General features: G+C 68.1%; 201 protein-coding genes, 1 other RNA gene and 1 pseudogene. 123 read left to right on the top strand and 80 right to left on the bottom strand.

The window, feature by feature from the left end:
- The coding region (locus GH815_RS02945; protein WP_153747262.1) for an energy transducer TonB family protein at positions 1-390 on the top strand (390 nt) is incomplete at its 5' end.
- 48 nt (positions 391-438) lie between these two features.
- Here GH815_RS02945 and GH815_RS02950 read toward each other — a convergent pair.
- The 6 genes from GH815_RS02950 to pyrC form a co-directional block, all read right to left on the bottom strand.
- Positions 439-1,185, bottom strand: coding sequence for an ABC transporter ATP-binding protein (locus GH815_RS02950; RefSeq protein WP_153747263.1), 747 nt, complete (start codon positions 1,183-1,185; stop codon positions 439-441).
- Positions 1,182-1,961: an MlaE family ABC transporter permease gene (locus tag GH815_RS02955; RefSeq protein ID WP_153747264.1), complete on the bottom strand. Its 780-nt coding sequence runs from the start codon at positions 1,959-1,961 to the stop codon at positions 1,182-1,184. Before GH815_RS02955 ends, GH815_RS02950 begins: the two co-directional genes overlap by 4 nt.
- Positions 1,958-3,010 carry an alanine racemase gene (gene alr / locus GH815_RS02960; protein WP_153747265.1) on the bottom strand — a complete coding sequence of 351 codons (1,053 nt, stop codon included), beginning with the start codon at positions 3,008-3,010 and terminating at the stop codon, positions 1,958-1,960. Before alr ends, GH815_RS02955 begins: the two co-directional genes overlap by 4 nt.
- A 347-nt stretch (positions 3,011-3,357) precedes the next feature.
- Positions 3,358-4,860, bottom strand: coding sequence for a replicative DNA helicase (locus GH815_RS02965; RefSeq protein ID WP_153747266.1), 1,503 nt, complete (start codon positions 4,858-4,860; stop codon positions 3,358-3,360).
- A gap of 223 nt (positions 4,861-5,083) precedes the next feature.
- Entirely contained in the window at positions 5,084-5,764 is a 681-nt protein-coding gene (locus GH815_RS02970; protein ID WP_153747267.1) for an orotate phosphoribosyltransferase, read from the bottom strand.
- Positions 5,765-5,839: 75 nt separating this feature from the next.
- Positions 5,840-6,880, bottom strand: coding sequence for a dihydroorotase (gene pyrC, locus GH815_RS02975; protein WP_153747268.1), 1,041 nt, complete (start codon positions 6,878-6,880; stop codon positions 5,840-5,842).
- A 234-nt stretch (positions 6,881-7,114) separates the two neighbouring features.
- Between pyrC and GH815_RS02980 the strand changes: the two genes are divergently transcribed.
- The 7 genes from GH815_RS02980 (at position 7,115) to GH815_RS03010 (ending at position 13,271) form a co-directional block, all read left to right on the top strand.
- Complete coding sequence (locus GH815_RS02980) at positions 7,115-7,321, top strand: P-loop NTPase family protein (RefSeq protein ID WP_153747269.1); 207 nt, start codon at positions 7,115-7,117, stop codon at positions 7,319-7,321.
- Between the two features lie 112 nt (positions 7,322-7,433).
- Entirely contained in the window at positions 7,434-8,360 is a 927-nt protein-coding gene (locus tag GH815_RS02985; protein ID WP_153747270.1) for an AAA family ATPase, read from the top strand.
- Positions 8,361-8,456: 96 nt separating this feature from the next.
- Entirely contained in the window at positions 8,457-9,713 is a 1,257-nt protein-coding gene (locus GH815_RS02990) for a vWA domain-containing protein (RefSeq protein WP_153747271.1), read from the top strand.
- Positions 9,714-10,015: 302 nt separating this feature from the next.
- Positions 10,016-10,558 (top strand): YeeE/YedE thiosulfate transporter family protein, encoded by a 543-nt coding sequence (locus tag GH815_RS02995; protein WP_153747272.1) that lies wholly within the window; start codon positions 10,016-10,018, stop codon positions 10,556-10,558.
- A gap of 1 nt (position 10,559) precedes the next feature.
- On the top strand, positions 10,560-11,162 hold the full coding sequence (locus tag GH815_RS03000; protein ID WP_153747273.1) for a YeeE/YedE thiosulfate transporter family protein: 603 nt from the start codon (positions 10,560-10,562) through the stop codon (positions 11,160-11,162).
- 124 nt (positions 11,163-11,286) lie between these two features.
- The gene (locus GH815_RS03005) at positions 11,287-12,273 is read left to right on the top strand and encodes an XdhC family protein (protein ID WP_153747274.1); all 987 of its coding nucleotides are present in this window, start codon (positions 11,287-11,289) and stop codon (positions 12,271-12,273) included.
- Complete coding sequence (locus tag GH815_RS03010; protein WP_153747275.1) at positions 12,273-13,271, top strand: molybdopterin-binding protein; 999 nt, start codon at positions 12,273-12,275, stop codon at positions 13,269-13,271. Before GH815_RS03005 ends, GH815_RS03010 begins: the two co-directional genes overlap by 1 nt.
- Positions 13,272-13,284: 13 nt before the next feature.
- Here GH815_RS03010 and ppsA read toward each other — a convergent pair whose 3' ends face one another.
- Positions 13,285-15,657, bottom strand: a complete 2,373-nt coding sequence (gene ppsA, locus GH815_RS03015; RefSeq protein WP_153747276.1) for a phosphoenolpyruvate synthase — start codon at positions 15,655-15,657, stop codon at positions 13,285-13,287.
- Between the two features lie 92 nt (positions 15,658-15,749).
- Positions 15,750-16,604, bottom strand: coding sequence for a LysR family transcriptional regulator (locus GH815_RS03020; RefSeq protein ID WP_153747277.1), 855 nt, complete (start codon positions 16,602-16,604; stop codon positions 15,750-15,752).
- A gap of 109 nt (positions 16,605-16,713) precedes the next feature.
- Here GH815_RS03020 and GH815_RS03025 point away from each other — a divergent pair, with 109 nt between their 5' ends.
- The 7 genes from GH815_RS03025 (at position 16,714) to clpX (ending at position 23,876) form a co-directional block, all read left to right on the top strand.
- The gene (locus GH815_RS03025; protein WP_153747278.1) at positions 16,714-16,932 is read left to right on the top strand and encodes a DUF1127 domain-containing protein; all 219 of its coding nucleotides are present in this window, start codon (positions 16,714-16,716) and stop codon (positions 16,930-16,932) included.
- 151 nt (positions 16,933-17,083) lie between these two features.
- Positions 17,084-17,842 carry a Bax inhibitor-1/YccA family protein gene (locus tag GH815_RS03030; protein ID WP_153747279.1) on the top strand — a complete coding sequence of 253 codons (759 nt, stop codon included), beginning with the start codon at positions 17,084-17,086 and terminating at the stop codon, positions 17,840-17,842.
- Between the two features lie 155 nt (positions 17,843-17,997).
- Positions 17,998-19,206 carry an ABC transporter substrate-binding protein gene (locus GH815_RS03035; protein ID WP_153747280.1) on the top strand — a complete coding sequence of 403 codons (1,209 nt, stop codon included), beginning with the start codon at positions 17,998-18,000 and terminating at the stop codon, positions 19,204-19,206.
- Between the two features lie 4 nt (positions 19,207-19,210).
- A complete protein-coding gene (locus GH815_RS03040; RefSeq protein ID WP_153747281.1) occupies positions 19,211-20,896 on the top strand; it encodes an ABC transporter permease in 1,686 nt (561 codons plus the stop codon).
- The gene (locus GH815_RS03045; RefSeq protein ID WP_153747282.1) at positions 20,897-21,529 is read left to right on the top strand and encodes an ATP-binding cassette domain-containing protein; all 633 of its coding nucleotides are present in this window, start codon (positions 20,897-20,899) and stop codon (positions 21,527-21,529) included. It begins immediately after the preceding gene.
- A gap of 303 nt (positions 21,530-21,832) precedes the next feature.
- Positions 21,833-22,465 (top strand): ATP-dependent Clp protease proteolytic subunit, encoded by a 633-nt coding sequence (locus GH815_RS03050; RefSeq protein WP_153747283.1) that lies wholly within the window; start codon positions 21,833-21,835, stop codon positions 22,463-22,465.
- Positions 22,466-22,610: 145 nt separating this feature from the next.
- Positions 22,611-23,876: an ATP-dependent Clp protease ATP-binding subunit ClpX gene (clpX, locus tag GH815_RS03055; RefSeq protein ID WP_153747284.1), complete on the top strand. Its 1,266-nt coding sequence runs from the start codon at positions 22,611-22,613 to the stop codon at positions 23,874-23,876.
- 23 nt (positions 23,877-23,899) lie between these two features.
- Here clpX and GH815_RS03060 read toward each other — a convergent pair whose 3' ends face one another.
- Complete coding sequence (locus GH815_RS03060) at positions 23,900-24,358, bottom strand: CreA family protein (RefSeq protein WP_153747285.1); 459 nt, start codon at positions 24,356-24,358, stop codon at positions 23,900-23,902.
- Between the two features lie 135 nt (positions 24,359-24,493).
- Here GH815_RS03060 and GH815_RS03065 point away from each other — a divergent pair, with 135 nt between their 5' ends.
- From GH815_RS03065 to GH815_RS03205, 29 genes and pseudogenes are all read left to right on the top strand, one after another.
- The gene (locus GH815_RS03065; protein ID WP_153747286.1) at positions 24,494-25,657 is read left to right on the top strand and encodes an isovaleryl-CoA dehydrogenase; all 1,164 of its coding nucleotides are present in this window, start codon (positions 24,494-24,496) and stop codon (positions 25,655-25,657) included.
- A 36-nt stretch (positions 25,658-25,693) separates the two neighbouring features.
- A complete protein-coding gene (locus GH815_RS03070) occupies positions 25,694-26,212 on the top strand; it encodes a lysozyme inhibitor LprI family protein (protein WP_153747287.1) in 519 nt (172 codons plus the stop codon).
- Between the two features lie 101 nt (positions 26,213-26,313).
- Entirely contained in the window at positions 26,314-27,918 is a 1,605-nt protein-coding gene (locus tag GH815_RS03075; RefSeq protein WP_153747288.1) for a carboxyl transferase domain-containing protein, read from the top strand.
- Positions 27,919-28,011: 93 nt separating this feature from the next.
- Complete coding sequence (locus GH815_RS03080; protein WP_153747289.1) at positions 28,012-29,952, top strand: ATP-binding protein; 1,941 nt, start codon at positions 28,012-28,014, stop codon at positions 29,950-29,952.
- Positions 29,945-30,820: a hydroxymethylglutaryl-CoA lyase gene (locus GH815_RS03085; protein ID WP_153747290.1), complete on the top strand. Its 876-nt coding sequence runs from the start codon at positions 29,945-29,947 to the stop codon at positions 30,818-30,820. The genes GH815_RS03080 and GH815_RS03085 overlap by 8 nt, the downstream gene beginning before the upstream one ends.
- Positions 30,813-31,607 carry a crotonase/enoyl-CoA hydratase family protein gene (locus tag GH815_RS03090; protein ID WP_153747291.1) on the top strand — a complete coding sequence of 265 codons (795 nt, stop codon included), beginning with the start codon at positions 30,813-30,815 and terminating at the stop codon, positions 31,605-31,607. The genes GH815_RS03085 and GH815_RS03090 overlap by 8 nt, the downstream gene beginning before the upstream one ends.
- Positions 31,608-31,864: 257 nt before the next feature.
- Positions 31,865-32,230 carry an NADH-quinone oxidoreductase subunit A gene (locus GH815_RS03095; RefSeq protein WP_343030632.1) on the top strand — a complete coding sequence of 122 codons (366 nt, stop codon included), beginning with the start codon at positions 31,865-31,867 and terminating at the stop codon, positions 32,228-32,230.
- Positions 32,221-32,754, top strand: coding sequence for a NuoB/complex I 20 kDa subunit family protein (locus GH815_RS03100; protein ID WP_153747292.1), 534 nt, complete (start codon positions 32,221-32,223; stop codon positions 32,752-32,754). The genes GH815_RS03095 and GH815_RS03100 overlap by 10 nt, the downstream gene beginning before the upstream one ends.
- Before the next feature lie 138 nt (positions 32,755-32,892).
- Positions 32,893-33,510, top strand: coding sequence for an NADH-quinone oxidoreductase subunit C (locus GH815_RS03105; protein WP_153747293.1), 618 nt, complete (start codon positions 32,893-32,895; stop codon positions 33,508-33,510).
- Positions 33,507-34,382, top strand: a complete 876-nt coding sequence (locus tag GH815_RS03110; RefSeq protein WP_153747294.1) for a sulfotransferase family protein — start codon at positions 33,507-33,509, stop codon at positions 34,380-34,382. Before GH815_RS03105 ends, GH815_RS03110 begins: the two co-directional genes overlap by 4 nt.
- Position 34,383: 1 nt before the next feature.
- Positions 34,384-35,592, top strand: coding sequence for an NADH-quinone oxidoreductase subunit D (locus GH815_RS03115; protein ID WP_153747295.1), 1,209 nt, complete (start codon positions 34,384-34,386; stop codon positions 35,590-35,592).
- 254 nt (positions 35,593-35,846) lie between these two features.
- On the top strand, positions 35,847-36,131 hold the full coding sequence (locus GH815_RS03120; protein ID WP_153747296.1) for a hypothetical protein: 285 nt from the start codon (positions 35,847-35,849) through the stop codon (positions 36,129-36,131).
- Positions 36,131-36,847: pseudogene (gene nuoE / locus GH815_RS03125) on the top strand (NADH-quinone oxidoreductase subunit NuoE); the annotation flags it as partial. The gene GH815_RS03120 and the pseudogene nuoE, both read left to right, overlap by 1 nt.
- Positions 36,848-36,926: 79 nt before the next feature.
- Complete coding sequence (locus GH815_RS19115; protein ID WP_246176294.1) at positions 36,927-37,640, top strand: hypothetical protein; 714 nt, start codon at positions 36,927-36,929, stop codon at positions 37,638-37,640.
- 237 nt (positions 37,641-37,877) lie between these two features.
- Positions 37,878-39,173 (top strand): NADH-quinone oxidoreductase subunit NuoF, encoded by a 1,296-nt coding sequence (nuoF, locus tag GH815_RS03135; RefSeq protein WP_153747298.1) that lies wholly within the window; start codon positions 37,878-37,880, stop codon positions 39,171-39,173.
- Positions 39,174-39,301: 128 nt separating this feature from the next.
- A complete protein-coding gene (locus tag GH815_RS03140; RefSeq protein WP_153747299.1) occupies positions 39,302-39,712 on the top strand; it encodes a DUF5333 domain-containing protein in 411 nt (136 codons plus the stop codon).
- A gap of 103 nt (positions 39,713-39,815) precedes the next feature.
- Positions 39,816-41,828 carry an NADH-quinone oxidoreductase subunit NuoG gene (gene nuoG, locus GH815_RS03145; RefSeq protein WP_153747300.1) on the top strand — a complete coding sequence of 671 codons (2,013 nt, stop codon included), beginning with the start codon at positions 39,816-39,818 and terminating at the stop codon, positions 41,826-41,828.
- A gap of 25 nt (positions 41,829-41,853) precedes the next feature.
- Entirely contained in the window at positions 41,854-42,279 is a 426-nt protein-coding gene (locus tag GH815_RS03150) for a hypothetical protein (RefSeq protein WP_153747301.1), read from the top strand.
- A gap of 16 nt (positions 42,280-42,295) precedes the next feature.
- Positions 42,296-43,333 carry an NADH-quinone oxidoreductase subunit NuoH gene (gene nuoH / locus GH815_RS03155; protein ID WP_153747302.1) on the top strand — a complete coding sequence of 346 codons (1,038 nt, stop codon included), beginning with the start codon at positions 42,296-42,298 and terminating at the stop codon, positions 43,331-43,333.
- Positions 43,334-43,336: 3 nt separating this feature from the next.
- The gene (nuoI, locus tag GH815_RS03160; RefSeq protein WP_153747303.1) at positions 43,337-43,831 is read left to right on the top strand and encodes an NADH-quinone oxidoreductase subunit NuoI; all 495 of its coding nucleotides are present in this window, start codon (positions 43,337-43,339) and stop codon (positions 43,829-43,831) included.
- The gene (locus tag GH815_RS03165) at positions 43,828-44,244 is read left to right on the top strand and encodes a carboxymuconolactone decarboxylase family protein (protein WP_153747304.1); all 417 of its coding nucleotides are present in this window, start codon (positions 43,828-43,830) and stop codon (positions 44,242-44,244) included. Before nuoI ends, GH815_RS03165 begins: the two co-directional genes overlap by 4 nt.
- On the top strand, positions 44,241-44,855 hold the full coding sequence (locus tag GH815_RS03170) for an NADH-quinone oxidoreductase subunit J (RefSeq protein ID WP_153747305.1): 615 nt from the start codon (positions 44,241-44,243) through the stop codon (positions 44,853-44,855). The genes GH815_RS03165 and GH815_RS03170 overlap by 4 nt, the downstream gene beginning before the upstream one ends.
- 46 nt (positions 44,856-44,901) lie before the next feature.
- Positions 44,902-45,207 (top strand): NADH-quinone oxidoreductase subunit NuoK, encoded by a 306-nt coding sequence (gene nuoK, locus GH815_RS03175; RefSeq protein WP_153747306.1) that lies wholly within the window; start codon positions 44,902-44,904, stop codon positions 45,205-45,207.
- A gap of 4 nt (positions 45,208-45,211) precedes the next feature.
- On the top strand, positions 45,212-47,236 hold the full coding sequence (nuoL, locus tag GH815_RS03180; protein ID WP_153747307.1) for an NADH-quinone oxidoreductase subunit L: 2,025 nt from the start codon (positions 45,212-45,214) through the stop codon (positions 47,234-47,236).
- Positions 47,236-48,777 carry an NADH-quinone oxidoreductase subunit M gene (locus tag GH815_RS03185; protein WP_153747308.1) on the top strand — a complete coding sequence of 514 codons (1,542 nt, stop codon included), beginning with the start codon at positions 47,236-47,238 and terminating at the stop codon, positions 48,775-48,777. The genes nuoL and GH815_RS03185 overlap by 1 nt, the downstream gene beginning before the upstream one ends.
- 10 nt (positions 48,778-48,787) lie before the next feature.
- On the top strand, positions 48,788-50,230 hold the full coding sequence (nuoN, locus tag GH815_RS03190) for an NADH-quinone oxidoreductase subunit NuoN (protein ID WP_153747309.1): 1,443 nt from the start codon (positions 48,788-48,790) through the stop codon (positions 50,228-50,230).
- Positions 50,220-50,996 (top strand): biotin--[acetyl-CoA-carboxylase] ligase, encoded by a 777-nt coding sequence (locus GH815_RS03195; protein WP_153747310.1) that lies wholly within the window; start codon positions 50,220-50,222, stop codon positions 50,994-50,996. Before nuoN ends, GH815_RS03195 begins: the two co-directional genes overlap by 11 nt.
- Positions 50,997-51,006: 10 nt before the next feature.
- Complete coding sequence (locus GH815_RS03200; RefSeq protein ID WP_153747311.1) at positions 51,007-51,786, top strand: type III pantothenate kinase; 780 nt, start codon at positions 51,007-51,009, stop codon at positions 51,784-51,786.
- Positions 51,783-53,450 carry a ribonuclease J gene (locus GH815_RS03205; protein WP_153747312.1) on the top strand — a complete coding sequence of 556 codons (1,668 nt, stop codon included), beginning with the start codon at positions 51,783-51,785 and terminating at the stop codon, positions 53,448-53,450. The genes GH815_RS03200 and GH815_RS03205 overlap by 4 nt, the downstream gene beginning before the upstream one ends.
- Positions 53,451-53,557: 107 nt before the next feature.
- Here GH815_RS03205 and GH815_RS03210 read toward each other — a convergent pair whose 3' ends face one another.
- From GH815_RS03210 to moaA, 7 genes are all read right to left on the bottom strand, one after another.
- Positions 53,558-53,779 carry a formate dehydrogenase subunit delta gene (locus tag GH815_RS03210; protein WP_153747313.1) on the bottom strand — a complete coding sequence of 74 codons (222 nt, stop codon included), beginning with the start codon at positions 53,777-53,779 and terminating at the stop codon, positions 53,558-53,560.
- Positions 53,769-54,590, bottom strand: a complete 822-nt coding sequence (gene fdhD, locus GH815_RS03215; RefSeq protein ID WP_153747314.1) for a formate dehydrogenase accessory sulfurtransferase FdhD — start codon at positions 54,588-54,590, stop codon at positions 53,769-53,771. The genes GH815_RS03210 and fdhD overlap by 11 nt, the downstream gene beginning before the upstream one ends.
- Positions 54,587-57,457, bottom strand: coding sequence for a formate dehydrogenase subunit alpha (fdhF, locus tag GH815_RS03220; RefSeq protein ID WP_153747315.1), 2,871 nt, complete (start codon positions 57,455-57,457; stop codon positions 54,587-54,589). The genes fdhD and fdhF overlap by 4 nt, the downstream gene beginning before the upstream one ends.
- Positions 57,454-58,962, bottom strand: a complete 1,509-nt coding sequence (locus GH815_RS03225; RefSeq protein WP_153747452.1) for a formate dehydrogenase beta subunit — start codon at positions 58,960-58,962, stop codon at positions 57,454-57,456. Before GH815_RS03225 ends, fdhF begins: the two co-directional genes overlap by 4 nt.
- 2 nt (positions 58,963-58,964) lie before the next feature.
- A complete protein-coding gene (locus GH815_RS03230) occupies positions 58,965-59,438 on the bottom strand; it encodes a formate dehydrogenase subunit gamma (RefSeq protein WP_153747316.1) in 474 nt (157 codons plus the stop codon).
- Positions 59,439-59,527: 89 nt separating this feature from the next.
- Positions 59,528-60,409: a LysR family transcriptional regulator gene (locus tag GH815_RS03235; protein ID WP_153747317.1), complete on the bottom strand. Its 882-nt coding sequence runs from the start codon at positions 60,407-60,409 to the stop codon at positions 59,528-59,530.
- Positions 60,410-60,442: 33 nt separating this feature from the next.
- A complete protein-coding gene (gene moaA, locus GH815_RS03240) occupies positions 60,443-61,453 on the bottom strand; it encodes a GTP 3',8-cyclase MoaA (RefSeq protein ID WP_153747318.1) in 1,011 nt (336 codons plus the stop codon).
- 98 nt (positions 61,454-61,551) lie between these two features.
- Here moaA and GH815_RS03245 point away from each other — a divergent pair, with 98 nt between their 5' ends.
- From GH815_RS03245 to GH815_RS03260, 4 genes are all read left to right on the top strand, one after another.
- On the top strand, positions 61,552-62,013 hold the full coding sequence (locus tag GH815_RS03245) for a D-galactarate dehydratase (protein WP_153747319.1): 462 nt from the start codon (positions 61,552-61,554) through the stop codon (positions 62,011-62,013).
- Positions 62,014-62,017: 4 nt separating this feature from the next.
- A complete protein-coding gene (locus GH815_RS03250; protein WP_246176296.1) occupies positions 62,018-63,622 on the top strand; it encodes an AMP-binding protein in 1,605 nt (534 codons plus the stop codon).
- Between the two features lie 95 nt (positions 63,623-63,717).
- Positions 63,718-64,413, top strand: a complete 696-nt coding sequence (locus tag GH815_RS03255; RefSeq protein ID WP_153747320.1) for a phosphatidylserine decarboxylase — start codon at positions 63,718-63,720, stop codon at positions 64,411-64,413.
- Positions 64,410-65,180: a CDP-alcohol phosphatidyltransferase family protein gene (locus tag GH815_RS03260; RefSeq protein ID WP_153747321.1), complete on the top strand. Its 771-nt coding sequence runs from the start codon at positions 64,410-64,412 to the stop codon at positions 65,178-65,180. Before GH815_RS03255 ends, GH815_RS03260 begins: the two co-directional genes overlap by 4 nt.
- A gap of 17 nt (positions 65,181-65,197) precedes the next feature.
- Here GH815_RS03260 and GH815_RS03265 read toward each other — a convergent pair whose 3' ends face one another.
- Positions 65,198-66,466 (bottom strand): urate hydroxylase PuuD, encoded by a 1,269-nt coding sequence (locus tag GH815_RS03265; RefSeq protein ID WP_153747322.1) that lies wholly within the window; start codon positions 66,464-66,466, stop codon positions 65,198-65,200.
- A 104-nt stretch (positions 66,467-66,570) separates the two neighbouring features.
- Here GH815_RS03265 and GH815_RS03270 point away from each other — a divergent pair, with 104 nt between their 5' ends.
- A complete protein-coding gene (locus tag GH815_RS03270) occupies positions 66,571-67,503 on the top strand; it encodes a LysR family transcriptional regulator (RefSeq protein ID WP_153747323.1) in 933 nt (310 codons plus the stop codon).
- On the opposite strand, the gene uraH is transcribed toward GH815_RS03270, so the two are convergent.
- Positions 67,488-67,832, bottom strand: a complete 345-nt coding sequence (gene uraH, locus GH815_RS03275) for a hydroxyisourate hydrolase (RefSeq protein ID WP_153747324.1) — start codon at positions 67,830-67,832, stop codon at positions 67,488-67,490. The two genes, GH815_RS03270 and uraH, sit on opposite strands and share 16 nt — an antisense overlap.
- A 147-nt stretch (positions 67,833-67,979) precedes the next feature.
- Here uraH and puuE point away from each other — a divergent pair, with 147 nt between their 5' ends.
- Genes puuE through GH815_RS03295 form a run of 4 tightly spaced genes read left to right on the top strand, consistent with a single transcriptional unit; the run spans position 67,980 to position 72,168 of the window.
- On the top strand, positions 67,980-69,398 hold the full coding sequence (puuE, locus tag GH815_RS03280; protein ID WP_343030639.1) for an allantoinase PuuE: 1,419 nt from the start codon (positions 67,980-67,982) through the stop codon (positions 69,396-69,398).
- Positions 69,395-70,228 (top strand): bifunctional allantoicase/(S)-ureidoglycine aminohydrolase, encoded by an 834-nt coding sequence (locus GH815_RS03285; protein WP_153747326.1) that lies wholly within the window; start codon positions 69,395-69,397, stop codon positions 70,226-70,228. Before puuE ends, GH815_RS03285 begins: the two co-directional genes overlap by 4 nt.
- Complete coding sequence (locus GH815_RS03290; RefSeq protein WP_153747327.1) at positions 70,225-70,701, top strand: ureidoglycolate lyase; 477 nt, start codon at positions 70,225-70,227, stop codon at positions 70,699-70,701. Before GH815_RS03285 ends, GH815_RS03290 begins: the two co-directional genes overlap by 4 nt.
- Before the next feature lie 30 nt (positions 70,702-70,731).
- On the top strand, positions 70,732-72,168 hold the full coding sequence (locus GH815_RS03295; protein ID WP_153747328.1) for a uracil-xanthine permease family protein: 1,437 nt from the start codon (positions 70,732-70,734) through the stop codon (positions 72,166-72,168).
- A 16-nt stretch (positions 72,169-72,184) separates the two neighbouring features.
- On the opposite strand, the gene GH815_RS03300 is transcribed toward GH815_RS03295, so the two are convergent.
- The 20 genes from GH815_RS03300 to GH815_RS18980 are packed head-to-tail and all read right to left on the bottom strand — an operon-like array spanning position 72,185 to position 96,312.
- Positions 72,185-72,724, bottom strand: coding sequence for a hypothetical protein (locus GH815_RS03300; protein ID WP_153747329.1), 540 nt, complete (start codon positions 72,722-72,724; stop codon positions 72,185-72,187).
- 18 nt (positions 72,725-72,742) lie between these two features.
- Complete coding sequence (locus GH815_RS03305; RefSeq protein WP_153747330.1) at positions 72,743-76,129, bottom strand: DUF6519 domain-containing protein; 3,387 nt, start codon at positions 76,127-76,129, stop codon at positions 72,743-72,745.
- 17 nt (positions 76,130-76,146) lie between these two features.
- A complete protein-coding gene (locus GH815_RS03310) occupies positions 76,147-78,318 on the bottom strand; it encodes a hypothetical protein (RefSeq protein ID WP_153747331.1) in 2,172 nt (723 codons plus the stop codon).
- Positions 78,315-81,119 (bottom strand): putative baseplate assembly protein, encoded by a 2,805-nt coding sequence (locus tag GH815_RS03315; RefSeq protein ID WP_170290282.1) that lies wholly within the window; start codon positions 81,117-81,119, stop codon positions 78,315-78,317. The genes GH815_RS03310 and GH815_RS03315 overlap by 4 nt, the downstream gene beginning before the upstream one ends.
- Entirely contained in the window at positions 81,116-83,680 is a 2,565-nt protein-coding gene (locus GH815_RS03320) for a putative baseplate assembly protein (protein WP_153747333.1), read from the bottom strand. Before GH815_RS03320 ends, GH815_RS03315 begins: the two co-directional genes overlap by 4 nt.
- Complete coding sequence (locus GH815_RS03325) at positions 83,677-84,039, bottom strand: GPW/gp25 family protein (RefSeq protein WP_153747334.1); 363 nt, start codon at positions 84,037-84,039, stop codon at positions 83,677-83,679. Before GH815_RS03325 ends, GH815_RS03320 begins: the two co-directional genes overlap by 4 nt.
- A gap of 4 nt (positions 84,040-84,043) precedes the next feature.
- Positions 84,044-84,346 (bottom strand): hypothetical protein, encoded by a 303-nt coding sequence (locus GH815_RS03330; protein WP_153747335.1) that lies wholly within the window; start codon positions 84,344-84,346, stop codon positions 84,044-84,046.
- Positions 84,347-84,357: 11 nt separating this feature from the next.
- On the bottom strand, positions 84,358-84,867 hold the full coding sequence (locus tag GH815_RS03335; protein WP_153747336.1) for a phage baseplate assembly protein V: 510 nt from the start codon (positions 84,865-84,867) through the stop codon (positions 84,358-84,360).
- The gene (locus GH815_RS03340) at positions 84,864-85,991 is read right to left on the bottom strand and encodes a hypothetical protein (protein ID WP_153747337.1); all 1,128 of its coding nucleotides are present in this window, start codon (positions 85,989-85,991) and stop codon (positions 84,864-84,866) included. The genes GH815_RS03335 and GH815_RS03340 overlap by 4 nt, the downstream gene beginning before the upstream one ends.
- Before the next feature lie 4 nt (positions 85,992-85,995).
- The gene (locus GH815_RS03345) at positions 85,996-86,355 is read right to left on the bottom strand and encodes a hypothetical protein (protein ID WP_211365036.1); all 360 of its coding nucleotides are present in this window, start codon (positions 86,353-86,355) and stop codon (positions 85,996-85,998) included.
- Positions 86,352-87,011 (bottom strand): hypothetical protein, encoded by a 660-nt coding sequence (locus tag GH815_RS03350; protein WP_153747338.1) that lies wholly within the window; start codon positions 87,009-87,011, stop codon positions 86,352-86,354. The genes GH815_RS03345 and GH815_RS03350 overlap by 4 nt, the downstream gene beginning before the upstream one ends.
- A gap of 49 nt (positions 87,012-87,060) precedes the next feature.
- Complete coding sequence (locus tag GH815_RS03355) at positions 87,061-87,363, bottom strand: hypothetical protein (RefSeq protein WP_153747339.1); 303 nt, start codon at positions 87,361-87,363, stop codon at positions 87,061-87,063.
- Positions 87,360-88,550 carry an eCIS core domain-containing protein gene (locus GH815_RS03360; RefSeq protein ID WP_170290283.1) on the bottom strand — a complete coding sequence of 397 codons (1,191 nt, stop codon included), beginning with the start codon at positions 88,548-88,550 and terminating at the stop codon, positions 87,360-87,362. Before GH815_RS03360 ends, GH815_RS03355 begins: the two co-directional genes overlap by 4 nt.
- A complete protein-coding gene (locus tag GH815_RS03365) occupies positions 88,547-88,810 on the bottom strand; it encodes a hypothetical protein (RefSeq protein WP_153747341.1) in 264 nt (87 codons plus the stop codon). Before GH815_RS03365 ends, GH815_RS03360 begins: the two co-directional genes overlap by 4 nt.
- Positions 88,807-90,717, bottom strand: a complete 1,911-nt coding sequence (locus GH815_RS03370; protein WP_153747342.1) for an ATP-binding protein — start codon at positions 90,715-90,717, stop codon at positions 88,807-88,809. Before GH815_RS03370 ends, GH815_RS03365 begins: the two co-directional genes overlap by 4 nt.
- Positions 90,714-92,048, bottom strand: coding sequence for a DUF4255 domain-containing protein (locus GH815_RS03375; RefSeq protein WP_153747343.1), 1,335 nt, complete (start codon positions 92,046-92,048; stop codon positions 90,714-90,716). Before GH815_RS03375 ends, GH815_RS03370 begins: the two co-directional genes overlap by 4 nt.
- On the bottom strand, positions 92,045-92,764 hold the full coding sequence (locus tag GH815_RS03380; RefSeq protein WP_153747344.1) for a hypothetical protein: 720 nt from the start codon (positions 92,762-92,764) through the stop codon (positions 92,045-92,047). Before GH815_RS03380 ends, GH815_RS03375 begins: the two co-directional genes overlap by 4 nt.
- Positions 92,761-93,456: a hypothetical protein gene (locus GH815_RS03385; RefSeq protein WP_153747345.1), complete on the bottom strand. Its 696-nt coding sequence runs from the start codon at positions 93,454-93,456 to the stop codon at positions 92,761-92,763. The genes GH815_RS03380 and GH815_RS03385 overlap by 4 nt, the downstream gene beginning before the upstream one ends.
- 39 nt (positions 93,457-93,495) lie before the next feature.
- Entirely contained in the window at positions 93,496-93,999 is a 504-nt protein-coding gene (locus tag GH815_RS03390; RefSeq protein WP_153747346.1) for a phage tail protein, read from the bottom strand.
- A 15-nt stretch (positions 94,000-94,014) separates the two neighbouring features.
- Entirely contained in the window at positions 94,015-96,312 is a 2,298-nt protein-coding gene (locus tag GH815_RS18980; protein ID WP_153747347.1) for a phage tail sheath C-terminal domain-containing protein, read from the bottom strand.
- Between the two features lie 424 nt (positions 96,313-96,736).
- Here GH815_RS18980 and GH815_RS03400 point away from each other — a divergent pair, with 424 nt between their 5' ends.
- From GH815_RS03400 to GH815_RS03515, 24 genes are all read left to right on the top strand, one after another.
- Positions 96,737-97,549, top strand: a complete 813-nt coding sequence (locus tag GH815_RS03400; RefSeq protein WP_153747348.1) for a hypothetical protein — start codon at positions 96,737-96,739, stop codon at positions 97,547-97,549.
- Positions 97,550-97,664: 115 nt separating this feature from the next.
- Positions 97,665-98,678: a trypsin-like serine protease gene (locus GH815_RS03405; RefSeq protein ID WP_170290284.1), complete on the top strand. Its 1,014-nt coding sequence runs from the start codon at positions 97,665-97,667 to the stop codon at positions 98,676-98,678.
- 89 nt (positions 98,679-98,767) lie between these two features.
- Complete coding sequence (locus GH815_RS03410; protein WP_153747350.1) at positions 98,768-100,480, top strand: S1 family peptidase; 1,713 nt, start codon at positions 98,768-98,770, stop codon at positions 100,478-100,480.
- Positions 100,459-101,919 carry a peptidoglycan-binding domain-containing protein gene (locus GH815_RS18985; RefSeq protein ID WP_211365037.1) on the top strand — a complete coding sequence of 487 codons (1,461 nt, stop codon included), beginning with the start codon at positions 100,459-100,461 and terminating at the stop codon, positions 101,917-101,919. Before GH815_RS03410 ends, GH815_RS18985 begins: the two co-directional genes overlap by 22 nt.
- Positions 101,920-101,956: 37 nt before the next feature.
- Entirely contained in the window at positions 101,957-102,142 is a 186-nt protein-coding gene (locus GH815_RS03420) for a hypothetical protein (protein WP_153747351.1), read from the top strand.
- A 215-nt stretch (positions 102,143-102,357) separates the two neighbouring features.
- Positions 102,358-103,662: an ABC transporter substrate-binding protein gene (locus tag GH815_RS03425; RefSeq protein ID WP_153747352.1), complete on the top strand. Its 1,305-nt coding sequence runs from the start codon at positions 102,358-102,360 to the stop codon at positions 103,660-103,662.
- Positions 103,663-103,695: 33 nt separating this feature from the next.
- Positions 103,696-104,619: a branched-chain amino acid ABC transporter permease gene (locus tag GH815_RS03430; RefSeq protein WP_153747353.1), complete on the top strand. Its 924-nt coding sequence runs from the start codon at positions 103,696-103,698 to the stop codon at positions 104,617-104,619.
- The gene (locus GH815_RS03435) at positions 104,616-105,554 is read left to right on the top strand and encodes a branched-chain amino acid ABC transporter permease (RefSeq protein ID WP_153747354.1); all 939 of its coding nucleotides are present in this window, start codon (positions 104,616-104,618) and stop codon (positions 105,552-105,554) included. The genes GH815_RS03430 and GH815_RS03435 overlap by 4 nt, the downstream gene beginning before the upstream one ends.
- On the top strand, positions 105,551-106,276 hold the full coding sequence (locus tag GH815_RS03440; RefSeq protein ID WP_153747355.1) for an ABC transporter ATP-binding protein: 726 nt from the start codon (positions 105,551-105,553) through the stop codon (positions 106,274-106,276). Before GH815_RS03435 ends, GH815_RS03440 begins: the two co-directional genes overlap by 4 nt.
- Positions 106,269-106,964, top strand: coding sequence for an ABC transporter ATP-binding protein (locus tag GH815_RS03445; RefSeq protein WP_153747356.1), 696 nt, complete (start codon positions 106,269-106,271; stop codon positions 106,962-106,964). The genes GH815_RS03440 and GH815_RS03445 overlap by 8 nt, the downstream gene beginning before the upstream one ends.
- Positions 106,965-107,107: 143 nt before the next feature.
- Positions 107,108-107,695: a cache domain-containing protein gene (locus tag GH815_RS03450; RefSeq protein ID WP_153747357.1), complete on the top strand. Its 588-nt coding sequence runs from the start codon at positions 107,108-107,110 to the stop codon at positions 107,693-107,695.
- 90 nt (positions 107,696-107,785) lie between these two features.
- Entirely contained in the window at positions 107,786-108,877 is a 1,092-nt protein-coding gene (locus GH815_RS03455; RefSeq protein ID WP_153747358.1) for a methyl-accepting chemotaxis protein, read from the top strand.
- Positions 108,829-109,020: a hypothetical protein gene (locus GH815_RS18805; RefSeq protein ID WP_170290285.1), complete on the top strand. Its 192-nt coding sequence runs from the start codon at positions 108,829-108,831 to the stop codon at positions 109,018-109,020. Before GH815_RS03455 ends, GH815_RS18805 begins: the two co-directional genes overlap by 49 nt.
- A 454-nt stretch (positions 109,021-109,474) precedes the next feature.
- The gene (locus GH815_RS03465; RefSeq protein ID WP_153747360.1) at positions 109,475-109,765 is read left to right on the top strand and encodes a hypothetical protein; all 291 of its coding nucleotides are present in this window, start codon (positions 109,475-109,477) and stop codon (positions 109,763-109,765) included.
- On the top strand, positions 109,765-110,133 hold the full coding sequence (locus tag GH815_RS03470; RefSeq protein ID WP_153747361.1) for a response regulator: 369 nt from the start codon (positions 109,765-109,767) through the stop codon (positions 110,131-110,133). The genes GH815_RS03465 and GH815_RS03470 overlap by 1 nt, the downstream gene beginning before the upstream one ends.
- Before the next feature lie 2 nt (positions 110,134-110,135).
- Positions 110,136-112,382 carry a chemotaxis protein CheA gene (locus tag GH815_RS03475; protein WP_153747362.1) on the top strand — a complete coding sequence of 749 codons (2,247 nt, stop codon included), beginning with the start codon at positions 110,136-110,138 and terminating at the stop codon, positions 112,380-112,382.
- A complete protein-coding gene (locus tag GH815_RS03480; protein ID WP_153747363.1) occupies positions 112,357-112,824 on the top strand; it encodes a chemotaxis protein CheW in 468 nt (155 codons plus the stop codon). The genes GH815_RS03475 and GH815_RS03480 overlap by 26 nt, the downstream gene beginning before the upstream one ends.
- Positions 112,821-113,723, top strand: coding sequence for a CheR family methyltransferase (locus tag GH815_RS03485; protein WP_153747364.1), 903 nt, complete (start codon positions 112,821-112,823; stop codon positions 113,721-113,723). The genes GH815_RS03480 and GH815_RS03485 overlap by 4 nt, the downstream gene beginning before the upstream one ends.
- Positions 113,724-113,725: 2 nt before the next feature.
- Positions 113,726-114,112 (top strand): response regulator, encoded by a 387-nt coding sequence (locus tag GH815_RS03490; protein WP_153747365.1) that lies wholly within the window; start codon positions 113,726-113,728, stop codon positions 114,110-114,112.
- Positions 114,109-114,486 carry a hypothetical protein gene (locus GH815_RS03495; RefSeq protein ID WP_153747366.1) on the top strand — a complete coding sequence of 126 codons (378 nt, stop codon included), beginning with the start codon at positions 114,109-114,111 and terminating at the stop codon, positions 114,484-114,486. The genes GH815_RS03490 and GH815_RS03495 overlap by 4 nt, the downstream gene beginning before the upstream one ends.
- Before the next feature lie 350 nt (positions 114,487-114,836).
- Positions 114,837-116,723 (top strand): methyl-accepting chemotaxis protein, encoded by a 1,887-nt coding sequence (locus tag GH815_RS03500; protein ID WP_153747367.1) that lies wholly within the window; start codon positions 114,837-114,839, stop codon positions 116,721-116,723.
- 55 nt (positions 116,724-116,778) lie between these two features.
- Positions 116,779-117,762, top strand: coding sequence for a CheB methylesterase domain-containing protein (locus tag GH815_RS03505; protein ID WP_170290286.1), 984 nt, complete (start codon positions 116,779-116,781; stop codon positions 117,760-117,762).
- Positions 117,759-118,325 (top strand): chemotaxis protein CheD, encoded by a 567-nt coding sequence (locus tag GH815_RS03510; RefSeq protein WP_153747369.1) that lies wholly within the window; start codon positions 117,759-117,761, stop codon positions 118,323-118,325. The genes GH815_RS03505 and GH815_RS03510 overlap by 4 nt, the downstream gene beginning before the upstream one ends.
- 166 nt (positions 118,326-118,491) lie before the next feature.
- Positions 118,492-119,262, top strand: a complete 771-nt coding sequence (locus GH815_RS03515; RefSeq protein ID WP_153747370.1) for an HpcH/HpaI aldolase family protein — start codon at positions 118,492-118,494, stop codon at positions 119,260-119,262.
- Positions 119,263-119,269: 7 nt separating this feature from the next.
- On the opposite strand, the gene GH815_RS03520 is transcribed toward GH815_RS03515, so the two are convergent.
- The 8 genes from GH815_RS03520 to GH815_RS03555 form a co-directional block, all read right to left on the bottom strand.
- Positions 119,270-119,809: a 2-oxoacid:acceptor oxidoreductase family protein gene (locus tag GH815_RS03520; RefSeq protein ID WP_153747371.1), complete on the bottom strand. Its 540-nt coding sequence runs from the start codon at positions 119,807-119,809 to the stop codon at positions 119,270-119,272.
- On the bottom strand, positions 119,809-120,657 hold the full coding sequence (locus GH815_RS03525) for a 2-oxoacid:ferredoxin oxidoreductase subunit beta (RefSeq protein WP_153747372.1): 849 nt from the start codon (positions 120,655-120,657) through the stop codon (positions 119,809-119,811). The genes GH815_RS03520 and GH815_RS03525 overlap by 1 nt, the downstream gene beginning before the upstream one ends.
- Positions 120,654-121,796, bottom strand: a complete 1,143-nt coding sequence (locus GH815_RS03530) for a 2-oxoacid:acceptor oxidoreductase subunit alpha (protein WP_153747373.1) — start codon at positions 121,794-121,796, stop codon at positions 120,654-120,656. Before GH815_RS03530 ends, GH815_RS03525 begins: the two co-directional genes overlap by 4 nt.
- A complete protein-coding gene (locus GH815_RS03535; protein WP_246176299.1) occupies positions 121,793-122,686 on the bottom strand; it encodes a 2-oxoacid:acceptor oxidoreductase family protein in 894 nt (297 codons plus the stop codon). The genes GH815_RS03530 and GH815_RS03535 overlap by 4 nt, the downstream gene beginning before the upstream one ends.
- A 9-nt stretch (positions 122,687-122,695) precedes the next feature.
- The gene (gene iorA, locus GH815_RS03540; protein WP_153747375.1) at positions 122,696-124,507 is read right to left on the bottom strand and encodes an indolepyruvate ferredoxin oxidoreductase subunit alpha; all 1,812 of its coding nucleotides are present in this window, start codon (positions 124,505-124,507) and stop codon (positions 122,696-122,698) included.
- A 95-nt stretch (positions 124,508-124,602) separates the two neighbouring features.
- Complete coding sequence (locus GH815_RS03545) at positions 124,603-125,946, bottom strand: TRAP transporter large permease (RefSeq protein WP_153747376.1); 1,344 nt, start codon at positions 125,944-125,946, stop codon at positions 124,603-124,605.
- The gene (locus tag GH815_RS03550) at positions 125,943-126,452 is read right to left on the bottom strand and encodes a TRAP transporter small permease (protein ID WP_153747377.1); all 510 of its coding nucleotides are present in this window, start codon (positions 126,450-126,452) and stop codon (positions 125,943-125,945) included. Before GH815_RS03550 ends, GH815_RS03545 begins: the two co-directional genes overlap by 4 nt.
- A 52-nt stretch (positions 126,453-126,504) precedes the next feature.
- The gene (locus GH815_RS03555; RefSeq protein ID WP_153747378.1) at positions 126,505-127,527 is read right to left on the bottom strand and encodes a TRAP transporter substrate-binding protein; all 1,023 of its coding nucleotides are present in this window, start codon (positions 127,525-127,527) and stop codon (positions 126,505-126,507) included.
- A gap of 293 nt (positions 127,528-127,820) precedes the next feature.
- Here GH815_RS03555 and paaI point away from each other — a divergent pair, with 293 nt between their 5' ends.
- The 3 genes from paaI to GH815_RS03570 all read left to right on the top strand — a co-directional run bounded on the left by paaI (position 127,821) and on the right by GH815_RS03570 (position 131,006).
- Positions 127,821-128,246 (top strand): hydroxyphenylacetyl-CoA thioesterase PaaI, encoded by a 426-nt coding sequence (gene paaI, locus GH815_RS03560; RefSeq protein WP_153747379.1) that lies wholly within the window; start codon positions 127,821-127,823, stop codon positions 128,244-128,246.
- A 39-nt stretch (positions 128,247-128,285) separates the two neighbouring features.
- On the top strand, positions 128,286-129,596 hold the full coding sequence (gene paaK / locus GH815_RS03565) for a phenylacetate--CoA ligase PaaK (protein WP_153747380.1): 1,311 nt from the start codon (positions 128,286-128,288) through the stop codon (positions 129,594-129,596).
- 108 nt (positions 129,597-129,704) lie between these two features.
- The gene (locus tag GH815_RS03570) at positions 129,705-131,006 is read left to right on the top strand and encodes a hypothetical protein (RefSeq protein ID WP_153747381.1); all 1,302 of its coding nucleotides are present in this window, start codon (positions 129,705-129,707) and stop codon (positions 131,004-131,006) included.
- A 47-nt stretch (positions 131,007-131,053) separates the two neighbouring features.
- Here the strand turns inward: GH815_RS03570 and purU are convergent, their stop codons facing one another.
- Positions 131,054-131,914 (bottom strand): formyltetrahydrofolate deformylase, encoded by an 861-nt coding sequence (purU, locus tag GH815_RS03575; protein ID WP_153747382.1) that lies wholly within the window; start codon positions 131,912-131,914, stop codon positions 131,054-131,056.
- A 170-nt stretch (positions 131,915-132,084) separates the two neighbouring features.
- Between purU and gatC the strand changes: the two genes are divergently transcribed.
- From gatC to rpmG, 8 genes are all read left to right on the top strand, one after another.
- Positions 132,085-132,372, top strand: a complete 288-nt coding sequence (gatC, locus tag GH815_RS03580) for an Asp-tRNA(Asn)/Glu-tRNA(Gln) amidotransferase subunit GatC (protein WP_153747383.1) — start codon at positions 132,085-132,087, stop codon at positions 132,370-132,372.
- Between the two features lie 6 nt (positions 132,373-132,378).
- Positions 132,379-133,860, top strand: coding sequence for an Asp-tRNA(Asn)/Glu-tRNA(Gln) amidotransferase subunit GatA (gene gatA / locus GH815_RS03585; protein WP_153747384.1), 1,482 nt, complete (start codon positions 132,379-132,381; stop codon positions 133,858-133,860).
- Positions 133,861-133,892: 32 nt separating this feature from the next.
- Complete coding sequence (locus tag GH815_RS03590) at positions 133,893-134,567, top strand: hypothetical protein (protein ID WP_153747385.1); 675 nt, start codon at positions 133,893-133,895, stop codon at positions 134,565-134,567.
- Positions 134,568-134,633: 66 nt separating this feature from the next.
- Entirely contained in the window at positions 134,634-135,254 is a 621-nt protein-coding gene (locus tag GH815_RS03595; protein WP_170290288.1) for an N-acetylmuramoyl-L-alanine amidase, read from the top strand.
- Between the two features lie 11 nt (positions 135,255-135,265).
- Positions 135,266-135,653, top strand: an RNA gene (rnpB, locus tag GH815_RS03600) — RNase P RNA component class A.
- Positions 135,654-135,749: 96 nt separating this feature from the next.
- Positions 135,750-136,457, top strand: a complete 708-nt coding sequence (locus tag GH815_RS03605; protein WP_153747386.1) for a DUF533 domain-containing protein — start codon at positions 135,750-135,752, stop codon at positions 136,455-136,457.
- Positions 136,458-136,573: 116 nt separating this feature from the next.
- Positions 136,574-137,290 carry a DUF533 domain-containing protein gene (locus GH815_RS03610; protein WP_153747387.1) on the top strand — a complete coding sequence of 239 codons (717 nt, stop codon included), beginning with the start codon at positions 136,574-136,576 and terminating at the stop codon, positions 137,288-137,290.
- A 103-nt stretch (positions 137,291-137,393) separates the two neighbouring features.
- The gene (gene rpmG / locus GH815_RS03615) at positions 137,394-137,561 is read left to right on the top strand and encodes a 50S ribosomal protein L33 (protein ID WP_132694922.1); all 168 of its coding nucleotides are present in this window, start codon (positions 137,394-137,396) and stop codon (positions 137,559-137,561) included.
- Between the two features lie 276 nt (positions 137,562-137,837).
- On the opposite strand, the gene GH815_RS03620 is transcribed toward rpmG, so the two are convergent.
- From GH815_RS03620 to GH815_RS03640, 5 genes are all read right to left on the bottom strand, one after another.
- Entirely contained in the window at positions 137,838-139,868 is a 2,031-nt protein-coding gene (locus GH815_RS03620; RefSeq protein WP_153747388.1) for an ASKHA domain-containing protein, read from the bottom strand.
- A gap of 19 nt (positions 139,869-139,887) precedes the next feature.
- Positions 139,888-140,505 carry a DUF6778 family protein gene (locus GH815_RS03625; RefSeq protein ID WP_153747389.1) on the bottom strand — a complete coding sequence of 206 codons (618 nt, stop codon included), beginning with the start codon at positions 140,503-140,505 and terminating at the stop codon, positions 139,888-139,890.
- Positions 140,506-140,616: 111 nt separating this feature from the next.
- Positions 140,617-141,576 (bottom strand): methyltetrahydrofolate cobalamin methyltransferase, encoded by a 960-nt coding sequence (locus tag GH815_RS03630; RefSeq protein ID WP_153747390.1) that lies wholly within the window; start codon positions 141,574-141,576, stop codon positions 140,617-140,619.
- A 7-nt stretch (positions 141,577-141,583) separates the two neighbouring features.
- Positions 141,584-142,501 (bottom strand): methylenetetrahydrofolate reductase, encoded by a 918-nt coding sequence (locus tag GH815_RS03635; RefSeq protein WP_153747391.1) that lies wholly within the window; start codon positions 142,499-142,501, stop codon positions 141,584-141,586.
- Between the two features lie 20 nt (positions 142,502-142,521).
- Positions 142,522-142,824 carry a virulence factor gene (locus GH815_RS03640; protein WP_153747392.1) on the bottom strand — a complete coding sequence of 101 codons (303 nt, stop codon included), beginning with the start codon at positions 142,822-142,824 and terminating at the stop codon, positions 142,522-142,524.
- A 332-nt stretch (positions 142,825-143,156) separates the two neighbouring features.
- On the opposite strand from GH815_RS03640, the gene GH815_RS03645 reads away from it, so the two are divergent.
- From GH815_RS03645 to GH815_RS03655, 3 genes are all read left to right on the top strand, one after another.
- Positions 143,157-143,831, top strand: a complete 675-nt coding sequence (locus GH815_RS03645; RefSeq protein ID WP_153747393.1) for a PEP-CTERM sorting domain-containing protein — start codon at positions 143,157-143,159, stop codon at positions 143,829-143,831.
- A gap of 63 nt (positions 143,832-143,894) precedes the next feature.
- Positions 143,895-145,007: a Ppx/GppA phosphatase family protein gene (locus GH815_RS03650; RefSeq protein WP_153747394.1), complete on the top strand. Its 1,113-nt coding sequence runs from the start codon at positions 143,895-143,897 to the stop codon at positions 145,005-145,007.
- Between the two features lie 90 nt (positions 145,008-145,097).
- The gene (locus tag GH815_RS03655) at positions 145,098-145,805 is read left to right on the top strand and encodes an RlmE family RNA methyltransferase (protein WP_153747395.1); all 708 of its coding nucleotides are present in this window, start codon (positions 145,098-145,100) and stop codon (positions 145,803-145,805) included.
- Positions 145,806-145,840: 35 nt separating this feature from the next.
- Here GH815_RS03655 and aroQ read toward each other — a convergent pair whose 3' ends face one another.
- Positions 145,841-146,278 (bottom strand): type II 3-dehydroquinate dehydratase, encoded by a 438-nt coding sequence (gene aroQ, locus GH815_RS03660; RefSeq protein ID WP_153747396.1) that lies wholly within the window; start codon positions 146,276-146,278, stop codon positions 145,841-145,843.
- A 165-nt stretch (positions 146,279-146,443) separates the two neighbouring features.
- Between aroQ and GH815_RS03665 the strand changes: the two genes are divergently transcribed.
- Entirely contained in the window at positions 146,444-147,262 is an 819-nt protein-coding gene (locus tag GH815_RS03665; RefSeq protein WP_153747397.1) for a cyclase family protein, read from the top strand.
- A gap of 32 nt (positions 147,263-147,294) precedes the next feature.
- Entirely contained in the window at positions 147,295-147,699 is a 405-nt protein-coding gene (locus tag GH815_RS03670; protein WP_153747398.1) for a carboxymuconolactone decarboxylase family protein, read from the top strand.
- Positions 147,700-147,761: 62 nt separating this feature from the next.
- On the opposite strand, the gene GH815_RS03675 is transcribed toward GH815_RS03670, so the two are convergent.
- Together GH815_RS03675 and hemB are read right to left on the bottom strand one after the other, a co-directional pair.
- Positions 147,762-148,340: a lipid-binding SYLF domain-containing protein gene (locus GH815_RS03675; RefSeq protein WP_246176300.1), complete on the bottom strand. Its 579-nt coding sequence runs from the start codon at positions 148,338-148,340 to the stop codon at positions 147,762-147,764.
- 125 nt (positions 148,341-148,465) lie between these two features.
- The gene (hemB, locus tag GH815_RS03680) at positions 148,466-149,467 is read right to left on the bottom strand and encodes a porphobilinogen synthase (RefSeq protein WP_153747399.1); all 1,002 of its coding nucleotides are present in this window, start codon (positions 149,465-149,467) and stop codon (positions 148,466-148,468) included.
- 124 nt (positions 149,468-149,591) lie between these two features.
- Between hemB and GH815_RS03685 the strand changes: the two genes are divergently transcribed.
- Both GH815_RS03685 and mfd read left to right on the top strand, forming a co-directional pair.
- Positions 149,592-150,119 carry a component of SufBCD complex gene (locus GH815_RS03685; protein WP_343030646.1) on the top strand — a complete coding sequence of 176 codons (528 nt, stop codon included), beginning with the start codon at positions 149,592-149,594 and terminating at the stop codon, positions 150,117-150,119.
- Between the two features lie 32 nt (positions 150,120-150,151).
- A complete protein-coding gene (mfd, locus tag GH815_RS03690; protein WP_153747400.1) occupies positions 150,152-153,595 on the top strand; it encodes a transcription-repair coupling factor in 3,444 nt (1,147 codons plus the stop codon).
- Between the two features lie 14 nt (positions 153,596-153,609).
- Here the strand turns inward: mfd and GH815_RS03695 are convergent, their stop codons facing one another.
- From GH815_RS03695 to GH815_RS03715, 5 genes are all read right to left on the bottom strand, one after another.
- Positions 153,610-154,824 carry a multidrug effflux MFS transporter gene (locus GH815_RS03695; protein ID WP_153747401.1) on the bottom strand — a complete coding sequence of 405 codons (1,215 nt, stop codon included), beginning with the start codon at positions 154,822-154,824 and terminating at the stop codon, positions 153,610-153,612.
- Positions 154,825-154,896: 72 nt separating this feature from the next.
- Entirely contained in the window at positions 154,897-155,547 is a 651-nt protein-coding gene (locus tag GH815_RS03700) for a DsbA family oxidoreductase (protein ID WP_153747402.1), read from the bottom strand.
- Positions 155,534-157,063 (bottom strand): class I adenylate-forming enzyme family protein, encoded by a 1,530-nt coding sequence (locus GH815_RS03705; RefSeq protein WP_153747403.1) that lies wholly within the window; start codon positions 157,061-157,063, stop codon positions 155,534-155,536. The genes GH815_RS03700 and GH815_RS03705 overlap by 14 nt, the downstream gene beginning before the upstream one ends.
- Positions 157,064-157,128: 65 nt before the next feature.
- Positions 157,129-157,242 (bottom strand): entericidin EcnA/B family protein, encoded by a 114-nt coding sequence (locus GH815_RS03710; RefSeq protein WP_153747404.1) that lies wholly within the window; start codon positions 157,240-157,242, stop codon positions 157,129-157,131.
- 3 nt (positions 157,243-157,245) lie between these two features.
- A complete protein-coding gene (locus GH815_RS03715; RefSeq protein ID WP_153747405.1) occupies positions 157,246-159,063 on the bottom strand; it encodes an extracellular solute-binding protein in 1,818 nt (605 codons plus the stop codon).
- Between the two features lie 281 nt (positions 159,064-159,344).
- Here GH815_RS03715 and GH815_RS03720 point away from each other — a divergent pair, with 281 nt between their 5' ends.
- The 3 genes from GH815_RS03720 (at position 159,345) to GH815_RS03730 (ending at position 161,586) form a co-directional block, all read left to right on the top strand.
- Positions 159,345-160,118 carry a 3-hydroxybutyrate dehydrogenase gene (locus GH815_RS03720; protein WP_153747406.1) on the top strand — a complete coding sequence of 258 codons (774 nt, stop codon included), beginning with the start codon at positions 159,345-159,347 and terminating at the stop codon, positions 160,116-160,118.
- A gap of 22 nt (positions 160,119-160,140) precedes the next feature.
- Complete coding sequence (locus GH815_RS03725; protein WP_153747407.1) at positions 160,141-161,178, top strand: patatin-like phospholipase family protein; 1,038 nt, start codon at positions 160,141-160,143, stop codon at positions 161,176-161,178.
- Positions 161,179-161,355: 177 nt separating this feature from the next.
- Positions 161,356-161,586, top strand: coding sequence for an FmdB family zinc ribbon protein (locus GH815_RS03730; RefSeq protein WP_153747408.1), 231 nt, complete (start codon positions 161,356-161,358; stop codon positions 161,584-161,586).
- Positions 161,587-161,646: 60 nt separating this feature from the next.
- Here the strand turns inward: GH815_RS03730 and GH815_RS03735 are convergent, their stop codons facing one another.
- Both GH815_RS03735 and GH815_RS03740 read right to left on the bottom strand, forming a co-directional pair.
- Positions 161,647-163,095 carry a DEAD/DEAH box helicase gene (locus tag GH815_RS03735; protein ID WP_153747409.1) on the bottom strand — a complete coding sequence of 483 codons (1,449 nt, stop codon included), beginning with the start codon at positions 163,093-163,095 and terminating at the stop codon, positions 161,647-161,649.
- 156 nt (positions 163,096-163,251) lie between these two features.
- Positions 163,252-163,842, bottom strand: a complete 591-nt coding sequence (locus GH815_RS03740) for an exopolysaccharide biosynthesis protein (protein ID WP_153747410.1) — start codon at positions 163,840-163,842, stop codon at positions 163,252-163,254.
- A gap of 171 nt (positions 163,843-164,013) precedes the next feature.
- Between GH815_RS03740 and GH815_RS03745 the strand changes: the two genes are divergently transcribed.
- A complete protein-coding gene (locus GH815_RS03745; protein ID WP_153747411.1) occupies positions 164,014-165,315 on the top strand; it encodes a tetratricopeptide repeat protein in 1,302 nt (433 codons plus the stop codon).
- A gap of 111 nt (positions 165,316-165,426) precedes the next feature.
- Here the strand turns inward: GH815_RS03745 and GH815_RS03750 are convergent, their stop codons facing one another.
- Complete coding sequence (locus GH815_RS03750) at positions 165,427-165,966, bottom strand: adenine phosphoribosyltransferase (RefSeq protein WP_153747412.1); 540 nt, start codon at positions 165,964-165,966, stop codon at positions 165,427-165,429.
- A 122-nt stretch (positions 165,967-166,088) separates the two neighbouring features.
- Positions 166,089-166,961 (bottom strand): S-methyl-5'-thioadenosine phosphorylase, encoded by an 873-nt coding sequence (locus GH815_RS03755; protein ID WP_153747413.1) that lies wholly within the window; start codon positions 166,959-166,961, stop codon positions 166,089-166,091.
- A gap of 304 nt (positions 166,962-167,265) precedes the next feature.
- On the opposite strand from GH815_RS03755, the gene GH815_RS03760 reads away from it, so the two are divergent.
- From GH815_RS03760 to GH815_RS03780, 5 genes are all read left to right on the top strand, one after another.
- Positions 167,266-167,757 carry a GNAT family N-acetyltransferase gene (locus GH815_RS03760; protein WP_246176301.1) on the top strand — a complete coding sequence of 164 codons (492 nt, stop codon included), beginning with the start codon at positions 167,266-167,268 and terminating at the stop codon, positions 167,755-167,757.
- Between the two features lie 82 nt (positions 167,758-167,839).
- Positions 167,840-168,490 (top strand): peptide-methionine (S)-S-oxide reductase MsrA, encoded by a 651-nt coding sequence (gene msrA, locus GH815_RS03765; protein WP_153747415.1) that lies wholly within the window; start codon positions 167,840-167,842, stop codon positions 168,488-168,490.
- A 12-nt stretch (positions 168,491-168,502) separates the two neighbouring features.
- Entirely contained in the window at positions 168,503-169,060 is a 558-nt protein-coding gene (locus tag GH815_RS03770) for an AAA family ATPase (protein WP_153747416.1), read from the top strand.
- 33 nt (positions 169,061-169,093) lie between these two features.
- Positions 169,094-169,969 carry a 50S ribosomal protein L11 methyltransferase gene (locus GH815_RS03775; protein WP_153747417.1) on the top strand — a complete coding sequence of 292 codons (876 nt, stop codon included), beginning with the start codon at positions 169,094-169,096 and terminating at the stop codon, positions 169,967-169,969.
- A gap of 62 nt (positions 169,970-170,031) precedes the next feature.
- Positions 170,032-170,382 carry a hypothetical protein gene (locus tag GH815_RS03780; RefSeq protein WP_153747418.1) on the top strand — a complete coding sequence of 117 codons (351 nt, stop codon included), beginning with the start codon at positions 170,032-170,034 and terminating at the stop codon, positions 170,380-170,382.
- Positions 170,383-170,602: 220 nt separating this feature from the next.
- Here the strand turns inward: GH815_RS03780 and GH815_RS03785 are convergent, their stop codons facing one another.
- Positions 170,603-170,806: a DUF1127 domain-containing protein gene (locus GH815_RS03785; RefSeq protein ID WP_153747419.1), complete on the bottom strand. Its 204-nt coding sequence runs from the start codon at positions 170,804-170,806 to the stop codon at positions 170,603-170,605.
- Between the two features lie 324 nt (positions 170,807-171,130).
- On the opposite strand from GH815_RS03785, the gene ruvC reads away from it, so the two are divergent.
- The 16 genes from ruvC (at position 171,131) to folD (ending at position 186,073) form a co-directional block, all read left to right on the top strand.
- Positions 171,131-171,637 (top strand): crossover junction endodeoxyribonuclease RuvC, encoded by a 507-nt coding sequence (gene ruvC / locus GH815_RS03790; protein ID WP_153747420.1) that lies wholly within the window; start codon positions 171,131-171,133, stop codon positions 171,635-171,637.
- The gene (ruvA, locus tag GH815_RS03795) at positions 171,634-172,293 is read left to right on the top strand and encodes a Holliday junction branch migration protein RuvA (protein ID WP_153747421.1); all 660 of its coding nucleotides are present in this window, start codon (positions 171,634-171,636) and stop codon (positions 172,291-172,293) included. Before ruvC ends, ruvA begins: the two co-directional genes overlap by 4 nt.
- 3 nt (positions 172,294-172,296) lie before the next feature.
- On the top strand, positions 172,297-173,325 hold the full coding sequence (ruvB, locus tag GH815_RS03800; protein ID WP_153747422.1) for a Holliday junction branch migration DNA helicase RuvB: 1,029 nt from the start codon (positions 172,297-172,299) through the stop codon (positions 173,323-173,325).
- Between the two features lie 73 nt (positions 173,326-173,398).
- Positions 173,399-174,025, top strand: a complete 627-nt coding sequence (locus tag GH815_RS03805; RefSeq protein WP_153747459.1) for a hypothetical protein — start codon at positions 173,399-173,401, stop codon at positions 174,023-174,025.
- Positions 174,022-174,417 carry a tol-pal system-associated acyl-CoA thioesterase gene (gene ybgC, locus GH815_RS03810; protein ID WP_153747423.1) on the top strand — a complete coding sequence of 132 codons (396 nt, stop codon included), beginning with the start codon at positions 174,022-174,024 and terminating at the stop codon, positions 174,415-174,417. Before GH815_RS03805 ends, ybgC begins: the two co-directional genes overlap by 4 nt.
- Before the next feature lie 121 nt (positions 174,418-174,538).
- Positions 174,539-175,234 (top strand): protein TolQ, encoded by a 696-nt coding sequence (gene tolQ, locus GH815_RS03815; protein WP_153747424.1) that lies wholly within the window; start codon positions 174,539-174,541, stop codon positions 175,232-175,234.
- 1 nt (position 175,235) lies between these two features.
- Positions 175,236-175,712, top strand: a complete 477-nt coding sequence (gene tolR, locus GH815_RS03820) for a protein TolR (RefSeq protein ID WP_153747425.1) — start codon at positions 175,236-175,238, stop codon at positions 175,710-175,712.
- 9 nt (positions 175,713-175,721) lie between these two features.
- A complete protein-coding gene (locus GH815_RS03825; RefSeq protein ID WP_153747426.1) occupies positions 175,722-176,942 on the top strand; it encodes an energy transducer TonB in 1,221 nt (406 codons plus the stop codon).
- Positions 176,943-178,274 carry a Tol-Pal system beta propeller repeat protein TolB gene (gene tolB / locus GH815_RS03830; protein ID WP_153747427.1) on the top strand — a complete coding sequence of 444 codons (1,332 nt, stop codon included), beginning with the start codon at positions 176,943-176,945 and terminating at the stop codon, positions 178,272-178,274. It begins immediately after the preceding gene.
- Between the two features lie 89 nt (positions 178,275-178,363).
- Positions 178,364-178,885, top strand: coding sequence for a peptidoglycan-associated lipoprotein Pal (pal, locus tag GH815_RS03835; protein ID WP_153747428.1), 522 nt, complete (start codon positions 178,364-178,366; stop codon positions 178,883-178,885).
- A 10-nt stretch (positions 178,886-178,895) separates the two neighbouring features.
- On the top strand, positions 178,896-179,726 hold the full coding sequence (ybgF, locus tag GH815_RS03840; RefSeq protein ID WP_153747429.1) for a tol-pal system protein YbgF: 831 nt from the start codon (positions 178,896-178,898) through the stop codon (positions 179,724-179,726).
- A gap of 17 nt (positions 179,727-179,743) precedes the next feature.
- Complete coding sequence (tilS, locus tag GH815_RS03845; RefSeq protein WP_407072162.1) at positions 179,744-180,943, top strand: tRNA lysidine(34) synthetase TilS; 1,200 nt, start codon at positions 179,744-179,746, stop codon at positions 180,941-180,943.
- Between the two features lie 79 nt (positions 180,944-181,022).
- Positions 181,023-182,933, top strand: a complete 1,911-nt coding sequence (gene ftsH, locus GH815_RS03850) for an ATP-dependent zinc metalloprotease FtsH (protein WP_343030648.1) — start codon at positions 181,023-181,025, stop codon at positions 182,931-182,933.
- A 184-nt stretch (positions 182,934-183,117) separates the two neighbouring features.
- Positions 183,118-184,794, top strand: coding sequence for a formate--tetrahydrofolate ligase (locus GH815_RS03855; RefSeq protein WP_153747431.1), 1,677 nt, complete (start codon positions 183,118-183,120; stop codon positions 184,792-184,794).
- A 71-nt stretch (positions 184,795-184,865) separates the two neighbouring features.
- Positions 184,866-185,174, top strand: coding sequence for a chorismate mutase (locus tag GH815_RS03860; RefSeq protein WP_153747432.1), 309 nt, complete (start codon positions 184,866-184,868; stop codon positions 185,172-185,174).
- Positions 185,171-186,073, top strand: a complete 903-nt coding sequence (gene folD / locus GH815_RS03865) for a bifunctional methylenetetrahydrofolate dehydrogenase/methenyltetrahydrofolate cyclohydrolase FolD (protein ID WP_153747433.1) — start codon at positions 185,171-185,173, stop codon at positions 186,071-186,073. Before GH815_RS03860 ends, folD begins: the two co-directional genes overlap by 4 nt.
- A 6-nt stretch (positions 186,074-186,079) precedes the next feature.
- On the opposite strand, the gene GH815_RS03870 is transcribed toward folD, so the two are convergent.
- The 5 genes from GH815_RS03870 to GH815_RS03890 all read right to left on the bottom strand — a co-directional run bounded on the left by GH815_RS03870 (position 186,080) and on the right by GH815_RS03890 (position 191,155).
- Positions 186,080-186,514 carry a PaaI family thioesterase gene (locus GH815_RS03870; protein WP_153747434.1) on the bottom strand — a complete coding sequence of 145 codons (435 nt, stop codon included), beginning with the start codon at positions 186,512-186,514 and terminating at the stop codon, positions 186,080-186,082.
- Between the two features lie 116 nt (positions 186,515-186,630).
- Positions 186,631-187,305 (bottom strand): ligase-associated DNA damage response endonuclease PdeM, encoded by a 675-nt coding sequence (gene pdeM / locus GH815_RS03875; protein ID WP_153747435.1) that lies wholly within the window; start codon positions 187,303-187,305, stop codon positions 186,631-186,633.
- 38 nt (positions 187,306-187,343) lie between these two features.
- Complete coding sequence (locus tag GH815_RS03880) at positions 187,344-189,746, bottom strand: ligase-associated DNA damage response DEXH box helicase (protein ID WP_153747436.1); 2,403 nt, start codon at positions 189,744-189,746, stop codon at positions 187,344-187,346.
- Positions 189,747-189,797: 51 nt separating this feature from the next.
- Entirely contained in the window at positions 189,798-190,235 is a 438-nt protein-coding gene (gene dtd, locus GH815_RS03885; protein ID WP_153747437.1) for a D-aminoacyl-tRNA deacylase, read from the bottom strand.
- Positions 190,232-191,155: a carbohydrate kinase family protein gene (locus tag GH815_RS03890; RefSeq protein ID WP_153747438.1), complete on the bottom strand. Its 924-nt coding sequence runs from the start codon at positions 191,153-191,155 to the stop codon at positions 190,232-190,234. The genes dtd and GH815_RS03890 overlap by 4 nt, the downstream gene beginning before the upstream one ends.
- 154 nt (positions 191,156-191,309) lie before the next feature.
- Between GH815_RS03890 and GH815_RS03895 the strand changes: the two genes are divergently transcribed.
- Entirely contained in the window at positions 191,310-191,729 is a 420-nt protein-coding gene (locus tag GH815_RS03895) for an Hsp20/alpha crystallin family protein (RefSeq protein ID WP_153747439.1), read from the top strand.
- A gap of 46 nt (positions 191,730-191,775) precedes the next feature.
- Here the strand turns inward: GH815_RS03895 and GH815_RS03900 are convergent, their stop codons facing one another.
- The 6 genes from GH815_RS03900 to GH815_RS03925 form a co-directional block, all read right to left on the bottom strand.
- A complete protein-coding gene (locus tag GH815_RS03900) occupies positions 191,776-192,912 on the bottom strand; it encodes a zinc ribbon domain-containing protein (RefSeq protein ID WP_153747440.1) in 1,137 nt (378 codons plus the stop codon).
- Positions 192,913-192,930: 18 nt separating this feature from the next.
- Positions 192,931-194,034: an SPFH domain-containing protein gene (locus GH815_RS03905; RefSeq protein ID WP_153747441.1), complete on the bottom strand. Its 1,104-nt coding sequence runs from the start codon at positions 194,032-194,034 to the stop codon at positions 192,931-192,933.
- A gap of 80 nt (positions 194,035-194,114) precedes the next feature.
- Positions 194,115-194,975, bottom strand: a complete 861-nt coding sequence (locus GH815_RS03910; RefSeq protein ID WP_153747442.1) for a DUF2927 domain-containing protein — start codon at positions 194,973-194,975, stop codon at positions 194,115-194,117.
- 85 nt (positions 194,976-195,060) lie between these two features.
- A complete protein-coding gene (locus GH815_RS03915) occupies positions 195,061-196,239 on the bottom strand; it encodes a toxic anion resistance protein (protein WP_153747443.1) in 1,179 nt (392 codons plus the stop codon).
- Positions 196,240-196,244: 5 nt separating this feature from the next.
- Complete coding sequence (locus tag GH815_RS03920) at positions 196,245-197,159, bottom strand: 5-bromo-4-chloroindolyl phosphate hydrolysis family protein (RefSeq protein WP_153747444.1); 915 nt, start codon at positions 197,157-197,159, stop codon at positions 196,245-196,247.
- A gap of 156 nt (positions 197,160-197,315) precedes the next feature.
- Positions 197,316-198,119 carry a pseudouridine synthase gene (locus GH815_RS03925; RefSeq protein WP_153747445.1) on the bottom strand — a complete coding sequence of 268 codons (804 nt, stop codon included), beginning with the start codon at positions 198,117-198,119 and terminating at the stop codon, positions 197,316-197,318.
- A gap of 74 nt (positions 198,120-198,193) precedes the next feature.
- On the opposite strand from GH815_RS03925, the gene GH815_RS03930 reads away from it, so the two are divergent.
- Together GH815_RS03930 and GH815_RS19515 are read left to right on the top strand one after the other, a co-directional pair.
- Positions 198,194-198,649 carry a nucleoside deaminase gene (locus GH815_RS03930; protein ID WP_153747446.1) on the top strand — a complete coding sequence of 152 codons (456 nt, stop codon included), beginning with the start codon at positions 198,194-198,196 and terminating at the stop codon, positions 198,647-198,649.
- Positions 198,559-198,804 carry a BrnA antitoxin family protein gene (locus tag GH815_RS19515; protein ID WP_153747447.1) on the top strand — a complete coding sequence of 82 codons (246 nt, stop codon included), beginning with the start codon at positions 198,559-198,561 and terminating at the stop codon, positions 198,802-198,804. Before GH815_RS03930 ends, GH815_RS19515 begins: the two co-directional genes overlap by 91 nt.
- Positions 198,805-198,828: 24 nt before the next feature.
- Here the strand turns inward: GH815_RS19515 and GH815_RS03940 are convergent, their stop codons facing one another.
- The 4 genes from GH815_RS03940 to ettA form a co-directional block, all read right to left on the bottom strand.
- A complete protein-coding gene (locus tag GH815_RS03940) occupies positions 198,829-200,088 on the bottom strand; it encodes a RelA/SpoT domain-containing protein (RefSeq protein ID WP_343030650.1) in 1,260 nt (419 codons plus the stop codon).
- A gap of 129 nt (positions 200,089-200,217) precedes the next feature.
- Positions 200,218-200,439, bottom strand: coding sequence for a type II toxin-antitoxin system BrnA family antitoxin (brnA, locus tag GH815_RS03945; RefSeq protein WP_153747448.1), 222 nt, complete (start codon positions 200,437-200,439; stop codon positions 200,218-200,220).
- The gene (locus GH815_RS03950; protein WP_153747449.1) at positions 200,420-200,683 is read right to left on the bottom strand and encodes a BrnT family toxin; all 264 of its coding nucleotides are present in this window, start codon (positions 200,681-200,683) and stop codon (positions 200,420-200,422) included. The genes brnA and GH815_RS03950 overlap by 20 nt, the downstream gene beginning before the upstream one ends.
- A 49-nt stretch (positions 200,684-200,732) precedes the next feature.
- A complete protein-coding gene (ettA, locus tag GH815_RS03955) occupies positions 200,733-202,400 on the bottom strand; it encodes an energy-dependent translational throttle protein EttA (protein ID WP_153747450.1) in 1,668 nt (555 codons plus the stop codon).
- Positions 202,401-202,585: the final 185 nt, after the last annotated feature.

Genomic DNA, 202,585 nt, shown 5'->3' on the forward strand with positions numbered 1-202,585 from the left:
GCGCCGCCCCCCGCCCCGGCTCAGACCGCCCGCGGCACCGCACGCGCGGCGCAGGCCGGTGCCCCCGCCCGCGCCGCGCCTGCCCTGTCTGAGGCGGCCGCGCGTGCCTTGCGCGCCGAATGGGGCGGCCAGATCCTGGCCCGCGTCAGCCGCGTTCACCGCTACCCGCGCGAGGCCCGCACGACCGGGCGGGCGCTGGTCGAACTGGTGGTCACGCGCGAAGGCGCGTTGCTCTCGGCCCGACTGGTCCAGGGCACGGGCGACCCCGTGCTCGACCGCGCGGCGCTGGCCGCCGTTCATCGGGCCGGGCCATTCCCCAGTGCGCCCAAGGGGCTGGACCAGGCCAGCTACAGCTTTACCGTGCCGCTGAAATTCGACCGGCGCGGCTGATCCGCAGGCGCCCCGCCGCGGTTCGTGCGCAGTTCTGAGTGACCGGGGTCAGCGCACCGAAGCGATCGGGCCTTCGGCGCGGCCATGGATGAACTGTTGCAGGTAAGGGTCTGGCGCGGTGTCCATATCCTTGACCGGGCCTGTCCACTGGATCACCCCGTCATGCAGCATGGCGACATCATCGGCGATGGCGCGCACGCTGGTCATGTCATGGGTGATGGTGATGGCGGTGGCGCCCATCTCGACTACGATCTCGCGGATAAGCTGGTTGATGACCCCGGCCATGATCGGGTCGAGGCCGGTGGTGGGCTCGTCGAAGAAGATGATCTCGGGCTCGGCGGCGATGGCGCGGGCAAGGCCTACGCGCTTTTGCATGCCACCCGACAGCTCGGCGGGGAACTGATCGGCGGTTTCGGGTTTCAGGCCGACGCGGCGCAGCTTTTCGATGGCGATCTCGCGCGCCTCTGCCTTGGGGCGTTTCCCGGGGCCGCGCAGCAGCCGGAACGCCACGTTCTGCCAGACGGTCAGCGAATCGAACAGCGCGCCGCCCTGGAACAGCATCCCGAACCGCGCGAGAAAGGCATCGCGGTCAAGGCTGGCGGCGTCCTGCCCGTCGATCCGGATGGTGCCTGCATCGGGCTTCACCAGCCCCAGGATACATTTCAGCAGCACCGACTTGCCGGTGCCCGAGCCGCCGATGACGACCATGCTTTCGCCCCGGGGCACGGTCAGGTCGACCCCGCGCAGCACGCGGTTGGCGCCGAAACTCTTGTGGAGGCCGAGAAGTTCGATCATGCCGAGAAAAACAGTTCGGTCAGCAGGTAGTTGCTGGCCAGGATCATCACCGAGGCCGTCACCACCGCCGATTTCGTCGCCCGGCCCACGCCCTGCGCACCGCGGGCGGAGTTCATCCCGAAATAGCAGCCCACCAGCGCCACGATGAAGCCGAAGACCGCCCCCTTGATCAGCCCCGAGGTCACGTCCCAGAGCGTCAGATAATCGACCGTGGTCTTGAGATAGGCCGCGGCGTTCAGGTCAAGCCGACCGGTGCCGACCAGATAGCCGCCCAGGATGCCGATGGAATCGCCCACCGCGACCAGCACCGGCAGCGCAATGGTCGCCGCCAGCACGCGCGGCACGGTCAGATAGCGCATCGGGTCGGTGGACAGTGTCACCAGCGCGTCGATCTGTTCGGTCACCTTCATCGTGCCGATCTCGGCCGCGATGGACGAGGCGACCCGCGCCGCCACCATCAGCCCGCCCAGCACCGGGCCAAGCTCGCGCACCATGCCGATGGCGACGATCGAGGGCACCACCTGCGAGGCATTGAACCGCGCGCCGCCCTCGTAGATCTGCAAGGCGAGCGCGCCGCCGGTGAACAGTGCGGTCAGTGCCACCACCGGCAGCGAATTGTAGCCGATCACCCAGAGCGCCTGAAGGAATTCGCGATAGTAGAAGGGCGGGCGTATGGCCGCCGACAGCGTCGCCACCAGGAAGATCGCGATCCGGCCAAGGGCCGCCAGCCCCCCGAGCGTCGAGCGGCCGATGGCGGCGACCGGGGCGAGGATCATGGTGCCGCTGCGCCGATATGGCGGCGGGCATAGCGGGGGCCGAGGCTGGTGAGCAGCTCGTAGCCGATGGTTCCGGCGGCGGTGGCCAGGCTGTCAACGCCCTGATCCGGACCGATCAGGTCCAGCGCCTCGGGGATGGCGGGCAGGTCGGTGACATCGGCGGTGATCAGGTCCATCGAGACGCGGCCAAGGATCGGGCAGGGCCGACCCTCGGACCAGAGCGTGCCGCGGCCCGACAGCGCGCGCAGGATGCCATCGGCATAGCCGCCCGCGACGGTGGCGACGGTGCGGCTGGTGTCGGCGCGGAAGCTGCACCCGTAGCCCACAGCCTCGCCCGGTTCGACGATGCGGGTCTGGATCACCGGCAGCGACAGCCGCAGCACCGGCGTGGCCTGAGCGAAGGGCAGGGCGCCGTAAAGGCCGATGCCGGGGCGGGTGATCTCGAAATGATACTCCGGGCCCAGCAGGATGCCCCCCGTGGCCGAAAGCGAGCGCGGCACGTCGCAGCCTTCGGTCATGTCGCGGAAACAGGCAAGCTGGATCTCGTTGAAGCCGGTCTCGGGTTCGTCGGCACAGGCAAGATGGCTCATGATCAGCCGCAGCCCGGCGGCCAGCGCGTCGGCGCGGATCGCGGCCCAGTCGGCGGGTTCCATCCCCAGACGGTTCATGCCGGAATCAAGCTGGATGCCGAAAGGGTGGCCCGGCAGCGCCTGAAGGTGGCGGGTCAACTGCTCGGGCGCGTTCAGCATCGGCACGAGGGCGCAATCGCGGATCAGGCCCGCATCGCCCGCCATGTGGCCGCCGAAGACGCCGATCTCGGGGCCGGGGCCAAGGGCGGCGCGCACGGCTGCGCCCTCTTCGGCGACGGCGACGAAGAAGCGGCGGGCACCGGCGCGAGCCAGCGTGCGCGCGACCTCGGCCGCGCCCAGCCCGTAGGCGTCGGCCTTGACGACCGCCGCGGTTTCGGTGCCCGTGCCGCTGGCGCGGTCAAGGGCGGTCCAGTTGCGCGCGATGGCGCCGTGGTCGATGGTAAGCAATCCGGTAGCCATGGCGCTGTTTCCGACAGGGGCGGGGCGCGCGTCAAGGCGAATCCGGTTTTCCGCTGCTGCGCTCAGCGTCGTTCGTAGCGGCTGCCGGTCCAGACCCAGCGTTCGTCGGTCCCGGTGACAAGCGCGGGCCAGCCATCCTGCGCGCCCGCCTCGTCCAGCGAAAGCCCGCTGGTCGAGAACAGATCGCAACCACCAAAGATCAGCAGCGCGCTGTCGCCCGCCCAAGCAAAGACTCCTGCCAGCCGACCCGGACGTGCCGATCATCGCCATTCGTGCCGTCGGTCCCGATTCACCTGGGCCGAGTGCAAGGAGCAACATGGCCGAAGCGAAGCGCGGATCGGCGGGACTCAGAACCCGTCGGCGCCGCCATGGCCCTGCTGCCAGGGCTTGACCAGGTTGCCAAAGCGGGTGAAGCGGCCCTCGAAGCTCAGTTCCACCGTGCCGATCGGGCCGTGGCGCTGCTTGCCGATGACGACCTCGGCCTTGCCGTGGCAGCGTTCCATCACCTCCTGCCACTTGGCCATGGCCTCCAGGTTGTCCTCGCCCGGCTTCTCGCGTTCCTTGTAGTATTCCTCGCGGTAGACGAACATCACCACGTCGGCATCCTGCTCGATCGAGCCCGACTCGCGCAGGTCGGACAGTTGCGGGCGCTTGTCCTCGCGGTTCTCGACCTGACGCGACAATTGCGACAGCGCCACCACGGGGATGTCCAGTTCCTTGGCGATGGCCTTCAGCCCCTGGGTGATCTCGGACACCTCGTTCACCCGGCTGTCCTTGGCGGTCGCGGGGCGGACGAGTTGCAGGTAGTCGATGAACAGCGCATCCAGCCCATGGGTGCGTTTCAGCCGGCGCGCGCGGGCGGCAAGCTGGCTGATCGGCAGGGCGGGGGTGTCGTCGATGAACAGCGGGCAGGCTTCCAGCGCCTTGGCGGCCTCGACGAAGCGACGGAACTCGGCCTCGGTCATGTCGCCGCGGCGGATCTGTTCCGAGGGCACTTCGGAGGCTTCCGACAGGATCCGCGCGGCAAGCTGCTCGGCGCTCATCTCGAGGCTGAAGAAGCCGACTACGCCGCCTTCGACCGCGCCTTCGGTGCCATCGGGTTGCAGCCCGCGGCGATAGGATTTCGCGATGTTGAAGGCGATATTGGTGGCCAGCGACGTCTTGCCCATCGACGGGCGCCCGGCCAGGATCAGCAGGTCCGAGCGGTGCAGCCCGCCCAGCTTGCGGTCAAGGTCGATCAGGCCGGTCGAGACCCCCGACAATTGCCCGTCGCGCTGATAGGCGGCGTTCGCGACATTGACCGCATCGGTCACCGCCTTGAGGAAGGACTGGAACCCGCTTTCGGACTGGCCCTGTTCGCCCAGCTTGTAAAGCGCCTGCTCGGCCTCGACGATCTGGGTGCGCGGCTCGGAGGCGATGTCGACGCGCGCCGCCTTGTCCGAGATGTCGCGGCCAAGCCGCATCAATTCGCGCCGGATCGCGAAGTCATAGATCATCTGGGCATAGTCGCGCGCCGCGAAGGTCGAGATCGCCGCCCCGGCAAGCCGCGCCAGATAGGCCGGCCCACCCAGTTCCTTGAGCCCCTCGTCATTCTCCATGAACGCCTTGAGCGTCACCGGCGAGGCCAGCGCGTTTTTCTGGATGCGCGCGGCGGCGATCTCGTAGATGCGCTGATGCACCGGTTCGTAGAAATGATGCGCCTGGATGATCGCCGCGATCCGGTCGAACACGTCGTTATTCGTCAGGATCGCGCCTAGAAGCTGCTGCTCGGCCTCGATGGAATGGGGCAGGGCGCCGGTCTCGTCCTCGGTCCCTGTCCCGCCCGGATGGATCGTGCTGATCTCGTTCATTGCCTGCCCCCGCGGTCATGTCCGGGCTGACTAGCGCAGGGACGCGGCCAGGGATACCGCAACAACTTGGTGGATACCCCGCGGCATATCCCTGTGGATCCCGTGTGGATAACGCCAGACTGCCCGGTTGTTGTTGTTCAGAACAGGATAGCCGCAAAATCTGGGGGACGCGACCGATTCTGTGGATGCCTTGTCCCCAGGTCATCCACAGTCTCGTCCCCGGTTATTTTGCGGCCCGCGCCGCCTGCCATTCCCTGGGCGCATTCAGGAACGCCTCGACCTCGGCCAGCGTGGCGTCATCGAAGGCACCCTGCGCGCGCGCCTCGGCCAGCACATCCCACCAGGTGCAAAGGTGATGAAGCTGCACCCCATGGGCGGCCAGCGTCGCCTCGGTCTCGGGGAAGATGCCGTAATAGAAGATCACCGCGGTATGCCCGCAGGCTGCCCCCGTCTCGCGGATCGCATCGACGAAGGACAGCTTGGACCCGCCATCGGTGGTCAGATCCTCGACCAGCAGCACCCGGTCGCCCTCGCCCATCACCCCCTCGATCCGGGCGTTGCGGCCGTAGCCCTTGGGCTTCTTGCGGACATAGGTCATCGGCAGGGCCAGACGCTCGGCCACCAGCGCGGCAAAGGGGATGCCCGCCGTCTCGCCGCCCGCGATATTGGTGAAGGCTTCGAACCCGGCCTCGCGCATCACGGTCACGGCCATGAAATCCATCAGGGTCGCGCGGATGCGCGGGAAGGAGATCAGCTTTCGACAGTCGATATAGGTGGGCGAAGGCAGGCCCGAGGCCAGCGTGAACGGCGTTTCCGCGTTGAAATGCACCGCGCGGATTTCCAGAAGCATGCGGGCCGACAGCCGGGCGATCTCGGCGCGGTCGGGGAAGGCGGTGGGGATCATGGCGCGGACCTCAGTGTCTGGGGCCAAGAATCTTGGGGAAAATTCTTGGCAAATTTCTTGCAGGAAATTCGCGGCTCACCGCTCTACCCGCCAGTGCAGGGGGAAGCCGGGATCGAACAGCGTCACCGGCCCCGCCCCGGTCTCGATCCGGGCGGGGTAGGTCACGGGCGCTCCCTTGACCAGCGTGGTCCGCGCCTCGTTCGGCGGCAGGCGGTAAAAGGCCGGACCGTTGAGCGAGGCAAAGGCTTCCAGCCGGTCGAGCGCGCCTTCGCGCTCGAATACTTCCGCCAGACAAGACAGCGTATTGGTGGCCGAGAAGATGCCCGCGCAGCCGCAGGCGCATTCCTTGGTCGGGTCGGCATGGGGTGCGCTGTCGGTGCCCAGGAAGAACCGCGCATCGCCCGAAATGGCGGCGGCGACCAGCGCATCGCGGTGCCGGGCGCGCTTGGCCACCGGCAGGCAGTAGTAATGCGGCTTGATGCCCCCGACCAGGATATGGTTGCGGGTGATGATCAGGTGATGCGTCGTGATCGTGGCGCCAAGGTCGGCCGCGTTCGCCTGCACATAGGCCACGCCGTCGGCCGTGGTCAGATGCTCCATCACCACGCGCAGCCCCGGCGTCGCCCGGCGGATCGGGTCCAGCACCCGGTCGATGAACACCGCCTCGCGGTCGAAGATGTCCACCTCGGGATCGGTCACCTCGCCATGCACGCAAAGCGGGCAGCCGATCTCGGCCATCTTCTCCAGCACGCCGCGCACCTTGTCGAAATCGCGCACACCCGAGGCCGAATTGGTCGTCGCGCCCGCCGGATACAGCTTGACCGCCGTCACCAGCCCGCTGGCATGGGCCGCGGCCACATCCGCCGGATCGGTCTCTTCGGTCATGTAAAGCGTCATCAGCGGCGTGAAATCCATGCCCTCGGGCAGCGCGGCAAGGATGCGCTCGCGATAGGCGGCGGCCTCGCGCGCATTCACCACCGGCGGCACCAGGTTCGGCATGATGATCGCCCGGGCAAAGTCGCGCGCGGTCTCGGGCAGGACGCCCGACAGCATGGCGCCATCGCGCAGATGCAGGTGCCAGTCGTCGGGGCGGCGGATGATAAGGCGCTCTGTCATGGTCCGCGCGATACACAATCGCCGCACGGCTTTCCAGTGCCGATCACGCCCACCGGCCCCGCACCGCCCGGCATCCGCCCCGGAAAAGGTGAATATCGGGTTGAGATTTCACGCTTCTGCTGCCCGCTGGGCGCAAGGCGGGGTTTGCGAGCGGGCATTGGTCATGTCAGCGCGTCTGTCCTATTTTGGCCCTCAGGGGGGAAACAACTGTGAATCGGCAGGAGTTTCCAGAACATGGCACTTGCAGTTACAGCGATCACCGGCCGCACCGGCTCGATCCTTTCCACCGTGCTCGACGCGCTTGTCCGGGTGATGGAACACCATCCCCGCACCCGCCAGATCGAGCGTCTGAACGCGCTCAGCGACGAGGATCTGGCCGCACGCGGCCTGACCCGTCAGGATGTCGTGCGCCACATCTTCCGCGACCGCTATTACCTCTGAGCGCTCTCACCGCCGGGCGGGACGCTTGCGCCCGCCCCGGCAAGGCCACACCCGATCCCGCGCTTGACCGCCGCCCCTGCGCATGCAGTTCTACGCGCAGGGAGGACGTGGAATGGACAGGACCGGGCCAGGCTCGATCGACGAGGTGCAGGCGCTGCTTGCCGGGCAGGATTATGTCTGCGGGCGCGCGCTTGCGACGGTCACCTTCCTGTCGCTGCGCCTTGGCAAGCCGCTCTTTCTTGAAGGTGAACCCGGTACCGGCAAGACCGAGATCGCCAAGGCCATCGCCGCGGCGCTGGGCCGCCGTCTGATCCGGCTGCAATGCTATGAAGGGCTCGATGCCGCATCGGCCGTCTGCGACTGGAACTTTGCCGCGCAGATGATCGCGATCCGCACCGCCGAGGCGATGGGATTCGAGGGCGCGGGCGCCGACAGGACCGCGCTGAAGGACGAACTCTTTTCGGACGAGTATCTCATCGAACGCCCACTTCTCCAGTCCATGCGCCCCCATGTCGAGGGCCCGCCGGTGCTGCTGATCGACGAACTCGACCGCACCGACGAGCCCTTCGAAGCCTTCCTGCTCGAGGCGCTGGGCGATTTCCAGGTCACGATCCCCGAACTTGGCACGATCAGGGCACCGCAGCCCCCCATCGTCGTCATCACCTCGAACCGCACCCGCGAAGTGCATGACGCGCTGAAACGGCGCTGCCTCTATCACTGGGTCGATTACCCAGATTTCCAGCGCGAACTCGACATCCTGCATGCCCGCGCCCCCGAAGCGGCCGAAACGCTGAGCCGCGAGATCGTGGCCTTCGTCCAGAAACTGCGCAGCGAAGACCTGTTCAAGAAACCCGGTGTGGCCGAAACCATCGACTGGGCGAAATGCCTGCTCGCGCTCGATGTGATCGACCTGTCGCCCCAGGTCATTGCCGACACGATCGGGGCGCTTCTGAAATACCAGGACGACATCCAGAAGATCGAGGGCTCCGAGGCGAAACGCCTGCTCGACCAGGTCCGCGCGGAACTGGCGCCTGCCTGACGCGAACCGGCCTGTTCTTCTTCTGGCCGGAAATATCCTCGGGGGGTCCGGGGGGCAGACGGCCCCCCGGCCTCTCCACCAGCGCCGAGGCCGCGAATGGCAGATCTGCACACGCTCGACATCCCCGATGACGGCAAGCTGTCGCACAACATCGTCCATTTCGCGCGCGCCCTGCGAAAGGCGGGCCTGCCCGTCGGCCCCGGCCGGGTGATCGACGCGGTCCGCGCGGTGGAGGCGGCGGGGTTCTCGCAGCGCGGCGATTTCTACCACACGCTTGCCGCCTGCTTTCTCTCGCGGCCCGAGCACCGGCAGGTCTATGACCAGGTGTTCCGGCTTTACTGGCGCGATCCGCGCTTTCTCGAACACATGATGAGCCTGATGCTGCCCTCGCTGCGCGGCGTGGCCGAGGAACGCAGCGCCAGGGCCGCCGAGAAGCGCGCCGCCGAGGCGTTGCTCGACGGGATCGAGCGCGCGCTTCCCGAACCGCAGGACGCGCCCGGCGAGGAGGTCGAGATCGATGCCAGCCAGACCCATTCGGGCCGCGAACGGCTGAAGACGCTGGATTTCGAGCAGATGAGCACCGCCGAGATCGCCGAGGCACGGCGCATGCTGGCCCGACTCAGCCTGCCGGTGAAGCCGCTGGTCTCGCGCCGCACCCGCGCCGACCGGCAGGGACGGATGCCCGACTGGCGCGCGACGATGCGCCATGCCCTGCGCCGGGGCGGTGAACTCAGCGAACTGGCGATGAAGAACCGGCGCAGCCGCTGGCCGAATCTGGTGGTGCTCTGCGACATCTCGGGCTCGATGTCGCAATATTCGCGCATGGTGCTGCATTTCCTGCATGCGGTCGCCAATGAGAAGGGCGCGGGCTGGGCCAGGGTGCATGCCTTCACCTTCGGCACGCGGCTGACCAACATCACCCGCCACCTGGCCACCCGCGATGTCGATGCCGCGCTGGCGGCTGCGGGGGCCGAGGCGCAGGACTGGGCGGGCGGCACGCGAATCGCGTCGGCGTTGCATGTCTTCAACCGCGACTGGTCGCGGCGGGTGCTGGGGCAGGGGGCGGTGGTGCTGCTGATCACCGACGGGCTTGACCGCGACGAGGCGGACACCCTGTCGCAGGAGATGGAGCGGCTGCATCTGTCGGCCCGCCGCCTCATCTGGATCAACCCGCTGCTGCGCTGGGACGGTTTCGCGCCGAAAGCCCGTGGAATAAGGGCGATGCTGCCCCATGTCGACTGTTTCCGGGCGGGCCATTCGATCCGCTCGCTCGAGGATCTGGCCCGGGCGATCACGGATGCCGGCGATGCCGGAGAGCGGGACCGGATGCTGGCGCAGGTGCGACATTCCTGACCGCTTGATCCAGATCAAGGCCGCAGCGCAGCATAACCTGCATCCAGCATGCGTCGTTTGTGGCGATGGGCGCAAGTTCCCGGCGCGTATCGGATAACCCGCAGACGGCCCCTGTGTTTTCCCGACGCAGGTTCCCGGGCGCCAGAGGGCCCTCCCTCCCTCGGCGCCGTGTACAGAAACGCCGTGGGCCCTCCCTCCCACGGCGTTTTTTCCGTTTTGCGCCCAATGTTTGAACTGGATCGGCATCGTTGCCCATGCCAAGGTTCGCGCAAATGAACGCATGTCACGAGGGGGACATCTCCATGGTTCTGAACTGGAAGATCGGCGGCCCGCTTCTGGGGGTCGTCTTTTTCCTCGCGGTGCTCCTGGTCCAACCGATCGGCGTATCGACGCAATTCGTCGTGGCCGACGGCGTTCTGTGGGAGCAATACGCGCCGGGCGTCATCAGCCAGACGGCCGATGGCGGCTGGACCTCGCCCTATCCCTATTTCGCCAAATACGCCGCGGATATCGCCAATCCGCTGACCTATTCGATGATCTTCGTCGCCGCGATGATGGGCGGCGCCTTCCTGTCCTCGGTCGCCTTCGGCCGCATCCCGCTGCGCGAGCGGTTCAGCCCCGCGCTGTGGAGCGCGAATTTCCGCATCGGCTGGGTGGGGCGCTGGGTTCTGGCCTTCCTCGGCGGCGTGATTGTGCTGTTCGGGGCGCGGCTTGCGGGGGGGTGCACCTCGGGGCACATGATGTCGGGCATGATGCAGACCGCCGTTTCGGGCTACGTCTTTGCCTTCGGGGCGTTCCTGACGGCCTTTCCCACCGCCCGCATCCTGCTGAAGAAGGAGGCCTGAGATGGAAATCGCACTCGCAATCGGCCTGGGCGCGCTGTTCGGCCTGATGCTGGAACGCATCGGCGCGACCGATCCGAACTGGGTCGGGCGGATGCTGAGCCTGGTCAACATGCACCTGATGAAGACGATCCTGGTGGCGATCGGCACCGCCTCGATCCTGATGTTCGGCGGCCAGATGCTGGGCCTGGTCGAGGTCGGGCACATGTCGGTCAAGGAGGTCCATGTGGGCGTGCTGCTGGGCGGCGCGATTCTCGGGATCGGCTGGGCCATGTCGGGATACTGCCCGGGCACCGGCGTCTGCGCGGCGGCCACGGGGCGGTTCGACGCGCTGTTCTTCATCGTCGGCGGCCTTGTCGGCGCGGGGGCCTATGCGCTGAGCCATCCGTTCTGGGAAAACATCGGCTTCCTGAATGGCGAGAAATGGACCATCGGCGCGATCCCCGGCTCCAACTATCCGGCGGCGCTGCCCGATCTGCCGATCACCGGCGATGTGATCGGCATCGGCATCGGCGTCGTGCTGATCCTGGTCGCGATCCTTCTGCCCCGGCGGCTGTCGGGCAAGGGCGCGCCCGCGGGCGAAGCGCAACCCGAACCGGCCGAATAACCTTCCCCGACAGGGGGCAGGGGCGCTGCGGACCCGATCCGCGGCGCCCTTTCCTTTTGTCCCGATTTCCACTGGCGAAGCCGCCCTGCCGCGCCCATTATCCCCGCGAGGGAGGAGGGCGGTCATGCAGACAGCCGAATTCGACGCGATCGCGGAAACCGCGCTCGACTGGCACCGGGCGGGCAAGGGGTCGGTGCTGGCCACCGTGATCGAGACCTGGGGCAGCGCACCGCGCCCGGTGGGCAGCCTCTTGGCGATCTCGGGCGAGGGCGGCATGGCGGGGTCCGTTTCGGGCGGCTGCGTCGAGGGCGCGGTGATCGCCGAGGCATTGGAGGCGCTGGGCGATGGCCGTCCGCGCCTGCTGGAATTCGGGGTCAGCGATGACGATGCCTTTGCCGTGGGGCTGGCCTGCGGCGGGCGCATCCGGGTGCTGGTCGATCCCGTCGGCGCGGCGCTGCCCGAGGCGTTGCTGGCCGATCTGGTCACTGCCCGCGCCGCGCGCCGCGCGCTGGCCTATGTCGTCGATACCGAATGCTGGCAAAGGCGGCTGGCCGGGCCGGAGGATGCCGCCCTTGGCCCGCAGATCGCCGCACGGATGCGCGCCGACCGCTCGGGCTTCGAGGGGGCGTGCTTCGTCGCGATCCACAACCCGCCCTTGCGGCTGGCCATCGTCGGCGCCGTCCATATTGCGCAGCCGCTGGTGGCGATGGCGCGGCTTGCCGGTTTCGCGCCCGTGCTGATCGACCCGCGCCCCGCCTTTGGTTCGGCCGAGCGGTTCCTGGGCGAGACCATCCTTGACGACTGGCCCGATGCCGCGCTTGCCGCACATGGGCTTGATGCGCGCACGGCGGTCGTGACGCTGACCCATGACCCCAAGCTTGACGATCCCGCAATCCTGGCCGCGCTGGGCTCGGACGCCTTCTATCTGGGCTGCCTCGGCTCGCCCCGGACCCATGCCAAACGGGTCGAGCGGCTGCGGGCTGAGGGCATCCCGGAGGACCGGATCGCCCGCATCCATGCGCCGGTCGGCCTGGATATCGGCGCGCGCAGCCCGGCCGAGATCGCGGTTTCGATCATGGCCCAGATCGTCGCGACGCTGAGGCAGGGGTGATGCGCTTCGGCCCCGTCCCTCCCGATCAGGCCGAGGGGGCGATTCTGGCCCATTCGCAGTGTGTCGGCGGGCGGATGCTGAAGAAGGGCCTCGTGCTCGGGCCGGACGAGATCGCCGCGCTGACCGCGGCGGGCATCGCCCTTGTCACCGTCGCCCGTCCGGACCCCGGCGATGTGGCCGAGGATGCGGCGGCCGCGCGGTTGGCCGAGGCGCTGGTGCCCGATCCGGCGGCGGCGGGGCTGCGGATCGGGGCGGCGGCGCGGGGGAGGGTGAACCTGCACGCGGCCTGCGCGGGTGTGGTCGGGCTGGACGCCGCTGCGATCCACGCGCTGAACCGGATCGACCCCGGCGTGACGCTTGCCACGCTTGCGCCGCTGACCCGGGTCACGCCGGGGCTCTTGGTCGGCACGGTCAAGATCATCCCCTATGCGGTGCCCGGCGCAGCCCTTGCCGCTGCCTGTGCCACCGCGCCGGGCGCGATCCGCGTGCATCCGGTGATGCGCCGGACCGCCGGGCTGATCCTGTCCAATGTCGCCGGCCAGAAACCCGGGCTGACCGAAAAGGGCCGCGCAGCGGTGGAAACCCGGCTGGGCGCGCTGGGCATCGCGCTTGCCGCGGTCGCGACCGTGCCGCATGACACCGCCGCCATGGCCGCGGCGCTGACCGCGCTGCCGGGCGAGATCGCGCTGATCCTCACCGGCTCGGCCACCTCGGACCCCGAGGATACCGGCCCCGGCGCGGTGCGCGCGGCGGGCGGAACGGTCACGCGCTTTGGGATGCCGGTCGATCCGGGCAACCTGCTGTTTCTGGGCGAGCAGGGGGGGCGGCCGGTGATCGGCCTGCCGGGCTGCGCCCGCAGCCCCGCCCTGAACGGGGCGGACTGGGTGCTGGAACGCATCGCTTGCGGGTTGGCCGTCGGCCCCGACGAGATTGCCGCGATGGGTGTGGGGGGGCTTCTCAAAGAGATCCCCTCGCGCCCCCAGCCGCGCGAGGGCTGATGGTGCGGGCCGCTCAGCCCATGCGCTCGGCCTCGGCCACGTTGCGCTTGACCGCCAGAAAGCTGTCGGGCGTGACCGAGATCGAGTCGATGCCATAGCCCACCAGCAGACGGGCGAAATCCGGATCATTGCTGGGCGCCTGCCCGCAAAAGCCGACCTTGGCCCCGCAGGCATGCGCCCGCTCGATCACGCTGCGGATCATCCATTGCACGGCGGCGTTGCGTTCGTCGAACAGCGCCGCCAGATCGGCCGAATCCCGGTCCACCCCCAGCGTCAGTTGCGTCAGGTCGTTCGAGCCGATGGAAAACCCGTCAAAGCGGCGGGCGAATTCCTCGGCCAGGATCACGTTCGAGGGCACCTCGCACATGACATAGACCTGAAGCCCGTCTTCGCCGCGTTTCAGGCCGTTCGCCGCCATGACCTCAAGCACGCGGTCGGCCTCGTCGGGGGTGCGGCAGAACGGGATCATCACGATCACGTTGTCGAACCCCATCACCGCGCGCAGATGCCGGATCGCCCGGCATTCCAGCGCGAAACCCGGCGCGTAAGCCTCTGAATAGTATCGTGAAGCGCCGCGAAAGCCGATCATCGGGTTTTCCTCGTGCGGCTCGAACCCCGCACCGCCCGGCAGTTCGGCATATTCGTTGGTCTTGAAATCGCTCATCCGCACGATCACCGGCTCGGGCCAGGCCGGGGCGGCGATGCGGCCAAGCCCCATGGCAAGCTTGCGCACGAAGAAATCCGGCCCGTCCGCATAGCCCGCGGCCAGCGCCGCCAATGCTGCGCGGGTGGGCTCGTCCAGCCGCTCGGGATGGATCAGCGCCATCGGATGCGCCTTGATCGCGTTGCTGACCACGAACTCCATCCGCGCCAGCCCCACGCCCTGCGCGGGCAGCCGCCACCAGCGGATCGCAGCACCCGGATTGGCCATGTTCAGCATCACCCGGGTCCGCGTCTCGGGCAGGTCGGACAGCGCGATATCCTCGATGTCGACCTCGGCTATGCCGTCATAGACATGGCCCGTCTCGCCCTCGGCGCAGGAGACCGTCACCACCTGTTCGTCATGCAGCAGATGGGTTGCATTGCCGGTGCCGACGATGGCGGGCAGGCCAAGCTCGCGGCTGACGATGGCGGCATGGCTGGTGCGCCCGCCATGATCGGTCACGATGGCGGCGGCCCGCTTCATGATCGGCACCCAGTCGGGATCGGTGATCGAGGTCACAAGGATCGCGCCATCGACAAAGCGCGCGATGTCCCTGGCGCTTTCGATCACGCAGACGGGGCCCGAGGCGACGGCACCCCCCACCGACAGCCCGGAAACCAGCGTCCTGCCTTTCTGCCCGATGCGGTAGTTGCGAAACGCCCCGGCCTCGGCGCGGGACTGGACGGTTTCGGGCCGGGCCTGCACGATGAACACTTCGCCCGTCTCGCCATCGCGCGCCCATTCCATGTCCATCGGCATGCCGTAATGCCGCTCGATGGTCACGGCCATGCGGGCCAGCGCAAGGATCTCGTCCTCCGTCAACACGAAGCGCGCCCGCTCGGCCCGCGAGGTCGGCACGTTGCGGGTGGCGGTGCCGTCCGCGCCGTGGATCATCTTGCAAAGCTTGCTTCCCAGCGTCTTGTCGAGGATCGGCACAAGGCCGGGGCGGTCGAGAAAGGGCTTGAAGACCTGGTATTCGTCCGGCGTCACCGCGCCCTGCACCACATTCTCGCCCAGCCCCCAGGCGGCGTTGATCAGCACAAGATCGGGATAGCCCGTCTCGGTGTCGAGCGAGAACATCACCCCCGCGCCGCCCGTATCCGCACGCACCATCCGTTGCACCCCGACGGACAGCGCCACCTGCCCATGATCGAAGCCCTTGAGCCGACGATAAGTGATCGCCCGGTCGGTGAACAGCGAGGCAAAGCAGCGCCGGCAGGCCGCCAGCAACGCATCGGCGCCGCGGATGTTCAGGAACGTCTCCTGCTGGCCCGCGAAACTGGCGTCGGGCAGATCCTCGGCCGTGGCCGAGGAACGCACCGCAACGGCAAGCGCCTCCTGCCCCTCGCGGCGGCAAAGCTCGGCATAGGCCGCGCGGATCTCACCTGCGATATCCACGGGCCACTCGCCTTCGCGGATCATCCGGCGGATCGTGGCCCCTGCCTCGGCCAGCTCGATCCGCTGTGCGTCCAGGGCCGCCAGCGTCGCGGCGATGCGTGCCTCAAGATCGTTGTGCCGCAGAAAGGCGCGATAGGCGTCCGCCGTGGTCGCGAAACCGCCCGGCACCCGGATGCCCTGACCCGCAAGCGCCGCCACCATCTCGCCGAGCGAGGCGTTCTTGCCGCCCACCCGGGTCACGTCGTCCCGGCGCAGGTCTTCGAACCATGCCACATGCTGGGCCATCTTCCGTCCTCCCTTCGGCATGACGTCCCCCTGGGGTCAGCCTAGGCAGGCGGCGGCAGACCGCGCGTTGATCGGTGTCAAGGCGCAGCCGGTCAGCCCGCACGATAGGCCTGCCGGATCAGCCCGGCCAGCGCGTCAAGTGCCGGGCCCGGGGCGACATCCGACACGTAAAGGTCGATCAGGGTGCGCGGCAGGTCGGGCAGCGCGCCGCCATGAGTGATGCGCTCGACATAGGGCGGCATCGCCCCTTCGACGACGGTATGCACGGCCAGATCGGCGCTGACGCTGGCCTCGACCGTGCGGATCGAGTCGCTTTCGACGGCCATCTGCCAGGGGATGCCCGCGCGGTCCAGCGCCTCCTCGACGTCCTGGCGGAAGATGCAGGCATGTTCATAGGCCAGCCGCAGCGGGCGCTGTTTCCAGGCATGGCCGCCGATCGCGCCGACCCAGACAAGCGGCAGTTCGGCCAGCGTCTCGCCGCCCGGTCCGCAGCGATCCTCGGTGGTCAGGATCAGGTCCACCTCGCCGCGGCGGAACTGTTCGCGCAGCCGCGTGGTGTAGGAAGAAATAAGCTGCACCCGGACGCGCGGAAAATCCGCGGCAAAGCGGTTCAGCACCTGCGGGATCGCCGGATAGACGATGTCATGGGGTACGCCCAGCACGATCTCGCCCTCGTAATCCTGCGCCGTCATGCGGGCATAGACCTCGTCGTTCAGCGCCAGCAGTCGGCGGGCATAGCCCAGCAACTGCTCGCCCGCCGCAGTCAGCCGCACCCGGCGTTCCGAGCGGTCCAGCAGGTCGAGCCCCAGCGCCTGTTCCAGCCGCTTGAGCTGCATCGACACCGCCGATTGCGTCAGGTTCAGGAACCCCGCCGCGCGCGTGACCCCGCCCGCTTCGGCCACGGCCACGAAAGAGCGCAGGGCGGTCAGATCCAGATGGCGCGGCATATCACGATCCCTGATGCAAGGCATAACAATCATTCGTTTGAAGAATGAAACACGATGCGCGATAAGCTGCAAGCAGAGAGAGCAGTCCGCATCACAAGGAGGCACGGCCATGGCCCATATCGTCACCGACACCATCCGGGGCGTCCGTCTTCCCGCGCTGGGCGATCTGTTGCGCCGCATCGGACTTGGCCTTGGCGCCGCCCGCCAGCGTCACCGTCTGGCCGAGCTTGACGAGACCATGTTGCGCGACATCGGCCTTACCCGCGACGAGGCGCTGGCCGAGGCCCGCCGCCCGGTCTGGGACGTGCCGCAAACCTGGCTGCGCTGAGCCGCGTGGCAGGCTGACGCAAACGTTAAGGAATCGCGCCGTTTTCGGACCGGCGCGCCTTGAAATGCCTTTCCCCTTCGCCGATATTCCCCCGCAATGGCGGGGCCCGGATTTTCCGGTCCGCCGGGTGTGAAAATCTGAGGAGGCAGCGATGGCTGACTACAACACGAACACGATCCGCGCGGGCCAGACGGCAGGCATCCGCTCGTCGGCGCAGATCGATGCGGGCCTTCGTGCCCATATGAACAAGGTCTATGGCACCATGTCGGTCGGCATGGTGATCACGGCGCTGGCCGCCTGGGCGATCTCGGGCCTTGCCGTGACGCCCGAGGGCACGCTGTCGGGGCTGGGTCAGGCGATCTATGCCTCGCCGCTGAAATGGGTGATCATGTTCGCCCCGCTGATCATGGTCTTCGGCTTCGGCGCGGTGGCCAACCGGCTGTCGGCGGCGGCGGCGCAGCTTTACTTCTACGGCTTTGCGACGCTGATGGGCCTGTCGATCAGCTCGATCTTCCTGGTGTTCACCGGGCTGTCGATCGTGCAGACCTTCCTGATCACCGCGATCGCCTTTGCGGGCCTGTCGCTGTGGGGCTACACCACCAAGAAGGACATCTCGGGCTGGGGTTCGTTCCTGATCATGGGCGTGATCGGCCTGATCGTTGCCTCGATCGTGAACATCTTCCTGGGCAGCCCGGCGATCATGTTCGCGGTGTCGATCATCGGCGTTCTGCTGTTCTCGGCGCTGACCGCCTATGATACCCAGCGGATCAAGACGGACTACATCCAGCATGCGCAGTCGATGGACAGCGAGTGGCTGGCCAAGTCGGCGATCATGGGGGCGCTGAACCTCTATCTCGACTTCATCAACCTGTTCATGTTCCTGCTGCAATTCCTCGGCAACCGCGAGTGATCCCGGCGGACGGAAATGCGAAGGGGCCGGTGGCGACACCGGCCCCTTTCGTTTTGCGCCACGCGCCGGGCGATCACGGGCTTTTTCCGCGCGGGGGCTTTCGCGGGGCGGCGATGGCTTGGCATAAGGGCATGAAAACCGGAAGGAGAATGCCGATGCGCCGCTTTGCCGTTCTTGCCGCCCTGGTCGCCCTGGGGCCCGGGACCGCCCTGGCCGACCCAGACCCCGCCGACTGGCCCGCGGTTCTGGCAGAGGCGCGCGGGCAGGTGGTTTACTGGAACGCCTGGGGCGGGGCGGCGGCGACCAATGATTTCATCCGCTGGGCGGGTGACGAGGTATCGGCGCGCTACGGCGTGCGGGTCGAGCATGTGAAGCTGGCCGATACCGCGGATGCCGTCAGCCGCGTGCTGGCCGAGAAGACCGCCGGAAAGGACAACGGCGGCGCGGTCGATCTGATCTGGATCAACGGTCCGAATTTCAGGGCGATGAAGGAGGCGGGGCTGCTGTTCGGCCCCTGGGCCGAGGATTTGCCGAACTGGAGCTATGTCGATGTCGACGGCAAGCCCGCGGTCACGGCCGATTTCACGGTGCCGACCGAGGGGATGGAAAGCCCCTGGGCGATGGCGCAGGTGGTGTTCTATCACGATACCGCGCGGCTACCCGATCCGCCCCGCAGCATGGCGGCGCTGCTGGACTGGGCGTCGGCCAATCCGGGCCGCTTCACCTATCCGCAGCCGCCCGATTTCCTGGGCACGACCTTTCTGAAACAGGCGCTCTACGGGATGGTCGAGGATCCTTCCGTGTTGCAGCGCCCGGTCGATCAGGCCGATTACGCGGCCGTCACCGCGCCGCTCTGGGCGTTTCTGGACGATCTGACACCGCATCTGTGGCGGCAGGGCCGGGCCTATCCGCCAAGCGGGCCGCGGCAATTGCAGCTCATGGCGGATGGCGAGATCGACCTTGCGATCTCGTTCAGCCCGGGCGAGGCGTCGGCGGCGATCGCGAACGGGCAATTGCCGGACACGGTACGGACCCTGGTGCTGGAGGGCGGCACCATCGGCAATGCAAGCTTCGTGGCGATCCCCTACAACGCCAATGCCAAGGCGGGCGCGATGGTGCTGGCCGATTTCCTGCTGTCGCCCGAGGCACAGGCGCGGGCGCAGGATCCCGATGTTCTGGGCTATGGCACGGTGCTGGCCATGGACAAGCTGTCGCCCGAGGATCGCGCGCGGTTCGAGGCGCTGGACCTGGGCATCGCCACGCTCTCGCCCGAGGAACTGGGTCCGGCGCTGCCCGAGCCGCACCCCTCCTGGATGAGCCTGATCGAGGCCGATTGGGGCAAACGCTTCGGCTTGGCCGAGTAGCCCCATGCGCCCGCTGCGCGGCGCGCCGCTGCTGACGCTTCTGGTCCTGCTGGGGCCGGTGGCGGCGGGGCTGGTCGGCACGCTGGCCCCGGCGCTGGGGCTGTTCCCGGCACTGGGCGGGCGGGCGCTCAGCCTGGCGCCGATGGCGGCGTTGGCGGCATGGCCGGGCCTGCCGGGGGCGGTAATGCTGTCGGTCGGGGTGGGGCTGGCGGCGACGGTGGCTTCGCTGGCCATCGTGGTGCTGTTCGTCGCGGGCTGGCAGGGGACGCGGGCGATGGCGGGGCTGGAACGGGCGCTGGCGCCGCTTCTGTCGGTGCCGCATGCGGCGGCGGCCTTTGGCCTTGCCTTCCTGATCGCGCCTTCGGGCTGGATCGCTCGCGCGCTGTCGCCCTGGGCAACGGGCTGGGAACGGCCGCCCGATCTGCTGATCGTGCAGGATCCGCTGGGGCTGGCCATGGTCGCGGGGCTGGTGGTCAAGGAGGTGCCGTTCCTGTTGCTGATGACGCTGGCAGCACTTCCGCAGGTTCGGCCCGCGCAGCGGATGGGGGTCGCGCGCGCGCTGGGCTATGGGCGTGTCACGGGCTGGCTCAAGGCGGTGTTTCCCGCGGTCTATGCCCAGATCAGGCTGCTGGTCTATGCGGTGCTGGCCTATTCGATGTCGGTGGTCGATGTGGCGATCATCCTGGGGCCCGGCACGCCGCCGCCGCTGTCGGTGCAGGTGGTGCGCTGGATGGCTGACCCGGATCTTACGCTGCGGTTTCAGGCGGCGGCGGGGGCGGTGCTGCAACTTGCGCTGGTGATCGGGGTGCTCGCGCTCTGGCGGTTGGGCGAGGCGGTGCTGGGCGGCCTGGGCCGCATCTGGGCCGAGGGCGGCGCGCGGCGGCATGGCGATGGCGTGCTGCGCGCGGCCGGGCTGGGGCTGGCGGTGCTGGCGGCGGGCGCGGTGATCGCGGGGCTCGCGGGGCTGGGGCTGTGGTCGATGGCAGGACTCTGGCCCTTTCCCGAAGCGTGGCCCGAGGCGCTCAGTACGCGCAGCTGGCTCCGGCATGGGCCGGGGCTGTTGGCGCCGGGGCTTGAAACGCTCTGGATCGCGGGAGCGGCGACCGTGCTGGCGCTGGCGCTGGTGCTGGCCTGTCTGGAGGCCGAGCATCGGTTCGGGCTGGTGCCCGGAGCGCGCAGCCTGTGGCTGTTGTACCTGCCGCTTCTGGTGCCGCAGGTCGCGTTCCTGCCGGGCTTGCAGGGGTTTGCGCTGATGCTGGGCGTCGATATGGGGCGGGGCGCGGTGATCCTGGGGCATCTGGTCTTTGTGTTGCCCTATGTGTTCCTGTCGCTGGCCGCGCCATGGCGGGCCTGGGACATGCGCTATGCCAGCGTCGCGGCGGCGCTGGGGGCGGGGCGGGGGCGCGTGTTCCGGCAGGTGCGGCTGCCGATGCTTCTGGCCCCTGTGCTGACGGCGGCGGCGGTGGGCTTTGCCGTGTCGGTCGGGCAATACCTGCCGACGCTGCTGATCGGGGGCGGGCGGGTGCAGACACTGACGACCGAGGCGGTGGCCCTGGCCGCGGGCGGCGACCGGCGGGCGATCGCGGTCACCGCGCTGGCGCAGACGCTGGTGGGGATGGCGGGCTTTGCGCTGGCGCTGGCCATCCCGCGGATCCTGTGGGCGAACCGGCGCGGGCTGAGGGCGGGCTAGATGGCGGGGTTGCGGCTGGAGGGGCTGACGATTGCGCACGGCGGGGTGCCGCTGCTGACGCTGGAGGCCAGCATCGCGCCCGGCGAGGTGCTGAGCGTGATGGGGCCGTCGGGCTCGGGCAAGTCCACGCTTCTGTCGGCGATCATGGGCACGCTGGCGCCCGGCTTTGCGATGACGGGGCGCGTCTGGCTCGACGGGCACGAGATCACGCGCCTGCCGCCCGAGGCGCGGCGGGTGGGCATCCTCTATCAGGAGGAATTGCTGTTTCCGCATCTGAGCGTCGGCGGCAACCTGGCCTTCGGCCTGCCGCGTGCGGTGCGGGGGCGGGCGGCACGGGCGGCGCGTGTCGCGGAGGCGCTTGCAGAGGTCGGGCTGGCGGGCTTTGCCGGGCGCGACCCGGCAACGCTGTCGGGCGGACAGAAGGCGCGGGTCGCGCTGATGCGGATGCTGCTGGCCGAACCGCGCGCGCTGTTGCTGGACGAGCCTTTCTCGCGGCTGGATGCGGGGCTGAGGGCGCAGGTACGCGAGATGGTCCTTGCCCGCGCCCGGGCGCGGGGACTGCCGGTATTGCTGGTCACCCATGACGCCGCCGATGCCGAGGCCGCGGGCGGTCAGGTGGTTTCGCTGGGCTAGGACCGCATACGGGGATTCGCCGGGTCCGTTCCCCGGCCCGGATTCCCCCGGCAAGTGCCGGTGCCGCCTCCGGAATCCCGGCCTGCCCGACAGGTTTTCTGCGGCTGGCGCATCCGTTGCGGACGGATCGTTGCCAGATGCCCGCCGCTTGGGCAGCCTGCGCGGATTTGCCGGGCGCCGATCATCCGGTGTTAACCCATGCGCGGCCAAAAACGCGCTATCCCTTGCAGGGGTCCGGAGGCGGAACTAAGACTCGACGGAACCGGGGGCGGATCGCCCCGTAATCTACCATGAGGCAGGCGCATGACCGACATGATCGACCATTACATGAACACCCTCGTGCCCATGGTGGTCGAGCAGACCTCGCGCGGCGAACGGGCCTATGACATCTTTTCGCGCCTGCTGAAGGAGCGGATCATCTTCATCACGGGGCCGATCCATGACGGAATGTCCTCGCTGATCGTGGCACAACTGCTGCATCTCGAGGCCGAGAATCCGACCAAGGACATCTCGATGTACATCAACAGCCCCGGTGGCGTTGTGACTTCGGGTCTGTCGATCTACGACACGATGCAATACATCAAGCCCAAGGTTTCGACGCTGGTGGTGGGGCAGGCGGCCTCGATGGGCTCGCTTCTGCTGGCCGCCGGTGCGCCGGGGATGCGCTTCTCGCTGCCCAACTCGCGCGTCATGGTCCACCAGCCCTCGGGCGGGTATCAGGGGCAGGCGACGGATATCATGATCCACGCCCAGGAGACGCAGAAGCTGAAGGACCGGCTGAACCAGATCTATGTCAAGCATACCGGCCAGGAGTTCCAGGCCGTGGTGGATGCACTGGAGCGCGACAACTTCATGGACCCCGAAGCGGCCAAGGCCTGGGGGCTGATCGACGAGATCGTCGAAAGCCGCGTTGCCGTCGAAGGCGCCAAGGCCTGACGCCACAACCGGGGGAACAAGCCCCGAATTTGGCGTTGTGCCCCGACAACGACTGCCCTACGCTGTAGCGTGGCGTGGGGCGGAACGGCCGCCCTCCGGGCAAATGGCCCGGACGGGCCGCACAGAACGACCGCAGAGGACCGACATGGCGACGACTTCAGGCAGCGACTCCAAGAACACGCTCTATTGCTCGTTCTGCGGCAAGAGCCAGCACGAGGTGCGCAAGCTGATCGCCGGGCCGACGGTGTTCATCTGCGACGAATGTGTCGAACTGTGCATGGACATCATCCGCGAGGAGACCAAGACCACCGGTCTGAAATCCACCGACGGGGTGCCGACGCCCAAGGATATTTGCTCGGTTCTGGACGATTACGTGATCGGCCAGATGCATGCCAAGCGCGTGCTGTCGGTTGCCGTTCACAACCATTACAAACGGCTGAATCACGGCGCGAAATCGGGCGATATCGAGCTGTCGAAATCGAATATCCTGCTGATCGGCCCGACCGGCTGCGGCAAGACTCTTCTGGCCCAGACGCTCGCGCGGATCCTCGATGTGCCCTTCACGATGGCCGATGCGACCACGCTGACCGAGGCGGGCTATGTCGGCGAGGATGTCGAGAACATCATCCTGAAACTGCTTCAGGCATCCGAATACAATGTCGAACGCGCCCAGCGCGGCATCGTCTATATCGACGAGGTCGACAAGATCACCCGCAAGTCCGACAACCCCTCGATCACGCGGGATGTCTCGGGCGAGGGGGTGCAGCAGGCGCTTCTGAAGATCATGGAAGGCACGGTCGCCTCGGTGCCGCCGCAGGGCGGGCGCAAGCATCCGCAGCAGGAATTCCTGCAAGTGGACACCACGAACATCCTGTTCATCTGCGGCGGCGCATTCGCGGGGCTGGAAAAGATCATCGCCCAGCGCGGCAAGGGCTCGGCCATCGGTTTCGGTGCCGATGTCAAGGAGAACGACACCCGCGGCGTGGGCGAGATGTTCAAGGAACTGGAACCCGAGGATCTGCTGAAATTCGGACTGATCCCGGAATTCGTGGGCCGTCTGCCGGTGATCGCCACGCTTCAGGATCTGGACGAGCCCGCGCTGGTGCAGATCCTGACCGAGCCCAAGAACGCGCTGGTCAAGCAGTACCAGCGGCTGTTCGAGCTTGAGGGCGTCAAGCTGACCTTCACCACCGACGCGCTGTCGGCGATCGCCAAGCGGGCGATTGCGCGCAAGACCGGCGCGCGCGGCCTGCGCTCGATCATGGAGGATATCCTGCTCGACACCATGTTCGACCTGCCCGGCATGGACAGCGTCGAGGAAGTGGTGGTCAACGAGGAGGCGGTGACCTCGGAGGCGGCGCCGCTGATGATTCATACCGATCACAAGAAGGAAGGCGCCACCGCCGGCTGAGCGGGGCGCCCGCGCCGGGGCCGCTACTCGGCGCCCGAGCGATAAAGCGGCACGGTCGAGATCGACATCTTGGCCGAGCCCTGTGTCAGTTCGCGGGCATGGACCAGATAGATCAGCGTCTGGTTCGCCTCGTCGAACACGCGCCGCACGCGCAGCGATTTCAGCACCAGCGACCGGCTTTCGCGAAACACCTCCTCGCCGCCGCGACTGCGGTCGATATTGCCGATCTCGATCGGGCCGGTCTGGCGGCAGGCGATCGAGGCGTTGGACGGATCCTCGAACCAGTTGCCCTGGCTCAGCCGGTCGATCAGCGAACGGCTGAAATAGGCGATGTGGCAGGTCACCCCCTTGACCTTGGGATCGGCCACCGCCTCGAGGATGATGTCGTTTCCGGTCCAGTCCACCCCGACGCGCCCGACCTCCTGTGCGGGGGCGGCAATCGGCAGCAGGGCAACAAGCACGGCAAGGGCATGGCGGATCATGGTGGGTTCTCCGGGGTGGTTTCTGCCACATAGCTAGGTGCGACGCCCGTGCCCGCCAGCATGATTGACGCCGCACCCGTCGGGGTGCTATTTAATGAACAAGCGTTCAATAAGTGCCGGGAGGAGGCGCGCCGGATGTTCACCGCCACGATGGAATTCGACCTCGACGAGGACACCGCCGCGCTACGCGACATGGTGCATCGCTGGGCGCAGGAGCGCGTCAAGCCGATGGCCGCCGAGATCGACCGCACCAACGTCTTTCCGCATGCGCTTTGGCGCGAGATGGGCGAGCTGGGGTTGCTGGGCATCACCGTGCCCGAGGAATATGGCGGCGCGGGCATGAGCTATCTGGCCCATGTCATCGCGGTCGAGGAAATCGCGCGCGCCTCGGCCTCGGTGTCGCTGTCCTACGGGGCGCATTCGAACCTGTGCGTCAACCAGATCAAGCTGAACGGCAGTGACGCGCAGAAACGCAAATACCTGCCCGGCCTGCTTTCGGGCGACCATGTCGGCGCGCTGGCCATGTCCGAGGCCGGGGCGGGGTCCGACGTCGTGTCGATGAAGCTGCGCGCCGAGAAGAAGAACGGCTATTACACGCTGAACGGCACGAAATACTGGATCACCAACGGCCCCGATGCCGATACGCTGGTGGTCTATGCCAAGACCGACCCAGAGGCCGGCCCCAGGGGCATCACGGCCTTCATCATCGAGAAAACGATGAAGGGGTTTTCCACGTCTCCGCATTTCGACAAGCTCGGGATGCGTGGCTCGAACACGGCCGAACTGATCTTCGACGATGTGGAAGTCCCCTTCGAGAACGTCCTTGGCGAGGAGGGCAAGGGCGTTCGGGTGCTGATGTCGGGCCTGGACTACGAGCGCGTGGTCCTGGCCGGCATCGGCACCGGAATCATGGCCGCCTGTCTGGACGAGATCATGCCCTACATGCGCGACCGCAAGCAGTTCGGGCAGTCGATCGGGAGTTTCCAGCTGATGCAGGGCAAGATCGCCGACATGTACACGGCGATGAACAGCGCGCGGGCCTATGTCTATGCCGTTGCACGCTCTTGTGATCGCGGCCGGGTGACGCGCCAGGATGCCGCCGCCTGCGTGCTTTACGCCTCCGAAGAGGCGATGAAACAGGCCCATCAGGCGGTGCAAGCCATGGGCGGGGCTGGATTTCTTGCCGACAGCGCCGTGGCGCGGCTGTTCCGCGATGCCAAGCTCATGGAGATCGGCGCCGGCACATCCGAGATCCGGCGCATGCTGGTGGGGCGTGAACTGATGAAGGCGATGGAGTAAAGCTGAGTCATAAACTCAACTTTGAGAGGTGATCCCATGCGACTCCCCCTTCTTCTGGCCGCGACGCTGGCGCTTGCCGGTCCTGCCGCGGCGCAGGTGATCGAGTTCAAGCCCGACGCGACGCTGGCCTGCATGGAAAAGGAAAAGCGCCCCGGCGCCGCGATCCTCTGCGTGGGCGAGGCCGCCCGCGCCTGCATCCAGAAGGTCAAGGGCGCCTCGGTCAGCGACAGCGCGGTCTGCCTGCAATCCGAGGCCGAATACTGGAAGGGCCGGATGGATGTCGCCTTCAGGGCGATGCTGGCCGAAGCCGAAAAGGCCGATGCCGCCTTCGCCAAGACGCCCGAGGCCCAGCAGCAGAAGGCGAAGATGACCGACGACATGGCCAAGGAACAGGCAGAGTGGGACCGCTGGAGCGAGACCCGCTGCTGGATCGAGGCCGGATTGCGCCGCGGCACGCCCTATCGCGTGACCGCCGCGGCCAGTTGCACGATGAAACAGATGGCCGAACGCGCGTTGTTCTACGAAAATGCGCTACGCTACATGCAGACAAAGTAGACCCAAGGCCCGCGCCGTCCGGGGGAGGGACAGTGCGGGCCGGTCCAAGGGAGGAACGATGCCATGATCCGCAAGATGGCCCGCCTTGGGGAGGTTCGGTCATGCGCCTGACCTCTGCCGCGATCCCCGGTTCGGACGCCTTCCGCGCCAACCGCGCCGCCCATCTGGACGCGCTGCGCCTGGTCGAGGAGGCCGCCGCGCTGGCCGCTCTGGGCGGCGGCGCCAAGGCGCGCGAGCGCCATCTCGCGCGCGGCAAGATGCTCCCGCGCGAACGGGTGGCGAACCTTCTGGACCCGGGCGCGCCGTTCCTGGAAATCGGCGCGACGGCCGCACATGGCATCCATGGTGGCGAGGCACCCGCGGCGGGCGTGATCGCGGGCATCGGGCGGGTGCATGGCCAGGAGGTCATGGTGGTCTGCAACGATGCCACCGTGAAGGGCGGCACCTATTTCCCGTTGACGGTCAAGAAGCACCTGCGCGCCCAGGAAATCGCCGAGGAATGCCATCTGCCCTGCGTCTATCTGGTCGATTCGGGCGGCGCCAACCTGCCCAACCAGGACGAGGTCTTCCCCGATCGCGACCATTTCGGCCGCATCTTCTACAACCAGGCGCGGATGTCGGCCAAGGGCATCCCCCAGATCGCCGCGGTGATGGGGTCCTGCACCGCGGGCGGTGCCTATGTGCCCGCCATGTCGGATGTCACCATCATCGTGCGCGAGCAGGGCACGATCTTCCTGGCCGGGCCGCCGCTGGTGCGCGCCGCCACTGGCGAGGTGGTCACGGCCGAGGATCTGGGCGGTGGCGACGTGCATACGCGGCTGTCGGGTGTGGCCGATTACCTGGCCGAGGACGATGCCCATGCGCTGGCGCTTGCCCGCCGGGCAATCGCGCATCTCAACCGCGAGAAACCCGCGACCGTGCGGCTGGAATCCCCCGAAGACCCGGCCTACGACCCCGAGGAATTGCTGGGCGTGGTGCCGGCCGACCTGCGCACGCCCTATGACATCCGCGAGGTGATCGCGCGCATCGTCGACGGCTCGCGCTTCGACGAGTTCAAGCCGCGCTTCGGCGAGACGCTGGTGACGGGCTTCGCCCATGTCATGGGCATCCCCGTGGGCATCATCGCCAATAACGGCGTGATCTTTTCGGAATCCGCCCAGAAGGGCGCGCATTTCGTCGAACTCTGCTCCCAGCGCGGTACGCCGCTGATCTTCCTTCAGAACGTCACCGGCTTCATGGTCGGTCGCAAATACGAGAACGAGGGCATCGCGCGCCATGGCGCCAAGATGGTCACCGCCGTCGCCTCGACCAATGTCCCCAAGATCACCATGATCGTGGGCGGCAGCTTCGGCGCGGGCAATTACGGCATGGCGGGCCGCGCCTATCAGCCCCGCTTCCTCTGGACCTGGCCCAATTCCCGCATCTCGGTGATGGGCGGCGAACAGGCCGCGGGCGTGCTGGCGACGGTCAAGCGCGACGCCATCGAACGGGCGGGCGGCAGTTGGTCGCCCGAGGAGGAGGCCGAGTTCCGCCGCCCCACCGTCGAGATGTTCGAGCGCCAGAGCCACCCGCTCTATGCCTCGGCCCGGCTCTGGGATGACGGCATCGTGGACCCGCGCAAGTCGCGCGCGGTGCTCGCGCTCTCGCTTTCGGCGGCCTTGAACGCCCCGATCCAAGAAACCCGCTTCGGCGTCTTCCGGATGTAGCCCCGCCCCCGCCCCCTCCTTCTTCTTGGGCCAAATACCCCGGGGGGTGCGGGGGGGCTGGCCCCCCGCAGGCGACCGCAACAAGAGGCACGGATGTTCAGGAAAATCCTCATCGCCAACCGCGGCGAAATCGCGGTCCGCATCATCGAGACGGCCCGCCGGATGGGCGTGGCCACCGTCGCCGTCCATTCCGACGTGGACGAATGCGCCGCCCATGTCGCGGCCGCCGACGAGGCGGTGCCGATCGGCGGCGCAGCGCCGGCCGAAAGCTATCTGCGTGCCGACCGGATCATTGCCGCCGCCCGGGCCACCGGGGCACAGGCGATCCATCCGGGCTATGGCTTCCTGTCCGAAAACCCCGATTTCGTCGAGGCGGTCGAGGCTGCGGGGCTTACTTTCATCGGCCCCTCGGCGCCCGCGATCCGGGCGATGGGGCTGAAGGACGCCGCCAAGGCGCTGATGGAACAGGCGGGCGTGCCGGTCGTGCCGGGCTATCACGGCGAGAACCAGAACGACGCGCATCTGGCCGGTGCCGCCGAGGCGATCGGCTACCCGGTGCTGATCAAGGCCGTGGCGGGCGGCGGCGGCAAGGGCATGCGCAAGGTGCTGGCCGCGGCCGATTTCCCCGCCGCGCTGGCCGCCGCCCGGTCCGAGGCGCGCAATGCCTTCGGCAATGATGCGGTGCTGATCGAGAAATATGTCGAGAAACCCCGCCATATCGAGGTTCAGGTTTTTGGCGACGGCTCGGACGCCGTGCATCTTTACGAACGCGACTGCTCGCTGCAACGCCGCCACCAGAAGGTGATCGAGGAAGCCCCCGCGCCCGGCATGACCGCCGAGATGCGCGCCGCGATGGGCGAGGCGGCCGTCCGCGCCGCCAGGGCCATCGGCTATCGCGGTGCGGGCACGGTCGAGTTCATCGTCGATGGCTCGGACGGGCTCAGGCCGGACCGGTTCTGGTTCATGGAAATGAACACGAGGCTTCAGGTCGAACATCCCGTAACCGAGGCGATCACCGGGCTCGATCTGGTGGAATGGCAGCTTCGCGTCGCCGCCGGAGAGGGGCTGCCGCTCGCCCAGGACGACATCCCGCTGACCGGCCACGCCTTCGAGGCCAGGCTTTACGCCGAGGACGTGCCCGCAGGTTTCCTGCCCGCGACCGGAACGCTGGCCCATCTGGCCTTTCCGCCCGGGCTGCGCGCCGATACCGGGGTGCGCACCGGCGACCGGATCAGCCCGTTCTACGACCCGATGATCGCCAAGATCATCGTGCATGGCCCCACCCGCGCGGTCGCGCTGAACCGGCTGGCGCGCGCGCTGGACGAGACGCAGGTGGCGGGCACGGTGACGAACCTGGCCTTTCTCGGCCGTCTTGCCCGGCATGAAGGGTTCGCGCGGGGCGAGGTGGACACCGGCCTCATCGAACGCGATCTTGCCGCGCTGACCGAGGCGCCCGGCCCCTCGCTGGCCGTTCAGGCCGCCGCTCTGCTGGAGGCCGCCGCGCTGCCCGAGGGGCCGCTGGCGGGCTTTGCGCTCTGGTCGCCCTTGCGCCGGACGCTGACGCTGGCCCATGCGGGCGCGGAAATCTCGGGCGTGGTGATGGCCACCGGTCCCGGCCGCGCAGAGGTCGAGATCGCGGGCGAATTGCTTGAGGCGCATCGCGATGCGGGCGGCTGGCGCATAGCGGGCCGCGCGCCGGGGCCGGTGCTGCGGGCGGGCGGCGCGATCCATGTCTTTGCCGGGGAGGCGGGCACCTTCGGTTTCGTGCCGCTCGATCCGCTGGACCGGGCCGCCGCCGCGCATGCCCATTCCGGCGTGATCGAGGCGCCGATGCCCGGCCTCGTCAAGGCGGTCTTTGCCACGGCAGGGCAGGCGGTGACGGCGGGAGAGCCGCTGGCCATTCTCGAGGCGATGAAGATGGAACACACCCTGACCGCCCCGCGCGACGGGGTGGTGGCCGAAATCATGGTCGCCCCCGGCACCCAGGTCGAACCGCATGCGCCCCTGATCCGGCTGGAGGACGAGGATGGCTGAGCGCGTCGAGATCTTTGAGGTCGGCCCGCGCGACGGGTTGCAGAACGAGAAGCGCCCGATTCCCACGGCTGAAAAGATCGCGCTGATCGACATGCTGTCGCGTGCCGGGTTCCGGCGGATCGAGGTGGCAAGTTTCGTCAGCCCGAAATGGGTGCCGCAGATGGCCGATGGCGCCGAGGTGCTGGCGGGCATCGCCCGCGCGCCGGGCGTGCGCTATGCCGCGCTGACGCCGAACATGCAGGGCTATGAACGGGCCAAAGCCGCAGGCGCGGACGAGATCGCGATTTTCGGCGCGGCCTCCGAAGGGTTCAGCCGGGCCAATATCAACGCCTCCATCGCCGAAAGCCTTGACCGCTTCGCCCCCGTGGCCGAGGCGGCGCGCGCCGACGGGATGCGGATGCGCGGCTACATTTCCTGCGTGACCGATTGCCCCTATGACGGGCCGACCCCGCCCGACAAGGTGGCCTGGGTCGCCGAACGGCTGATGGACCTTGGCTGCTACGAGATCAGTCTTGGCGACACGATCGGGCAGGGCACGCCGGACAGTGTAACCGCGATGCTGCGCGCGGTGCTGGAGGTCGCGCCGCCCGACCGGCTGGCGGGGCATTTCCATGACACCGCGGGCCGGGCGCTGGCCAATATCGAGGCGTCGCTTGCGCTGGGGCTCCGTGTCTTCGATGCGGCGGTGGGGGGGCTGGGCGGTTGCCCCTATGCAAAGGGCGCCACCGGCAATGTGGCGACCGAGGCGGTGGCGGCGCGGCTGGCGGAACTTGGCTACGCGACCGGGCTTGATCTGGCGGTGATCGAGGCGGCGGCGGCAATGGCGCGGGCGATGCGCAGAGGCGAGGGAGACGGGCGCGATGCGTGAGGAACTGGGGATCGAGATCGACGGGCGCGGCGTTGCGCGGCTGGTGCTGAACCGGGTCGACAAGCACAACGCGCTGTCCGAAGACCTGATCGCGGCGCTTCATGCCGCGGCCGAACGGCTGGGCGCCGATCCCGCGGTGCGCGTGGTCGTGCTGACCGGCAATGGCGCCAGTTTCTGCGCGGGCGGCGATCTGGCCTGGATGCAGGCCCAGATCGGGGCCGATGGACCCACCCGCGCGGCGGCCGCGCGGCGGCTGGCCCAGATGCTGGACGCGCTGAACACGATGCCCAGGCCGCTGATCGGGCGGGTGCAGGGGCCGGCCTATGGCGGCGGGGTAGGGCTGATGTCGGTCTGCGATGTGGCGGTGGGCGTGAACACCGCGCGCTTCGCGCTGACCGAGACGCGGCTGGGCCTGATCCCGGCCACCATCGGCCCCTATGTCGCGGCGCGGCTGGGCGAGGCCGCGGCTCGGCGGGTGTTCCTGTCGGGCCGCCGCTTCGATGCGGGCGAGGCGGTGTCGCTGGGGCTTCTGGCGCGGGCGGTGCCGGAATCCGAGCTTGACGCCGCGACCGAGGCCGAGATCGCGCCCTTCCTTGCCTGCGCGCCCGGTGCGGTGGCGCGCGCCAAGGCACAGTTGCGCGCGCTGGGTCCACGCATCGACGAGGCGGTGATCGAGGACAGCATCGCCCGCCTTGTCGCGGCCTGGGAATGCGACGAGGCGGCCGAGGGAATCGCGGCCTTCTTCGAGCGGCGCAAACCGCGTTGGGTGGCCGATCAGGACGGCTGAGCGCCCGTCTGCGCCCCTGAAAATCTCCTGAACACATGCCCGGAAGTCGCTGTAATGGCGATGTTTTGGTGCAATGCGTCATTCCGGCGCCTTTTCAGTGCGCACAACTGTATACATTTCCGGCAGACCGGGTTAACAGAGGGCCGATGTCGGCTTTCGGGCTTTGTTGACCCGACCCCGGCGTCCCGGCTAACGTCGGACAGGGAAAAGACGCGCGACAGAGTCAGAAATGCGCGCAGGACGAAAGGGAGAACCCGGTGGAAGAGCTTCTGAGCAATTACCTTCCCATCGCGATCTTCTTCGGCATGGTGGTGGCCCTGGGCCTGCTGCTGATGCTGTCGGCGGTGGTGATCGCGGTCAGGAACCCCGATCCCGAGAAGCTTTCGGCCTATGAATGCGGCTTCAACGCCTTCGACGATGCCCGGATGAGTTTCGACGTGCGATTCTACCTGGTGGCGATCCTGTTCATCATCTTCGACCTCGAGATTGCCTTCCTGTTCCCTTGGGCCGTGTCCTTCGGCGAGATGGGGATGGTGGGCTTCTGGTCGATGATGGTGTTCCTGGGCGTCCTGACCGTGGGCTTTGCCTATGAATGGAAGAAGGGGGCGCTGGAATGGGCGTGACGACGAACCCCACGACCGCCGGTCCCGATGCCGAACAGGCCACGCGCGCGCTGAATGCCGAATTGCAGGATCGCGGCTTCCTGGTCACCTCGACGGCGGATATCATCAACTGGGCGCGGACAGGTTCGCTGCACTGGATGACATTTGGCCTCGCCTGCTGCGCGGTCGAGATGATTCATGTCTCGATGCCGCGCTATGATCTGGAACGCTTCGGCACCGCGCCGCGCGCAAGCCCGCGCCAATCGGATCTGATGATCGTGGCGGGTACGCTGACCAACAAGATGGCGCCCGCGCTGCGCAAGGTCTATGACCAGATGCCCGAGCCGCGCTATGTGATCTCGATGGGCTCCTGCGCCAATGGCGGCGGCTATTACCACTATTCCTATTCGGTGGTGCGCGGCTGCGACCGGATCGTGCCGGTGGATATCTACGTTCCGGGCTGCCCGCCGACCGCCGAGGCGCTGCTCTATGGAATTCTGCAATTGCAGCGCAAGATCCGCCGCACCGGGACCATCGTGCGATGAGCGGCCGGGCGAAAACCCAGGGCGCGGCGCGTGTCGGGGCGGGATGTGACATGGTCACATACATCCGCACCCGCCTTGCCCCAGAAGGAAGGCGGAGGAGGGCGCATAGCCGTGCCATGCGCTTTGGGAGGATGATCCATGGATGATGCGCTGAGCGAACTCGGCCAGTATGTTGCCGCGCGCCGCAGCGACAGCGTGATCGGCTGGGACGTGGCGCATGGCGAACTGAACGTGACTGCCGCGCCGTCCGCGATCGTGGCGCTGGCAGAATTCCTGCGCGCCGACGCCACCTGCCGGTTCTCGACGCTGGTCGACATCACCGCGGTCGACTACCCCGAGCGCGAGGCGCGCTTCGATGTGGTCTATCACTTCCTGTCGATGTACCAGAACCAGCGGATCCGGGTGAAATGCGCCCTGCGCGAGGATCAGATGATTCCCTCCATCGCGTCTGTCCACCCCTCGGCCAACTGGTTCGAGCGCGAGGTGTTCGACATGTTCGGCATCATCTTTTCCGGCCATCCGGACCTGCGCCGCATCCTGACCGATTACGGCTTTCGCGGCCATCCGCTGCGCAAGGATTTCCCCACCACCGGCTATACCGAGGTGCGCTATTCCGAGACCGAGAAGCGCGTGGTCTACGAGCCGGTGAAACTGACGCAGGAATACCGGCTGTTCGATTTCATGAGCCCGTGGGAAGGCGCGGATTACATCCTGCCGGGCGACAGCAAGGCCGCCGGGGCCAAGGGGCGGCCATGACCGGAGAGGCGACGCTTCTGTTCGGGGTCGGCGCGACCAAGGCGGGCACCAGCTGGCTGCACCGCTATCTGGCGGGCCATCCCGAATGTCATCTGCGCTCGATCAAGGAACTGCATTTCTTCGATACCCTGGAGGAGGGTCGGCTGGAGCGCGCGCGGACGGAGCTTGACGAAGAGCGGGCCCGTCTTGCCGCGCGCCCGGTGCCGGCCAGCCGCGCCCGGGCCGAGACGCGCGCCCGGCGCATGGCCGATCTGGCGGACTGGTCGGCGGCCCTGTCGGCAGGCACCGAGGCGGCCTATCTGGACTATCTTTCCGCCGGTCGCGGCGGCCGTCGCCTTGTTGCTGACATAACGCCAGCGTATGCGCTGTTGCCGGTGGGGCGGTTGAAACGGATGGCGGCGATGGCGACGGATGTGCGCTTCGTCTATCTTTTGCGTGATCCGGTCGACCGGCTCTGGAGTCATGTGCGCATGATTGCGCGCCGCCGCGCCAATCCGGGCGAGGCGATCGGACCCCGGGCGGGGCGGATTCTGGCGCGGGTGCTGGCGGGCGAGGAAACCCATATCGCCGAGCGGGGCGATTACCGCGCGGTGCTGACGCGGCTCTGGGCGGCGGTCGATCCTTCGCGGCTGTGCCTTTCCTTCTACGAGGAACTTTTTTCGCAGGCATCGGTCGACCGCATCTGCGGTTTTCTGGGGATCGCGCCCCAACCCGCAGAAATCAGCCTGCGCGTTCATGCCGGCGTGCCGGTGCCGATGAGCCGCGACCAGCGGCGCGCGGCGGTGGAATGGCTTGCGCCGCAATATGATTTCGTGGCCGACCGGCTGGGGCGCGTGCCTGCCGTCTGGCAATCGCATCGGGTGGGGGTGTGAGATGAAGGACAACGCCATCGGGATGCGCGCGGGCGAACAGAAGATCCGCAACTTCAACATCAATTTCGGCCCGCAACACCCTGCGGCGCATGGCGTTCTGCGTCTCGTGCTTGAACTGGACGGCGAGATCGTCGAACGCGCCGATCCGCATATCGGGCTGTTGCATCGCGGCACCGAGAAGCTGATGGAAAGCCGCACCTATCTTCAGAACCTGCCCTATCTCGACCGGCTGGATTACGTCGCGCCGATGAACCAGGAACATGCTTGGTGTCTGGCCATCGAAAGGCTGACCGGGACCGAGGTTCCGCGCCGGGCGCAGCTGATCCGGGTTCTCTATTCGGAAATCGGCCGGGTGCTGAACCACCTGCTGAATGTCACCACGCAGGCGATGGATGTCGGCGCGCTGACCCCGCCCTTGTGGGGCTTCGAGGAACGCGAGAAGCTGATGATCTTCTACGAGCGGGCCTGCGGGGCGCGGCTGCATGCGGCCTATTTCCGGCCAGGCGGCGTGCATCAGGATCTGCCGCCCGACCTGATCGAGGATATCGACGCCTGGGCCGAGGATTTCCCCCGGGTGCTTGACGATCTGGACGGGCTTCTGACCGAGAACCGCATCTTCAAGCAGCGCAACGTGGATATCGGCGTCATCTCCCAGCAAGAGGCGCTGGACTGGGGCTTTTCCGGCGTGATGGTGCGCGGATCGGGCATGGCCTGGGATCTGCGCCGGGCGCAACCTTATGAATGTTATGACGAGTTCGAATTCCAGGTGCCCATCGGCAAGAATGGCGATTGCTATGACCGCTATCTGGTGCGGATGGAAGAAATGCGCCAGTCCACGCATATCATCCGGCAGGCCTGCGAGAAGTTGCGCCATGAAACGGGCGATGTGCTGAGCCGCGGCAAGATCGCGCCGCCGAAACGGGCCGAGATGAAGACCTCGATGGAGGCGTTGATCCATCACTTCAAGCTGTATACCGAGGGGTTCCACGTCCCCGCGGGCGAGGTCTATGCCGCGGTCGAGGCGCCCAAGGGCGAGTTCGGGGTCTATCTGGTGGCCGATGGCACCAACCGCCCCTACCGCGCCAAGCTGCGCGCGCCGGGCTTCCTGCATCTTCAGGCGCTGGACCACATGACGCGCGGCCATCAACTGGCCGATGTTGCCGCGATCATCGGCACGATGGACGTGGTGTTCGGAGAGATCGACCGATGAGCCGGTCGCAGGCCATATCCGCCCCTGTTGCGGGCATGGCAGCCGCTGGCGCTGGGGCCGGTGGCAAGCAATGTGCGTCGCGTCCCGCGGCGGGCAGGGCTGGGATGTCGGCGGGGGGCCGCCGGCATCGGAAGGGGGCTGTTGTGAATCCGGCGGGCGGCATGAGGTCGCCCACGGACCGGACCGCGCGGCAGCGCGCGGGATCCATGACAGCGGCGCGGTCGCCCGCGCCCGTAACCTTCGGAGCATCCCCCATGAAACCCCTCAAGACCCTGGCGATCCTCGCCGCCCTGTCGCCCGTATCCGCCATGGCCCAGCCCGCGTTCACGGACGCCGATCTGGACAGCTTCCGCGCCGCGATGATCGCGGTCGGATGCATGGTCAACAACGAACAACAGGCCGCGCAGGTGGAAAGTGCCACCGGCTTTGACCGCGAAAAGCTTGGCCTTATCGTCGTCGAGTTGCACGCGCGCGGCGAGGTGGACACCCAGAACGCCCAGCAAGGCGTCCAACTGCTTTCGGGAGAATGTAAGAGATAATGCTGCGGCGTCTGCACCACGAGCAACCGGACAGCTTCGCGTTCACGCCCGCCAACCGGGCGTGGGCCGAGGCCCAGATCGACAAGTATCCGCCCGGCCGTCAGGCCAGCGCGATCATCCCGCTTCTGTGGCGTGCCCAGGAGCAGGAGGGCTGGCTGACCCGCCCCGCGATCGAGCATGTCGCCGACATGCTGGGCATGGCGCATATCCGGGCGCTCGAGGTGGCGACCTTCTACTTCATGTTCCAGCTTTCCCCGATCGGCTCGGTGGCCCATGTCCAGGTCTGCGGCACCACGTCGTGCCTGATCTGCGGTGCCGAGGATCTGATCGGGGTCTGCCGCGAAAAGATTGCCGACACCCCGCACAAGCTGTCGGCCGATGGACGCTTTTCCTGGGAAGAAGTCGAGTGCCTGGGCGCCTGCGCGAACGCGCCGATGGTACAGATCGGCAAGGATTACTACGAGGATCTGACTGCCGAGCGGCTGTCCTTCATCCTCGACGAACTGGCCGCGGGCCGTGTGCCGCTGCCTGGGCCGCAGAATGGCCGCTTCGCCTCGGAACCCCTGGGCGGGCCGACCAGCCTGACCGGGCAGGGCGGGCGGCGGATGGAGCATAATGCCTCGGTCGATCTGGCGCGGACCATCGGCGACACGATCAAGCGGATCGAGGGTACCGAAGTGCCGCTTCTGACGCCCTGGCGGCGGTCGGGGGCTGCGGCGGAAGACGTCAAGACAGATGGCGGATGACGCGCTACAAAGGGCGTCGGACGAATAACCGTCGAAGCGGAGACAAGAGATGAATATTTCTCGCAGTGAAGCGAAGTTCAAGTTCGCCATCTTCTGGTGGCTGGTGGCCGCCGTGATCGGCCTGTTCGCGATGGCCTTTGCCGCCTGGCTCGAGTTGTGGCCGCTGGCGTCGCTGGCCGTGGGTGCTGGCACCGGTCTCGTGGCAGGTTTCTTCCTGATCGCGAATTTCTGCCAGACCGACGAAGCCATGGCCGCCAAGGCCAGGAAGCTGCGCGACGGCGAAGCCGCCCGCAAACCCTATCTGGACGCGAATGCCGCCAAGGTGATCGTGCCCTCGAAGAAGCCGGGCGCCGATGCCGTCAAGGTTGCGCCGACCGTGCCGAAAACGGCCGCGAAACCTGTTGCTGCCGCGCCGAAACCGGCTGCCGCCCCTGCACCTGCCGCTGCGCCCGCGCCCGCCGCTGTCGCCGAGACCGGCAAGCGTCCCGCCGCGCTCAAGGCCCCGCGCAAGGGTGGTGCGGACGATCTGACGCGGATCAAGGGCGTCGGTGCCAAGCTTGAGAAGCTGTGCAACGATCTGGGCTTCTACCACTACGACCAGATCGCGAAATGGACGCCCGAAGAGGTGGCCTGGGTCGATGAGAACCTCGAAGGGTTCAAGGGCCGGGTCAGCCGCGACGAATGGGTGTCGCAGGCCAAGATCCTTGCTGCCGGCGGCGAGACCGAGTTCTCGAAGAAGGCAGACGAGGGGAAGAACGACTGAGCCATCCGTAAAGGGTGGGGGCGAACGACGTCGACGCGCGGCGGGCTAACGGGTCTGGTCCAGAATGATGGACTGCGCCCGAACCCGCCGCCCGCCTCCCCCGCGGATCGCGGACCATGGCAGGGTGTCCTGCCGGTGGCCGCACCTGCCCGGTCTGCGCCGGGCCCGGTGTCCCGCCAGAAGCGGGGCGCAACGGACAAGATCCGGCCGAATGGCCGGGACCAACGGGGATGAACCATGCTGACCGACCAGGACCGCATCTTCACCAATCTTTACGGGATGCATGACCGTACCCTCTCCGGCGCGCGCGCCCGGGGTCATTGGGACGGCACGGCGGCGATCATCGCCAGGGGCCGGGACTGGATCATCGACGAGATGAAGAAATCCGGTCTGCGCGGCCGTGGCGGGGCTGGTTTCCCCACCGGTCTTAAATGGTCCTTCATGCCGAAGGAAAGCGACGGGAGGCCGCACTACCTGGTCATCAACGCCGATGAATCCGAGCCGGGCACCTGCAAGGACCGCGAGATCATGCGCCACGACCCCCACACGCTGATCGAAGGGGCGCTGATCGCAAGCTTCGCGATGGGGGCGCACACCGCCTACATCTACATCCGCGGCGAATATATCCGCGAGCGCGAGGCGCTTCAGGCCGCCATCGACGAAGCCTATGAGGCCGGGCTTCTGGGCCGGAACGCGGCAAAGACGGGCTGGGATTTCGACCTTTACCTGCATCACGGCGCGGGCGCCTATATCTGCGGCGAGGAAACCGCGCTGCTGGAAAGCCTGGAGGGCAAGAAGGGTATGCCGCGGATGAAGCCGCCCTTCCCGGCGGGGTCGGGGCTTTATGGCTGCCCGACCACGGTGAACAATGTCGAATCCATTGCCGTTGTGCCCACCATCCTGCGCCGCGGCGGCGACTGGTTCGCCAGTTTCGGGCGGCCGAACAATGCGGGCACCAAGATCTTTGCGATCTCGGGCCATGTGAACCACCCCTGCGTGGTCGAGGAAAGCATGTCGATCGGCCTGCGCGAGCTGCTGGACCGGCATTGCGGCGGGGTGCGCGGCGGCTGGGACAATCTCAAGGCGGTGATCCCGGGCGGTTCCTCCGTGCCCCTGATCCCGGCCAGCATCTGCGACGAGGCGATCCTGGATTTCGACTGGCTGCGCGACCAGCGTTCGGCCTTCGGTACGGCGGCGGTGATCGTGATGGACCAGTCCACCGATGTCATCAAGGCGATCTGGCGTCTGTCGAAATTCTACAAGCACGAAAGCTGCGGCCAATGCACCCCCTGCCGCGAGGGCACGGGCTGGATGATGCGCGTGATGGAGCGGCTGGTCACCGGCGAGGCCGAGATCGAGGAGATCGACATGCTGTTCGATGTCTCGAAACAGGTCGAGGGACACACGATCTGCGCATTGGGCGATGCCGCGGCCTGGCCGATCCAGGGCCTGATCCGGCATTTCCGCGACGAGATCGAGGACCGCATCAAGGCCCGCAAGACCGGCCGTCTCAGCGCGGTCGCGGCCGAGTGAGGGGCGGGGCGCACATAAGCGCGAGTGCGCGGGGCTGTTATTGCATAGCAGCGCCCTGCGGCCCCATTTCGGGCAGCGACGGGGGCCGGTTGTCGGCGCCCCGCGCTGTCCCGAAAGGAATGCCGCCGATGCGCCCGATCCTCTCTGCCGTCCTTGCCGTTCTCATGGCCACCGGAACCGTCCATGCCGCCGAGGCCCGCCCGCCGCTGCGCGAGCATGCCGAGGTCAATCGGGGGCTGACCGTGATCGCCATCGCCGACATGATCCGCAAGAATTGCGACAGCATCGAGCCCCGGATGGTCCGCGCCTATGGCTACATGCGAGAGTTGAAGCGGGTGGCCAGCGCTGCGGGCTATTCCGACCGCGAGATCGACACCTATGTCTCGGACAAGGCCGAGAAAAAGCGCATCGAGGACTCCGCCCGCGCCTGGCTGGTGGCGCGCGGCGTGCGACCGGGCGAGGGGGCCAGCTACTGTCCGGTGGGCCGAACCGAGATCGCGCGCAACAGCCAGGTCGGCGTTCTGTTGAGGGCGCGATGAGGATGGGGGCGGCGGCAGGACAGCGCCGGGGCGGCGGCAGGAACCGCTGAGAAAGGCCCGCGCCGCCGAGGCGCGCGCGGAAGGGATACGACAGGGCAAGGGCATGGCAGAGCTACGCAAGATCATCATCGACGAGCACGAGATCGAGGTCGACCCCGCGATGACCGTGCTTCAGGCTTGCGAACTGGCGGGCATCGAGGTGCCGCGCTTCTGCTATCACGAACGGTTGTCGATTGCCGGGAACTGCCGGATGTGCCTCGTGGAAATCGTCGGCGGCCCGCCGAAACCCGCGGCCTCCTGCGCGATGCAGGTGCGCGACCTGCGCCCCGGTCCCGAAGGCCAGCCGCCCGTCGTGCGCACGAAAAGCCCCATGGTCAAGAAGGCGCGCGAAGGGGTGATGGAGTTCCTGCTCATCAATCACCCGCTGGACTGCCCGATCTGCGACCAGGGCGGGGAATGCGATCTGCAGGACCAGGCAATGGCTTACGGGGTGGATTTCAGTCGCTACCGCGAGCCCAAGCGCGCCACCGAGGATCTGGATCTGGGTCCGCTGGTCGCCACCTGCATGACGCGCTGCATTTCCTGCACCCGCTGCGTGCGCTTCACCACCGAGATCGCGGGCATCACCCAGATGGGCCAGACCGGGCGCGGCGAGGATGCCGAGATCACCTCCTATCTGGGCCAGACGCTGGACAGCGAGTTGCAGGGCAACATCATCGACCTGTGCCCGGTGGGCGCGCTGACCTCGAAGCCCTATGCCTTTACCGCCCGGCCCTGGGAACTGACCAAGACCGAGACCATCGACGTGATGGATGCGCTTGGCTCGAACATCCGCGTCGACACCAAGGGCCGCGAGGTCATGCGCATCCTGCCGCGCAACCATGACGGCGTGAACGAGGAATGGATCTCGGACAAGACCCGCTTCGTCTGGGACGGGCTGCGCCGCCAGCGGCTTGACCGGCCCCATATCCGCGAGAACGGCAAGCTGCGTCCCGCCACCTGGCCCGAGGCGCTGGCGGCGGCCGCCACGGCGATAAGGGGCGCGCGGAAGCTTGCGGGGCTCGTGGGCGATCTGGTGCCGGTCGAGGCCGCCTTTGCGCTGAAGGAGCTGGTCGAGGAGCAGGGCGGGCATGTGGAATGCCGTGTGGACGGGGCGCGGCTGCCTGCGGGCAACCGTTCGGCCTATGTCGGCAATGCCGCGATCGAGGATATCGACCGGGCACGCAACATCTACCTGATCGGCACCAACCCGCGCGCCGAGGCGCCGGTGCTGAACGCGCGGATCCGCAAGGCGTGGCTGCATGGCGCGACGGTGCGGCGGGTCGGGCCGGGGGCCGATCTGACCTATGACGTCGCCGATCTGGGCAGCGACCGCGCGGCGCTGGCGCGTCTGGTCGAGCATGCGGGGCCGCAGGAGGATGCGCTGGTGATCGTCGGGCAGGGCGCGCTGCGCGAGGCCGATGGCGCGGCGGTGCTGGCGGCGGCGATGCTGCTGGCCGAAAGGACCGGCGGCGGGATGCTGGTGCTGCATACGGCCGCCGCGCGGGTCGGCGCGATGGACCTGGGCTGCGTCAGCGCGCTTGGTCTTGCCGGGCTGATGGAGGGCGCGGATGTCGTGCTGAACCTGGGCGCGGACGAGATCGACATCGCGCCCGGCCCCTTCGTGATCTATCAGGGCAGCCATGGCGACCGCGGCGCGCATCGGGCCGACGTGATCCTGCCCGGTGCCGCCTGGACCGAGGAGCCGGGGCTGTTCGTCAATACCGAGGGCCGGGCGCAACTGGCGCTGCGCGCCGGTTTCCCGCCGGGCGATGCGCGCGAGAACTGGGCGATCCTGCGCGCGCTGTCGGGCGAGCTGGGCGCGGCGCTGCCCTATGACACGCTTGCGGCGCTGCGCAAGCGGCTGGTCGGGCGGTTCCCGCATCTGGGCCTGATCGACGAGTTGCCGGAAAACCTGTGGGATCCGCTGCCCGCCGCGCCCTTGGGCAGCGGGGCGTTCCTGCCGGCGGTGGGGGATTTCTACCTGACCAACCCGATTGCGCGGGCCTCGGCCCTGATGGCCGAACTGTCGGCCAATGCCAGGGCGCGCCGTGCGGCGCCGCTGGCTGCGGAATAGGCGCGTGGGGGGGGCTCGCAATCATATGGCGCCGGTGGTGGCGCTGGCGCTGATGGCCGGGGCAGGCGCCTGCGCGCCCGATGTACCGCCGCCCGCGCCCCAGCCCGATCTGGGCGTGGCGGCCCGCCCGGGCGAGCGGGCTCCGGCCTATCTGGGGGCCGAGGCAGCGCTTCTCAGCGCGGATCTGGTGAACATGGTCGTGCGGATGCGCGACCCGGAAAGCACCGCGATGATCGAGGCCTATGCGCGCTGCGCGGCGGCGAATTTCGCGCTGGTGCAGGGCATGGGCTTCCTGCGCCATGTGCGCACGCAGTTCGGGACGGAACGTGTCGGCGTGGTCAAGGCCGATGCCGTCTACACGATGTCGACCTCGCTGCCCCGCGGGGTCAGGACCATCGACGCCGAGGTGGTCGTGGCCGATTGCGTGGGGCGGGGAATACCGGCAGTCTGAGGGACGAAGGGACGAGATGACGAATTTTCTGGATAGCGGGTTCGGACTGGCGCTGACGATCATGGCGCAGTCGCTGATGGTCATTGCCTTCGTGATGATCTCGCTGCTGTTTCTCGTCTATGGCGACCGCAAGATCTGGGCGGCGGTGCAGTTGCGCCGGGGGCCCAACGTGGTCGGCGCCTTCGGGCTGTTGCAGACGGTGGCCGATGCGCTGAAATATGTGGTCAAGGAGGTCGTCGTGCCCGCGGGCGCGGACCGGCCGGTGTTCCTGCTGGCGCCGATGATCGCCTTTGTCATGGCGATGCTGGCCTGGGCGGTGATCCCGTTCTCGGACCGGCTGGTGCTGGCCGATATCAACGTGGCGATCCTTTATGTCCTCGCGATCTCCTCGCTCGAGGTCTACGGGGTCATCATGGGGGGCTGGGCCTCGAACTCGAAATACCCGTTCCTCGGCTCGCTGCGCTCGGCCGCGCAGATGATTTCCTACGAGGTGTCGATCGGGCTGATCATCATCGGGGTGATCCTGTCCACCGGCTCGCTGAATTTCGGCGCCATCGTTGCGGCGCAGGATGGCAGTTTCGGCATCTTCTCGTGGTACTGGCTGCCGCATCTGCCGATGGTCTTCCTGTTCTTCATCTCGGCGCTGGCCGAGACCAACCGCCCGCCCTTCGACCTGCCCGAGGCCGAGTCCGAACTGGTGGCGGGCTATCAGGTCGAATATTCCTCGACGCCCTTCCTGCTGTTCATGGCGGGCGAATACATCGCCATCTTCCTGATGTGCGCGCTGATGACGCTGTTGTTCTTCGGCGGCTGGCTCTCGCCCATTCCGGGGCTGCCCGACGGGGCGATCTGGATGGTGCTGAAGATGGCGGGGTTCTTCTTCCTCTTTGCCATGGTCAAGGCCATCGTGCCGCGCTACCGCTATGACCAGTTGATGCGGCTGGGCTGGAAGGTGTTCCTGCCGATGTCGCTGGCCTGGGTGGTGATCGTGGCGTTCCTTGCGAAATTCGAACTGTTCGGCGGCGCCTATGCCCGCTGGGCAGTGGGAGGCTGACCCATGACCGCAATCGACTGGAAACGCGCCGGGAAATACTTCCTGCTGATGGATTTCCTCGTGGGCTTCAAGCTGGGGATGAAATACTTCCTCGCCCCCAAGACCACGCTGAACTACCCGCATGAAAAGGGGCCGCTGTCGCCGCGCTTCCGCGGCGAACATGCGCTGCGCCGCTATCCCAATGGCGAGGAACGCTGCATCGCCTGCAAGCTGTGCGAGGCGATCTGCCCGGCCCAGGCCATCACCATCGACGCCGAACCGCGCGAGGATGGCAGCAGGCGGACCACGCGCTATGACATCGACATGACGAAATGCATCTATTGCGGCTTTTGCCAGGAAGCCTGCCCGGTGGATGCCATCGTCGAAGGCCCGAATTTCGAGTTCGCCACCGAAACCCGCGAGGAACTGTTCTACGACAAGCAGAAACTGCTTGAGAACGGCGAACGCTGGGAGGCAGAGATCGCCCGCAACCTCGAACTGGATGCACCCTACCGATGAGCGGATACGCCAAACTCTTCGAACAGATGCTCGAGCAAAGCCACAAGATGGCCCGCGCCTTCAACCCGGCGCTGGAAAGTTTTCAGGTGCATGGCTTCGACAAGCTGATCCCCACCATGCCCAAGGACTTCATCGAGATGATGTGGGGCAATACCTTCAACCGCGAGGGGCTGGATGCCAAGACGCGGCTGCTGGTGGTGCTGGCGGGGCTGACGGTGCTGGGCGCGCAGGCCGACACGCAGTTCAAGCTGACCGTGCGCCATGCGCTCGAAGCGGGGGCTACCGAACGCGAGATCGCCGAGGTGATCTATCAGATGGCGATGCTGGGCGGGATCCCGGCGATGACGCGCGCGCTGGAACTGGCGCAAAGCGTGTTCGACGAGCGCCACAGGAACGAGGAGGACGGCGGATGAGCGTCGCGGATTTCGCATTCTACTGCTTTGCCTCGGTCACCGTTGCCTCGGGGCTGTTCGTGGTGCTGGCGCGCAACCCGGTCCATTCGGTGCTGTGGCTGATCCTGGCCTTCCTGTCCTCGGCGGGGCTGTTCGTGCTGCTGGGGGCCGAGTTCGTGGCGATGCTCCTGGTCATCGTCTATGTCGGCGCGGTGGCGGTGCTGTTCCTGTTCGTGGTGATGATGCTCGATGTCGATTTCTCCGAGCTCAAGGCCCGGATGGCGGCCTATTTCCCCATCGCGGCGCTGATCGGGGCGGTGTTCCTGGCGCAGCTCGTGATGGTGTTCGGCGTCTGGCAAAGCTCTGACGGGGCGGCGCAATTGCGCGGCGCCCCCACGCCCGACCCGGCCGAGATCCACAACACCAAGGCGCTGGGGAACCTGCTTTACGACCAGTATATTCACCTGTTCCAGGCCGCGGGGCTGATCCTGCTGGTGGCGATGATCGGGGCGATCGTGCTGACGCTGCGCCACCGGACCGATGTCAAGCGGCAGGACGTGCTGGCGCAGATGTATCGCGATCCGGCGCGGGCGATGGAACTGAAGGACGTGAAACCGGGGCAGGGTCTTTGACCCCGGATCGCAAGAACAGGCGGGCAGGGACGCCCGGAGGGACGGAATGATCGGACTGGAACATTACCTGACGGTGGCCGCGGCGCTTTTCGTCATCGCCGTCTTCGGCATCTTCGCGAACCGCAAGAATGTCATCGTCATCCTGATGTCGATCGAACTGATGCTGCTGTCGGTCAACATCAACCTTGTCGCCTTTTCGGCCTATCTGGGCGATCTGGTGGGGCAGGTGTTCACCATGTTCGTGCTGACCGTCGCCGCCGCCGAGGCCGCCATCGGCCTTGCGATCCTTGTGTGCTTCTACCGCAACCGCGGGTCCATCGCGGTGGACGATGTCAACGTGATGAAGGGGTAGGCGCATGGAAAAGATCATCCTCTTTGCCCCCCTGATCGGCGCGATCCTGTGCGGGTTCGGCTGGCGTTTCCTTGGCGAAAAGGCAGCACTCTGGACCACGACGGGCCTTGTCTTCCTGGCGATGCTGTTCTCCTGGGTGGTTTTCCTGGGCTTTGATGGCGTGACGCGGCAGGTCGAGATCTTTCGCTGGATCGAAAGCGGCAGCATGGTCGCCGACTGGGCGATCCGGGTGGATCGGCTGACCGCGATCATGCTGGTGGTGGTGACGACCGTCTCGGCCTTCGTCCATCTCTACAGCTTCGGCTACATGGACCACGACCCCGAATGGCGCGAGGGCGAGGTCTACAAGCCGCGCTTCTTCGCCTATCTGTCCTTCTTCACCTTCACCATGCTGGCACTGGTGACGGCGGACAACATCGTGCAGCTTTTCTTCGGCTGGGAAGGGGTGGGCGTCGCTTCGTACCTGCTGATCGGGTTCTATTACCGCAAGCCCTCGGCCAATGCCGCCGCGATCAAGGCCTTCGTGGTCAACCGGGTGGGCGATTTCGGCTTCCTTCTGGGCATCTTCGCGCTGTTCTTCCTGGTCGACTCGGTCAATTTCGACGACATCTTCGCCGCCGCGCCGACCATCGCGCAGACCGATCTGACCTTCCTCAACGGCACCTGGAACGCGGCCAATGTGGTGGGCGTGCTGCTGTTCATCGGGGCGATGGGCAAGTCTGCGCAACTGCTGCTGCACACCTGGCTGCCCGACGCGATGGAGGGGCCGACGCCAGTTTCCGCCCTGATCCACGCCGCGACCATGGTGACGGCGGGGGTGTTCCTGATGTCGCGCATGTCGCCCATCCTGGAATTCGCCCCCGATGCGCAGACCATGATCGTGGTGGTGGGGGCCGCGACCGCCTTCTTTGCCGCGACCGTGGGGCTGGTGCAGAACGACATCAAGCGGGTGATCGCCTATTCGACCTGTTCGCAACTGGGCTACATGTTCGTTGCGGTGGGCGTAGGCGTCTATTCGGCGGCGATGTTCCACCTGTTCACCCATGCCTTCTTCAAGGCGCTTCTGTTCCTTGGCGCGGGCTCGGTCATCCATGCGATGCACCACGAACAGGACATGCGCCGCTATGGCGGGTTGAAGGACAAGATCCCCTATACCTTCTGGGCCATGCTGATCGGCACGCTGGCGATCACCGGGGTCGGGATCCCGCTGACCCATATCGGCTTTGCCGGCTTCCTGTCGAAGGACGCGATCATCGAAAGCGCCTGGGGCGGCGGGGCGACCTGGGCGTTCTGGACGCTGGTGTTCGCTGCGGCCATGACCAGCTTCTATTCCTGGCGGCTGATGTTCCTGACCTTCTGGGGCACGCCCCGGGGCGACAAGCACACCCACGAACATGCTCATGAAAGCTCCAGGACCATGCTGATCCCGCTGGGCGTGCTGAGCCTGGGCGCGGTGGTCGCGGGCATGGTCTGGTTCTCGGGCTTCTTCGGCAGCCAGGACCAGGTCAACCGCTTCTACGGCATCCCCAGCCCAGAGATTGCCGCGGTCGACGGCATGCCCGAGCATGCGCTGCCCGGTCAGGGCGCGCTTTACATGGCGCCGGACAATGACGTGATGGCGCAGGCAAAGGCTGCCCCGAAATGGGTCAAGTCCGCGCCCTTCCTGGCGATGCTGCTGGGGCTCGGGATCGCCTACATGTTCTATATCGGCGCCCCCGGCCTGCCCGAACGCACGGCGCGAAGCTTCCGGCCGCTTTATCTGTTCCTGCTCAACAAGTGGTATTTCGACGAGCTGTTCGACGCCATCTTCGTGCGCCCGGCGAAAAGCATCGGCCGCGCCTTGTGGAAAGGGGGCGATGGCAGCGTGATCGACGGCGCGGTGAACGGGGTCTCGATGGGGATCGTGCCGTTCTTCACCCGCGTCGCGGGACGGCTGCAATCGGGTTACCTTTACCACTACGCCTTTGCGATGGTGATCGGCATTGCCCTTCTCATCACCTGGATGATGCTGACCGGGGGGGCTGAGTGATGGAAAACCTTCTGTCGATCATCATCTTCACGCCGCTGATCGCCGCCCTGATCCTGGCCGTGTTCCTGCGCGGAGAGGATGCGGCGGCGCAGCGGAACGCCAAGTGGCTGGCGCTGATCGCGACCACCGCGACCTTCCTGATCTCGCTCTTCGTGCTGTTCGGTTTCGATCCGTCGAACCCCGAGTTCCAGTTCGTCGAGGACCGGGAATGGCTGATGGGGCTGCGCTACAAGATGGGCGTGGACGGCATTTCGGTGCTGTTCGTGATGCTGACGACGTTCCTCATGCCGCTGACCATCGCGGCCTGCTGGGACGTGACCCATCGCGTCAAGGAATACATGATCGCGTTTCTCGTGCTGGAAACGCTGATGATCGGCGTCTTCACCGCGCTTGATCTGGTGCTGTTCTACCTGTTCTTCGAGGGCGGGCTGATCCCGATGTTCCTGATCATCGGCATCTGGGGCGGCAAGGAACGCATCTATGCCACCTTCAAGTTCTTCCTCTACACCTTCCTCGGCTCGGTGCTGATGCTGGTGGCGATGGTGGCGATGTTCGTCGATGCGGGCACCACCGACATTCCCACGCTCCTGCGCCATGAATTCAGCGCGGGCAGCCTGTCCTTTGCGGGACGCGAGATCGTGGGCGGCATGCAGACGCTGCTGTGGCTGGCCTTCTTCGCCAGTTTCGCGGTCAAGATGCCGATGTGGCCGGTCCATACCTGGCTGCCCGATGCCCACGTCCAGGCGCCCACCGCGGGGTCGGTCGTGCTGGCCGCGATCCTGCTGAAGATGGGGGGCTACGGCTTCCTGCGCTTCAGCCTGCCGATGTTCCCGGTCGCCTCCGACATCTGGGCGCCGCTGGTGTTCTGGCTCTCGGCCATCGCGGTGGTATATGCCTCGCTCGTGGCGCTGGCGCAGTCCGACATGAAGAAGCTGATCGCCTATTCCTCGGTCGCGCATATGGGCTTCGTGACCATGGGCATCTTTGCCGCGAACCAGCAGGGCGTGGACGGGGCGATCTTCCAGATGATCAGCCACGGCTTCATCTCGGGCGCGCTGTTCCTGTGCGTCGGCGTGCTCTATGACCGGATGCACACGCGCGAGATCGACGCCTATGGCGGGCTCGTGAACCGGATGCCGGCCTATGCCTTCGTCTTCATGCTGTTCACCATGGCCAATGTCGGGCTGCCCGGCACATCGGGCTTCGTGGGCGAGTTCCTGACGCTGGCGGGCGTGTTCCAGGTGAACACCTGGGTCGCTGCGGTGGCCTGTACGGGCGTGATCCTGTCGGCGGGCTATGCGCTGTGGCTTTATCGCCGGGTTGTGTTCGGCGGGCTCATCAAGGAAAGCCTCAAGGCGATCCGCGACATGAACCTGCGCGAACGGGCGATCTTTGCGCCGCTGGTGGCGATGACGCTGCTTCTGGGCGTCTACCCGGCGCTCGTCACCGATATCGTCGGCCCCTCGGTCGAGGCGCTGTTGTCCAACTACCAGACCGCGCTGAACGCGGCCGAGGCCGCCACGCGGCTGGCGCAGAACTGAGGGGACCGCGATGATCTCTGACGATCTTTCCGTTGTGCTGCCCGAGATTGCGCTGGCGGTCTATGCCATGGTCGCGCTTCTGGCGGCGGTCTACACCGCCAAGGACAAGGCCGCGCCGGTCCTGATCTGGACCACTTCGGCGGTCTTCTTCGGCCTCGCCGTCTGGTTGGGGATGAGCGCGGGCGGAACCCGCATCGCCTTTGGCGGCGCTATCGTGGACGACGCTTTCGCGCGCTTTGCCAAGGTGGTGATCCTGATCTCGGCGGGGGCGGTGCTGCTGATGAGCACCGAGCATCTGCGCCGCTCGCGCGCCCTGATGTTCGAGTTTCCCATCCTCATCACGCTGGCCGTGGTCGGCATGATGCTGATGGTCTCGGCCGCCGACCTGATGACGCTTTACATGGGCCTCGAATTGCAGGCGCTGGCGCTTTATGTCGTGGCGGCGATGCGGCGCGACAGCCTCAGATCGACCGAGGCCGGGCTGAAATATTTCGTCCTCGGCGCGCTTTCCTCGGGCCTGCTGCTTTACGGCGCCTCGCTGATCTATGGCTATTCGGGCACGACGCTGTTTGCCGGCATCCTCTCGACCATCGAGGGAGGCGAGATGCCGCTGGGCCTGTTGATCGGGCTCGTGTTCCTGATCACCGGGCTTGCCTTCAAGGTTTCGGCGGTGCCGTTCCACATGTGGACGCCCGATGTCTATGAGGGGGCGCCGACTCCGGTCACCGCCTTCTTCGCGACCGCGCCCAAGATGGCGTCCATGGCGCTGTTCGCCCGCGTGCTGCACGAGGCGTTCGGCTCCGTGCCGGGCGATTGGGGGCAGGTGATCGCGGTGCTGTCGCTGCTGTCGATGGCGCTGGGCGCGGTTGCCGCGATCGGGCAGCGCAACATCAAGCGGCTGATGGCCTATTCCTCGATCGCGCATATGGGCTATGCGCTGATGGGTCTGGCGGCGGGCACGCAACTGGGTGTGCAGGCGATGCTGGTCTACATGGCGATCTACATCACCATGAGCGTGGGCACCTTTGCCTTCATCCTTTCGATGCAGAAGGATGGCCAGCCCGTGACCGATATCCGCAGCCTCAACATGTTCGCCTCGCGCGAACCGGCCAAGGCGCTGGCGATGCTGGTCCTGCTGTTCAGCCTGGCGGGCGTGCCGCCGCTGGTGGGCTTCTTCGGCAAGTTCTATGTCGTGCGTGCAGCGGTCGATGCGGGGCTCGTGTGGCTGGCGGTGGCGGGGGTGATCGCCTCGGTCGTGGGGGCGTTCTACTACCTGCGCATCGTCTTCTACATGTATTTCGGCGAAGAGGGCGAGGCGCGGCTGGATGGCGCGATGCCCCCCGTCCTGTGGGGGTTCCTGATGGTCTCGGCCTTTGCGATGGTGGCCGGGGTCATCAACCTGTTCGGGATCGAGGGGCTGGCACTGAGCGCGGCGCAGACCCTTGTCAACTGAGCCCGGCGCCGGGCAGGGCGGCTGGCACTGGCCGTCGGGCCATGACCTGATCCTGCTCGACGAGGTCGACAGCACCATGGCCGAGGCCCGCCGCCGCGCGCCGCTGCCGCGACCAACCTGGATCGTCGCCCGCCGCCAGAATGCCGCGGTGGGTCGCCGCGGCCGGGCCTGGGCCGCGCCCGAGGGCAACCTGTCGGCCACGCTGGTCATCGACCCCGGCTGCCCGCCCGCGCAGGCAGCCCTCTATTCCTTCGTCGCCTCCTACGCGCTGTTCGCGACGCTGACGGCCTATGTGGACGACCATGCGCAGATCGCGCTGAAATGGCCCAATGACGTGCTGCTGCGGGGTGGCAAGCTGGCGGGCATCCTGCTGGAATCGGACGGGTCGGGGGGGCGCGTCGCGCGGCTGTCCATCGGGATCGGGGTGAACCTGAACACCGCGCCCGCGGCGGTGGCGCTGGAACCGCGCGGGCTGGCCCCCGTCACGCTGGCCGAACTGACGGGCGAACCGGTCGATCCGCTGGAATTCCTGGCCTTCCTCGCCGAACATTTCGCCCACCAGGACCGGTTCTTTCGTCGCCACGGCTTCGGCCCGCTGCGCGCCGCCTGGCTGGACCGCGCCGCGCGGCTGGGCCAGACCATCACCGCGCGCACCGGCACCGAGGAGTTGGCCGGGACCTTTGTCATGGTGGACGAGGACGGCCAGCTTGTCCTAGAGACGGCGGGCGGGCGGCGCAGCATCGCCGCGGCCGACGTGTTCTTCTGAAGGGCTGCCCATGCTTCTGTGCATCGATTGCGGCAATACCAATACCGTCTTCTCGATCTGGGATGGCGCGCGGTTCCTGTGCACGCTCAGGACCGCGACCGAGCATACCCGCACGGCGGACCAGTATTTCGTCTGGTTCTCGACGCTTCTGCAACATCACCGGATCGAGATGCGCATCACCGATGTCATCATCTCGTCCACCGTGCCGCGCGTCGTCTTCAACCTGCGCGTCTTTGCTGACCGCTATTTCAACGCGCGCCCGCTGGTGGTGGGCAAGCCCGACTGCCTGCTGCCGCATCCGCCGCGGGTGGATCAGGGCACCAATGTCGGCCCCGACCGGCTGGTGAACGCGGCTGGTGCCTTCGATCGCCATGGCGGCGATCTGATCGTGGTCGATTTCGGCACGGCGACCACCTTTGACGTGGTGGCCCATGACGGGGCCTATATCGGCGGCGTGATCGCGCCCGGCGTGAACCTGTCGCTGGAGGCGCTGCACATGGCCGCCGCTGCGCTGCCCCATGTCGACGTGACGCGCCCGCAGCAGGTAATCGGCACCAATACGGTTGCCTGCATGCAGTCGGGCGTGTTCTGGGGCTATGTCGGGCTGGTGCGCGAGATCTGTGCGCGGATTCGCGCCGAATACGAGGCGCCGATGCGCGTTGTCGGCACCGGCGGGCTGGCTCCGTTGTTCGCCCAGGGCGACGTTCTATTTGACACGGTCGAAGACGACCTGACCATGCACGGCCTGACCGTGATCCATGCCTACAACAAGGAAAACGGGGCAGAATGAGCAGCGAAAGACTGATCTACCTTCCGCTCGGCGGTGCCGGGGAAATCGGGATGAACGCCTATGTCTACGGCTACGGCGCGCCGGGGCAGGAGCGTCTGATCCTTGTCGATCTGGGTGTGACCTTTCCCAACATGGATACCTCGCCCGGGGTCGATCTGATCTATGCCGATATCGCCTGGCTCGAGGAGCGCCGCGACCGGCTGGAGGCGATCTTCATCACCCATGCCCATGAGGACCATGTGGGCGCGCTGGGGCTTGGCTGGCCGCGGCTGCGCGCACCGGTCCATGCCCGCCCCTTCACCGCGCTGCATGCCTGCCGCAAGATGGAGGAACGCGGACAGGATCCCGTCAGGGTCAGCGTGGCCGAACCCTGGCCGCATCGCATTTCGGCGGGGCCGTTCACCGTGTCCTTCCTGCCGGTGTCGCATTCGATCCCGGAAAGCTCGGCACTGGTGATCGACAGCCCGGCGGGCCGCATCGTGCATACCGGCGATTTCAAGCTCGACCCCACGCCGCTGGTGGGCGAGCCCTTTGACCGCGCGCTGTGGGAGGAGGTGGCCAAACCCGGCGTCAAGGTGCTGACCTGCGATTCCACCAATGTCTTCTCGCCCCATCCCGGCCGGTCCGAGGCAACGCTGGGCCCCGCCATCCGCCAGTTGGTGGAACGCGCGCCGCGCATGGTGGTGGCGACCACCTTCGCCTCGAACATCGCCCGGGTGCGCACGCTGGCCATCGCGGGGCGCGAGGCGGGCCGGTCGGTCTGTCTCATGGGCCGGGCGATGCGGCGGATGATCGAGGCGGGCGTCGAGTCGGGCGTGCTGACCGATTTCCCGCCGACCGTGCCGCCCGAAATGGCCGCCGGCATCCCGCGCGAGAACCTGATGCTGATCGTCACCGGCAGCCAGGGCGAACGGCGCGCGGCCTCGGCGCAATTGTCGCGCGGCAAGTATCTGGGGCTGGAACTGAAAGAGGGCGATCTGTTCCTGTTCTCCTCCAAGACCATCCCCGGCAACGAGCGCGACGTGCTGCGCATCGTCAATTCCTTCTCCGAGATGGGGGTCGATGTGGTCGATGACGGCGCCGATCTCTACCATGTCTCGGGCCATGCGAACCGGCCCGACCTGTCCACGATCCACAAGCTGATGGCGCCGCAGGTCGTGGTGCCGATGCATGGCGAACACAGGCATCTGCGCGAGCACGTCAAGCTGGCGGCCGAGAACGGGCTTGCCGCGGCCCTTGCGCCGAATGGCACGATGCTGGACCTCAGCGGCGCGGTGCCGGTCGTGGCGGGCCATGTCGAGACGGGCCGCACCTATCTGGACGGCAAGGTGCAGATCGGGGCGCTGGACGGGGTCGTGCGCGACCGTATCCGCATGGCGCTGAACGGGCATGTCACGGTGACGCTGATCTTCGACGAGGACGATGCGCCGCTGGGCGAGCCCTGGGTGGAACTTTCGGGCCTGCCCGAAACCGTGCCGGGCGGCGCGCCGCTCTCCGAGGTGCTGGAACAGGCGCTGGAGCGGTTCCTCGCCCGCGCCGATGACCGGGTGCTGGCCGACGAGGATCTGCTGGAAAAGGATCTGGGCATCCTGACCCGGCGCACCACCGAGAACGAGATCGGCAAGCGCCCCGAGGTGACGGTGGTCATCAGCCGCCTGGCCTGATCGCCCCGAACCGCCCCACGGTAATCGCGGCGCTTCGCAATGCAGAAGCGCCGCGTCTTCTTTCTGGTTCAGATACCTGAATCGGCCCGGAACGGGCCGATCACGGCCTATGCCGCTTGCGGCCTGCGGATCAGGTGTGCCGCGCGGGCGACCCGGGGCGAGAGTTCCGGCGCACCGGCTTCGGCCAGAGCCAGAAGCTCGGCCCGCATCCCCGGTCCCCAGAAGGCGTCGATATGCTCGGCGATGGCGGCCACCGCCTCGTCCTCGGGCCGCCGGGCAAAGGCGGTGGCGATCTGGTTGGCCATGTAGGTCAGTTTCTCAGGCGTCATGGGGTACCTCTGTCAATGCGATCCGGTCGGGATGGGTGTGAATGTCAAAGCCCGCGCCGCGGGCGCGTGCGATCAGCGTAAGCCCCGCCGCCTCGGCCGCCGCGGCGGCGCGGTCGGTAGGGGCAGAGACGGCGATCAGGATGGGGGCGCGGGCCAGAACCGCCTTCTGGACCAGCTCGATCGAGACACGCGAGGTCATCACGATCGCACCGCCCGAGGCATCGCGTCCGGCCCGCGCCAGCGCACCCACCAGCTTGTCGAGCGCGTTGTGCCGCCCCACATCCTCGCGCGCCGCGATCAGCCCTTCGCCCGGCGTCCAGAACCCCGCCGCGTGCATCGCCCGCGTTTCCGCGTGCAGCGGCTGGGCCAGCGCCAGCGCGGTGATTGCCCGGGCGATGTCGCCCTCGGCCAGTCGTATCCCGCCGGTCGGCAGCGGGGGCAGGGGGCGGCTGGCCTCTTTCAGGCTGTCGATGCCGCAGAGCCCGCAGCCCACCGGCCCCGCCATCGCGCGGCGCCGTTCCAGAAGCCGCGCGCCCAGGCCCGGGGCCAGCCACATGCGCAGCTCGATCCCCTCGGCATGCTCGATCCGCTCGATCCGCTCGATCTGGCCCGGTTCGGTGACGATGCCTTCGGACAGCGAAAAGCCCAGCGCGAAATCCTCCGGATCCAGCGGGCTTGCCAGCATCACGGCATGGGTCGTGCCATCATAGGACAGCGCCACCGGAACCTCGCGGGCAAGGCTGCGGCCCGCCCGTTCGGCCCCGCCGGGGCCCACGGCCAGCGCCGTGGTTCTGGTGGCGCCCGCGCTCATTCCGCGGCCGGCAGGATGCGCCGGGCGGCGCGGGCGCGCTCGGCATAGGTCTGCTGCCATTCGGACGGGCCGTTCGAGGGCGAGACCTGCACCGCCGTCACCTTGTATTCCGGGCAGTTCGTCGCCCAGTCGGAATAGTCCGAGGTGACGACATTGGCCTGCGTCTCGGGGTGGTGGAAGGTGGTATAGACCACGCCCGGGCTGACGCGATCGGACAGCGTCGCCTTCAGCGTCGTTTCGCCCGAGCGCGAGGCCAGCCGCACCCAGCAACCATCCGTGATGCCGCGGGTTTCGGCATCGTGGGGATGGATCTCCAGCATGTCGGCCGCGTGCCAGATGGTGTTCGGCGTCCGCCTTGTCTGGGCGCCCACATTGTACTGGCTCAGGATCCGCCCCGTGGTCAGCAACAGCGGATAGCGCGGCCCGGTGCGCTCGTCGGTCGGCACGTAATCGGTGACGACGAACAGCCCCTTGCCGCGCACGAACCCGCCCTCATGCATGATCGGCGTGCCAAGGGGTGCCGCCGCGTTGCAGGGCCATTGCACCGATCCCTCGCGGTCCAGCAGGTCATAGCTGACGCCCGCGAAACTGGGGGTCGTCGCCGCGATTTCCGCCATGATCTCGGACGGATGCGCATAGGCCCAGTCCGCGCCCATGGCGTTGGCCAGTGCCTGCGTCACCTCCCAGTCGGCCATCCCGGTCAGCGGCGCCATGACCCGGCGGACGCGGTTGATCCGCCGCTCGGCATTGGTGAAGGTGCCGTCCTTTTCCAGGAAGGTCGAGCCGGGCAGGAAGACATGGGCGTAATTCGCGGTCTCGTTCAGGAACAGGTCATGGACCACCACGCAATCCATAGCCGCCAGCCCCGAGGCCACATGCCGCGTGTCCGGGTCCGATTGCAGGATGTCCTCGCCCTGGATGTAGATGCCCTTGAACGTGCCCCCCACGGCCGCATCCAGCATGTTGGGGATGCGCAGCCCCGGTTCGTCCGAGATCGTGACGTTCCAGAGCCGTTCGTAAAGCCCGCGCGCCGCATCGTCATGGACATGGCGATAGCCCGGCAATTCATGCGGGAAAGACCCCATGTCGCACGAGCCCTGCACGTTGTTCTGCCCGCGCAACGGGTTTACGCCCACACCGGGGCGCCCGACATTGCCGGTTGCCATGGCAAGGTTGGCAATCGCCATCACGGTGGTCGAGCCTTGGCTGTGTTCGGTCACGCCCAGCCCGTAATAGATCGCCGCATTGCCGCCCGTGGCGTAAAGCCGTGCGGCCTTGCGCACATCCCCGGCCGGAACACCGGTCAGCGCCTCGGTCGCTTCGGGGCTGTGGCGGTCCTCGGCGACGAAACCGGCCCAGTCCTGATAGGCGTCGATCTCGCAGCGTTCGCGGATGAAGGCATCGGCCGTCAGCCCCTCGGTCACGATCACATGCGCCATCGCGGTCAGCAGCGCGACATTGGTGCCCGGCCGCAGCGGCAGGTGATGGGCGGCCCGCACATGCGGCCCGCGCACCAGGTCGATCCGGCGCGGATCGGCCACGATCAGCTTTGCCCCCTGCCGCAGCCGCTTCTTCAGGCGGCTGGCAAAGACCGGGTGCCCGTCGGTCGGGTTCGCGCCGATCACCAGGACCACATCGGCCTGTTCGACGCTGTCGAAATCCTGCGTGCCCGCCGAGGTGCCGAAGGTCGTCTTCAGCCCGTAGCCCGTGGGCGAATGACAGACCCGCGCGCAGGTATCGACGTTGTTGTTGCCAAAGACCTGGCGGATCAGCTTCTGCACGAGGAAGGTTTCCTCGTTCGTGCAGCGCGACGAGGTGATGCCGCCGATGGCGCCGATCCCGTGTTCCTGCTGGATGGCGCGGAATTTCCGCGCGGCAAAGCCGAAGGCTTCTTCCCAGCTCACTTCGCGCCACGGCTCGTCGATCGTGTTGCGGATCATCGGGTTCAGGATGCGGTCGGGATGGGTGGCGTAGCCATAGGCAAAGCGGCCCTTGACGCAGCTATGCCCCCGGTTCGCCTTGCCCGCCTTCCAGGGCACCATCCGCACAAGCTGGTCGCCCTTCATCTCGGCGCGGAAGCTGCATCCCACGCCGCAATAGGCGCAGGTGGTGATCACGGCGCGGTCGGGCGTGCCCGTCTCGATGACGGATTTCTCCTGCAAGGTCGCGGTCGGGCAGGCTTGAACGCAGGCGCCGCAACTGACGCAATCCGAGGACAGGAAATCGCTGCCGCCCGCCGAGATCCGCGCCTCGAAGCCGCGCCCCTCCACGGTCAGGGCAAAGGTGCCCTGCACTTCCTCGCAGGCGCGCACGCAGCGATAGCAGGCGATGCATTTCGACGGATCATAGGTGAAATAGGGGTTGGACTGGTCCTTGGGCGTGTAACGCGGGTTGTCCTCGCCGTTCTGGCGCGTCTGGAAATGGTTGGCGCCCGGCGCATAGCGCACCTCGCGCAGGCCCACCGCGCCCGCCATGTCCTGCAACTGGCAATCGCCATTCGCCGCGCAGGTCAGGCAGTCAAGCGGGTGGTCCGAGATGTAAAGCTCCATCACGCCCCGGCGCAGTTGCGCGACCTTGGGCGTCTGGGTATGCACCTTCATGCCCGGCGCGACCGGCGTGGTGCAGGAAGCGGGCGTGCCGCGCCGACCCTCGATCTCGACCATGCAGAGCCGGCAGGACCCGATGGGCTCCACGCTGTCGGTGGCGCAAAGCTTCGGGATCTCGATGCCCAGTTCGGCGGCGGCGCGCATCACGCTGGTCCCCTCGGGCACCGTCACCTCGAAGCCGTCGATGCTCAGCGTCACGGTCCGGTCCGAGGCCCACGCGGGTGTGCCGAAATCGGGATCGGGCAGGATGAAGTCCTTCATTCCGCGGCCTCCTGTCTCGCCATGAAATCCTCGGGGAAATGCCGCAGCGCGCTTTCGACGGGGTAGGGCGTGAAGCCCCCCAGCGCGCAGAGCGAGCCGTCGCGCATCGTCTCGCACAGATCCGCCAGGATCGCCGGTGCCGCCGGGTCGCCCGCAAGGATGCGGTCGATGGTTTCCATGCCGCGCACCGCGCCGATGCGGCAGGGCGTGCAGGTGCCGCAGCTTTCGACCGCGCAGAATTCCATCGCAAAGCGCGCCATCCGCCCCATGTCGGCGCTGTCGTCGAAGACGACGATCCCGGCATGGCCGATCAGCCCGCCCGCCGCGTCGCATTCCTCGTAGCCCAGCGGCGTGTCGAACAGCGAGACCGGGAAATAGGCACCCAAGGGGCCGCCGATCTGCACCGCCTTGACCGGGCGCCCCGAGGCGGTGCCGCCGCAGACATCCTCGATCAGTTCGCGGATCGTCATGCCGAAGGCCGCCTCGAACAGCCCGCCATGTTTCACATTGCCCGCGATCTGCAAGGGCACCGTGCCCAGCGACCGGCCCAGCCCGAAGGATTTGTAGACCTCTGCCCCTTCGGCCAGGATCACCGGCACCGAGGCCAGCGAGATCACGTTGTTGACGACCGTGGGCCGCCCCATGAAACCCTTGTGCGCCGGCAGGGGCGGTTTCGCCCGGACCGTGCCGCGCTTGCCCTCCATCGAGTTCAGAAGCGCGGTTTCCTCGCCGCAGACATAGGATCCCGCGCCGACGCGCAGTTCGATATCGAAGCCCCGGCCCAGCAGACCGGCCCCGCGCGAAACATCAAGAGCGGCCCCGAACGTCCTGATCGCATGGGGATATTCCGAGCGGCAATAGACATGGCCGCGGCTGGCCCCGACCGCCAGACCGGCAATCGCCATACCCTCGATCAGGCAGAACGGATCGCCCTCCATCAGCATGCGGTCGGCGAATGTGCCGCTGTCGCCTTCGTCGGCATTGCAGACGATGTGTTTCTGCGGCCCCTCGGCCTCCAGAACCGTCTTCCACTTGATGCCGGTGGGAAAGCCCGCGCCGCCCCGCCCGCGCAGGCCCGAGGCGGTCACCTCGGCCACGATCTCTGCGGGTGCCATGTCGCGTGCGCGTTCCAGCCCCCTCAGCCCGCCATGGGCGCGATAGGCGTCCAGATCCAGCGGGTCGATCACGCCGCAGCGGGCAAAGGTCAGGCGGGTCTGGCGGGCCAGAAAGGGGATCGCCTCGACCGGGCCGAGTGCCTTGGGGTGATGGCGGAATCTGTTTTCGAAAAGGTTCGTTACATCCGAAACTTCAAGTGGCCCGAAGCCGTGGCGCACGCCGTCGCGCTCGATCTCGAGCAGGGGTTCCAGCCACACCATCCCGCGCGAACCGGTGCGGATCAGCCGCAACGCCACCCCACGCGCGCTTGCCTCGCGGGTCAGCGCGGCGGCGACCTCGTCGGCGCCCAGGGCCAGCGCGGCGGAATCCTTGGGCAGATAGAGCGTCAGGCTCATCCCGTCACCTCGCGCGCAAGCCGTTCCAGCCGTTCGGGCGTGGCGCGGGCCACCGGCGTCTCATCGACCAGCGCGGCGGGACCGCAGGCGCACAGGCCAAGGCAATAGACCGGCTCCAGCGTCACGGCGCCGTCAGCCGTGGTGCCATGCCAGTCGACCCCAAGCCGCGCGCGCAGTTCGTCGCCCAACGCCTCGGCACCCATGGCCTGACAGGCTTCGGCGCGGCAGAGCTTGAGCATGCGCCGCCCGCCCGGCTCGGTGCGGAAATCGGGGTAAAAGCTGATGACCCCGTGAATTTCGGCCAGGCTGAGGTCCAGTTCCTCGGCCATGGGCGCCAGCGTCTCGCGCGGGATATGTCCCAGCGCATGCTGCACGGCATGCAGAACCGGCAAGAGCGGTCCATCCATCCCGGCATGCGCGGCCGCGATCTCGCGCGCCCGCAGGGCGTTGGGGGTCTCCTCCCGGGTCATGCGCGCTCTCCTCCTGGCATACGATAGTGTGCCAAAACGGGGCGCGACGGATCAATGCCGGGGATTCGTCGGTCGATAGGAATTTTCTATCAGAACTGTGCCCGTCGCGCGGCATCCAGCAGGGCAGCCAGAACCGGCGTGTGGGGTTCGCGATGCGGCGCGACAAGGCCCACCTGATGCTCGGCCTCGGGCTCGGTCAGCGGCAGCGCGACCAGCCCGCCGCCATCCAGAAAGGGCGCTGCGCTGCGCCGGGGCAGGATCGTGGCCCAGCCGCCCGACTGGACATGGGCGATCAGCGTGATGATCGAGTTCGATTCTAGCCGCGGCCGCAGGCATGCGCCCACCTCGGCCATGTGGCGATCGACGATGCGGCGGTTCTGCATGTCGGGCGTCAGCAGGCACAGCGACAGCCCCGCAGCCTCGGCCCATGTCAGCGCGCCGCGCGTGGCCAGCGGATCGTCGGCGCGCAGCACCAGATTGTAATGCTCGGAATAAAGCGGCAGGGTCGTGACCCGGCCCAGCGGTTCGTTGTCCAGATAGGTGATCCCGGCGTCGATCTGAAGATCGTCCAGCATCTGCAATATCTCGGCCGAATTGCGCGAAAGCACCGTCAGCCGCAGCCCCGGATGGCGCGCGGCCAGCGGCTGGGTCAGGGCGCTGACGGCGGCCAGCGCGGTGGGGATCGCGGCAATGCGCAGATCGCCCGACAGCCCCTGCTTGACCGCGCGCATTTCCTCGCGCAGGGCGCGCGCATCGGCGACGATGTTGCGCGCGCGTTCCAGCACCCGCGCGCCTTCGGGCGTCAACCCGCCATAGCGCGAGCCGCGCCAGACCAGCATCACGCCCAATTGTTCCTCAAGCTGCTTGATCGCGGCCGACAGCGTGGGCTGGGTCACGCCGCAGGCTTCGGCGGCGCGGCCGAAATGCTGCTCGCGCGCCAGCGCGATGAACATCTCGAGCTTGTCGATCATGGGTGCCCCCTGGCCGCGTCGCTATGCCCGGGCTCAGCCGCCCGTATGGCTCATGTGCCGCGAGACCTGGCCATCGGGGCGCTGGCGGGAATAGTCGAAATCATGCCCCTTGGGTTTCAGGCCGATGGCGGCGCGGATGGCGCTGACCAGCGGCGCGTCATCCTCGGGATGCGCGCGCAGCGGCGCGCGCAGATCGGCGCGATCCTCCTGGCCGAGGCACATGAACAGCTCGCCCGTGCAGGTCAGCCGCACCCGGTTGCAGCTTTCGCAGAAATTGTGGCTGAGCGGGGTGATGAAGCCGATCTTCTGCCCCGTCTCCTCGATCCGCACATAGCGGGCGGGTCCGCCCGAGCGTTCGGCAAGATCCAGCGTGGTGAAGTGTTCCTCCAGCCGCGCACGCACGTCGCGCACCGACCAGTATTGCCCGACCCGATCCTCGTTGCCCAGATCGCCCATCGGCATGACCTCGATGAAGGTCAGGTCCATGTCGCGCGCGGCGCACCAGTCGACAAGGGGGAACAATTCGTCCTCGTTGAACCCCTTGAGCGCGACGGTGTTGATCTTGACCCTCAGCCCCGCCGCCTGCGCCGCGTCGATCCCGCGCAGCACCTGGGTCAGCTTGCCCCAGCGGGTGACGCGGGCGAACTTGTCCGCGTCCAGCGTGTCCAGGCTGACATTGACCCGGCGCACCCCCGCCGCGGCCAGATCGGCGGCAAAGCGTTCCAGTTGCGAGCCGTTGGTGGTCAGCGTCAGTTCGTCCAGCGCGCCGGTTTCCAGATGCCGGCCCATCGCGCGAAAGAAGGTCAGGATATCGCGCCGCACCAGGGGTTCGCCGCCGGTGATGCGCAGCTTGCGCACGCCAAGCCCGACAAAGGCCGAACAGAGCCGGTCCAGTTCCTCGAGCGTCAGAAGATCGCGCTTGGGCAGGAAGGTCATGTTCTCTGCCATGCAATAGACACAGCGGAAATCGCAGCGGTCCGTGACCGACACGCGCAGATAGGTGATCGCGCGGGCGAAAGGATCAATAAGTTTCGGCTCTCCCATGGATATGAAGGTAGGCGCCGCCAAGGCTTGCGGCAAGCGTCTTTCGGACCGGCGATCAAGCGGCTAGGCTGGGCGAAACAACAGGGGAGGCAGGCAGGATGAAAAGGACCGCGGGTCTTTGTCTGGTGCTGGCGCTGGGGGCCTGTGCGGCGGTTCCGAAGCATGGGCCAAGCGCCCCCCCGGCCGAACCTGCGGTGCCGGTTGCAGCCGTGCGCCCGCCGCCGACCAGCGCCCGCACCGCCGAGGAATTCGATACGACGACGCCCGCCCAGCGCGAAGCGGTGCGTACCGCCCCGCGTGGGGGCGATGCGCGGCTGGGGCTCAGCGTGGCGAGCCTCGGCGATCCGACCGATCCCGGGTTCTGGGCAGTGACGCCGCTGGTAAGCCGGGTGCGGCCGGGCCGGCTGGTCGATCCGGTGACCGGCATCAGCGTGCAGGTCGAACTGCGCCCGCGCGCGGCCGCGCCCGGTTCAGGCACGCTGGTTTCGCTGCCGGCGATGCGGGCGCTGGGCGTACCGCTGACCGCGCTGCGCGAGATCGCGATCCATGCCGCAGAATGATCCGATGAGCGACCGCAGGCTGTTGCCCGACCAGCGCGACTGGGACGCGATGCGCGCGGGCTTTCGCTGGACCATCCCGGAGCGGTTCAACATCGCGCGCGCCTGTTGCGACGACTGGGCCGAACGCGATCCGGGCCGCGTGGCGGTGATCGACGCCTCTGACGGTGACCGGGAATGGAGCTATGGCGCGCTCAGGGATGCCTCGGACCGGCTGGCGAGCGTCATGGCGGCCTCGGGCGTGGGGAAGGGCGACCGGGTGGCGGTGCTGCTGGCGCAATCGCCCGCGGTGCTGGTGGCGCATTTCGCCGCGATGAAGCTGGGCGCCATCGTGCTGCCGCTGTTCACGCTGTTCGGCCCGGATGCGCTGGAATACCGCCTTGCCGATAGCGGCGCGCGTCTGGTCGTGACCGATGCCGAGGGCGCGGTCAAGCTGGCCGCCCTGCGCGACCGGCTGCCCGATCTGGCGCATGTGCTGTCGGCTGATGGCGGCCCGGCACGCGATCTGTGGGCCGAGATCGCCGTCGCCCCGCCGATTGCGGCGGCGCGCGACACGCTGGCCGAGGATCCGGCGGTGCTGATCTACACGTCGGGCACGACCGGCCCGCCCAAGGGCGCGCTGCATGCCCACCGCTTTCTCATCGGCCATCTGCCGTCGATCGAGCTGCACCATCGCGGCTTCCCGCAGCCTGGCGATTGCGGCTGGACGCCCGCGGACTGGGCCTGGATCGGCGGGCTGATGGATATGGCGATGCCCTGCCTTTACTACGGCGTGCCGCTGGTGGCCTGCCGGATGCGCAAGTTCGACGCGGCCGAGGCCTGGGCGCTGATCGAGCGGCTCAACGTGCGCAACCTGTTCCTGCCGCCCACCGCGCTGAAGCTGATGCGCCAGACGTCGGTGCCGCCGGGGGTGCGCCTGCGCAGTGTCGGCTCGGGCGGCGAAAGCCTGGGCGCCGATCTTCTGGACTGGGGGCGGCAGGCGCTGGGGGTCGGGATCTGCGAATTCTACGGCCAGACCGAATGCAACCTTGTCGTGACCTGCGTGCCCGAATTGATGGATGCGCCGCCCGGCGCGATGGGCCGCGCGACGCCCGGTTTCGATGTCGCGGTGATCGGGGCCGACGGCGCGCCCGTGCCCCCCGGCACGCTGGGCGAGATCGCGGTCAGGCGCGGCGCGGCCTCGATGTTCCTGGGCTATTGGGGCCTGCCCGACAAGACGGCCGACAAATTCTCGGGCGAGTGGATGCGGACGGGCGATCTGGGCATCTGCGACGCGGGCGGGCATTTCACCTATGTTTCGCGCGATGATGACGTGATCACCTCGGCCGGGTACCGGATCGGCCCGACCGAGATCGAGAACTGCCTGATGGGCCATCCCGACGTGGTGATGGCCGCCGTGGTGGGCGAGCCCGACCCGGTGCGCACCGAAATCGTCGTGGCCCATGTGGTACTGCGCGCGGGCGCGGAATGGGAGGGGCTGGCCGAGGTGCTGATCCAGCGCGTCCGCGATCAGGTCAGCCCCCATGTCGCGCCGCGCCGGGTGGTTCGGGCCGAAAGCCTGCCGATGACGGCGACGGGCAAGATCATGCGCCGGGCGCTGCGCAGCTTGTAGGGGGCCGTCCGGCGCGGCCTGCGACCCGATCCGGCGTTTTCAATCCGGCCCATCTGGGCTAAGGAGACGGCCATCTTGTTGAAACGGGGAACCCCATGGCCGTCTCGATGCTGTCCACCTTCGTCAAGCCCATGCATCCCGAGGGCCGCAAATTCGTCGCCATCGGCCTTGCGGTCACGCTGGTCGGCTTTCTGATCTGGGCGCCGCTGGGCTGGATCTGCGCGGGCCTGACGGTCTGGGTCTACTACTTCTTCCGCGACCCGGTGCGCGTCGTGCCCGAAAGGCCGGGCGTCATGGTCTCGCCCGCCGATGGGCTGGTCTCGCTGATGGGGCCCGCCGTGCCGCCCGCCGAGCTTGATCTGGGCTCGGCGCCGATGATGCGGATCTGCGTCTTCATGTCGGTCTTCAACTGCCATGTGAACCGGCTGCCCGCGGCGGGGCGGATTACCAAGGTCGCCTATCGGCCGGGCAAGTTCCTGAATGCCTCGCTCGACAAGGCGTCGGAGGACAATGAACGCAACGGGCTGGCCGTGGAAATGGCGGATGGGCGGCGCTATGGCGTGGTGCAGATCGCGGGGCTGGTGGCGCGGCGCATCCTGTGCTGGAGCCAGGCGGGCCAGACCCTTGCCACGGGCGAGCGGTTCGGGCTGATCCGCTTTGGCTCGCGGCTGGACATCTACCTGCCCGAAGGGGCTGTGCCGCTGGTTTCGCTGGGCCAGACCATGGTGGCGGGCGAGACGGTGATCGCGGATCTGGGCGGGCGGAATTCAGCCGGGGACCGGGGCGCATGAAACGCTTCTCCACGCGCAGATCCGACCCCAATTCCGACCATGTCGAGCGCGTGCCCTTCCTGCAACTGGTGCCCAACATGGTCACGCTGGCCGGGATGTGCCTTGGCCTGACCTCGATCCGTTTCGCGATGGACGAACGCTTTGCGACGGCGGTGTTCCTGATCCTGCTGGCCGCGGTTATCGACGGTCTGGACGGGCTGATCGCGCGGCGGCTTCAGGCGACATCTGAAATCGGCGCGCAGCTTGATTCGCTGTCGGATTTCCTGTGCTTCGGCGTCGCGCCCGGCGTGCTGGTCTATCATTACCTGCTGACGCCCGCGGGCGGCATCGGCTGGATCTTCGTGCTGATCTTTGCCGCCGCGACATGTCTGAGGCTGGCGCGGTTCAACGTGATGTCGGGCAAACCGCAGGAGGACGACAAGTCGAGCCCCTATTTCCTGGGCGTTCCGGCGCCTGCGGGGGCGATGCTGGGGCTGCTGCCGGCCTTTGCCACGCTGGCGGGCGTGGTCGATTTCCGCGAGGCGCCGCTTGTCGTGGCGCTGTGGCTGGGGATCGTCGGGCTTCTGATGATCTCCAAGCTCAAGACGCTGTCGCCCAAGGCGATCAAGGTGCCGCGCCGCCTGATCGGGCCGATGATGTTCGCTACCGTGATCGGGATCGGGCTTGGCTTCTCGCGGCCCTGGCTGTTCTTCCTGGCGCTTGATCTGGTCTATCTGGGGCTGGTGATCCGCAGCCTGGCCAAGGCCCGCTGGCGGCTCTTTGCCTGACCGCCCTTGGGGCGGTCCTATCCCCGGTCCGCAACGGTGTCAGCCCGGGCCATCTGCCGTGTGGCGATCGCGCGATACCAGGCCACGATCCGGGCGCGTTCGGCCAGTTCGATCTGCATCAGGTTGCCCGGCGGCATGGCATGGGTGATGCCCGCCTGAAGGTAGATCGCCCGCGCCTGCGCCGCGATCTGGGCGTCGGTTTCCAGCCGCACGCCCCTGGGCGCGGTGGCCAGCCCCGGCCAGAGCGGTTCGGCGGCATGGCACATCGCACAGCGCGTCTCGACGATCTCGCGCACCTCGGCGAAATGGGCGGCGGCGACCACCGGGGCCAGATGGGCGGGCAGGGCGGTGTCCTGCTCCGGTTCCGCACCCTTCAGCATCGGTGCGGCCGACAGCGCCATGATCGCCAGAAAGACCGCGGCCGTCGCCCCCCATGTCCAGGTCGGGCGGCCCTTGCGGGCGTGCATCGTGTTGAAATAATGCCGGATCGTCACGCCCATCAGGAAGACAAGGCTGGCGATGATCCAGTTATACTCGCTGGCAAAGGCCAGCGGGTAATGGTTCGACAGCATCAGGAAGATCACCGGCAGCGTCAGGTAATTGTTGTGCATCGAGCGCAACTTGGCGATCTCGCCATATTTCGGGTCGGGGGTGCGGCCCGCCTTGAGGTCGGCCACCACGATCCGCTGGTTCGGCATGATGACCAGAAACACGTTTGCCACCATGATCGTGCCGGTGAACGCCCCCAGATGCAAAAGCGCCGCCCGCCCCGTGAAGACCTGCGTGTAAGCCCATGACATCGCGACGAGAATAGCGAACAGGATCAGCATCAGCGTTGTCGGTTGGCGGCCCAGCTTGCTGCGGCAGAGCAGGTCATAGGCGATCCAGCCTACCGCCAGCGACCCCGCCGAAAGCGCGATGGCCTGCCATTGCGTCAACTCCATCCTGGTGTAGTCGATCAGGTAAAGCTCGGCCCCCATCCAGTAGACCACGGCCAGCAGCGCCGCGCCCGAAAGCCAGGTCGCGTAAGCCTCCCATTTGAACCAGGTCAGATGCTCGGGCATGTGGTCGGGGGCGACGGTGTATTTGCGGATATGGTAGAAGCCCCCGCCATGCACCTGCCATTCCTCGCCCAGCACGCCCCGGGGCATGTTCGGCACCTTTTGCAGCCCCAGATCCAGCGCGATGAAATAGAAGGACGATCCGATCCAGGCGATGCCGGTGATGACATGCAGCCAGCGGATGGCGAATTCGATCCAGTCCCAGATCAGCGCGGTGTCGAACATGTCGGGCCTCCTTGCGGTTCCGGTTGCAGGCTAACCGGCTTGCCAGCTTTCCGAGAATTCCTGATTATCCCGATCAGTTTCAAGAAAAGCCGAAGAATGTTCCCATGACCGGCATCAACACTATCCGCATGTTCGTGCGCGTCTACGAACTGGAAAACATGTCCGCCGCCGCGCGCGATCTTCAGGTCTCGGCGGCGGTGGCGTCGTCACGGATCGCGGAGCTTGAGCGGCATCTGGGGATACGGCTGTTCGTGCGCACGACGCGATCCATCCAGCCGACCGAGCAGGGCCGCATCTACTACCCCAAGGCGGTCAAGGTGCTGGAGGCGCTGGAAGAGGCCGAGGCGGCGGTGCACGAGGTCACATTGAACCCGCGCGGCTCGATCTTCGTCTCCGCGCCCCTGGGGGTGGGGCGGCGGCTGATCGCGCCCAACGTGGTACAATTTCACGAGAAATACCCCGAGGTGCATGTCCGTTTGCGGCTGTCGGATCGCAAGGTGGACGTCACGGGCGAGGGGCTGGATGTCAGCTTCGCGCTGGGCGAGTTGTCCGATTCGGGGCTGCGGGTGCGGATGCTGGCCGATTGCCCGCGGGTTCTGTGCGCCGCGCCCGCCTATGTCGAACGGCGCGGGATGCCGCAGGCGGGGGCGGATCTGGCGGCGCAAGGGCATGACTGCCTGCTGTTGCGCTTTCCCGGCTCGACCGAATTCCGCTGGACGCTGCGCACGCCCGAAGGGCCGCAGCGTTTCGACATCAAGGGGCCCTATGCCTGCGACGATGGCGATGTGCTGACGGAATGGGCGCTGGACGGGCGGGGGATCGTGATGAAACCCGTGTTCGACGTGGCCGAGCATCTGGCCTCGGGGGCGCTGGTGCCGGTCTGCGAATCGACCCCGCCCCCCGATGCGCAACTGGCCTGCCTGTTTCCGCACAAGCGCAACCAGGACCCCAAGTCGCGCCTGTTCATCGAGTTCATGGCCGACCGCATCCGCGCCGAGCTGCGCGCCCGCGAGCGGGTCTTTCAACTGCCGCGATAGGTGGAATAGCCATAGGGCGAGAGCAGCAGCGGCACATGGTAATGGCTGGTCTCGGCCATGATGAAGCGCAGCGGGATCACGTCGAGGAAATCCGCCGCCAGCCCCAGCCCGCGCAGGTAATCGCCCGCATGGAACACCAGTTCATAGCTGCCGGGGGCAAAGGCGTCGGCGGGCAGGATCGGGGCATCGGTGCGCCCGTCTTCATTGGTGAGCATCTCGACCAGCCTGGTGCGGGTCTCGCCCTCCAGCCGGTAAAGCGCGATCCGCAGCCCCGCCGCCGGGCAGCCGCGCGCCGTGTCCAGAACATGGGTCGTCAGATATCCGGGCATGTGAACCTTCCCTTGCCGTTTCCCCGGTCATGCCGGAGCCTGCGCGCAGGATAAACGCCCCCGCGCCGGAAACACTTTCAGGATTTCCTTGAAAGACGCGGGCGGCCTTCTTGGAATATGCGAAAGTGTAGCAACCGGAGGTTCATCGTGACCCGTTACCCCCGCGATCTTCGAGGCCATGGGCCGACGCCCCCCGACCCGAAATGGCCCGGCGGCGCCAGCCTGGCAGTGCAGTTCGTCGTCAATTACGAGGAGGGCGGCGAGAATTGCCTGCTGCATGGTGATGCGGCGTCCGAGGCGTTCCTGTCGGAAATCGTCGGCGCCGCTGCCTGGCCCGGCCAGCGCCACTGGAACATGGAGACGATCTATGATTACGGCGCCCGCGCGGGGTTCTGGCGGCTCTACCGCATGTTCACCGAACGGGGGATGCCGGTCTCGGTCTATGGCGTGGCGAGCGCGCTGGCGCGCTGCCCCGAACAGGTGGCGGCGATGCAGGACGCTGGCTGGGAGATCGCCAGCCACGGGTTGAAATGGATAGAGTACAAGGATTTCCCCGAGGCCGGCGAGCGCGCCCATATGGAGGAGGCCAAGCGCCTGCATCAGGCCGTGACCGGCGCCGCCCCGCGCGGCTGGTATACCGGGCGCTGTTCGATGCAGACCGTGCGGTTGGCGGCCGAGGATGGCAGTTTTGCCTATGTGGCAGACAGTTACGCCGATGAGCTCCCATTCTGGATGAGCTTTGGCGATCGGCACCAGTTGATCGTGCCCTATACGCTGGACGCCAACGACATGCGCTTCGCCACGCCGCAGGGCTTCAATTCGGGCGACCAGTTCTTCGCATATCTCAAGGACAGTTTCGATGTCCTGCTGGCCGAGGGGCGGGCGGGCGCGCCGAAAATGATGTCGGTGGGGCTGCATTGTCGGCTGGTGGGCCGTCCCGGGCGGGCGGCGGCGCTGGCGCGGTTTCTGGACTATGTCGCGCAGCATGACGATGTGTGGGTCGCGCGCCGGATCGACATCGCGGATCACTGGGCCGCGACCCATCCGCCGGTGGTCTGGGAACGCCCCTCGCAGATGGACCGCGCGCGGTTCGTGGACCGCTTTGGCGGCGTGTTCGAACATTCGCCCTGGATTGCCGAGGGGGCGCATGGGCTGGAACTTGGCCCCGCGCATGATTGCGCTGTCGGGCTGCACAACGCGCTGGCCCGGGTGTTCCGGATGGCGGATGCGGATCGGCGGCTGGCCGTTCTGCGCGCCCACCCTGACCTTGCGGGGAAACTGGCGCAGGCCAGACGGCTGACGCCGGAGTCGACGGCGGAACAGGCCAGTGCCGGGCTCGATGCGTTGACCGACGCGGAGCGCGCGCGGTTCGAGGACCTCAACGCCCGATACACCGCGCGCTTCGGCTTTCCCTTCATCATCGCCGTGCGCGACCATGACAAGGCATCGATCCTTGCGGCTTTTGAACGGCGGCTTGAGAACGACGCCGATCAGGAATTCGCCGAAGCCTGCCGCCAGGTCGAACGGATCGCGCTTCACCGCCTGAAGGAGATGCTGCCGCAATGACCCATCCCCCCTATTTCGCGCCCCATGGCGGACTGCCGGGGCAGGCGGCGCTGCATACCGGCCGCGCGGTCTTTACCGAAGCCTATGCGGTGATCCCCAAGGGGGTCATGCGTGATATCGTGACCTCGAACCTGCCGCATTGGCGGGGCGCGCGCGCCTGGATCATCGCCCGGCCCATGACCGGCTTTGCCGAAACCTTTGCCCAATATGTGATGGAGGTGGCACCCGGCGGCGGCAGCGACGCGCCCGAGCCCGATCCGGGCGCCGAGGGCGTGATCTTCGTGGCCGAGGGCGCCGTCGAGATCGCGCTGGGCGAGATTGCCCATCTGGTCGAGCCAGGCGGCTATGCCTATCTGCCGCCCGGCTGCGGCTGGCGGCTGAGGGCGCTGGGCGAGCATCCGGCGCGGTTTCACTGGATCCGCAAGCGCTATCAGGCGGTCGAGGGCATCGACGCGCCCGAGCCGTTCTTTGCCGACGAGGCCGAGATCGCCCCGGTCGCCATGCCCGGCACCGATGGCCGCTGGGCGACGACGCGCTTTGTCGATCCGGATGATCTGCGCCACGACATGCATGTGAACATCGTCACCTTCCAGCCCGGCGGCCTGATCCCGTTCGAGGAAACGCATGTGATGGAGCACGGGCTTTACGTGCTGGAGGGCAAGGCGGTCTACCGGCTGAACCGCGACTGGGTCGAGGTCGAGGCGGGCGATTTCATGTGGCTGCGCGCCTTCTGCCCGCAAGCCTGCTATGCGGGCGGGCCGGGGCGGTTCCGCTATCTGCTGTACAAGGACGTGAACCGCCATCCGGCGCTCGCGCTGCCCGGCGCATGACCCTGCGGGCCGCGCCCCTGACCGCCGACGCCTTTGCCCCGTTTGGCGAGGTGATCGAAACCTCGGGCGATTTCAGGCTGATCAACGAGGGCGCCTGCCGCCGCTTTACCGATCTGGCCAGGCTCGACATCGTCGATGGGCGGCCGGGGCTCAGCCTGTTTCAGGCCGAGATCCGCAGCCTGCCCCATGACTGCACGCTTCTGGAACGTCACCCGCTGGGCTCGCAATGCTTCATTCCGATGCAGGGCGGCCGATATCTGGTGATTGTCGCGCCAGACCAGGGCGGAACGCCCGGAATTGCCCGCGCCTTCGTTGCCGAGGGGCATCAATGCGTGAACATCGCACGGAACACTTGGCATGGCGTTCTGTGCCCGATTGCCGGCTCCGGCCTCTTTGCGGTCATCGACCGCATCGGTGCTGGAGGAAACCTTGAGGAGCACAGCCTGGGCCGGCCCATCCGCGTCACCCTGTAAGGGCGGCGCGCAACAACAGGGAGAAGGACGATGGCAGACAGCACCATCGGGACGCCGGAACAGCTCCGCGACCCGAATTTCACCCCGGCGCTTTACAAGGCGGTGCCGCTCGGTATCCAGCACGTTCTGGCGATGTTCGTCTCGAACGTGACGCCCGCGATCATCCTGGCCGGGGCGGCGGGCTTCGGCTTCGGTTCTGCCGCTGGCGCGCAGGGCTTTCCGGACATGACCTATCTGATCCAGATGTCGATGCTGTTTGCCGGTATTGCGACGCTGTTCCAGACCATCGGCATGGGCCCGGTCGGCGCGCGGCTGCCGATCGTGCAGGGCACGAGCTTTGCCTTCATCCCGATCATGATCCCGCTGGTCGCGGGCAAGGGGGTCGAGGCGCTGCCGGTGATCTTTGGTGGCGTGCTGGTGGGCGGGCTGTTCCATGCAGCCCTCGGCACGGTGATCGGGCGCATCCGCTTCGCGCTGCCGCCGCTGGTGACGGGGCTTGTGGTCACGATGATCGGGCTCGCCCTGGTCAAGGTGGGCATCCAGTATGCCGCGGGCGGCGTTCCGGCCATGGGCACGCCCGAATTCGGCAGCCTGCGCAGTTGGTCGGCGGCGCTGGTGGTGGTGTTCGTGACGCTGGGGCTGAAATTCTATGCCCGCGGGATGCTGTCGGTCTCGGCGGTCGCGGTGGGCATTCTTGTCGGCTATGTCTATGCGCTGGCCATCGGCATGCTGACCTTTCAGGGCATCGCCACAAGCTGGGGCCGGGCGGGCCTGATCGAGGTGCCGGTGCCGTTCAAGTACGGCGTCGAGTTCTCGGTGGCGGCGATCATGGGCTTCTGCATGATGGCCTTTGTCTCGGCAGTGGAAACCGTGGGCGATGTCTCGGGCATCACCAAGGGCGGCGCCGGGCGCGAGGCGACCGAGAAGGAGATCCAGGGAGCGACCTATGCCGACGGGTTCGGCACGGCCGTCGCGGGGGTCTTTGGCGGCCTGCCCAACACGTCCTTCAGCCAGAATGTGGGCCTGATTGCCATGACCGGGGTGATGAGCCGCCATGTCGTCACCATCGGCGCGCTGTTCCTGATCCTGTGCGGTCTGGTGCCCAAGGTCGGCGCGTTGATCCGCACCATCCCGATCGAGGTTCTGGGCGGTGGCGTCATCGTGATGTTCGGCATGGTGGTCGCGGCGGGTGTCTCGATGCTGTCGGATGTGCACTGGAACCGGCGCAACATGGTGATCTTTGCCATCGCGCTGTCGGTCGGGCTGGGCTTGCAGCTTGAACCCTCGGCGGTGCAGCACCTGCCCGAGACGCTGCGCATCCTGATGACCAGCGGCATCCTGCCCGCCGCGCTGATCGCCATCGGGCTGAACCTTGCGCTGCCCGAGGATCTGCCCTCCGAGGCGACCGAGGAAGTCTCGGGCGGCATGGCGGGGCAAGGGCGCGGCAGCCTGCACGGCGGACGGTAACGGCGCTGCGCCGCCCTCAGCGCTGGCGCTCGGCCAGCGCCCTGAGGGCGGCCAGCCGTTCCTGCGCCTCGTCCAGCGCCTTGGCGAAGCGTTCGGCGCGGGACTTGTCCTCGTCCTGCCGCTTGGCCAGCGCCTCGCGGGCCTTGGCGGCGATCTCGACGCTTTCGGGCAGCACCCGGCGCATCTGCTGGGCAAAGGCGCGGTCGCCCAGCCGCGCCAGCGAGGCTTCGGTGGCCTTGCCCGAAACGACGAAGCGGTCCGAAAGCGTCTTGCCCGCCAGTTCCAGCCGGGTGCCGGTTTCGTCCAGTATGCCGTTTGCATCCGCCCGCGCCGCGATTACCCGGTCGGTGCGCGGCAGGCCGATATCGCCGGGGATGACGATGGCCTTTCCGCTGGCAAAGCCTTCGGGCGTGGCAAGCTCTGGGTTGGCGCGCAACAGCGCGGCTTCGGCCAGTTGCAGCTTGCGTTCGGCGTCGGGCTCCTCGATCACGAACAGCCGCTGGGCAAGCGTCTTCAGGCTGCGCTCGCGGGCCACTCGGGCGATCCTGTCGGCCATGATGCGTCCTCTCCTGTCTCAGGGTGCGATGATGTTGAGCGCGGCAAAGGCCGCGGGCAGCCCCGCGGGCGTGACCTGAACGCCGGCCGAGGTGATGTTGCCCACCGGGGCCGCCGCCCGCGTTGCCAGAAGCAGCGACAGCCCCGCATCGCGCGGGTGGCGCAGGCTGTTGGCGCCCGCGGTGATCCGCTCGGCCACGACGATCACCTGTGCGGCGATGTTCGCGCCGCCCAGCAGGTCGCACTGGTTGCGGCTGAAATCGACCGAGGCGGTGCCGCGCGCGACGATGGTGACGGCCGGGGCCAGTTGCGGGGCGAAATGGATCACCTGGTTGCCCGCCACGCCCAGCTGGACCGGCAGGATCGGCGCCACCTCGAAGGCGTCGAAATGGGTCAGCGCGTAAAGCCGCCCGTCGATGGCGGCATAGCCGATGGCGCGCCGGTCGATGCCGGGGACCGCCCCCATCGCACCCGTGAACCCCTCGAGCAGCGCCACGCCATCGCCGATCCGCGCGATATCCTCCTCCGCGCCGATCTCGATGGCCTGCCAGGCCGTGAATTCGCCGCGCCGTTCGGTGCTGCCGTCGATGCGGTTATCGGCGATCGACATCTGGAACCAGGGCGGGCGTACCAGCACGCCCCAGGCCCGCGCCTCGGCCCGGTCGGGGCCGATCTCGTAGATCGTGTTGCCCTCGACCGCCATGCCGATGACGCCCTGCAACGCGATCCCGGCATTCTGCGAGCCATCGGGCATTTCCCGCCCGATCCGTCGGATCGAGTTGCCGCGCGCCTGCCCCTCGATCACGCCCAGCAGGACGATCCCCGCCGCGCCCACGCCATTCGGCCCGCCGCGGATTTCCTCGATCACGTTGTCCTCGATGGCGATATGGCGCCCGTCAAAGCCCGGTTGGGACATGATCCCGGCCAGCCCGCAGCGCCGGATCTGGTTGCGCTTGATCAGCAGGGCATCGTAATGGCCCGCGATCCGGATGCCCGCGCCGCCCAGATCCGAAATGCGGTTGCCGATCAGTTGCGCCGAGATCGGCGCCTCGGGCACCACATTGGGCATGATGAAGATGCCGTCAGCCGCAACCGGTCCGCCGCTGATCTCGTTGTCCTGAAGGCGGATGTCGTTCACGCCGATCACGGCGGCGGGGCCTTCGGACTGGATCGTGTTGCCGTCAAGTGCTGCGCCGCCCGTGGGCAGTTCGAACCAGTTCAGCGCAACCCCCGCCATCGAGCCCGAGAAGACGTTGCGCGCCATGGTCGTGCCTGCAAGGCTGAAGGCAAGGCCCACCAGCCGCAGCCCGACATTGTCCGCGAACACGATGTTGTCGAGCATCCGCAATTCGGCCAGCGCCAGCCAGCCCGGGCGGGGCTCGACCGCGGCGACCACCCCGCCGCCGCCCATCGCGTCGAAGGCCGAGACCGAGCCGATTCCCATCGGCGCCGCGATCAGGCATTCCTCGATCTTGGCGGCCATCACGATGCCTTCGAGCACGATGCCATGATCCTGCCGTGTCGGCCCCGAGGCCAGCACCAGGATCGCCAGGCGGCGCAGCGCCATCGTCGCGGTATGCGTCGCCCTGAGCCCATGCGCCGAGGCCGCGCCGGGCGCGGTGGACCCCGCGCTTTCGGGCGCAACGATGATCGACAGATCCTCGATGCGGATGTCGATGCAGGTGTCGATCTCGATGGCCGCGCCGACGGCGTTCTGGAATGACAGGACCGTGGTGATCCCGTGCCCCTTCAGCGTGACGCCGAACAGGTTCGCCATGCGCAGCGCTTCGCGCAATTCATAGCGGCCGGGGTTCAGGCAGACCGTGCCGCCCCCTGCCGCCGCCACGCGGTCGATGCCCGTCTGGATTGTCAGCGCGCCCGAGGCATGGCTTTCGGGGGTGACGCAGACCGAACAGGCGCAGCCTTCGGCGGCAGGGATCTGGGCAGGCTCGGGCGGCCAGAAGATGCGGCAATCGTCCGGCGCGGCATTGGCCGAGGGCAGCACCGCCAGCTTGCAGTAATGGCGTTGGACGCTGTCGGGCGGGGCCTCGGTCAACCGCTCGATCTGGGTGCCCGCGGTGCGGGCGCGGAACCGCCAGGCATCCATCGCGCGATACCGCCCCGCACCCGGCGCGGTCGAGAAGGCAACCGTTATCCCCGATTCCAGCAACAGCACGGTGCCCGCGGGCGGCACCGGGATCAGGCCGGGCGGCGCGCCGGGGTTTTCGGCGTCCAGATCCCACCAGACGGAATTGTCGGCGCTGTTGCGGATCACGCCGGTCTGGTCCCAGCGGATCAGCCGTGAATGGCGCGCGCGCGCGGTGTCGCCATCAAGGCCGGTGGGGATCAGGTCGGGGTCTATGCTGCCTTCCAGCTCGATCTCGCGCATGTCCTCGCGCACCGCGGCGATGCGCAGGATCTGGCCCGAGCGATGGTCGAATTCGCGCCGATCATCGGTGATCTCGACCCAGTTGCCTTCGCGAAAGCGCAGGATCTCGTCGCGGCCGATGCTGCGCACGGTGATCCGGTCGGCCGAGGCGGCGAAACTGTCGATGGCCGCCGCGACCGAGGCATTCTCGCGCGAATACTTGAACCAGGCGTCAGACTGGGCGCCGCTCTCGCCGACCTGATGGATTTCGACGCGGTAGAACTGGTTCTCAAGACCCGTATAGCCATCGGTCGGCGGCACGAGGCAGGGGTCTTCGGGGTCTTCGACATCGACGGTGTCCGTGCTCAGCCGCGCGGTCGAGGGCGCGATGGTCGCGGCCCAGCCCGCAAGGGCGGTTTCTGGCGTGGCGCAGGTCGCGCCCGTGCCGATCCCGCCCAGAAGCCGCACCTGCCAGACCGTTTGCCAGCGCGTCGCACTGTCCACCCCGCCCAGCGCGGGGTCCAGAAGCGTCGGGTCGATCAGCGCCGTCACCTCGCGTCGCCAGACGACCAGATAGGCCAGCACCGGCCCGCCGCCCCGGGGCGGATCCTCGGGCGTCGGCCACCAGGGCTGGGCGCCGTAGGCGACATAGCCTTCGGGGGGCGATGTCATCTCGTCCAGCACGCCCAGCGGGGCGGTCGCGGGGCCGGTGCCGCGGTCGAAGACCGGGGCGGGGCCGTCGCCTGCCCGCGCGAAATCGGCATTGCCGTGGTTTTCCACCAGCATCCCGTCAAGGTAAAGCCGCCCCGGCCCGATCTCGATCCCGCCGCCTGCAAGGCGGATGTGAAAGCCGGTTTCGGTCTCGCGCGGGACCACCGCGCGGCCGATCGTGTCTACCGTGCCCGCCCGGATGCGCCGTTCCAGCACGCGCACCATCTCGTTCCAGTCGGAATCCAGCACCGGCCGGCCCTGTTGCAGGAACACCCCGGCATAGTCGCGCAGCGCGTCGAAACTGTCCTTGCTGTAATCGCCGCCCATCGCTCGGGTCCTTTCGGTCAGGTTTCGAAGATCAGCCCGGCCTCGAGGCCGAACCGGAGGTATTCGTCAAGGCGCAGGCGCAGGTTCGTCTCGCGCTGGGGCTGGTGCAGCAGATGCCAGGCGCCCATCTCGCCCTCGTCGGACGCGCCCTTGCGGATTTCGGGCGGCGCGGAACGGCGCAGTTGCGCATAGGCGGGCGCGCTGGCGGTCAGCGCCGTGAAGCCCGGCACCAGCCAGGGCAGGATGCGGGCGCGGATCAGGTGCCGTTCGGCCAGCGGCACAGGCCCGCCGATTGCGGCGGCGCGCGCCGCGATGGCCTCGTCGATGGCCAGTTGCGGCTGGCAGCGAAAGCGGCGCGGCACGACCGAGCCCGGCGGCACATAGGAAAAGCGCAGGCATCCGTCTTGCCGTCGTTCGGCGCGCACGGGCGCCTCGCCGGGGCTGGCGGGGCGGGCGAACAGGATCGCATCCGAGACCAGCGGTAGTGCGCGCGCCCGGATGCGCCCGATCACGGTTGCCCGCAGGATCGTCAGCGCACCCGCCGGGGAATTGTCCGCAAGCCCCGCGATGGCCAGTCCCGCGGGGCTGTCGGCCGGATCGGCGGCGGCGGCGTCCAGGATGCTTTCCTCCAGCCGCAGGCTGGCGGTGTCGCTCATCCGCACCGGCCCAAGGATCGAGCGCGCGATGGCGATGGCAACGCCCGTCGCCGTGACCCGCAGACTGACCGCGCCGGGGCTGGCCGGGTTGCCCTGATCGCTAAGGGACAGCCCCGGGATCAGCGTGACATGCGCCAGATCGAGCGCGGCCAGCGACACGCCTGCCTCCGGCACGACCTCCAGCGCGCAACCATCCAGCACCAGCCCGTTCAGTGTCACGCGGCCCCGGGCCGCGCCGCTGATCGTGATCGGATCGCTGCCGCGCAGGATCGCGCGCACCCCGTCCGCGCTGCGCAGCCCGATCCCGGCATTTTCGGGCGCGCGGATCGTGGCAGGGGCGGGGAAGATGCCGTTCTCGGTGATCTCGACGATGCCGCCTTCGGGGCCGATACTGTCCAGCGCCTCCTGAAGGCTGGCATGGCCGCTTTCGGGAAAGCGGATCAGCCTGCCCGTGCCCGCAGGCGGTGGCAGGCTGGCGGCGCGGTTGTATTCGCCGCCGCCGATGGGGCCGGGAAAGGCCGTGTGAAAGCTGACCCGCACCTCGCCTGCGGGCGGATCGCGAAAGGCGATGCGGCCAAGCACGGGATCGACGCGTACAGGCCGCAGGCTGCCCGCCGGATCGGGGGGATGGGGGACATGGTTCCAGCCCGCCCCGTCATCGGACAGATCGCAGGCGGCGATATCCGAAACCGGCACCGGCGTACCGCCCACAAAGATGTCAAGGGCGCGCAGCCCGCCCGGCGCATCGCCGCGCATCCAGGCGGCGGGTGTGGCGTCCAGCATCCGCCGGGTGATCGCGCCCGGCACGTTCACCGGCCCGGCCAGCGCGGTGATCTCGCGCTCGGCCTCCTGCCGGTTGACCAGTTGGCGCGGCGCGCCCAGCGGATCGAACAGAAAGCGCCTTTCATCCACCGCCGTCGCTGGCACACGGCTCTGACGCATAGCCTGAAGCCGCCACAGATGCAGGCCGATATTGGGCAGGTTGTGCCGCCCGCCGATGCCCCGCCGCCCCCGCCCGTCGGCAATGGACCGGACATCCACTGACCGCGCCATCTTGTCAAAGGCGCCGCCCAGCCGTTCCAGCTCCAGCGGGTTGCGCAGGTTCGCGGTGGTCTGCGCCCCGGGACGGGCGACGTTCATGTGCTGGCAACAGGCGGTGCGCTGGACATATTCGACGGCCGAGGCGGGCCAGCCGGTCACGTCGCGGGCCAGTTGTTCCAGCACCGCGGCGGTGCCCTTGCGGCGGCGATAGGCGATGGTGTTCGCGATCTCGGCCCGGCTGCCCGCCGCCAGCCCCTCGACCGCGTGCAGCGTGCGGTAGCCGACCAGCCCGCCGATATAGGGCGCGGCCCAGGGCGCGCAGGTCTCGATGAACAGGTCGTCAAGCAATTGCTCGATGCTGTCCTCGACCACCGCGCCCTCGCGGGCCAGCACATCGACCAGCGCGGCCAGCGGGCCGCCCTCGTCGGCATCGCGCAACCGGTGGATCGCGGGCAGCAGCGCATAAAGCGCCTCTGGCGTGACGCGGGTCATGGCATCGGCTCCAGATGGTCGAAGGGCGCGGGCGAGAGGGTCAGGATCTCGGCCGGAAGCGGTGTGCCGTCGCTGCCCGTGCGGCCCGTGCGTGCGGCAAGCAGCATGTGATCGGTCGGCGTCGATTGCGGCCCGCTTTCGCGATAGAGCCGGTCGATATCGACCGCGCGCACGCCCGCCACGCCATGCGCCGTGGCGGCGACATCGGACAGCGCGACAGGCTGGGCAAAGTCGCGCCGGTCAAAGGCATAGGCCGCGCGAAGCGCCGTCTCGACCGCCGCCAGAACGCCGGGTGTGTCATGCGAGGGATCGACCGCAACCTTCAGCCCCAGACGGAACTGCGCCTGTGCATGGCCGATCAGCTCGAACCCCACCAGCGGGTCGCCATATCGGCGATAGGCGTCGCGCAACGCCTTGAGGACCGGCCCCTGGGCGGGCAGCACCGCGCCATCCTCGCCCGCGACGGTGACGACGATCCGGCGGCTTTCGCCCTGCCAGATCCAGCGCGCATCGGCCCGCGCGATGCCCGGATAACCCAGCGCGAAATCGCGGTAATCGGTGATCGAGACGACCCGGCCCAGCGTCAGCGTGCGGATCGGGGCGTTGCGCCGGGCGGCCTCGGCGCTTTCGGGATCGGCGCCGCCGCTGGCGGCAACGGGGTTCGTCACCTCCTTCAGCCCCAGCGGGCGGTCGATCGCCAGCGACAATTGCCCCGGCCGCAGATTGCCCGCGCGGCCCAGCCCGGTGCGATACTCGGCCGCGATATTGTCGCGCCCCGCAGGTGGCCGGGCGCCCGAGATGCCATCGCCGAAGCGCACCGTGGTTTCGCCGCTATCGGCCAGCGTCGTGGCAAAGACCCGCGCCGTCGGCCCGCGCTGGTAGAGGTCGGGCACCTCGGTCCATTCCACCCCGTCGATGCGGATCCGCAGGCTTGAGGCGACGCCTGTCTCGGTCGAGGCGACCAGATGCGTGACCGGCGCCTGTTTCAGCGCGAAGCGCTGGAAGGGCTGCGCCGGATCGCCCGCGCCCAGGATCTCGGACGCCCCTTCGCCATGCGAGGCGCGGGCGATATTGCCATGGATCACGGCGCTGGCCCGGTCGAGGGGCGACAGGATCGGGTCTGCCAGCGTGATCGCGCTGCGCAGCGGATCGGACTGGTCGAAACCGGCGATCCGGTGGCGCTGGACGATCACGGGGCTGGTCTCGTCCGCGGGAATTGCGGGCAACTGGCCGCGCAGCGCCAGCGTCAGGGCCAGCCGCCCCTCGGGATCGGTGACCAGCCACAGGCCCAGCAGCGGCGCGGCGGGGGCGAACAGGACCGCCTGAACCGTCAGCCGCGTGCCGCGCGCCACGCTGTCGAGCGTGCCATCGGCGCGCAGCACCGTCAGCCGGGCAACGGCGGTCTCGACCTGCGCGCGGCGGCCTTTCACATAGACCAGGCGGCCGTCGGGCAGGTCGGGCACGCTTGCGTCCAGCGCGATTTCGGCGCCATGCAGGAAATCGCGTTCGGGCGTTTCGGCCAGCGCCAGTTCCTCGCTGCCGCCATGCACTGCGACGCGGCGGTAATCGCCCGCGAAATCCGCGACCCAGCCGGTGCGGTCCGGCGTCAGCACCGTGGCGCGCCCGCTGATCGCATAGCGCGCCTCGGCCTCGGCGGTCAGGGCGGCGATGCGGAAAAGCTGGGGCGCGGCGCCGGGGCTGCCGAGGACCGCCCAGCCGCCGGGCGTGAATTCGCGGTGGACGGCATCCAGCACGATGCGCGTGTCCTGCTGGCGCCCGGCGAAATCCCAGTCGCCCACATTGCTGCTGCTGCCGGTGATCGGCGAAGGCGAATTGTCCGGTGCCGTCCCCACATAGCCGAAGGTCGTGCGCGTTGACGAGGACAGCACCGCCGGATGCGGCGCGTTATGGCCGAAAAGCGCGCTCTGACGGCGCAGCGCATAAAGTCGGTGCACGGGCGCCTCCTCGCCCGCGGGGCTGACCGGGCCAAGCGCGCCCGCCCATTCGATCCAGGTGCGGTCGAGCGCGGGATCGGGCGCGACCCGGGTCAGCCGCCGCATCGCCCAAAGCGCCGAGCCGGTGGAAAACCCCGGCCAGCCGCTGTCGAAGCGTTGCGGGTGGACGATCAGGATCGCGTCCCCGGGCGCAAGTCCCGTCGCCTGCCCGGCAAGCCAGGTGCCGGTCTGGCCCTCGGCCAGCGTCACGCGCCGGTTCTGCCGCGGGCGCATCCGGTTCCAGGCGACGCGGGCCTCCAGATCGGCCAGCGTTTCAAAGACCTGCGCGGTCTCGTCCGGGCCGGGCGTGCTTTGTACGCGGGTGCCTTCGGGGATGGTCAGTTCGGCCACATCGGGTGCGGCACCGGGCGGATCCTCCATCAGGAAGACCAGATCGGTTTCGGCGGCCGATCCCGGATGCAGCCGGTAGCCGATCAGCCGAGCAATCTCGGCGATCGAGAACCGCTCGGTGGCGGTGCCGATATAGGCTTCGGTCGCGTGGCGCTCGTTGTAGAAGGTCAGGACATCCAGCACCGACGCCCAGGCGTCGATCAGCGCGATGGTGAAATCGTCATCCGCCCGCGTGCCCAGCCGGGTCAGCGCGGGCAGGGTGGATGACGCAAGCCGGGCCAGCATCGAGGCCTTGAAATCGCCATGCAGGCCGGTCCGGGTCCGGATCGCACCCAGATCGGGGCGGTTTTCGACCGGGCGGGGGGTGGACAGCGTGACACCCTCGCAGCAGCCGCAGGCATCCTGCGGGGTGGCGGCGCGGTCGGGATGGCCGATGCGGATCGGGGGCTCGCTCATTTCCCGCCTCCCATGGTGATTGTCAGCGCGCCGCGTTCGGGAAAGTTGCGGTCGTTTTCGCATTGCGCGATCTCAAGCCGTCCCATGCGGATTACGCCGTCTTCAAGCGGCTTGGCGCTGGTGGTGCCGCGGCGGCGGAACAGGGTGGCCTTGACCGAACTGACCCCGGTCACGCCCATCGCCGCGGCATGGATGCGGCTGAGCCAGACCGGATCGCCGAAGCTGAAATTGTCGGGATGAAACAGCCCGGTCCGGCCGCCCGGCAGCCGCTGGGTGGACAGCACCTGCAACAATTCGCGCCGTATTTCGCTGCGGAAATGGTCGGGCGCGGCACAGACGAACAACGCGATTTCCAGCGCGACAAAGCGCGGCGCGTCGATCTGAAGGTCATAGCCCGCCATCCGGTAGCGTTCCAGAAACTCGGCAAGCTCGGCGCGGAACTCGGGCGTGACGGGCCGCCCGCCGAAGCGGTCCACCGTGACGAAGACGGTATGGCCATGCCCGTTCCAGCGGAAGGTGGCAACCGCGCGCTGCACGTCGGGGTGGCGCCGCGCCATCTCGCCGTAATCGGCTTCGGTCACCGCGCGTTCCTGGCGGCGATAGGCAAAGGGGGCGGCGGCGCGGACCTCGTCCATGGTTTCGGGGCCCAGGCCGCCGGTAGCGGGCAGAGGGTTCGTCACCGCCTCGATCCCGCCCTTGCCGGTGATGACATGGGCAATCGCGCCCGCGCCCACATTGCCCTCGGCGCCGTTGCCCACCCTGTAGCGCGCGGCAAACCCCGTGCCCGCATTGGGCCGCCGCCCGTTCAGATCGTCGCCAAAGCGGATCCGGGCGCGGCCGTCGCGTTCGGTCTCGACCACGAAATGGCGATCCCCGGCAAAGGAGTTCAAGAGATCCGCGCGCGCCTGCCAGTCGTCATGGGCCGGGCTGTCATCGGTCAGGGTGACGGCGGGCGCGCGCGCGGCCAGCGGCTGGTGGATCGCCTCATGGGCGGATCGGGTGGCAAGCGGGTCATAGGCCACCGCATCGCCCGTCACGCTGTCGCGGATCACGGCGGCCTGCGTCACCGGGCCAAGCGCCAGAGGCGGGGCAAAGCGGGGCGGCACCGGCCGGGGATCGGGGCGGGTGCAGGGATCGGGCCCGGGCGCGGGCACAAGGCTCAGATGCGGTTCGGGCACGCGGCCCAGCGGCTCGTTCGTGATGCTGCGGCCGTGATCGGCCAGCACGATATTGCCCAAGGCGTGGCTGACCCCGGTCACCACCCCGCCGCCCGCCGCATCGTCGCGCCGGGCCGAGAGGCAGAGCGCAAAGGGCAGGGCGTCGTCCTCGGCCCAGCGGATTTCGGTGATCGGCGCGGGATCGGCGCCGGGTTCCAGCGGCAGCGGGTCGGTCAGCCCCGCCTGCACCGCTCTCAGCCGCACCGCATGGCGGCGCGTCGGGTCGGCATCGGCGGCACGCCCCGTCCTCGGCCCCAGCCGTTCGGCAAGCACAAGGATGTCGCCGGGCGCCAGATCGGGCAGATCGCCCGCCAGCGTGGCCCGCGTGGCACCCCTGGGCAGGCAGCATTCGTCGCTGCCCCAGGTATAGAAGTCGATCCGGTTATGCCCGGGCCGGAAGGTGCCACCATGCAGCGGCTCGAACACCTGCGGGTCGCGGTCAAGCGCGCGCTCGCGCTGGTCGGGTGTCAGCACCGGCTCAAGCCCGGGCAGGCGGGTCAGGAATTGCAGATCGGCGGCTTCGGCCGTCACGTCGGCGGTGACGCGGACCTGCACCCAGACCCGGGCATTCGCGCCGTCATGCATGCGGTAATCGACCAGCCGGGCATGGCGACGCACCGAGGATCGCCGCCGCGCGGTGGCCAGATAGCTTTCGGTGGCCACCGCATCCTGCGCATAGCTCAGCCGGTCGCCGGTATAGGCCAGCATCTCGACCAGCGCGATGCCCAGATCGGCCGGATTGCGTTCGCGCCAGTCGGGCATGATCTGCGCCATCCGGCCCAGCATCAGGCGGCGGAAGCTGCGGTAATCCTTGGCAAGATAGCTGATCGCGAGGGGCGTGGGCGTGTCCGGGGCGCAATCGGTGCGCGGCGCGCAGTCGAAATCGGTCGCGCATTCCACCTTGAACGAGAAGTCTATCTCGGCCAGCAGCCGGTCGATCCCGTCGGGTGGCGACAGCGGGTCGCCCGCGCGGGTCAGCCGAAGCCGGTAGCGCGCGTGATCGCCCTGGCTGTCGGTGCGGATCATCAGCGTCGCGGCCTGCGCCCCGGGGTCCAGCGTGGCCAGATGGGCGATCAGCCCCGGCTCGGCCAGCGCGGGGTCGGGCGCGTCGGCGCGGGTGATCCAGAGCAGGCCGACGCCGGTGATCCGCTCGCCGCCCGAAAGCTCCAGATCGTCCAGCGTCAGGGCGGGTGCCGTGCGCAGGAAGCGCAGCAGGAGCGTGCGCTGGCGCGGCGTGCCGGGCGGGGCCTCGCCATCCAGAACCTCGAGGAAGTCGATGCCGTTAAGCGGCGGGTTCGCCAGAACCAGTTCGCGCCGTCGGGGATGGCAGCAGCGATAGATCATGTCCCCGTCTCCAGCGCGAACTCGGCCAGTTCCCGCCCGTCGCGGCCGCGCAGCCGATAGGCGATGCGGATGCGCAGCGTGGCGTCCTCGGCTTGGGTTTCCACAGCGTCGATCTCGATGCGCTGGCCCAGATGCTGTTGCAACGCGCCGCGGATCAGGAATTCGGCGGTGGCCGCGGCCTCAGGGCTGGCGGCGGCAAAGACCAGTTGCAGCACGCCCGCGCCGAAATCGGGGCGGTTCACCCGCTCGCCGGGATTGGTGAACAGGATCTGCTCGATCAGGTCGCGAATGTGCTTGGCCTCGGCCGCGCGTGCGGTGCGTTCCGATCCGTCGAAATGATAGGGAAAGTCGATCTGCATCGCCTCAACTCCCGATCACGCGGGTCTGGGCCATCACCGGCACCATGGGCGCGCCCGTGGGCGTGGTGGTCGAGACGCTGTCCATCAGCACCACTGGTTGGCCGCCCGCAAAGACCCTCGTTGCCGCGACCAGGAAACTGCCCGTGACGCAGGGGATCGCGGCGCAGCCGGTGATCGCCCAGGGGCCGGGCTGGGTCGCGACCGGCTGGCCCGAGACCAGGACGCGCGCAAAGGGCGCGGTGGGCGTGGCCGGACCGCCATGCGCGCAGGTAAGGATCGCGCCAAGATGCAGGATGGGTCCGGGCATGGCGTTCCTCCTCAGATCACGGTCAGGGCGCCGTTGTTGACGGTGACGGTCGGGCCGATCAGCGTGATCGAGGCGCCGCGGCCGTTCTGGATGTAGATGCCGGTATCGTTCACGATCAGCGAGGCCCCCGCAGTCGTCTTGATGACGATGCCGCCCGTGGGGCCGGGCAGGTCGGTCACGGTGACGCCGTTCTGGCCCAGCGTCTGCATCGTCAGTGCCGACAGCGCGGGCGGCGTCATCAGGTGCAGCGCGGGCACCTCGGCGGCCGAGCCGAAGAAGCAGCCCGACCAGATCGGATGATCGGGATCGCCCTGTTCGAACTCGATCCAGACGCCCGCGCCGATCGGCGGCACCGCGACCGATCCGGTCTGAAGCCCCGCCACCGGAAAGCAGGGCATCGCCCAGCTGCTGAGCGCCACCGACGAGACATCGGTTACCATGGCCTGGATGCGGCCCATCATCATCGGGTCCACATTGTTCAGCACCGTGCCGCGATATTTCCCGTAATAGCGTTGCGTCATGCCGGCACCGATGCCTGGGTGGGCAAAAGCCCGTTGCGTTTCAGGGTGAAGCCCTGGGTATAGCTGCCGCGCCGGATCTCGTGCGTGACGCTGGCGACGTAATGCACCCCGTCAAAGGCCATGCCCGCCCCGCGCACCCCCACCAGCCCGCGTGCCTTCAGGATGCGGCCATAGCGCAGAACGTCTATCCGGCCCTGTCCCGTGACCGCATCCGAATGGCGGGCGGCATGGGCAAAGCCGCGGGCCAGCGCCTCGATCGGGTTCATCCGCGCGGTGTCGGTCAGCCGCCGGATTTTCGGCGGCAGCGGCGGGATCGCGCCCAGGGGGGGCAGGAACGGGACCGCCGAGGGGATCGGAATTGGGATCGGCGCGCGGGTCTCGCGGTTCTGGATGAAGACCACCGGCATTTCGGTGCCGTCCTTGTCGAAGGTGAAGCGCAGTTCCTCGGCATTGGTGGGGCTGCCGGAATCGATGGTCAGCGCGGGCTGTATCGCGCCGATGCGCACCTCTGGCCCCCAATAGGCAAAGCTGGTGGCCGGTGCGGGGCCCGGTTTCATGAAGAAGGTGTAGCCTGCCGCCTCTGCCAGCGCGCGGATATAGGCCAAGTCGGTATCCTGATGGCGCGGGATGCGCTCGGTCGGCAGCGGCGGCCCCTCGACCGAGGGGATCACCTGCGGGATCACGCCAAGCCAGGCATATTTCGCCAGGATCATCGCGACCCGGGCAAAGGGCGGCATCGCGGGATAGGGCAGGCCCGAGAAATCGAGGATCTCCATCGCCGCGGTCAGATCCTTGCCCTGCACGCTGAGCGTGCCGGGCGCCCCGCCTGTGCCGGGGGTCAGTGCGGTGCGGGTGACGACGCCGTTGATCAGCGTGCTGGCCTGCCCGTTCACGGTCGCGACCAGCGCCACCCGCAGGATCGGCAGCGCCGAGCCGCCCGCCAGCAGGAAGATCGTGTTCAGGGGCGAGGCCTTGTCGATTGCGAATTCCATCGAAAAGCCGCTTTGCGTCTCGCCGGAATTGTCCTCGATGCTGACCGATTGCAGGGCATCGACGACCGAGGCAGGCGCGGGCACCGGGATGCCCGGGCCGAACAGCAGCGTCAGGTCGATGCCCTTGATCATGGCGCTATTCCTCGGGCGGCGCGGGCACGCCGCGCGGCCAGGTGATGCGGATCGCGGTCTCCGGTTCTTCCAGATCCTCGGCCCAGAGCGCGCCATTGGCATCCATCAGCAGCCAGAACATTTCCGGATCGCCGGTCTCGGCCGCGGCGATGCGGTCCAGTCGCTCGCCCTGTTTGGTCTCGCGCAGATGGCGCAGGGCGAACTCTTCGGGCGGGGGTGAGAGGCGGCGTTTCAGACAGCTCACCGGCTGGCCGTCCGGCCCGGTGACCTGCGCGGTCGGGATGCCGTGATAGCGGCTTTCGGGCGGGAAATCGGTGCGCTCGATGATGCCCGCCTCGAACATCGCCTGGATCGGGTTCTTCATGCTGGCAGCCCCCCAAGTCCCAATTCGCCCAGCTGCCCGGCGGCGGCGCGTGCGGCCAGCGCCTCCTTGCCTTGCAGATAGGCCATGAACAGCCCGCCGCCCCGATGGTCGAAGCCCAGATCGGCCACCGATAGCACCCGCAGCGTCAGGCTGACCCGCGCGCGGATCGGGTTCAGCGCGGGGTCGAAGAATTCCTCGGTGATCGACAGTTCGGCCAGCCGCACCGGCACCACACGGCTGCGGCTCCAGACGAACAGCGCCAGCGGGGTCTCGGCGGGCGTGATCTCGAAACTGCCGCTGCGGCGCTGGGCGCCCTGGCGTTCAAGCTGCGCGACCGTGGGGTGCAGCATCGATTCCAGCGCGGCAAGCGCGGGGAACAGCCCGGTTTCGACCGCGGCGGCGTTGCTGTCGGGAAACTCAAGCTGGTCGGTCGCGTCCAGTTCGGCCTCGAATGTGATCGTCTCGACCGCGGGGCCGGTCAGCCGCAGCGGATGCGCCCGCGCGCCCTCGCCCTCGACCGCCTGCGCGCTCAGCCGACGTGTCAGCGTCTCGGCGGCATATTGCAGCGCCACGATCCGGCGCACCGCGCCGCTGCCCGGCTCGATCAGCACCAGCCCCGCGCGGGTCAGCCGGGGGGAGCGGGGAAAGCCGGTCATGGGCAGCCCTCCCGCGCGCCGCTGGCCGCCTTGCAGAGGCCGCATCGGGTCATTGCCCGCCCTCCTTCAGCACGAAGGCGCCGGAAAACAGGACATCCTGATCCCCCAGATCCTCGGGCCGGACATCGGCAGCAAGTGCGCTGCCGGTCTGGCGCCAAGCCTCGGACTCCGGCCCGCCCGAGGGGACATAGACGTGGTATGTCCGGCCGGTCTGTGGCCCTGTCAGGATCCTGATCGTCGCCACATCGTAGCTTTGCGAGGTGCCATCCTCGTAATCGTCGAACATGGCGTCGTGCTGATGGGCGATGATCTCGAAGTTCAGTTCCATGATGTCCTGCTCGTGATGCGTCATGCGTAAGCGATGTCCCGCCGCGGCGTCGGGAAGTCGCCGACCGGCGGACAGGCAAAGGGTCCGGGGATCGTGGTTTCACCGCCATAGCGCCGCCCGCCCGGGACACGGGTGCGACCTTGCGGGTTGTAATGCGGAGAGGCCTGGATCTGGCTGCGGATGAACGCCTCGTCGACCCGTCCATCCGGCGTTCGATAGCCCGGAGCGGTCTCCGGCCATCCGCGGTCGATCGCCATCTGTTCGGTCGCGATCCGCGCCTGGATCTCGCTTTCAAGCCCGGTTGGGCCGCCCTGTGTCTGGCGGTGAATCCAGTGCTGCATCTCGTGGAACAGGGTCTGGACCATATCCCGCGCGCTGAGCCGTTCATTGATGCGGATTATGCCGCGCCCGGTCGCCGGGTCGACAAAGAGATTGCCGCGAAGCCGTGACGACAGGTCCTCGTCCTGTTCCGTGCCATCGGCAAGGCGCCACCTGTCGGTTGCGGTCCGGAAAAGCCGGATCTCGACATTGTCGCGGTCGATGCGTTCCAGAAGCGCCGAGGTGTCTGACCTGCGGCACATCTCCTCCCGGGCCTCAAGGAACCGCATATGGGCCGGGTTCGATGCCGGGGTGCCGGCCGAACGGTTTCCCGTCGCGGAGCCGGACTGCCCCTGCGGCAGGCGCCGGATCGGCATATGGGCTGGATCGCCGGATTGCTGGAGCGTGTGGGTCAGCTCATGAGCCAGCAGGTGCCGCCCCTCACGGGTTTCGGGGGCGTATTCGCCGGGGGCGAGGGCGATGTTCTGGCCCAGCGTATAGGCACGTGCACCGATGCCGCGCGCGGCTGCGCCTGCCTGCGTGCCCTCGTGCAGGCGGACCGCCGACAGGTCGCGGCCGAAGCGCGGCTCGAAGAACCGCCGCTCGGCAGGGGAAAGCGGCCGCCCGCCGGTGGCGATGGCGGCCGCGGCCGTGGCGGTGGCCATGCTCTGCCGGTCATCCGTCCCGGGTTCGTCGGTCTGGCGCTGGATCAGCGGCGTGACCGGCAGGGGGGCGGTCAGGGGGGTGGGGCGCTCGGCGGTGACGGTGTCGGCGATGCGGTCGGCCTCCTGCTCGAACCGGTCGCCTGCGCGGCCGAGAACGGGCTTGGCCTGCACGCGCGTTGCGTTGGCGGGCAGGCTGTCGTGGGCGGGTTGGGGCGGGGCGTGGGTCATGGGCATCCTCCGTCCAGAACAGCGCGCGCAAGCCCGGCCACGGCCCGCCCGATTGCGGGTTCCATCCCGGCCTCGCCCGGTTCGGCCTGCGCCCGCGCGGCCATGCGCGCATGCGCCTGCGGGGCGGGGATGGGCGGCGTGCTGCCTGCCAGCGCCTCGGCCAGTGCCCCGGCAATGGCGTGTTCAAGGGCCACGCGCGAGACCGGCCCGCCCGTGACGCTGAGCGCGTCGATCCGGATCGTGATGCGTTGCGGGGTCATTCCAGCGCCCTCCGTTCCGCGGCGGTGAAGGGTTTTTCGAGCTTGGCATATTCGCGTTCGGCAGCGGCCAGAACATGCGCCAGCGTCACCGGCCCGCCGGTTCCGGCGGCCAGATAGCTTGCATTCAGCGCGACCGAGCGGATCGCCCCGCCCGTCAGGTTCAGCCGCGCCAGCCGCGCGGGATCGAGCCCCGAGACGGGCGTTGCGGCTGGGAAGATCGTCGCCCAGATCGCCGCGCGCGCCGCCGCATCGGGGAAGGGGAAGGTCACGACGAAGCGCAGTCGCCGCAGGAAGGCCGCATCCAACGCGGATTTCTGATTCGAGGTCAGGATCGCAAGGCCCGGATAGGATTCCATCCGCTGCAACAGATAGCTGACCTCGATATTGGCGTAGCGGTCGTGGCTGTCGCGCACCTCCGAGCGTTTGCCGAACAGCGCGTCGGCCTCGTCGAACAGCAGGATCGCGCCGCTGGCCTCGGCGGCGGCAAAGACGCGCGACAGGTTCTTTTCGGTCTCGCCGATATATTTGCTGACCACCTGGCTCAGGTCGATCCGGTAAAGATCGAGCGCCAGTTCCCCCGCGATCACCTCGGCGGCCAGCGTCTTGCCTGTGCCCGAGGCCCCCGCGAACAGCGCCGCCGAACCCAAGCCCCGCGGGCTTTTCGCGCGCCAGCCCCATTGGTCGCCGACCTGCCAGCACTGGCTGACATGGGCGGCCAGATCCCCCAGTTGCGCGATCAGGGGGGCGGGCAGCACCAGGTCATCCCATGTGGCGCGGGAGTCGATCCGCTGCGCGAGCCCGTCCAGACGGCGCCGCCCTTGCACCCTTGCTGCCTGCCAAAGCGCGGGGGCAAGCCTGTCGGGCGGGGTGCTGGGGGGCAGCATGTCGGCGGCGGCGGCAATGCCTGCGCGGTCCAGCGCGAACTGCCCCGCCAGATGGTCGAGCGCGGGGCCAAGTGCGGCGGCGCGCGCCGGCCCCAGCGTCGCCTGCCAGAGCGCGCGGCGTTCGGTGCTGTCGGGGGCGGGGGTCTCGATCCGCAGGCGCGGGGCGCGTTCGGGCGGCTCGGGATCGGGCGCGGCGATGGCGGTGGGGCCATGCAGCAGATCGGCCAGCGCGCGGGCCGCTTCGGCGCTTTCGGCCGCGGCCTCGATCAGCAGGGCGCCATCGCTGAAGGCCAGTTCTCGGTCGATCAGCCGGGCCAGCGCATGCCGCTCGGCCGGATCGGCGGGCAGATCGGCGGCCCCGATCCGAAAAAGCGCCAGCCCCAGCGCGGCGGCGGCTGTTGCCATCGCCGCCCGCGTGGCCGCCGGATCGGGACCGGCCAGCAGCAGCACGGGCAGCGGCCCGGGCATGTCCCAGGCGCGCGCGATGGTGGCGGCGCTGTCGCGCGCCGCGCCGGTCGGCGGCGCATCGGGCGGCGGCACCGGGCGGACATGTGCCGCAAGACGCGGGTCGAGATAGCCCAGCCCCATCAGGAACTGCACCGCGCGTTCATCCGCGGCCAGTGTGCGGCGCAGCATCGGGCCGGTGCCGTCGAGCGTCAGCAGCAGGTGGCGGCGCAGCGGCGCGGCGGGGCAAAGCGCGGTCCAGGCGTCGGCGCCCAGCACCGCCAGCGCCAGCGAGACATCGGCGCGCGCATTCCCGGTTGCGGCGGCGATGGCTTCGGCCAGCCCGGCATGCAGGTCTGGCCCGGCGGCAAGCGCCATCAGATCGGCCTCGAGCGGCGTCAGCCCGAAGCGCGTGGCCAGCACCCCCAGCGCCGATCTGGCGGCGCTGTCGCGGGGCAGCGGGCCGGGGGCGATCGGGGCCGCCACGCGGGCGGCAAGCGCGTCGCAATGGCGGGCAAGGGCGGCGCGCATCGCCTGTGTCGCGGTTTCGGCGGCGGATATGCGCGGCTCGGCGGTCATGGGATTGTCACCGTTTCCAGCGCGGGCGGCTCGGCCAGCCGGTCGATCACCGGACTGTCGATGCCATCGACGCGCAACCGCACCGGCAGCGCCGCGCCGGGGGGAAGCCCCGCGAACTCGGCCGAGACGGTCGTTGCCGGGGTGGCGGGCGTCTCGACCAGGGCCATCTGCTGACCGACAAGGATCGCGACGTTCTGGCCCGGCCGGATCGGCGGCGAACAGGTCACCGTGACCGTAACGCCGCCCGGCGTGGCCGCGGCGCTGGCGGTGATGGCGGGGGCCAGCGCGATTGCCAGCGCATTCGTCGCCACCACGCGCCCGTCATTGCCCGACAGTTCCAGCGCGACCGCATAGGGGCCGATCCGCCATGCGCCCGGATCGGCGCCGCTGCCCGCCAGCGGATCGCCGGGCGGGCGTGGCGCACCCGCGGGCAGGTCGGCCACGATCCGGTTCGGCGCGGAGGGGCCCGGCGCGGCAAGCTCCAGCACCTGCCCGGTTTCGGGCCGGGTAAAGCGCACCGTCGCCGCGCCACGGTCCAGCGCGCTGCCGTTCAGCGCGATCCGGCGACCCAGCCGCATCACCGGCTGGCCATCCAGCGGTTCCAGCGCCATCAGTGTCGGCACCCCCGACAGCAGATCGGGGCGCAGCGCCACGCCCGGGTCGCGCCCGCTGTCGGGGTCGCGCAGCCCGCCGCGGCTGAGCACGGGCAGGGCGGGGCGGGTCGCGATCTCGCGCTCGATCAGCACCACCGAGACGTCATAGGCGACCGTGGTGCGATAGCTGGTCTGCATCGCCGTCCAGATCCGCGACATGTCATCAAGCGACAGCGCGCAGGGCGTGATCCTGATCCGCTCGACCTGATCGGCCAGCCGCGCGGCCTGGTCCAGCCAGCCGGGCGTCGGGCTGACATCGCCCGCGATCCCGGCGGCAAGCGCATCGCGGATCGCGGCGCGCGGGACGATGGCGGTTTCGTGAAAGGTCTGCATCGCAAAGCCCAAGAGCGTCTCGGCGTTCAACTGCTCGCCCGAATAGGCGCTCAGCAGGTAATGCAGGTCCAGCGCCAGCCGCGGCCGCCGGGTCAGCCGCCCCTGCGCATCGCGGGTAGGCAGGTCGTCACCGCTCAGCGCGGCGTTCGGGGTGATCCGGTGCAGGTAAAGGTTCAGCCGGTTGCCCTGGCTATCGGCATCCTCGGTCAGGATGCGGTCGGGCGGCAGCGCCGTGACCGCGAAATCGCCGCCCAGCGCCTGGCTGGCGTCGCCCTCGATCAACGCATCGTGCAGCAGGCTTTTGAGAAGCTGGGTGACCGCCGACAGGGCAAGGACATTGCTCATCGCCCGCCCTCCCTGCCGCGCAGGTAGTCCGAGAGCGGCGCGGCGCCGCGCCGTGTCCGGTCGGGTTCCGGTGCCGCGCGGGGCGGATCGGCGACGATGTGCAACCGGCCGATATGGATGGTGATTTCGGGCGGCGGTGGCGGGGCAGGGGCGGGCTGCGCCGCGACAGGCGCGGGGGAATGCGGGGCGGCCCGTGGCGTGCGTGGCACGGGCGCGGCAGGCGGTTGCAGCGGTTCGGGCGGCGGGGGAAGTCTGTGGGCGGGCTGCTGCGTTGGCCGGTCGGGGTGTGTGACTTCGGGCGGGGGCGGTGCCGTGGGCCGGGTCGCGGCGGGGGCGGGTTGCGGCTGCGCGTCCGGCCCGGGTGCGGGCGGGGGCGCTGTCGGGACAGGGGCCGCGCCGGGTGCTGCGCTGTGCTGTGCCATGGGCTGGGGATTGGGCGGGGGCGGCTGGATCAGGGCCTCGGGCAGAGCGACGAGGGTGCGGGGCGCTGCGGGTTGCGGTGCGGCGGGGTCTGGCGGCGGGGTCGGCGGGCTGTGACGGGGGGGCGACGCGGGGACCGCTTCTGCGGCCGGGGGGGGGGCGAGCGTTTCGGTCACGGCTTCGGCCAAGGCCGCATCCTCGGCCGGTCCGGTCTCGAACCGCGCGGCAAGGCGGGGGCGCAGCCCCGGCGGGGCCTGCCCGGTTGCCCAGGCCAGAAGGCGGGCCAGCGCGCTCATGTCCCCCCCCGTGCAAGGCGCAGATAGGCCGCGCGGCGAGCGGGCGACAGCGCCAGCACATCCTGTTCGCGCCAGCCGAAGGCGCGGGCCAGGTCCGCCACCTCGGCCAGCAGGCGCAGCGCGGCGGCTTCGACCTCGGCCCAGAGATGGGCGGCGATGTCGACGCTTTCGCGCCAGTCCGCGCCGCAGTCGGGGCAAGTCAGCAGGCAGCGCGCCTCGGCCGCCGCTGCCCGCGCCTCGATCTCGGCCTCGATCGCACGGGCCTCGGCCTCGGACAGCGCGTCGCTTTCGGGCGCAAGGCGAGCGCGCAGGAAGCCCGGCAGCGCCCCGGGCGCGACGCCGCGCGCGGCGGCCAGATCGCGGCTGGTCAGCGGCGCCAGCGCGACCGCGCGGCTGCCGATCCGCAGCGGCCCGGGCCCGGGCGCCTCAAGCGCGCCCGCCACCGCGTCGGCCTCCAGCGTCACCTCGACATCCGCGCCGCAATCGGGGCAGGCGGCCACGCAGTCGAGCACGGGCCCGAAGGTCGCGCGCCGCAGCGCCAGAAGCAACCTGTCACGCTCGGCCAGCGCCAGATCGGCCGCGTCCCCGTAACCGCCCGCCCAGAGCAGCACCAGCGCCCGGTCAAGCGGAGCGCGGCCCAGCCCGGCCTCCCAGGCCATCAGCATCGCCTCTGGGTTCAGTCCTGCCCGCATCGTTCAAGGCCCCCCCGGGCCATCCGCCCGTTCGCGCCCCTATTCCTGCGGTTCCACCACCTCGCGGTCGCGCAGCCAGCCCTCGTTCTCCAGCTTGATCGACTGGATCGCTACGGCATTGGCATTGGCGTCAAGCTCGGGCAGGGCCTGAAACTCGGACACCCAGCAGCGATAGACATTGTAGGCCAGCGCCAGCTGGCCCGCCTCGTTATACATCTCGATGATGATGTCCTTGCGGAAATCCTTGAGCGCGACCTCGGCCCCCAGCCCGGCCTCGACATTCCAGACAAGGTTCGCCCAAGCCTCGAATTCGGGGTCGTGGGTGACGCCGCGTTCCAGCGTGATCGCCTCGAACTTGGAACGGCCGGGCGATTTGCGGCTGGTCGAGGGGTCGCCGCCGACGCGATGCTCGACCACCTCGGTCGTGCGTTTCAGCGCGCCGACCTTCGAGATGCCCGCGACATAGCGGCCATCCCATTTCACGCGGAACTTGAAGTTCTTGTAGGGGTCGAAGCGGTGGGTGTTGACGCTGAATTCTGCCATGGTCCCGGCCTTTCCCTAGCTCTGGCTCTGTCCGGCAAGCTGCTGGATCTGGATGATGACGAACTCGGCCGGTTTCAGCGGCGCAAAGCCCACGACGATGTTGACGATGCCGAGGTCGATATCGGCCTGGGTGGTGGTGGTGCTGTCGCAGCGCACCAGATACGCCTCTTGCGGGGTGGCGCCCTGGAACGCGCCCTGGCGGAAAAGCTGGTTCATGAAACTGCCGACCGACAGCCGGATCTGCGCCCAGAGCGGTTCGTCATTGGGCTCGAACACCACGAATTGCGTCCCGCGATACAGGCTTTCCTGAATGAACAGCGCGATCCGGCGCACGGGGACATATTTCCATTCGCTCGCCAGCGCATCCGCCCCCACCATGGTCCGCGCGCCCCAGCTGACCTGACCGAAGACGGGGAAACTGCGCAGGCAGTTCAGGCCAAGCGGGTTCAGCACGCCGTTCTCGGGGTCGGACAGCGCATAGTCCAGCGCGGTGACCCCGCGCAGCCGCGCCTCGATGCCGGCGGGGGCCTTCCACACGCCGCGAGCGGCATCGGTGCGGGCGTAAAGCCCGGCCATCAGGCCGGAATTCGCAAAGGACCGGGGGCGGTTGCCTTGCAGCGGATCGGGCATCCGCACGCGGGGGAAATAGACCGCGGCGTTCTGGTGGCGCAGCCCCGCATTGGCCGGATCGCCGATCCAGGCGCGCGCGCCCTCGAAATCGGTGACATTGCCGGGCATGTCGATCAGGATCATCGCGCGCCGTTCCTCGGCATAGGCGATGGCATTGGCCAGCACGCCCGCGTCATTCACCTCGGGCAGGTTCAGGATGTTCAGATCGCGCACATCTTCCAGCGCGAAAAGCCCGGTCTTGGCCGCCCGCGAGCCCAGGATCGCGGTATCGTCGGGCACGCTGCCGTCATCGCCGCCGACCGCGCCCACCTGCGCGGCCAGATCTGGACCCGACCCCATGCGGTAGCCCGCGACATTGACGAATTCGCCTGCGCCGCCCCCCAGCAGAAGCGTCGTTGCCCCCGCCCCGCCGAAGTCGAGCCGGACCGACGGATCGGCCCCGGCCGCGCGCGCCACGATCGCGCCGCCGATGGTCTGGACGCTGGCGCGCGAAAGCGCCTCGTTGGTCGCGGTGCGCAGCCCTGCCTCGATCCGCGCGCGCGCCTCGGCCAGGGTCGCGGGGGCGGGGATGGGGGGCACGGCGCCGCTGTCGTGAAGAACCAGCGTCAGATCGGCCAGCACGGCCCCCCCGGGGCCAAGCGCCTGCACCGACATGTTCAACGGATCGGTGCTGAAATCGAGATCGTCGAAATCCTCGATCTGCACGCCCGCGGTACCGCTTTGCGCCGGGCGGGTGGGGGCCGAGCCATGGATCTCGCGCCCGCCCTGGGCAAGCCCCAGCCGCAGCCGCGCCGCCGCGGACCGGATCGAGGCGCGGCGGAACCGCACCGAACTTTGCCGCGAGGTGCTGCCCGATGTCGCCACCAGGCGGTTCCCGTCAAGCGCGCAGGAAAAGCCGGAAAATCCGGGGTTTGCGGGCTCCAGCGTGGGGACGATGGTATTCAGCGCGGTGCGCAGCGCGGCCAGCGTGGCCAGCCCGCCGCCCTCGCCGAACAGATCGAACTCGATGAACGGCCCGCCGTCGATCGAGATCGCCAGCCGCCTCGAATTGTCGTCCAGCGCGGCAATCTCGGCATCCGTCAGCGGCCCCGAGCGCGCCACACCGGCCGCGGCGCCGCCCGCGCCCTCGTCGGTCAGCCGGATCATGCGGGAATCGGCGGCCAGAACGGTCGGGGCATAGGTGGCGGCGTTGGGGTCCATCGACAGGTTGCGATGCGCCTCGGTCCGGGCGGGGACCATGCGGCCAGCGCGGTCGATGAACTCGGTAACGGTCAGGTTGAAGGTCTCGTCCGGGTTCGCGGTGTCGTAATCGACGCCCAGAACCAGCGCATTGCCCCAGGCCCCTTCGCTGGCGGCCGTGGCGGTCAGGGTCAGATCGCCCGCCGCCGTCCGCATCCCGATCCCCGCGGCCACCGCGCCCTCGGCCACCCGCACGACCCAGGCGCTGGCGCCGCCGTTCAGGAAGAAATGGTTGACCGCATAGCCAAGCGGGCTGTCCAGATGCAGCCCGCCGAACTGACGTTCGAAATCGGCATAGCTGAAAAGCTGGATGGGGGCGTTGACCGGGCCTCGGGCGGTGTAGCCGATGAACCCCGCGACCGAGGTGGGGACGCCTGCGATGGCGCGCGCGCCCGAGGGGACTTCCTGGATGTAGACGCCGGGATAAGAGACTGCGACAGCCATTGGATGCTCCTTGCATCAACGACGTGTCGAAAGCCCGACATCCCGAATTGACGCGCCGGCTAATGGCCGGTCGCGCGGAGCGAAAACACATGAAAAACGGCTACTCGGACAGCGACCCCTTCCCCCCAGGACAGCAGGGCGCAGCCTATGGCGCACGATAACACCTAAAACGTGCGGCCAAGGCAACGCCGGCACACTCTCACTACACGTCTCTGTTCATGCCTAACCCCTTGAGGGTCAAGGAAACCCGGATTCGAGTCAAGGGAATTGCTGGGCAGGCGCTTGCCAGCCCGCGTGCCCTTGGGCCGATAGCTGCCGACCGGACGGCAGGCCAGATGACCCGCGACCGGCCCGGGGTGCTGTGCTAGGCTCGCCCCCGGGGTGCGGATGGATCGCCGCTGGTCGTGCTGCGGGGAGGGGGCGAATGAACAGGAAAGTGATCGCCGTGATGGGGGCTGTCGTTGCGGTGGCTTCCGGTGTCTATGTGCTGCTCGGCTACATGGACCGCTCGCGCCCCGCAACGATCGGGGATGTGCTGGCCGAGAACGGCTTTACCGAGTTCCGCCCGCCGACCCAGAGCGCGCTGCCCGGCACGCTGGTTCTGGTCACCGGAACCGAGCCGGTCGCGCTGGGCGTGGTCTGTCGCCCGGAACAGGCGCTGGGGCTGGTGCTGGCCGAGATCCCCGTCTCGGCCTCGATCTCGACGGAACTTTCCTCGGCGCTGAACCGCTCGCTGGCGCTGGATGCGGGGCTGCTGGACCGGATCAGGGCGGGTGGGAGGCTGGAGGAGGTCAGCGAGATCCGCATCACGCTGGACAATGTGCGGATGCTGGAACTGTCCGATGACGACGTGATCCGCGGCCTTCCGCAGCGCGATGCCGCCTGCGCCGAGGCGGTGCGGCTGCGCCTGTCGGCGGGCCAGCCGCTGACGATGATCAAGGCCGCGCTGATGGCGGACGTGACCTATGTCGCGACGACGCGCAAGGGTGCGGATGGATCGGTGGCGCTGGATGTCCAGCAGGATCTGGCCGCGGCGCTGACATCCGAGGTCACCGGCAGTGCGGGCGGCACCATCACGCTGAGCGGGCGCGATCTGGTCTGGGGTATCCGCGACGATCAGGTGCTGGCGCTGCTGGGCACGGTGCTGTCCACGACCGGCACGGAATCGGTCGCGATGGGAGAGCAGCCGCTGCTGGCCCCGGGCGCGGCGATTGCAGAATTCGGGCCGCTCGACTGACGCGGCTGCGCGCCGAGGTTGACAGGACCGGGCTGCGGGCGCGACAGTTCGCATGAGTTTTTCGTTGCGATTGCGCCCTGTTGCCGGGCAGTCCACCCGCGGGGGAGGTCTGGGGATGCGGTTCGCTCTGGTGCTGGTGCTGACGCTTGTGGCGCTGCTGCCTGCGGGGGGCGTCATGGCCGAGGGCGATGCGCGCGAGCGGGCGATCCGGGCCTTGCAGCGCGAACTGGGCCTGCCCGAGACGGGGCGTCTGGATGCGGCGACTCAGGCGGCGCTGTCCGACCCGCAGCCGCCTGCCGCCTTGGCCGAACCCGAGGGAAGCGTCAGTTTCGATCTGGACGGCGCAGAGGCCGGGCCGGTGGAGTTGCTGCCCGCGCCCGGCAGCGGCCAGACCATCGCCGAGCCCACCATGGCGCCCGATCTGGCGGCGGTGCTGTCCGAGGCATCAGGCATCTATGCGCCCTACGAGATGGGCGGGCGGTCGGTGCGGCCCGAGACCTGGGTGCCCTTCTCGGTGATCGGCGAGGATGAGCGGGTTGCGGTGAACGACACCACCACCTTTCCCGAACGCGCCATCGTGCAGATCCTGTTCCAGAATGCTTTCGGCAGCACCAGCCTGTGTTCGGGCACCATGATCGCGGCCGATACGGTGCTGACGGCGGCCCATTGCATCCATAGCGGCACGGTGTTCGGGCGGCCGTATTCGGCCTATCGGGTGCTGCCCGGGCGCAACCGCGCCGCCACGCCCTTTGGCGAATGCGGGGTGCGGCGGGCGCATGTGTTGCAGGGCTGGACCGCCGCGACCAGCGACGAGGAGGCGCGGCTTTTCGATCTGGGCGCGCTGAAACTGGACTGCAATGTGGGCGAGGCGACGGGCTGGGCCGGGGTCCGGGTCCTGGAGGAAACAGAGCTGGGCGCGGTGACGGTGGTGCAGGGCTATGCCGCCGACAAGGCGCCGCCGGGGCGCCAATGGGTCAGCACCGACAGCTTGCGGATATTGTGGGATCTCAAGGGGTTCTATCTGAACGACACCTATGGCGGCACGTCCGGCTCGCCGGTCTTTCTGGACGGGGATCGCGCGGTTCTGGTCGGCGTGCATACCAACGGGCTGCATGGCGAGGACCCCTAGGCGAGCCACAATGCCTTTACCCGGATCACGCCCGAGCGGATGCGCCGGATCGCCGAATGGATCGCCGATCAGGGCGCGGAGGCGGGGCGATGAGGGTGCGGGGGCTGGTGCTGGCGGCGCTGGTCGCGGTCGGGCCGGGCGCGGCGCTTTCGGCCGATCCGGTGGCCGATACGGTCGTCTATATCGAATGCACCGATGCCGAGGGGCGCAAGCGCGTCGGCTCGGGCGTGCTGGTCAGCGCCGAGGGCCATGTGCTGACCGCCCGCCATGTCGCGCCCGCGGGCAGCCAGTGCCGCGGGTTGCCGGGCGTGGCCGATCCGAACAATGCGCGCGTCATGGTGCTGCAACCCGAGAGGGTGCCGGGCGAGTATGACGTGGCGCTGCTGAAATTCGCCGAGACGCAGGTCTATCCCTTTTTGCGCTATTGTCGGCTGGACGAGCGGATGATCCGCAAGCGCATCTTTGCCGCCGGGTTCCCGAACGGCACGCGCAGCTACCGCCCCTCGTTCCGGGCCGGGATCCTCTCGACCACCGAGACCACGCCGGACGGCGTGATCGAGACCGACAGCCTGCTGGCGCAGGGGATGAGCGGCGGGCCGATCCTGGCCGAGGACGAGAAAAGCCTGATCGGCATCGTCTCGGGCGTACAGGTCAGCGCGATCGGCGAGCCGGATTACTACGGCATGACCCCGATCGCGGCGATCACCTCTGCCACCTTCCGGCTGAGCGAGAATCCGGCGGGCTGCTATCCCGATCTGCCGGGACCTGCGGAACTGGCGGCGCGGATCGACGATCTGGCCGAGGACCTGGCCGCCGCGCGGGCCGAGATCGGCGCCCGGATCGACGCGATGGGCGCACGCGCCGAGGCGCTGGAGGCCCGCGCCAGTGCGGTCGAGAAGACCACCGGCCTCATGTCCGCCGAGATGCAGAAGCTGCGCGCGGCCTTCAACACCACCAAGACCGTGGCCGACAAGACCTTTGAAAGCCTTGCGGGCCGGATCGAGGACATCGTCCAGCGCCAGGCCCAGCAGACCTTCGAGCAGGCCGTGGCCGAGGCGTTGCAGGGCCGCCCGATCCGCCGCACGCTGGACGAGATCTATGACGACCTTGCCAAGCCGGTCTGGCGCTTTTCCGGCCGGATCGAGGGCGGCTGGGTGACGATGACGCTGGCCTATGAACGCCAGATCTCGGCGCCCGTGTTCAGCCCGTCGCTGCGCTTCTGCCTGACGCCGCTTTACCTGCCTGCGCCGGGGTCCGATGTCACCGTGTCGGAAATGCCCACGGTCAAGGGCTACTTCACGCTTCTGGACGACCGTTTCCGCAGCAATCCCGCGCTTGTGCGCACCTGCCAGTCGATCGACCATGCCGCGCTTTCGGGTCGAGGCGCCGCCCCGGGCGCGCGCGCCGAGGGCGGGCCGGTGCTGGTGCCGAGCGGGCAGTATCAATATCCCTATGCCGACAATTTCGTGCAGCAGCATTACTTTGCCGCCGAGGCGCGGCACGCGGAGGGCGAGCTCGACCCCTGGAACGGCTGGTATTACCTTCAGGTGGTCCGCGAAGCCCCCGGCCCGGGCGGCGGCGGCCCAGAAATCGTGCTGCGCGCGATCATCGACGCGACCATCGACGAGGAGGAGGGCTATCAAAGCCCCGTGATCCTGCCCTGCAAGGTCTACAGCGCCGGGAATGGCGGCACCGCCGGCGGCGTTCTGCCCCTCGACCCGGCGCGGCAGATGAGCGACCTTCTGAGTTCCGAGACCCCGAGGCTGGACCAGAACGAGACATGCCATTCCGATCCCTCATAACCCTTGCGCTCGCCCTCGCGCTGGCAGCCCCCGTGGCGGCGCAGGACGTTCAGCCCGCGCCGCTTGCGGCGCAAGACGTTCACCCCGAGGCCGAAGCCGATGCTGTGTTTTCGTTGCGCAATGTCGAAAGCATGGCCTTCGATCCGGCCCATGCGGGGCTTTTCGCCATTGCCGACGGGCGGCTGATGCACTGGTCGCTGTTCCCGCTCGAATTGCGCGCCAGCCTTGAGCTGGACACGCTGGCCTCGGATCTGGCGATCAGCCCGGCGGGCAACCTGTTCGTGGCGGGCCAGCGCTGGAACCGCGAGGGGCTGATGCTGCTGGGCGGCAGCATCCTGGCCTTTCCCATCGCCCCCGGCGAGGGCATCGAGGACTGGTTCCGGCTTTACCAGGTGGCCGACAATGCGGCCGGGATCAGCCAGTTCTCGTCGGTTGCCTTCGACGCCTCGGGCATGGCCTATTTCGGTTCTCCGGTGGCTTCCTCGATCCTTGCGGTGCCCGACGATTTCTCGGACGTGGCACCGGGCACCCAGCGGCGCAGCCTCGATCTGCGCTGCGGGGCATCGGCGCAATTGTCGGTCTTCGAGGCGGAAGACCAGATCTTCTACGTCTCCTCGACCATCGAGGGGGCGGCGCTGGAATTCGGCCGGCTGGCGGCGGCAGAGGAAAAACCGGGCCATGCCGAATGCTTCCGGGTGGCGAATGTCTATGCCCAGAAGATGCCGGTCTCGACCTTCTTTTCCGTCCGCCATGCCCTGATCGCCCGGCCCCCCGCCGAGGAGGACGGCCCGCCCTGGCGCGGCCTTCTGGCGCTCGAGCCGAATAACGGGCGGCTTTACCTTTTCGAGACCGCCATCGCCGGGGGCGAGGTGCTGATTTCCCGCGCGCGCTCCTCCGAGATCGACCTGACCGCGCTGGGCGATGCCGCCACCGAGGGTCGGACCGGCGCCTTCGGGCTGCTGGCCGCCAGCGATGACGGGGCCGAGATCTTCGTCTCCGGCCCCTCGATGCGGCGGGTGCTGCGCTTCGGCATCACCGCCGAGGGGCGGCTTGTCCCGCGCGGCGGCTTCGATCTGGCCGCCCCGGTGCAGGGCATCGAGATCAGCGCGGATGGCGGCTTTGCGGCCATCGTGACCGGCGAGAACCGGTTCGGTGCGGAGCGGGTGCTGAGCGTGCTGCGCGCGCCCTCCGCGCTGCCCGAGGGCGCGGCGCTGCCCGCCGGTTTCCATTCCGTGCGGCTGGTGCAGCAATGGCTGAACGCCGCGGGCTTCGATGCGGGGCGGGTGGACGGCATCTACGGCCCGCGCACGCTGGACGCGGTCCGGGCCTATCTCGCCACGCTCGGCGAGGCGGCGCAAGAGCCGGACGAGGGCGATGAGCAGCGGGACAGGCTGCGCGCAGTGGTAACGGGGGTCTTTCCCCGCGCGGTCGCGGACTGACCCGGGCGCGCGGCACAGCAAAGGAGCAAGCCGGATGATGACGGTCCTGACAATGCTGGCCACCCTTGCCACCCCGGTCCCGGCGGCGCTCTGCCCCTGGCCCGGGCAAAGGGTCGCCGGGCGCGAGATCTATTGCTGCACGACGCCCGAGGGCCAGCAATGCTGCTCGCCCGATCTGGACGAGGCGGGCCTGCCCACCGGCTGCACCTGCCGGCCGCAATAAGCCGCTGCGCGCCCTTCTTCTGGCCCGAAATATCCCCGCCGGAGGCAAACCCGAGCCTGCGGCGCATGCCGCTGGCGAGACAAGGGCTTGCGCCGCAGGCGCGCAACCGGAACACCGCGCCGCCGCTCGTGGCGGTCTGACATGGACAAAACCCCCGCGCCCCGACAAACTGTCGCCGGAAACGCGCCACGCCGTTCCTTGCCGGGGAAGACGCCATGACCAAGACCACCGAAACGGGTGCCACGCCCGCCGATCCCGCCCGCCGCGACGCGCTCCGGACGCTGGCCGGGGCAGGGGCCGCCGCGGCCGCGCTGCCGCTCTGGGCGCGCTATACCCATGCCCAGAGTGCTGCGCCGATCCGCGTGGGATTCCAGATGCACGCGACCGGCATCGGGGCGGCCTACGGGCGCTGGTACGACCGCACCACGCAGGCGGCAGCCCGGCTCATCAACGAGACGGGCGGCATCAACGGGCGGCCGCTGGAGATCGTGACCGAGGATGACGGCACCGATCCGCGGCGCGGCGCCGAGGTGGTCGAGAAATTCGCCAACCAGCATCGGGTGGATGTGGCCTATGGCACGCTGTTCAGCCATGTGGTGATCGGCTCGGCACCGCGGGCGGGCGAGTTGAAACTGCCTTATTTCGTGGTCTCCGAGGGCCATCACGTCGCCAGCGGCATGCTGAACCGCTGGACGCTGCAACCCGGTATCACGGATGTCAAAAGCCAGGTTCTGGCGATGGCGCCCTTCGTGGCCGAGACGCTGGGCAAGAAGGTCACGATGATCTTTCCCGATTATGCCTTCGGCCATGACCATCGCGACTTCTTTTCCGAGGCCATGGCGGCGCAGGGCGGCGAGGTGATCGCCAAGATCGCGATCCCGCCCACCGAGACCTCGTTCACCAGGTATTTCCCCCGCATCCCGCGCGAGACGGACGTGATCTATCACGTCATGGTCGGCCCCGCCGTGCTGACCTTCGTCAAGGAGATGGGCGAGTTCTTCGGCCCCTCGCGACCCGCGATCTTCGGCTTCATCGACAGTCTGGAGGCGGTCGATCTGCGCAGCCCCGGGCTGGAATTTCTGGAGGGTACCTATTTCTGGGAGGGGATGCCGCGTTACGTCCAGCCCGGCCAGACCGACTATGACCGCGCCTATCGCGCGGCGATCGGGCTTGACGAGAATGGCGCCTCTCTGGCCGATCCGCGCGATGTCTCGGCCTATGCGCATATGTTCGGCTGCTGGGAAACGCTGCATGTCATAAAGCGCGGGATGGAGGCGGCGGGCTATGCCGGGCCGCAGGATCGCCAGAAGCTGGTCGAGGCGGTCGAGGTGATGACCGAGATGCCGGAATCGCACGAACATCCGCAGGGGCGAAAGCTCTTCAACGGGCGGACGCATCAGGTGTTCGGCCAGCAGCATGTCTCGAAGCTGGAGAACGGGCGGCTTGACGTGGTGCGCACGGTCCCGCTGGAAGAGACCTTCTATCCCGACGAGGTGGATTACACCGCGCAACCCTTCTGAGCCCCGCCCGGTTCCCGAGGAAAGAGCGACCGCATGGAGTTCGGTCCCCATCTGATGCTTGCCGCGCTGGAAGGCGCGGTGACGGCCGCGGTGCTGGCGCTGATGGCCGCGGGGCTGAGCCTTGTCTTCGGGGTGATGCGGGTGGTCAATGTCGCGCATGGCGAGTTCTACATGCTGGGCGCGGTGCTTGCCTTTGTGGTGGCGGGCATGGCGGGCGGTGGCGCGCCGGGCTTTGTCGCGGCGCTGGTCGCGGTGCCGCTGATCGTGGCGGCGCTGGCGGTAGCCGCCGACCGCGCCGTGCTGCGGCGGCTGAGCTACGACCCCGAGCGGACCATCGTCGCGACCATCGGGATTCTTTATATCCTGCAACAGCTTGCGCTGATGGGCTATGGCCCCGATGCGCGGCCGGTGGCGCCGCCCTTCAACCATCGCATCGCGCTGCCCTGGATCGACTGGGGCGCGGGCGGGCCGGTGCTGACCTGGCCCTGGGGGCTGTCGATCACATCCTACAAGCTGTTCGTGATCGGGGCGGCGGCCACGGTGCTGGCGGGGCTGTGGCTGTTGATGACGCGCACGCGGATCGGGCTGGTGATGCGCGCCACCCAGCTCGACCGCGAGACGGCGCAGACCTTCGGCATCCCGGTCGGGCGGGTTTATGCGCTGGTCTTCGGGCTGGGCGCGGGGCTGGCGGCGCTGGCGGGCGTGCTGATCGTGCCGATCCAGCAGGCGCATTACCTGATGGGGGGCGATGCGCTGCTGCTGTCCTTCATCGTGGTGATCATCGGGGGGTTGGGCAGCCTGCCCGGCACGCTGATCGCGGCGGTGCTGATCGGGCTGTCGGACGGCATCATCTCGGTCTTCTTCTCGCCAACACTGGCCAAGATCATCGCGACGCTGCTGGTCGCCCTGGTGCTGGTGTTCCGTCCGCAGGGGCTGATGGGGAAGCCCGCGCGATGAATGCCCGGATCCTTGCGCTGCATGGCGGGTTGCTGGCGCTCTTGCTGGTGCTGCATTTCGTGCTGCCGGTCTATCACCACGGCAATCTGGCGCGGATCATGGTGCTGGCCTGCTATGCGATCGGCTACAACCTGTTGTTCGGCTATACTGGCCTTCTGAGCCTTGGGCATGCGATGTTCTTTGCTGCCGGAATGTACGGGATGGGGATGCCGTTCCATCATCTGGGGCTGGGGGCGGAACTGGCATTTCTGGCGGGCATCGGCACGGCCGGGGCGCTGGCGCTGGTGGTGGGGCTGTTGGCCCTGCGCACCTTGGGCGTGGCCTTCATGATCGTGACGCTGATGTTTTCGCAGGCATTCTATCTGATGATCCTGCTGGCCGCGCGCTGGACCCGGGGCGACGAGGGGCTGGTGCTGGCAGGCGCGGACCGGGTGCTGTTCGGTCTGGACCTGACCGACCCGGATATCCGCTATCTGCTGGCGCTGGGGCTGTTCGCGCTGTGCCTGTCGGCAGCGCTGTGGCTGGTGCGGCGGCCCTTTGGCCGGGTGCTGGTGGCGATCCGCGAGAATCCCGAGCGGGCCGAGTTGCTGGGCTATGACATCTTCCGCCACAAGCTGGCGGCGGTGGTGGTCTCGGGGATGTTCTCGGGCGCGGCGGGGGCGGCCTATGGGCTGATGTTCGGCTATGTCGGCGCCAGTTTCGCCGAGGTGCATTTCTCGATCTTCCCGCTTCTGTGGGTGCTGCTGGGCGGGGCGGGCACGGTGATCGGGCCGTTCTTCGGCGTTCTGTTCATGTTCTACCTGATCGACATCTCGTCCGGGCTGACACCGGCCTACATGCTGATCGCGGGCGTGGCGCTTGTGCTGTTGACGCTGTTCGCGCCGCAGGGGCTGGCGGGCGAGGTGCGGCGGCGCTGGCTGAGATGGCTGCCATGAGCGCGCTTCTGTCCACCCGGGCGCTGTCGAAATCCTTTGCCGGGCTGCGCGCGGTGCATGAGGTCGATCTCGATCTGGCGCCGGGCGAGATAAGGGCGCTGATCGGGCCGAACGGGGCGGGCAAGACGACCCTGGTGTCGATGCTGATCGGGCGGATCGCGCCGACATCGGGGGCCATCCTGTTCGAGGGGCGCGACATCACCCGGCTGCCGGCGCATGCCCGGGTGCGGCTGGGCATGGCCTATACCTTTCAGATCACTTCCGTTTTCGCCCGGCTCGACGTGGCCGAGAATGTGGGCCTTGCCGCGCGGCGCAGGCTGGGCGGCGACCGGGCGGCGGTGGCGCGGGAAACGGCTTTGGTGCTGGAGCGGGTGGGGCTTGCAGGCCATGCCGATGCGCTGGCGGGCGATCTGAGCTATGGCCATCAGCGGCTTCTGGAACTGGCGATGGGTCTGGCGCAGGCGCCGCGCCTCCTGATCCTGGACGAGCCGACTCAGGGGCTGGCCGAGGGCGAGATCGAGGCGTTCAAGCGGCTGATTCGCGAGGTCGCCGCCGAGGCGACGATCCTGCTGATCGAGCACAACATGAGCGTGGTGATGGCGCTGGCCGACCGGATCACGGTGCTGGATTTCGGCGAGGTTCTGGCCGAGGGCAGCCCGGCCGGGATCCATGCCTCGGCCGCGGTGCAGGCGGCCTATCTGGGGACGGGCGCGGATGCTTGAGGTGCAGGGCATCGACGCGGGCTATGGCCCGGTGCAGGTGCTGCGCGGGCTGTCGCTGGACGTGCGGCCGGGCGAGATCACCTGCCTTCTGGGCCGCAACGGCGCGGGCAAGACCACGACGATGAAGGCGATCATGGGGCTTCTGCCGCTGGGCGCGGGCCGGATCACGCTGGCGGGCGAAGATATCGGCCGGCTGCCCGCCCATGAGGTGCCAAGGCGCGGGATCGGCTATATCCCGCAGGGGCGGCGGCTGTTTGCTGAACTGACCGTGGCGCAGAACCTGGAAATCGGCCTGATGACGCGGAACAGTCCGCGCCATGTGCTGACCCGCGTGCTGGATCTGTTCCCGCGGCTGGCCGACCGGATGGGCCAGCGCGCCGAAACGCTGTCGGGCGGCGAACAGCAGATGCTGGCGACCGCGCGTGCGCTGTGTCTTGAGCCGCGGGTGCTGCTGCTGGACGAGCCGACCGAGGGGCTGCAACCCTCGATGATCGAGGCGATCCGGCAGGTGGTGATCCGGCTGAAATCCGAGGGCGTGGCGATCCTGCTGGTGGAACAGAGGCTTGACGCGGTGCTGTCGGCCGCCGACCGGGTCGTGTTCATCGAGAACGGCCAGGTCCGCGAGACGGCAGACGCGGCCGATCTGCGCGCCCGGCCCGAGCTGCTGAAACGCTATCTGGGCGTCTGAGCCGCGCCCGGGCCGGGTGGGATCGCTGAAATCCGAACGACCCCGACAGGCGGCTTGAGCCCGAAGAAATATATATCCAAAATGCTTATTTTTGATGTGCCGGTGTTTCGCGGCGCCCTGTCCCGAACAAGGGGGAGCGTTCCATGTCCTTCAGAACGAGAATCATTCTTGCGATTTCCGTCTCGGTCCTGATGACGGCGGGCCTTGTGCTGGCGCCGATGCTGTGGGGCATCAAGGGGCTGATCGACCGCGGTACATTGCGCGAACTGGACCAGTTCGAACTGCGGCTTCAGGCAGCACTTGAATACCGGATCGCGAGCGCGCTGACCACTGCCGCCCTTGTCGCCGAAATCCCCGACGTTCAGCAGGCCGTGGCCGCGCAGGACCGCGACCGGCTGGCCGCGCTGTTCGTGCCGGGCTTTGCCCGAATGCGCGCCGAGCGCGGGATCGTGCAGATGCAGTTCCACGAACCGCCCGCCACCTCGCTGTTCCGGGTGCATCAGCCCGACCAGTTCGGCGACGATCTGTCGGGTTTCCGCAAGACCGTGGTCGAGGCCAATGCCCGCAAGGCGCCGCTGGCCGGTCTGGAACGCGGCCGGGGCGGGCTGGGCATCCGCGGGATCAGCCCCGTCGCCCATGACGGGCAGCATGTCGGCACGGTCGAGATCGGACATCGATCTGAATGCGGCCTTCTTTCAGGGGCTTGTGCACGACAGCGATACGCAGCTTGAATTCTACATCCTGCCCGATAGCAGCATTGCGGGCTTTTCGGCAGCGGATGCCACTGTCCAGCGCGCGGTGGCACCCTTGCCAGTGACCCGTTGCTGACGCCCGATGCGGTGAAGGTGGCCGAGGGCGACCAGAAGACCGCGCGCGAACTGGAGATCACCGGGCAGAGCTATGCCGCACGGATCATTCCGGTGGCCGATTTCGCGGGCAATACCGCGGGGCTCGTGCATGTCATGGTGCCGCCCAGCGCCTATCTGGCCATCGCGGGGCAGATGCGCCTGCTGGCCATCGGCGGCGGGGCGGTGGCCTTGCTGGCCGGGCTTGGGTTTGCCGTGGTGTTCAGCGGGCAGATATCGAAGACGCTGCTGCGGATGATCGCCAAGATGCGGCGGCTGGCCGGGGGCGATCTGGACCTCGATTTCCAGTCCGATCGCAGGATCGGCGGCGAGGTCGGGCAGATGGCCGAGGCGCTGGTCCATTTCCGAGAAAGCATTGCCGAGGAGCTTGTGCTGAAACGCGAACGCGACGCGGCGGCGGCCCATCAGAAGGCGGTGGTTGACATTCTGGCCGAGGGGTATGACGCGCTGCGTCGCGATTACAACGCGACGGTTGCCAGCCTGGCCGAGCTGATCGCCGATATTTCGGATGCGGCCCAGACCATCAACGCCAGCGTCGCCGCGATCAACGGTTCGGCGCATGAACTGTCCCAGCGCACCGAGAACGCGGCCGCCACGCTGCAAGAGACCGCGGCGGCCTTGCAGGATCTGACCACCTCGATCAGCGCCACCGCCGAGGGCGCGCGCGGTGCCGACGCGATCAGCCGCGATGCCATCGGCAAGGCCAGGTCCGGTTCACAGATGCTGGGCGAGACGGTGCGCGCGATGGGCGAGATCGACGCCTCGGCCGGAGAGATCGCGCGGATCATCCATGTGATCGACGACATCGCCTTTCAGACCAACCTGCTTGCACTGAACGCAGGTGTCGAGGCGGCGCGGGCAGCGACTTTGGCGTGGTCGCCTCGGAAGTGCGCGCCCTTGCCCAGCGCACCGGCGAGGCGCTGGGCGCCATCGTCGAGGCGGTCGAGGGGGTCACAGAGCGGGTCAGCGAGATTGCCAAGCTGGCCGGCGAACAGTCGGTGGGGCTGGGCGAGATCAACATCCCGGCCGGCCAGTTCGACCACGTGACCCAGCACAACGCCGCGATGTTCGAGGAGACGACCGCGGCCAGCGACACGCTTCAGAGCGAAGGCGAACGGTTGAATGCGCTGGTCGCGCGGCTCCACGCGGATCGGCACGCGGCAATGCCGCTGCGCGCCCCGGCCGCCTGAGGCGCCCCCTGTGAACCCGTTCGTTCGCGCAGCCCGGGCCACCCGCAGCCGCGATCCGGGCCGGGTCGCCACCCGCATGCCGGAGGGCTGGCCCCGCGCCCGAACCCCGCCGGGCAAAGGCTGCCCCGCATCGCGCGAATCAGCGTCCGCCAGCGTGCATCCCGACACGGTTGCGCCCCGGTCATCGGCTGGTCCTGCGGGCTGCAACGGGCATGGCTGCGATGGGGCCTCGGCGCCAGACGGGCAGCGCCATTCCCATTTTCATGCAAGCGCCACCGAGACGTCCTTCCCGTGCCCCAAAATCGACCCAGCAGGCGGCGAGAAGACGGGTCCTCCCGTGCCGCGTGTCTTCGGGACGGCCCGGGCCGGACGAGAGACGTTCACCAGTTCTTAGGGCTCGCGAGCTTAGACAGACGGAGACATCGAATGACACGCAGGAACACGGGGATTCGGAATGGAGCCTGATCGACACCTTGATCTCGACATTCGCGATCCCGCCTGGGCAACCGCACCCGGCGAGATCGTGAAGGCCGTTGTCGGCCCGGGACCGCTCAGCGTGAGCGTGAACGCGGCCGGGGCGGATCAGCCCACGGCGCTCGTGGCGCAGCTTCTGGCGTTTCTCCGGCATCACGTCGAATCCGGTGGCGGCAATTTCGCCGTGACCGACCCGTCTCCGGGTTTTGTCGAGGGGCTGACGCTGCTCGGTCTCGGCGACGCGATCCTCGGCACCCAAGGAGTGCAGTAATGATCAATATTCTTGCCATCGACGATTCATTGACCATGCGCGAGATGGTGCGGGAGGTGCTGAGTTCGGCAGGCTTCTCGGTCACCACGGCGAATGACGGCGTGCATGGCGTCGACGTGTTCCAGCAGGACCAGTACGACGCGGTCATCACCGACATCAACATGCCCAAGATGGACGGGTTCGGCGTGATCGAATCCATCCGCGGCGGTGGTATGAATGCCCGCGTGCCGATCCTGGTGCTGACCACGGAAAGCGGTCCGGCCCTGAAGGAACGCGCGCGCAATGCCGGGGCGACGGGCTGGATCGTCAAGCCCTTCGAGGATGAAAGCCTGATCAACGTGATCCGCCGTGTGACGGGGGCGCGCTGACCATGTCCCGCGACGATCTCAAGGCCACCTTCTTCGCAGAGTGCGAGGATCTTCTGGAACAGCTTTCCGAAGGTTCGCAGGAAATGATCGCCGGCAATGCCGACGATGAAACGGTGAACGCGATCTTCCGCGCGGTGCATTCGATCAAGGGCGCGGCCGGGGCGTTCGGGCTCGAGAACCTGGTGACCTTTGCGCATTGTTTCGAGACGGTGCTCGACCGGGTGCGCTCGGGCGATCTGGTGCCGGACACCGACGCGCTGCACACGATCCTGCGCTCGGGCGACATGCTGGCCGACCTTGTGGAACTGGCCCAGGCCGACAGCAAGGAAATCCCCGAGGCGATGCCCGCGATCCTCGACAAGCTCAACGAACTGTCCGGCACGGAGCCCCACGATACGGCGGACGACGATGTGTCCATCGACATGGACATGGATGCGGGATTCTTCGGTTTCCAGCCGATCATCCTCGATCCGATCGGCGAGGACGAGGCGCCCGAGCCCACGGACGAGTCCGGCTTCCGCATCCGGCTGGCAGCCTCGTCCGACCTGTTTCGCAACGGACATGACCCGGTGCTGCTGTTCTCGGAACTCGCCGCGCTCGGCCGGGTAGAGACACGCTGCGATATGTCGGGCCTGCCCGCGGGCGACGAGTTCGACCCGGAACGCTGCTATCTGAACTGGGATATCACGCTGCGCGGTCCTATGACCGAGGCCGCCGTTCGGGACGTTTTCATGTTCCTCGAGGATCTCTGCGAGATCGAGCCGATAGAGGAGCCTGACACGACAGGGTTCGCCTCTGCCGAGGATCAGGAGCCGGTTGCAACGGTTCTGGAAGACCTGCCTTTCGAGGACAGTGCGCCAGTTGCCGCCCGTCCGGCCCCGCGCACAGCCCCCCCGCCCGAACCGGCCCCTGCGGCAATCGACCTTGCGCTTGGCGCCGGGACGCGGTCTGCGGCCCTTGACAGCGCCGCGGCAGAGCCCGCCGACCGGCCGAAGGGCGCCAAGGCTCCCCCGCCCGTGCCCCAGACCACGCTTCGGGTCGATCCCGAACGCGTCGACCGGCTGATCAACACGGTGGGCGAGTTGATCATCAACCAGGCGGTGATCGCGCAGAAGCTTCTCGAGATGGGGCTCGCCACGAACTCCGACATCATGAGCGACCTTGACGACTACCAGTATCTCGCCCGCGAGTTGCAGGAAGGCGTCATGGCGATCCGCGCCCAGCCGGTGAAGCCGCTGTTCCAGCGGATGCAGCGGATCGTGCGCGAAGCCGCCGATGTTCTGGGCAAGGAGGTTGCGCTGGTCGCCGAGGGCGAGGGGACCGAGATCGACAAGACCCTGGTCGAGCGTCTGGCCGAACCGCTGACCCACATGATCCGCAACGCGGTCGATCATGGCATCGAGACGCCAGAGAAGCGGATCGCCGCCGGCAAGCCTGCGCTGGGCACGATCCGGCTTTCGGCGGCGCACCGTTCGGGCGATGTGCTGATCGAGATCGCCGATGACGGCGCCGGCCTGAACCGCAAGCGCATCCTCGAGATTGCGGTCTCCAAGGGGCTCGTGCCCGGTGATGCGAAACTGACCGAGCCCGAGATCGACAACCTGCTGTTCATGGCCGGGTTCTCGACCGCCGAGAAGGTGACCAATCTTTCGGGCCGCGGCGTCGGGATGGACGTGGTCAAGACCGCGATCACCTCGCTCGGCGGCAAGGTCACGATCTCCAGCCGCCCGGGCGAGGGGACCCTGTTCTCGATCTCGTTGCCGCTGACGCTTGCGGTGATGGACGGAATGGTTATCCATGCCGCCGGCCAGACGCTGGTCGCGCCGCTGTCCAGCGTGCTTGAAACGATCCGGCCGCGGCCCCAGGATGTCGTGCCCTATGGCCGCGAGGGCAGGTTGCTGTCGATCCGCGGCACCTATGTGCCGATCGTGCATCTGGGCAACCTGCTCGGCTTTACCTGCGGGGACGAGATTTCCTCGGACAACATCCTGATCCTGATCCGGTCGGAACGGTCCGGCCATGTCGCGCTTGCCGTGGACGAGATTTCGGACCAGCGGCAGGTCGTGGTCAAGAGCCTCGAAGGCAATTACGGCGCGATCGAGGGGATCTCGGCCGCCACCATCCTGGGCGACGGCAGGATCGCCCTGATCATCGACACCGATGCCATCCTGACCCTTGCCGGAGATCTCGGCCGGGACATGGCGCTGATAGAGGAGACGCAGCATGGCAAGACCGCAGCAATGGGCTGATGCCGACGTTCTGGAGTTCGTGACGCTCAAGGCAGGCGGCCAGAGCTATTGTATCGAGATCACGCAGATCCGCGAGATCCGGCGCTGGTCGCCGGTGACCGCGCTACCCCAGGCCGAAAGCGCCGTGCTTGGCGTGATGAACCTGCGCGGGGCGGTGATCCCGATCGTCGACCTTTCCGACCGGCTCGGGCTGGGCAAATGCGATGCCTCGCCCCGCCATGTCATCATGGTCGTCGCGGTCGGCGACAAGACCGTGGGGCTTCTGGTCGATTCGGTTTCGGAAATCCTCACCGTCAGCGGCGAGCAGATCTGCGATGCGCCCGCGATGGGCCGGGGCGATGTCCCGAACAGCATCCTCGGTCTGATCTCGATCGAGGAAGGCATGTCGCGCATCCTGGCGCCATCGGTCCTTCTTCCGAGCGTTCTTCGGGAGGTCGCATGACCGCGCAGCCCTCATCTTCCGCCTTCCGCCGCTCTGCGGATATCGCGTTCGGCGAGAGCGATTTCGCCCGGATTGCCGGATTCGCGAAGTCGGAATACGGGCTGCATCTCGAACCCTCGAAGAAGGCGATGATCCATTCCAGGCTGGGAAAGCGGATCGTCGCGCTCGGCCTGGAGGATTTCAGCGCCTATCACACCTATCTCCGCGCGAACCTCGAAACGGAGAGCGATCATTTCATCTCGGTGCTCACGACGAATGTCACCCATTTCTACCGTGAGCAGCACCATTTCACCCAACTGGAGGCAGAGGTTCTGCCGCCATTGATCGCCCGGGCACGCAATCGCGGGCGCGTCCGGCTATGGTCGGCGGGCTGTTCCAGTGGCCAGGAACCCTATTCGCTTGCGGGCACTGTTCTCAATCTCTGCCCTGAAGCCGCCCGCCTCGACATCAGGATCCTAGCCACCGATCTCGACCCGTTCGTGCTGTCCCGGGCCGAGGAGGGGCGCTATCCGGCCGAGGATTGCAAGACGCCGCCCGGCGACTGGGAAGCGCGCCTTTTCGATCCCGCCGAACGCAAGAAACCGATCCGCCAGATCCGCCCGGATCTGAAGGCGCTGATCACTTTCCGGCGTCTCAACATTAATGGCCCATGGCCGATGCCCGGCCTGTTCGACGTGATCATGTGCCGCAACATGGCGATCTACTTCGACAAGGCCACCCAGCAATCGCTCTGGCTGCGTTTCGCCGAGAAGCTGCCAACCGGCGGCATGCTGTTCATCGGCCATTCCGAGCGGGTGACCGGCCCGGCCACCGATCTGCTCGAGACCGCAGGCGTCACCGCCTACCGCAAGCGCGCCGCGGGCGCGCAGAGGATACCGTCACAAGAAGGAAAGGACTGAAGATGTCGCTCAAGGATTCGCTTCGCGTCATGGTCGTCGACGACATGGCCGTCAGCCGCGGCCTCGTCACCCAGGCGCTGGAAGAGATCGGGATTTTCCAGATCAGCGCAGAGAATAACGGCAAGTCCGCCTTCAACCGTGTGGTCGCCGACCCCGTGCATCTGGTTCTGGCGGACCACAACATGCCCGGAATGGACGGGCTTCAATTGCTTGAGGCCCTGCGCCGCAACCGGTCTACCCAGCGGATCGGCTATATCCTCGTCACCGGCACGCCGACCCCCGAACTGATCCAGAAGGGGCAGCAGCTTGGTCTCAACAACCTCGTCAAGAAACCCTTTACGACCGCCACGATGAAAAAGGCGATCGAGGCTGTGGTGGGTCGGTTGTGACCGGGCCCGCCAGTCTGGACCCGGCCGAGGAAACCGGGGCGCTTGCGCTCGCGACAATGCTTGGGGGGCTCGGTCATGAACTCGGCCATGCGGCTGACCTTCTGCGTCGTTACGAACGCGCCGTGCTCGCCCGCGCAACAAGTCCCGATCCGAAGCCGGGTGGTGTCCGCGACCTGCAGCTTGTCGATCTGGTGATCCAGATTCTCGACGATCTTGGCGCTTTGGCCACGCGGCTGGCTCAGGAAACACCACCGGCTGCGAATATACCCGCCTCCGTGCTCGAGGATCTGCGGCTCGACCAGTTGCGCGCCCTTCTGGGCGGGCCGACGCGTCGTCACCAACCGCATTCCGGTGGCAATATCGAGGTCTTTTGATCGATTTTGACGCATTTTCGCCGAGCGGGCGAAGCCGGGGTAACAGGATGGCAATCCCCGGCATGCTCTTGTCGGACAGGAAGACCACGGAGCGGCGGGCAAGCAGGCGGGAGGTCGGGAGCATGTCGCGGTCGATCTCGGTTGAAGCCCGCGCTCGCGACAGCAGCTGGCCGTTTCGTGCCCGCCGATCCGGGGTAAACCGCCCTTCCCGACGGGTGAGGGCTGGTCCGCAGACGGCCATGACGCCCCTAGGTCCGGCCATGCACTCGGCCTCGGTAACGCAGCTTCGCATTCTCGGGTATCCCGAGCGGCCCGGCCGCCGTCCGGCCTGACAACGAAAGAGACCAGCAATGGCCACTGCGCTTCACAGGACTTCGACCAGAATCTACGCAATCATCGCACTGGCGCTTCTGCTTACGCTGGTGCTGGCCGGTTTCCTGATGTCTCGTGCGGTCGACATTGCCTACAGCATGCGGGAGCTTGAGCTCGAGGCGCTCTCCGACGTTGCAATCAGCCAGTTGGCCGACCTCGAGCGCCAGGTCGACGAGGGCACGCTTTCGCTCGAGGCGGCGCAGGAACTGGGGCGTCAGACGCTTGCGACCTACCGGTTCGGGCAGGACGGATATTTCTTCGCCTTCGACAATGCGCTGGTCTTCCAGGTGCATCCCTTCCGTCCGGACTGGATCGGAACGGACATGTCCGGGTTCCAGGATGTCAAGGGCATGATGCTTTTCCAGGAGATGCGCCGGGTCGCGCGGGATTCCGGATCGGGCCGGGTGGATTACTGGTTCAACAAGCCAGGTACCGAAATTCCTGAAATGAAGATGGGCTATGTCAAGGCCTTCGCCCCCTGGGGCTGGATGATCGGCACCGGTGCCTATGTGTCTGATATCCGGGCCGACCTCGCGGCCAAGCGCAATACTGCCTTTCTGGCGCTGGGGCTGGGGATGCTCTTTCTTGTGGGAACCTCTCTTCTGCTGGTGCGCAGCATCACGGTGCCACTGTCCAGCACTCTTGGATCGATGGACGATGTGGCCGAGGGTCACTACAAATCCGAGATTACTGTCGCGACACGGCTGGACGAATTCGGTACCCTTGGCCGGAGGCTCTCTGCATTCCGCGACAAGCTTGTCGAAGCCGCGGCCGCCGAAGCCGACCGCGAGCGGGCGCGTTCAGACCAGACCTATGCGGTCGAGCGTCTGGGCCGCGGGCTGACGGCGCTTGCCGCAGGCGATCTGACGCATCGTCTGGACGCGGCCTTTGCGCCCGATTACGAGCAGTTGCGCCATGATTTCAACGCGACGGTCGCGACGCTGAACGAGATGCTGGGCTCGATCGTCGAGAACGCGACCGAGATCCACGCCCGCGCCGAGGAAATCGGCACCGCCTCGGACGACCTGTCGCAGCGCACCGAGAACCAGGCCGCGACGCTGGAGGAAACCGCCGCCGCGCTGGACGAACTGACCTCGAGCGTGCGGGCCGCCGCCGACGGTGCGGCCGAGGTCGAGCGGGTCGTGTCGGCCGCCCGCGGCGATGCCGAGGCCTCGGGCCGTGTGGTGACCGACGCGATCGGCGCGATGTCCGAGATCAAGCGGTCATCCGACGAAATCGGCCAGATCATCGGCGTGATCGACGACATCGCGTTCCAGACCAACCTGCTGGCGCTGAACGCGGGCGTCGAGGCCGCGCGGGCGGGCGAGGCCGGGCGCGGCTTTGCGGTCGTGGCCTCCGAAGTGCGCGCGCTGGCGCAGCGCAGTTCGGATGCGGCCAAGGAAATCAAGACCCTGATCGGCACCAGCTCGGATCAGGTGGAATCCGGCGTGGCGCTGGTCAACCGTGCGGGCGAGGCGCTGAGCGACATCGTGGGCCGCGTGGCGAACATCGCCGATCTGGTCTCGGGTATCGCCACGGGCGCGCAGGAACAATCGGTGGGCCTGGGCGAGATCAATGTGGGTGTCACCCAACTTGACCAGGTCACCCAGCAGAACGCCGCCATGGTCGAGGAAGCCACCGCCGCCAGCGCCACCCTGCGCCACGAGGCCGAGACGCTGCAAGGCCTGGTCGCCCGGTTCCGGCTGCAAGGCGGCCAGCCCGGCCCCAGCACGGCCCTGCCGCCGCTGCGCCTGGCCACCCCCACCCGCCCCGCGCCGCCCAGCCAACCGAAAGCCGCCGCGGAGCTTTCCTTCCCCGCCCAGCGCAAGGCCGCAAACGACACAACAACCTGGCAGGATTTCTGAACGACGAATTTCAGGCCGGAACAGGACATTACGAGAGAGCACGCCGATGAGGGTGATGATCGCAGATGGAAACGAGGAAGGGCGGCGCCAGCTCGCGGCCACGGTGGGCTCGATGCGCGGCATTTCGCTGGGCACCTGTGCGTCCGACCTGACCGAGACCTATCACGCCGCCGAGAGTCGCCCGCCCCAGGCTGTCCTGGTCGCCGAGAACCTGGCCCGGCTGCCCGAGTTCGAGGTGATGCAGACCCTGTTCCGCGCGCTGAACATCCGCTGCGTTCTGGTCGCCGACACGCCCGCCAGCGGCGATCGGCTGGCTACCAGGGCAGGAACCACGGGGATTCGGGTGACCCATCTGGGCGCCTCGCAGGAAGAACTGCGCCAATGCCTGTTCGCGGTTCTGCTCGACCGCCCGGCGGCGGCGGTGCCGCGCGAGCCGCCGGTTGAGCGGATGACCTTCCAGCCTGGGCGGCTGATCCTGATCGGCGCGTCGACCGGCGGGGTGGATGCGTTGATCCGCGTGCTGTCCGCGTTTCCCGCCGATTGCCCGCCCACGCTTGTCGTTCAGCATACCAGCGGCACTTTCAGCGCCGGTCTGGCGCGGCTTCTGGATCGTGCGAGCCCGGCGCGTGTCGCCGAGGCCGAGGACCGGCAGCCGCTGGTTCCGGGCACGGTGCTGATTGCCCCGGGCAAGGATCATCATCTCGAGATCGCGCGCGGGAACGGCACGCATTGCCGCCTGCGCGAGGGGCCGCCGATGTCGGGCCATCGGCCCTCGGTCGATGCGCTGTTCCATTCGGCGGTGCCTGTCGCGGCCCGGGTCAGCGCGGCGATCCTGACGGGGATGGGCCGGGACGGGGCCGAGGGGATGCTGGCGCTGCACCGCGCCGGTGCGCATACGATCGGTCAGGATCAGGCCAGCGCGCTGGTCTATGGCATGCCGCGTGCGGCGCACGAACTGGGCGCGGTGCGCGAGCAGTTGCCGATTGGCCGGATCGGGCAGGCGCTGCTGCAGAGTTGCGTGAGAAGGAGTGGGGCATGAGTTTGTTTTCGCCGATCCCGAACCCGGGCCAGCCCGACTGGCCGAACCATCGCATCCAGGCTGTGATCCAGGGGGAGTACCGCGTCTCGCGCGATCCGGACGTTGTGCTGTCGACCATTCTGGGATCCTGCGTCTCGGCCTGCATCTACGACCCTGTCGCGCGGGTCGGCGGCATGAACCATTTCCTGCTGCCGGGTGACGACGGGCTCAACAAGAGCGAGGTGAAGTATGGCGCGATGGCGATGGAATTGCTGATCAACGAGCTTCTGAAAAGCGGGGCGCTGCGCAGCCAGCTCAAGGTCAAGCTGTTCGGCGGCGCTCGGGTCAGTTCGGCCTTCAGCGATATCGGCGAGAAGAATGTGATCTTTGCGCGATCCTATCTGCGCCGCGAGGGATTCGAGGTGCTGTCGGAAAGTCTGGGCGGGCAACAGGCGCGGCGGCTGCATTTCCGCCCCGCGACCGGGGCCGCGCGTCTGGTGATGCTGCCGCCGACCGAAGCCCCGCCCGAACGCCGCCCATCGCGTCCGGCACCGAAGCAGGATCCGGGCATCACGCTGTTCTGAGCGGGCCGGCTGCGCAGGCCGTTGGGGCGGCGATCCGGCTGCCTGCTTGACCCGGACCTTCGGGCGCAGTCTCATCGCGTCGGGCGTCGGGCGTCGGGCGTCGGGCGTCGGGCGTCGGGCGTCGGGCGTCGGGCGTCGGGCGTCGGGCGTCGGCTAAGGAGGAACCATGGACAACCCCACCAACCTGTTCAAGTCGGCGCTGCGTGCGGGGCGGCCGCAGATCGGCATCTGGAATGCGATCCCGCAGCCGATGATCGCCGAATTGCTGGCGGGCTGCGGCTTCGACTGGGTTCTGGTCGATACCGAGCATGCGCCGATGGAGGTGCGCGACGTGCTGCCCGCGTTACAGGCCGTTGCGGCGCAGCTGGGGTCTTCGGCGGTGGTGCGGGTGGCGATCAATGACTGGGTTCTGATCAAGCGCCATCTCGATCAGGGCGCGCAAAGCCTGATGGTGCCCTATGTCCAGTCGCGCGCAGAGGCCGAAGCGGCGGTGCGCGCGATGCGCTATCCGCCGCGGGGCGTGCGTGGCGTGGCAGGCATCACCCGGGCCAGCCGTTTCGGGCTGATCGCCGATTACATCGCCCGCGCCGAACAGGAATTGTGCCTGATCGTGCAGGTGGAAACCCGCGCGGGGCTTGAGCGGCTGGAAGATATCGCGACGGTCGAGGGCGTGGACGGGGTGTTCATCGGCCCGGCCGATCTGGCCGCGAGCCTGGGCTTTCCGGGCCAGTCCGGCCACCCGGAGGTGGTCGCCGCGATCGAGGGCGCGATCGCGCGGCTGAAGGCGGTGGGCGTGCCGTCGGGCATCCTAAGCACCGATCCGGTCCTTTCCCGGCGCTGGATGGAACTGGGCACGGCATTCACCGCGCTGGGCATCGACATCGCGCTGCTGGCCCGCGCCGCGACGGCGCTGCGCGCCGAGGTCGCTTGCGGCTAGAGCCGCGTCAGGCCGGTTCGTGCACCGCCATGGCCTGACCGGCGGCAAAGGCGTCGCGGTTGAGCCGGTCGAATTTCGCGGGCGTCATGGCCAGCACGCGCTCAAGCAGCAGCTCGGGCGGGCAAAGCTCCGACAGCGCGCAAAGCGTGCCAAGCGCCACGATATTCGTCACCCGCGGATTGCCGAGGCTGCGCGCGGTTTCCGCAAAGGGCAGGGCAAGCGTGCGGAAATCGCCGCGGGGCGGATCGGGCACCAGTTCGGCATCGGCCAGCACGACCGAGCGGGGCGAGAGCAGGTGATCGGACACGCCCAGCCCCGCCAGATCGAGGATCAGCAGGTAATCGAGGCGGCGGGCCAGCGGGAAATCCGCCTCGCCCTCGCTGATGACCAGATCGGAGCGGCTGAGCCCGCCGCGCGAGACCGGTTCATAGGCATTCGACTGCGCCACATTGCGCCCCTGAAGGGCCAGCGCCGCGGCGAGGATGCGCGCAGACAGCAGAAGCCCCTGACCGCCGCTGCCCGAAAAGCGGATTTCCGTCGTCGCCATCACGCGTCCCCCCCCTCGCCGCGAAGCCCCGCCGCCATCGCCCGGTAGGCGGCGCCATATTCCGGCCGCTCGCTGCGCGCGATGACGCCGGTGCGCAGGTGGTTCGGGCGGAAGGGCACATCGACCGTGTTGCGATAGGCGAAGGGGCGCATTTCGCTTTTCTTGGCCAGCATCATCTCGGGCGAGGCGCCCAGATCGTTCTTGCGGCCATAGATCTCGGTGCAGTCCGACAGCACCTCGACAAAGGAAAAGCCCTTATGGGCAATGGCCTGGCCGATCAGGTCGCGCAGGCCCAGAACCTGCATCGTGACCTCGCGCCCGACGAAACCGGCGCCTGCCGCGGCGGCCAAGGCGCAGGCGTCGAAGCCGGGCTCGGTATTGCCCTGCGGCGTGGTCGAGGTATAGCGCCCCTCGGCGGTGGTGGGCGAAACCTGCCCGCCGGTCATGCCGTAGATCTCGTTGTTCAGCATCAGGCAGGTGATATCCAGATTGCGCCGTGCTGCGTGGATCAGGTGGTTGCCGCCGATCGCAAGGCAATCGCCGTCGCCGGTGATGACGACCACGCTCAGATCGGGGCGGGCGAGTTTCAGCCCCGTGGCAAAGGTCAGCGGGCGGCCATGGGTGGTGTGAAAGGTGTTGGCGTCGATATAGGCCGAAAGCCGCCCGGAACAGCCGATGCCCGAGACCACGGCCAGCTTGTCCTTGTCGATGCCCTGTTCGTGCAGCGCCCAGACAAGGGCGCGCAGCGCGATCCCGTGCCCGCAACCGGGGCAGAGGAAATGCGGCATCTGCTCCTGCCGGATCCAGCTGTTCACGTCGAAGGCGGTGGCCTCGGTGGTGTCCTTCATTTCAGCGCCTCCCGCGCGCGGTCCGCGATTTCGTCGGGGGTGATCGGCTGGCCGTCGATCCGGTTCAGCCGCAGCGCCGGGGCCTTGCCCGCCAGCACGCGCTCGATTTCCAGCACCAACTGGCCCTGGTTCATCTCGGGCACCAGCACCGCCTTTGCGCCCGACCGGGCGACGATGTCGCGCAGCGCCTCTTCGGGGAAGGGCCAGAGGGTTACGGGGCGGAACAGTCCGACGCGCAGCCCCTCGGTGCGCAGGTCGCGCACTGCTTGGCGCGCGGCGCGGGCGGAGATGCCGATGGCGACGATCAGCAGATCGGCATCGTCTGCGTCCTGCACCCGCCAGCTTTCGATCCGCTCGCGATGCAGCGCCAGCTTGTCGGTGGTGCGGGTGACGGCGGCGGTCGCCACCTCTGGCACCTGGGTCGGGAAACCGCCGGGCGCGTGCGTCAGGCCGGTGCAATGGGCGCGATAGCCGTCGCCGGGCCGCGGCATGGGCGGGATCAGGTCTTCGGTGACGGCATAGGGCTGGAAGCCCGCGCGCGGGCCGGTGGCGAACTTGCGCCAGACCTCCGGCGTCTCGGGCACGGCGGACAGGTCCACGGTTTCGGTCAGATGCCCGATCACCTCGTCCAGCAGCACCACGACCGGCACGCGCAGGGTTTCGGACAGCTCGACCGCGCGGATGGTTTCGCTATAGGCCTCGGCGACAGAGGCCGGGGCCAGAACGATGATGGCGTGATCGCCATGCGTGCCCCAGCGCGCCTGCATGATGTCGCCCTGCGCGGGGCGCGTGGGCATGCCGGTCGATGGCCCGCCGCGCATCACGTTGACGATGACGCAGGGGATTTCCGCGCCGCAGGCATAGCCCAGGTTTTCCTGTTTCAGCGAAAAGCCGGGACCCGAGGTGGCGGTCATTGCCTTGACGCCGCCCATGGACGCGCCGATCACCGCGCCCATGGATGCGATCTCGTCCTCCATCTGGATGAAGGTGCCGCCCACCTTGGGCAATTCGCGCGACATGACTTCGGCCACTTCCGACGAGGGCGTGATCGGGTAACCGGCGAAGAACCGGCAGCCGGCGCGGATCGCGCCCAGCGCGCAGGCTTCGTTGCCTTCGAGATTGCGGATCGTCGCGCTCATTCGGCGGGCTCCGTGACGGGGATGTTGGTGACGCTGATCGCCTGATCGGGGCAGAGCCAGGCGCAAAGCTGGCAGCCGGTGCACAGATCGGGCAGGGCAAGTTCCGCCTTGAGCCGGTCGTTCAGCCGCAGGCAGCGTTCGGGGCACATCTTGACGCAGATGTCGCAGCCCTTGCACCATTCCTCGGTGATTTCGAGGATGGTATCGACCTGCGGGTGATGGATCTCGGAATGGGCCTTGTGCAGCCCGCCGGCGGTGACGTCGATGCGTTTATCGCCGCCCATCGCCCAGGCGCGGCCCTCGGCAAAGGCGGCGCGGTTGATCTCGGCCGACTTCGCGGGAACCGTGGATGCGATGATCTCGATCCAGGCTTCTTCGGGGAAGTCGAGCACGGTGGACAGCGCGCCCAGAAGAACGGTGTTCGAGGCGCGCGCATTGCCTAGGTTCGCGGCCATGCCGGTCGCGTCCATCACATAGCCCGCATGGACCTGTTCGATGATCTCTTCGGGGGTCTGGGGGGCATAGGCCGGTTCGGCGCCGCGCTTGCGGTTGCGGCAGGCGAAGGGGGGCACGATCTTCTGGCAATCGGCGATGAAGGTGCCGGTATCGGGTTTCAGGTGCTTGAGCCAGCGCAGCCCCTCGGCCCATTCCAGCGCCACCAGGATATCCACCTCGCCCTCGGGGATGGTGGGGGACCAGACCTTGGGGCCAAAGCGGACATGGCTGAACACGCCGCCGCCGCGCTTGGCCATGCCGTGGACCTCGGATTGCTTCACGTCATGCCCGTCGGCCTGGCAAAGCTGGGCCAGCACCTTGGAAACCATGATGACGCCCTGACCGCCGACGCCGACGATCAGCACGTTCATGGTGCGGTTCATCTTCTCGCCCATCATCTGCCCCTAATGGATCGGCTTGATCGAATGGCTGGTGCAAAGCTGCGCGCACAGGCTGCACCCGATGCAGGCCTCGGGGTCTATCTTCACCTTGTGGCGCCCCTCGTGCCAGCCCTCTGACCAGGTGATCGCGGGGCAGCCCAGATTCATGCAGGCCTGGCAGGCGATGCAGCTTTCCTGTTCCACCTCCATCGCCGGGCCCTTGATGCGGACCGGGTCCAGCACGCAAGGTCTGTCGGAGATCACGACCGAGACACCCTTGTAGGCCATCGCCTCGCGCAGAGTGCGTTGCAGGGTGGCGGTGTCATAGCTGTCGACCTTCTGCACCCAGCTTACGCCCAGCGATTTCACCAGTTCCATGAAATCGACCCGCGGCGCGGGATCGCCGCGCAGCGTGCGGCCGGTGCCCGGATGGTCCTGGCCGCCGGTCATCGCGGTGATGTGGTTGTCGAGCAGGAAGACGGTGATATCGGCGCCGTTATAGACCGCGTCGATCAGGGGCGGGATTCCGGAATGCAGGAAGGTCGAATCGCCGATGGTGGCGACGATCGGCTTCGTCTCGGTCCCCGCCTTGGCCATGCCAACCGCATTGGCGATGGACGACCCCATCGAGACGCAGGTATCCATGGATTTCAGCGGTTCCACCACCGCCAGCGTGTAGCAGCCGATATCGCCCGCGACGCGGGCATCCAGCGCCCTCAGCGCCATGAAACAGGCCGCATGCGGGCAGCCCGCGCACAGCACGGGCGGGCGGATCATCGGCGCGAATTCGAAGGGGGCGGCGTTCTGGCGGGGCACCATCAGCCCGGCACGGGCCAGCGCGTCATGCACTATCTCGGGCGAAAACTCGCCCTCGCGCGGGAAATATGCCTTGCCCTCGCAGGCGATGCCCATGGCCTTGAGCGCATCCTCGATCAGGGGTTCCAGTTCCTCGACTACGATCACCCGTTCGACGCTCGCGCAGAAGTCGCGGATCAGCCGGTCGGGCAGGGGCCAGGTGACGCCGAGTTTCAGCACGCTGGCATCGGGCATGACCTCCTTCACATAGGTATAGGGGATGCCCGAGGTGATGATGCCGACGCGCGTATCGCCCGGCTCGACCCGGTTCAGGGGATTGTCCGCCAGCCAGTCCTTCAGCCGCCGCTCGCGTTCCAGCACGACGCCATGCTGCATGCGGGCATGTGCCGGGATCATCACGTTCTTTTTCGGATTCTCGGTGAAGCCGCGCGACGCGGGTTCCTCGCGCGCGCCCATCACCACCGCGCTGCGGGTATGCGACAGCCGCGTGGTCGAGCGCACGAAGACCGGCGTATCGAACTGTTCCGAGATGTCGAAGGCCTGGCGGGTGAAATCCAGCGCCTCCTGCCCGTCGCAGGGTTCCAGCACGGGCACCTGCGCGAAACGGGCATAGATGCGGCTGTCCTGTTCGTTCTGCGAGGAATGGATGCCCGGATCGTCACAGATCGCGACCACCAGCCCGCCATTCACCCCGATATAGGAGAAGGACATCAGCGCATCGGCGGCGACGTTCAGGCCCACATGCTTCATCGCGGTAAAGGCGCGCACCCCGGCAAAGGAGGCGCCGATGGTAACATCCATCCCGGTCTTTTCATTGGTGGACCATTGCGCGTGGATATCCGACGCGGGGTAGGTCGCGATGTTTTCGAGGATCTCGGTCGAGGGTGTGCCGGGATAGGCGGCGGCGACCCTGGCGCCGGCCTCCCACACGCCGCGGGCGATGGCCTCGTTGCCGGTCAACGGGCGTGCGGCGCCCGCAGGGATGGGGTCGGCGGCGGTCTGCCGCAAGGCTTCGGTCATGGCTTTATGTCCTGGGTCGCGCGTGCTGCCTAAGAAAGTTACGACAGTTCTATGTTCCGGGCAATTTTATAACAGGGTGCGGATTGCCGCATCGTTCAGGGGCCCATCTGGCCGGGCAGGACCAGCACCAGCCAGGGCAGCGTCACGATCAGCGCCAGCCGCAGGATGTCGGCGATCCAGAACGGCGTGACGCCGCGAAAGATCGTGCCGGTCGAAACATCGCCCACCACGCCCCGCAGCACGAAGACGTTCAGCCCCACGGGCGGCGTGATCAGGCTGATCTCGGTCACGACGACGACGACGATGCCGAACCAGACCGGATCGTAGCCGAGCGAGACGACCAGCGGGAAAAAGATCGGCACCGTCAGCAGCAGCATCGACAGGCTTTCGAACACGCAGCCGAGCGCCAGATAGATCGCAAGGATCATCAGCATCACGGTAAAGGGGGAAACGTCATAGGCGGTGACGATCCCCAGAAGCGCCTCGGGCAGACCGGCGAGGTTGACGAAATTGGAAAAGATCTGCGCCCCGATCAGCACCGCAAACAGGCTGGTCGCAGTCATCGCGGTTTCCTTCAGCACGCCGAAGGTGCCGCGCAGCGTCAGCCCGCCCCGGGCCAGCGCGATCAGGAAGGCCCCCATCGCGCCCATGCCCGCGGCCTCGGTCGGCGAGAAGGTCAGGTTCAGCGGCGCGACGTCGAACAGCCCGTAAAGCCCGCCGATCACCAGCACGAACAGCAGCGCCACCGCCCAGATCGAGCGCAGCGCGCGCAACCGTTCGGGCCAGGGCGTGCGCGGTGCGGCGGGGCCGGCCGAGGGGTCGCGGAACACCACCCAGCGCACGGCGAACAGGTAGAACAGGATGCCCAGTGCGCCGGGGATGATGCCCGCGATGAACAGCTTGCCGATCGAGGTTTCGGTCAGAAGCCCGTAGATCACCAGGATCACCGAGGGCGGGATCAGGATGCCCAGCGTGCCGCCCGCCGCGATGGACGCGGTCGACAGCCGGTCGGCATAGCCGTAGCGGCGCATCTCGGGCATGGCGACCTTGGACATGGTGGCGGCCGTGGCCAGCGACGAGCCGCAGATCGCCGAGAACCCGCCGCAGGCCGCCACCGTCGCCATGGCCAGCCCGCCGCGCAGATGGCCCAGAAAGACATGCGACACGGCGTAAAGCTCGCGCGCAAGCCCGCCCTTGTTCACGAACAGCCCCATCAGGATGAACAGCGGGATCACCGACAGCCCGTAATCCTGCGCGGTGTCGGTGATCTGGCGCCCCACCATCGACAGCGCCGCATTCAGACCGCGTTCATCGAAGATCGACCCGCCGCGCATATGGGCAAAGCCCAGCGTGCCCACCAGCCCCATCGCGAAGACGATGGGCATGCGCATCAGCACCAGCGCAAGGACCAGCGCGAATCCGATCAGGGCTTCGGTCATCGGGCCAGATCCTCGTCCAGCAGATGCGGGGCGAACAGGTGGACCAGCCCGATGGCGACCATGACGGCGGCCGTCAGCGCCACCGAGACGGTGATGAAGCCGGTCACCAGATGGACCGGGATCGACAGGTATTCGGTCACGTCGCCATAGCCGCGCGCGCGCCCCGTCAGCATCCACAGCCGTTCGGTGGGCCAGACCAGCATCACGCCGCAGACGATGTTGATCGACGCCTCGCGCAGCCGGTTCAGGTGCAGCCGGTCGAATATCCCGTCGAACAGATCGACCGCGATATGCCCGCCCCTGGCCGAGATCACCGGCAGGCAGGAAAACACCATCACCGCCATCAGCACCCGGGTCAGTTCGGTTGCCGCCTGGATCGGCGCGTTGAAGGCCGAGCGCAGGATCACATCGGCAAAGGTCATCGCCATCAGCGCGAACAGCGCAAGGCAGGCCAGCGCGACGGGCAGGCGGCTGGCCCCCCGGGCAAGCGCGATCAGCGTTTCCATCTTCCCTCCCCCGAGGCGGCGCGGGGCCGCAGGCAACGGCCCCGCGCGCCCGTCACCAGGCGGCCATCTCGGCCCGGATCATGTCATAGGCGGCCTGGGCATCGACGCCGGTGGCGGCGACCTCCTCGATTACCTTGGCGCGGATGGTGCCGGCGATCTCGTCGAAGCGGGCGGCATCCTCGGGGCTCGCGTGATGGATCGCGTTACCCGGCGTCGCCTCGGTCAGCGCGATGCCCTCGGCATCGCCCTGTTCCCAGATCGCGCCGATGGCCCGGCTCAGCGGTTCGCCGAAGACCTTTTCCTCCAGCGCGGCCTGGATGTCCGCGGGCAGGGCGGCAAAGGCCTCCTCGGACATGATGTAGGCAAAGGAGCCGCGGTAAAGCCCGCCGGGCAGCATGTACATGTTCTGCGCCACCTCGGTCAGCTTGAAGCCCGCGCGCGACTCGATGGGGATCACCACGCCATCGGCGGCCTTGGAGGCAAGCGTCTCATAGACCTTGGGGGCGGGCACCTGGATGCCGATCATGCCCAGCGCCGCCCCCAGATCGGTCGCGACCCCGCCGGGGATGCGCACCTTCATGCCCGCCATCTGGTCGAGCGATGTCACCGGCGCGGCCGATTGCAGCTGCGCCCCGCCATGGCTGTGCAGCGCGATCACCTTGACGCCGCGATGTTCGTTGGCCTGTTTCAGATGGGCCTCATAGGCGCGCCAATAGGCGACCGCCGCGGCCTCGGACGTGCCGACATAGCCGGGCAGTTCGATCATCTTGGTGGTGACGAAGCGGCCCGGCTGATAGCCGTGAAAGATGATCGAGACATCCGCCGCGCCGTCCATGACCAGGTCCATCTGCGCGGGGGCTTCGGCCAGGCCCAGCTTGACCTCGGCGGTCACGCGCCCGTCGGTGGCCTCCTCGATCATCTCGATGAATTTCGGCCACATTTTCGCGTTGATGTTGTGGGTGGGCGGCGCCCAGCTGGAAATCACCAGCGTGTGATCGGCGGCCCAGCCTGCGTTGCCCGCGATGGCCAGCGCGGCGCCTGCCAGAAGCGTGCCAAGTGTCGTCCGTATCGCCATGGTTTCCTCCCGGATTGCGATGTCGGATGGGGGCGGGCCTGCTTGCCGGGCCTCCTCTGCCCGGCGGTTGCGGCCCTGTGCGGGGTGGTTCAAGGTTGCGTCACTTGGCCCTCCCGGCCGTCATTGACCCACCTCTGGCCCTGTGCATCATTCCGCAAGAAACGATCGGAAAGGCTTGGGCCAATGATCGGCAATTTTCTTGCGCCCTCATGCAGGGTTCGGGGCGAGCATGGCGCCCAAGGTGACGGGCAGGCCGGGATGCGCCTAGGCGACCGAGCGCCGCAGGAGGCCAGATGACGCCGAAGGCCCGCGCCGAAGCCTGTGCCGCGGCCATTTCGGCGGCGACGCGGGCCGAGCACTGGCTTGGGATCGAATTGCTGGCCATCGACGAGGGCCATGCTGTGATGCGGATGACGGTCGCGGCCCATCATGCCAACGGGCAGGGGGTCTGTCATGGCGGGGTGATCTTTGCGCTGGCCGACAGCGCCTTTGCCTATGCCTGCAACAGCCGCAACGTCTCGACGCTGGCGCAGCACGGCACGATCAGCTTCGTCTCTCCGGCAGCGGTGGGCGAGGTGCTCACCGCCACCGCGCGCGAGCGGTCGCTCATGGGGCGCAACGGGATTTACGATGTGCGGGTGGAAACCGCCTCGGGCGCCGTGGTGGCCGAGATGCGCGGCATGTCCCGCGCGGTGCGGGGGCATTGGATCGAGGAATGAGACGGCCGGGCAGGGCTCCGCGCCGGAGTGGAGGATGGAATGAAGGATCTGAGCATGCACCGGGACGGTCTGGACCCGATCGAACTGGCCTCGCGCGACGAGATCGAGGCGCTGCAACTTCAGCGGCTGAAATGGTCGCTCAGGCATGCCTATGACAATGTCCCGATGTATCGCGAGCGGTTCGACGCGAAGGGCGTGCATCCCGACGACCTGAAGACGCTGGCGGATCTGGCGCTGTTCCCCTTCACGGTCAAGAACGACTTGCGCGACCATTACCCCTTTGGCCTCTTCGCCGTGCCGCGCGAGCGGATCGTGCGGCTGCATGCCTCCTCGGGGACGACCGGCAAGCCGACCGTGGTGGGCTATACCCAGCGCGACATCGACATATGGGCCGACCTGATGGCGCGCTCGCTGCGCGCAGGCGGCGTGCGGGCGGGCGACGTGGTGCATGTGGCCTATGGCTACGGGTTGTTCACCGGGGGGCTGGGCGCGCATTACGGCGCGGAACGGCTGGGCGCGACGGTGGTGCCGGTTTCGGGGGGCATGACCGAACGGCAGGTGACGCTGATCGAGGATTTCGGCGCCTCGGCGATCATGGTCACGCCCTCCTACATGCTGAACATCCTTGAGGAATATCACCGCCGGGGGCTGGACCCGCGGCAATCGCCCTTGCAGACCGGCCTGTTCGGCGCCGAGCCCTGGACCGATGCCATGCGCCGCGAGATCGAGGCAGCCTTCGACATGCATGCCATCGACATCTACGGGCTGTCCGAGATCCTCGGCCCCGGTGTCGCCAACGAATGCGTCGAGACCAAGGACGGCCTGCATCTGTGGGAGGATCATTTCTATCCCGAGATCATCGACCCCGAGACCGGCGAAGTGCTGCCCGAGGGGTCGGTGGGCGAACTGGTCTTCACCACGCTGACGAAAGAGGGGCTGCCGATGATCCGCTACCGCACGCGCGATCTGACCCGGCTGATGCCCGGCACGGCGCGGTCCATGCGGCGGATGGCCAAGATCACGGGGCGGTCGGATGACATGATCATCCTGCGCGGGGTGAACCTGTTCCCATCGCAGATCGAGGAACTGGTGGTGGCCACGGGCGGGCTGACCAACCATTACCAGATCGAACTTTACCGCGCGGGCCATATGGACGCGATGCGCGTGCATGTCGAATGCCGCCCCGACAGCGCGGACGAGCTGTCGCGCGCGGCCGCGGCGCGGATGCTGCACAAGCGGATCAAGGACGTGATCGGCGTCTCGACCGAGATCGACGTCAAGGGCCCGGGCGAGGTGGTGCGTTCGCAGGGCAAGGCGCAGCGGATCCTGGACAACCGGCCAAGGGAGTGAGCCCCGTGCGGGCGGTAGGCGGAAACCTGCCGCGGCGCGCGTTCACCCTTTGGCAAGCACGATCGGGCAACTTGCCCGACAGGCCCCGTGCCGGTAAGGGTCAGACCCATGACGAAGACGCGCCAGAAGGCCGCCCAGGGATTGGGCCGCGACCGCCGGGCGGCCGAGATCGCCCGCTCCTACGCCCGTCTTTCCCCGGCGCCAGAGCCCCGTTGGCCGGGGGCCGCGGCCCTGACCGTGGCGGTCGGCCTGACGCTGGCGGCGGGGGCGTTTGTCGTGAGTGGCGAGATGCCCTTTGCCCGGACCGAAGCGCCGATTGCCGCGCTGCCGCGCGTTGCGCCGCCCCAGATCGCGCCGCCCGCTGCGCCGCCGGTCGCGGTCGCAAGCCAGCCGACCGCGGCGCCCGATCCCGCGCCCGTGACCCCGCCTGCGCCTGCCGTGCTGGTGCAAAGCGGCCCGCCCGCGCTGGTGCCGCCGCCGCGCCCCGAACGGCTGGCGCTGGCCGCTGCACCGCTGCGCCCGCAGGCCCGCCCCGCCGCCGATCTGGTGGCCCGGGCGCCCGCGGCGATGGGCTCGCTTGCGGATGTCGCGATGTCCCTGCGTGAGCCGCTGCCGCAGGCCGCGGGTTGTGCCGCGACCCTGGCCGCCGCGATTCCCGCCCGGCCGCGCAATGCGCAGCCCGGCAGCGCGCTGGCCCGGGCGATGGAGGGGCTGAAAGGGGCCGAGCGCGACGCGGTGATCCTGCGCGAATTGCTGGCGGGCAACCTGCCCGGTTTCCTGCGGCAACTGACACCGGTGACGGTGGCGGGCCGCTTGCCCGATGGCCGCCGCGCCGAGGTGACGATCTGCGTGACGCCCGATTACCTTGCGCTTGGCAGCGACGCGGATTTCCTGCGCGTGCCGATGGGCCTGCCCGCGGCGGCGCGTGTGGCGGACCGCTTCGGTTTCCTGCTGCCGACGACGCGGATGGTCGATGCGATCCACGCCCAGGCCGGGCGGCGGCTGGCGCCGCAGCCGATGACACCGGGGGCCGAGATGACCTCGACCCGCTATTTCTGGCAGCATCACCGCACGGTTCAGGGCCAGACCGGCGGCGGGGCGGGGGTGCTGACGGCGGGGCAGAAAAAGGATCTGGTGCTGACCAACCGCCTGCGCGAGATGCCCGGCCGGGTCGCGATCTATGGCTGGCACCGCCCCGATGGCCAGCCGATCCAGCCGCTCTCGATGGTGCATGGCGCACGCTATGCCGATTACAGCCATGGCGTGCGGCTGGTCAGCCAGACGGCCTTTGTGAATGGCCGCCCGGCGGTTCTGGCCGCGCTGCTGGCCGATCTGGCCTATGCCGCGATCCTGACCGGCGAAGGCCCGATCGTGGCGCCCGAGCGGCTGATGGCCTCGCTTTACCGCTAGCAAGGGGCCGGTATGGCCCCCCGCGATGGATGGCCGCGGCGACGGGCTCAGCCCGGCATGAACACCACCGTCTTGTGCCCGTTCGCCAGAACGCGGCGTTGCAGATGCAGCCGCACCGCGCGCGCCAGAACGCGGCTTTCGATGTCGCGGCCCACGGCCACGTAATCCTCGGCGGACAGCGCGTGGTTCACCCGCTCGGTCTCCTGCTCGATGATCGGACCTTCGTCCAGATCGGCGGTGACGTAATGCGCCGTCGCGCCGATCAGCTTGACGCCGCGCTCATGCGCCTGGTGATAGGGCTTCGCGCCCTTGAACGAGGGCAGGAAGGAATGGTGGATGTTGATGACCCGGCCCGCCAGCGCGCGGGACAGATCGTCGGACAGCACCTGCATGTAGCGCGCCAGCACCACCAGTTCGGCGCCGGTTTCTGCGACCAGTGCCAGAACGCGCGCTTCCTGTTCGGCCTTGTTGGCCTTGCTGACCGGCCAGCAATGATAGGGGATGCCATGCGCCTCGGCGGTGGGGCGGCTGTCCTCGTGGTTCGAGACGATGGCCGCCACCTCGGCCTCCATCCAGCCCACGCGGATCTGGTACAGAAGGTGCAGCAGCGCGTGGTCGAATTTCGACACCATCAGGATGATCCTGGGCCGCCGGTCGGCATCGACCAGATCGGCCTGCATCCCGTAGCCCGCAAGGACCGGGGCCAGCCGGGTGCGGAGCGCGTCGGGCTCGGCCGGGGTTTCGGTCTCGAAGGCGATGCGCATGAAGAAGCGGTTGCTTTCGGGGTCGCGGAACTGGTCGCTGTCCTGGATGTTGCCGCCAAGCGCGGTCAGCGCGTTGGCGACGGCGGCGACGATGCCGCGCTGGTCGTCGCAGGTGAGCGTCAGGATAAACCGGGTAGAGGGCATCGCGGGCCTTTTCGTTTCATGCGGGAGGGCAGGCGCCCGGGACCGGGCGCGGCCGGTCTGGGCCAGACGGCGGGCGAGTGCAAGCGCCTTGCCGTCGCGCCGCCCTTGCGGCGGGCGCGACACAGGGCTAAACGCGGGGGCGGATTTTCCCCGGAACGAAAGGCGGCCCCATGTCCATCGACATCGACACCGCGCGGCGCGTGGCGCATCTGGCCCGGATCGCCGTGGCCGAGGATGACCTGCCCGCGCTTGCGCAGCAATTGTCGGGCATCCTGACCTTCATGGAGCAGTTGAACGAGGTCGACGTGACGGGCGTCGAGCCGATGACCTCGGTCACGCCGATGCGGCTGAAGCGGCGGGCGGATGTGGTGACGGACGGGGGCTATGCGGCACAGATCCTGTCGAACGCGCCCGATGCGCGCGAGGGGTTCTTTGCGGTTCCCAAGGTGGTGGAGTAACGGGCGATGAGCGAGCTGAGCAAGCTGACCCTGGCCGAGGCGCGCGACGCGCTCAGGAAGGGCGAGACGACATCGCTGGCGCTGACCGAGGCCTGCCTGTCCGAGATCGAGGGGGCCGCACGGCTGAACGCCTTTGTCCATGTCACCCCCGAACTCGCGCTGGATCAGGCGCGTGCCGCCGATGCCCGGATCGCGGCGGGCGATGCGCCCGCGATGTGCGGGATGCCGCTGGGGATCAAGGATCTGTTCTGTACCAGGGGCGTGCCCTCTCAGGCGGCGTCGCACATACTGAACGGGTTCCGGCCGGAATATGAATCGACCGTCACGCAGAAGCTGTGGGATGCGGGCGCGGTGATGCTGGGCAAGCTGAACATGGACGAGTTCGCCATGGGCAGCTCGAACGAGACCAGCACCTATGGCAATGCGGTCAACCCGTGGAAGGTCGATGACCGCGACCTGACGCCGGGGGGCTCGTCGGGCGGGTCTGCCGCCGCTGTTGCGGCCGATCTGTGTCTGGCGGCGACCGGCACCGATACCGGCGGCTCGATCCGCCAGCCCGCGGCCTTTACCGGCATCGTGGGGATCAAGCCGACCTATGGGCGCGTCTCGCGCTGGGGGATCGTGGCCTTTGCGTCCTCGCTGGATCAGGCCGGGCCGATGACCCGTACCGTGCGCGATGCGGCGATCATGCTGGGTGCGATGGCGGGGCATGATCCGAAGGATTCGACCAGCGCCGACATTCCCGTGCCCGATTTCGAGGCGATGCTGACCGGGGATATCCGCGGCAAGACGATCGGGATCCCGCGCGAATACCGCATGGACGGGATGCCCGCCGAGATCGAGGCGCTGTGGACCCGCGGCGCCGAAATGCTGCGGGACGCGGGCGCGAAGATCGTCGATATCAGCCTGCCGCATACGAAATACGCGCTGCCCGCCTATTATGTGATCGCGCCCGCCGAGGCGTCCTCGAACCTCGCGCGCTATGACGGGGTGCGCTATGGCCACCGCGCCAGGCTCGCCGAAGGCGACGGCATCGTACAGATGTACGAAAAGACCCGCGCCGAGGGCTTCGGCAAGGAAGTGCAGCGCCGGGTTATGATCGGGACTTATGTCCTGTCGGCGGGCTTCTACGACGCCTATTACAACCGTGCGCGCAAGGTCCGTGCCCTCATCAAGCGCGATTTCGACGAGGTGTTCGCGCAAGGGGTCGATGCGATCCTGACGCCCGCGACGCCGTCCGCCGCCTTCGGGCTGGGCGAGATGCAGGATGCCGATCCGGTCGAGATGTATCTCAACGACGTGTTCACGGTAACGGTGAACCTCGCTGGTCTGCCGGGCATCGCGGTGCCTGCGGGGCTGGATGCGCAGGGGCTGCCGCTTGGCCTGCAACTGATCGGCCGGCCCTGGGAAGAGGGCGATCTGCTGAACACTGCACAAGTGCTTGAGGATGCCGCGGGCTTTGTTTCCAGACCCGCGAAATGGTGGTAAGAGCGCGATCCGACAAGGAGCGGCAGAGCAGGATGAACAAGATGCGCGTTGGTGTTTCGGCTCTCGCCCTGCTGGCGTTGGCCGCCTGTGCCCCGCAGGTGCCCGATTCCGCCGCCGGGGTGGGGTTCGGCAGCTATCAGGACTACAGCCTTGACCGCGAACGCGCGCTGCGCGGCGACAGCGTTGCCTCTGCGCCCGCCTCGGACAGTGCCGCGATTGCTGCCCAGGCGCTGGCGACCCTGCGCCCCGACGAGGCCGGGGCCGCGCCGGTCATCACGCCTGCGCCGGGCGATCCGCTGCCCCGCAGCAACAATCCCAGCCTGTCCGACGAGCAGAACTTCGCCGCCGTCGCCGCCCGCGAGTCGATCGAAAGCGACCGCGAACGGTTGCAGCAGCAGCGCCAGCAATATGCCGTGGTCGCGCCCGAGCCGGTGCCCGAACGGCCCTCGGCTGCGGGGGTGAACATCGCCCAATATGCGCTGAGCACCACGAACCGGGTGGGCGAGCCGATCCATCGCCGTCTGGGCCGCGTCAGCCATGAACGCTATCTGAGCAATTGCGCCAGATATGGGTCGGCCGATCTGGCGCAAGAGGCGTTCCTGGCCGCAGGCGGACCCGAACGCGACCGGCTGGGGCTGGACCCCGATGGCGACGGCTTTGCCTGCTTCTGGGATCCGGCGCCGTTCCGGGCCGCCGTGCGGCGCTAGGGCGTGACGCCGCTCTGGCGGCCCTCGCCGAATTTCGGGCAGCGGCGCGATGCGGCCCGGCCCGACCTGATCGTTCTGCATTACACCGCGATGCCGCTGGCCGGAGCGTTGGACCGGCTTTGCGATCCGGCCGCCGAGGTTTCGGCGCATTACCTGATCGCGCGCGACGGGCAGTTGTTCCAACTGGTCGACGAGGACGCACGGGCCTGGCATGCCGGGGCGGGGCGCTGGGGGGCGGTCGGCGATGTCAATTCCCGCTCGATCGGGATCGAACTGGACAATCGCGGCGACGAGCCCTTTGCCGCGCCGCTGATGGCCACGCTGGAACGCCTGCTTGACCGGGTGATGTCCCGCCGGGCCGTGCCGCCCGAACGGGTGATCGGCCATTCCGACATGGCGCCGGGGCGCAAATGCGATCCGGGGCGGCGGTTCGACTGGCAGCGTCTGGCCCGCGCGGGGCTGTCGGTCTGGCCCGAAACCGCGACGGCCGCGCCGGATGCGGCGGCGTTCAGGGCGGCCGCCGGGCGGTTCGGCTATGGCACGGACTGGCCCATGGACGCGGTGCTGGACGCCTTTCGCCAGCGATTTCGCCCTTGGGCCACCGGCCCGCTGGACCCGGCCGATATGGGCGCGATGCTGGATCTGGCACGCCGCTTTCCCGTTGACCGGGGCGGCGAGGCTTTCTAACTACACAGGGCGCGGATGGCTGGATGGCCGCGGCCCCGGTTCGGGGACGAGGAAAGTCCGGACTCCACGAAGCGACGGTGCCGGGTAACGCCCGGCGGGGGCAACCCCAGGGAAAGCGCCACAGAGAACGAGACCGCCTCCGGGCTTGCCCGGCGGCAAGGGTGAAACGGTGGGGTAAGAGCCCACCGCGGGACTGGCAACAGGACCGGCACGGCAAGCCCCACCGGGAGCAATGCCAAATAGGGACCCCGCGTCGCATCTGCGGCAGGGCGGCTTCGGCCCAGGGGTCCGGGTTGGCAGCTGAAGCGGCGCGGTAACGCGGCGCGTAGAGGAATGGTCATCCAGCCCCGGATTCCGGTCCGGGGCGGACAGAATCCGGCTTACAGGCCGTCCGCGCATCCTCGATCGTCGTCGAATCGTCGTTAACGCATGCGAAAGCCGCTAGGCTGCCCGCATGCGCGAGGTCGCGCCGGTTTCGTCGAGGAGAATTGTCGCATGAGCTTTGTCAGGACCATGGCCACGCTGGCCGCCGGCTTTGCCGCCGCCAAGGGGGTCGAGCAATACAAGAAGATGGGCGGCATGGCCGGTCTTCAGGAAAAGATGAAGTCGAACGAGCAGGTCGCGCAGATGACCGCCCAGCTTGACACGATGCTGGGCAAGATGGGCATGCCGGGAGGGGCGGCGAAGCTTCAGGAGATGATGACCGGCATGGGCCGCAGCGCCGACCGCGCGGGCGAGGCGGCGACCGCCGGGGTGGCCGGGCTGATGGCGGCGCTGGGCAGCGCGGCGGCGGCGGGCACCGCACAGGCCAGCCAGATGATCGACGCGCTGACCGGCAATTCGGTGGCGACAAGCTCGATGGAGGAGAATGCCAAGCTGATGATCCGCGCGATGATCCAGTCGGCCAAGGCCGATGGCCAGATCGACGACGAGGAGCGCGCCAAGATCATGGAGGCGCTGGGCGACGCGACCGACGAGGAACGCGCCTTTGTCGAGGCTGAGATGGCCGCCCCGGTCGATCCGGTGGCGCTGGCCAACGACACCTCGGAGGCGATGCGCGCCCAGGTCTATGCCTCGGCCGCCAGCATGGGCCGCATCGACAGTCCCGCCGAAGAAGCCTATCTGGCCACGCTCGCCTCGGCGCTGGGGCTGGATGACGCGAAGGTGGCGCAGATCCGCAAGATGATGGGGCTGTCGGCCTGATCCGACCTGCGGCCTCGATGCGCGACATCGGGGCCGTTGGGGCAGGGCGGTCCTGCCGCTAGTCTGGCCCGCAGGGGTCTTGCCCCGGGCGCATCGGACAGCGGGATGGAGAGAGCATGAGTTTTGTCAGGACGATGGCGACCCTTGTCGTCGGCTATGCCGCGGCCAGGGGCATGGACGCGTTCCAGAAGACCGGCGGCGGCGCGGGGCTGGCGCGCACGATGCAATCCACCGCCTCGCAGGCCGGAATCGCCAGCCAGGTCGGTGCGCTTCTGGAACGGATGCAGGTGCCGGGCGGCGCGTCCGGGCTGGAGCGGACCTTGGGCTGGATGGGCGCACGGGCGCGTGGCGCGGGCGACAGCGCGGTGATGGGTGTGGCCGGTCTGATGTCGGCGCTCTGGGCGGCTACCTGGGCCGGTTCGGGCGATGCGCGCGACCTCAGCGCCGCGATGGGCAGCGGCACGCCGCCCGGCGCCACGCTGGAACGCCAGGCGCGGCTGATGATCCGGGCGATGGTGCAGGCCGCCCTGGCCGATGGCCAGATCGACGCGGCCGAACGGGCGCGGCTGTTCGACCTGCTGGGCGACCAGAGCGAGGAGGAACGCGCATATGTCGAGGCCGAGATGGCCCGGCCCGTCGATATCGACGCGCTGGCCGCCGAGACCGGCAGCTATCAGCGCACGGCGGTCTATGCCGCCTCGGTGCTGATGGTTGATGTGACCGACCCTGCCGGGATCGCCTATCTCGACCGGCTCTCGGCCGCGCTGCATCTGGGCATCGCCGCGCGCACCCGGATCCACCAGGCGATGCGGCTGCCGCAGGTGCTGGGCTGAGCGTGCCGAACCCGCTTGACTCGCGGGTGGGGATCGCTAAAAGGCGGACTTCATGGAATTTGGTGGGGCGGCGGCGATCCTCCCCGCGAGACGGAGATGAGACATGGCGAAGCCGACGACCATCAAGATCCGCCTGAACTCGACCGCGGACACCGGGCATTTCTACGTGACCAAGAAGAACGCCCGCACCATGACCGAGAAGATGGTGATCAAGAAATATGACCCGGTCGTGCGCAAGCACGTCGAGTACAAGGAAGGCAAGATCAAGTAGATCCCGCCTTTCGCGACCGGAACTAGGACCGCGCCCCTGGCGCGGTCCTTGTCGTTTCGGCGCATGCCTTCCGACCCCCTTGCGGCGGGCTCCCCGCCCCGCCGCGTCAGGAAGCGGTTTCGCCGATCCCGCACAAGGGGGGGCGTCGATTCGGAGCTTTTGCGCCGCACGACCCGGACAGCCGCATTTCTGCCGCCCCGCCTGCGTCTTCTTCTTGGCTGAAACACCCTCGGGGGTGAATTGGCCGTCAGGCCAAGAGGGGGCGGAACGCCCCCTTCAGTCCCGCCGTCGCCGCCGTCCGCCCGCTACGGGATTGAACGCCGGTTCGGGCAGCTGCACCACGCGTGCCAGTTCGGGGAACGGATCGGTGGCATGGGGCAGGGCATTGGCGGCCACGAAATGCTCCTGAAAGCGGGGCTCGACCGCGGTCTCGACCTTTTCGATCCGGCGCACATTGGCCTCGATCAGCCGCCGCGCGGCGCGCGAACACAGCGCGATCCGCGCCCCCGTCCCGGCCGCGTTCCCGGTCGAGCGCACCTTGTCGAGCGGCACATCGGGGATCATGCCCAGCACCATCGCATGCAGCGGGCTGACATGGGCGCCGAAGGCCCCGGCCAGCACCACACGATCCACGCGATCAACCCCGATCCGGTCCATCAACAGCCGGGCGCCCGCGTAAAGCGCGGATTTCGCAAGCTGAATCGCCCGCACATCGGTCTGCGTGACCGTGATCAGCGGCCCGCCCGCCGCGCGCCCGTCATGCAGCACATAGGCCTGCGTCCGCCCCTCGGGGACGATCCGCGCGCATCCCGTCGCCTCGGCCGAGCCGATCAGCCCCGAGCCGTCCAGCAGCCCCGCCATCCGCATCTCGGCCACCGCCTCGATGATGCCGGAACCGCAGATGCCGGTCACACCGGTCGCGGCGGTGGCCTCGGCAAATCCCGGTTCGTCCGACCACAGATCGCAGCCGATCACGCGAAAGCGCGGTTCGCCGGTCGCGGGCTTGATGCGCACGCGCTCGATCGCGCCGGGTGCGGCGCGCTGGCCCGAACTGATCTCGGCCCCCTCGAAGGCCGGGCCGGTGGGCGAGGAGCAGGCCAGCACCCTTGCGCGATTGCCCAGGATGATCTCGGCATTCGTGCCGACATCGACGATCAGCACCAGATCGTCGGATTGCTCGGGCGCCTCGGCCAGCGCGACGGCCGCCGCATCCGCGCCCACATGGCCCGCGATCAGCGGCAGCACATAGGCGCGCGCGGCGGGGTTGATCGAGACCAGCCCCAGATCGGCCGCGGCGATGTCCAGCGCGTCCGAGCTTGCCAGCGCAAAGGGGGCCTGGCCCAGTTCGACCGGGTCGATGCCCAGCGCAAGATGGTGCATCACCGGGTTGCAGACCAGCGTGGCCTCGACGATGCTGCGGGGATCGACGCCTGCCTCGGCTGCCAGGCCGCGGGCCAGATCGTCCAGCGCGACACGCACCGCGGCATTCATCGCGGCCGCGCCGCCGGGGTTCAGCATCGCATGGGACACCCGGCTCATCAGATCCTCGCCAAAGCGGATCTGGGGGTTCATCGCGCCCGCCGAGGTGCGCACCGCGCCGGTTGTCAGATCGGTCAGATGCGCCGCGATGGTGGTCGAGCCAAGGTCGATCGCCAGCCCGAAAAGCGGCCCTTCGAAGAATCCGGGCCAGAGGTCGAGGATCAGGGGGGCTGCATTGTCGCGGTCGCGGTGCAGCGCGACGGTGACCTGCCAGCCGCCCTTGCGCAGCGCCGCTTGCAGCCGGGCCAGCACCGGCAGCGGCAGGCGGGCAGGCGGCAGGCCCCATTGCGCGGCAAGCGCGTCATTCAGCCGTTCCAGATCGCCCGAGGGCGCGTGCAGGTCGGGTTCGGCCACCTCGACCAGCAGAAGCCGCGTGGCCGGGTCCATCTCGACCGCGCGGGCCTCGGCGGCCTTGCGCACGACCTGGCGGTGAAGCTGGCTTTCGGGCGGCACGTCGATCACGATATCGCCCATGATCCGCGCCTGACAGCCCAGCCGCCGACCCGGTGCCAGACCGCGCTTTTCGTCATAGCGCGTTTCGACCGCGTTGACCGGCGACAGCGCGTCCGGCGCGACGGTGACGCCGTGCTTGGGAAAGGCGCCGTAAAGGGGGGCGCATTGGCATTTCGAGCAGATGCCGCGCCCGCCGCAGACCGAGTCGAGATCGACGCCCAGCGCACGGGCGGCGTCCAGTACGGTGGTTCCGGCGGGCACGCGACCGCGTTTGCCCGAGGGGGTGAAGATCGCCAGCGCTTCGCGGTCGTCCATTCGCCCCCCTTGCGGTTTCCTATCGGCCGATGCGCTGGAACTCGGCGCGTACATCGTCGGGCCCGGCGCCGGTCCAGCCCGCAAGAACGCGCGTCAGGTGATCGGTGATGCGCACCTTCTGGGTCTGGCCCTGAAGGTCGGCCTGAAGCGCCTGTTGCCCGGTATAGGCCACCAGATCGGCTTTGATCGGTTCGGGACCGGCAAGCACCTGCCCGGTCCGGGCATCGCTGACCTGCGCAACGAACGAGATGTTGTGAACCCCCGACCGGCTCAGCCGCTTGCGGGCAATGTCCGACAGTGCATGAAACTGGGTGACATTGATCGTCAGCCGCACCGGGCGCGGCCCGCGCAGGTTCGATGTGCCCCGCCGGGCGGCGGTGTCGAAGATCGCGGCGACCTGGGCGCGGCGGTCGCCCGGGGGATCGCCGCGCCAGACGATATCGGCCTCGGGCTGGTAGACATTGGCCTCGGACACGGTCAGGCTGTCGGGCACGCGGATATCGAATTGCGTCACCCGCCAGCCGCGCGAGACCGCGGGCGAGATCGCATCGCTGTAATCGGTCGTCCATGTCCCGGCGCAGCCGGACAGAAGGCCGGTCACAAGCCCTCCCATGAAAACGCGCCTGGTGAAGATCATTGCCGTCATTCCTTCGATTGCCTGCGGGCGCAGCCCCGCCGGGGTGCGCCTCTGCCCCGATGCTATGCCCGCGAAAGACGAATGCTGGCTTAACGGGGCAGGGCCGGGGGCTCAGCCCCTCCGGCGGCGGCGCCCGCCACGGCCTGCGCCCGCCTCGGCGGCGGCTTGCGAGGCTTCGGCAAAGGGCATTCCCTCGGCGACCTGATCCAGCACGCGGGAAAAGCGGATCCATTCGCCACCATTCGCATCGTGGTTCATCAGGAAATTCGCGGCGCGCACCGCTTCCATCTCGACCGGCCGCACCGGGTTCATGATCGCGGATGTCATGCCCGCCCCGATTGCCATGGGCAGGAAGGCGGCGTTGATCCCGTGCCGGTGCGGCAGCCCGAACGAGATGTTCGAGGCGCCGCAGGTCGTGTTCACGCCCAGTTCGTCGCGCAACCGGCGCACCAGCGCAAAGACCTGCTGGCCAGCCGATGCCATCGCGCCCACCGGCATCACCAGCGGATCGACCACGATATCGCAGGCCGGGATGCCGAAATCGGCGGCGCGCTGGACGATCTTCCTTGCCACGGCAAAGCGCACGTCCGGATCCTCGGAAATGCCGGTATCGTCGTTCGAGATCGCCACCACGGGGACGTTGTATTTCCTGACCAGCGGCAGCACGCGCTCCAGCCGCTCCTCTTCGCCGGTGACCGAATTGAGCAGGGGCCGCCCCTCGGCTGCGGCAAGGCCGGCCTCCAGCGCGCCGGGCACCGAACTGTCTATGCAGAGCGGCACATCGACCAGCCCCTGCACCAGTTCGACCATGCGGCGCATCAGCGGCGGTTCGGTCTGGTTCGGATCGGGGTTCGAGTTGTAGACGACGCCCGCATTCACATCGAGCACCATCGCCCCGCAGGCGACCTGTTCCAGCGCGTCGCGCTCGACGGTCGAGAAATCGCCCGCCTCAAGTTCGGCGGCCAGCTTCTTGCGGCCGGTGGGGTTGATACGCTCGCCGATCACGCAGAACGGCTCGTCGAAGCCGATGACGACGGTGCGGGATTTCGACTCGAGGACGGTGCGGGTCATGGGGGCCTCAGTTTTCGGGCGTGGGGGCAAGGCCGCGCTCGGCAAGCCAGGCGGCATTGGTCGCGATCCCGCCCAGCGGGAAGAAATGAACCCCCGCGATGGGGAAATCGCCGGGGCGACGGGCGGCGGCGGCGGCCAGATCGGCCAGCAACTCGTCAGGGGTGAAGGGCAGAACCAGCTTCGAGACATCGCGGGCACGCCGCTGCAATACCTTGAGCGAGGGGCCGACGCCGCAGGAAACGGCGAATTTCACCAGCGTTTGCAGCTTGGCAGGCCCGGCCACGCCCAGATGGATCGGCAACCCGATACCTTCGGCGCGCAGCCGGTCGGCCCAGGCGATCACCGGCGCGGCCTCGAACGCGAATTGCGTCACGATGCTCATGGCCGCATCGGTGCGTTCGGAAAACGCCTGTTTCCAGGCCAGCGCCTCGGCCACCAGCCGGTCGGACCCGTCGGGGTCGATATCGCGCGAGCCCTCGGGATGGCCTGCCACATGCAGCCGGGTGAACCCCGCGCGGTCGAAGAGCCCGGTTTCAAGTAGCTGCATCGAGGAATGGAACGCGCCCGCGGGGCTGGCCCGGCCGCCCGCAAGCACCAGCGCCGCGCGCACGCCTGCCTCGCCGCTATAGCGTGCGATCCAGTCTTCCAGCGTGGCGCGGTCGGGGATCGAGCGGGCGGGGATATGCGGCATCGGGGCGAAGCCCTCGGCGCGCAGCCGCGCGGCGGTGGCCACCATGTCGTCGATCGGGGTGCCGTCGAGATGGGCGATATAGACCCGCGTGCCCTGCGGCAGCAGGCTGCGGAAATCCGCGACCTGCGCCGCGGTGCGCGGCATCACCTCGATCGAGTAACCATGCAGCAGGGCCGCCAGCGGGCCGCTTGCCTGCCGCGCCGTCTCGCGCCTGCCGAATTGAAGAAGTCCCATTGCCGCCTCCCAGAGCCTGTTCACGCCTGTTCCCAACCGGCCGCCGCGACCAGCGCGGACAGCCGCGCGGCGTCATAACTCGTCTCGATCCGCGCCGCCTCGGCCTCGGCCAGCGCCGCGGGGTCGCCCTCGCGCAGGACCGGACCCGCGCGCCGCCATTCGGCCAGATAGCCGTCGATGTCGCGCGCGCCGATGGCCATGGCGCAGCGGTCGATGGCCTGTTCGAAGCGCTGGGGCAGGATGCGCTTTTCCGCGGTGCGGCCCTTGCCCACGATCACCTGGGCCGGGATGTCGCGCCAGTAGAGGATGGTGATCTCCGGCATCCGATTCCCTTTCCTGCCTCACCCGCTTGTAATCCGGCGAATTGCCGCGGCGGCGGCGGTTTTCGACATGATGGATCCGGCTTGCGACCTGCGCCCGGTTGCGCGCCGCGAAACAATCGCCCGCCGCAGCGCACATCGCTCGCGCCATGGCGGCGGATTAACCGGAATGCCCGGGAATCTTGGCCAATCGGGGGCAATTGCGGCACATCCGGGGCATCGCGATGGCTGTGGGGGCGCGTCGCGTGGGCCTGTATGCCGGTGGGGCGGGCCGGGTCCGGGGTCCGCCGGTCTCGCATGTGGGGATGCGAGACCGGCCAGCGAGGGTGTGAGGGATGCGCAAGGGAACCAAGGCGACAGCGGCGGCGGCCCTGCTTTTTCTGGCGGCAGGGGCGATGTTCTCGACTCCGTGGTCGCGGGGCGATGCGGCCGTGACCCCGCCGCATGCCGATCCGGCACCCGGGCTTGCAGTGGCGCAACTCGTCCCGCGGCTGTACCTGACGGCCTTTGTCCAGCCTGCGCGCCAGATCTGCCTGCGTCCGCAAGGCGGGCTTTGCCTGCCGATCTGGGGCGGGCAATGCTTCGCCGCGATCGCGGGACCGGTTGCGCAGGACGGTCCGGGCTGCGTGCCGGGCGCGGCGGATTTTGCCCTGTCGCTGCCGGGCAGGGCGCCCGGCCCCGCCGATCCGGCGGACAGGCTGGCGGGCGGTTTCGGCCCCTTCGGCGGATCGGCTGGCCTGCCCTGGCAGCCCGGATCCGGCCCCGGAAGCGAACCCGCCGGGCACATGTCCGGCCTGCCCATGGCCGCGGGCCTGCCCGGGCGCGATCCCTGGGGGGCTGCGGCACCCGGCCCCTTGGGGAGTGTGCGGCCCGTGACCTTGCCCGTGACGGGGGAACCGGGTGCAGAGCCGGGTGCGGGCGGTCCGTCGGTCGTGCCGCTGCCGCCAAGCCTTGTTCTGGTGCTGGCCGGACTTGGCGCGCTGGGGCTTGTCGGGCGGCGCCGCCGCTGAAGTCATTGCGCGCGCGCGGTGGTCCAGCTACCCTGAAACCAACTCGATCTGGAGGGCGATCCGATGACGCCCAGGCGTCCGAAAGGTGCGGGCGCGTTCCCCAAGGCGGTGGCGACCCCCGCGCCTGCTCCGCCGGATCCGGCCTCGCTGTATGCGGCGCTGGATCTCGGCACCAACAGTTGCCGCATGCTGGTGGCCCAACCCAAGGGCAGCCAGTTCCATGTGGTCGACAGCTTTTCGAAATCGGTGCAGCTGGGCACCGGTCTGGAATCGTCCGGCCGTCTGAACCGGGCGTCCATGGCGCGCACTGTGCAGGCGCTGCGCATCTGCAAGGGCAAGCTGGAAAAGCACCAGGTCGCGCGGATGCGGCTGGTCGCGACCGAGGCCTGCCGCAGGGCAAGCAATGCGCGCGAGTTCATCGCCTATGTCCGGCGCGAAACCGGACTGGACCTGGAGATCATCAAGCCCGAGGAGGAGGCGCGGCTGGCCGTCGTGTCCTGCGCGCCGCTGGTCTCGACCCGGACCGAACAATTGCTGGTGGTCGATATCGGCGGGGGCTCGACCGAACTGGTCTGGATCGACCTGTCGGCGGTGCCGCGCCATGACCGGCCGCGGGCGATCATGCGGCTGCATGGCGGGTTCCACCCGGCCGACAGCCCGTTTCCGGCCGCGCGCGTGGTGGACTGGATCTCGGTGCCGCTGGGCGTCGCGACGCTGAAGGAACAGTTCGACGATGTCGAGGACGACCACGCGCGCTTCGCGCTGATGAGCTGGTTCTTCGAGGAAAACCTCGCCGATTTCTCGCCCTATGCCGCCGAGCAGGCAAAGGAGGGGTTCCAGATCATCGGCACCAGCGGAACGGTGACAACCGTGGCCGCCAGCCATCTGGGGCTGAAGCGCTATGACCGGACCAAGGTCGACGGGCTGCGCATGACCTCGGCTCAGATCGACCAGGTGATCCGGACCTATCTGTATCTTGGCCCCGAGGGGCGGCGCAACGATCCCAGGATCGGGCGCGACCGGCATGCGCTGATCATGTCGGGCGCGGCGATCCTTCAGGCGCTGATGCGGATCTGGCCGACCGACCGGCTGTCGGTGGCCGACCGGGGCTTGCGCGAGGGGTTGTTATACGCGCAGATGTCGGCCGATGGCGTGCTGGAGGATGGCCCGTTCTGAGGCGCGCTGCCCGCAGCGCGGTCGGGGCGGCTGGCGTCGCAATCGGGTATTTGAACCAAGAAGAAGACAGGGGGCGCGCGGGCGGCGGGCATGGCAGAGAAACGAGGGTCCAGCGGGCGCGGGCAGCGCGATCTGAAGGTGCGGGTGAAGTCGGCCAAGGGGCGGCGGCTGTCCTCGACGTTGTGGCTCGAGCGGCAGTTGAACGATCCCTATGTCCGGCGCGCCAAGGCCGAGGGCTATCGCGGGCGCGCGGCGTTCAAGATCATCGAACTGGATGACAGGTTCCGCTTCCTGGTGCCGGGGGCGCGGGTGGTCGATCTGGGCTGTGCGCCCGGCGGCTGGTGCCAGGTGGCGGTCAAGCGGGTGAATGCGCTGGGCGAGAAATCGGGCAAACCGGTCGGCCGCGTGCTGGGGGTCGACCTTCAGGAGGTGGAGCCGGTACCGGGCGCCGAGATCCACCAACTGGATTTCCTTGAAGATGGCGCCGACGACAAGGTGAAGGCGTGGCTTGGCGGCAAGGCCGATGTGGTGATGAGCGACATGGCCGCGGCAAGTTCGGGCCACCAGCAGACCGATCACCTGCGGATCGTGGCGCTGTGCGAGGCGGCGGCGGCCTTTGCCTTCGACGTGCTGGAGCAGGGCGGTACCTTTGTTGCCAAGGTACTGGCGGGCGGGGCTGAGGGCGAGTTGCAGAAGGTGCTGAAGCAGCGCTTTGCCAAGGTCGCCAATGTCAAGCCGCCCGCCAGCCGGTCGGACAGTTCCGAGAAATTCGTGGTGGCGACGGGGTTCAGGGGCTGAGCGGGCGCCGCGGCTTGCCACGCCCCGGGACCGGATCAGTCCAGCAGCGAACAGATGCGCCGCACGGCAAGGGCATAGCCCTCGACCCCGCAGCCCGCGATCACCCCGTCGGCCCGCAGCGAGACATAGGAGTGGTGGCGAAAGCTTTCGCGCTTGTGGATGTTCGAGATGTGAACCTCGATCACCGGCCCGTCAAAGGTATTCAGCGCGTCGAGAATCGCGATCGAGCTATGGCTGTAGGCGGCGGGGTTGATGACGATGGCGGCGGCGTCCTGGCGTGCCGCCTGGATGGTCTCGACGATCTCGCCCTCGTGGTTGGACTGGAACAGCCGTACGGCATGGCCCCGTTCGGCCGCAACCGCGGCGCAGGCCGTCTCGACATCGGCCAGCGTGTCATGGCCATAGATCTCGGGCTGGCGATGGCCCAGAAGGTTCAGGTTCGGCCCGTTCAGGATGTAGATCGTCTTGCCCATCGGAATCTCCTTGGGCCGCATCCTTTCACGCGGAAGGGCCGAGTGACAGCCCCAAAACGCGCACCCCACCCGCAGCCCCAAGCCGCGAATTGACAGCGCCGCGGGGCGGGTTAGGCTTGGCCCATCGTCGGCGCAAGACCGGTGCAGCCAGGGGAGAGAGACGGGATGTGCGATATCTGCGTGATGAATGCGGTCAAGGACCGGATGCTGTCGCGGCGCGGCTTTTTCCGGGCGGCGGCGGGGGCCGGTGTGGCCGTCGCGGGTGTAAGTGCCTCGGCGCCTGCGGCGCTGGCGCAGGGCCATTCCGCGGTCACCGACATGACGCATGAACTGCACGAGGGCTTCGCCACATATTTCGGCGAGCAGCAGTTCTTTCCCGAGCAGAAATTCACCTTTGCCGAACACGGCTTCAACCTGTCGGAATTCCGGGTGAACGAGCACACCGGCACCCATATCGACGCGCCGCTGCATTTCTCGGCCGATGGTGCGGCGGTGAACGAGATCGCGGTGGGCAGCCTGGTGGCACCCCTTTGCGTGATCGACATCGCGGCGCGTGCGGCCGGGGATGCCGATGCCCAGGTCACGCCGGACGACATCCGCGCATGGATCGCCGCGCATGGCGAGATCCCCGACAATGCCTGCGTGGCGATGTATTCGGGCTGGGCCGCCCATGTCGACGGGCCGAAATTCCGCAATGCCGATGCCGAGGGCAAGCAGCATTACCCCGGCTTCCATGTCGAGGCCGCGCAGATGTTGCTGGAGGAAACCCGCGCAGGCTCTATCGGGGTTGACACGCTGTCGCTGGATCATGGGATGTCGGCGGATTTCGCCACGCATTACGCCTGGTTGCCCGCGGGCCGCTTCGGCATCGAATGCCTGGCCAATCTGGACAAGGTGCCTGCCGCGGGGGCGACGCTGGTGATCGGCGCGCCCAAGCATCGCGGCGGCTCGGGCGGGCCTGCGCGCATCTTTGCGCTGGTCTGATCCGGCACAGTATCCGCAACGAAGGAGGGCCCATGGCCACGGTCAGGATATGGAGCGACGCCGAGGCCGAGGCGGATGCGCGCGTCAAGGCGGTGTTCGACGACATCCGCGCCACCCGCAAGACCGATTTCGTGAACAATGTCTGGCGGGCGCTGGCGAACCAGCCCGCCGTTCTGGAATCGACATGGGCGCAGGTGAAACAGGTGATGACGCGGCCCGGCGCGCTTGACCCGGTCACGCGCGAGATGATCTACATGGCGGTCTCGATCGCCAATGGCTGCGAATATTGCGTGCATTCCCACACCGCCGGGGCGCGCGCCAAGGGTATGAGCGACGAGATGCATGCCGAGTTGCTGGCCATCGTGGGACTTGCCGCGCAGACAAATGCACTGGTGACGGCGCTACAGGTGCCGGTGGATCCCGAGTTCACGGTCTGAGGACCGGGCCAGCCGAGCCTCGCGCGCGCAACCGCCGCCCGACGCGCCGCTGATGCGCCCGGTCAGGGAATGATGCGGGTGTATTTCGTGCCTTCGAGCGAGGCACCGACGATCATGCCCTGCTGGCCGAAGACCAGCGCGATCACCGGGTCGAGCGAGGTCATGGTCGAGGCCGAGACCGCACCCGCGTCGTCGAGGAAGGCGTATTCCAGATCCGCACCCGCCGACCAGCCCGCGCCCGAGCGGAAGGTCCGCAACGCATCGGGCGTCATGAAGAACAGCGCATGGGCATATTGCTGGGCGCCGACCTGCAAGCCGAAGCTGGCCTTGGTGGCCGAATAGTAATCCACCGTGACGTTGTTGATCCTCAGCGCGCCGCGGCCATAGGCACCGCCAACCCACAATCCCGCCTTGGTGATCAGCGGCATCCACAGCACGCCATGCGACTTGGCCTCAAGCTCCTGCGTGCCGGGATAGCGGGTGAACAGGAAATTCCGCGTGCCGTCCACCCGGTTGTCGAGCGACACGCCCCCCTGGCTGCCCACGCCATTGCCGCAGGCCGCCAGTGCCGTCGTGGCGCCCATCGCGCCGATGAAGCCGCGGCGCGACAGGCGCCCCGTCATCCATTTGCTGTCTTGCATCGCTCTGTGCCTCGTGTTGTGGCCTTGCCGCCCTTTGCCACAAACTATAGAGGCCCCGCCGCGTCCTGTCACCCTTGCAGAATGCGGGGCGGCGAATCCTTGCGCGCCGCCCTGCCTGCCCGTCGTCAGCCCGCGCGCAGCACCCGCGCCGCCTCGGGGGCGAAATAGGTCAGGATCCCGTCGCAGCCCGCGCGCTTGAAGGACAGGAGGCTCTCCATCATCACCTTCTGGCGGTCGAGCCAGCCATTCTGCGCCGCGGCCACCAGCATCGCGTATTCGCCCGAGACCTGATAGGCATAGGTCGGCGCGCCGAAGGCGTCCTTGACCCTGCGGCAGATGTCGAGATAGGGCATCCCCGGCTTCACCATCACCATGTCGGCGCCTTCGGACAGGTCGCGCTCGATCAGGCGCAGCGCCTCGTCGCTGTTGGCCGGGTCCATCTGATAGGTCTTCTTGTCGCCCTTCAGCGCGCCCGAGGCGCCCACCGCGTCGCGGAACGGCCCGTAGAAGGCCGAGGCATATTTCGCCGCATAGGACATGATCGCGACATCGCTGTACCCGGCGCCCTCGAGCGCCTGGCGCATCGCGCCGATGCGTCCGTCCATCATGTCCGAGGGGCCAAGGATGTCGGCCCCCGCCTCGGCCTGGGCCAGCGCCATCCTGACCAGCGCCTCGACGGTTTCGTCGTTGACGATGATGCCGTCGCGCACGATCCCGTCATGGCCGTTGGAATTGTAGGGGTCCAGCGCGACATCGGTCATCACCGCGATCTCGGGTACCGCCGCCTTGATCGCGCGGATCGTGCGGTTCGACAGGTTCTCGGGGTTCCATGCCTCCTCGCAGAGGTCGGTTTTCAGCGACGGGTCGGTATAGGGAAACAGGCAGATCGCCGGGATGCCCAGTTCTGCCGCTTCCTCGGCCGCCTTGACCGCCAGATCGACCGAGCGGCGCATCACCCCCGGCATCGAGGGGATCGGCTCTTCCACGCCCGTTCCGTCGCGCACGAAGATCGGCCAGATCAGGTCGCCCACGCTCAGCGTGGTCTCGCAGGTCAGCGCGCGCAGGGCGGGCGTGCGGCGGGTACGGCGCAGGCGCGTCATCGGGAAGGGGGCGAGGGTGGGGCGCATGGGCTACGGCTCCTTCAACATTGGCTGCGACTGGGTTACACGGATCGGATCGCACCTCAAGAGCGGGAATCGTCACGACACGACCTCCGGCGCGCGAGGCCCCCGGAACGGAGACACTGCCCCCGTGAATTTCACCCAGCAAGTCTTCGAACTGATCAACATGCGGTCCTTCTCGAACCTTTGGTACTGGATCGCGCTTGCCGTTCTGTGGTCGACCTCAAGCCACTGGGTTCTGGGCGTACCCTATGATCTGGTGCAGCGCGCGCGCCGCCAGGGCGGCGAGGCGGCCGAGGATGTGGCCGATCTGGTGCGGATCAATGCCCGGCGCTACCTCTACATCATGCGCGTCTCGGGGCTCTGGATCAGCGCATTCGCGGGTTTTGCGCTGACCATGCTGGCCATGATGGGGTTTCTTTATGGCAACGAGTTTTCGCAGGCGGTGTTCCTGCTTCTTGCCCCGCTGACGCTGGTCGGGTTGTGGACCCTGCGCACCGCGTATTCCTATGAACAGCGCAACCCCAGCGGCGAGCGGCTTTACTGGCTGTTGCGCTGGCACCGGCTGGGAATTCAGATGATGGGCATCCTGTCGATCCTGATCACCGCCATGTGGGGGATGTGGCAGAACTTCACCATCGGCGTTCTGGGCGGTTGACAGCGCGCGCCCGGCGCTTATTTCCGGCGGCCATGTCACAGGCTTTGCACATCACCGCCGGCGGCGCGCCCGAAGGCTTCGACGCCCGCCTTCTGGCCCGCGAACTGGAAAAGACCGGACAGCCGGTAATCCACATTGCCCGCGACGACCGGCGGCTGGCGGCGATGCGCGCCGCGCTGGCCTTTTTCGCGCCCGAGGCGGTGGTACTGGATTTTCCCGCCTGGGATTGCCTGCCCTATGACCGGGTCTCGCCCAATCCCGATGTCGAGGCCGCGCGCATGGCGACGCTGGCGGCACTGGCCCAGGGGTTGCCGGGGCCGTTCATCCTGTTGACGACGCTCAGTGCCGCCACCCAGCGCGTGCCCGCGCGCGCGGTGCTGCGCGAGGCGTCCTTTGCCGCGCAGGTCGGTACACGTGTGGACGAGGCCGGGCTGAGGGCGTTTCTGGTGCGCATGGGCTTTACCCAGGCGCCCACGGTGATGGAGCCGGGCGATTACGCGGTCCGCGGCGGCATCGTCGACATCTATCCCCCGGGCGAGGCGGGGCCGGTGCGGCTTGACCTGTTCGGCGACGTTCTGGACGGCGCGCGGCGCTTCGATCCGGCCACGCAGCGCACCACCGAAAAGCTGAAAAGGATCGAACTTGCGCCGGTCTGCGAGGTGATCCTGGACGAGGCCGCGATCACCCGTTTCCGGCAGAATTACCGCATCGAGTTCGGCGCGGCGGGCACCGACGATCCGCTGTACGAGGCGGTGAGCGCGGGGCGCAAGCATGCCGGGATGGAGCATTGGCTGCCCTTCTTCCACGAGCGGCTGGAAACGCTGTTCGACTACCTGCCCGGCGCCAGCGTCTGGCTTGACGATCAGGTGACGCCCGCGCGGCTGGCGCGCTGGGAGGGGATCGCCGACCAGTACGACACCCGGCGCGAGGCGATGGGGCAGAAGGGGCGGATCGACAGCGTCTACAAGCCCTGCGCGCCGGGGCTTCTGTATCTCGACGATGCGGCTTGGGGGGCTGCGCTGGCCGGGCATCGGGTGGTGCAGATGAACCCGCTGCCGCAGGGCACCGGCCCCGGCGTGATCGACGCGGGCGGCCGGATCGGGCGCAATTTCGCACCCGAGCGCAAGCTGGAACAGGTCAGTCTTTTCAGTGCGTTGAGGGATCATGTTCAGAACCGGCGCCGCGAGGGTGCCGTGGTCGTCGCGTCCTATTCCGAGGGTGCACGCGAGCGGCTCAAGGGGCTTCTGGAGGATGAGGGCGTGTCGGATGCCCGCCTTGCCGCCGATATCCGCGACGTGACCGAGCCGCGCGGGCTCTACCTGACCGTCTGGGCGCTGGAACATGGCTTCGAGGGGCCGGGGCTGACGGTTGTCTCGGAACAGGACGTGCTGGGCGAACGGCTGATCCGCGCGCCGAAGAAACGCCGCAAGGCCGAGAACTTCCTGACCGAAGCGCAGGCGCTTTCGCCGGGCGATCTGGTGGTGCATGTCGAACATGGCCTGGGCCGCTACAAGGGGCTTGAGACCATCACGGCGGCGGGCGCCCCGCATGAATGTCTGGCGCTGGAATATGCCGGCGGCGACCGGCTGTATCTGCCGGTCGAGAATATCGAACTGCTCAGCCGCTATGGCCATGAAGAAGGGCTGCTCGACAAGCTGGGCGGCGGGGCATGGCAGGCGAAGAAGGCCAAGCTGAAGCAGCGCATCCGCGAGATCGCGGACAAGCTGATCCGGGTCGCGGCCGAACGCCATCTGCGCCACGCGCCGATCCTGGAGGCCGACCATCACCTGTGGGAGGCGTTCAGCGCCCGCTTTCCCTATCAGGAAACCGACGACCAGCTTGCCGCCATTGCCGATGTGATGACCGACATGGCCAGCGGCACGCCGATGGACCGGCTGATCTGCGGCGATGTCGGTTTCGGCAAGACCGAAGTCGCGATGCGCGCGGCCTTTGTCGCGGCGATGTCGGGGGTGCAGGTGGCGGTGATCGCGCCCACCACGCTTCTGGCCCGCCAGCACGCCAAGGCCTTTGCCGAACGCTTCCGCGGCTTTCCGCTGGAGGTGCGCCAGCTGTCGCGTTTCGTCAGCGCGACCGAGGCGGCGGCAACGCGCGCGGGGCTGGCCGAAGGCGCGGTCGATATCGTGATCGGCACCCATGCGCTGCTGGCCAAGGGCATCCGGTTCAGCAATCTGGGCCTGCTCGTGATCGACGAGGAACAGCATTTCGGCGTGAACCACAAGGAACGGCTGAAGCAGTTGCGCAGCGATATCCATGTGCTGACGCTGACCGCCACGCCCATTCCCCGCACGCTTCAGATGAGCCTGACCGGCGTGCGCGATCTGTCGATCATCGCCACGCCCCCGGTCGACCGGCTGTCGATCCGCACCTATGTCAGCGAGTTCGACACCGTGACCGTGCGCGAGGCGCTGTTGCGCGAACATTACCGCGGCGGGCAAAGCTTCTTCGTGGTGCCCCGCATCGCCGATCTGCCCGAGATGGAGGCCTTCCTGCGCGATCACGTCCCCGAGGTCAGCGTGGTCGTGGCCCATGGCCAGATGGCCGCGGGCGAGCTGGACGATCGGATGAACGCCTTTTACGACGGCAAGTATGACGTTCTGCTGGCCACGACCATCGTGGAATCGGGCCTCGACATCCCCACCGCCAACACGATGATCGTGCACCGCGCCGACATGTTCGGGCTGGCGCAGCTTTACCAGATCCGTGGCCGCGTGGGGCGCTCGAAGACGCGGGCCTATGCTTACCTCACGACCAAGCCGCGCGCGCCGCTGACGCCGCAGGCGCAGAAACGGCTGCGCGTGCTGGGCAGCCTCGACACGCTGGGGGCGGGGTTCACGCTCGCCTCCCAGGATCTGGACATTCGCGGCGCGGGCAACCTGATCGGCGAGGAACAGTCGGGCCATGTCCGCGAGGTGGGGTTCGAGCTTTACCAGTCGATGCTGGAAGAGGCGATTGCCCGGATCAAGTCGGGCGAGCTGGAGGGCCTGTCCGAGATCGAAAGCGACTGGTCGCCCCAGTTGAACCTTGGCGTGCCGGTGCTGATCCCCGACGAGTACGTGCCCGATCTGGACGTGCGGCTGGGGCTTTACCGGCGGCTGTCGGGGCTGACGACCAAGGTCGAGCTTGAAGGCTTCGCCGCCGAACTGATCGACCGCTTCGGCAAGCTGCCGAAAGAGGTGAACACGCTTCTGCTGATCGTGCGGATCAAGGCCCTGTGCAAGCGCGCTGGCATTGCGCGGCTCGATGCCGGGCCCAAGGGGGCGACGGTGCAGTTTCACAACGACAAGTTCGCCAATCCCGCGGGGCTGGTCGAATTCATCCAGGCGCAGGCCGGGCAGGCCAGGGTCAAGGACAACAAGATCGTCCTGCGCCATGACTGGACCAGGGACAGCGAGCGGATCAAGGGCGCCTTTGCCATCGCGCGCGATCTGGCGGAAAAGGTGAAGAACGCGGCGTAAGGCGTTTGCAGCAGCTATCTTTCGGGAAGCCGTCGCATCAGCAGCGCCGCCGCCGCCACCGCCAGCAACACCCCCGCCGCCAATGGCCGCGGCGTGCCGTCGAATGCCTGTCCGACCGGCACCGCCAGCAGCGCCGACATCACCGTGGCCAGCGCCCCGATGATCGAGGCGGCCATGCCCGCGACATGGCCCAGGGGTTCCATCGCCAGCGCGTTCAGGTTGCCGATGGTCAGCCCCAGCATCCCGAACAGCGTGACCGCCCAGAGCATGAAGGCCGCGAATTCGGCGCCCGGCGGCAGAAGCTGGCCCCAGAACAGGCTGGCCATGACAAGCGACAGCACCAGTTGCGCGCCCAGCGTGACCCGGATCAGGAAGCGCATCCCCAGATGGCCCACCAGCATCGCATTGGCAAAGCTGGCTGTCCCCGCGATCACCGCGATCAGCGCGAACCACAGCGGAAAGCTGGCGCCGCGGCCGAAATGGATGTCGAAGATCTGCTGGATCGAAGTCAGCATCATGAACAGCACCGAAAAGATCAGCGTCTGCACCAGAACCGCCCGCCGCGCGACCGGCTCGGCAAAGACCTCGCGCGCCGCCTCGCGCAGCGATGCGGGTTTCAGCGGACGGCGCCGGGCGGGGGGCAGCGTCTCGGGCAGGCGCAGCGCATACCAGCCGACCGAGATCACCGAGAACAGCAGGAAGGCCGCAAAGATCGCGCGCCAGCCCGCCAGCGCGATGATGCCCGCCCCCAGCAGCGGCGCGATGGCCGGCAGAAGCGTGAAGATCATCATCACGAAGGACACGATCCGCGCCATGTCGCGCCCGGCATGAAGATCGCGGATCACCGCCAGCGCCACCACCCGCGGCGCCGCAGCGCCCAGCCCTTGCAGCGCGCGGCCAAACAGCACCAGTTCCAGCGACTGGCCCGTGCCCGCGATAATTGCGCCAAGGATGAACAGCCCCGCGCCGCCCAGGATCACCGGCTTGCGCCCCAGCGAATCCGACAACGGCCCCGCGATGAGCGTGCCAACCCCCATCGCGGCAACGAAGACGGTGACGACGAATTGCGCGTGGTTCAGGTTGATGGGCGTCAGTTCGGCGCCGATGGTGGGCAGGGCGGGCAGCATCGCGTCGATGGAAAACGCCACCGTCGCGAACAGAAGCGCCGTGATCGCGATGAATTCGGGGCGGGAAAGCGGGCTTTTCCCTGCGTCGGGCGGCTGGGCCATGGCTATCTCCAAGCGTGCCCCCTCTTGCGCCAGAATGGCGGCGGGGGCCAGCGGATAAGGCGCGGGGGGCGGCTAGTGCAGCGGCTGCGCGCCGGGATCGCCCACCAGTTCCGCGATGACCTGAACCCATAGCGCGGTGGGCTGGGCGCCCACCAGAACGTGGTGGTCGGCCACGATGAAGGTCGGAACGCCGGTCACGCCGCGGCTGCGGGCATGGGCATCGCGCGCGCGGATCGCGTCCGCATCGGCATCCGAGGCCAGAAGCCGCGCGACCATGCCGCTGTCCATCCCGACGGCCCCGGCAATCGCGGCCAGATCGCCGGGGGCACCGATGTCGCGGCCTTGCAGGAAATAGGCGTCGAACAGCGCCTGCACAGCCGCGTGCTGGCACCCCTCCAGCCCGGCCCAGTGGATCAGGCGTTGCGCATCCAGCGTGTTCGGCGTGCGCGTGATCGCCGCCAGGTTCAGCTCGATCCCCGCCGCGCGGGCCTTGTCGTCGATCTCGACATAGGCACGGGCGGCCTCCATCTGGCCGCCGAACTTGGCTTCGAGATAGGCGCGCCGGTCCATGCCCGCGCGCGGCATGCCGGGGTTCAACTGGAACGGCTGCCAGGCGATCTCGAACGGGTGATCGGGGCGGGCCTCCAGCGCGGCATCCAGCAGCCGCTTGCCGATCAGGCACCAGGGGCAGATCGGGTCGGCGAAGATGTCAAGCCGGACCATGGCCCGCCTCATAGGATGCGCGGATCTGGCGGCGGTTCAGCTTGCCGTTCGGGTTCTTCGGCAATTCGTCCATATGGACGTAAAGCCGCGGCTGCTTGTAGCGGGCCAGCCGTTCGGCGGCAAAGGCGGCAAGCTGGTCCTCGGACAGCGCCTCGCCGGTATAGAAGGCGGCGATGATGGTGGTATCGGCCCTGATCGCGATTTCGGTGGCGGCGACCTCGTGGATCGCGGGATGTTCCATCAGCGCGCGTTCCACTTCCAGCGGCGAGACGCGCACCCCGCCCGCGTTCAGCATGTCGTCATCGCGGCCCAGATAGGTGATCGCGCCATCCTCGGCCATTTCCACCATGTCGCCGGTCAGGAACCATTCGCCATGGAACCGCGCCGCGGTTTCGGCCTCGGCCTTGAGATAGCCCAGCATCAGCCCCGGATCGCGCCGCGAGACGGCCAGTTGCCCCGGTTGCCCGCGCTGCACGGGTTCCAGATCCGGGCCCAGCACCGCGACCCGGCGGCCCGGCTGCGGATAGCCCGAGGAGGGCAGCGGCGCGGGGCGGGCGGGGCTGCCCGAGACGAAGGTGGAGCATTCCGACATCCCCAGCGCCTCGTAGACGAAGGTGCCGGTGGTCTCGGCCCAGGCGGCGCGGGTGGCCTCGGGCATCTTTTCGCCCGCCGACAGGCCGTGGCGCAGGCGGGGCAGCACCAGATGGGGATAATCGCGCAGCATCTGGCGATAGACGCCGGGCGCGGCGGCGAAGATCGTCGCATCGAAGCGTTTCAGAAGCAGCGGCAATTGCGCGGGCCGCACGCCCGGCGCCGGGATCAGCGCGGTCGCCCCGATGGACCAGGGGTCCAGAAGCCCGGTGCCCAGCGTATAGGTCCAGTTGAAGGCGCCCGCATGCAGCAGCCGGTCCTCGGGCGTCAGGCCATACCAGCCCTCCCACATCATCCGCCGCGCCCAGACCGCGCGATGGGCATGGATCACGCCGCGCGGATTGCCCGAGGTGCCCGAGGTATAGACCACATAGGCCGGCCGGTCGGGATCGCCTAGCGCATAGCCCGCCGGGGCGCAGTCATGCAGGGCGCGCTGCGCATCGAGATCCAGCACCGGCGCTGCGCAATCGGCGGGCAGGGCGATGCCGGGACCGGCCAGGATCACCGCGGGCTCGATCTCGGCGGCAAGTTTCGTGATCTCGGGAATTGTCAGCAGCGCCGAGGTCGGCACCGGCACCAGCCCCGCGGCAATCGCGCCCAGAAACCCGATTGGAAACTCGACCCCGTTGCCCAGCCGCAAGAGCACGCGGGAGCCGGGCGCCAGCCCCATCTGCGCCAGCCCCGCCGCCAGTCCGCGCACGGCGGCCTCCAGCCGGGCATAGCTCCAACGTTCAGCGCCATGGGGGCCGATCACGGCCAGCGCGACCTTTTCGGGCAGGGACGCGGCCGGGGCCAGCACATGGGCGGCCAGGTTGAACGGGGCGGGGCAGGGCGGCGGGGCGCCCTCGTCATAGATCGCTTGCATGGGCTGCGTGCTAGCCCCGCTGCCTTGCGGTTGCAAGGGGCCGGGAACGGGGCAGGCGGGCGGGCTCAGAACACGTTGCGGACCGCGCGGGCCCCGGCCGAGATATCCTCGCCGATCCCCTCGACGGTGCCGCAGCCCGCAAGCGCCAGAAGGCTCAGCATCAGAAACGTTCGGGTCATGGATCACTCCCTTTCGGACCACCAGATATCGGGGAGGAAGCCGATCCAGTCCCCGTAGATCGGAATCGTCTGCGGATAGCGCAGCGTGGCGCGGTGGGCAATCAGCGAACTGGGCGCATACCAGATCGGGATCACATGCCGCCCGGTCGTCAGCACCCGGTCCAGCGCGCGGGTCGCCGCGACGAAATCCTCGTGGCTGTCCGAGGTCAGCAGCGCCTCGATCATCGCCTCGGCGGCGGGGCTGGCCATCCCCATCCAGTTGCGCGTGCCGGGCCGCGTGACCCCCTCCGACCCCCAGTAAAGCCGCTGTTCGTTGCCGGGCGACAGCGACAGCCCGACCGTGTAGAAGGCCATGTCGAAATCATAGGCGTCGGTTCGTTCGGTATATTGCGCGCTGTCGACCGTGCTGATGCGCACGGCGATGCCCAGCCGCTTGAGCCCCTCGGCAAATATATCGACGATCTTCTGGCTCTCGGCCGCGCCCTGCCGCAGCAGGATCTCAAAGGTAAAGGGCCGTCCGGCGCCATCGCGCAGCACCCCGTCATCGCCCACCCGCCAGCCGGCTTCTTCCAGCCGGGCAAAGGCGATGCGCAGGTTCCGCCGGTTCGAGGGGCGCCCGTCCGACACGGGCAGCGCATAGCCGTCCAGCGCACCGGGCAACAATTCGTCTGCAAAGGGCGCCAGCAGCTCGCGCACGCGACCCTCGGCGGGGCCCGGTCCCATGCCCAGCTCGGAATTCGAGAAATAGGACGCGATGCGCGGCTGGGTGCCGCCGGTCAGCACGCCATTGATGAACTCGAAATCGAAGGCATGCAGCATCGCGTCGCGCACCCGCCAGTCGGCGAATACCGGACGGCGGCCATTCATCACCAGCCCGCTGATGCCGGTGGGGCGGGCATGCGGGATCTCGGCTTTCACGATCCGGCCCGTGGCGATGGCGGGGAAGTCATAGGCGCTTTGCCAGCGCGCCGCGCTCGATTCGCGGTAGATGTCGATTGCGCCGCCGCGGAACGCCTCGAACAGCACGCCCGCATCGGCATAGAACTCGATGCGGATCTCGTCGAGATTGTGCTGGCCCCGGTTCAGCGCCAGATCGCGCCCCCACCAGTCGGGATTGCGGCGCAACAGCAGAAACCGGCCCGGCTCGAAGCCTGCGATGACATAGGGGCCGGACCCGATCGGCGCCTCCAGCCCGCTTTGCGCGAAGTCGCGCCCCTCCCATTGCGCCTTTTGCAGCACCGGGCGCAGGCCCAGGATCAGCGGCAATTCGCGATCGGCGGTGGTGAAGGTAAAGCGCACGCTGCGCGGCCCCGTCGCTTCGGCCGTCGCCACCTTTTCCCAGGCGCCCAGATAGCGCGGGTGGCCCTGTTCGCCCAGCACCCGGAACGACCACAGCACATCCTCGACCGTGACCGGGCTGCCATCCGAGAAGCGCGCGCCCTCGCGCAGCGTGAATTCGACCCAGTCGCGGTCCGGGCCGGTCTGAACCGATTCGGCCAGAAGCCCGTAAAGCGTGAAGGGTTCGTCCCAGGACCGGCCCATCAGGGTCTCGTAGCCGAGGCTGCGCAGCGCCCAAGGGGCATTGCCCTTGAGGATGAACGGATTGAGGCTGTCAAAGCCCCCGGTCTCGCCCAGAACGATGCGTCCGCCCCGGGGCGCGTCGGGGTTCACATAGGGCAGCGACACAAAATCCGGTGGAAGCGCGGGCGCGCCATACATAGCGATGCCATGGGCGGGCTCGGCCTGGCCGAATCCGGCCATGCCGAACAGCAACGCCGCCGCCACCGCGATGCGCGCGCGGAGGGAAATTTCCTGTCTCATCTCGGCAACATTCCTGCCCGGTGCCTTGTATTCTTGCGACCCAGCTTAGGCGTGAGCGCCCGATTTTTCAAACTTTTAGCTTGGCCACCGGCGGGGGATTGCGTATACAGAGGTTACTGCTCGATAGGTTTCTTGCCTGTATGAAACCTGCCTCAATAACTTGACGCCCGCCCTGTGCGGGCGTCTTTTTTTCGTCCCCGCGCCCCTCTGCGGCGCTTTCGCCGCGCCGCGGCGGGATGTAGGCTCCTTCGCAACCGTTTCGGGACATTGCGAGGGACGAAATGACGCTTTCCGGAAAGACCGCCATCGTGACCGGCTCCAATTCGGGGATCGGGCTTGGCATCGCGCAGGAACTGGCCAGGGCCGGGGCCGATGTGGTGCTGAACTCGTTCACCGACCGCGACGAGGATCACGCGCTGGCCGCCGACATGGCGCAACAGCATGGCGTCAGGGTGCGCTACATCAAGGCCGATCTGTCCAGCGCCGACGCCTGCCGCGGGCTGATCGCCGCAGCGGGGGCCTGCGATATCCTGGTGAACAATGCCGGCATCCAGCATGTCGCGCCGGTGGATCAGTTCCCGGTCGAGAAATGGGACGCGATCATCGCGATCAACCTGTCCTCCGCGTTTCACACCACGGCGGCCGCGCTGCCGATGATGCGGGCGGCGGGCTGGGGGCGGATCGTCAACATCGCCTCGGCGCATGGGCTGACGGCCAGCCCCTACAAATCCGCCTATATCGCGGCCAAGCATGGGGTGGTGGGGCTGACCAAGACCGTGGCTCTGGAAACCGCAGAGGAAGCGATCACCTGCAACGCGATCTGCCCGGGCTATGTGCTGACCCCGCTGGTCGAGGCGCAGATCCCCGACCAGATGAAGGCGCACGGGATGGACCGTGACCGCGTGATCCGCGAGGTGATGCTGGCCCGCCAGCCCTCCAGGCAGTTCGCGACCGTCGAGCAGATCGGGGGCACCACCGTCTTCCTGTGTTCCGAGGCGGCGGCGCAGATCACCGGCACGACGATCAGCGTCGATGGCGGCTGGACCGCGCTGTGAGCGGATGCCGGGGCCACGGCCCATGAGGCCCCTGCGCATCAATCTGGCCTTGCAGGGCGGGGGCGCGCATGGCGCCTTCACCTGGGGTGTGCTGGACCGGCTGCTGGACGAACCGGGGATCGAGATCGCCGCGATCTCGGGCAGTTCGGCGGGGGCGCTGAACGGGGCGGCGCTGAAGGCCGGTCTGGTCGAGGGTGGGCCGCAGGCGGCGCGCGCGAACCTTGACTGGCTCTGGACGCAGGTCGGCGCGGTGGGTGATCTGCGGCTGACGCATTGGATGGCGGCCTTTACCCCCGGCGCGGGCACCGTTGCGCGGATGCTGGACGCCGCACTTCCCTGGTCGCTGGGTGACATGGCCAGCCGCATGGTCGGCCCCTATGCCTATGGCCCGTTCTATCGCAACCCGCTGCGCCGGATCGTCGAGCGGTTCGATTTCGACCGGGTCTGCGCGGCCCGGCCGCCCGCCTTCTTCGTCGGGGCGACCAATGTGCGCACGGGCAAGATCCGGGTCTTCGAAGGGCGCGCGATCACGACCGATGCGATCCTGGCCTCGGCCTGCCTGCCTACGCTGTTCCAGGCGGTCGAGGTGACCGATCCCGACACCGGCGAGACCGATGCCTATTGGGATGGCGGCTATACCGGCAATCCGGCGCTGTTTCCCTTCCTCGCGCCCGATCTGCCCGGCGATGTCGTCGTGGTCTCGATCAACCCGCTGGAGCGCGTCCGGGTGCCGGTCACGGGGCAGGAGATTCAGAACCGGATCAACGAGATCAGCTTCAACGCCTCGCTCTTGGGCGAGCTGCGCGCGATCCAGCAGGTGCGCGACCTGATCGACCAGGGGCGGCTGGAGCGCGGCACGATGAAGGAGATCCGGGTGCATATGGTGTCCGACGACGCCTTGATGCGGCAGTTGAACGTGGCGACCAAGCTGGTGCCTAGCCCGGTCGTGCTGGACGAGTTGAAGCGCGCGGGCCGGGCGGCGGCGGATCGGTTTCTGGCCGAGGCCGGGCCCCGGATCGGGCATGAAAGCAGCGTCGATCTGCACCGGCTTTGCGACTGAGCGCGGGGCCGTGCTGCCCGCATCCGTGCCGCCCATCCCGTAGGCACAGGCCCCCGGCGCTGCCGTCTGGGTGGGCATCCGGGTGCGCCTTGCTGGGCCCTGTCCCGGCGCGGGATTGACCGTGCCGCGCGCTGCGGCCCAAGGCCATGAGGAACGAACCCGGACGGGGAAGCCAAGATGCCGATGCATGCCTATCGCTGCGCTGACTGTGGTGCGGAGTGTGAGCTACTGGTGCGCAGCACCGATCCGCTGCCGGTCTGCCCTTCTTGCGGCAGCGCCGATCTGCGCCGCGCCCTGTCCCGCGTTGCTCCGCCCGGACAAAGCGCAAAGCTTGTCAGCGGTGCCCGCAAGCTGGCCGCGAAAGAGGGGCATTTCAGCAATTACTCAAAGGGCGAGCGCCGCGGCTGAGCCTGATCCGCCGCGCATATCGTAGCGTGGCGGGATAGCTGCGGCCAACCCGGCGCCCGGTCAGTCCGTGACTTCCTCGGTCGTCTCGGAACTGGGCTTGAACGAGCGGGTCAGGAAGGCGGGCATGTGATCGCCCATGCCGACCACCGGCGCATCGCGGCCGGGCCTTGCGCCGCGGCGGTCGCGGTCCCGATCACGTTCCCGATCGCGGCCGCCCCGGTCGCTGCGCTCCGCGCGATCGCGCGGGGCTTCGGCGGGGCCGGGCTCGGCCGCGCGCCGGGGCGTTTCGCGCGGCGGCGCGGCCTCGGTCGGGCGGGGGGTGTCCTTTTCGCGGCGCTCGCGCGGCTCGCTGGCCTTGGCCTTCAGCGGGCTTTCGACGCAGGGGATTTCCTTCTGGACCAGCGCCTCGATCGCGGTAAGCCATTTCTCGTCATGGGGCACGCAGATGGTCAGCGCCTTGCCCGTCCGCCCGGCCCGGCCGGTGCGGCCGATGCGGTGGACGTAATCCTCGGCATGGCTGGGCACATCGTAGTTGAACACGTGCGACACGGCCGGAATGTCGAGCCCGCGTGCCGCCACGTCCGAGGCCACCAGCAGCCGCAGCCGCCCCTCGCGGAACGACTCGAGTGTGCGCGTGCGCTGCGACTGGTCCAGATCGCCATGGATCGGCGCCGCGTCATAGCCGTATTTCGCCAGCGACTTGGCGACGATATCGACCTCGGTCTTGCGGTTGCAGAAGATGATCGCGTTGGTGCAGGCCGCGCCCTCGCGGTCGATCAGCGCCCGCAGCAGCGCGCGTTTTTCCTTGGCCTGCATGTCCTTGCGGCTGGCGGAATGATGCACGACGCCCTGTTCGATGCTTTCGGCGGTGGTCGCGCGGCGCGCGACCTCGACCTTGGCGGGGGCAGAAAGGAAGGTGTTGGTCACCCGCTCGATCTCGGGCGCCATGGTGGCCGAGAAGAACAGCGTCTGCCGGGTAAAGGGGGTGAGCTGGAAGATGCGTTCGATATCCGGAATGAAGCCCATGTCGAGCATCCGGTCGGCCTCGTCCACCACCATGATCTGGACGCCGGTCAGCAAGAGCTTGCCGCGCTCGAAATGATCGAGCAACCGGCCCGGCGTGGCGATCAGCACATCCACGCCCTTGTCGATCAGCGCGTCCTGTTCCTTGAAGCTGACGCCGCCGATCAATAGCGCCTTGGTCAGCTTGGTGTTCTTGGCATAGGTGTCGAAATTCTCGGCCACCTGCGCGGCCAGTTCGCGCGTGGGCGCCAGCACAAGGCTGCGCGGCATCCGGGCCCGGGCACGGCCGCGGCCCAGAAGCGTGATCATCGGCAGCACGAAGCTTGCGGTCTTGCCGGTGCCGGTCTGGGCGATGCCCAGCACGTCGCGGCCTTCGAGAGCGGGGGGAATTGCGCCTTCCTGGATCGGTGTGGGCTGGGTATAGCCGGCGTCGATGATGGCGGAAAGCACCTTGGGGTCGAGCCCCAGATCGGCGAAAGTGGTCATGTGGGTCCTTGGCGTGGTTGCGGCGTCGAATGGCCGCTCTGCCCCGCGCGGCCCGCCCGGCCGGATTGCCGGACTCGTGTGTCGTGGCTGGCTCTTAGGCCATGAAGGCGCGTTCGTCAAGGTTCGTGCCCGGCGCCGCCGCGGCGCGGGGCGGTGTCAAAGGAAGAAGGTCGCGATGAACAGGATTTCGGCCAGGATCAGCGCATAACCGGCAAGGGCGGCCAGCCCGTCGCGCGAGGACAGCGCCAGCCCCAGCACCAGCACATGCAGCGACAGCACGAAGGGAAAGCCCGGGATCAGCCCGACCAGCGTCATCACCGCGCCGGTCACCAGCAGGATCAGCGCGATCAGGCGGCTGGCCACCGCGCCCTCGACCAGCCCCACCAGCCGCGGCGTCAGATGCGGGCGCAGCCACAGCGCCCAGCGCTGGGCGCGCGCGACCGACAGCGCCAGCATGTGCCCCGAAAAGCTGACCCGGCCCAGCCGGTCGGGCACCCAGATCTCGCGCGCGCCGGTCATCATCCGCCCGCCGATCAGGATCAGGAACAGCGCAACCACGTTCGGCACGCCGGGGATCATGCCCGTCGGCAGGATCAGCAGCCCCGCCAGCAGCACCAGAAGCGGGCCGAAGCCGCGCGGGCCGATGGTCTCGACCAGATCGTGGACGCTGATCCGGTCGCGGGCAAGCGCCAGCGCACCCAGGTCGTCCAGCAGGGACGAGATGATCCAGTCGTCTTCGCCACGCATCGCGCTCGGCCGCCCTGCCCGGGAACTGTGGTCTCGGTTGCCAGGGCGGCCGGTGGCGCCCCTGACGTGATGTCGCGGCAGCGCGGCGCAAATTCAAGCATCCCGTGTTGACAAGGCTTCGGCCCCGTCTGCAACTGTGCGTCGAACGGAGCGGTTCCCGGGAGAGGCAGAATGGCATTTCGGTCGACCAGAAGCAGGGCGCTGGCAGGCGCGCTTGTGGCGGGCATGGCGGGGGCGTCGGTGGGATTGGCCGCGGGCGGGCAACCGGGCGATCCGCAGGGCATGCGGGTGGTCGGAGAGGCACTGCTGACCGGGACCGACGGGCTGAGACAGGATGTCGCGCAGGGTCTTCAGATGCTCGAACAGGCGGCCGAGGCGGGCGATCCGCGCGCCCAGCGGCTGGTCGGGACGGCGCTGCTTTGGGGCGGGCCGGTGGCGACCGATCCGGCGCGGGCGCAGGCGCTTCTGTCCGCTGCGGCCGAGGCGGGCGATGTCGATGCGATGCGGGTGTTGGGCCAGAACCTGGTCGGCGGCTGGGTGCTTGATCGCGATGCCGCGACCGGCCGGGCCTTGCTGGAGCGCGCGATTGCCGCTGGCGATGTCGAGGCGCGGGTCGTGCTGGGCGATCTGCTGCTGCACGGGATCGGTCTGGACAGCGACCCCGCAACGGCGCTTGCCCTGTTCGAGCAGGCAGCCGAGGCCGGCAATGGCGAGGGGATCGAGAAATACGGCGACTGGCTGATGTGGAGCCGCAAGAGCCCCGCCCGGGCCGAGTCCTATCTGCGCCGCGCCGCCGGGATGGGGCGGGCCTCGGCCTGGACCCGGCTCGCCGAGGGGGCGATGTATGGCTATCTGGGCGATGGCTCGCGCGCCAAGTTCCCCGAATTTGCCGAGCGGGCCCGCGCGCTTGGCCAGAACCGGATTGCGGTGCTCGAGGCAGAGCGGCGCATGTGGGGGATCAGCATGCGCGCCAACGGCCCCGAGGCGGTGGACATGCTGGAACGCGCGGTCGAACAGGGCAATCCCGAGGCGCTGAAGGCGCTGGTTGCGCTCAAGCGCGACGGCAACGGGATGAACGTGCGCCGCGACCGGGCAGCCGCGCGCGAGCTGCTGGACCGCCATGGCGATCTGCTGACCCCAACCGAGGCGGCCCAGCTTGCCGCGACCTTGCGCGCGGCCGAGGCGCGAACGCCGCAGGATTACGCGGCGCTTGCCGATCTGATCGCGATGGGCGGCCCGTTGCGCTCGACCTGGTTCGCGGGCGAACTGAACGCCGCCAACCCGAATTTCGCGATCTACCTGTTGCAGGCGCGGCTGCATCGCGAGGGTCTGTATTCCGGCCCGCTCAACGGTCAGGCCACCACGCCGACCCTGCGCGCGCTTTATCGCGCCTGCCAGGGGCTTGCCGACCGCTCGGGCTGCGATGACAGCGTGATGTCCCCCCGCGTGATCGCTGCCCTGCTGACACGCTAGGCCGGGCGCGCAACCTTCACGGGCAATGAGCGCCCCGCGATCTGGCCGGGGTCGGGCCGCGCCTGACCCCATGCGGGCCGGTCCGCTTGCGGGGACGGACCGGCCGCGGGTTCAGTGCCCCGAATAGTCGCAGAGCGCGTGGACCTCGATCCCCAGCGCTTCCAGCCGCCGGCGCCCGCCGAGATCGGGCAGGTCCACGATGAAGGCACAGCCGACGATCTGGGCGCCCAGCCTTTCGCACAGCCTGATCCCCGCCTCGGCGGTGCCCCCGGTGGCCAGAAGGTCGTCGACAAGCAGCACCTTTTCGCCGGGCGAAAGCGCGTCGTCATGGATCTCGATCACCGCCTCGCCATATTCGAGCTGGTATTCCTCGGCGATGGTGGCGGCGGGCAGCTTGCCCTTCTTGCGCACCGGCACGAAGCCCTTGGACAATTGGTGCGCAATGGCGCCGCCCAGGATGAAGCCGCGCGCCTCAAGCCCCACAACCTTGTCGATCTGCTGGCCCGCATAGGGGTGCAGCAACTGGTCGATGGCCATGCGGAAGCCGCGCGGGTCGGCGAACAGCGTGGTCACGTCGCGGAACATGATCCCTTCATGCGGGAAGTCGACGATGGTGCGGATGTAATCCTTGACGGAATTGCTCGGCGGCATGGCGGGAACCCTTTCGGTCAGTGCTTGGCTCGGGTGTCGCTCAGGCGGGGCGGTGGTGCAAGGTTGCGGTTTGCCGCAAGGCAGGGGCGCGGGGCAGACCCCGGCCCCGCGCCGCGATGCGCCTAGCGGTTCAGCACGCGCCCGGCGACCGCGTCGAGTTTCGCGACCAGCGCGGGGTCGCGTTTCTCGGGGGCGGTGATCATCGCGTATTCCAGCGCCGTATCGCAGCCCTTGTCGCAGGGCTTGTGCGCGCCCAGAAGGCCGGGCAGGCGGGTGACCATGGCGCGGGCCTTTTCGGCATTGCCGATCAGGGTCTTGACGATATCGGCCACCTCGACCGCGTCGTGATCGGGGTGCCAGCAATCGTAATCGGTGACCATGGCGATCGAGGCATAGCAAAGCTCGGCCTCGCGCGCCAGTTTCGCCTCGGGCATGTTGGTCATGCCGATCACGTCGCAGCCCCAGTTCTCGCGGTAGAGCTTCGATTCCGCCAGCGTCGAGAATTGCGGCCCTTCCATCGCCAGATAGGTGCCGCCCTGGTGGATGGTGATGCCCTCGTCGCGGGCGGCCTGAAGGCAGGCGGCCGACAGCCGTCCGCAGGTCGGGTGCGCCACGCTGACATGCGCCACGCAGCCCTGACCGAAGAAGCTTTTCTCGCGCGCGAAGGTGCGGTCGATGAACTGCTCGACCACCACGAAATCGCCCGGCGCCAGTTCCTCGCGGAACGAGCCGCAGGCCGAGACCGAGACTACATCGGTCGCGCCCAGCCGTTTCAGTGCGTCGATATTGGCGCGGTAGGGCACGGTCGAGGGCGAATGGACATGGCCCCGCCCGTGACGCGGCAGGAAGGCCATCCTGACGCCCCCCAGCGTGCCGGTCAGGATCTCGTCGGACGGTTTGCCCCAGGGGCTGTCCACCGCCTGCCAGCGCGCATCCTCCAGCCCCTCGATGTCATAGACGCCCGAGCCGCCGATCACCGCGATCATCCGTTCCATGGTCCGCCCCTCTTTCCGGTTTCGTGAGTCGGCCCCTTTTAAGGGGCGGGGCGCGTCGCGGAAAGCCCGTGCTTGGCCGCAGGGCGGCGGGTCATTCGCCTAGGCGTTTCAGCTCGAACACCGCGCGGCCACGCAATCGTCGCACAGCTGGATGCCGGTGACGTCACCGAAACGGCCCCGCCCGCCAGCGTGACGATCTGTGTCGGGCGACATCCAAGGCTGGCGGGCGCAGGCGATGGCGTCGCAGGTTTGCCCCCGTCCGGGCCCCGTGCTAGGGGCGTTTCCAGCAGGCGGGAGGCATGTCTTGTTCCGGGTGGCCGAGGAAACGGCAGAGGATTGGTGGGAGGTCGAGGGGCTTTACGACCTTTGCTTTGCGCCGGGGCGCACGGCGCTGTCCTCCTATCGGCTGCGCGAAGGGGGCGATCCGGTTCCGGGGCTTTGCCTGACCGCGCGGGATGGCGACGGCATCCTGGCGGCCGCGATCCGCTACTGGCCGGTGCTGGTGGGCGGTGCGCCCGCGCTGCTGCTGGGGCCTGTCGCGGTGCACCCCACAAGGCAGGGCGAGGGGCTGGGGGCACTTCTGATACGCGAGTCGCTGGAACGCGCCCGGCTGCTGGGTTTTGGCCGGGTGATGCTGGTGGGCGATGCGCCCTATTACGGTCGGTTCGGCTTTCAGCGGCTCGACGGTGTCGAGATGCCCCCGCCCACCAACCCCGACCGCGTGCTGGGCATTGCGCTGGTGCCGGGGGCCTGGGACGGGGTTGCCGGGGCGGTGACGCGGCTGGCCGAAGGATAGCCGCGCGATCGCGCCGCAGCCATCTGGGCGGCGCGGCCGGGCGGTCTATATCCAGCCTCGATCCACGACGAGAGGTCTCAGCATGTTCTCCTTTCTCGGCCGCAAGACCGACATGGTCGCCGAGGCCGATGCCTGGCCCGGCCGCCCCGATCCGATCCCGACCGCCGCGACGCATTTCGTTTTCGGTCGTCCGCTCAAGGCGCCCATCCCCGAGGGGATGGAGGAAGCGGTCTTCGGCATGGGCTGTTTCTGGGGCGTCGAGCGCAAGTTCTGGCAGTTGCCGGGCGTGTGGATGACCGCGGCAGGCTATGCCGGGGGCTTCACGCCGAACCCGACCTATGAAGAGGTCTGCACCGGCCGCACCGGCCATACCGAGGTGGTGCGCGTGGTCCATGACCCGGCGGTGGTCAGCTATGAAACGCTGCTGCGCCATTTCTGGGAAGGGCACGATCCCACGCAGGGCATGCGGCAGGGCAATGATCGCGGCACGCAATACCGATCCGCGATCTACACCTTCACCGAGGCGCAGGAAAATGCGGCCGAGGCCAGCCGTGCCGCCTATCAGGACCGTCTGCGCAAGGCGGGCTTTGGTGCCATCACCACCGAGATCCGCGCCGTGCCGCCCTTCTTCTATGCCGAGGGTTATCACCAGCAATACCTGGCCAAGAATCCCGGCGGCTATTGCGGGTTGGGCGGCACCGGCGTCAGTTGTCCCGAGGGGCCGGGCGCCTGAGCCCCTGCGGCCATGGGCCGTCGCATCCTGATCCTGGGCGCTGCGGGGGCGGGCAGTTCCACGCTGGCGCGCGCGCTGGCGGACCGGCTGGCCTCGCAGGTTTTCGACGCCGACGATTTCCTGTGGCAGCCAAGCGATCCGCCCTTTCGCAAGACCCGCCCGCCCGCCGAGCGGGTGGCACTGATGCAGGCCATGTTCGCGCCGCGCTCTGACTGGGTGCTGGCGGGGGCGATCTGCGGCTGGGGCGATGCGCTGATCCCGCGGCTGACGCATGCGCTTTTCCTGTCCGCGCCGACCGAGGCCCGGATCATCCGCCTGCGCCGCCGCGAGCGTCAGCGCCATGGCGCGGCGGTGGCCGCGGGCGGCGCGCGGGCGCAGGAATTCCGCGCGTTCCTCGACTATGCGTCTGGCTATGACGATCCCGCCTTTGCCGGGCGCAGCCGGGTGCAGCATGACGCCTGGCTGTCGGCGCTGGCCTGTCCGGTGATCCGGCTTGACGGCGCCGACCCGCCCGGCGTTCTGGCCGAGCGGGCGCTTGCCGCGCTTGACCCCGGCGCGCCGGGCGCCTAGGCGCTGGGCCAAGCCACCGCAGGAGACCCGCCCATGCCCACCTTTACCGCGCTGACAACCCTTTCCGGCAAGGACCAGGCCGAGGCTCTGGGCGAGGCGATGGAGCGGCTCGACCCCGAGCCCACTGGCGTCGGCGTGTTCGAGATCGAGGACGGCTCGGGCCTGTGGGAAGTCGGTGGCTATTTCACCGAAACCCCCGATGCAGCCGGTCTGGCGCTGCTGGCCAGCATGTACGGCGCGCGCGCCTTTGCCATTTCGGAACTGCCCGAGACCGATTGGGTGGCCAAGGTCAAGCGCGAGCTGGCGCCGGTCGAGGCCGGGCGCTTCTTCGTCTATGGCAGCCACGATGCCGACCGCGTGCCCGAGGACCGGATCGCTCTGCTGATCGAGGCATCCATGGCCTTTGGCACCGGCCATCACGGCACCACGCAGGGCTGCCTGCGCGCGCTGGACCGGCTGGCCACGCAGGGCGCCACGCCGCGCGCGGTGGCCGATATCGGCTGCGGGACGGCGGTGCTGGCGATGGCGGCGGCGCGGCTGTGGGATGTGCCGGTGCTGGCCTCGGATATCGACCCGGTCGCGGTCGAGGTCGCGGCCGAGAATGTCGCGGCCAACGGTCTGGCGGGCAAGGTGCATTGCCTCGAGGCGGCCGGGCTCGATCATCCCGATCTTGAGGCCGCGGCACCCTATGGCCTCATTTTCGCCAATATCCTCAAGGCGCCGCTGATCGGCCTTGCCCCCGCCATCGCTGCCCGAATCGCCCCGGGCGGCCATGCGATCCTGTCCGGGCTGCTCGAGGAACAAGGCCCCGAAGTGGCGGCCTGTTACGGCGAAAACGGGCTGATCGTCCACGAAACCGAGGTGATCGGTGACTGGATCACGCTTTGTCTCAGGAAATCCGCGAACTAGGCCATAATCCTGCCGCCTTTAGCACCCATTAAGGACACACTACGGCGAAAGGAGAGAAGTCCATGCACGATCCGCAACACGAACAGTTCCGCGTCCGGCTTGCGCGGGTGGAGCGGATGCACCGGGATGGCCATGTCTCCGAGCTGGCCGGAACGAATGGCTGGACGACACCGCGTCTCAGCCTGTCCGTGGGGATCCCGCTCTGGCGCGCGCTGGGGATGATCGCGCTGGCCATGCTGGTGCTCAAGGCCGCGATCCTTGCCCAGATCGGCCCGCAGGCTTACGAACATCACCTGGCCAGTGCTTCGGGTGCCTCCGTCGTGCAGCAGGTGGCGACCTATGTCATGCAGATCGACCCGATCACCGAATGGCTGGCGGGTGCGATGCGCGCCCTGATCGCGCTGTTTTCCTGATCCACGGCATCGCGGCCGGCCGATCCGCACGGCCCGGACGCGAACGCCCCGGCAGAAGGTTCTGCCGGGGCGTTTTCCCGTCCGTGAGAAGGCGGGTGGGCCGACCCGGGCGGGTTCCGCGAAATGGCGGTCCGCTGCGGGCCGGTCGGCTTCGAAGCGTGGCCCGGGGGGTGTGGCCTGACGCTTCGAACTCGGTCTGTGACGTTCGGCCGGATCGTGCCTAGCGCGTGATCCGGTCGATATCGGCCCGGCTGAGCCCGATATCGTCAAGCTCGCGGTCGGTCAGTCGCCACAGTTCATTGCGTGTCCTGCGGGCGTCGATCCTCGCCGCCAGCCGCCCGAAAAGACCGGCAATCAGCCGGTGCAGGCCATGTGCCGCAGGCCACCGGCCCGCGTGCGGGCTGTCATCGTGAAAAGACGCCATCCTTCGTTGTCCTTGATTGGGTGCCTGGCGCCAATGCAGCGCGTTCGCGATGGGCGAGGTATGCGTATGCGGGGCTGTCGACAAGGGACAAAAACCGCAAGGCACAGTTGCACCTGACGCATGACGTTAACCTATATAACAAACTGGTAATAAAGGGAAATATTGCGGCGCGGGATGTCGGTTCCGGTGTTCGAAGCGGCGATTTCCGCCCGTTTCCGGTGCCGCTGTCCGGGCAGGGCGGGGCGGCGCCTGTCCGATTGGCGCTGGCCGATGTTCGCTTTTCGTGCTAGTTCGTCCGAAAAGACACAACAAAGCGGGGTGCGCATGCGTGTTCTGGGCATTGATCCCGGCCTTCGCAGCACCGGATGGGGCGTGATCGAGCAGGTGAACGGGCGCCTTGCCCATGTGGCGAACGGCATCTGCTGTTCGGGCGAGGGTGTGCTGGCCGAACGGCTTTTATCGCTGCATGACCAGCTTTGCGCGATCGTCGCGCGCCATGCCCCCGATGCGGCGGCGGTGGAACAGACCTTTGTCAACCGCGACGGGGCGGGCACGCTGAAGCTGGGCCAGGCCCGCGGCATCGCGGTGCTGGTGCCCGCGCGGGCGGGGATCGCGGTGGGGGAATATGCCCCGAACGCGGTCAAGAAGGCGGTGGTGGGCGTGGGCCATGCCGACAAGCGGCAGATCGACCATATGGTGCGGCTGCAATTCCCCGGCATCCAGATCGCGGGCCCGGATGCCGCCGACGCGCTGGCCATTGCGCTGTGTCATGCGTTCCATCTGTCGGCGGGCGGGCGGCTGGCCGCGGCGCTGGCTAGGGCGGGCGCATGATCGGGCGCATTGCCGGGCGGCTGATCCATCGCGGCCCCGATCACGTGATGATCGACGTGGGGGGCGTGGGCTATATCGTTCAGGTCTCGGACCGGACGCTGGCCGCGATGCCCGGCCCGGGCGAGGCGGTGGCGCTGTATACCGACCTGCTGGTGCGCGAGGATCTGCTGCAGCTTTACGGCTTTCCGACGCTGCTGGAACGCGAATGGCACCGGCTCTTGATGGGTGTGCAGGGGATCGGGGCCAAGGCGTCGATGGCGATCCTGGGCACGCTGGGGGCCGACGGCGTGGGGCGCGCCATCGCGCTGGGCGACTGGACCGCGATCAAGGCCGCGCCGGGCGTCGGACCCAAGATCGCGCAGCGCGTGGTGAACGAGTTGAAGGGCAAGGCGCCGGGCATCATGGCGATGGGCGGCACGCTGGCCGAGGCAACGGGTGCAGCCCCCGCGCAGGCCGGGCCGGTCCCGTCTGTATCGCCGCCGCCACCCGCGCCCACGGTATCGGCGCAGGCCGAGGCATTGTCGGCGCTGGGCAATCTGGGCTATGCCCCGGCCGATGCGGCGCAGGCCGTCGCCCGCGCCGCGGGCGAGGCGCCCGGCGCTGATACGCCCGCCCTGATCCGCGCGGCGCTGAAGCTGCTGGCGCCCAAGGGGTAGGACATGACCGAACCCGACCCGACCCTGCGCCCCGCCCCCCGGCCCGAGGATGCCGACCGCGCGATGCGGCCCGAGACGCTGGACGAATTCGTTGGCCAGGCCGAGGCACGGGCGAACCTGCGCGTCTTCCTGCAAAGCGCCCGCCAGCGGGGCGAGGCGATGGACCACGCGCTGTTCCACGGCCCCCCCGGTCTGGGCAAGACCACGCTCGCCCAGATCGTCGCGCGCGAGCTGGGCGTGAATTTCCGCATGACCTCGGGCCCGGTGCTGGCCAAGGCGGGCGATCTGGCGGCGATCCTGACCAATCTGGACGCGCGCGATGTGCTGTTCATCGACGAGATCCACCGCCTGAACCCGGCGGTCGAGGAGGTGCTGTATCCGGCGCTGGAGGATTTCGCGCTGGATCTGGTGATCGGCGAGGGACCGGCCGCGCGCACCGTGCGGATCGAGTTGCAGCCCTTCACGCTGGTCGGGGCCACGACGCGGCTGGGGCTGTTGACGACGCCCCTGCGCGACCGCTTCGGCATTCCGGTGCGGCTGCAATTCTACACGGTCGAGGAACTGGAACTGATCGTTGCCCGCGGCGCGCGGCTGATGGGGGTGCCGGCGGATGCGGACGGGCTGAAGGAGATCGCCCGGCGCGCGCGCGGCACGCCGCGGATCGCGGGGCGGCTGTTGCGCCGGGTCGTCGATTTCGCGCTGGTCGAGGGCGAGGGGCGGATCACGCTGGCGGTGGCCGATCATGCGCTGACGCGGATGGAAGTGGACGGGCTTGGCCTTGATGGCGCGGACCGGCGCTATCTGCGGCTGATCGCCGAGAATTACGCCGGTGGGCCGGTCGGGGTCGAGACGCTGTCGGCTGCGCTGTCGGAATCGCGCGATGCGCTGGAGGAGGTGATCGAGCCCTATCTGTTGCAGCAGGGCCTGATCCAGCGCACCCCGCGCGGGCGGATGCTGGCCGCGAAGGCCTGGACGCATCTGGGCCTGCCCGCGCCGCGGCCGCCGGGACAGGCAAGCCTGTTCGACGGCTGAGGCCCTTGCCCGGCGGCGGGCAGGTCGATAGGGCAGGGCCGTGGGTATTTACGCCAAGAAGAAGGGGCGGGGCATGACGCCGGACGAGGTGCGGGCGCTGTTCACAGGGCAGGATGGCAGCTATCGCTTTGCCCGCTGGGGCCGGCCGATCGCGCCTGTTGTCTTTGGCGTCACAGACGAGACGCTGGCCACGCTCAAGGGCGCCTGCGAGGCGGTGGTGGCGCTGGCCGGGCATCGCATGGCCGAGACCGACCCTGAACTCGGCGCGAATCTGATGGTCTTCTTCTTTCGCGACTGGTCCGAACTGCCGCTTGTGCCGAACCTGGACCGGTTGGTGCCCGATCTGGGCCCGCTGGTCGAGCGGCTGGCAGCAGCCGGGGCGACGCAATACCGGCTGTTCCGGTTCGATGCGTCAGGGGCGATCCGGGCGGCTTTCGTCTTTCAGCGCATGGACGCGGGTCTGGCCGAGTTGCCCGCCGAGGCCGTCGCGCTGAACCAGATGGTGCAGGTGATCCTGTTATGGTCCGAAACCGGCTTTGCCGGGCAAAGCCCGCTGGCCCGTCTGCCCGACGGGACGCTGGTGCTGCGCCCTGAGATCGCCGGGGTGATCCGGGCGGGCTATGATCCGGCGATGCCACTGGCGGCCGATGACCCGGCCCATGCGCTGCGCCTGGCCGCGCGGCTGGAGTGTGGACGATGACCCATCGCTTCGCGCTGCGCGTCTATTACGAGGATACCGACCTTGCGGGCATCGTCTATTACGCCAACTACCTGAAATTCATCGAGCGCGCGCGCAGCGAATGGGTGCGCGATCTGGGCGTGGACCAGACCCGGCTCAAGGCCGAGCGGGGCATCGTCTTTGCCGTGCGCCGGGTCGAGGCGGATTACCTGTTGCCGGCGCGCTTTGACGATCTGCTTGAGGTCGAGACCGATCTGGCCCAGATCACGCCCGCCCGGCTGATTCTGGATCAGCGGGTCCTGCGCGGGGAAACGGTGCTGTTTTCGGCGCGCGTGACCCTTGTCGCGCTGGGCGAGGCGGGCCGTCCGGTGCGTTTGCCGACAGAGCTTTGCGAGCTTGCCGCGCCGCGATAGACGGATCGGTGTGCATGCCGTGCCACGCTGACGCGGTTGTGTTGGCATTCCCCCTGAAAAACGGGTAGAATCGCTGTAACGGAAGCCGGGACAACACGGCCCTCAGCAACGAGCAGGCAGAATGGAAACCGAAACCCTTGCGTTGGCGCAGGAGATTGACTTCTCCTTGCTCGCCCTTTTCGCGCGCGCGACCTTTACGGTGCAGGTCGTGATGCTGATGTTGGTCCTGGCCTCGTTCTGGTCCTGGGGCATCATCATCCAGAAGACGATCAATTTCCGCAAGGCGCGCATCGAGGCGCTGGGCTTTGACGAGGCGTTCTGGTCGGGCGAGCCGCTGGACGAACTGTTCGACAAGATCGGCCCCGAGCCGCAGGCCGCGCCCGAGCGGATCTTTGCCGCCGGAATGATGGAATGGCGGCGCAGCCATCGGCAGGATGGCGGGCTGATCGCGGGGGCGGCGGCGCGGATCGACCGGTCGATGGACGTGGCCATCGCCAAGGAAGCCGAGGAGCTGAATGGCGGGCTGTCCTTCCTGGCCACGGTCGGCTCGACCGCGCCCTTCATCGGGCTGTTCGGCACGGTCTGGGGGATCAAGCATGCGTTCGAGCAGATCGCGTTGCAGCAGAACACCAACCTTGCCGTCGTGGCGCCCGGTATCGCCGAGGCGTTGCTGGCGACCGGTCTGGGGCTTCTGGCCGCGATCCCGGCGGTGATCTTCTACAACAAGCTGTCCTCGGACAGCGACCGGATCGTGGGCGGCTACGAATCCTTCGCCGACGAATTCTCGACCATCCTTTCGCGCCAGCTGGATACCTGAGATGGGCGCGACGCTCACCCCTCGGCAGAACTCGGGCGGCAAGCGCGTGCGGCGCCATCGGCGTCATCCGCCCGCGATGTCCGAGATCAACGTCACGCCCTTCGTGGACGTGATGCTGGTGCTTCTGATCATCTTCATGGTGGCAGCACCCCTTCTGACGGTCGGCGTGCCGGTCGAGTTGCCGCGCACCGCCGCCGAGGCGCTGCCCGCCGCGCAGGAGGAACCGCTGGCGGTGACGCTGACCGCGGATGGCCGCATCCTGTTGCAGGAGACAGAGGTTGAGGCCGACGGCCTGATCCCCAAGCTGCGCGCCGTGGCGGCCGAGCGGCAGGACAGCAAGGTCTATCTGCGCGCGGATGGCGCGATTTCCTATGAGCGCGTCGTGCAGGTGATGGGCGCGCTCAATGCCGCGGGTTTCCGCGATATCGGGCTTGTGACCGACAGCGGCGGGCCGAGGCTCGACGGGTCGGACGGCTAGGACTGGGACATGAACAGGGGCACCCAGATATCGGGGGCGGCGCACCTCCTGCTGGTGGCGTGGGTGCTGCTGGGCGGGCTGTTCAACGCGCCCAAGCCGCGGCCGATGCAGGTGACCGATGTCACCATCCTGTCGGGCGAGGAATTTGCCGCGCTGACCGCCCCGGCCGCCGCGCCGCAGGCCCCCGCCCAGCAGGTCGAGACGCCGCGCAGCCCCGTGGTGACCAGCTCGCCCCGGCCTGCCCCTGCGCCCGAACGCCGCCCCGAACCGCCCGCGCCGCCGCCGCCGCAGGAAAGCCCCGCGCCCGATCCGGCACCCGATACCAGCGCGCTTCAGCCCCCGCCCGAGGCCGAGGTGACCGACACGCTGCCGCCCTTGGTCGCGCCGCCCCCGGTCAGCACCACCGCCCCCGAGGCGCCCGTGGCCGATACCGCGCCGCCGCGCCCCTCGCAGCGGGTGGCGCCCGAACCGGCTGCGCCGCGGCCCGAGGATGTGGCGGTCGCGCCCCAGCCGCGCGAGGCGGTGCGCCCCGATGTCGCCGCGCCCACCCCCGCGCCGCCGGTCGAGGCCGCCGCCCCCGAGGAGGCCGCGCCGCAGATCGTGACCGAGGCCGAGGAGCGGGTCGAGACCGGGCAGATCCTGGCCAGTTCGCCCCGGCCGCGCGTCCGCCCCGAGCGTCCGCCCGAACCCGTGCGCGAGACAGCGGCCACACCGCCGCCTGCACCCGCACCCACGCCAACACCCGCCCCGACCCCCGCGCCCACGCCCGAGCCGGTCCGAACCCCCGATCCGACGCCGCCTGCACCTGACGCGCTGGCCGATGCGGTTGCCGGTGCTCTGGCCGATGCGATGGCCTCGGGCGCGGCCGAGACGCCGCGCGCGGGCACCGGGACCGCCGCCTCGGGCCCGCCGATGACGGCCGGAGAGCGCGACGCGCTGCGCATTGCGGTCGCGAATTGCTGGAATGTCGGCGCGCTGTCGACCGAGGCGATGATGACCAGCGTCATCGTCGCGCTCGAGATGCGCGAGGACGGGCGCCCGGTAATCGAGTCGATCCGCCTTGTATCCTTCTCCGGCGGGTCTGATATGGCGGCGCGTCAGGTCTTTGATTCGGCGCGCCGCGCGATCGTGATGTGCGGTTCGTCGGGCTTTCCGCTACCGGTGGAAAAATATGACCAGTGGCGGCAGATCGAGATGACATTCAATCCCGAGAACATGAGGATCCGCTAGATGCTGCGCGTTCTGACCCCGCTTCTTGCCCTGGCGCTTGGCGCCGCGCTGGCCCCGGCCCCGGTCCTTGCACAGGGCGGTCCGCTGCGCATCGTCATCGACGAGGGCGTGATCGAGCCCTTGCCCTTTGCCGTGCCCGATTTCGTGGCCGAGACCCCCGCCGCGGCCGAACTTGCGCGCAACATCGCGCGCGTCGTGGCGGCCGATCTTGCAGGGACGGGCCTGTTCCGGGAAATCCCGGCCCAGGCGCATCTGGCGCGGGTGACGAATTTCGCCAGCCCCATCCAGTATTCCGACTGGAAGGCGATCAACGCCCAGGCGCTGGTCACCGGGGCCGTTGCGGTCGATGGCAGCGGGCGGCTGACCGTCAAGTTCCGCCTGTTCGACATCTATGCCGAGGCGCCGCTGGGCGACGGGCTGCAATTCGGCGGCTCCTCCGCGAACTGGCGGCGGGTGGCGCACAAGGTCGCCGATCAGGTCTATGCGCGGATCACCGGCGAGGGCGGCTATTTCGACAGCCGCGTTGTCTTTGTGGCCGAGACCGGCCCCAAGAACGCCCGCCAGAAGCGGCTGGCGATCATGGATTACGACGGCGCGAACGTGCAGTACCTGTCGGACGCCTCGTCCATCGTGCTGGCGCCGCGCTTCTCGCCCACGGGCGACCGGGTGCTTTACACCAGCTACCAGACCGGCTTTCCGCGCATCTATGTGCTTGATCTGGCCAGCGGGGCGCGGCGCGGGCTGGACGATCAGCCCGGCACCATGACCTTTGCCCCGCGTTTCGCGCCGGACGGGCGGCGGGTGGTGTTCTCGCTGGCGCAGGGCGGCAATACTGATCTTTACGAGCTTGATCTGGGCAGCGGGCGGCGCACCCGGCTGACCTCTGCCCCCTCGATCGAGACCGCGCCCAGCTTCTCGCCCGATGGCCGCCAGATCGTGTTCGAAAGCGACCGCTCGGGCGTGCCGCAGCTTTACGTCATGCCCGCCTCGGGTGGCGAGGCGCGGCGTATTTCTTTCGGGCAGGGGCGCTATGGCACGCCGGTCTGGTCGCCGCGAGGCGATTACATCGCCTTCACCAAGCAGCATCAGGGCCGGTTCCATATCGGCGTGATGCGCGTCAACGGATCGGAGGAACGGCTGCTGACCTCCTCCTTCCTGGACGAGGGGCCGACCTGGGCGCCGAACGGGCGGGTCATCATGTTCACCCGCGAAAGTGCGGGCGCTGACGGGGCCCCGGCGCTGTTCTCGGTCGATATCACCGGGCGGAACCTGCGCCGGGTGCCGGTTCAGGGCGCGGCCTCGGACCCGGCCTGGTCGCCGCTTCTGCCCTAGGGGGCCACGTTTTCAAACCGCGATCCGGCTGATAGGATATGTCCATCGGTCCGGTCCGGACAATCAGGCAAGAAACAAGGAAGATCCGCATGACCACGATTTCCAAGACCCTGATGGTGGTGGCCGCGCTGGCCGTCGCCGGCTGTTCCAACCCCGACCGTTTCGGCTCTGGCAGCGGCGCCGGCTTCGGCGCGGGGGCGGGCGGCAGCGGCTATGGCATGGACGGGCTGGCCTCGGACCCGCGCTCGATTGCCTATTTCAACCAGACCGTCGGCGACCGCGTGCTGTTCGCCGTCGACCAGAGCACGCTCAGCGACACCGCGCGGACCACGCTCGACGGACAGGCGCGCTGGCTGATGGACAACCCCGAATATTCCGCCACCATCGAGGGCCATGCCGACGAACAGGGCACCCGCGAATACAACCTCGCACTTGGCGCCCGCCGGGCCAATGCGGTGCAGGAATACCTGATCTCGCGCGGCGTGGCGCCGTCGCGGCTGCGGACCGTCAGCTATGGCAAGGAACGGCCGCTGGAGATCTGCTCGAACGAGTCCTGCTATGCGCAGAACCGCCGTTCCGTGACCGTGCTCGCCGCGGGCGCGGGCGTCTGAGGGCAGGCCGATGCGGATCGCCGCCCTTCTGCTGACCGTGTCCGTCGCGCTGGGGGCGGTGCATCCCGCCGCCGCCCAGTCGCGTCAGGAAACGCTGGCCGATATCCGTCAGGAAATGTCGGTCCTTCATGTCGAGATCCAGCGGCTCAAGCGCGAGCTGTCCACCACCGGCTCGCCGGGGGGTGTGGCGGGCGGCGGTTCGGCGCTGCAACGGCTCGACCTGATCGAGCAGGAATTGCAGCGGCTGACCGCCCGGACCGAGGATCTGGAGTTCCGCATCCAGCGGATCGTCGAGGATGGCACGCGGCGGATCGGCGATCTGGAATTCCGGCTGGTCGAGCTTGAAGGCGGCGATGTCAGCAAGTTGGGCCAGACCACCACGCTGGGCGGCGAGGGGGTGGCGCGCTCTGCCCCCGTGCTGACGCCTGCGCCCGCGATCTCGAACGGGGCGCAGCTTGCCATCGGCGAACGGGCCGATTTCGACGCGGCAAAGGCCGCGCTGGAGGGCGGCGATGCCGCAACGGCCGCCGCGCGCCTTGCGGCCTTTACCGAAGCCTATCCCGGCAGCCCCCTGTCGGGCGAGGCGCATTTCCTGCGCGGCGAGGCGCTGACCGCGCAGGGCGACACCTCGGGCGCGGCGCGGGCCTATCTGGACAGCTTCTCGGGCAGCCCGGACGGGCCGCGCGCGGCAACGGCGCTGTACCGGCTGGGGTTGGCGCTGGACGGGCTGGGCCAGCGGCGCGAGGCATGCGTCACGCTGACCGAGGTCGGCACCCGGTTTTCCGGCAGCCCCGAGGCGGAACAGGCGCGTTCCGCGATGGACGCCATCGGGTGCAACTGAGCCCCGTCGCCCGCGCTTTGGAGGTGGCCCTGTCCGCCTCCTGCGCGGGTGATGCGCCGCTCGGGGTTGCGGTCTCGGGCGGGGGGGATTCCGTGGCGCTGCTGCTGGCGCTGGCCGGGCGCCGGGTGCATGCCGTCACCGTCGATCATGGCCTCAGGCCCGGGGCAGCCGCCGAAGCCCAATTCGTGGCCGGGATCTGCGCCCGGCTTGGCCTGCGGCATGACACGCTGCGCTGGCAGGGCTGGGACGGGCAGGGCAATCTTCAGGATTCGGCGCGCCGGGCGCGCTATCGGCTGATCGCCGACTGGGCGGCGGCGCAGGGGATCGGGCGGGTGGCCCTTGGCCATACGCGCGACGATCAGGCCGAAACGGTGCTGATGCGGCTTGCGCGCGGGGCAGGGGTGGACGGGCTGTCGGCCATGGCCCCCCGGCGTGAGTCCCTGGGCGTGACATGGCTGCGGCCATTGCTTGGCCTGTCGCGGGCCGATCTGCGCGCCTACCTGGCCGAGCGTGGGCAGGGCTGGATCGAGGATCCCTCGAACGAGGATGCCCGCTTCGACCGGGTGCAGGCCCGCCGGACGCTGGCCGCGCTGGCGCCCCTTGGGATCACCGCCGAGGGGTTGGCGGAGACCGCTGCGCGCATGGGGACGGCCCGCGCAGCGCTGGAGGCGGCGACGCTGGAGGCGGCGGGGCGGGTGGCGCGCGAGGATCGGGGCGATGTGGTCCTGTCCCGCGCCGGGCTTGACGCGCTGCAAGGCGAGATCGCGCGGCGCCTGCTGGTCGCGTCGCTCTGCTGGGTCGCCTCCTCCGAATATCCGCCGCGCGCCGAGGCGCTGGCCGAAACGCTGGCCGCCCTGGGCAGCGCGCCCCGCGCCACGCTGCATGGCTGCCTGATCGCGCGCGAAACAGACGACCTGCGGATCGGGCGCGAACCGGCCGCACTGGCCGGAACGGTCGCCCCCGCGGGCGCGCTTTGGGACGGGCGCTGGTGGCTGGACGGCCCCGCCGAGCCGGGGCTTGAGATTCGCGCCCTGGGCGAGGGGGGGCTTGCGGCCTGTCCCGACTGGCGCGCAACCGGGCTGCCGCGCGCCTCGCTTCTGGCCGCTCCGGCGGTCTGGCGGGGGGCGCACCTGGTCGCGGCGCCGCTGGCGGGGCTTTGCAACGGCTGGCAGGCCCGGCTTGCGACGACGTTAAGCCAGCGGATCATCTCGCATTGAACATGACCGCGTGATCGCTATCTTAAGCCGACGGGGGGACTCCGCGGTCCGCCCGAGCCGTCATGTCAAGGAGTACGCCGTGGGCAACGCGCGACAAATCGCATTCTGGGTGGTCCTGTTCCTGCTGATCCTCGCCCTGTTCAACCTGTTCAGCGGCGGCCAGGGGGCCATGTCGTCGCGCTCGGTCAGCTATACCGAATTCCTGCGCAGCGTCGAAAGCGGCGAGGTGTCCAGCGTGACGCTGGATGGCGAACGCGCCGTGATCCGTGCGAATGATGGCACCACGGTCACCACGATCATTCCCAAGGGCGCGGATATCACCGACCGCCTGCTGGCGCGCAATGTCGACGTGCGCGCCGAGCCGCAGGAGCAAAGCGGCATCCTGGCCTATATCGGCACGCTTCTGCCCTTCATCATCCTGATCGGCATCTGGCTGTTCCTGATGAACCGCATGCAGGGCGGCGGGCGCGGCGGCGCGATGGGCTTTGGCAAGTCCAAGGCCAAGCTGCTGACCGAAAAGCATGGCCGCGTTACCTTCGATGATGTGGCGGGCATCGACGAGGCCAAGGAAGAGCTGGAAGAGATCGTCGAGTTCCTGCGCAACCCGCAGAAATTCAGCCGCCTGGGCGGCAAGATCCCGAAAGGCGCGCTGCTGGTCGGCCCGCCCGGCACCGGCAAGACGCTGCTGGCGCGCGCCATCGCGGGCGAGGCGGGCGTGCCGTTCTTCACCATCTCGGGCTCGGACTTCGTGGAAATGTTCGTCGGTGTCGGCGCCTCGCGCGTGCGCGACATGTTCGAGCAGGCCAAGAAGAATGCGCCCTGCATCGTCTTCATCGACGAGATCGACGCGGTCGGCCGGTCGCGCGGCGTGGGCTATGGCGGCGGCAATGACGAGCGCGAGCAGACGCTGAACCAGCTTCTGGTCGAGATGGACGGGTTCGAGGCGAACGAGGGCATCATCATCGTCGCCGCCACCAACCGCCCCGACGTACTGGACCCCGCGCTGCTGCGGCCCGGCCGCTTCGACCGTCAGGTGCAGGTGCCCAACCCCGACATCAAGGGCCGCGAAAAGATACTGTCCGTGCATGCCCGCAAGGTGCCGCTGGGCCCCGACGTGGACCTGCGCATCATCGCGCGCGGCACGCCCGGCTTCTCGGGCGCGGATCTGGCCAACCTGGTGAACGAGGCGGCGCTGATGGCCGCGCGCGTCGGTCGGCGCTTTGTCACGATGGAGGATTTCGAGAACGCCAAGGACAAGGTGATGATGGGCGCCGAGCGGCGGTCCATGGTCATGTCCGAGGACGAGAAGAAGCTGACCGCCTATCACGAGGCGGGCCATGCGGTCGTCGGCCTGAACGTGCCCCAGCATGACCCGATCCACAAGGCCACGATCATTCCGCGCGGCCGCGCGCTGGGTCTGGTGCTGTCGCTGCCCGAGCGCGACCAGCTTTCGGTCAGCTACACCAAGTACAAGTCCAAGATCGCCATGGCGATGGGCGGACGCGTGGCCGAGGAACTGGTCTTCGGGCGCGAGAACGTGACCAGCGGCGCGGCCAGCGACATCCAGCAGGTCAGCCGGATCGCGCGGGCGATGGTGACCCAGTTCGGCTTTGCCGAGGAACTGGGCTATATCGACTACGCGAACGAGCGGGAAAGCTATCTGGGCAGCTATGGCGGCGGCGCGCAGCATTCGGCGGCAACGCAGAAGCTGATCGACGACAAGGTAAAGCAACTGGTCGACGAGGGCTACGAGACCGCCAAGCGCATCCTGACCGAAAAGCGCGACGATCTTGAACGGCTGGCGCAGGGTCTTCTGGAATACGAGACGCTGACCGGCTCGGAGATCACCAAGGTCATCGCGGGCGAAGCGCTCAGCCGGGGCGAGGATGATGCCCCGCCGCCCAAGGGGGGCAACACGCCCTCGGTCACGGCGATTCCGAAGACCAAGCCGCGGCCCAAGCCGGGGCTGGAACCCGAACCGCTGGCGTGATCCTTTCGCGCTGAAGGACCGAAGCCCCGGAACCCGTGAAGGTTCCGGGGCTTTCGTTTGCGCCCCGGTCTTGATCGGCTGGCGCAGGCGCGTCGCTTGGGCGCCCTAATCCTTATGTATGCTGGTCCTGCCCGCCTCCTGCCGCTATCTCTGGCAAAAAGCGGCCTGGAGGGAGGAACAGGACATGGCCCCGAAATCCGATATCGAGATCGCCCGCGCGGCGCAGAAGCGTCCGATCCAGCAGATCGGCGCGTCGCTGGGCATCCCCGAGGGCGATCTGCTGCCCTATGGCCATGACAAGGCCAAGGTCGGGGCGGACTTCATCGCGGGGCTGAAGGAACGGCCGAACGGCAAGCTGATCCTCGTGACCGCGATCAACCCGACGCCTGCGGGCGAGGGCAAGACGACGACGACGGTGGGGCTGGGCGACGGGCTGGCGCGGATCGGCAAGAAGGCCGCGATCTGCATCCGCGAAGCCTCGCTCGGGCCATGCTTCGGGATGAAGGGGGGTGCTGCGGGCGGCGGTTATGCGCAGGTCGTGCCGATGGAGGACATGAACCTTCATTTCACCGGCGATTTCCACGCGATCACGTCGGCCCACAACCTGCTGGCGGCGATGATCGACAACCATATCTACTGGGGCAACGCGCTTGGCATCGACCAGCGCCGCGTGACCTGGCGGCGCGTGATGGACATGAACGACCGGGCGCTGCGCGACATGGTCTGTTCGCTGGGCGGCGTGGCGAATGGCTATCCGCGCCAGACCGGCTTCGATATCACCGTCGCCTCCGAAGTCATGGCGATCCTGTGTCTTGCGACCGACATCCATGACCTGCAAAAGCGTCTGGGCGACATCATCGTGGGCTATACCGCCGAGCGCGCCCCGGTCCACGCCCGTGACCTGAAGGCGGACGGCGCGATGACGGTGCTGCTGAAGGATGCGTTGCAGCCGAACCTGGTGCAGACGCTGGAGAACACGCCCGCCTTCGTGCATGGCGGGCCGTTCGCCAATATCGCGCATGGCTGCAATTCCGTCATGGCGACCACCACGGCGCTGAAACTGGCCGATTACGTCGTGACCGAAGCCGGGTTTGGGGCCGATCTGGGCGCCGAGAAGTTCATGAACATCAAGTGCCGCAAGGCCGGGCTGGCGCCCTCTGCGGTGGTGATCGTGGCGACCGTGCGCGCGCTGAAAATGAATGGCGGCGTGGCCAAGGCCGATCTGGGGGCCGAGAACGTGGCCGCGGTCACGGCAGGCTGTGCCAATCTGGGCCGCCATATCGAGAATGTGAAATCCTTTGGCGTTCCGGCTGTCGTCGCGATCAACCATTTCGCCGGCGATACCGAGGCCGAGATCGCGGCCGTGCAGGACTATGCCTCGCATCAGGGCGCCGAGGCGATCCTGTGCCGACACTGGGCCGATGGCAGCGCGGGCATCGAGGCGCTGGCGCAGCGCGTCGTGGCACTGGCCGAGGCCGATCATCACGGCTTCGCGCCGCTTTATCCCGACGAGATGGGTCTGTTCCACAAGATCGAGACAATCGCCAAACGCATCTATCGCGCGGGCGAGGTGATCGCCGACAAGAAGATCCGCGACCAGTTGCATGCCTGGGAACAGGTGGGCTATGGCCATCTGCCGATCTGCATGGCCAAGACGCAATATTCCTTTACCACCGATCCGAATGTCCGCGGCGCGCCCGAGGATCATTCCGTGCCGGTGCGCGAGGTGCGGCTGGCCGCAGGGGCGGGCTTCGTCGTGGCGATCTGCGGCGAGATCATGACCATGCCCGGCCTGCCCAGCAGACCGGCGGCCGAGACCATCGGGCTGAACCCCGAGGGCCAGATCGAGGGGCTGTTCTGAGGGCTGCATTGCAGCCCGCGGGGCGGCGCGGTAACAGGGGCGGGACCAAGGAGCGACGCAAGGAAACGCCGATGATCCCGCCCGAATCCTGCCGGAGCATGGAGGAGTTGCGCGCCCAGATCGACGCGCTGGACGGCGATCTGGTGGCACGGCTGGCCGAACGCGCGCGCTATATCGACCGGGCGGCGGAACTGAAACCGGCCGAGGGGCTGCCCGCCCGGATCGGCCCGCGCATCGACGAGGTGATCGCCAGGGTCCGGGCGCGCGCCGCGGCAGAGGGGCTGGACCCCGAACTTGTGGAACGGCTCTGGCGCGAGCTGATCGAATGGTCGATCGCGCGCGAGGAGGTGGCGATGGGACAAGGGGAGACGAAGGCATGAGTGCGGAGATCATCGACGGCAAGGCATTCGCCGCCACGATCCGCGGCAAGGTGGCCGAGCATGTGGCGCGGCTGCGGACCGAACACGGGCTGACGCCGGGGCTGGCGGTGGTGCTGGTGGGCGAGGATCCGGCCAGCCAGGTCTATGTGCGCAACAAGGGCCAGCAGACCGAGGAATCGGGCATGGCCTCGTTCGAGCATCGCCTGCCCGCCGAGACCTCCGAGGCCGAATTGCTGGCGCTGATCGCCCGGCTGAACGCGGCGCCAGCGGTGCATGGGATCCTCGTGCAATTGCCGCTGCCCGATCATATCGACTCGGCCAAGGTTCTGGACGCGATTGATCCGGCCAAGGATGTCGATGGCTTCCACATCTCGAATGTCGGGCTGCTGGCGACGGGGCAGAAGGCGCTGGTGCCCTGCACGCCGCTGGGCTGCCTGATGCTGTTGCGCGACCGGCATGGCTCGCTTGCGGGGATGGATGCGGTGGTCGTCGGGCGGTCGAACATCGTTGGCAAGCCGATGGCCCAGCTTCTGCTGCGCGACAGTGCGACCGTGACCATCGCCCATTCCCGCACCCGCGATCTGGCCGGGGTGTGCCGCCGCGCCGATATCCTGGTGGCCGCGGTGGGCCGGCCCGAGATGATCCCCGGCGACTGGATCAAGCCCGGCGCCACGGTGATCGACGTGGGCATCAACCGCATTCCCGCCCCCGAAAAGGGCGAGGGCAAGTCGCGGCTGGTGGGGGATGTGCATTTCGACAGCGCCGTGCAGGTCGCGGGCGCGATCACGCCGGTTCCCGGCGGCGTCGGGCCGATGACGATTGCCTGCCTGCTGGCCAATACCCTGACCGCGTTTTGCCGCGCGCATGGTCTGGCCGAGCCCGAGGGGCTGACCGCCTGAGCGCGCTCAGGCGCTGACCGGCACCATCGTCCCCAGCAGCGTCGCCACATGGCAGCGCGTTCCGTCCTGTTCGGCATGGACATCGGCGCGCGCCACCATCAGCCGCTTGCCCGCCCGCACCACCTCGCCCCGCGCGATCAGCCGCGTGCCTGTCGCGGGGGCAAGCAGGTGGATCGTCATTTCGCTGGTCACGACTTCCTGCCCCGGCGCCATCAGGCTCAGCGCCGCATAGCCCGCCGCGCTGTCGCCTAGCGAAAAGGTCAGCCCGGCATGGGCCATGCCCTGCTGCTGGCCGAATTCGGGCCGGATCGGGGCGGCGATCTCGACCAGACCCGGGGCGAGCGCGACGATCTCCGCGCCGATGGTCCGCATCATGGCCTGAAGGGCAAAGCTGGCCCGGACGGTTTCGGCATAATCGGGATTGCGCGGGGCATGGCTCATTCGGACGTGTCTCCGGTTCCGGTCGGGCAAAGCCTAGCGCGGCCCCGCAAAGCCGGACAAGACAGGGGACAGGCCCCGGCAGGGGATGACGCTGCGGAACGGACCTGACGTGCCTCTCAGCGGGCGCGTCCGGGGCGCATCGGAACCGCCAGCGCCCGCGGCCCCGTCAGGATCGCGACCGCGCCCGGCCCCATCAGCGCGTCCAGCACCGGCGCGTCACTGGCAAGCCCGCCGGTATAGGCACCAAAGGCGGGCAGGATCACGCGGGCCGCATCGGCCAGGAAACAGGGCCGCGACACGCGCCGCCCGCCAAGGGAAAGACGCGCCTTGGGGTGGTAATGGCCCGAGATCTCGGCGGTTTCGCCGGGCCGCGCGATATGGCGGAAGGTTAGCGGCCCTTGGCGCATTTCGGCCAGATGGGTGCCGGGCAGGGTGGCGGGGCCGGGGTCGTGATTGCCCGCGATCCAGACCCAGCGCCGCCCCGCCATCAGCCGCAACAGCCGGTCCTCGGCACCCGGCGGCAGGGCGCGGGCGGCGGCATCATCGTCGAAACTGTCGCCCAGACAGACCACGACCTGCGGCGCGGTGCGGGCGATCTCGGCCTCCAGCCGGGTCAGCGTTTCGGCGCTGTCATAGGGCGGCAGCAGCGTGCCGCCGCGCCGCGCCAGCCGCTCGGCCTTGCCCAGATGCAGATCCGCCACCGCCAGCAGCCCCGCCTCGGCCCAGTAAAGCGCGCCCGAGGGCAGGGCGGACAGAAGGGCGCCGGACAGGGTGAGGGGATGGGCGGTCATGGCCCGTCTTCCCGCGAAAGCGCGCGCGCCGCAAGGGCTCAGGCCAGCCCCGCCTCGGCCATCAGACGGTCCGCCGCCGCGTCGATCAGGCGCTGTTCCGCCGCGCCCTGAACCGGGATGCGCCCGGCCTCAAGGAACAGCGGCGCGGCCAGCGGGGTGACGCGGGGGCGGCGCACATGGTCGATGCGGCCCTTGACGCGGGCCAGCATCGCCTCGATCCGGCCGAAATCGACCAGCCCCTTCATCGCCTCTTCGCGGGTGATGTCCAGCATCAGGTGGCCGGGGTCGTATTTCATCAGCGTGTCATACAGGATGTCCGAGGAAAACGTCGCCTGCCGCCCGGTCTTGCGCGTGCCGGGCAGGTTGCGCGCGATCAGGCCCGCGATCACGGCCGAACTGCGGAAGGTGCGCTTCATCACGGCATTGCCCGCAAGCCAGCTCTCGAACGCGGCGCGCAGTCCGGTGGCGTCCAGCAGATCGGCCGGTGCCGTCACCTCGTCCAGCCCCCAGACCAGCGTGGCATAATCGGTCGCGACGAAACCCAAGGGCGCCAGCCCCGCCGACTCCATCCGCTGCGTGACCAGAAGGCCCAGCGTCTGCTGCGCGTTCCGGCCCGCGAAACCGTAGATGCACAGATGCTGCCGCCCCTCATGCGGGAAGGTCTCGACCAGCAGCCGGTCGCGTTCGGGCAGGCGCGAGACATCCCGTTGCAGCGCCAGCCATTCGGCTGTGTGGGCGGGCAGGTCGGGCCAGTCGGGCGCGCGGAACATGGTCAGGATGCGGTCCGACAGGCGCGTGGAGGTGGCGAACTTGGTGCCCGCGAAGACCGCGATCTTCGGCTCGCGCCCGGGGCTGCGGCTGACCTCGACCACCATCTCGCGCAGGCCCTCGTAGCGGACGACCTGCCCGCCGATCAGAAAGCTGTCGCCCGGGGTCAGCGTGGCGGCAAAGGCTTCCTCGATCTCGCCCAGCGCCGCGCCGCCGCGGGCGGGCTTGAGGCGCACCTTCAGCTTTTCCTCCTCGACGATGGTGCCGAGGTTCATCCGGATCGCCTGCGCGGCGCGCGGATCGCGCAACGCCCAGCGCCCGTCGGGCTGGCGTTTCAGCCGTTGCCAACGGTCATAGGCGCGCAGCGCATAGCCCCCCGTCGCCGCGAAATCGAGACAGGCATCGAAGCGCGCGCGCGTCAGCCCGGCATAGGGGCCAGCGGTCGTGACCTCGGCGAACAGGGCGTCCGCGTCGAACGGCCCGGCGGCGGCGCTGGCCAGGATATGCTGGCAGAGCACGTCGCCGGGACCGGGGCCGCGCGGCTCGCCATCCAGATCGTTCTCGCGCACCGCTTGCAGCGCTGCGACACATTCCACCACCTCGAAGCGGTTCGCGGGCACCAGCAACGCCTTGGATGGCGCGTTGTAGCGGTGGTTCGCCCGCCCGATCCGCTGCACCAGCCGCTTGACGTTCTTTGGCGCACCGACCTGGATCACCAGATCGACATCGCCCCAGTCGATGCCCAGATCCAGCGAGCCGGTGCAGACCACCGCGCGCAACTGGCCCGCTGCCATCGCCTGTTCCACCTTTTCGCGCGCCTCGCGCGACAGGCTGCCATGGTGGATCGCGACGGGCAGGGCGTCCTCGTTCGCCAGCCAGAGGTCGCGAAAGAACAGCTCTGCCTGCGCGCGGGTGTTGTGAAAGATCAGCGTCGTGCGGTGGCGCGCGATCTGGTCCAGCACCGCCGGGATCGCATAGCGCCCGCCGCCACCCGCCCAGGGCGGGGCCGCGCCGGTGTCGAGAATCGCGATATCGGGGGCGGGGCCGGGATCGGCGGTCAGGATCTCGCAGGGGTCGGGGCGGCGGGCGAGGAAGCGGGCCAGCGCGGGCGGATCCTCGACGGTGGCCGACAGCCCGACGCGGCGCAGCCCGGGGCAGAGCGAGGACAGCCGCGCGAGCCCCAGCATCAACTGATCGCCGCGCTTGGATTCCGCCAGCGCGTGGATCTCGTCGACGATCACGCGCTTCAGCCCGGCAAAGATGCGCGGCGCATCCTCGTAGGACAGAAGCAGCGCCAGACTTTCGGGCGTGGTCAGCAGGATATGCGGCGAGTCGGCGCGCTGGCGGCGGCGCTGGGTCCGGGTCGTGTCGCCGGTGCGATCCTCGATGCGGATGGGCAGGCCCATCTCCTCGACGGGGCGGCGCAGGTTGCGCCCGATATCCGCGGTCAGCGCCTTGAGGGGCGAGATATAGAGGGTATGCAGCCCGGGGGCGGGACCTTTGGCAATCTCGGCCAGCGTCGGCAGGAACCCCGCCAGCGTCTTGCCGCCCCCGGTCGGCGCGATCAGCAACAGCGCGGGCGCCCCGGCGCGGTCCAGCATCGCGCGCTGGTGGGGGTGGATGGTCCAGCCGCGCGCGGCAAACCAGCGTTCAAAGGTCTCGGGCATCTGCATCAGCCGGTTCTAGCGCAGGCGCGGGCCGATTTCATGCCGCAATCGCGGGGTCTAGGACTCGATCCAGATCGTCACCGGCCCGTCATTGACCAGCGAAACCTTCATGTCGGCCCCGAACCGCCCCTTTGCCACCGGCACGCCCTGCGCGGCCAGCGCCCGGACGAAATGCTCGTAAAGCCGTTCGCCCTGCTCGGGCGGGGCGGCGGCGGAAAAGCCGGGGCGGTTCCCGCGCGAGGTGTCGGCGGCCAGCGTGAACTGGCTGATGACCAGCGCCGCGCCGCCGGTATCCAGCACCGACAGGTTCATCTTGCCGTCCGCGTCGCGGAAGATGCGCATGCGGGCGATCCGCGCGGCCAGCTTTTCGGCCTCGGCCTCGGTATCGGCGGTCATGGCGCATACAAGGATCATCAGCCCCGGACCGATCTGGCCCAGAACCTCGCCATCGACGCGCACCGCGGCCTCGCTGACGCGCTGGACAAGCGCCCTCATGCCAGTTCCTCGCGCCAGGGCGGGTTCGCGCCCGCGCGGCTGACGGTGATCGCCGCGGCCCGCGTCGCCAGATCCAGCGCGCCGACAAGGGCGGCATGCGACAGGCAGGCAAGCCCCGGTTTCGACAGATGCCCCCCGGCCCTGAGTGCTGCCAGAATCCCCGCGTTGAACGTGTCGCCCGCGCCGACCGTATCGACCGCGTCGACGGGGCGGGCGGGGCATTCGGCCTCGGCATTGCGGGCAAAGGCGCGGGCACCCTCGGCCCCCAGCGTCAGCACCACCAGTTGCGGGCCGCGCGTCAGCAGATCGCGGGCGAGCATCCCGGCGTCGCCCGGACCCAGCAGCCAGCGCAGATCGTCAAGCGACAGCTTGACGATATCGGCCGCCGCGATCATCGCCGCAAGGCGCGTGCGCAGGGCGGCTTCGTCGCCGGCGAAACCGGGGCGGATATTGGGGTCGAGCATCGTCACCCGCGCCCCCGCCTCGCGCAGCATCAGCGCCTCATAGGCTGCGCCGCAGGGCTCGACCGCCAGCGAGATGCCACCGAAGAACAGCGCCTCGATGCGGTCGGGCAGGGCGGGCAGATCGGCAGTGGTCAACATCCGCCCGGCCGTGTTCTCGTCGTAGAAGGCATAGCTGGCCTGACCGTCGCTCAGCGCGACGAAGGCCAGTGTCGTCGGCCGGGCCGAGCGGATCGCAAACCCCGCATCGACCCCCGAGGCGATCAGCGCCCGGTCCAGCATCTGGCCGAACAGATCCCTCGACAGCCCCGAAAGGAACCCGGTCGGCGCGCCCAGCCGTCCCAGCGCGATCGCGGTGTTGAAGACCGACCCGCCCGGCAGCGGCACAAAGGCCGCCTCGCCCGCGTCGGTCCGGCCGGGCAGCATGTCGATCAGGGCCTCGCCTGCACAAAGGATCATGGCGCATCTCCTTGCCTTGCCCCAGCCATACCCGGCCGCGCGCCCCGGCGCAAACCCGCCGCGCGGCCCCGCGCCTTGACGGCCGTCAACGACAGGCGGCCCCGGGCGGGGAATCCTGCGGCCATCGCAAAGGTCCACAAGACAGGAGGTCGAGATGGTCGAGAAATCGCACAGCACGGGCTTCTGGCCCTCGCTTTACGAGCCGTTTCGGGGGCTTGGCGCGCGGGTGGCCGACTGGTTCGCGCCCGCATCCGAGGCATCGGTCGATGATGACGGCTACAGCATCCGGATGGAATTGCCGGGGGTCGCGGAAAAGGACGTCAAGGTATCGCTGGCCGATGGTGTCGTCACCGTGCGCGGCGAAAAGCAGTCGAGCCGCGAGGAAAAGGGCGAGACCTGGTATTTCAGCGAACGCGAATACGGGTCATTCTCGCGCAGCTTCCGGCTGCCGCCCGATGCCGATGCAGGCGCCGTCAAGGCCGACCTCAAGGATGGCGTGCTGACGGTCAGCGTGGGCAAGAAGGCACCGGGCCCGGCAACAACCGGCACCGAGATCCCGATCGGACGGAACTGAGGGCGCCAGGGCGGTCCGGGGCAGGCGATGGCGCCCCGGACCGCCCTTATTGCCACTCGATCATGCCCACGGCCCCCTGATCGAGCGCCACCAGATAGCCCACCGCGCCCGCAAGGATCAGGCCCAGAGCCACGGCCAGCGCGATCTTCCAGACCGACCAGGGCCGTTCGCCCTGTACCCGTCCGGTGCGCCCGTTGACGACAAAGCGATAGCTCTTGCCGCGATAGCGATAGGCCGCCAGCCAGACCGGCAGCAGGATATGCTTGAAGGTGACGTCGGAAACCTCGGTCTCCAGCCGGTCGATGCGTTGCTGGTCGCCGCCGATATCGGCCGCCACATCGCGCCGGATTACCCGGTCCATGATCGCGCGCGCCGTTCCGAAGCCCTGTTCCAGCCCGACCGTGTAGCCCTCGGCCCCGAACCCCGCGAGATAGTCGGGCCGGTAGGGTTCCAGCCCCGCCAGATCCCAGGGTTGCAGCCCGTCGGTATGGCGCTGCGGCAGGCTGGTCGAGCCCAGCACCAGCACATCGTCGAAATCCCGCGCCACCCGGCCCGAAACCGGGCTCCAGCGGATCGTCTGCACCCGCTCGGCCTGGCGCTGGCCGTTGCGCATGACCATCCGCGTCTCGTAATGGATCGTACCGCGCGCGCCGGAATAGCGTGACCGTGTCTGCGCGTCATAGGTCCAGAAGGGGACATAGATGCCCTGCATCGGCCGGCCGCGGCGGGCATAGTCCCGCAGCCCGTTCGGCGCGAACCACAGCCGCCCCAGCCAGTCGGTCATCGCCTTGTGGGCCTGACGTTCGCTCAGCGCAAAGGGCAGCACGGCCTGCGGCTTGATCCGGCGCTGGCGGCCGGTATCGGTGACCACGGGGGTTGCGCAGAACGGACAGGCCCCGGCATGGGTCTGGTCGTCCAGTTCGATTTCGGCGCCGCAATTGGGGCATTTGAGCCGCCGCACCTCCTCCATCTCGGCGGCGGGCAGGGCGGCGGCCAGCGCGGCGCGATAGTCCAGCTCGTGCAGATGCCCGTCATCCGGCCCCGCCCCCGGGATCGGCTGGACATGGCCGCAATGGGCACAGACCAGATGCCGTGCGCCCGGATCAAAGCGCAGGCTTGCGCCGCACTGGTCGCAGGGGAAACGGTGGTCGTGGGGCGCGGGCGGGGGCGCGGTGTCGTGCATGGGGCGCAGGCGGCGCGATCAGGCGTCGGGCGGGGGCGGCGGGGGCGCGACGGTGAAAAGCTGGGCAAGCTCCGTCACCTCCTCGGCGCGTTTCCAGCCGTCCTGGCCCTGGGTCCAGACAAAGGTTTCGCGCAGAAGCGTGCCCGCCATCGCCATCCGCCCCAGATCGGCCCTGGAGAATGGCCCCTTCGTCTCGCCCCGCTCGGCGATATGCCAGACATGCTCGACCGGCGGGGGCGGGGGCGGGGTGGCGCCCGGCACCGGCCCCCATGGCCCCTGCTGCGCGATCTGCGCGCCCATCGCCATGCCCATCCCGGCGCCCAGCCCCGCGGCCATGCCGCTGCCTGCCTGGCCTTGGGCCGATGTCATCGCCTCGGCCGCCGAATATTGCGTGAACCGGCCCAGATCGCCCGCGATCCCCATCGAGGTGCGCTTGTCCAGCGCCTTTTCCACCTCGGGCGGCAGGCTGATATTCTCGATGTAGAATTCGGGCATGCTGAGCCCGTATGCCTCCAGCGTCTTCGAGACCTCGGTCGCGATCAGCCGGCCCAGATCGTCGGTATTCGCCGCCATGTCCAGCACCGGGATGCCGGACCGCGCGATCACCCGGCTGAATTCCTGCACGATGATGTTGCGGATCTGAAAGGCGATCTCGTCGCGGGTGAACTCGCCATCGGTGCCGACGATCTCGACCATGAAGCGGGCGGGGTCGGTGACGCGGATCGCGCAGGTTCCGAAGGCGCGCAGCCGCAGCGGCCCGAATTCCGGATCGCGCAGCATCACCGGGTTGCGGGTGCCCCATTTCAGCCCGGGAAAGCGGGTGGTGGCGACGAAATAGATCTCGGACTTGAAGGGCGAGCGGAAGCCATGATCCCAGTGCTGAAGCGTGGTCAGCACCGGCATGTTGTTGGTTTCCAGCATGTAGAGCCCGGGCGTGAACACATCGGCCAGTTGCCCCTCATGGACAAAGACGGCCGCCTGCCCCTCGCGCACGGTCAGCTTGGCGCCATACTTGATCGCATGGCCCTGCCGCTCGAACCGCCAGACCATGGTATCGCGGGTGTCGTCCACCCAATGGATGACGTCGATGAACTCGCCGGACAGGAAGTCGAAGATGCGCATGGTGTGATCCTCCGGGTCGGGTTGCCCCGAGTATAGTCACGCGGCAACGGTCAGGTCACGCACAAGCGCCGCAGTGCCGGTCAACTCTCCCCCCCCATCAGCTCGACTGAGATGGTCTCGACGATGGGGCGGGCCTCGGGTTCGCGCATGCCGGGGCGCAGGCGGCGGTCGTAGAGGATGCGCAGCAGCAATTCGTCATGCGGGGTGAGCAGCGCGAATTCCTCGTCATCGTTGAAGATCGAGGGCCGCGCGGCCGGGCTGTCATTGGCCAGACCCATCCCCTGGGCCAGTTCCTCGTGGATGCAGGACCGGCGCAGCCGGTCGGGATGCTCGGCCCGGATCACCGCGACGGCGCGGGAATAGACGCTCGCGTCACCGCGCGAGAACGCGAGCACCAGGCAGAAGGTCGAGCGCGGCATCCCCTCGATGGTGCGCACGGCAGTATTGTCGATGCCGGGCACCATCATGCGCAGGCTGGGTCCGATGACGCGGCGCTCGTCCTCGTTCAGGATCAGGACGTGGAAATTCGCCTGTTCTGGATCGGTCGTGCGGATCGGCAGCCCGGTCAGCCGCGACAGCCGGTCCGCGAAGGCGTTGATCTCGGCGGTGGCCTTGGCGCGCTGCGCTTCGGGCACCGTGTCGCCAAAGACCAGCCCCAGCCCGACCGGCTGTTCCCAGCGCCGCAGGCGGCTGGGGGTTTCGCGCGGGACAAGCGCGCCCGCGCGCGGAACATATTCGTCATACAGCGCGATGCGGATGAAGTTCTCGACCACATCGCGGCGCGTGAAGGGCACATCGCGGGCCGAACTGTCGGTGCGCAGCAGCCCGCGCGACAGCAGATCGGCCTCGACCCGCTCGAAATGGCGGGCGATCGCCTCGCTTTCGGGCGAGGGGGCGGGGGTCACGATCTCGGGGCGCGGCATCGGGCGCGGGCTGGTCATCGGGGGCGCAACCTGACAGCCGGCCAGCGCCCCCAGAACAATGCCGGAAAGAAGAACGGAACGAACGCGAGGGCTCACGGGGGTCTCAGACCCCCGGAACGGCGCCCGCGCCCTGGGCGCGGGACTTGGCGGCGGCCAGCGTGTCGCGCAGGTCGGCCTCCATCTTCTTCAGGTCTTCCTCGGCCCGGGCGCGGCGGGTCTTGCCCTCGTCCGCGATCTGAAGGCTTTCCTCGATGGTGGCGACCAGCGCGGCATTGGCCTTCTTGACCGCCTCGATGTCGAACACGCCGCGCTCCATTTCCTCGCGCACGATCCTGTTGGCCTCGCGCAGGTTCTCGGCATTGGCCGTCAGCAACTCGTTGGTCAGGTCCGAGGCCGCGCGCACCGCCTTGGCGGCCTCTTTCGAACGCTGGATCGTCACCGCCTGGGCCAACTGGGTTTCCCAGAGCGGCACGGTATTGACCAGCGTCGAGTTGATCTTGGTGACCAGCGACTTGTCGTTTTCCTGCACCAGCCGGATCGAGGGCAGCGACTGCATCGTGACCTGGCGGGTCAGCTTCAGATCATGCACGCGGCGTTCCAGATCGTCGCGCGCGGCGCGCAGATCGCGCAATTCCTGGGCGCGCATCACCTGGTCGTTCTCGGGTGCGGCACTCACCGCGGCCTCGCGCGCGGGGATGTCGCGATTGTCCAGATCGGCCAGCTTGGCCTCTCCGGCCGCGATGTAAAGCGCCAGCTCGTCATAGAAGCCCAGCGTCTTTTCATAAAGCTTGTCCAGCGACTTGATGTCCTTGAGCAGCCGGTGTTCGTGGGTCAGCAGATCGTCGGTGATCTTGTCGATCTGGTCCTGGACCGTCTCGAACTGGGCCATGAAATTCGCGATGGGCTGGGCGCGGCGGGTCAGCTTTTCCCACCAGCTGCGCTTGCGCCCGGCATCCAGTTCCGCGACCGAGAATCCGCGGATGGTGGTGACGATCTCGCGCAAGCTGTCGCCCGCAGGCCCCACATCCTTGTTGCGCACATCGGCCAGCATCGCCTGGCTGATCTGCTGCAATTCCGCCTGCGCCGACGCCCCGAAGGCGATGATCGAGCCGCTATCGGCCATGTCGATCTCGGCCATGCGGGTGCGGATGCCCAGCGCCTGCTTGTCGTCGGCGGCGGCCAGCGGAACCACCTCGGCCGCAGGGGCGGGCAGGATCACGGCGCTCAGTTGCTCGACCTCGGAAAGGGCGGCCTGGGCTTTCTGTCTGACGGTCTCGGACATGGGTCTCAATCTCCCGAATTTGGCGTCGCGGGGGCAGCGCGCACGCCTTCACGCTGCAACCTGTCGCGCAGCACTTCAATCTCGATATCCAGATCGGCGCGGTCATCCAGCAGGAGCGTCCGCGTGCGCGCCGTGAAATTCTCCTCCAGATCACTCAGCAGCGCCTCGTAATCGGCCCGTGCGCCCGCGTCGCGGGTGCGGGCATAAAGCTCGGAGAACTTGACCGTCGCATCGCGCGCGCCCAGCAGATAGACCACCAGATAGCGCCGCGCGGCGGTCAGGTCGCGGGGGTCGTTCTCGACGGTGCGGAACATCTCGCGCACAGTGCCCTGAAACCGCTCGACCCGCGCCTCAAGCCGCCGGTCGCCCGCGCGGGCGATGGCATCGCTCATCGTGCGCAGGTGCTTTTCGGCCTCGTCGATCACGCGGGCCACCCGCTCGCGTTGCAGGCTGTCGGCGCCCTCGATCCCCTTGTCGCGCATCGGATCGACCCCGAAGGCGGCGCTGTGCAGCACCACGCCCAGAACCGCAAAGATCGCGGGCGCCAGAAACCCCGCCCCGGGCGCCATGCCCGCCAGGAACAGCCCCGCCCCGGTCAGCGCCGAGCCGAACATCTTGCGCGGGATCGCCGGGCGGCGGGCCACCTTGCGCGCGGCCCAGGCATCCTCGGCCTTCAGCCCCTCGCGCGTCAGCCAGGCCGCCAGCAGCAGCACGCCCAGCGCCATCAGCGTCAGCGCCATGCCCGTCGGATCGGACAGGAAGGCACGCGGCACCAGCGCCAGCGGCGCCACGAACATCAGGTTCGCCCGCCCCCGTGCCCGCGCGGCGCGCTGGCCATGGAACGGGTGACGCGGCGGCAGCGCGGTCCCCTCGCCGGGCCGCGGATCGGGGCTGTATTTCCCGCCAAAGCGCTGCGCCATCAGCCGCCCCCCATGATCGCCACATAGAGGACCAGCGCGACCAGCAGGAAGAACGCCAGTTTCTGAAGCCCGGATTCGGACATCGACCCATCCCGTTTCGCTCTCCCCACCATATGGGATGCGAGCGCGTTGCGAAAAGCAAGCCCGACGCGGGTTTCAGACCCGTTTCGGCGGCCTGGTCTTGCGGGCCGTGCGCTTGGGGCGCTGGGTTGTCGTCGGCTGGAAGTCGCGGTCAAGGCCCAACTGGTCGCGCAACACGCGCGAGCGGACCTCCTCGACCTCGCCGGGTTTCAACTCGCCCAGCCGGAACGGGCCATAGCCCACCCGGATCAGCCGGTTCACGACCAGCCCGACCGCCTCCATCGCGCGGCGGATCTCGCGGTTCCGGCCCTCGCGGATGCCCACGGTCAGCCAGGCATTCGCCCCTTGCTGGCGGTCAAGGCTCACCTCCATCGGCTGGAACCGCTCGCCCTCGACGGTGAGGCCCGCGCGCAGGGGCGCCAGCGTCTCGTCCGAGGGCGCGCCCTTGACCCGCACGCGGTACTTGCGCAGCCAGCCGGTCGCGGGCAGTTCCAGCCGCCGCTTGATCTCGCCATCATTGGTCAGCAGCAAGAGCCCCTCGGAATTGAGGTCGAGCCGGCCCACCGACATCACCCGCGGCATGTCCTCGGGCAGGGCGTCAAAGACGGTGGGGCGGCCCTTTTCGTCCTTCGCGGTGGTCACCAGCCCGCTGGGCTTGTGATAAAGCCACAGCCGGGGCGGTTCGGCCTCGGCGATGGGCTGGCCGTCGACCTCGATCCGGTCGCTGGCGGTCACGTTCAGCGCGGGGCTGTCGATCCGCTTGCCGTTGACCGCGACGCGGCCGGCCTCGATCATCCGCTCGGCCTCGCGGCGCGAGGCGATGCCGGCCCGCGCCAGCACCTTGGCGATACGCTCGCCCTGTGGGGTATCCTGTTCCATGCGCCCCGTTTACGCGGGTTTCAGGGCGTGGGAAAGCGGCTTGCGCGGGGGCATGGCAGGGGCGATGAAGGCGCATGAGCCCGTTTCGCAGCCATATGGAAACCGCCCTTGCCGAAGCCCGCGCCGCCGCCGAACGGGGCGAGGTGCCGGTGGGCGCGGTGGTCGTCTCGCCCCGGGGCGATGTGGTCGCCGCCGCAGGCAACCGCACGATCGAGTTGCGCGACCCGACGGCGCATGCCGAGATCCTGGCGATCCGGGCGGCCTGTCAGGTGCTGGGGTCAGAGCGACTGGCAGGCTGCGACCTCTATGTGACGCTCGAACCCTGCCCGATGTGCGCCTCGGCGATCAGCCAGGCACGGATAGCGCGGCTTTACTATGGCACGGCAGACCCGAAATCGGGCGGCGTGTCCCAGGGCCCGCGCGTGTTCGAGCATCCGCAATGCCACCATGTCCCGGAAATCTACGACGGGATCAACGCAGCCGAGGCCGAGCGGCTTCTGAAAACCTTCTTCGCCGCGCGCCGCCCGTAAGCGCCCGATTGGATCCGGTGGCCAAGTTCTACCGCGCCAACGGGCGCGGCTATCAGGCGCTGATCAATGACGTGCTGAACGCCCATGAGCAACTGCGGCTGGCCAAGGTGATCGAGGGGATCGAGGACAAGGGGCCGAGTGGGGAGCCGGTGTGAGGGAGATGTCTGTAGGTCAACCCATCACACAAGATCGGCAATTTCGCCGTTCTTCTTGATGTCCAGCGATATCGGATCGCTTCCAATAATAAAGCCTCGATCACGTAACACCTGAAGGCTATAGTCAAAGGAAGCGATGTTCTGGCAATAATGATTCTTAAGGGTCTGGACTTTTATTGTGTTCTTTCCCCAATATCGGCGACGCTTAAGTGTTGATAGAATGCGTCGAGCGCCAACATCCATAGACATTCTGGATGAAAGCCCAATAATAGAGCTGTCCATTGCCTCAAGAGCCTCATTGTGGTGCTCAATTCCAAAATAGTGGCTGTGTGTGTGTCTGACGGTGGAAATGTCTGAGGAGCCAATCATCACGACTTCATATTTCTCTTCCTCAGGGAAATCTAATTCGTATCTGGTATATTTTTCGATCGCTTGATCGGCATCTCTTCCCACAACATCCCAGGTGACGAAGTTTCCGTCTGTCCAGTCAAAAACTAAAATCCAATTACTTAGCTCTTCGCCTCCATGCCCTTCTTTCTCGGCCATGGTCTTGATGATTCCTTCGTTGACAAAGCCGGAAAGGTTTCGTCCGTCGCGGGACGCCGAGATGATTGCTTCTGCAAGCTGCCTTTCCTGTTCAAAGGCGATCTCGTACTCCCGCGAAATCGATCTTCCATTTTCAATAGAAAAAAGAACGTCTGAGAATGTCTTGAAATATTGTATTACCTCGGGATCGCCTTCTTTTTCCTTGAGGCGATACCCATAAATTACAAATGTGCGCTCTATGCTTTCTGACCAATAGTGTTGAATGCGACTACGTAGTTGCAATTCAATTTTGTATCCATCAATATCGAGGATGAAATGAAAGGCTCGGTATCCAGTGTCGTCGCGGCCCATCTCCCGGTAATCAGTTTTTCGCACTACATCATAGGTTTCTTCATTAAACTTCTTCTCGAGAAACTCAATGAGTCTATCGACATCTGAATTTGATTCAACAATAATGCGTGCGCCGCCGATATCTTGAAGTTGGGTCAGGCGGACAGATAGCCTGCGTAGTTTGCGCAGTATTTGCGGCTGCCTCTTTAGGCGTTGCGCAATATAGTACTCGCCGCCGTATGTTTGGAGCCAACGTTGCAGTTCAAGTGTAAGACGGGTAAGGGGCGCAAGGTGTTCCTTTCGGAAGTCGGCGAAAACAAAATCTAGTTTTAGAGCGGTTTCATCATATTCTCGTTTTGGGTCGGATAAAATCCGACCCGCTTTGTCGATTTCTGATTTTGAGGGCACCGCTCTCTACCTCGCAAACTTCTTGTACTTCACCCGCTTCGGCTCGACCGAATCCGGCCCGAGACGCCTGATCTTGCCTTCCTCATAGGCGGCGAAGTTGCCTTCGTACCATTCGACACGAGCCTCACCCTATTCCAGCTTTTCCGCGATCCACATCTTGATCAGCGCCTGCCGGGTGATGCCCAGATGGGCGGCGCGGGCGTCCAACCCGTCGACCATCCAGGCGGGGAAATCGACGTTGACGCGCCGGGGCTCGCGATTGGGGCGGACAGCCTTGCCCCAATCGACATGTTCGGAGATGTCGCCGCCCTCGTCGAAAAGGCGGTCGAACTCAGCGGCCTTGATAGGCATCGATCTCGTCTCCTCTCGCGCGGCGGACCGAGATGATCCGGACCGTCCCGTTTCTCAGCGTGTAAACCGCCGTCCAGTGTCGGCCGCCGATGCGACCAACGGCCAGCCAGCGCGGTTCATCCTCGCTCCGCGCCGGTGCCGCGATCAGCGCATCGTCCAACCAGAGCGCCTGGGCGTCGTCGAAGTCGATCCCGTGCTTGGCGAGGTTCGCGGCGCTTTTCGCGGGGTCGTATTCGAAGATCATCGGTCAGTATGGGGTCGAAAAGGTATGGTTTCAATACCTTTTGGCCCCATCAGCGGGCAAACTTCTTGTACTTCACCCGCTTCGGCTCGACCGAATCCGGCCCCAGACGCCTGATCTTGTCTTCCTCATAGGCGGCGAAGTTACCCTCGAACCATTCGACACGGGCCTCGCCCTCGAAGGCCAGGATATGGGTGCAGAGCCGGTCGAGGAAGAAGCGGTCGTGGCTGATGATGACGGCGCAGCCTGCGAAATCCTCCAGCGCGGCTTCGAGGGCCTGAAGCGTCTCGACGTCCAGATCGTTGGTGGGTTCGTCCAGCAGCAGCACGTTGCCGCCGGATTTCAGCAGTTTCGCCATGTGGACGCGGTTGCGCTCGCCGCCCGACAGCAGCCCCACCTTCTTCTGCTGGTCGCCGCCCTTGAAGTTGAAGGACGAGCAATAGGCGCGGGAATTGACCTCGGCATCGCCCAGCACCACGATATCCAGCCCGTCCGAGATCTCCTCCCACACGGTCTTGTTCGCGTCCAGCGCGTCGCGGGACTGGTCGACATAGGACAGTTTCACCGTGTCGCCGAACGTGATGGTCCCCGCGTCGGGCTGTTCCTGCCCGGTCAGCATGCGAAACAGCGTGGACTTGCCCGCGCCGTTGGGGCCGATCACGCCGACGATGCCGCCGGGGGGCAGCGCGAAGGACAGATCCTCGATCAGCAGCCGGTCGCCATAGCCCTTGCGCAGGCCCTCGACCTCGATCACCTTGCCGCCCAGGCGCGGGCCGTTGGGGATGATGATCTGGGCGCGCGCGAGTTTCTCGCGTTCGGACTGGCCGGCCAGTTCCTCATAGGCCTGAATCCGGGCCTTGGATTTCGCCTGCCGGGCCTTCTGGCCTGCGCGGATCCAGTCAAGTTCGCGTTCCAGCGTCTTCTGCCGGGCCTTGTCCTCGCGCGCCTCTTGCGACAGGCGCTTGGCCTTCTGTTCCAGCCAGTCGGAATAATTGCCCTCATAGGGGATGCCGCGGCCGCGGTCGAGTTCCAGGATCCAGCCGGTGATGTCGTCCAGGAAATAGCGGTCATGGGTGACGATCAGGATCGTGCCCTTGTAGTCGATCAGGTGGCTTTGCAGCCAGGCGACGGTTTCGGCGTCGAGATGGTTGGTGGGTTCGTCCAGCAGCAGCATGTCGGGGGCTTCGAGCAGCAGCTTGCACAGCGCCACCCGGCGCCGTTCGCCGCCCGACAGCGTGGTGACATCCGCATCGTCGGGCGGGCAGCGCAGCGCCTCCATCGCGACATCGATCTGGCTGTCGAGATCCCACAGGTTTTCCGCGTCGATCTGGTCCTGAAGGGCGGTCATCTCCTCCATCAGTTCGTCGGAATAGTTCTCGGCGACCTGCATGGCGATCTCGTTGAAGCGGTCCAGCTTGGCCTTCTTGGCCGCGACCCCCTCCATCACGTTGCCGCGGACATTCAGCGCGGGGTCAAGCTCGGGCTCCTGCGGCAGATAGCCGACGCGCGCACCCTTGGCGGCCCAGGCCTCGCCCGAGAAATCCTTGTCCCAGCCCGCCATGATGCGCAGCAGCGTCGATTTCCCCGCGCCGTTGACGCCGACAACGCCGATCTTGACGCCCGGAAGGAAGTTCAGGCGGATGTTTTCAAAGCACTTCTTGCCGCCCGGATAGGTCTTGGAGACGCCGTCCATGTGGTAGACATACTGATAGGAAGCCATCGCGAACCGTCCTTCGGGTTGGGTATCTGGGTTGCCCGGTGACATAGCCGGTCCGGGGGGCGAGGGCAATGCGGGGGGCGATGGCCGGGTGGTGGGTTGGCACCCACCCTAGGCTCCAGACTCATTGATCGTCAAAGCCAGAACAGGACGGTTGCGGCGAGGGCGATGGCGGAAAGGAAGGTCTT

It is taken from the genome of Rhodovulum strictum (assembly GCF_009649175.1).
In the GTDB taxonomy this organism is placed as follows: domain Bacteria; phylum Pseudomonadota; class Alphaproteobacteria; order Rhodobacterales; family Rhodobacteraceae; genus Rhodovulum; species Rhodovulum strictum.

Coding starts and splice junctions, on each gene's coding strand:
- GH815_RS03030 (WP_153747279.1), top strand. CDS start 17,084: ATGGCTGACTACAACACGAACACGATCCGCGCGGGCCAGACGGCAGGC.
- GH815_RS03930 (WP_153747446.1), top strand. CDS start 198,194: ATGAGCCCGTTTCGCAGCCATATGGAAACCGCCCTTGCCGAAGCCCGC.
- GH815_RS03645 (WP_153747393.1), top strand. CDS start 143,157: ATGCGCAAGGGAACCAAGGCGACAGCGGCGGCGGCCCTGCTTTTTCTG.
- GH815_RS03855 (WP_153747431.1), top strand. CDS start 183,118: ATGGCCCCGAAATCCGATATCGAGATCGCCCGCGCGGCGCAGAAGCGT.
- tolB (WP_153747427.1), top strand. CDS start 176,943: ATGCTGCGCGTTCTGACCCCGCTTCTTGCCCTGGCGCTTGGCGCCGCG.
- GH815_RS03520 (WP_153747371.1), bottom strand. CDS start 119,809: ATGGCGACGACGGAAATCCGCTTTTCGGGCAGCGGCGGTCAGGGGCTT.
- GH815_RS03635 (WP_153747391.1), bottom strand. CDS start 142,501: ATGGGACTTCTTCAATTCGGCAGGCGCGAGACGGCGCGGCAGGCAAGC.
- GH815_RS03205 (WP_153747312.1), top strand. CDS start 51,783: ATGAGCAGCGAAAGACTGATCTACCTTCCGCTCGGCGGTGCCGGGGAA.
- GH815_RS03405 (WP_170290284.1), top strand. CDS start 97,665: ATGCGGTTCGCTCTGGTGCTGGTGCTGACGCTTGTGGCGCTGCTGCCT.
- dtd (WP_153747437.1), bottom strand. CDS start 190,235: ATGAGGGCGCTTGTCCAGCGCGTCAGCGAGGCCGCGGTGCGCGTCGAT.
- GH815_RS18985 (WP_211365037.1), top strand. CDS start 100,459: ATGCCATTCCGATCCCTCATAACCCTTGCGCTCGCCCTCGCGCTGGCA.
- ruvA (WP_153747421.1), top strand. CDS start 171,634: ATGATCGGGCGCATTGCCGGGCGGCTGATCCATCGCGGCCCCGATCAC.
- GH815_RS03465 (WP_153747360.1), top strand. CDS start 109,475: ATGGAGCCTGATCGACACCTTGATCTCGACATTCGCGATCCCGCCTGG.
- tolR (WP_153747425.1), top strand. CDS start 175,236: ATGGGCGCGACGCTCACCCCTCGGCAGAACTCGGGCGGCAAGCGCGTG.
- GH815_RS03025 (WP_153747278.1), top strand. CDS start 16,714: ATGGCCCATATCGTCACCGACACCATCCGGGGCGTCCGTCTTCCCGCG.
- purU (WP_153747382.1), bottom strand. CDS start 131,914: ATGCCCTCTACCCGGTTTATCCTGACGCTCACCTGCGACGACCAGCGC.
- alr (WP_153747265.1), bottom strand. CDS start 3,010: ATGGCTACCGGATTGCTTACCATCGACCACGGCGCCATCGCGCGCAAC.
- GH815_RS03900 (WP_153747440.1), bottom strand. CDS start 192,912: ATGCACGACACCGCGCCCCCGCCCGCGCCCCACGACCACCGTTTCCCC.
- GH815_RS03265 (WP_153747322.1), bottom strand. CDS start 66,466: ATGTTCGACACCGCGCTGATCTGGGACTGGATCGAATTCGCCATCCGC.
- GH815_RS03730 (WP_153747408.1), top strand. CDS start 161,356: ATGCCGATGCATGCCTATCGCTGCGCTGACTGTGGTGCGGAGTGTGAG.
- GH815_RS03515 (WP_153747370.1), top strand. CDS start 118,492: ATGGACAACCCCACCAACCTGTTCAAGTCGGCGCTGCGTGCGGGGCGG.
- GH815_RS03770 (WP_153747416.1), top strand. CDS start 168,503: ATGGGCCGTCGCATCCTGATCCTGGGCGCTGCGGGGGCGGGCAGTTCC.
- GH815_RS02980 (WP_153747269.1), top strand. CDS start 7,115: ATGGCACTTGCAGTTACAGCGATCACCGGCCGCACCGGCTCGATCCTT.
- GH815_RS03300 (WP_153747329.1), bottom strand. CDS start 72,724: ATGGCCGACAGGATCGCCCGAGTGGCCCGCGAGCGCAGCCTGAAGACG.
- GH815_RS03120 (WP_153747296.1), top strand. CDS start 35,847: ATGAAACCCCTCAAGACCCTGGCGATCCTCGCCGCCCTGTCGCCCGTA.
- GH815_RS03360 (WP_170290283.1), bottom strand. CDS start 88,550: ATGACCCACGCCCCGCCCCAACCCGCCCACGACAGCCTGCCCGCCAAC.
- GH815_RS03350 (WP_153747338.1), bottom strand. CDS start 87,011: ATGACCGGCTTTCCCCGCTCCCCCCGGCTGACCCGCGCGGGGCTGGTG.
- GH815_RS03430 (WP_153747353.1), top strand. CDS start 103,696: ATGGAGTTCGGTCCCCATCTGATGCTTGCCGCGCTGGAAGGCGCGGTG.
- GH815_RS03355 (WP_153747339.1), bottom strand. CDS start 87,363: ATGACGCATCACGAGCAGGACATCATGGAACTGAACTTCGAGATCATC.
- GH815_RS03550 (WP_153747377.1), bottom strand. CDS start 126,452: ATGGAAACGCTGATCGCGCTTGCCCGGGGGGCCAGCCGCCTGCCCGTC.
- GH815_RS03780 (WP_153747418.1), top strand. CDS start 170,032: ATGCACGATCCGCAACACGAACAGTTCCGCGTCCGGCTTGCGCGGGTG.
- GH815_RS03475 (WP_153747362.1), top strand. CDS start 110,136: ATGTCCCGCGACGATCTCAAGGCCACCTTCTTCGCAGAGTGCGAGGAT.
- GH815_RS03200 (WP_153747311.1), top strand. CDS start 51,007: ATGCTTCTGTGCATCGATTGCGGCAATACCAATACCGTCTTCTCGATC.
- GH815_RS03920 (WP_153747444.1), bottom strand. CDS start 197,159: ATGGCGCAGCGCTTTGGCGGGAAATACAGCCCCGATCCGCGGCCCGGC.
- uraH (WP_153747324.1), bottom strand. CDS start 67,832: ATGCCCGGATATCTGACGACCCATGTTCTGGACACGGCGCGCGGCTGC.
- GH815_RS03150 (WP_153747301.1), top strand. CDS start 41,854: ATGGCGCCGGTGGTGGCGCTGGCGCTGATGGCCGGGGCAGGCGCCTGC.
- GH815_RS03435 (WP_153747354.1), top strand. CDS start 104,616: ATGAATGCCCGGATCCTTGCGCTGCATGGCGGGTTGCTGGCGCTCTTG.
- GH815_RS03590 (WP_153747385.1), top strand. CDS start 133,893: ATGAACAAGATGCGCGTTGGTGTTTCGGCTCTCGCCCTGCTGGCGTTG.
- GH815_RS03370 (WP_153747342.1), bottom strand. CDS start 90,717: ATGACCGCCGAGCCGCGCATATCCGCCGCCGAAACCGCGACACAGGCG.
- GH815_RS03330 (WP_153747335.1), bottom strand. CDS start 84,346: ATGCCCGGACCCATCCTGCATCTTGGCGCGATCCTTACCTGCGCGCAT.
- GH815_RS03705 (WP_153747403.1), bottom strand. CDS start 157,063: ATGCAAGCGATCTATGACGAGGGCGCCCCGCCGCCCTGCCCCGCCCCG.
- GH815_RS03105 (WP_153747293.1), top strand. CDS start 32,893: ATGGATGATGCGCTGAGCGAACTCGGCCAGTATGTTGCCGCGCGCCGC.
- GH815_RS03380 (WP_153747344.1), bottom strand. CDS start 92,764: ATGAGCGCGCTGGCCCGCCTTCTGGCCTGGGCAACCGGGCAGGCCCCG.
- GH815_RS03895 (WP_153747439.1), top strand. CDS start 191,310: ATGGTCGAGAAATCGCACAGCACGGGCTTCTGGCCCTCGCTTTACGAG.
- GH815_RS03245 (WP_153747319.1), top strand. CDS start 61,552: ATGAAAAGGACCGCGGGTCTTTGTCTGGTGCTGGCGCTGGGGGCCTGT.
- GH815_RS03210 (WP_153747313.1), bottom strand. CDS start 53,779: ATGACGCCTGAGAAACTGACCTACATGGCCAACCAGATCGCCACCGCC.
- GH815_RS03070 (WP_153747287.1), top strand. CDS start 25,694: ATGCGACTCCCCCTTCTTCTGGCCGCGACGCTGGCGCTTGCCGGTCCT.
- GH815_RS03620 (WP_153747388.1), bottom strand. CDS start 139,868: ATGGACGACCGCGAAGCGCTGGCGATCTTCACCCCCTCGGGCAAACGC.
- hemB (WP_153747399.1), bottom strand. CDS start 149,467: ATGCGCCCCACCCTCGCCCCCTTCCCGATGACGCGCCTGCGCCGTACC.
- GH815_RS03085 (WP_153747290.1), top strand. CDS start 29,945: ATGGCTGAGCGCGTCGAGATCTTTGAGGTCGGCCCGCGCGACGGGTTG.
- nuoK (WP_153747306.1), top strand. CDS start 44,902: ATGATCGGACTGGAACATTACCTGACGGTGGCCGCGGCGCTTTTCGTC.
- nuoL (WP_153747307.1), top strand. CDS start 45,212: ATGGAAAAGATCATCCTCTTTGCCCCCCTGATCGGCGCGATCCTGTGC.
- GH815_RS03255 (WP_153747320.1), top strand. CDS start 63,718: ATGGCCGTCTCGATGCTGTCCACCTTCGTCAAGCCCATGCATCCCGAG.
- nuoG (WP_153747300.1), top strand. CDS start 39,816: ATGGCAGAGCTACGCAAGATCATCATCGACGAGCACGAGATCGAGGTC.
- mfd (WP_153747400.1), top strand. CDS start 150,152: ATGTCACAGGCTTTGCACATCACCGCCGGCGGCGCGCCCGAAGGCTTC.
- GH815_RS03060 (WP_153747285.1), bottom strand. CDS start 24,358: ATGATCCGCCATGCCCTTGCCGTGCTTGTTGCCCTGCTGCCGATTGCC.
- GH815_RS03040 (WP_153747281.1), top strand. CDS start 19,211: ATGCGCCCGCTGCGCGGCGCGCCGCTGCTGACGCTTCTGGTCCTGCTG.
- ybgF (WP_153747429.1), top strand. CDS start 178,896: ATGCGGATCGCCGCCCTTCTGCTGACCGTGTCCGTCGCGCTGGGGGCG.
- GH815_RS03735 (WP_153747409.1), bottom strand. CDS start 163,095: ATGACCACTTTCGCCGATCTGGGGCTCGACCCCAAGGTGCTTTCCGCC.
- GH815_RS03720 (WP_153747406.1), top strand. CDS start 159,345: ATGACGCTTTCCGGAAAGACCGCCATCGTGACCGGCTCCAATTCGGGG.
- GH815_RS03625 (WP_153747389.1), bottom strand. CDS start 140,505: ATGATCTTCACCAGGCGCGTTTTCATGGGAGGGCTTGTGACCGGCCTT.
- GH815_RS03045 (WP_153747282.1), top strand. CDS start 20,897: ATGGCGGGGTTGCGGCTGGAGGGGCTGACGATTGCGCACGGCGGGGTG.
- GH815_RS03890 (WP_153747438.1), bottom strand. CDS start 191,155: ATGATCCTTTGTGCAGGCGAGGCCCTGATCGACATGCTGCCCGGCCGG.
- GH815_RS03290 (WP_153747327.1), top strand. CDS start 70,225: ATGACCCTGCGGGCCGCGCCCCTGACCGCCGACGCCTTTGCCCCGTTT.
- GH815_RS03420 (WP_153747351.1), top strand. CDS start 101,957: ATGACGGTCCTGACAATGCTGGCCACCCTTGCCACCCCGGTCCCGGCG.
- GH815_RS03825 (WP_153747426.1), top strand. CDS start 175,722: ATGAACAGGGGCACCCAGATATCGGGGGCGGCGCACCTCCTGCTGGTG.
- GH815_RS03385 (WP_153747345.1), bottom strand. CDS start 93,456: ATGCGGGCAGGACTGAACCCAGAGGCGATGCTGATGGCCTGGGAGGCC.
- GH815_RS03485 (WP_153747364.1), top strand. CDS start 112,821: ATGACCGCGCAGCCCTCATCTTCCGCCTTCCGCCGCTCTGCGGATATC.
- GH815_RS03260 (WP_153747321.1), top strand. CDS start 64,410: ATGAAACGCTTCTCCACGCGCAGATCCGACCCCAATTCCGACCATGTC.
- GH815_RS03325 (WP_153747334.1), bottom strand. CDS start 84,039: ATGCAGATCGACTTTCCCTATCATTTCGACGGATCGGAACGCACCGCA.
- GH815_RS03110 (WP_153747294.1), top strand. CDS start 33,507: ATGACCGGAGAGGCGACGCTTCTGTTCGGGGTCGGCGCGACCAAGGCG.
- GH815_RS03950 (WP_153747449.1), bottom strand. CDS start 200,683: ATGATCTTCGAATACGACCCCGCGAAAAGCGCCGCGAACCTCGCCAAG.
- GH815_RS03490 (WP_153747365.1), top strand. CDS start 113,726: ATGTCGCTCAAGGATTCGCTTCGCGTCATGGTCGTCGACGACATGGCC.
- GH815_RS03535 (WP_246176299.1), bottom strand. CDS start 122,686: ATGGGCGAGAAGATGAACCGCACCATGAACGTGCTGATCGTCGGCGTC.
- fdhD (WP_153747314.1), bottom strand. CDS start 54,590: ATGAGCGCGGGCGCCACCAGAACCACGGCGCTGGCCGTGGGCCCCGGC.
- GH815_RS03740 (WP_153747410.1), bottom strand. CDS start 163,842: ATGCGTGGCGAAGACGACTGGATCATCTCGTCCCTGCTGGACGACCTG.
- GH815_RS03860 (WP_153747432.1), top strand. CDS start 184,866: ATGATCCCGCCCGAATCCTGCCGGAGCATGGAGGAGTTGCGCGCCCAG.
- GH815_RS03750 (WP_153747412.1), bottom strand. CDS start 165,966: ATGCCGCCGAGCAATTCCGTCAAGGATTACATCCGCACCATCGTCGAC.
- ruvB (WP_153747422.1), top strand. CDS start 172,297: ATGACCGAACCCGACCCGACCCTGCGCCCCGCCCCCCGGCCCGAGGAT.
- GH815_RS03695 (WP_153747401.1), bottom strand. CDS start 154,824: ATGGCCCAGCCGCCCGACGCAGGGAAAAGCCCGCTTTCCCGCCCCGAA.
- GH815_RS03500 (WP_153747367.1), top strand. CDS start 114,837: ATGGCCACTGCGCTTCACAGGACTTCGACCAGAATCTACGCAATCATC.
- GH815_RS03555 (WP_153747378.1), bottom strand. CDS start 127,527: ATGGCGATACGGACGACACTTGGCACGCTTCTGGCAGGCGCCGCGCTG.
- GH815_RS03100 (WP_153747292.1), top strand. CDS start 32,221: ATGGGCGTGACGACGAACCCCACGACCGCCGGTCCCGATGCCGAACAG.
- GH815_RS03140 (WP_153747299.1), top strand. CDS start 39,302: ATGCGCCCGATCCTCTCTGCCGTCCTTGCCGTTCTCATGGCCACCGGA.
- GH815_RS03335 (WP_153747336.1), bottom strand. CDS start 84,867: ATGACGCAACGCTATTACGGGAAATATCGCGGCACGGTGCTGAACAAT.
- GH815_RS02995 (WP_153747272.1), top strand. CDS start 10,016: ATGGTTCTGAACTGGAAGATCGGCGGCCCGCTTCTGGGGGTCGTCTTT.
- GH815_RS03305 (WP_153747330.1), bottom strand. CDS start 76,129: ATGGGCGGCGATTACAGCAAGGACAGTTTCGACGCGCTGCGCGACTAT.
- GH815_RS03295 (WP_153747328.1), top strand. CDS start 70,732: ATGGCAGACAGCACCATCGGGACGCCGGAACAGCTCCGCGACCCGAAT.
- GH815_RS03235 (WP_153747317.1), bottom strand. CDS start 60,409: ATGATCGACAAGCTCGAGATGTTCATCGCGCTGGCGCGCGAGCAGCAT.
- GH815_RS03250 (WP_246176296.1), top strand. CDS start 62,018: ATGAGCGACCGCAGGCTGTTGCCCGACCAGCGCGACTGGGACGCGATG.
- GH815_RS03035 (WP_153747280.1), top strand. CDS start 17,998: ATGCGCCGCTTTGCCGTTCTTGCCGCCCTGGTCGCCCTGGGGCCCGGG.
- GH815_RS03270 (WP_153747323.1), top strand. CDS start 66,571: ATGACCGGCATCAACACTATCCGCATGTTCGTGCGCGTCTACGAACTG.
- GH815_RS03640 (WP_153747392.1), bottom strand. CDS start 142,824: ATGCCGGAGATCACCATCCTCTACTGGCGCGACATCCCGGCCCAGGTG.
- GH815_RS03630 (WP_153747390.1), bottom strand. CDS start 141,576: ATGACCCGCACCGTCCTCGAGTCGAAATCCCGCACCGTCGTCATCGGC.
- GH815_RS03805 (WP_153747459.1), top strand. CDS start 173,399: ATGACGCCGGACGAGGTGCGGGCGCTGTTCACAGGGCAGGATGGCAGC.
- nuoH (WP_153747302.1), top strand. CDS start 42,296: ATGACGAATTTTCTGGATAGCGGGTTCGGACTGGCGCTGACGATCATG.
- GH815_RS03005 (WP_153747274.1), top strand. CDS start 11,287: ATGCAGACAGCCGAATTCGACGCGATCGCGGAAACCGCGCTCGACTGG.
- GH815_RS03570 (WP_153747381.1), top strand. CDS start 129,705: ATGACGAAGACGCGCCAGAAGGCCGCCCAGGGATTGGGCCGCGACCGC.
- GH815_RS03010 (WP_153747275.1), top strand. CDS start 12,273: ATGCGCTTCGGCCCCGTCCCTCCCGATCAGGCCGAGGGGGCGATTCTG.
- nuoN (WP_153747309.1), top strand. CDS start 48,788: ATGATCTCTGACGATCTTTCCGTTGTGCTGCCCGAGATTGCGCTGGCG.
- aroQ (WP_153747396.1), bottom strand. CDS start 146,278: ATGGGCAAGACGATCTACATCCTGAACGGGCCGAACCTGAACCTTCTG.
- GH815_RS03905 (WP_153747441.1), bottom strand. CDS start 194,034: ATGCGCATCTTCGACTTCCTGTCCGGCGAGTTCATCGACGTCATCCAT.
- gatC (WP_153747383.1), top strand. CDS start 132,085: ATGTCCATCGACATCGACACCGCGCGGCGCGTGGCGCATCTGGCCCGG.
- GH815_RS03870 (WP_153747434.1), bottom strand. CDS start 186,514: ATGAGCCATGCCCCGCGCAATCCCGATTATGCCGAAACCGTCCGGGCC.
- GH815_RS03365 (WP_153747341.1), bottom strand. CDS start 88,810: ATGACCCCGCAACGCATCACGATCCGGATCGACGCGCTCAGCGTCACG.
- pdeM (WP_153747435.1), bottom strand. CDS start 187,305: ATGACCGCCCATCCCCTCACCCTGTCCGGCGCCCTTCTGTCCGCCCTG.
- moaA (WP_153747318.1), bottom strand. CDS start 61,453: ATGGGAGAGCCGAAACTTATTGATCCTTTCGCCCGCGCGATCACCTAT.
- GH815_RS03505 (WP_170290286.1), top strand. CDS start 116,779: ATGATCGCAGATGGAAACGAGGAAGGGCGGCGCCAGCTCGCGGCCACG.
- GH815_RS03725 (WP_153747407.1), top strand. CDS start 160,141: ATGAGGCCCCTGCGCATCAATCTGGCCTTGCAGGGCGGGGGCGCGCAT.
- GH815_RS03340 (WP_153747337.1), bottom strand. CDS start 85,991: ATGATCAAGGGCATCGACCTGACGCTGCTGTTCGGCCCGGGCATCCCG.
- GH815_RS03915 (WP_153747443.1), bottom strand. CDS start 196,239: ATGTCCGAGACCGTCAGACAGAAAGCCCAGGCCGCCCTTTCCGAGGTC.
- GH815_RS03090 (WP_153747291.1), top strand. CDS start 30,813: ATGCGTGAGGAACTGGGGATCGAGATCGACGGGCGCGGCGTTGCGCGG.
- GH815_RS19515 (WP_153747447.1), top strand. CDS start 198,559: ATGCCACCATGTCCCGGAAATCTACGACGGGATCAACGCAGCCGAGGC.
- GH815_RS03700 (WP_153747402.1), bottom strand. CDS start 155,547: ATGGTCCGGCTTGACATCTTCGCCGACCCGATCTGCCCCTGGTGCCTG.
- GH815_RS03605 (WP_153747386.1), top strand. CDS start 135,750: ATGAGCTTTGTCAGGACCATGGCCACGCTGGCCGCCGGCTTTGCCGCC.
- GH815_RS03345 (WP_211365036.1), bottom strand. CDS start 86,355: ATGAAGAACCCGATCCAGGCGATGTTCGAGGCGGGCATCATCGAGCGC.
- gatA (WP_153747384.1), top strand. CDS start 132,379: ATGAGCGAGCTGAGCAAGCTGACCCTGGCCGAGGCGCGCGACGCGCTC.
- msrA (WP_153747415.1), top strand. CDS start 167,840: ATGTTCTCCTTTCTCGGCCGCAAGACCGACATGGTCGCCGAGGCCGAT.
- GH815_RS02950 (WP_153747263.1), bottom strand. CDS start 1,185: ATGATCGAACTTCTCGGCCTCCACAAGAGTTTCGGCGCCAACCGCGTG.
- GH815_RS03710 (WP_153747404.1), bottom strand. CDS start 157,242: ATGACCCGAACGTTTCTGATGCTGAGCCTTCTGGCGCTTGCGGGCTGC.
- GH815_RS03785 (WP_153747419.1), bottom strand. CDS start 170,806: ATGGCGTCTTTTCACGATGACAGCCCGCACGCGGGCCGGTGGCCTGCG.
- pyrC (WP_153747268.1), bottom strand. CDS start 6,880: ATGACAGAGCGCCTTATCATCCGCCGCCCCGACGACTGGCACCTGCAT.
- GH815_RS02990 (WP_153747271.1), top strand. CDS start 8,457: ATGGCAGATCTGCACACGCTCGACATCCCCGATGACGGCAAGCTGTCG.
- GH815_RS03655 (WP_153747395.1), top strand. CDS start 145,098: ATGGCAGAGAAACGAGGGTCCAGCGGGCGCGGGCAGCGCGATCTGAAG.
- iorA (WP_153747375.1), bottom strand. CDS start 124,507: ATGACCGAAGCCTTGCGGCAGACCGCCGCCGACCCCATCCCTGCGGGC.
- GH815_RS03470 (WP_153747361.1), top strand. CDS start 109,765: ATGATCAATATTCTTGCCATCGACGATTCATTGACCATGCGCGAGATG.
- tolQ (WP_153747424.1), top strand. CDS start 174,539: ATGGAAACCGAAACCCTTGCGTTGGCGCAGGAGATTGACTTCTCCTTG.
- GH815_RS03650 (WP_153747394.1), top strand. CDS start 143,895: ATGACGCCCAGGCGTCCGAAAGGTGCGGGCGCGTTCCCCAAGGCGGTG.
- GH815_RS03745 (WP_153747411.1), top strand. CDS start 164,014: ATGGCATTTCGGTCGACCAGAAGCAGGGCGCTGGCAGGCGCGCTTGTG.
- fdhF (WP_153747315.1), bottom strand. CDS start 57,457: ATGAAGGACTTCATCCTGCCCGATCCCGATTTCGGCACACCCGCGTGG.
- GH815_RS03675 (WP_246176300.1), bottom strand. CDS start 148,340: ATGCAAGACAGCAAATGGATGACGGGGCGCCTGTCGCGCCGCGGCTTC.
- GH815_RS03775 (WP_153747417.1), top strand. CDS start 169,094: ATGCCCACCTTTACCGCGCTGACAACCCTTTCCGGCAAGGACCAGGCC.
- GH815_RS03020 (WP_153747277.1), bottom strand. CDS start 16,604: ATGCCGCGCCATCTGGATCTGACCGCCCTGCGCTCTTTCGTGGCCGTG.
- clpX (WP_153747284.1), top strand. CDS start 22,611: ATGGCGACGACTTCAGGCAGCGACTCCAAGAACACGCTCTATTGCTCG.
- GH815_RS03530 (WP_153747373.1), bottom strand. CDS start 121,796: ATGAGCGCGACGATCCGCAATCTCGAAGGCAACGAAGCCTGCGCGCTG.
- GH815_RS03880 (WP_153747436.1), bottom strand. CDS start 189,746: ATGCAGATGCCCGAGACCTTTGAACGCTGGTTTGCCGCGCGCGGCTGG.
- GH815_RS03400 (WP_153747348.1), top strand. CDS start 96,737: ATGAACAGGAAAGTGATCGCCGTGATGGGGGCTGTCGTTGCGGTGGCT.
- GH815_RS03755 (WP_153747413.1), bottom strand. CDS start 166,961: ATGGAACGGATGATCGCGGTGATCGGCGGCTCGGGCGTCTATGACATC.
- GH815_RS03050 (WP_153747283.1), top strand. CDS start 21,833: ATGACCGACATGATCGACCATTACATGAACACCCTCGTGCCCATGGTG.
- ettA (WP_153747450.1), bottom strand. CDS start 202,400: ATGGCTTCCTATCAGTATGTCTACCACATGGACGGCGTCTCCAAGACC.
- GH815_RS03080 (WP_153747289.1), top strand. CDS start 28,012: ATGTTCAGGAAAATCCTCATCGCCAACCGCGGCGAAATCGCGGTCCGC.
- nuoI (WP_153747303.1), top strand. CDS start 43,337: ATGACCGCAATCGACTGGAAACGCGCCGGGAAATACTTCCTGCTGATG.
- GH815_RS03230 (WP_153747316.1), bottom strand. CDS start 59,438: ATGACCCGGGAGGAGACCCCCAACGCCCTGCGGGCGCGCGAGATCGCG.
- GH815_RS03715 (WP_153747405.1), bottom strand. CDS start 159,063: ATGAGACAGGAAATTTCCCTCCGCGCGCGCATCGCGGTGGCGGCGGCG.
- nuoF (WP_153747298.1), top strand. CDS start 37,878: ATGCTGACCGACCAGGACCGCATCTTCACCAATCTTTACGGGATGCAT.
- GH815_RS03450 (WP_153747357.1), top strand. CDS start 107,108: ATGTCCTTCAGAACGAGAATCATTCTTGCGATTTCCGTCTCGGTCCTG.
- GH815_RS03665 (WP_153747397.1), top strand. CDS start 146,444: ATGTGCGATATCTGCGTGATGAATGCGGTCAAGGACCGGATGCTGTCG.
- GH815_RS03445 (WP_153747356.1), top strand. CDS start 106,269: ATGCTTGAGGTGCAGGGCATCGACGCGGGCTATGGCCCGGTGCAGGTG.
- GH815_RS03065 (WP_153747286.1), top strand. CDS start 24,494: ATGTTCACCGCCACGATGGAATTCGACCTCGACGAGGACACCGCCGCG.
- GH815_RS03410 (WP_153747350.1), top strand. CDS start 98,768: ATGAGGGTGCGGGGGCTGGTGCTGGCGGCGCTGGTCGCGGTCGGGCCG.
- GH815_RS18980 (WP_153747347.1), bottom strand. CDS start 96,312: ATGGCTGTCGCAGTCTCTTATCCCGGCGTCTACATCCAGGAAGTCCCC.
- pal (WP_153747428.1), top strand. CDS start 178,364: ATGACCACGATTTCCAAGACCCTGATGGTGGTGGCCGCGCTGGCCGTC.
- GH815_RS03510 (WP_153747369.1), top strand. CDS start 117,759: ATGAGTTTGTTTTCGCCGATCCCGAACCCGGGCCAGCCCGACTGGCCG.
- GH815_RS03610 (WP_153747387.1), top strand. CDS start 136,574: ATGAGTTTTGTCAGGACGATGGCGACCCTTGTCGTCGGCTATGCCGCG.
- GH815_RS03375 (WP_153747343.1), bottom strand. CDS start 92,048: ATGAGCAATGTCCTTGCCCTGTCGGCGGTCACCCAGCTTCTCAAAAGC.
- ppsA (WP_153747276.1), bottom strand. CDS start 15,657: ATGGCCCAGCATGTGGCATGGTTCGAAGACCTGCGCCGGGACGACGTG.
- GH815_RS03925 (WP_153747445.1), bottom strand. CDS start 198,119: ATGGAACAGGATACCCCACAGGGCGAGCGTATCGCCAAGGTGCTGGCG.
- GH815_RS03285 (WP_153747326.1), top strand. CDS start 69,395: ATGACCCATCCCCCCTATTTCGCGCCCCATGGCGGACTGCCGGGGCAG.
- GH815_RS03545 (WP_153747376.1), bottom strand. CDS start 125,946: ATGACCGAAGCCCTGATCGGATTCGCGCTGGTCCTTGCGCTGGTGCTG.
- GH815_RS02965 (WP_153747266.1), bottom strand. CDS start 4,860: ATGAACGAGATCAGCACGATCCATCCGGGCGGGACAGGGACCGAGGAC.
- GH815_RS03425 (WP_153747352.1), top strand. CDS start 102,358: ATGACCAAGACCACCGAAACGGGTGCCACGCCCGCCGATCCCGCCCGC.
- GH815_RS03165 (WP_153747304.1), top strand. CDS start 43,828: ATGAGCGGATACGCCAAACTCTTCGAACAGATGCTCGAGCAAAGCCAC.
- GH815_RS03000 (WP_153747273.1), top strand. CDS start 10,560: ATGGAAATCGCACTCGCAATCGGCCTGGGCGCGCTGTTCGGCCTGATG.
- GH815_RS03480 (WP_153747363.1), top strand. CDS start 112,357: ATGGCAAGACCGCAGCAATGGGCTGATGCCGACGTTCTGGAGTTCGTG.
- GH815_RS19115 (WP_246176294.1), top strand. CDS start 36,927: ATGAATATTTCTCGCAGTGAAGCGAAGTTCAAGTTCGCCATCTTCTGG.
- GH815_RS03185 (WP_153747308.1), top strand. CDS start 47,236: ATGGAAAACCTTCTGTCGATCATCATCTTCACGCCGCTGATCGCCGCC.
- GH815_RS03310 (WP_153747331.1), bottom strand. CDS start 78,318: ATGACCCGCGTCACGCCAGAGGCGCTTTATGCGCTGCTGCCCGCGATC.
- paaK (WP_153747380.1), top strand. CDS start 128,286: ATGAAGGATCTGAGCATGCACCGGGACGGTCTGGACCCGATCGAACTG.
- GH815_RS03315 (WP_170290282.1), bottom strand. CDS start 81,119: ATGAGCGAGCCCCCGATCCGCATCGGCCATCCCGACCGCGCCGCCACC.
- GH815_RS02955 (WP_153747264.1), bottom strand. CDS start 1,961: ATGATCCTCGCCCCGGTCGCCGCCATCGGCCGCTCGACGCTCGGGGGG.
- folD (WP_153747433.1), top strand. CDS start 185,171: ATGAGTGCGGAGATCATCGACGGCAAGGCATTCGCCGCCACGATCCGC.
- GH815_RS03170 (WP_153747305.1), top strand. CDS start 44,241: ATGAGCGTCGCGGATTTCGCATTCTACTGCTTTGCCTCGGTCACCGTT.
- GH815_RS03525 (WP_153747372.1), bottom strand. CDS start 120,657: ATGAAGGACACCACCGAGGCCACCGCCTTCGACGTGAACAGCTGGATC.
- GH815_RS02970 (WP_153747267.1), bottom strand. CDS start 5,764: ATGATCCCCACCGCCTTCCCCGACCGCGCCGAGATCGCCCGGCTGTCG.
- GH815_RS03910 (WP_153747442.1), bottom strand. CDS start 194,975: ATGACCAGCCCGCGCCCGATGCCGCGCCCCGAGATCGTGACCCCCGCC.
- ruvC (WP_153747420.1), top strand. CDS start 171,131: ATGCGTGTTCTGGGCATTGATCCCGGCCTTCGCAGCACCGGATGGGGC.
- brnA (WP_153747448.1), bottom strand. CDS start 200,439: ATGCCTATCAAGGCCGCTGAGTTCGACCGCCTTTTCGACGAGGGCGGC.
- paaI (WP_153747379.1), top strand. CDS start 127,821: ATGACGCCGAAGGCCCGCGCCGAAGCCTGTGCCGCGGCCATTTCGGCG.
- GH815_RS03115 (WP_153747295.1), top strand. CDS start 34,384: ATGAAGGACAACGCCATCGGGATGCGCGCGGGCGAACAGAAGATCCGC.
- ybgC (WP_153747423.1), top strand. CDS start 174,022: ATGACCCATCGCTTCGCGCTGCGCGTCTATTACGAGGATACCGACCTT.
- GH815_RS03390 (WP_153747346.1), bottom strand. CDS start 93,999: ATGGCAGAATTCAGCGTCAACACCCACCGCTTCGACCCCTACAAGAAC.
- GH815_RS03670 (WP_153747398.1), top strand. CDS start 147,295: ATGGCCACGGTCAGGATATGGAGCGACGCCGAGGCCGAGGCGGATGCG.
- GH815_RS02985 (WP_153747270.1), top strand. CDS start 7,434: ATGGACAGGACCGGGCCAGGCTCGATCGACGAGGTGCAGGCGCTGCTT.
- GH815_RS03320 (WP_153747333.1), bottom strand. CDS start 83,680: ATGATCTATCGCTGCTGCCATCCCCGACGGCGCGAACTGGTTCTGGCG.
- GH815_RS03075 (WP_153747288.1), top strand. CDS start 26,314: ATGCGCCTGACCTCTGCCGCGATCCCCGGTTCGGACGCCTTCCGCGCC.
- rpmG (WP_132694922.1), top strand. CDS start 137,394: ATGGCGAAGCCGACGACCATCAAGATCCGCCTGAACTCGACCGCGGAC.
- GH815_RS03440 (WP_153747355.1), top strand. CDS start 105,551: ATGAGCGCGCTTCTGTCCACCCGGGCGCTGTCGAAATCCTTTGCCGGG.